Origin of the sequence: Streptomyces sp. NPDC016562, assembly GCF_043076955.1 — a bacterium.
Taxonomy (GTDB): Bacteria; Actinomycetota; Actinomycetes; order Streptomycetales; family Streptomycetaceae; genus Streptomyces.
On the sequence record NZ_JBIBRZ010000007.1, the window covers coordinates 22,569 to 251,174 of the forward strand.

General features: G+C 72.3%; 200 protein-coding genes, 1 tRNA gene, 2 pseudogenes and 1 riboswitch (1 of these 204 cut by a window edge). Of the genes and pseudogenes, 121 read left to right on the forward strand and 82 right to left on the reverse strand.

What is annotated here, in order from left to right:
- Positions 1-134 precede the first annotated feature (134 nt).
- Entirely contained in the window at positions 135-1,931 is a 1,797-nt protein-coding gene (locus ACF059_RS25610) for an AMP-dependent synthetase/ligase (protein WP_392061266.1), read from the reverse strand.
- A 230-nt stretch (positions 1,932-2,161) separates the two neighbouring features.
- On the opposite strand from ACF059_RS25610, the gene ACF059_RS25615 reads away from it, so the two are divergent.
- From ACF059_RS25615 to ACF059_RS25640, 6 genes are all read left to right on the forward strand, one after another.
- Complete coding sequence (locus ACF059_RS25615) at positions 2,162-2,959, forward strand: metallophosphoesterase (protein WP_360901126.1); 798 nt, start codon at positions 2,162-2,164, stop codon at positions 2,957-2,959.
- A 79-nt stretch (positions 2,960-3,038) separates the two neighbouring features.
- A complete protein-coding gene (locus ACF059_RS25620) occupies positions 3,039-3,479 on the forward strand; it encodes an SRPBCC family protein (protein ID WP_361950354.1) in 441 nt (146 codons plus the stop codon).
- A gap of 91 nt (positions 3,480-3,570) precedes the next feature.
- Positions 3,571-4,704 (forward strand): ArsA family ATPase, encoded by a 1,134-nt coding sequence (locus ACF059_RS25625; RefSeq protein WP_392061269.1) that lies wholly within the window; start codon positions 3,571-3,573, stop codon positions 4,702-4,704.
- Between the two features lie 96 nt (positions 4,705-4,800).
- On the forward strand, positions 4,801-5,265 hold the full coding sequence (locus tag ACF059_RS25630) for a DUF5304 family protein (RefSeq protein ID WP_392061272.1): 465 nt from the start codon (positions 4,801-4,803) through the stop codon (positions 5,263-5,265).
- Positions 5,266-5,326: 61 nt separating this feature from the next.
- Positions 5,327-6,268: an ROK family glucokinase gene (locus ACF059_RS25635; protein WP_392061275.1), complete on the forward strand. Its 942-nt coding sequence runs from the start codon at positions 5,327-5,329 to the stop codon at positions 6,266-6,268.
- Positions 6,269-6,355: 87 nt separating this feature from the next.
- The gene (locus ACF059_RS25640; protein WP_392061278.1) at positions 6,356-7,105 is read left to right on the forward strand and encodes an endonuclease/exonuclease/phosphatase family protein; all 750 of its coding nucleotides are present in this window, start codon (positions 6,356-6,358) and stop codon (positions 7,103-7,105) included.
- A gap of 60 nt (positions 7,106-7,165) precedes the next feature.
- Here the strand turns inward: ACF059_RS25640 and ACF059_RS25645 are convergent, their stop codons facing one another.
- Positions 7,166-7,819 carry a hypothetical protein gene (locus tag ACF059_RS25645; RefSeq protein ID WP_392061281.1) on the reverse strand — a complete coding sequence of 218 codons (654 nt, stop codon included), beginning with the start codon at positions 7,817-7,819 and terminating at the stop codon, positions 7,166-7,168.
- The gene (locus tag ACF059_RS25650; protein WP_392061283.1) at positions 7,812-8,591 is read right to left on the reverse strand and encodes an alpha/beta hydrolase; all 780 of its coding nucleotides are present in this window, start codon (positions 8,589-8,591) and stop codon (positions 7,812-7,814) included. Before ACF059_RS25650 ends, ACF059_RS25645 begins: the two co-directional genes overlap by 8 nt.
- A gap of 154 nt (positions 8,592-8,745) precedes the next feature.
- On the opposite strand from ACF059_RS25650, the gene ACF059_RS25655 reads away from it, so the two are divergent.
- The 5 genes from ACF059_RS25655 (at position 8,746) to ACF059_RS25675 (ending at position 13,724) form a co-directional block, all read left to right on the forward strand.
- Complete coding sequence (locus tag ACF059_RS25655) at positions 8,746-9,489, forward strand: lysophospholipid acyltransferase family protein (RefSeq protein ID WP_392061286.1); 744 nt, start codon at positions 8,746-8,748, stop codon at positions 9,487-9,489.
- Between the two features lie 39 nt (positions 9,490-9,528).
- Positions 9,529-10,746 (forward strand): MacS family sensor histidine kinase, encoded by a 1,218-nt coding sequence (macS, locus tag ACF059_RS25660; protein ID WP_392061288.1) that lies wholly within the window; start codon positions 9,529-9,531, stop codon positions 10,744-10,746.
- Entirely contained in the window at positions 10,743-11,432 is a 690-nt protein-coding gene (locus ACF059_RS25665) for a response regulator transcription factor (protein ID WP_360901096.1), read from the forward strand. The genes macS and ACF059_RS25665 overlap by 4 nt, the downstream gene beginning before the upstream one ends.
- Positions 11,433-11,586: 154 nt before the next feature.
- On the forward strand, positions 11,587-12,615 hold the full coding sequence (locus ACF059_RS25670; protein WP_392061887.1) for a 6-phosphofructokinase: 1,029 nt from the start codon (positions 11,587-11,589) through the stop codon (positions 12,613-12,615).
- A 113-nt stretch (positions 12,616-12,728) separates the two neighbouring features.
- Positions 12,729-13,724 carry a 2-hydroxyacid dehydrogenase gene (locus ACF059_RS25675; RefSeq protein WP_392061290.1) on the forward strand — a complete coding sequence of 332 codons (996 nt, stop codon included), beginning with the start codon at positions 12,729-12,731 and terminating at the stop codon, positions 13,722-13,724.
- A gap of 71 nt (positions 13,725-13,795) precedes the next feature.
- Here ACF059_RS25675 and ACF059_RS25680 read toward each other — a convergent pair whose 3' ends face one another.
- Positions 13,796-15,742, reverse strand: a complete 1,947-nt coding sequence (locus tag ACF059_RS25680; protein WP_392061293.1) for an anthranilate synthase family protein — start codon at positions 15,740-15,742, stop codon at positions 13,796-13,798.
- A gap of 348 nt (positions 15,743-16,090) precedes the next feature.
- Here ACF059_RS25680 and ACF059_RS25685 point away from each other — a divergent pair, with 348 nt between their 5' ends.
- Both ACF059_RS25685 and ACF059_RS25690 read left to right on the forward strand, forming a co-directional pair.
- Positions 16,091-17,446 (forward strand): class II 3-deoxy-7-phosphoheptulonate synthase, encoded by a 1,356-nt coding sequence (locus ACF059_RS25685; RefSeq protein WP_360901090.1) that lies wholly within the window; start codon positions 16,091-16,093, stop codon positions 17,444-17,446.
- A gap of 163 nt (positions 17,447-17,609) precedes the next feature.
- A complete protein-coding gene (locus tag ACF059_RS25690) occupies positions 17,610-17,873 on the forward strand; it encodes a (2Fe-2S)-binding protein (protein WP_360901086.1) in 264 nt (87 codons plus the stop codon).
- Positions 17,874-17,919: 46 nt separating this feature from the next.
- On the opposite strand, the gene bfr is transcribed toward ACF059_RS25690, so the two are convergent.
- On the reverse strand, positions 17,920-18,396 hold the full coding sequence (bfr, locus tag ACF059_RS25695; protein WP_030037303.1) for a bacterioferritin: 477 nt from the start codon (positions 18,394-18,396) through the stop codon (positions 17,920-17,922).
- Positions 18,397-18,594: 198 nt separating this feature from the next.
- Here bfr and ACF059_RS25700 point away from each other — a divergent pair, with 198 nt between their 5' ends.
- The gene (locus tag ACF059_RS25700; RefSeq protein WP_361950326.1) at positions 18,595-19,227 is read left to right on the forward strand and encodes a sulfite oxidase-like oxidoreductase; all 633 of its coding nucleotides are present in this window, start codon (positions 18,595-18,597) and stop codon (positions 19,225-19,227) included.
- Between the two features lie 96 nt (positions 19,228-19,323).
- On the opposite strand, the gene ACF059_RS25705 is transcribed toward ACF059_RS25700, so the two are convergent.
- The 3 genes from ACF059_RS25705 to ACF059_RS25715 all read right to left on the reverse strand — a co-directional run bounded on the left by ACF059_RS25705 (position 19,324) and on the right by ACF059_RS25715 (position 23,108).
- Positions 19,324-20,175 carry a deoxyribonuclease IV gene (locus ACF059_RS25705; RefSeq protein WP_392061890.1) on the reverse strand — a complete coding sequence of 284 codons (852 nt, stop codon included), beginning with the start codon at positions 20,173-20,175 and terminating at the stop codon, positions 19,324-19,326.
- Positions 20,176-20,184: 9 nt separating this feature from the next.
- Complete coding sequence (pknB, locus tag ACF059_RS25710; protein ID WP_392061299.1) at positions 20,185-22,098, reverse strand: Stk1 family PASTA domain-containing Ser/Thr kinase; 1,914 nt, start codon at positions 22,096-22,098, stop codon at positions 20,185-20,187.
- Positions 22,099-22,796: 698 nt separating this feature from the next.
- The gene (locus ACF059_RS25715) at positions 22,797-23,108 is read right to left on the reverse strand and encodes a hypothetical protein (RefSeq protein WP_392061302.1); all 312 of its coding nucleotides are present in this window, start codon (positions 23,106-23,108) and stop codon (positions 22,797-22,799) included.
- Between the two features lie 337 nt (positions 23,109-23,445).
- Here ACF059_RS25715 and ACF059_RS25720 point away from each other — a divergent pair, with 337 nt between their 5' ends.
- Positions 23,446-24,204 (forward strand): GntR family transcriptional regulator, encoded by a 759-nt coding sequence (locus ACF059_RS25720; protein WP_392061305.1) that lies wholly within the window; start codon positions 23,446-23,448, stop codon positions 24,202-24,204.
- Positions 24,205-24,815: 611 nt separating this feature from the next.
- On the opposite strand, the gene ACF059_RS25725 is transcribed toward ACF059_RS25720, so the two are convergent.
- The 3 genes from ACF059_RS25725 to thiO all read right to left on the reverse strand — a co-directional run bounded on the left by ACF059_RS25725 (position 24,816) and on the right by thiO (position 27,051).
- Positions 24,816-25,610 (reverse strand): thiazole synthase, encoded by a 795-nt coding sequence (locus ACF059_RS25725; RefSeq protein WP_366868537.1) that lies wholly within the window; start codon positions 25,608-25,610, stop codon positions 24,816-24,818.
- 5 nt (positions 25,611-25,615) lie between these two features.
- Complete coding sequence (gene thiS / locus ACF059_RS25730; RefSeq protein WP_361948920.1) at positions 25,616-25,816, reverse strand: sulfur carrier protein ThiS; 201 nt, start codon at positions 25,814-25,816, stop codon at positions 25,616-25,618.
- Positions 25,813-27,051, reverse strand: coding sequence for a glycine oxidase ThiO (gene thiO, locus ACF059_RS25735; protein ID WP_392061308.1), 1,239 nt, complete (start codon positions 27,049-27,051; stop codon positions 25,813-25,815). Before thiO ends, thiS begins: the two co-directional genes overlap by 4 nt.
- A riboswitch (TPP riboswitch) is annotated at positions 27,049-27,160 on the reverse strand. Its footprint overlaps the gene before it by 3 nt.
- Before the next feature lie 81 nt (positions 27,161-27,241).
- Between thiO and ACF059_RS25740 the strand changes: the two genes are divergently transcribed.
- From ACF059_RS25740 to ACF059_RS25760, 5 genes are all read left to right on the forward strand, one after another.
- Positions 27,242-28,468 carry an NAD(P)/FAD-dependent oxidoreductase gene (locus tag ACF059_RS25740; protein WP_392061311.1) on the forward strand — a complete coding sequence of 409 codons (1,227 nt, stop codon included), beginning with the start codon at positions 27,242-27,244 and terminating at the stop codon, positions 28,466-28,468.
- 97 nt (positions 28,469-28,565) lie between these two features.
- The gene (locus ACF059_RS25745; RefSeq protein ID WP_360901064.1) at positions 28,566-28,931 is read left to right on the forward strand and encodes an Rv2175c family DNA-binding protein; all 366 of its coding nucleotides are present in this window, start codon (positions 28,566-28,568) and stop codon (positions 28,929-28,931) included.
- A gap of 135 nt (positions 28,932-29,066) precedes the next feature.
- On the forward strand, positions 29,067-29,705 hold the full coding sequence (gene thiE / locus ACF059_RS25750; protein WP_366868540.1) for a thiamine phosphate synthase: 639 nt from the start codon (positions 29,067-29,069) through the stop codon (positions 29,703-29,705).
- A 117-nt stretch (positions 29,706-29,822) separates the two neighbouring features.
- Complete coding sequence (gene metF / locus ACF059_RS25755; RefSeq protein WP_392061315.1) at positions 29,823-30,737, forward strand: methylenetetrahydrofolate reductase [NAD(P)H]; 915 nt, start codon at positions 29,823-29,825, stop codon at positions 30,735-30,737.
- Between the two features lie 52 nt (positions 30,738-30,789).
- Positions 30,790-31,662 carry a hypothetical protein gene (locus ACF059_RS25760; RefSeq protein WP_392061317.1) on the forward strand — a complete coding sequence of 291 codons (873 nt, stop codon included), beginning with the start codon at positions 30,790-30,792 and terminating at the stop codon, positions 31,660-31,662.
- A 46-nt stretch (positions 31,663-31,708) separates the two neighbouring features.
- Here the strand turns inward: ACF059_RS25760 and ACF059_RS25765 are convergent, their stop codons facing one another.
- The 5 genes from ACF059_RS25765 to ACF059_RS25785 all read right to left on the reverse strand — a co-directional run bounded on the left by ACF059_RS25765 (position 31,709) and on the right by ACF059_RS25785 (position 36,002).
- A complete protein-coding gene (locus tag ACF059_RS25765) occupies positions 31,709-33,139 on the reverse strand; it encodes a phytoene desaturase family protein (RefSeq protein WP_392061320.1) in 1,431 nt (476 codons plus the stop codon).
- 78 nt (positions 33,140-33,217) lie between these two features.
- Complete coding sequence (locus ACF059_RS25770; protein WP_392061323.1) at positions 33,218-33,844, reverse strand: DUF4126 domain-containing protein; 627 nt, start codon at positions 33,842-33,844, stop codon at positions 33,218-33,220.
- 102 nt (positions 33,845-33,946) lie between these two features.
- The gene (locus tag ACF059_RS25775; RefSeq protein WP_361948896.1) at positions 33,947-34,348 is read right to left on the reverse strand and encodes a DUF3040 domain-containing protein; all 402 of its coding nucleotides are present in this window, start codon (positions 34,346-34,348) and stop codon (positions 33,947-33,949) included.
- A 267-nt stretch (positions 34,349-34,615) separates the two neighbouring features.
- Entirely contained in the window at positions 34,616-35,374 is a 759-nt protein-coding gene (locus tag ACF059_RS25780; protein ID WP_361948893.1) for a methyltransferase, read from the reverse strand.
- A 133-nt stretch (positions 35,375-35,507) separates the two neighbouring features.
- Entirely contained in the window at positions 35,508-36,002 is a 495-nt protein-coding gene (locus ACF059_RS25785) for an SAV_6107 family HEPN domain-containing protein (protein WP_392061327.1), read from the reverse strand.
- 194 nt (positions 36,003-36,196) lie between these two features.
- Between ACF059_RS25785 and ACF059_RS25790 the strand changes: the two genes are divergently transcribed.
- Genes ACF059_RS25790 through ACF059_RS25800 form a run of 3 tightly spaced genes read left to right on the forward strand, consistent with a single transcriptional unit; the run spans position 36,197 to position 39,771 of the window.
- Positions 36,197-37,054 (forward strand): ATP-binding cassette domain-containing protein, encoded by an 858-nt coding sequence (locus tag ACF059_RS25790; RefSeq protein ID WP_392061329.1) that lies wholly within the window; start codon positions 36,197-36,199, stop codon positions 37,052-37,054.
- Positions 37,026-39,113 carry a YhgE/Pip family protein gene (locus ACF059_RS25795; RefSeq protein WP_392061332.1) on the forward strand — a complete coding sequence of 696 codons (2,088 nt, stop codon included), beginning with the start codon at positions 37,026-37,028 and terminating at the stop codon, positions 39,111-39,113. Before ACF059_RS25790 ends, ACF059_RS25795 begins: the two co-directional genes overlap by 29 nt.
- Before the next feature lie 28 nt (positions 39,114-39,141).
- The gene (locus tag ACF059_RS25800; protein ID WP_361948882.1) at positions 39,142-39,771 is read left to right on the forward strand and encodes a TetR/AcrR family transcriptional regulator; all 630 of its coding nucleotides are present in this window, start codon (positions 39,142-39,144) and stop codon (positions 39,769-39,771) included.
- 618 nt (positions 39,772-40,389) lie between these two features.
- On the opposite strand, the gene ACF059_RS25805 is transcribed toward ACF059_RS25800, so the two are convergent.
- The 4 genes from ACF059_RS25805 to ACF059_RS25820 all read right to left on the reverse strand — a co-directional run bounded on the left by ACF059_RS25805 (position 40,390) and on the right by ACF059_RS25820 (position 45,899).
- A complete protein-coding gene (locus ACF059_RS25805; protein WP_392061335.1) occupies positions 40,390-42,804 on the reverse strand; it encodes a transglutaminaseTgpA domain-containing protein in 2,415 nt (804 codons plus the stop codon).
- Entirely contained in the window at positions 42,801-44,201 is a 1,401-nt protein-coding gene (locus tag ACF059_RS25810) for a DUF58 domain-containing protein (RefSeq protein WP_392061338.1), read from the reverse strand. Before ACF059_RS25810 ends, ACF059_RS25805 begins: the two co-directional genes overlap by 4 nt.
- Positions 44,201-45,211: an AAA family ATPase gene (locus ACF059_RS25815; protein WP_392061341.1), complete on the reverse strand. Its 1,011-nt coding sequence runs from the start codon at positions 45,209-45,211 to the stop codon at positions 44,201-44,203. Before ACF059_RS25815 ends, ACF059_RS25810 begins: the two co-directional genes overlap by 1 nt.
- A gap of 136 nt (positions 45,212-45,347) precedes the next feature.
- On the reverse strand, positions 45,348-45,899 hold the full coding sequence (locus ACF059_RS25820) for a beta-class carbonic anhydrase (protein WP_392061344.1): 552 nt from the start codon (positions 45,897-45,899) through the stop codon (positions 45,348-45,350).
- A gap of 341 nt (positions 45,900-46,240) precedes the next feature.
- Here ACF059_RS25820 and rsmH point away from each other — a divergent pair, with 341 nt between their 5' ends.
- The 16 genes from rsmH to ACF059_RS25900 all read left to right on the forward strand — a co-directional run bounded on the left by rsmH (position 46,241) and on the right by ACF059_RS25900 (position 64,415).
- Positions 46,241-47,170 (forward strand): 16S rRNA (cytosine(1402)-N(4))-methyltransferase RsmH, encoded by a 930-nt coding sequence (gene rsmH / locus ACF059_RS25825; RefSeq protein ID WP_360901015.1) that lies wholly within the window; start codon positions 46,241-46,243, stop codon positions 47,168-47,170.
- A complete protein-coding gene (locus ACF059_RS25830; protein ID WP_392061347.1) occupies positions 47,167-47,739 on the forward strand; it encodes a hypothetical protein in 573 nt (190 codons plus the stop codon). The genes rsmH and ACF059_RS25830 overlap by 4 nt, the downstream gene beginning before the upstream one ends.
- Positions 47,740-47,847: 108 nt before the next feature.
- Positions 47,848-49,869 (forward strand): peptidoglycan D,D-transpeptidase FtsI family protein, encoded by a 2,022-nt coding sequence (locus ACF059_RS25835; RefSeq protein ID WP_392061350.1) that lies wholly within the window; start codon positions 47,848-47,850, stop codon positions 49,867-49,869.
- A gap of 46 nt (positions 49,870-49,915) precedes the next feature.
- The gene (locus ACF059_RS25840; RefSeq protein WP_392061353.1) at positions 49,916-51,652 is read left to right on the forward strand and encodes a UDP-N-acetylmuramoyl-L-alanyl-D-glutamate--2,6-diaminopimelate ligase; all 1,737 of its coding nucleotides are present in this window, start codon (positions 49,916-49,918) and stop codon (positions 51,650-51,652) included.
- Entirely contained in the window at positions 51,649-53,079 is a 1,431-nt protein-coding gene (gene murF, locus ACF059_RS25845; protein ID WP_392061356.1) for a UDP-N-acetylmuramoyl-tripeptide--D-alanyl-D-alanine ligase, read from the forward strand. The genes ACF059_RS25840 and murF overlap by 4 nt, the downstream gene beginning before the upstream one ends.
- Positions 53,076-54,146 carry a phospho-N-acetylmuramoyl-pentapeptide-transferase gene (mraY, locus tag ACF059_RS25850; RefSeq protein ID WP_360903825.1) on the forward strand — a complete coding sequence of 357 codons (1,071 nt, stop codon included), beginning with the start codon at positions 53,076-53,078 and terminating at the stop codon, positions 54,144-54,146. Before murF ends, mraY begins: the two co-directional genes overlap by 4 nt.
- Positions 54,128-55,690 carry a UDP-N-acetylmuramoyl-L-alanine--D-glutamate ligase gene (gene murD, locus ACF059_RS25855; RefSeq protein ID WP_392061359.1) on the forward strand — a complete coding sequence of 521 codons (1,563 nt, stop codon included), beginning with the start codon at positions 54,128-54,130 and terminating at the stop codon, positions 55,688-55,690. Before mraY ends, murD begins: the two co-directional genes overlap by 19 nt.
- Before the next feature lie 57 nt (positions 55,691-55,747).
- Positions 55,748-57,109: a putative lipid II flippase FtsW gene (gene ftsW, locus ACF059_RS25860; protein ID WP_392061362.1), complete on the forward strand. Its 1,362-nt coding sequence runs from the start codon at positions 55,748-55,750 to the stop codon at positions 57,107-57,109.
- A 6-nt stretch (positions 57,110-57,115) separates the two neighbouring features.
- The gene (gene murG, locus ACF059_RS25865) at positions 57,116-58,210 is read left to right on the forward strand and encodes an undecaprenyldiphospho-muramoylpentapeptide beta-N-acetylglucosaminyltransferase (RefSeq protein ID WP_361948848.1); all 1,095 of its coding nucleotides are present in this window, start codon (positions 57,116-57,118) and stop codon (positions 58,208-58,210) included.
- Positions 58,211-58,244: 34 nt separating this feature from the next.
- The gene (locus tag ACF059_RS25870) at positions 58,245-59,090 is read left to right on the forward strand and encodes a cell division protein FtsQ/DivIB (protein ID WP_392061365.1); all 846 of its coding nucleotides are present in this window, start codon (positions 58,245-58,247) and stop codon (positions 59,088-59,090) included.
- A 277-nt stretch (positions 59,091-59,367) separates the two neighbouring features.
- A complete protein-coding gene (ftsZ, locus tag ACF059_RS25875; RefSeq protein WP_392061368.1) occupies positions 59,368-60,573 on the forward strand; it encodes a cell division protein FtsZ in 1,206 nt (401 codons plus the stop codon).
- A complete protein-coding gene (gene pgeF / locus ACF059_RS25880; protein WP_392061371.1) occupies positions 60,570-61,301 on the forward strand; it encodes a peptidoglycan editing factor PgeF in 732 nt (243 codons plus the stop codon). The genes ftsZ and pgeF overlap by 4 nt, the downstream gene beginning before the upstream one ends.
- 3 nt (positions 61,302-61,304) lie before the next feature.
- On the forward strand, positions 61,305-62,024 hold the full coding sequence (locus ACF059_RS25885) for a YggS family pyridoxal phosphate-dependent enzyme (RefSeq protein WP_392061374.1): 720 nt from the start codon (positions 61,305-61,307) through the stop codon (positions 62,022-62,024).
- Between the two features lie 149 nt (positions 62,025-62,173).
- Positions 62,174-62,782, forward strand: coding sequence for a cell division protein SepF (locus ACF059_RS25890; RefSeq protein WP_366868564.1), 609 nt, complete (start codon positions 62,174-62,176; stop codon positions 62,780-62,782).
- A 60-nt stretch (positions 62,783-62,842) separates the two neighbouring features.
- Positions 62,843-63,139, forward strand: coding sequence for a YggT family protein (locus ACF059_RS25895; protein WP_360903849.1), 297 nt, complete (start codon positions 62,843-62,845; stop codon positions 63,137-63,139).
- Positions 63,140-63,221: 82 nt separating this feature from the next.
- Positions 63,222-64,415, forward strand: a complete 1,194-nt coding sequence (locus ACF059_RS25900; RefSeq protein WP_366868565.1) for a DivIVA domain-containing protein — start codon at positions 63,222-63,224, stop codon at positions 64,413-64,415.
- 242 nt (positions 64,416-64,657) lie between these two features.
- Here the strand turns inward: ACF059_RS25900 and ileS are convergent, their stop codons facing one another.
- Complete coding sequence (gene ileS / locus ACF059_RS25905) at positions 64,658-67,804, reverse strand: isoleucine--tRNA ligase (protein ID WP_392061377.1); 3,147 nt, start codon at positions 67,802-67,804, stop codon at positions 64,658-64,660.
- A 569-nt stretch (positions 67,805-68,373) separates the two neighbouring features.
- Here ileS and ACF059_RS25910 point away from each other — a divergent pair.
- The 5 genes from ACF059_RS25910 to ACF059_RS25930 all read left to right on the forward strand — a co-directional run bounded on the left by ACF059_RS25910 (position 68,374) and on the right by ACF059_RS25930 (position 73,073).
- Complete coding sequence (locus ACF059_RS25910) at positions 68,374-69,279, forward strand: TraR/DksA family transcriptional regulator (protein WP_392061380.1); 906 nt, start codon at positions 68,374-68,376, stop codon at positions 69,277-69,279.
- 76 nt (positions 69,280-69,355) lie between these two features.
- Entirely contained in the window at positions 69,356-69,916 is a 561-nt protein-coding gene (gene lspA, locus ACF059_RS25915; protein ID WP_392061383.1) for a signal peptidase II, read from the forward strand.
- 41 nt (positions 69,917-69,957) lie between these two features.
- On the forward strand, positions 69,958-70,899 hold the full coding sequence (locus tag ACF059_RS25920; RefSeq protein ID WP_360890650.1) for an RluA family pseudouridine synthase: 942 nt from the start codon (positions 69,958-69,960) through the stop codon (positions 70,897-70,899).
- A 44-nt stretch (positions 70,900-70,943) separates the two neighbouring features.
- On the forward strand, positions 70,944-71,372 hold the full coding sequence (locus ACF059_RS25925) for a GNAT family N-acetyltransferase (RefSeq protein WP_392061893.1): 429 nt from the start codon (positions 70,944-70,946) through the stop codon (positions 71,370-71,372).
- Between the two features lie 108 nt (positions 71,373-71,480).
- Positions 71,481-73,073, forward strand: coding sequence for a Na+/H+ antiporter (locus ACF059_RS25930; RefSeq protein ID WP_392061386.1), 1,593 nt, complete (start codon positions 71,481-71,483; stop codon positions 73,071-73,073).
- Positions 73,074-73,109: 36 nt separating this feature from the next.
- Here the strand turns inward: ACF059_RS25930 and ACF059_RS25935 are convergent, their stop codons facing one another.
- On the reverse strand, positions 73,110-74,153 hold the full coding sequence (locus ACF059_RS25935) for a mechanosensitive ion channel family protein (RefSeq protein WP_392061895.1): 1,044 nt from the start codon (positions 74,151-74,153) through the stop codon (positions 73,110-73,112).
- Between the two features lie 88 nt (positions 74,154-74,241).
- On the opposite strand from ACF059_RS25935, the gene ACF059_RS25940 reads away from it, so the two are divergent.
- Complete coding sequence (locus ACF059_RS25940; protein WP_366868570.1) at positions 74,242-74,811, forward strand: dienelactone hydrolase family protein; 570 nt, start codon at positions 74,242-74,244, stop codon at positions 74,809-74,811.
- 95 nt (positions 74,812-74,906) lie between these two features.
- Here the strand turns inward: ACF059_RS25940 and ACF059_RS25945 are convergent, their stop codons facing one another.
- The 5 genes from ACF059_RS25945 to ACF059_RS25965 form a co-directional block, all read right to left on the reverse strand.
- Entirely contained in the window at positions 74,907-75,854 is a 948-nt protein-coding gene (locus tag ACF059_RS25945; RefSeq protein ID WP_366868600.1) for a zinc metalloprotease, read from the reverse strand.
- Between the two features lie 222 nt (positions 75,855-76,076).
- Positions 76,077-77,738, reverse strand: a complete 1,662-nt coding sequence (locus tag ACF059_RS25950; RefSeq protein ID WP_392061390.1) for an alkaline phosphatase D family protein — start codon at positions 77,736-77,738, stop codon at positions 76,077-76,079.
- A gap of 147 nt (positions 77,739-77,885) precedes the next feature.
- A complete protein-coding gene (locus tag ACF059_RS25955) occupies positions 77,886-78,680 on the reverse strand; it encodes a DsbA family protein (RefSeq protein WP_392061393.1) in 795 nt (264 codons plus the stop codon).
- A gap of 86 nt (positions 78,681-78,766) precedes the next feature.
- Positions 78,767-79,456 carry a hypothetical protein gene (locus ACF059_RS25960; protein WP_392061396.1) on the reverse strand — a complete coding sequence of 230 codons (690 nt, stop codon included), beginning with the start codon at positions 79,454-79,456 and terminating at the stop codon, positions 78,767-78,769.
- 88 nt (positions 79,457-79,544) lie between these two features.
- Complete coding sequence (locus ACF059_RS25965; RefSeq protein ID WP_392061399.1) at positions 79,545-80,870, reverse strand: DUF2252 domain-containing protein; 1,326 nt, start codon at positions 80,868-80,870, stop codon at positions 79,545-79,547.
- 173 nt (positions 80,871-81,043) lie between these two features.
- Between ACF059_RS25965 and dnaE the strand changes: the two genes are divergently transcribed.
- On the forward strand, positions 81,044-84,586 hold the full coding sequence (gene dnaE, locus ACF059_RS25970) for a DNA polymerase III subunit alpha (RefSeq protein ID WP_392061402.1): 3,543 nt from the start codon (positions 81,044-81,046) through the stop codon (positions 84,584-84,586).
- A 90-nt stretch (positions 84,587-84,676) separates the two neighbouring features.
- On the opposite strand, the gene ACF059_RS25975 is transcribed toward dnaE, so the two are convergent.
- Complete coding sequence (locus ACF059_RS25975; protein WP_392061405.1) at positions 84,677-84,841, reverse strand: hypothetical protein; 165 nt, start codon at positions 84,839-84,841, stop codon at positions 84,677-84,679.
- A gap of 222 nt (positions 84,842-85,063) precedes the next feature.
- Here ACF059_RS25975 and ACF059_RS25980 point away from each other — a divergent pair, with 222 nt between their 5' ends.
- The 4 genes from ACF059_RS25980 to ACF059_RS25995 all read left to right on the forward strand — a co-directional run bounded on the left by ACF059_RS25980 (position 85,064) and on the right by ACF059_RS25995 (position 88,952).
- Positions 85,064-86,374, forward strand: coding sequence for an NYN domain-containing protein (locus tag ACF059_RS25980; protein ID WP_392061408.1), 1,311 nt, complete (start codon positions 85,064-85,066; stop codon positions 86,372-86,374).
- A gap of 28 nt (positions 86,375-86,402) precedes the next feature.
- Positions 86,403-87,440 carry an ABC transporter ATP-binding protein gene (locus ACF059_RS25985; RefSeq protein ID WP_392061411.1) on the forward strand — a complete coding sequence of 346 codons (1,038 nt, stop codon included), beginning with the start codon at positions 86,403-86,405 and terminating at the stop codon, positions 87,438-87,440.
- 89 nt (positions 87,441-87,529) lie between these two features.
- Positions 87,530-88,294, forward strand: a complete 765-nt coding sequence (locus ACF059_RS25990) for an ABC transporter permease (protein WP_392061898.1) — start codon at positions 87,530-87,532, stop codon at positions 88,292-88,294.
- 34 nt (positions 88,295-88,328) lie between these two features.
- Positions 88,329-88,952: a hypothetical protein gene (locus ACF059_RS25995; protein WP_392061414.1), complete on the forward strand. Its 624-nt coding sequence runs from the start codon at positions 88,329-88,331 to the stop codon at positions 88,950-88,952.
- A 90-nt stretch (positions 88,953-89,042) separates the two neighbouring features.
- Here the strand turns inward: ACF059_RS25995 and ybaK are convergent, their stop codons facing one another.
- Genes ybaK through ACF059_RS26010 form a run of 3 tightly spaced genes read right to left on the reverse strand, consistent with a single transcriptional unit; the run spans position 89,043 to position 91,915 of the window.
- Complete coding sequence (ybaK, locus tag ACF059_RS26000; RefSeq protein ID WP_360890617.1) at positions 89,043-89,537, reverse strand: Cys-tRNA(Pro) deacylase; 495 nt, start codon at positions 89,535-89,537, stop codon at positions 89,043-89,045.
- A gap of 10 nt (positions 89,538-89,547) precedes the next feature.
- Positions 89,548-90,285: an LON peptidase substrate-binding domain-containing protein gene (locus ACF059_RS26005; RefSeq protein WP_392061417.1), complete on the reverse strand. Its 738-nt coding sequence runs from the start codon at positions 90,283-90,285 to the stop codon at positions 89,548-89,550.
- A gap of 34 nt (positions 90,286-90,319) precedes the next feature.
- Entirely contained in the window at positions 90,320-91,915 is a 1,596-nt protein-coding gene (locus tag ACF059_RS26010) for an oxidoreductase (RefSeq protein WP_392061420.1), read from the reverse strand.
- Positions 91,916-92,072: 157 nt separating this feature from the next.
- Between ACF059_RS26010 and hisD the strand changes: the two genes are divergently transcribed.
- From hisD to hisB, 3 genes are read left to right on the forward strand one after another with little or no spacing between them, the layout of a single operon-like run.
- Entirely contained in the window at positions 92,073-93,395 is a 1,323-nt protein-coding gene (hisD, locus tag ACF059_RS26015) for a histidinol dehydrogenase (protein ID WP_366868582.1), read from the forward strand.
- Positions 93,392-94,504, forward strand: a complete 1,113-nt coding sequence (locus ACF059_RS26020) for a histidinol-phosphate transaminase (RefSeq protein WP_392061423.1) — start codon at positions 93,392-93,394, stop codon at positions 94,502-94,504. Before hisD ends, ACF059_RS26020 begins: the two co-directional genes overlap by 4 nt.
- Positions 94,501-95,094 (forward strand): imidazoleglycerol-phosphate dehydratase HisB, encoded by a 594-nt coding sequence (hisB, locus tag ACF059_RS26025; RefSeq protein ID WP_326591415.1) that lies wholly within the window; start codon positions 94,501-94,503, stop codon positions 95,092-95,094. Before ACF059_RS26020 ends, hisB begins: the two co-directional genes overlap by 4 nt.
- A 209-nt stretch (positions 95,095-95,303) precedes the next feature.
- On the opposite strand, the pseudogene ACF059_RS26030 reads toward hisB, so the two are convergent.
- A pseudogene (locus tag ACF059_RS26030) lies at positions 95,304-96,473 on the reverse strand (RNA-guided endonuclease InsQ/TnpB family protein); the annotation flags it as partial.
- Between the two features lie 163 nt (positions 96,474-96,636).
- On the opposite strand from ACF059_RS26030, the gene hisH reads away from it, so the two are divergent.
- Genes hisH through hisF form a run of 4 tightly spaced genes read left to right on the forward strand, consistent with a single transcriptional unit; the run spans position 96,637 to position 99,162 of the window.
- Positions 96,637-97,296 carry an imidazole glycerol phosphate synthase subunit HisH gene (gene hisH, locus ACF059_RS26035; protein WP_392061426.1) on the forward strand — a complete coding sequence of 220 codons (660 nt, stop codon included), beginning with the start codon at positions 96,637-96,639 and terminating at the stop codon, positions 97,294-97,296.
- Complete coding sequence (gene priA, locus ACF059_RS26040; RefSeq protein ID WP_366868584.1) at positions 97,296-98,024, forward strand: bifunctional 1-(5-phosphoribosyl)-5-((5-phosphoribosylamino)methylideneamino)imidazole-4-carboxamide isomerase/phosphoribosylanthranilate isomerase PriA; 729 nt, start codon at positions 97,296-97,298, stop codon at positions 98,022-98,024. The genes hisH and priA overlap by 1 nt, the downstream gene beginning before the upstream one ends.
- Positions 98,021-98,410 carry a RidA family protein gene (locus tag ACF059_RS26045; RefSeq protein WP_366868585.1) on the forward strand — a complete coding sequence of 130 codons (390 nt, stop codon included), beginning with the start codon at positions 98,021-98,023 and terminating at the stop codon, positions 98,408-98,410. Before priA ends, ACF059_RS26045 begins: the two co-directional genes overlap by 4 nt.
- On the forward strand, positions 98,407-99,162 hold the full coding sequence (gene hisF, locus ACF059_RS26050) for an imidazole glycerol phosphate synthase subunit HisF (RefSeq protein ID WP_392061430.1): 756 nt from the start codon (positions 98,407-98,409) through the stop codon (positions 99,160-99,162). Before ACF059_RS26045 ends, hisF begins: the two co-directional genes overlap by 4 nt.
- 480 nt (positions 99,163-99,642) lie before the next feature.
- On the opposite strand, the gene ACF059_RS26055 is transcribed toward hisF, so the two are convergent.
- Positions 99,643-100,275, reverse strand: coding sequence for a TIGR03085 family metal-binding protein (locus ACF059_RS26055; RefSeq protein WP_361948790.1), 633 nt, complete (start codon positions 100,273-100,275; stop codon positions 99,643-99,645).
- A 92-nt stretch (positions 100,276-100,367) separates the two neighbouring features.
- On the opposite strand from ACF059_RS26055, the gene hisI reads away from it, so the two are divergent.
- The 11 genes from hisI to lgt all read left to right on the forward strand — a co-directional run bounded on the left by hisI (position 100,368) and on the right by lgt (position 109,443).
- Complete coding sequence (gene hisI, locus ACF059_RS26060) at positions 100,368-100,736, forward strand: phosphoribosyl-AMP cyclohydrolase (RefSeq protein WP_360890584.1); 369 nt, start codon at positions 100,368-100,370, stop codon at positions 100,734-100,736.
- 15 nt (positions 100,737-100,751) lie between these two features.
- Positions 100,752-102,242 (forward strand): anthranilate synthase component I, encoded by a 1,491-nt coding sequence (locus tag ACF059_RS26065; RefSeq protein ID WP_392061433.1) that lies wholly within the window; start codon positions 100,752-100,754, stop codon positions 102,240-102,242.
- A gap of 14 nt (positions 102,243-102,256) precedes the next feature.
- Entirely contained in the window at positions 102,257-102,922 is a 666-nt protein-coding gene (locus ACF059_RS26070) for a TIGR02234 family membrane protein (protein WP_392061436.1), read from the forward strand.
- 116 nt (positions 102,923-103,038) lie between these two features.
- Positions 103,039-103,290, forward strand: coding sequence for an HGxxPAAW family protein (locus tag ACF059_RS26075; RefSeq protein ID WP_392061439.1), 252 nt, complete (start codon positions 103,039-103,041; stop codon positions 103,288-103,290).
- A 75-nt stretch (positions 103,291-103,365) separates the two neighbouring features.
- Positions 103,366-103,860, forward strand: coding sequence for a DUF2752 domain-containing protein (locus ACF059_RS26080; RefSeq protein WP_392061441.1), 495 nt, complete (start codon positions 103,366-103,368; stop codon positions 103,858-103,860).
- Positions 103,861-104,031: 171 nt separating this feature from the next.
- Positions 104,032-104,841, forward strand: coding sequence for an indole-3-glycerol phosphate synthase TrpC (gene trpC, locus ACF059_RS26085; protein WP_030707250.1), 810 nt, complete (start codon positions 104,032-104,034; stop codon positions 104,839-104,841).
- An 8-nt stretch (positions 104,842-104,849) separates the two neighbouring features.
- Positions 104,850-105,074: a tryptophan biosynthesis modulator TrpM gene (gene trpM, locus ACF059_RS26090; protein WP_392061444.1), complete on the forward strand. Its 225-nt coding sequence runs from the start codon at positions 104,850-104,852 to the stop codon at positions 105,072-105,074.
- A gap of 195 nt (positions 105,075-105,269) precedes the next feature.
- Positions 105,270-106,541, forward strand: a complete 1,272-nt coding sequence (gene trpB, locus ACF059_RS26095; RefSeq protein WP_392061446.1) for a tryptophan synthase subunit beta — start codon at positions 105,270-105,272, stop codon at positions 106,539-106,541.
- Positions 106,538-107,377: a tryptophan synthase subunit alpha gene (trpA, locus tag ACF059_RS26100; RefSeq protein ID WP_392061449.1), complete on the forward strand. Its 840-nt coding sequence runs from the start codon at positions 106,538-106,540 to the stop codon at positions 107,375-107,377. Before trpB ends, trpA begins: the two co-directional genes overlap by 4 nt.
- A 110-nt stretch (positions 107,378-107,487) precedes the next feature.
- Positions 107,488-108,387 carry a DsbA family protein gene (locus tag ACF059_RS26105; RefSeq protein ID WP_392061452.1) on the forward strand — a complete coding sequence of 300 codons (900 nt, stop codon included), beginning with the start codon at positions 107,488-107,490 and terminating at the stop codon, positions 108,385-108,387.
- An 87-nt stretch (positions 108,388-108,474) separates the two neighbouring features.
- The gene (lgt, locus tag ACF059_RS26110; protein WP_392061455.1) at positions 108,475-109,443 is read left to right on the forward strand and encodes a prolipoprotein diacylglyceryl transferase; all 969 of its coding nucleotides are present in this window, start codon (positions 108,475-108,477) and stop codon (positions 109,441-109,443) included.
- A 591-nt stretch (positions 109,444-110,034) separates the two neighbouring features.
- Here the strand turns inward: lgt and ACF059_RS26115 are convergent.
- The 7 genes from ACF059_RS26115 to ACF059_RS26145 all read right to left on the reverse strand — a co-directional run bounded on the left by ACF059_RS26115 (position 110,035) and on the right by ACF059_RS26145 (position 118,641).
- Complete coding sequence (locus ACF059_RS26115; RefSeq protein ID WP_366868593.1) at positions 110,035-110,847, reverse strand: CoA ester lyase; 813 nt, start codon at positions 110,845-110,847, stop codon at positions 110,035-110,037.
- Positions 110,844-112,037, reverse strand: coding sequence for a CaiB/BaiF CoA transferase family protein (locus ACF059_RS26120; protein ID WP_392061458.1), 1,194 nt, complete (start codon positions 112,035-112,037; stop codon positions 110,844-110,846). The genes ACF059_RS26115 and ACF059_RS26120 overlap by 4 nt, the downstream gene beginning before the upstream one ends.
- Positions 112,034-112,945 (reverse strand): ribokinase, encoded by a 912-nt coding sequence (gene rbsK / locus ACF059_RS26125; protein ID WP_392061461.1) that lies wholly within the window; start codon positions 112,943-112,945, stop codon positions 112,034-112,036. The genes ACF059_RS26120 and rbsK overlap by 4 nt, the downstream gene beginning before the upstream one ends.
- Positions 112,942-114,363: an ADP-ribosylglycohydrolase family protein gene (locus ACF059_RS26130; protein ID WP_392061464.1), complete on the reverse strand. Its 1,422-nt coding sequence runs from the start codon at positions 114,361-114,363 to the stop codon at positions 112,942-112,944. The genes rbsK and ACF059_RS26130 overlap by 4 nt, the downstream gene beginning before the upstream one ends.
- A complete protein-coding gene (locus ACF059_RS26135) occupies positions 114,360-115,505 on the reverse strand; it encodes an ADP-ribosylglycohydrolase family protein (RefSeq protein WP_392061467.1) in 1,146 nt (381 codons plus the stop codon). Before ACF059_RS26135 ends, ACF059_RS26130 begins: the two co-directional genes overlap by 4 nt.
- Positions 115,502-116,626: an ADP-ribosylglycohydrolase family protein gene (locus tag ACF059_RS26140; RefSeq protein ID WP_392061901.1), complete on the reverse strand. Its 1,125-nt coding sequence runs from the start codon at positions 116,624-116,626 to the stop codon at positions 115,502-115,504. Before ACF059_RS26140 ends, ACF059_RS26135 begins: the two co-directional genes overlap by 4 nt.
- Before the next feature lie 1,028 nt (positions 116,627-117,654).
- Positions 117,655-118,641, reverse strand: a complete 987-nt coding sequence (locus ACF059_RS26145) for an ADP-ribosylglycohydrolase family protein (protein WP_366866854.1) — start codon at positions 118,639-118,641, stop codon at positions 117,655-117,657.
- 248 nt (positions 118,642-118,889) lie between these two features.
- Here ACF059_RS26145 and ACF059_RS26150 point away from each other — a divergent pair, with 248 nt between their 5' ends.
- The 3 genes from ACF059_RS26150 to ACF059_RS26160 all read left to right on the forward strand — a co-directional run bounded on the left by ACF059_RS26150 (position 118,890) and on the right by ACF059_RS26160 (position 125,987).
- Positions 118,890-119,621, forward strand: coding sequence for a VIT1/CCC1 transporter family protein (locus ACF059_RS26150; protein ID WP_361948085.1), 732 nt, complete (start codon positions 118,890-118,892; stop codon positions 119,619-119,621).
- A 374-nt stretch (positions 119,622-119,995) separates the two neighbouring features.
- Positions 119,996-124,534 (forward strand): glutamate synthase large subunit, encoded by a 4,539-nt coding sequence (gene gltB / locus ACF059_RS26155; RefSeq protein WP_392061904.1) that lies wholly within the window; start codon positions 119,996-119,998, stop codon positions 124,532-124,534.
- A complete protein-coding gene (locus tag ACF059_RS26160; RefSeq protein WP_361948088.1) occupies positions 124,527-125,987 on the forward strand; it encodes a glutamate synthase subunit beta in 1,461 nt (486 codons plus the stop codon). Before gltB ends, ACF059_RS26160 begins: the two co-directional genes overlap by 8 nt.
- Positions 125,988-126,135: 148 nt before the next feature.
- Here ACF059_RS26160 and ACF059_RS26165 read toward each other — a convergent pair whose 3' ends face one another.
- Both ACF059_RS26165 and ACF059_RS26170 read right to left on the reverse strand, forming a co-directional pair.
- Complete coding sequence (locus ACF059_RS26165) at positions 126,136-126,570, reverse strand: hypothetical protein (RefSeq protein WP_392061472.1); 435 nt, start codon at positions 126,568-126,570, stop codon at positions 126,136-126,138.
- 95 nt (positions 126,571-126,665) lie between these two features.
- On the reverse strand, positions 126,666-127,646 hold the full coding sequence (locus tag ACF059_RS26170; RefSeq protein ID WP_392061475.1) for an ArsR/SmtB family transcription factor: 981 nt from the start codon (positions 127,644-127,646) through the stop codon (positions 126,666-126,668).
- Between the two features lie 124 nt (positions 127,647-127,770).
- Here ACF059_RS26170 and ACF059_RS26175 point away from each other — a divergent pair, with 124 nt between their 5' ends.
- Entirely contained in the window at positions 127,771-128,979 is a 1,209-nt protein-coding gene (locus ACF059_RS26175; RefSeq protein ID WP_392061907.1) for an MFS transporter, read from the forward strand.
- Positions 128,980-129,097: 118 nt separating this feature from the next.
- The gene (locus ACF059_RS26180; RefSeq protein ID WP_392061478.1) at positions 129,098-130,405 is read left to right on the forward strand and encodes a DUF1906 domain-containing protein; all 1,308 of its coding nucleotides are present in this window, start codon (positions 129,098-129,100) and stop codon (positions 130,403-130,405) included.
- Between the two features lie 103 nt (positions 130,406-130,508).
- Here ACF059_RS26180 and ACF059_RS26185 read toward each other — a convergent pair.
- Positions 130,509-131,006: pseudogene (locus ACF059_RS26185) on the reverse strand (pyridoxamine 5'-phosphate oxidase family protein); the annotation flags it as partial.
- A 36-nt stretch (positions 131,007-131,042) separates the two neighbouring features.
- On the reverse strand, positions 131,043-131,771 hold the full coding sequence (locus ACF059_RS26190; RefSeq protein WP_392061481.1) for a VWA domain-containing protein: 729 nt from the start codon (positions 131,769-131,771) through the stop codon (positions 131,043-131,045).
- Positions 131,772-131,912: 141 nt separating this feature from the next.
- On the opposite strand from ACF059_RS26190, the gene ACF059_RS26195 reads away from it, so the two are divergent.
- Positions 131,913-132,644 (forward strand): class I SAM-dependent methyltransferase, encoded by a 732-nt coding sequence (locus ACF059_RS26195; RefSeq protein ID WP_392061484.1) that lies wholly within the window; start codon positions 131,913-131,915, stop codon positions 132,642-132,644.
- Here ACF059_RS26195 and ACF059_RS26200 read toward each other — a convergent pair.
- Both ACF059_RS26200 and ACF059_RS26205 read right to left on the reverse strand, forming a co-directional pair.
- Positions 132,625-133,641 carry an acyl-CoA dehydrogenase family protein gene (locus ACF059_RS26200; RefSeq protein ID WP_392061487.1) on the reverse strand — a complete coding sequence of 339 codons (1,017 nt, stop codon included), beginning with the start codon at positions 133,639-133,641 and terminating at the stop codon, positions 132,625-132,627. The two genes, ACF059_RS26195 and ACF059_RS26200, sit on opposite strands and share 20 nt — an antisense overlap.
- A complete protein-coding gene (locus ACF059_RS26205) occupies positions 133,641-134,786 on the reverse strand; it encodes an acyl-CoA dehydrogenase family protein (protein WP_392061490.1) in 1,146 nt (381 codons plus the stop codon). Before ACF059_RS26205 ends, ACF059_RS26200 begins: the two co-directional genes overlap by 1 nt.
- 74 nt (positions 134,787-134,860) lie before the next feature.
- Between ACF059_RS26205 and ACF059_RS26210 the strand changes: the two genes are divergently transcribed.
- From ACF059_RS26210 to ACF059_RS26230, 5 genes are all read left to right on the forward strand, one after another.
- Positions 134,861-135,646, forward strand: a complete 786-nt coding sequence (locus tag ACF059_RS26210; RefSeq protein WP_392061493.1) for an SDR family oxidoreductase — start codon at positions 134,861-134,863, stop codon at positions 135,644-135,646.
- Between the two features lie 65 nt (positions 135,647-135,711).
- Positions 135,712-136,299 (forward strand): TetR/AcrR family transcriptional regulator, encoded by a 588-nt coding sequence (locus tag ACF059_RS26215; RefSeq protein WP_392061910.1) that lies wholly within the window; start codon positions 135,712-135,714, stop codon positions 136,297-136,299.
- Between the two features lie 27 nt (positions 136,300-136,326).
- Positions 136,327-137,484 (forward strand): acetyl-CoA C-acetyltransferase, encoded by a 1,158-nt coding sequence (locus ACF059_RS26220; RefSeq protein WP_392061497.1) that lies wholly within the window; start codon positions 136,327-136,329, stop codon positions 137,482-137,484.
- A 292-nt stretch (positions 137,485-137,776) separates the two neighbouring features.
- Complete coding sequence (locus ACF059_RS26225; protein WP_030707191.1) at positions 137,777-137,983, forward strand: cold-shock protein; 207 nt, start codon at positions 137,777-137,779, stop codon at positions 137,981-137,983.
- Between the two features lie 101 nt (positions 137,984-138,084).
- Positions 138,085-139,764: a DEAD/DEAH box helicase gene (locus ACF059_RS26230; RefSeq protein WP_392061500.1), complete on the forward strand. Its 1,680-nt coding sequence runs from the start codon at positions 138,085-138,087 to the stop codon at positions 139,762-139,764.
- 89 nt (positions 139,765-139,853) lie between these two features.
- On the opposite strand, the gene ACF059_RS26235 is transcribed toward ACF059_RS26230, so the two are convergent.
- Genes ACF059_RS26235 through ACF059_RS26255 form a run of 5 tightly spaced genes read right to left on the reverse strand, consistent with a single transcriptional unit; the run spans position 139,854 to position 144,229 of the window.
- Positions 139,854-140,789 carry a tyrosine-protein phosphatase gene (locus ACF059_RS26235; protein WP_392061503.1) on the reverse strand — a complete coding sequence of 312 codons (936 nt, stop codon included), beginning with the start codon at positions 140,787-140,789 and terminating at the stop codon, positions 139,854-139,856.
- A 30-nt stretch (positions 140,790-140,819) separates the two neighbouring features.
- The gene (locus ACF059_RS26240) at positions 140,820-141,902 is read right to left on the reverse strand and encodes an NAD(P)H-dependent flavin oxidoreductase (protein ID WP_392061506.1); all 1,083 of its coding nucleotides are present in this window, start codon (positions 141,900-141,902) and stop codon (positions 140,820-140,822) included.
- A gap of 4 nt (positions 141,903-141,906) precedes the next feature.
- Complete coding sequence (locus ACF059_RS26245; RefSeq protein WP_392061509.1) at positions 141,907-142,629, reverse strand: CoA-transferase subunit beta; 723 nt, start codon at positions 142,627-142,629, stop codon at positions 141,907-141,909.
- Positions 142,626-143,477 (reverse strand): CoA transferase subunit A, encoded by an 852-nt coding sequence (locus ACF059_RS26250; protein ID WP_392061512.1) that lies wholly within the window; start codon positions 143,475-143,477, stop codon positions 142,626-142,628. The genes ACF059_RS26245 and ACF059_RS26250 overlap by 4 nt, the downstream gene beginning before the upstream one ends.
- Positions 143,474-144,229, reverse strand: a complete 756-nt coding sequence (locus ACF059_RS26255; protein ID WP_366866869.1) for an enoyl-CoA hydratase family protein — start codon at positions 144,227-144,229, stop codon at positions 143,474-143,476. Before ACF059_RS26255 ends, ACF059_RS26250 begins: the two co-directional genes overlap by 4 nt.
- A gap of 56 nt (positions 144,230-144,285) precedes the next feature.
- On the opposite strand from ACF059_RS26255, the gene ACF059_RS26260 reads away from it, so the two are divergent.
- The 3 genes from ACF059_RS26260 to ACF059_RS26270 all read left to right on the forward strand — a co-directional run bounded on the left by ACF059_RS26260 (position 144,286) and on the right by ACF059_RS26270 (position 146,569).
- A complete protein-coding gene (locus tag ACF059_RS26260; protein WP_392061516.1) occupies positions 144,286-145,080 on the forward strand; it encodes an SDR family oxidoreductase in 795 nt (264 codons plus the stop codon).
- 1 nt (position 145,081) lies between these two features.
- Positions 145,082-145,993 (forward strand): SDR family oxidoreductase, encoded by a 912-nt coding sequence (locus ACF059_RS26265; protein WP_392061519.1) that lies wholly within the window; start codon positions 145,082-145,084, stop codon positions 145,991-145,993.
- A 120-nt stretch (positions 145,994-146,113) separates the two neighbouring features.
- Complete coding sequence (locus ACF059_RS26270; protein ID WP_392061522.1) at positions 146,114-146,569, forward strand: VOC family protein; 456 nt, start codon at positions 146,114-146,116, stop codon at positions 146,567-146,569.
- A 228-nt stretch (positions 146,570-146,797) separates the two neighbouring features.
- Here the strand turns inward: ACF059_RS26270 and ACF059_RS26275 are convergent, their stop codons facing one another.
- On the reverse strand, positions 146,798-147,457 hold the full coding sequence (locus tag ACF059_RS26275) for an HAD family acid phosphatase (protein ID WP_392061525.1): 660 nt from the start codon (positions 147,455-147,457) through the stop codon (positions 146,798-146,800).
- 447 nt (positions 147,458-147,904) lie between these two features.
- On the opposite strand from ACF059_RS26275, the gene ACF059_RS26280 reads away from it, so the two are divergent.
- From ACF059_RS26280 to ACF059_RS26300, 5 genes are all read left to right on the forward strand, one after another.
- Positions 147,905-148,657 carry a serine protease gene (locus ACF059_RS26280; protein WP_392061528.1) on the forward strand — a complete coding sequence of 251 codons (753 nt, stop codon included), beginning with the start codon at positions 147,905-147,907 and terminating at the stop codon, positions 148,655-148,657.
- A 191-nt stretch (positions 148,658-148,848) separates the two neighbouring features.
- A complete protein-coding gene (locus ACF059_RS26285) occupies positions 148,849-149,226 on the forward strand; it encodes a chorismate mutase (RefSeq protein ID WP_392061913.1) in 378 nt (125 codons plus the stop codon).
- Positions 149,227-149,277: 51 nt separating this feature from the next.
- The gene (gene pepN / locus ACF059_RS26290; protein WP_392061531.1) at positions 149,278-151,785 is read left to right on the forward strand and encodes an aminopeptidase N; all 2,508 of its coding nucleotides are present in this window, start codon (positions 149,278-149,280) and stop codon (positions 151,783-151,785) included.
- 213 nt (positions 151,786-151,998) lie between these two features.
- Positions 151,999-153,426 carry a pyridoxal phosphate-dependent decarboxylase family protein gene (locus ACF059_RS26295; protein WP_392061534.1) on the forward strand — a complete coding sequence of 476 codons (1,428 nt, stop codon included), beginning with the start codon at positions 151,999-152,001 and terminating at the stop codon, positions 153,424-153,426.
- Positions 153,423-154,832 carry a lysine N(6)-hydroxylase/L-ornithine N(5)-oxygenase family protein gene (locus tag ACF059_RS26300; protein ID WP_392061537.1) on the forward strand — a complete coding sequence of 470 codons (1,410 nt, stop codon included), beginning with the start codon at positions 153,423-153,425 and terminating at the stop codon, positions 154,830-154,832. The genes ACF059_RS26295 and ACF059_RS26300 overlap by 4 nt, the downstream gene beginning before the upstream one ends.
- 81 nt (positions 154,833-154,913) lie before the next feature.
- Here the strand turns inward: ACF059_RS26300 and ACF059_RS26305 are convergent, their stop codons facing one another.
- Positions 154,914-156,719: a bifunctional metallophosphatase/5'-nucleotidase gene (locus ACF059_RS26305; protein ID WP_392061540.1), complete on the reverse strand. Its 1,806-nt coding sequence runs from the start codon at positions 156,717-156,719 to the stop codon at positions 154,914-154,916.
- Positions 156,720-156,861: 142 nt separating this feature from the next.
- Between ACF059_RS26305 and ACF059_RS26310 the strand changes: the two genes are divergently transcribed.
- Both ACF059_RS26310 and pyk read left to right on the forward strand, forming a co-directional pair.
- Positions 156,862-157,563, forward strand: coding sequence for an SIMPL domain-containing protein (locus ACF059_RS26310; RefSeq protein ID WP_361953504.1), 702 nt, complete (start codon positions 156,862-156,864; stop codon positions 157,561-157,563).
- 146 nt (positions 157,564-157,709) lie between these two features.
- On the forward strand, positions 157,710-159,137 hold the full coding sequence (gene pyk, locus ACF059_RS26315) for a pyruvate kinase (protein WP_392061543.1): 1,428 nt from the start codon (positions 157,710-157,712) through the stop codon (positions 159,135-159,137).
- A 58-nt stretch (positions 159,138-159,195) separates the two neighbouring features.
- Here the strand turns inward: pyk and ACF059_RS26320 are convergent, their stop codons facing one another.
- From ACF059_RS26320 to ACF059_RS26330, 3 genes are all read right to left on the reverse strand, one after another.
- Complete coding sequence (locus tag ACF059_RS26320; RefSeq protein ID WP_361953510.1) at positions 159,196-159,447, reverse strand: EF-hand domain-containing protein; 252 nt, start codon at positions 159,445-159,447, stop codon at positions 159,196-159,198.
- Between the two features lie 82 nt (positions 159,448-159,529).
- Complete coding sequence (locus ACF059_RS26325; RefSeq protein WP_392061546.1) at positions 159,530-160,279, reverse strand: transcriptional regulator; 750 nt, start codon at positions 160,277-160,279, stop codon at positions 159,530-159,532.
- Between the two features lie 109 nt (positions 160,280-160,388).
- Positions 160,389-160,463: transfer RNA gene (locus ACF059_RS26330), tRNA-Leu, on the reverse strand.
- Positions 160,464-160,561: 98 nt separating this feature from the next.
- Between ACF059_RS26330 and ACF059_RS26335 the strand changes: the two genes are divergently transcribed.
- Positions 160,562-161,215, forward strand: coding sequence for a response regulator (locus ACF059_RS26335; protein ID WP_360890441.1), 654 nt, complete (start codon positions 160,562-160,564; stop codon positions 161,213-161,215).
- Between the two features lie 81 nt (positions 161,216-161,296).
- On the opposite strand, the gene ACF059_RS26340 is transcribed toward ACF059_RS26335, so the two are convergent.
- The 8 genes from ACF059_RS26340 to ACF059_RS26375 all read right to left on the reverse strand — a co-directional run bounded on the left by ACF059_RS26340 (position 161,297) and on the right by ACF059_RS26375 (position 170,880).
- Entirely contained in the window at positions 161,297-162,013 is a 717-nt protein-coding gene (locus ACF059_RS26340) for an ABC transporter ATP-binding protein (RefSeq protein WP_392061549.1), read from the reverse strand.
- Positions 162,010-162,906: an ABC transporter ATP-binding protein gene (locus tag ACF059_RS26345; RefSeq protein ID WP_392061552.1), complete on the reverse strand. Its 897-nt coding sequence runs from the start codon at positions 162,904-162,906 to the stop codon at positions 162,010-162,012. The genes ACF059_RS26340 and ACF059_RS26345 overlap by 4 nt, the downstream gene beginning before the upstream one ends.
- Positions 162,907-162,911: 5 nt before the next feature.
- Positions 162,912-164,633, reverse strand: a complete 1,722-nt coding sequence (locus ACF059_RS26350; RefSeq protein ID WP_392061916.1) for a branched-chain amino acid ABC transporter permease — start codon at positions 164,631-164,633, stop codon at positions 162,912-162,914.
- A 5-nt stretch (positions 164,634-164,638) separates the two neighbouring features.
- Positions 164,639-165,571 (reverse strand): branched-chain amino acid ABC transporter permease, encoded by a 933-nt coding sequence (locus tag ACF059_RS26355; protein WP_366866885.1) that lies wholly within the window; start codon positions 165,569-165,571, stop codon positions 164,639-164,641.
- Positions 165,572-165,678: 107 nt separating this feature from the next.
- Positions 165,679-166,911, reverse strand: a complete 1,233-nt coding sequence (locus ACF059_RS26360; protein ID WP_392061555.1) for a branched-chain amino acid ABC transporter substrate-binding protein — start codon at positions 166,909-166,911, stop codon at positions 165,679-165,681.
- A gap of 542 nt (positions 166,912-167,453) precedes the next feature.
- The gene (locus ACF059_RS26365; protein WP_392061558.1) at positions 167,454-167,867 is read right to left on the reverse strand and encodes a hypothetical protein; all 414 of its coding nucleotides are present in this window, start codon (positions 167,865-167,867) and stop codon (positions 167,454-167,456) included.
- A 180-nt stretch (positions 167,868-168,047) separates the two neighbouring features.
- Entirely contained in the window at positions 168,048-168,527 is a 480-nt protein-coding gene (locus ACF059_RS26370) for a PaaI family thioesterase (RefSeq protein WP_392061561.1), read from the reverse strand.
- Positions 168,528-168,591: 64 nt separating this feature from the next.
- Entirely contained in the window at positions 168,592-170,880 is a 2,289-nt protein-coding gene (locus ACF059_RS26375; protein ID WP_392061563.1) for an FdhF/YdeP family oxidoreductase, read from the reverse strand.
- Between the two features lie 130 nt (positions 170,881-171,010).
- Between ACF059_RS26375 and polA the strand changes: the two genes are divergently transcribed.
- Positions 171,011-173,731, forward strand: coding sequence for a DNA polymerase I (gene polA / locus ACF059_RS26380; protein ID WP_392061566.1), 2,721 nt, complete (start codon positions 171,011-171,013; stop codon positions 173,729-173,731).
- 33 nt (positions 173,732-173,764) lie between these two features.
- On the opposite strand, the gene ACF059_RS26385 is transcribed toward polA, so the two are convergent.
- Positions 173,765-174,628 carry a DUF4184 family protein gene (locus tag ACF059_RS26385; protein ID WP_392061569.1) on the reverse strand — a complete coding sequence of 288 codons (864 nt, stop codon included), beginning with the start codon at positions 174,626-174,628 and terminating at the stop codon, positions 173,765-173,767.
- Positions 174,629-174,812: 184 nt separating this feature from the next.
- Between ACF059_RS26385 and ACF059_RS26390 the strand changes: the two genes are divergently transcribed.
- The 3 genes from ACF059_RS26390 (at position 174,813) to ACF059_RS26400 (ending at position 177,287) form a co-directional block, all read left to right on the forward strand.
- Positions 174,813-176,075 (forward strand): lytic transglycosylase domain-containing protein, encoded by a 1,263-nt coding sequence (locus tag ACF059_RS26390; RefSeq protein ID WP_392061572.1) that lies wholly within the window; start codon positions 174,813-174,815, stop codon positions 176,073-176,075.
- Positions 176,076-176,151: 76 nt separating this feature from the next.
- Positions 176,152-176,292 (forward strand): SPW_0924 family protein, encoded by a 141-nt coding sequence (locus ACF059_RS26395; protein WP_360890409.1) that lies wholly within the window; start codon positions 176,152-176,154, stop codon positions 176,290-176,292.
- Positions 176,293-176,306: 14 nt separating this feature from the next.
- Positions 176,307-177,287: a DUF3068 domain-containing protein gene (locus tag ACF059_RS26400; RefSeq protein ID WP_392061575.1), complete on the forward strand. Its 981-nt coding sequence runs from the start codon at positions 176,307-176,309 to the stop codon at positions 177,285-177,287.
- Here ACF059_RS26400 and hrpB read toward each other — a convergent pair.
- Together hrpB and ACF059_RS26410 are read right to left on the reverse strand one after the other, a co-directional pair.
- Positions 177,277-179,871 carry an ATP-dependent helicase HrpB gene (hrpB, locus tag ACF059_RS26405; RefSeq protein ID WP_392061578.1) on the reverse strand — a complete coding sequence of 865 codons (2,595 nt, stop codon included), beginning with the start codon at positions 179,869-179,871 and terminating at the stop codon, positions 177,277-177,279. The two genes, ACF059_RS26400 and hrpB, sit on opposite strands and share 11 nt — an antisense overlap.
- 4 nt (positions 179,872-179,875) lie before the next feature.
- Complete coding sequence (locus ACF059_RS26410) at positions 179,876-180,724, reverse strand: class I SAM-dependent methyltransferase (RefSeq protein WP_392061582.1); 849 nt, start codon at positions 180,722-180,724, stop codon at positions 179,876-179,878.
- A gap of 353 nt (positions 180,725-181,077) precedes the next feature.
- Here ACF059_RS26410 and rpsA point away from each other — a divergent pair, with 353 nt between their 5' ends.
- The 4 genes from rpsA (at position 181,078) to ACF059_RS26430 (ending at position 184,909) form a co-directional block, all read left to right on the forward strand.
- On the forward strand, positions 181,078-182,586 hold the full coding sequence (rpsA, locus tag ACF059_RS26415; protein WP_266937273.1) for a 30S ribosomal protein S1: 1,509 nt from the start codon (positions 181,078-181,080) through the stop codon (positions 182,584-182,586).
- 208 nt (positions 182,587-182,794) lie between these two features.
- A complete protein-coding gene (locus ACF059_RS26420) occupies positions 182,795-183,733 on the forward strand; it encodes a PAC2 family protein (protein ID WP_360890393.1) in 939 nt (312 codons plus the stop codon).
- 87 nt (positions 183,734-183,820) lie between these two features.
- Positions 183,821-184,432 (forward strand): dephospho-CoA kinase, encoded by a 612-nt coding sequence (gene coaE / locus ACF059_RS26425; RefSeq protein WP_392061586.1) that lies wholly within the window; start codon positions 183,821-183,823, stop codon positions 184,430-184,432.
- 66 nt (positions 184,433-184,498) lie between these two features.
- The gene (locus ACF059_RS26430; RefSeq protein ID WP_366866896.1) at positions 184,499-184,909 is read left to right on the forward strand and encodes a tetratricopeptide repeat protein; all 411 of its coding nucleotides are present in this window, start codon (positions 184,499-184,501) and stop codon (positions 184,907-184,909) included.
- A gap of 37 nt (positions 184,910-184,946) precedes the next feature.
- Here ACF059_RS26430 and ACF059_RS26435 read toward each other — a convergent pair whose 3' ends face one another.
- Positions 184,947-185,207 (reverse strand): DUF6343 family protein, encoded by a 261-nt coding sequence (locus tag ACF059_RS26435; RefSeq protein WP_392061919.1) that lies wholly within the window; start codon positions 185,205-185,207, stop codon positions 184,947-184,949.
- A gap of 180 nt (positions 185,208-185,387) precedes the next feature.
- Between ACF059_RS26435 and ACF059_RS26440 the strand changes: the two genes are divergently transcribed.
- Both ACF059_RS26440 and ACF059_RS26445 read left to right on the forward strand, forming a co-directional pair.
- Positions 185,388-188,234, forward strand: a complete 2,847-nt coding sequence (locus ACF059_RS26440; RefSeq protein ID WP_392061589.1) for a DEAD/DEAH box helicase — start codon at positions 185,388-185,390, stop codon at positions 188,232-188,234.
- A complete protein-coding gene (locus ACF059_RS26445; protein ID WP_392061592.1) occupies positions 188,231-189,436 on the forward strand; it encodes an SWIM zinc finger family protein in 1,206 nt (401 codons plus the stop codon). Before ACF059_RS26440 ends, ACF059_RS26445 begins: the two co-directional genes overlap by 4 nt.
- Here ACF059_RS26445 and ACF059_RS26450 read toward each other — a convergent pair.
- The gene (locus ACF059_RS26450; protein WP_392061595.1) at positions 189,417-189,965 is read right to left on the reverse strand and encodes a hypothetical protein; all 549 of its coding nucleotides are present in this window, start codon (positions 189,963-189,965) and stop codon (positions 189,417-189,419) included. The two genes, ACF059_RS26445 and ACF059_RS26450, sit on opposite strands and share 20 nt — an antisense overlap.
- Positions 189,966-190,160: 195 nt before the next feature.
- On the opposite strand from ACF059_RS26450, the gene ACF059_RS26455 reads away from it, so the two are divergent.
- Positions 190,161-190,772 carry a chaplin gene (locus tag ACF059_RS26455; protein ID WP_392061597.1) on the forward strand — a complete coding sequence of 204 codons (612 nt, stop codon included), beginning with the start codon at positions 190,161-190,163 and terminating at the stop codon, positions 190,770-190,772.
- On the opposite strand, the gene ACF059_RS26460 is transcribed toward ACF059_RS26455, so the two are convergent.
- Positions 190,765-191,433 (reverse strand): DUF2293 domain-containing protein, encoded by a 669-nt coding sequence (locus ACF059_RS26460; protein ID WP_392061601.1) that lies wholly within the window; start codon positions 191,431-191,433, stop codon positions 190,765-190,767. The two genes, ACF059_RS26455 and ACF059_RS26460, sit on opposite strands and share 8 nt — an antisense overlap.
- Before the next feature lie 138 nt (positions 191,434-191,571).
- Here ACF059_RS26460 and ACF059_RS26465 point away from each other — a divergent pair, with 138 nt between their 5' ends.
- On the forward strand, positions 191,572-191,946 hold the full coding sequence (locus tag ACF059_RS26465; RefSeq protein WP_392061604.1) for a cupin domain-containing protein: 375 nt from the start codon (positions 191,572-191,574) through the stop codon (positions 191,944-191,946).
- A gap of 17 nt (positions 191,947-191,963) precedes the next feature.
- Here ACF059_RS26465 and ACF059_RS26470 read toward each other — a convergent pair whose 3' ends face one another.
- Positions 191,964-193,409 (reverse strand): WGR domain-containing protein, encoded by a 1,446-nt coding sequence (locus tag ACF059_RS26470; RefSeq protein WP_392061607.1) that lies wholly within the window; start codon positions 193,407-193,409, stop codon positions 191,964-191,966.
- A 93-nt stretch (positions 193,410-193,502) separates the two neighbouring features.
- On the opposite strand from ACF059_RS26470, the gene ACF059_RS26475 reads away from it, so the two are divergent.
- On the forward strand, positions 193,503-194,144 hold the full coding sequence (locus tag ACF059_RS26475) for a uridine kinase (RefSeq protein ID WP_392061611.1): 642 nt from the start codon (positions 193,503-193,505) through the stop codon (positions 194,142-194,144).
- A 4-nt stretch (positions 194,145-194,148) separates the two neighbouring features.
- On the opposite strand, the gene ACF059_RS26480 is transcribed toward ACF059_RS26475, so the two are convergent.
- Positions 194,149-195,054 (reverse strand): carbohydrate kinase family protein, encoded by a 906-nt coding sequence (locus ACF059_RS26480; protein WP_392061614.1) that lies wholly within the window; start codon positions 195,052-195,054, stop codon positions 194,149-194,151.
- On the reverse strand, positions 195,051-195,995 hold the full coding sequence (locus tag ACF059_RS26485) for a pseudouridine-5'-phosphate glycosidase (protein WP_392061617.1): 945 nt from the start codon (positions 195,993-195,995) through the stop codon (positions 195,051-195,053). The genes ACF059_RS26480 and ACF059_RS26485 overlap by 4 nt, the downstream gene beginning before the upstream one ends.
- A 187-nt stretch (positions 195,996-196,182) precedes the next feature.
- Here ACF059_RS26485 and ACF059_RS26490 point away from each other — a divergent pair, with 187 nt between their 5' ends.
- Entirely contained in the window at positions 196,183-196,551 is a 369-nt protein-coding gene (locus ACF059_RS26490) for a cupin domain-containing protein (protein ID WP_392061620.1), read from the forward strand.
- An 18-nt stretch (positions 196,552-196,569) separates the two neighbouring features.
- Here the strand turns inward: ACF059_RS26490 and ACF059_RS26495 are convergent, their stop codons facing one another.
- The 3 genes from ACF059_RS26495 to ACF059_RS26505 all read right to left on the reverse strand — a co-directional run bounded on the left by ACF059_RS26495 (position 196,570) and on the right by ACF059_RS26505 (position 199,548).
- The gene (locus tag ACF059_RS26495; RefSeq protein WP_392061624.1) at positions 196,570-197,868 is read right to left on the reverse strand and encodes an MFS transporter; all 1,299 of its coding nucleotides are present in this window, start codon (positions 197,866-197,868) and stop codon (positions 196,570-196,572) included.
- A 149-nt stretch (positions 197,869-198,017) separates the two neighbouring features.
- Entirely contained in the window at positions 198,018-198,581 is a 564-nt protein-coding gene (locus tag ACF059_RS26500; RefSeq protein ID WP_392061627.1) for a methylated-DNA--[protein]-cysteine S-methyltransferase, read from the reverse strand.
- Between the two features lie 61 nt (positions 198,582-198,642).
- Complete coding sequence (locus tag ACF059_RS26505) at positions 198,643-199,548, reverse strand: glycerophosphodiester phosphodiesterase (protein ID WP_392061630.1); 906 nt, start codon at positions 199,546-199,548, stop codon at positions 198,643-198,645.
- Positions 199,549-199,781: 233 nt separating this feature from the next.
- Here ACF059_RS26505 and uvrB point away from each other — a divergent pair, with 233 nt between their 5' ends.
- The 4 genes from uvrB (at position 199,782) to ACF059_RS26525 (ending at position 205,772) form a co-directional block, all read left to right on the forward strand.
- Positions 199,782-201,944, forward strand: coding sequence for an excinuclease ABC subunit UvrB (uvrB, locus tag ACF059_RS26510; protein WP_392061633.1), 2,163 nt, complete (start codon positions 199,782-199,784; stop codon positions 201,942-201,944).
- 87 nt (positions 201,945-202,031) lie between these two features.
- On the forward strand, positions 202,032-202,610 hold the full coding sequence (locus ACF059_RS26515; RefSeq protein WP_053702614.1) for a TerD family protein: 579 nt from the start codon (positions 202,032-202,034) through the stop codon (positions 202,608-202,610).
- Between the two features lie 43 nt (positions 202,611-202,653).
- Positions 202,654-204,546, forward strand: a complete 1,893-nt coding sequence (locus ACF059_RS26520; protein ID WP_392061635.1) for a TerD family protein — start codon at positions 202,654-202,656, stop codon at positions 204,544-204,546.
- Between the two features lie 242 nt (positions 204,547-204,788).
- Positions 204,789-205,772 (forward strand): TerC family protein, encoded by a 984-nt coding sequence (locus ACF059_RS26525; protein ID WP_392061638.1) that lies wholly within the window; start codon positions 204,789-204,791, stop codon positions 205,770-205,772.
- 39 nt (positions 205,773-205,811) lie between these two features.
- Here the strand turns inward: ACF059_RS26525 and ACF059_RS26530 are convergent, their stop codons facing one another.
- The 3 genes from ACF059_RS26530 to ACF059_RS26540 form a co-directional block, all read right to left on the reverse strand.
- Positions 205,812-207,137 (reverse strand): MFS transporter, encoded by a 1,326-nt coding sequence (locus ACF059_RS26530; protein ID WP_392061922.1) that lies wholly within the window; start codon positions 207,135-207,137, stop codon positions 205,812-205,814.
- A 174-nt stretch (positions 207,138-207,311) separates the two neighbouring features.
- A complete protein-coding gene (locus ACF059_RS26535) occupies positions 207,312-207,968 on the reverse strand; it encodes an MBL fold metallo-hydrolase (RefSeq protein WP_392061641.1) in 657 nt (218 codons plus the stop codon).
- Between the two features lie 9 nt (positions 207,969-207,977).
- Positions 207,978-208,667: a maleylpyruvate isomerase family mycothiol-dependent enzyme gene (locus ACF059_RS26540; protein ID WP_366866917.1), complete on the reverse strand. Its 690-nt coding sequence runs from the start codon at positions 208,665-208,667 to the stop codon at positions 207,978-207,980.
- A 185-nt stretch (positions 208,668-208,852) separates the two neighbouring features.
- On the opposite strand from ACF059_RS26540, the gene uvrA reads away from it, so the two are divergent.
- Positions 208,853-211,837 (forward strand): excinuclease ABC subunit UvrA, encoded by a 2,985-nt coding sequence (gene uvrA, locus ACF059_RS26545; protein ID WP_392061645.1) that lies wholly within the window; start codon positions 208,853-208,855, stop codon positions 211,835-211,837.
- Positions 211,838-211,947: 110 nt separating this feature from the next.
- Here the strand turns inward: uvrA and ACF059_RS26550 are convergent, their stop codons facing one another.
- On the reverse strand, positions 211,948-212,598 hold the full coding sequence (locus ACF059_RS26550) for an NAD(P)-dependent oxidoreductase (RefSeq protein WP_392061647.1): 651 nt from the start codon (positions 212,596-212,598) through the stop codon (positions 211,948-211,950).
- 80 nt (positions 212,599-212,678) lie between these two features.
- Here ACF059_RS26550 and ACF059_RS26555 point away from each other — a divergent pair, with 80 nt between their 5' ends.
- Positions 212,679-213,323: a TetR/AcrR family transcriptional regulator gene (locus tag ACF059_RS26555; RefSeq protein WP_392061650.1), complete on the forward strand. Its 645-nt coding sequence runs from the start codon at positions 212,679-212,681 to the stop codon at positions 213,321-213,323.
- Between the two features lie 4 nt (positions 213,324-213,327).
- On the opposite strand, the gene ACF059_RS26560 is transcribed toward ACF059_RS26555, so the two are convergent.
- The gene (locus tag ACF059_RS26560; RefSeq protein WP_392061653.1) at positions 213,328-214,209 is read right to left on the reverse strand and encodes a carbohydrate kinase; all 882 of its coding nucleotides are present in this window, start codon (positions 214,207-214,209) and stop codon (positions 213,328-213,330) included.
- A gap of 79 nt (positions 214,210-214,288) precedes the next feature.
- Between ACF059_RS26560 and ACF059_RS26565 the strand changes: the two genes are divergently transcribed.
- Positions 214,289-214,720, forward strand: a complete 432-nt coding sequence (locus tag ACF059_RS26565; RefSeq protein ID WP_392061656.1) for a Rieske (2Fe-2S) protein — start codon at positions 214,289-214,291, stop codon at positions 214,718-214,720.
- Between the two features lie 59 nt (positions 214,721-214,779).
- Here the strand turns inward: ACF059_RS26565 and ACF059_RS26570 are convergent, their stop codons facing one another.
- A complete protein-coding gene (locus ACF059_RS26570; RefSeq protein WP_392061659.1) occupies positions 214,780-215,721 on the reverse strand; it encodes a hypothetical protein in 942 nt (313 codons plus the stop codon).
- Positions 215,722-215,950: 229 nt separating this feature from the next.
- Between ACF059_RS26570 and ACF059_RS26575 the strand changes: the two genes are divergently transcribed.
- From ACF059_RS26575 to tpiA, 10 genes are all read left to right on the forward strand, one after another.
- Positions 215,951-216,541 (forward strand): papain-like cysteine protease family protein, encoded by a 591-nt coding sequence (locus ACF059_RS26575; protein ID WP_392061661.1) that lies wholly within the window; start codon positions 215,951-215,953, stop codon positions 216,539-216,541.
- Between the two features lie 5 nt (positions 216,542-216,546).
- A complete protein-coding gene (locus ACF059_RS26580) occupies positions 216,547-217,347 on the forward strand; it encodes a hypothetical protein (protein ID WP_392061925.1) in 801 nt (266 codons plus the stop codon).
- A 155-nt stretch (positions 217,348-217,502) separates the two neighbouring features.
- The gene (gene uvrC / locus ACF059_RS26585; RefSeq protein WP_392061664.1) at positions 217,503-219,575 is read left to right on the forward strand and encodes an excinuclease ABC subunit UvrC; all 2,073 of its coding nucleotides are present in this window, start codon (positions 217,503-217,505) and stop codon (positions 219,573-219,575) included.
- Positions 219,572-220,519, forward strand: a complete 948-nt coding sequence (gene rapZ, locus ACF059_RS26590) for an RNase adapter RapZ (RefSeq protein WP_030707027.1) — start codon at positions 219,572-219,574, stop codon at positions 220,517-220,519. Before uvrC ends, rapZ begins: the two co-directional genes overlap by 4 nt.
- Positions 220,516-221,571, forward strand: a complete 1,056-nt coding sequence (yvcK, locus tag ACF059_RS26595) for a uridine diphosphate-N-acetylglucosamine-binding protein YvcK (protein WP_360890307.1) — start codon at positions 220,516-220,518, stop codon at positions 221,569-221,571. Before rapZ ends, yvcK begins: the two co-directional genes overlap by 4 nt.
- A complete protein-coding gene (gene whiA, locus ACF059_RS26600; RefSeq protein WP_360890304.1) occupies positions 221,562-222,557 on the forward strand; it encodes a DNA-binding protein WhiA in 996 nt (331 codons plus the stop codon). The genes yvcK and whiA overlap by 10 nt, the downstream gene beginning before the upstream one ends.
- Positions 222,558-222,696: 139 nt before the next feature.
- Positions 222,697-225,654: a M14 family zinc carboxypeptidase gene (locus tag ACF059_RS26605; RefSeq protein WP_392061667.1), complete on the forward strand. Its 2,958-nt coding sequence runs from the start codon at positions 222,697-222,699 to the stop codon at positions 225,652-225,654.
- A gap of 210 nt (positions 225,655-225,864) precedes the next feature.
- Positions 225,865-226,869, forward strand: coding sequence for a type I glyceraldehyde-3-phosphate dehydrogenase (gene gap / locus ACF059_RS26610; protein WP_360890298.1), 1,005 nt, complete (start codon positions 225,865-225,867; stop codon positions 226,867-226,869).
- A gap of 132 nt (positions 226,870-227,001) precedes the next feature.
- Entirely contained in the window at positions 227,002-228,216 is a 1,215-nt protein-coding gene (locus ACF059_RS26615) for a phosphoglycerate kinase (RefSeq protein WP_360890296.1), read from the forward strand.
- A gap of 6 nt (positions 228,217-228,222) precedes the next feature.
- A protein-coding gene (tpiA, locus tag ACF059_RS26620; protein WP_392061671.1) for a triose-phosphate isomerase crosses the window boundary here: on the forward strand, positions 228,223-228,606 show its 5' end (the start). It continues 405 nt past the right edge of the window; only the first 384 of its 789 coding nucleotides appear in the window; it begins with the start codon at positions 228,223-228,225; the stop codon falls past the right edge of the window.

Sequence of the window (228,606 nt, forward strand, 5' to 3'; positions counted from 1 at the left end):
TGGGGGGGGGGGGGGGGGGGGGGGGGGGGTGTGGGGGGGGGGGCGCGGGGGGCCCCCGGGGGGGGGGGGGGGGGGTTTCGGGGGGGGGGGGGGGGGGGGGGGGGGCGCCCCGGGCCCCCGCCGCCGCCGAAGTCCTAGCCCCGGTAGAGGGCTTCGATCTCGTCCGCGAAGTCCTTCGCCACCACGTTCCGCTTCAGCTTCAGCGACGGCGTGATGTGCCCCGACTCCTCGGTGAACTGCGCGGGCAGGATGCGGAACTTGCGCACCGACTCCGCCTTGGACACCGCCGCGTTGCCGTCGTCGACGGCCTTCTGGACGGCGGCGATCAGCTCCGCGTCCTCGCGCAGCTCCGCCGCCGTCACACCCGCCGGCTTGCCGTTCTCCGCGGCCCACCGGCCGAGGAACTCCTCGTCGATGGTGACCAGCGCGGCCACGAACGGCCGGGCGTCGCCCACGACCATGCACTCCGCGACCAGCGCGTGCGCCCGGATGCGGTCCTCGATCACGGCCGGGGCGACGTTCTTGCCGCCCGCCGTGACGATGAGCTCCTTCTTGCGGCCGGTGATCGCGAGGTAGCCGTCTTCGTCGAGGGTGCCGACGTCGCCGGTGTGGAACCAGCCGTCGGTCAGCGCCTCGGCGGTCGCCGTCTCGTTCTTCCAGTACCCCGTGAAGACGTGCTCGCCGTGCAGGAGCACCTCACCGTCGTCCGCGATGCGCACCACGGAGCCCGGGAGCGGCTGGCCGACCGTACCGATCTTCGTCTTGTCCCACGGGTTGAAGGCCGTGGCCGCGCAGGACTCCGTCAGGCCGTAGCCCTCCAGGACGGTGAAGCCGATGCCGCGGAAGAAGTGGCCGAGCCGCTCGCCCAGCGGGGCGCCGCCGGAGATCGCGTACTCGCCGCGCCCGCCGAGGACCGTGTGCAGCTTGCTGTAGACCAGCTTCGAGAACAGCTTGTGCTTGAGCTTCAGGCCCAGCGACGGCCCGCCCGGGGCGTCCAGCGCGCGGCTGTACGCGATCGCCGTCTCGGCCGCCGCATCGAAGATCTTGCCCTTGCCGTCGGCCTGGGCCTTGGCGCGCGCCGAGTTGTAGACCTTCTCGAAGACGCGCGGCACGCCGAGGATCAGCGTGGGCCGGAAGGACTGGAGCTCGTCGGTCAGGTTCTTGATGTCCGGAACGCAGCCCAGCCGGATCGGCGCCAGCACGGCCGCCACCTCCACCAGGCGCCCGAAGACGTGCGCGGCCGGGAGGAAGAGCAGGACGGAGCACTCGCCGGTGCGGAAGAGCGGGCTCAGGCGCTCCACCACGTTGCCGCACTCGGCGAAGAAGTTGCGGTGGGTCAGCACGCAGCCCTTGGGGCGGCCGGTGGTGCCCGAGGTGTAGACGATGGTGGCCGGGTCGTCGGCGTTGGCGAGGCTGCTGCGCTCGTCGACCTCGTCCTCGGTGATCTGCGCACCGGCGCTCTTCAGGGCGTCGATCGCACCCTGCTCGATCTCCCAGACCTGGCGCAGTTCCGGCAGCCGGTCGCGCAGCGAGGCCACGGCCGCGCTGTGCCCGGCGCTCTCCACGATCACGGCGGCGGCGCCGGAGTCGCTGAGGATCCACTGGACCTGCTCGGCCGAGCTCGTCTCGTAGACGGGGACGGTGACGCCGCCCGCGGTCCAGATCGCGAAGTCGACCAGCACCCACTCGTAGCGGGTGCGGGACATCAGGGCGACGCGGTCGCCGGGGCGGACGCCCGAGGCGATCAGGCCCTTGGCCGTGGCCCGCACCTCGGCCAGGAACTCGGTCGCGGTCACGTCCTGCCACCGGCCGTCGACCTTGCGGCTCATGACGGCGGTGTCGGGATGCTGCGAGGCGTTGCGGCGGATGAGATCCGTCAGGTTCCCGTCCGACGGGACCTCGTACAGGGCCGGAAGGCTGAACTCGCGCAAGACTGCTGCTCCTCTGGGCGCCATCGCCACCATGTGGACCGACCGGACGTTACCCATCAGTAGTGGGTTCCGGATAGAGGGAACCGGCCAGATGTTCCATGCGTCACATGACACGGCCCTAAGGTGCCGACCCTAGTCGACCCCGGCCACCACACGGAAGTAACCGCAGGTCCAGCTGCCCCTTCCACCCCCTCTACCCCCGGCCCGCCGGGCCCCCCTAGGGTGGCCGCATGGGTGGCAGCACGCGTGGCAGAAAAGCCCGCACACGGGTGCACGTCGTCAGCGACGTGCACGGCAACTCCGAAGACCTCGCCAGGGCGGGAGACGGCGCCGACGCCCTCATCTGCCTCGGTGACCTGGTCCTCTTCCTCGACTACGCCGACCATTCGCGCGGGATCTTCCCCGACCTCTTCGGCGTCGAGAACGCGCACCGGATCGTCGAGCTGCGCACACAGCGCCGCTTCGAGGAGGCGCACGTCCTCGGACGGCAGCTGTGGGCCGGCCTGGACCGGGAGCAGCTCATCGAGGGCGCGGTGCGCAAGCAGTACGCGGAAATGTTCGCGGCCTTCCCCAACCCCACGTACGCCACCTACGGCAATGTCGACATCCCCGGTCTGTGGCCGGAGTACGCCGACCGCCCCGGCCTCACCGTCCTGGACGGGCAGCGGGCCGAGATCGGCGGCCGCGTCTTCGGCTTCGTCGGCGGCGGCCTGCCCTCGCCGATGCGGACCCCCTACGAGGTGGACGTGGAGGAGTACGCGGCCAAGGTGGAGGCGCTCGGCGAGGTCGACGTACTGTGCTCGCACATCCCGCCGGAGGTACCGGAGCTCTGCTACGACACGGTCGCGCGCCGCTTCGAACGGGGCAGCGAGGCCCTGCTCGCCGCGATCCGCCGGACCCGGCCCCGGTACGCCCTCTTCGGGCACGTGCACCAGCCGCTGGCGCAGCGCATGCGGATCGGCGGCACGGAGTGCGTGAACGTCGGGCACTTCGCGGCCACCGGGCGGCCCTGGGCCCTGGAGTGGTGAGCTCCGCACGCACGGTAGCCTTCGAGCGGCGGCCGGAGGCCGGACACTTCCTCGAACACTCCCCGGAGGAGCGACTGCGATGGCGGAACACACCAGCTCAAGCATCATGATCGAGGCCGCGCCGGCCGACGTGATGGCCGTGATCGCCGACTTCGCCCGTTACCCGGAGTGGACCGGTGAGGTGAAGGAGGCCGAGGTGCTCGCCACCGACGCCCAGGGCCGCGCCGAGAAGGTCCGGCTGCTGCTCGACGCGGGCGCGATCAAGGACGACCACACCCTCGCCTACACCTGGAAGGGCACGGACGAGGTCAGCTGGACCCTGGACAAGTCGCAGATGCTGCGCCAGCTCGACGGTTCCTACCGGCTGGCCCCGGTGGACGGCGGCAAGCGCACCGAGGTCACCTACCAGCTGACCGTGGACGTCAAGATCCCCATGCTCGGCATGATCAAGCGCAAGGCGGAGAAGGTCATCATCGACCGCGCGCTGGCGGGCCTGAAGAAGCGCGTCGAGAGCGTCTGACCCCACCGGCCCCGCCGGCGTTCGAGGCGCCGGGGTCCGGGGGCGCCCCCGGCGGCGCCGCCGCACCCCATCGATCCGGAGCACCCTCCCCATGCACATCCTGCTGATCACCGGCCCCGGCGGATCGGGCCGCACCACCGTGGCCGCGGCCACCGCGCTCGCCGCGGCGCGCGACGGGCGGCGGGTGCTCCTGGTGACCGGCGAGCCGCTGGTCCCGGAGGCCGAGCGCCTGCGCGTGGCCCGGGTGGACTCCGGCGAGGAGTTCCGCGCCGAGCTCGTCGTCTTGCAGGAGCGGGGCTCCGCGCTGCTCGGGATGGTCGGGGCGCGCCCCCTCGGCGCCGAGGAGCTCACCGAGCTGCCCGGAGCCGAACAGTTCGCCCTGCTGCGCGCCCTGCGGCGGGCCGCCCGCGCCCCCGGCACCGACCTCGTCGTCGTCGACATGCCCGCGCTCCACGAGGCCGCGGCCACCCTCGCCCTGCCCGCGCAGCTGCGCCGCTACCTCGCCCGGCTGCTCCCCGCGGAGCGCCAGGCCGCCCGCGCCCTGCGGCCCGTACTGGCCCAGCTGGCCGGAGTGCCCATGCCCGCGCAGTGGCTCTACGAGGCCGCCGCCCGCTGGGACGCGGAGCTCGCGGAGGTCCAGGCCGTCATCGAGGCCGACACCACCGAGGTGCGACTGGTCGCCGAGCCCGGGCCGGCCGCCGCCGACGCACTGCGGCTCGGACGGCTCGGGCTCGCCCTGCACCAGCTGCCCGTCCGCGCCGTCGTCGCCAACCGCATGGTGCCGCAGGGCTCCGCCGACCCCTGGCTCGCCGGGCTCGCCGCCCAGCAGGAGAAGTACGCCGCCGAGTGGGCCGCCGAGCTCCCCGTGGTCGCCCTCGCCCACCTCGGCCGCGACCCGCGCGACCCGCAGGACCTGGCCGTCCTCGCGCAGACGCCCGGACTCGTCCCCGGGCCGCCCGCACCGCGCACCGACTGGGCCGTCGAGGACCGCCGCGCCGAGGACGGGGTACTCGTCTGGGCGGCGCCGCTGCCCGGCGTTCGCAAGAGCGAGCTCGACCTGATCCGCCGCGGCGACGAGCTGCTGCTCGCGGCCGGCCCGTACCGCAGAATCGTTCCCCTCCCCGCGGCGCTGCGCCGCTGCACCGTCTCCGGCGCCGCCCTGGCCGACGGAGTGCTCCGCATCCGCTTCACCCCGGACCCCGCCCTGTGGCCCCGTACGCCCTGAACCACCCCCGCGTGCCCTGAACCCCGTACCCCCGTTCGGGTACCGTCGAAGGTAGCCCGTACCGCACGCCCCGCAGCCGCCGCAGGAGAGTCCGCCATGAGCGAGGCCACCGACCGCCCCACCGACGACGACGCCTGGGCCAAGGCCTGCGCCGAGGCCCTCGCCGCCGAGAAGGAGCGCCTGCGCGGACAGCAGGAGTCCGGCGCCGGCGCCACCGGCACCGCAGCCGAGGAGCTGTTCAAGCTCTTCGAGGCCGTCGCCGACAAGGTCTCCGCACTGAACAACCCGCTCTTCGGCGTGGCCGCACAAGGCGCGGTACGCCAGATCGTCGACCAGGCCAAGACCGCCGCCAAACCCGTCATCGAGCGCAACCCCGAGGTCTTCGACCACCTCGCGGCCGCCGGGTCCGAGCTGCTCGCCGCGTACCGCTCGGCCGTCGAGGGCCACGAGCGCCGCTGGACGCGGGGCGACGGCGCGCCCCCCCGCCAGACACCCCAGGACCGCGACCCCCGCGACGACGGACCCGACGCGGGCCCCGACGAGCGGATCGATCTCGACTAGGCGACGCCCGCCCTCGGGTACCTTTGGCCGTGGCGGGGCTTGACCGGAAACCGAGGGACTAATGGGACTCACCATCGGCGTCGACATCGGCGGCACCAAGATCGCGGCCGGCGTGGTCGACGAAGAGGGCACCATCCTTGAGACGTACAAGGTGCCCACCCCGCCGACGCCGGACGGAGTGACGGACGCGATCTGCGCGGCCGTGTCCGAGGTCAGCAGCAGCCACACCATCGACGCCGTCGGCATCGGCGCCGCCGGATACGTGGACGACAAGCGCGCGACCGTACTCTTCGCGCCCAACATCAACTGGCGCCACGAGCCGCTCAAGGACAAGGTCGAGCAGCGCATCGGCCTGCCCGTCGTCGTCGAGAACGACGCGAACTGCGCCGCCTGGGGCGAATACCGCTTCGGCGCCGGCCAGGGCCACGAGGACGTCATCTGCATCACCCTCGGCACCGGCCTGGGCGGCGGCATCATCATCGGCAACAAGCTGCGCCGCGGACGTTTCGGCGTCGCCGCCGAGTTCGGGCACATCCGGGTCGTCCCGGACGGCCTGCTGTGCGGCTGCGGCAGCCAGGGCTGCTGGGAGCAGTACGCCTCCGGGCGCGCGCTCGTGCGGTACGCGAAGCAGCGCGCCAACGCCACCCCCGAGAACGCGAAGGTCCTGCTCGCGCTCGGCGACGGCACCCCCGAGGGCATCGAGGGCAAGCACATCAGCGAGGCCGCCCGCCAGGGCGACCTGGTGGCCGTCGACGCCTTCCGCGAGCTGGCCCGCTGGGCCGGCGCCGGCCTGGCCGACCTGGCCTCCCTCTTCGACCCGTCGGCGTTCATCGTCGGCGGCGGCGTCTCCGACGAGGGCGACCTCGTCCTCGACCCGATCCGCAAGTCCTTCAAGCGCTGGCTGGTCGGCGGCGCCTGGCGCCCGCACGCGCAGGTGCTCGCCGCGCAGCTGGGCGGCAAGGCCGGGCTCGTCGGTGCGGCGGACCTGGCCCGCCAGGGCTGAGCCCTGGGGCTGACGCCTGACCCCTTTCGTATGGACCGCCCGCTGCGCCCCTTGGGGAGCGGCGGGCGGCTGCGTATCTTGCGGGGCATGGACCAGCTGCCGAAGTCCCGTACGGAGCCCGACGGTTCTGCCGTGATCCGGGTGCTCAGCTACAACATCCGCTCCCTGCGCGACGACGAGGAGGCGCTGGCCCGGGTCATCAAGGCCTGCGAGCCGGACCTCGTCTTCGTACAGGAGGCGCCCCGGTTCTTCCGGTGGCGCAAGCACGCGGCGCGGCTCGCCGCGAAGTGCGACCTGGTGGTACTGGGCGGGGGCGCGACGGCGGCCGGGCCGCTGCTGCTGTGCTCGCTGCGGGTCTTCGTGGAGCGGACCCAGGACGTGCTGCTGCCGCGCACCCCCGGCCTGCACCGGCGGGGCTTCGCCACGGCGGTGGTCCGGATCGGCGGGGCGCGGGTCGGCCTGGTCAGCGCGCACCTGTCCCTGGACCGCGCGGAACGCCGGGCCCAGGCCGAGCTCCTCCTCAAACGGCTGGCGGAGCTGGACACGCCGTACGGGATCGCCGCGGGCGACGTGAACGAGGGGCCCGAGGGCCCGGCCTTCGGAGCCCTCGCGGGCGCCCTGCAGGACTGCTGGTCGGTGGCCCCGTGGGGCGACGGCCCGACCTTCCCGGCGTCGGCGCCGGACCGCCGCGTCGACGCCGTCTTCGCCACGCCGGGCGTGGAAGTCCTCGCCTGCGGGGTTCCGGCGGGCCTGCCGGGCGTCTCGTCCACCGACCTGCGGTCGGCGACGGACCACCTGCCGGTGCTGGCCGCGCTGCGGCTGGCCGCGGGGCGGTAGGCCGGCGGCCGGGGGTCAGGCGGGGCCGAGGTTCAGCCCCGCCTGCGCATCCCCCAGGACCTAGACCACCGCGCCTCGGCCCGGGTCGTCGTCATCGTCGTCGCCCTGCGACATGCGGGCGACCAGCGTCGCGAAACCGCCCAGGAAGCCGCCGATGCCCAGCGTCGTCAGCCACCAGGTCATCTCCCACTGGAGGAGCACGGCCAGGAGCAGCAGCACCGGGCCGCCCAGCACCGCCAGCCACGCGAACTTCGCCGTGGTGTCCGCCTCCGGGAGCTCCGGCTCCGGCGGGACGAAGTGGCCCTCCTCCGCCGCGGTCAGGTCGTCGTCCTTCGGCTCCGCCAGCGAGTGGTCGCGCGGGCCGGCCATGCCGACGCCCGGGGCGAAGAGCACCGAACTGCCCAGCGCCGCCGGCGGCTCGGCCTCAGGACCGGCCTTCGGCTCCGGCTTGTCCGCCTTCGGCTTCAGCTCCGGCTTGTCCGGCTTCACCTCCGGCCCGGCCTCCGGCTCGGCGTCCTGCTGCGACTTCGCCTCCGGCTCCCGCGGGAACGGCTTGACGTCCTCCTCCGGCAGGAGCAGGTTCTCGATCGGCTTGAACGGACGCGCCCCCGGCGGGTCCGGCGGCTCCTGCCCGTACCCGGCGACGATCGCCGCCCACGCCGCTTCCTCGTCCAACGGCGGAACCCCGCCCGACTGCTCCTCGTGCTCAGCCACCCGCTCGCGCCCCCTCCCTGCCCACGCTCTGCGCCAGTCGGCCGACGAACGCATAGCTGTCCGCGAAGATCCGCTCCGCGTCATGGTCCAACGTCGCGACGTGGTAACTCTGTTCCAGCAGGGTCTCGGTGACGTCCCTCGACGAGATCCGTGCCAGGATCCGCGCCGAGTCGACCGGCGGTACCACGTGGTCCTGCGGGCTGTGCAGCAGCAGCACCGGCTGCGTCACCTGGGGCAGTTCGGCGTCCACCAGGCGCAGGAACGTCCGCAGCGAGTGCGCGGCGCGCGTCGGGACCCGGTCGTACCCGACCTCCTCCGAGCCCGGCTTCGCGATGTCGCTCGCGATGCCCGGCGTCGACCGGATGAAGTGCTTGGCCACCGGCAGGGCGACCGCCAGCGGGTCGTGCACCTTGTTGGCCGGGTTGACGAGTACGAGGCCGCTGATGGCCTCCCCGTACTTGGCCGCCAGCCGCAGGCTCAGCGCGCCACCCATCGACAGCCCGAAGACGAACACCTGCGCGCACCGGTCCAGCAGGTCCCGCAGGGCGCGGTCCACCTCGGCGTACCAGTCCTCCCAGCCCGTGAGCTGCATGTCCTGCCAGCGCGTCCCGTGCCCGGGCAGCAGCGGCAGCGACACCGTCAGGCCCTGCGCCGCGAGGTACTCGGCCCAGGGGCGCAGCGACTGCGGGGAACCGGTGAAGCCGTGGCAGAGAAGGACGCCGACCTCTCCGCCCTCGTGGCGGAACGGCTCGGCTCCAGGGAGGACGGGCACCTGGGTCTCCTTGATGATGAGGTACGTCGGGGGGTGCGTTGCTCTGTGTGACTTCACCGTACGCGACCGGGGTGGCACCGGCCAGGGTCGTCGGGCTCCTGCCGGGGGAGGCACGGGATATGGTCTGTTCGACAGACACAGGAAGGCTTTCGAGTTGATCTACGGCGCAATGAAGTTCTCCGTCGGCGGTTCCCTGAAACTCGCTTTCAGGCCGTGGGTGGAGGGCCTCGAGAACATTCCCGCAGAGGGGCCGGCGATCCTCGCGAGCAATCACCTCTCCTTCTCCGACTCCTTCTTCCTGCCGGCCGTGCTGGACCGGAAGGTGACCTTCATCGCGAAGGCGGAGTACTTCACCTCCCCCGGAATCAAGGGCAGGCTGACGGCCGCCTTCTTCAAGGGCGTCGGCCAGCTCCCGGTGGACCGCTCCGGCGCCCGCGGGGCCGGCGAGGCCGCCATCAGGAGCGGCATCGAGGTCATCGAACGCGGGGAGCTGTTCGGTATCTACCCCGAGGGCACGCGTTCACCCGACGGCCGCCTCTACCGCGGCAAGCCCGGCGGGCTGGCCCGTGTGGCGCTGGCCACCGGCGCGCCCGTGATCCCCGTGGCGATGATCGACACGGAGAAGATCCAGCCGCCCGGCAAGGTGATCCCCAAGCTGATGCGCCCGGGCATCCGGATCGGCAAGCCGCTGGACTTCAGCCGCTACCACGGCATGGACCACGACCGCTTCATCCTCCGCTCGGTCACCGACGAGGTCATGTACGAGATCATGAAGCTCTCCGGCCAGGAGTACGTCGACATCTACGCGACGGCCGCCAAGCGCCAGATCGCCGATGCGGAGAAGGCCGAGAAGGCCGAGAAGGCCAAGGCCGAGAAGCCCGAGGGCACGGCGGAGTAGGAGCAGGCCGGGGCGTACCGCCCGCAGGGGGTGGGGGAGATGGCGAAACGCGAACGCGTCGTACGCATGTCGGTGGAGCAGCCGCTCTGGCGTGCCCTGACGGTGTACCGGCTGCTGACGATGGTGTACGCGGTGCTGCTGTTCGCCTCGGCGTACAAGAAGTTCCCGCACCCCTGGACCGCGGCCGGCTACCTCGGCTTCCTCGCGGTCTGGACCCTGGCCACCACCCCGAAGGTGGCCAACGCGGCCAGCTGCACCAAGGGCTTCCTCGTGGCCGACCTCACCGTCGCCCTCGTCGGCATCGGGCTGACCCCGCTGGCCGACACCCACGAGCGGATCATCGGGGGCGGGCCCACCCTCCCCACGATCTGGACCGGCGGTGCGGTCCTCGGCTTCGCCATCAAGGGCGGCTGGCGCTGGGCCTGTTTCGCCTCCACCTTCGTCGTCGCGGTCACCATCCTCATCCACGGCGGCCAGCCCACCCGGGACGCCCTGCACAACGTGCTGCTCGTCTGGGTCTCCTCCGTGGCCATCGGGTACGTGGTCGAGGTCGCCCGGGCCAGTGAGGCGACCCTCGCCCGCGCCCTGGAGATCGAGGCCGCCACCCGCGAACGCGAGCGCCTCGCCCGCGACATCCACGACGGGGTCCTCCAGGTCCTCGCCATGGTCCAGCGGCGCGGCGCCGAACTGGGCGGCGAGGCCGAGGAACTCGGCAGGATGGCGGGGGAGCAGGAGGTGGCGCTGCGCACCCTCGTCTCCAGCGGGCTGGCGCAGCCCTCGCGGGTCTCCCGGGACGGGTCGCGGGGCGCGCTGGTGGACACGTACGAGGTGGAGGAGCCGGGCACCGACGAGGGCGAGCTGGATCTGCGCAACCTCCTCGCCCCGTACGCCGGGTCCCGGGTGAGCTTCGCGGAGCCGGGCACCCCGGTGCCGCTGCCGGGCCCCGCCGCGCGGGAGCTGGCGGCGGCGGTCGGGGCCGCCCTCGACAACGTGCGCAAGCACGCCGGGGAGGGCGCCCGGGCCTGGATCCTGGTCGAGGACTGGGGCGACGAGGTGATCGTGACCGTGCGCGACGACGGCCCCGGCATCCCGGCCGGGCGGCTCGACCAGGCGGAGGGCGAAGGCCGGTTGGGGGTGGCCCTGTCCATCCGCGGCCGGCTGCGCGACCTCGGCGGCAGCGCCGAGCTGGTGTCCGTCCCCGGACAGGGCACCGAAGTGGAATTGAAAGTACCGAGGGGGAGGACGGCCAAGAGATGAGTGAGCGCGCCGACGTGGACCAGCTGCACGAGATCAGGGTGATGGTGGTCGACGACCACCCGATGTGGCGGGACGCGGTCGCCCGCGACCTGGCCGCCGCGGGCTTCGACGTCGTCGCCACCGCCGGCGACGGCCCCGAGGCGGTACGCCGGGCCCGCGCCGTGACCCCCGACGTCCTGGTCCTCGACCTCAACCTGCCGGGGATGCCGGGGGTCCAGGTATGCAAGGAACTGGCCGGCGCCAACCCGGCGCCGCGGGTCCTGGTCCTGTCGGCCAGCGGCGAGCACGCGGACGTCCTGGAGGCGGTGAAGTCCGGCGCGACCGGCTACCTGCTGAAGTCCGCCGGAGCCCAGGAGCTGATCGAGGCGGTCCGCCGCACCGCCGCCGGCGACCCGGTCTTCACCCCCGGGCTGGCCGGGCTGGTCCTCGGCGAGTACCGGCGCCTGGCCACCGACCCGGTGCCCACCGCCTCCGACGAGCCCAAGGCCCCGCAACTGACCGACCGGGAGACCGAGGTGCTGCGGCTCGTCGCCAAGGGGCTCTCGTACAAGCAGATCGCGGAGCGGCTGGTCATCTCCCACCGCACCGTGCAGAACCACGTCCAGAACACCCTGGGCAAGCTGCAGTTGCACAACCGGGTGGAGCTCGTCCGGTACGCGATAGAGCGCGGCCTCGACGACGCCTAGACGGCTCAGGCCGGGTCTTCGATCGTACTTTCGCCTTCGTCCGAGTGAACGGGCGTACGCAACGCCCCGTAATTCCACCTGAATTGCCTCGTCCGGCCCTCTTGCTGTGACGTGGGTCACCACTAGCGTGACCGTCATGGCGACAACAGATTCCATGAAGGTCGGAGTGCTGACCGGCGGCGGTGACTGCCCCGGGCTGAACGCGGTGATCAGGGCGGTCGTCCGCAAGGGCGAGCAGGAGTACGGCTGCCGGTTCATCGGATTCAAGGACGGCTGGCGGGGTGCGGTCGAGGGGATGACCGTCCCGCTCGACATCCCCGCCGTCCGCGGCATCCTGCCCCGCGGGGGCACGATCCTCGGCTCCTCGCGCACGAACCCGTTCAAGACGGACAACGGGGTCCGGCGCATCAAGGAGAACCTCGACAAGTACGAGGTCGACGCGCTCATCGCGATCGGCGGCGAGGACACCCTGGGGGTCGCCGCCCAGCTGTACGGGGAGTACGGCATCCCCTGCGTCGGCGTGCCGAAGACCATCGACAACGACCTGTCGGCCACCGACTACACCTTCGGCTTCGACACCGCCGTCGGCATCGCGACCGAGGCCATCGACCGGCTGCACACCACGGCCGAATCGCACATGCGGGTCCTGGTCGTCGAGGTCATGGGCCGGCACGCCGGCTGGATCGCCCTGCACTCGGGGCTCGCGGGCGGCGCCAACGTCATCCTCATCCCGGAGCAGCGCTTCGACGTGGACCAGGTGTGCGCCTGGGTGACCTCCCGTTTCAAGGCCAGCTACGCGCCGATCGTCGTGGTCGCCGAGGGGGCGATGCCCAAGGACGGGGAGATGGTCCTGAAGGACGCCACCACCGACTCCTTCGGTCACGTCCGGCTGTCGGGCGTGGGGGAGTGGCTGGCCAAGGAGATCGAGGGGCGCACCGGCAAGGAGGCCCGCACGACCGTGCTCGGCCACATCCAGCGGGGCGGCACGCCGAGCGCCTTCGACCGGTGGCTGGCGACCCGGTTCGGGCTGCACGCGATCCAGGCCGTGCACGAGGGTGACTTCGGCAAAATGGTCGCGCTCAAGGGGACGGACATCGTCCGGGTCCCGATCGCGGAGGCGACGGCCCGGCTGAAGACCGTGGACCCCGCGCTCTACAAGGAGGTCGGGGTCTTCTTCGGCTGAGACCCGCCGAAGGACCGCGAGCCACCCGGCCGGCCCCGCCCGGCCGGGCAGCGCCCCGGGGACACGGGTCGTATCGTGACGAACGACCCATGGCCCGACGTTCAGGAGCACGCGTGGAGATCCTCGCATTCGGTGTGACCGCCGACGAGAAGCCGCTCCTGGAGCAGGCCTTCGCCGGCCGGCACGAGGTCCGCTGCCTCGACGTCCCGCTGAGCGAGGACACCGCGCCCATCGCCGCCGGGTACGAGATCGTCTCCTCCAGCGTCAACGGCGACCTGCACGCCCGGGTGCTGCGGCTCCTGGCCGCGGGCGGGACCAGGATGATCGCCCAGCGGTCCACCGGCTTCAACAACATCGACCTGGACGCGGCCCGGAGCCTGGGCCTGACGGTCGGCCGGGTCTCCTCCTACTCGCCGTACTCGGTGGCCGAGTTCGCCTGGGCCCTCGCGCTGGCCGTGAACCGGCGGATCGTCCGCGCATCGAACCGGACCCGGGACTTCGACTTCCGGCTGAACGGGCTGATGGGCCGCGACATGCGCGGCCGCACGGCCGGCGTGCTCGGCACCGGCAGGATCGGGGCGGCGTTCACCCGGATCGCGCACGGCTTCGGCATGAACCTGCTGGGCTGGGACGTGACGCAGAACCCGCAGTGCCTGGAGCTCGGCATGACGTACGTGGACAAGGAGACGCTGCTCGCGTCCTGCGACCTGATCACCTTGCACGTGCCCCTGATGGAGTCCACCCACCACATCATCGACGCGGCGGCGCTTCGGATCATGCGGGACGACGCGATCCTCGTGAACTCCCGGGGCGGGCTGGTCGACGCGGACGCCCTCGTCCGCGAACTGCGGGCGGGCCGCTTCACGGGGGTCGGCCTCGACGTGTACGAGGCCGAGGCCGGGCTGTTCTTCCTGGACAAGTCCCTGGTCGCCGTCGAGGACGACACCCTGGCCCGGCTGGTCACCTTCCCGAACGTGGTGGTGACCTCGCACCAGGCGTACTACACGAGCGACGCGGTCGGCCAGATCATCGACACCACCGTGGCCAACGTGGCGGACTACCTCGCCGGCCGCAGCTCGGAGAACACCCTGGTCCCCGGCCCTTCCTGACCGGTGCGCCTGCGCCGGGGCGCGGGGTCGGGGGCTGCGCCCCGGACCCCGCGCCCCGGCGGGCGGGGTCGTTACGCCGGGGCGCCGGCCCGGACCCCTTGCAGCAGGGCGCGCAGCAGGTCCGCGCCGCGCAGGGTGAGGACCGACTCCGGATGGAACTGGACCCCCGCGAAGCCCCCCGCGAAGCCCGCCTCGGAGCCCCCCGCCGAGCGCAGGGCGTGGACCTCGCCCGTCGACGGGTCCCGGGACACCTCGACGCCCCGCAGGGCGAGGGCGGCGGCCCGCTCGTCGTCGCAGTGCGCGGTGTACGTGTTGTAGAAGCCGACCACCTCGTCCGCCCCGAACAGGTCGATCCGGGTCTGCGCCCCCTGGGCCGGCTGCGCCTTGCGGATCAGCGGGAGCCCCAGCTCGGCGGCCAGCAGCTCGTGGCCCAGGCAGATCCCGACCAGGCCGTGGCGGTGCGCGGCCAGCAGCTCGGCGGCCAGCGCGCGCAGCATCCGCATCTTGGGGTCCGCGCCGTCCGCCGGGTCGCCCGGCCCGGGGCCCAGGACGACCGGGCCCTCCCAGGTCAGGGCGGCCTCCCGCAGCCCCGGATCGTCGTAGCGGCGTACGGTCACCTCCAGCCCGGCCACCCGCAGCACGTGCGCCAGCATCGCCGTGAAGGTGTCCTCGCCGTCCACCACCAACGCGTGGCCGATCAGCGGGGCGGGCCGCTCCTGCATCCGCAGCCAGAACGGGGCCAGGTCCGCCCGCCGGGCGGTGAGGGCCGCCCGCACCCGCGGGTCCTGCCCCAGCCGGGCCTCCTCGAAGGCCGGGCGGGGCGCCGCCGGCCGCACCCCGAGCGCCGCCAGCACGCCCGCCGCCTTCGCGTGCGTCTCCGCCACCTCGCTCGCGGGGTCGGAGTGCCGGACGAGCGTCGCGCCCACCGGGACCCGCAGCACCCCGTCCGCGCCGATGTCGGCCGTCCGGATCAGGATGGGGGAGTCGAGGGTCTGGGCCCCGGAGGCGTCGAGCCCGAGCAGGGCCAGCGCGCCCGCGTAGTAGCCGCGGCCGCCGCTCTCGTACCGCTCGATCACCCGGCAGGCGTTCTGCACCGGCGAGCCGGTGACCGTCGCCGCGAACATCGTCTCCCGCAGTACCTCCCGCACGTCCAGGGAGGAGCGCCCGCGCAGCTCGTACTCGGTGTGCGCGAGGTGGGACATCTCCTTCAGCCGCGGGCCGACGACCACCCCGCCCCGGTCCCCGACCGTGCACATCATCTTGAGCTCCTCGTCGACCACCATCGACAGCTCCTCGGTCTCCTTGCGGTCGCCGAGGAAGGCGAGGAGGGAGTCCACGGTCGGGCCGCCGGCCGGATAGCGGTAGGTCCCGCTGATCGGGTTCATCACGACCGTGCTCCCGGACATCCGCACGTGGACCTCGGGACTGGCCCCGACCAGAGTGCGGTCGCCGGTGTGGACGACGTACGTCCAGTACGCGCCGCGCTCGCCCAGCAGCAGTCGCCGGAACAGGGCGAGGGCGTCGGCCCGGCCGAAGCCCTCGATCCGGCCCTCGTAGGTGCGCCGGATGACGAAGTTCGCGCCCTCGCCGCGGCCGATCTCGTCCTCGATGACCCGCTCGACGGTGGCCGCGTACTGCTCGTCGGGGACGTCGAAGCCGCCGCCGTCGACGCGCACCGCATGCGCGGGCAGCTCGGCCAGGGCCCGGTCGAGCGGGATCTCGTACGTCTCCTCGGCGACCAGCACGCTCAGCGGCGTGCCGTCGTCGCGTACGTCGAAGCCGCGCTCCCGGATCTGCCGGAAGGGCACGAGGGCGAGGGTCGGCAGCTCCCCGACGGGCAGGTCGGCGAGGTGCTCGGCCTCGTGGACCGCGCCGATCAGCACCTCGACGGTGTCGTGGTCGCGCCCGGGGGTCCGCCGGCGCAGCAGGGCGAAGGGCGGGCAGGAGTCGTCGAGCAGGCGAGCCAGCGGGCTCGATGGGCTGAGCGGGCTCGGTCGGTGCGGCTGGCTGGAGTGCATGGGGCGGGAGCGTCCTTCCGGAGGGAGGAGCGGCCCGCGTCCGCCGGTGTCTTCGCACCGCATGCGGAAGGCCGCCCCTCGGGGCGGCCTTCGCGTCGTGCGTGTCTGCGTTCAGGTACGCGCGAGAAGTGGGCCGCCGGGAGCGGGCCACCACCAGTTCTGGTTCACGTGCGCGTACATGTCGGGCACCTTAGCCCACGACGGCCCCGCAGCGCCGTATCCGTCTCACGAGGTGGGCTGAACCATGGATTCCGTTCCTGCCGGGCCCCCGCGCCTTCGGCGCGGACGGCCGTCTCACGTTGTGGTCGCATGGCTGGACGCCGCGTGTGACGCCGTAATGTGTACGAGGTGACCGTGAACGCTGAAACCCAAGCCCCCGCCGCCAAGGCGACCTGGCGGCACCTTCCCGCGGCGCAGCAGCCCTCGTACCCCGATGCCGAGGCTCTGCGCGCTGTCGTCGCGGACCTCGAGTCGTATCCTCCCCTCGTTTTCGCGGGTGAGTGCGACCAGCTGCGCGCCCGTCTGGGAGCCGTCGCCAAGGGCGAGGCGTTCCTCCTTCAGGGCGGCGACTGCGCCGAGGCCTTCGACGGCGTCTCCGCCGACCACATCCGCGCCAAGCTCAAGACGCTGCTCCAGATGAGCGCCGTCCTGACGTACGCGGCCTCCGTGCCGGTCGTCAAGGTCGGCCGCATCGCGGGCCAGTACTCCAAGCCGCGCTCCAAGGACACCGAGACCCGCGACGGCGTCACCCTGCCGACCTACCGCGGTGACTCGGTCAACGGCTTCGCCTTCACCGAAGAGGCCCGGATCCCGGACCCCGAGCGGCTCAAGCGGATGTACAACGCGTCCGCCTCCACGCTCAACCTGGTGCGCGCCTTCACCACCGGTGGTTACGCCGACCTGCGCCAGGTGCACGCCTGGAACCAGGACTTCGTGAAGTCCTCCCCGTCCGGTCAGCGCTACGAGCAGCTCGCGCGAGAGATCGACAACGCGCTGAACTTCATGAAGGCGTGCGGCACCGACCCGGCCGAGTTCAAGGCCGTCGAGTTCTACGCCTCCCACGAGGCGCTGCTGCTCGACTACGAGGGCGCGCTGACCCGCACCGACTCGCGCACCGGCAAGCTGTACGACACCTCCGGCCACATGGTCTGGATCGGTGAGCGCACCCGGCAGCTGGACCACGCGCACATCGAATTCTGCTCGCAGATCGCCAACCCGGTCGGCATCAAGCTCGGCCCCACCACCACGGTGGACGAGGCGCTGACGTACATCGACCGGCTGGACCCCGAGCGCGAGCCGGGCCGGCTGACCTTCGTCGTCCGCATGGGCGCCGACAAGGTCCGCGACAAGCTCCCCGAGCTCGTCGAGAAGGTCACCGCCTCCGGCGCGACCGTCGCCTGGGTCACCGACCCGATGCACGGCAACACCTTCGAGGCGGCCTCCGGCCACAAGACGCGCCGTTTCGACGACGTGCTCGACGAGGTCAAGGGCTTCTTCGAGGTCCACAAGGCGCTGGGCACCCACCCGGGCGGCATCCACGTCGAGCTCACCGGTGACGACGTCACCGAGTGCGTGGGCGGCGGCGACGAGATCTTCGTCGACGACCTGCACCAGCGCTACGAGACGGCCTGCGACCCGCGGCTCAACCGCAGCCAGTCCCTGGACCTGGCCTTCCTGGTCGCCGAGATGTACCGGGACCAGTAGGGATCAGTCAGTATCTTCGTACGACGACGGGGCGCGGATCGATGTGATCCGCGCCCCATCGTCGTGTCCGGGTCTTTTAGGTCACCCTAACTTTGGGTACGGTTAGGTAAGCCTCACCGAATAGGGATGGCCGCCGAACCGTTCCACCCCGGAGGTGAACCGCGTGTACGTCTGCTCTTGCTTCGGAATCACCGACAAGCAGGTCAAGGACCACGCGGCTGCCGGTGCGTGCACCCCGCGGCAGATCGCCTCGGCCACCAAGGCCGGAACCGACTGCGGCTCCTGCGTGCGCACCATCCAGGGCATCCTCGGCCGCGGCGCGTGCCCGCGCCGTGAGCTGCTGGAGAAGGGCGACGCGGCGGCCGTGCTCGCCGCCGCCCCGGAGCCGGCCCTCGCGCCCCTGCCCGAGCTGGCGGAAGTGGCCTAGCGGGAGCTGGCCCGGCTGCTCGATGACCAGCCCGGCTGCTCGGTGACTAGCTGGGCTGCTCGATGAGCTGCGCGATGTAGAGCGCCTCGCCCAGGGACTCGATGAGCTCCAGCTGGGTGTCGAGATAGTCGATGTGGTGCTCCTCGTCCTCCAGGATCTCCTCGAAGAGCCGGGCCGAGGTGATGTCGCCCTTGCCGCGCATGACCTCGATACCGCGCTTGAGGCGGTCGATGGCCTCCACCTCGACCTGGCGGTCGGCCTGGAACATCTCCGTGATCGTCTGCCCGACGCGCACGTGGAAGAGGCGCTGGTAGTTCGGCAGACCGTCGAGCATCAGAATGCGCTCGGTGATCTTGTCCGCGTGCTTCATCTCGTCGATGGATTCTTCACGCGTGTACTTGGCGAGCTTGGTCCAGCCCTTGTTGTCCTGGATGCGGTAGTGCAGCCAGTACTGATTGATGGCCGTCAGCTCACCGGTCAGCTGCTCGTTCAGAAATTCAAGGACCTCGGGGTCGCCCTGCATCGCAGAGGCTCCTTCCAGGCAATGTCATTTATGACGGGGCTGGGGACCTCCCAGCATCGGCCGGGGGGATTGCGCGCATCCTTGCACCGCCGCCGGAGGCCGTCCAGTAAGTGCCTCCTTAGTGTGAGTTGCAGTGACTTGCCCTAATCGGCACAGACCTGGTCATGACCACCCCGCGTCGTCTGTCACCATGGAGTCATGGGTCAGCCGGAAAGCCGGGAATCTCCGGGAGCAGAGCAGTTGGAGCTTCCACCGGGGCAGCGGCTGCAGCGAGGCTGGCCGGTCACCCATTACGGGCCCGTACCCAAGTTCAAGCCGGACCGCTGGGAATTCCGCGTCTTCGGCGCGACGGCCGACGGCGACAAGCACTGCTGGAACCACGAGCAGTTCACGTCCCTGCCCTTCAACTCCGTGGTGGCGGACCTCCACTGCGTGACGAAATTCAGCATGCAGGGCGCCGAATGGGGTGGCGTCCTCGCCCGCGACGTCCTCGCCCTGGCACCGCCCGCGCCCCAGGTCACGCACGTGATGGTGTGGGCCGAGTACGGCTTCAGCTCCAACCTGCGGCTGGCCGACTTCGCCTCCGAGCGCACGGTTTTCGCCACCCACCAGGGCGGCGAACTCCTCACCGCCGAGCACGGTTTCCCCGTACGGCTGGTGGTCCCGCACCTGTACGCCTGGAAGGGCCCCAAGTGGGTCCGCGGCGTCGAGTACATGACCGCGGACCGCCGGGGCTTCTGGGAGGAGCGGGGCTACCACAACATCGGCGACCCCTGGCGCGAGCAGCGCTACTCGTACCAGGAAGAGCCCGGGGACGGCCCCGAGCTGTAGGGGCTTTTCAGCCTGTCAGTCCTTCATCGGCTCACTCGGCCGTGCCGGCGGCCAGGGTCACCCGGACGGCGTACCCGGGAGACGCGGCCCCGCCCCTCAGGGGCGCAGGCTCTTCAGCAGCGCCACGTCCGCCGCGTGCCCCTCCTTGCCGCCCGGGGTCTCGGTGATCAGCGGTACACCGTCCATCGCGGGGTGCGTCATCAGCTCGGCGAAGGCGTCGGGGCCGATGTGGCCCAGGCCGATGTTGGCGTGCCGGTCCTTGTGGGCGCCGACACCCTCCTTGGAATCGTTCGCGTGCACCAGCTTCAGCCGGCCCTCGCCCACCGTGTCCACCAGCAGGTCCAGCGTCAGCTTCGTACCCCCCGGCTCCGCCAGGTCGTGACCGGCCGCGAAGACGTGGCACGTGTCCAGGCAGATCCCCAGCATCGGGTGGTGGTCGAGCGCCTCGAAGTACGGTCCGAAGTCCTCGGCGCGCGAGCACAGCGAGGAACCCTGACCGGCCGTGGACTCCAGCAGCAAGAAGGGGTCGTCCTCATGCGTCAGCTCGTCCAGCAACGGCAGCATGTGCTCCCTGACCTGCGCGTACGCCACCTCGCGCGGGCGGCCCCCGGTGGCCGAACCGGTGTGCACGACCACGCCGAGCGCCCCGATCGCCCGGGCCCGGCGCAGCGAGTGGCGCAGGGACTCCACCGACCTCTCCACGGTCGCCTCGGTGTGCGAGCCGAAGTTGATCAGATACGGCGCGTGCACGTAGGCCGGGATGGACTCGGCCGCGCACTGCTCCCGGAACCGCTCGTCCTGGGCCGGGTTGCCCGTCGGGGTGGCCCAGCCGCGCGGATTGGCGACAAAGACCTGGACGGCCTCGGCGCCCATCTCCCGGGCGTAGGCCAGGCCCACCGAGGCGAGCCCGCCGGCGACAGGAACGTGCCCGCCCACTGGATTGCGTATCACGGCGGCCTAGAGCCCCTTGGTCTTGATGGTGATCGTGCTGCCCTCGGGGGCGCTCTGTCCGGCCGGCACCGACTGGGTGTCCACCGTGTTGCTGAAGGAGAGGAAGGGCCGGTCCACCTTCACCTTGAAGCCCCCCGCCTCCAGGGTCTTGCGGGCCACGTCCACGTCCTGGCCGGTCACGTTCGGGACCGGGAGCTGGCGGGGGCCCTTGGACAGGGTCAGCGTGATCGTGTCCCCGGCCGCGGCCTGACTGCCGGCGGCGATCGACTGGTTGGCGACCGTACCGGCCGCCGAGGGGGCGTTGACCTGCTCGGGAGCCGTCACGACCTTCAGGCCCAGGCCCTCCAGAGTGGACTTCGCCTGTTCGGCGGAGATCCCGGCCACGTTCGGCACCGGCACCGGGCGGCCCTTGCTGACCAGGAGCGCGACCGCCGTGTCGGGCGCCCGCTTCTGGCCGCCGGCCGGGTCGGTGCTGATCACCGAGCCCTGCGCGACGTCCTGGCTGAACGCCTGCGTGACGACTCCGGGCGCCAGCCCGGCCTTCGTCAGCTCGGCCTTGGCGGCCTCCACCGGCCTGCCCTTGAGGTCGGGCACCGAGACCACCTGCGGGCCGCGGGACAGGGTGATGGTCACCGCGCCGTTGCCGCGGATCCGCTTGCCGCCCGGCGGATCGGTGTCCATCACCGTCCCGCGGTCGAAGGCGTCGCTGAACTTCCGCTCGACCCCCTTCACCCCCAGACCGGCCGCGGACAGCTGCGAGCGCGCCTGCTCCTCGGTCTTGCCGAGCAGGTTGGGGACCTTGGTGAACTGCCCGGAGTTGATGTACCAGACACCGGTCCCGAGGCCGAGCGCGAGCAGGACCCCCGCGACGACCAGCAGCACACCGCGCGGAGGCCGTCCCCCGCCGGCCGACCGGTGTGCCGCGGGCGCGGGCGGCGGGGGCAGGGTCTCCAGGCGCGAGGTGTGGTGCACCGGCTGGCGCGCCTCCACCGGGCGCGGGATCACGCCGGTGCGGTCCTCGGCGGACGAGCGCTCCTCGGCGCGCGCCTGCGGCGGTACGGCGTCCAGCTCGGCGTCGCTGAGCAGGGCGCGGCCTTCGAGGGTGAGACCGAGCAGGGCGGCGGCGTCGTACGGGCGCAGCTCCGGGTTGCGGGCCGTGGCCTGCGCGACGAGCTCGTCGAGCGCGACGGACAGGCCGGGCACGGCGGCGGACGGCGGCGGCACGTCCTCGTGGAGGTGCTGGTAGAGCACCTGGGCGGGGGTGCCGCCGAGGTGCGGCTTGGAGCCGGTGAGCATCTCGTACAGGACGACACCGCAGGCGTAGACGTCCACGCGGGTGTCGGCGACGCCGCTCTCGATCTGCTCGGGGGCCAGGTAGGAGACGGTGCCGAGGACCGAGCCGGTGGTGCTGGTGACCGAGTCCACGGACCGCACCAGCCCGAAGTCGGCGACCTTGACGCGCCCGTCGTCGCCGATCAGGACGTTCTCGGGCTTCATGTCGCGGTGGACGAAGCCGGCCCGGTGCGCGGCACCGAGGGCGGCGAGCACCGGTTCGAGGATGTCGAGGGCGGCCCGCGGCTGGAGCGCGCCGCGCTCGCGGAGCACGTCGCGCAGGGTGCAGCCGGAGACGTACTCCATGGCGAGGTACACGTACGGCCCGTCGGTGCCCTGGTCGAAGACGGCCACGACGTTGGGGTGCGCGAGCCGGGCCACGGACTTCGCCTCCCGGATGAACCGGTCGACGAAGGCCGCGTCGGCGGCGAGGGCCGGGTGCATGACCTTCAGCGCGAGGACGCGGTCGAGGCGGGTGTCGACGGCGCGGTAGACCGTGGCCATGCCGCCGGCCGCGATGCGGGCGTCGATGCGGTAGCGGCCGTCGAGCACGCGCCCGACGAGGGGGTCATCCAGGGTCGTATCCACCCGCCGATTCTATTGGCGCCACACGGCACACCGGCCCGGGGCGGGTCGCCTTGCAGCCCAGCTGTGACGTGGGGGGCGTACGGGGCCCTCGCGTGCGGGGTATCCGCCCCCTTGGCCCCCCGCTCGCGCGCGGCGGTTGCCCACCCGCCCCTGGCGGGGGTGGGGCGGGCGGGGTGGCTCCGGGTGGGGCGGGAGCCCCTTGGGCGGCATCAGAGAGGTCTTGGGGGTTTCCCGTCAGTCTCATCGTCTCTCCGTGTCGGGCCGGTCCCTCAAGGGCGCTCCCTACGGTCGCGTCGCTGCGCGATGGCCTTCGGCCACCCTTGACCGACCGTCCCGCCCCGGACATACGAAGACTGCCGGGAAACCCCCAAAGGAACGGGCCGGGCCATCCATTACAGGGGCGGGCAGCGTCGCGATGCACAGCCCGAGCCCCGGCCGGCCAGTCCGAGAGACGGGCGGACCGGGACATCGCATCCCGGGACGGGGGCGAGGGCGAAACGCGTCAGATCGCTACGCGCTTCTCATCTCTCAGCGCCTGCCAGCCGTCTGGGGCTGGGAATAGGCCGCCCACACGTCTCAGACGTCTGCGAAGACGGCGTCTGACGGCTTTCTGGGGAAGTCCAGGCACCAGAGCACGGCTATTCCGAGCTGTATCCAGGTCAGCGTGGGTGGACGATCGGAATGGCCGTCGTTTCGCCCTAATTAGGGTGGTCTGTCGCACGGTTGCTGGGAGGGGGGTCGCTCTGATGGGAGTACAGCTCGGCCAGGGCGAGGGGCGGACGTTCATGGCGGTCGGTTGTGCCGACGGCTTCGACGTTGGCGATCGCGGTAGTGAACTCACGGCCGGACGCTCCGCGGATGTAGGCCAGTTCCATCCAGCGTTCGTGGGCGACGGAGCCTGAGACGTTCTCGTTGATCACGGCCATCAGTTCGCCCTCGGCCCCGGAGGCGATGTCACGGACGCGGCGCCGTAGAAGCCGATGGGGGACGTACTCGTAGCGCTCACTCATCGGACACCTTCTCAAAGGTCCCGAGGAAGCGCTCCCAGCCGACGAGGGCCCGATGGAGCAGATCCGAGCTGGGTTCGACTACTACGGCCACCCGCGTCGACGCGTCAGGGACAGGGGCTGCTGTGTCGACGGAAATCTGACGCACGCAGATCACTCCTCAGTCGTGAGGCCACGCGGGTGGCATCTCTAGAGATGTATCACTACAGCCGGTTCGGCTCGATTCGTCAATACATCTCTAGAGATCTACCTGGCGAGAGGCCTCAACACTGGGACGGGACGCGCAGTGCGCCATCCCCGGTCATAGGGTGTCTAGAGAAGAGAAGGAGTGATCGTTTTCATGACCACCCAGGGCAGCGGCCGCCGACCGAAATACCAGCGGATCGCCGACGCGCTGAGGACGGCCATCCAGTCGGGCGAGTACGGCCCGGGCGACCGTCTGCCAGGCGAGAACGACCTCATGGCCACGTACGAGGTCGCCCGGATGACCGCACGTCAGGCCCTCGGCGTACTCCAGAACGAAGGCCTCGCGGAGGCGCGGAAGGGCGCTGGTGTCTTCGTCCGGGCGTTCAAGCCCCTGCGGCGGCGCGGTATCCAGCGGCTGTCACAGGAGCAGTGGGGGTCGGGCCGTTCGATCTGGTCCACGGATACCGAAGACCGAGAGCTCGTCGTCGATCAGATCGATGTGCGCGAAGAAGAGGCGGACAGCCGCATCGCCGATGCCCTCGGCATTCCCCCGGAGTCTCGGGTTTGGGCGCGCAGCCGTCGCTTCGTCCTTGATGGCAAGCCGGTGCTCTTCGCAATCTCGTACCTGCCGTCGGATCTCGTCGCCGACTCTGCCATCACACAGACCGACACCGGCCCCGGTGGCACGTACGCGCGTTTGGACGAGCTGGGTCACAAGCCCGTCCACTTCCGCGAGGAGGTGCGCTCCCGGATGCCGTCAGCTGACGAGGCCGAGCAGCTCGCGCTCACCATGGGTACGCCTGTCATCCAGATCGTCCGCACGGCGTTCGCCGACGGCGGGCGGATCGTTGAGGTCAACGAGATGACCCTGGACAGCGCCTCCTACGTGCTGGAGTACGACTTCGACGCCTAGTCCGAAGCACTCCGACTCTCCAGCAGACCCGGCCCGCCCTCTCCGCCACAAACGACCGGCTGCCGCCGTCGTCGGGGACCGTGTAGCGATCTGTGGCGGCCTATGTCCAGCCCAGGACGGCCGTCGGACGCTGAGAGATGAGAAGCGCGTAGCGATCTGACGCGTTTCGCCCTCGTCCCGTCCCGGGATGCGATATCCCGTCCGCCCGCCTCTCGGACTGGCCGGCCGGGGCCCAGGCCGTGCATCGCGACGCTGCCCGCCCCTGAAAAAGAAGGCCCGGCCCGTTCCTTTGGGGGTTTCCCGGCAGTCTTCGTATGTCCGGGGCGGGACGGTCGGTCAAGGGTGGCCGAAGGCCATCGCGCAGCGACGCGACCGAAGGGAGCGCCCTTGAGGGACCGGCCCGACACGGAGAGACGATGAGACTGACGGGAAACCCCCATACGCGTCTCTGATGCCGCCTCAGGGGCTCCCGCCCCCCGAAGCCACCCCCGCACGGCTCGGTGCGCTCGCGGGAATCCGAGCCGGGTGCGGGTGGGGGGCCAAGGGGGCGGATACCCCGCGCGCGGAAGTCCCGTACCGCCCCCGCCCCCGCCCCCGCCCCCGCCCCCGCCTCAGAACGCCGGGCGTTCCGGGTCCAGGGTGGCGCGGCCCTCCGTGGGGGAGGAGGCTTCCGCGAAGCGGCGTTGGGGGATGCGGCCCGCGCGGAAGGCGAGGCGGCCCGCCGAGACGGCGTCGCGCATGGCCGCCGCCATCAGGGCGGGCGACTGGGCCCGCGTCACGGCCGAGGCCAGCATCACTCCCGCGCAGCCCAGTTCCATCGCGAGGGCGACGTCGGAGGCGGTGCCCGCGCCCGCGTCGAGGATCACCGGTACGCCCGCCCGTTCCGTGATCAGTTCGAAGTTGTGCGGGTTGCGGATGCCCATGCCCGACCCGATGGGGGAGCCGAGCGGCATGATCGCCGCGCAGCCCACGTCCTCCAGCTTGCGGGCGAGGACCGGGTCGTCGTTCGTGTAGGGCAGGACGGTGAAGCCCTCGTCGACGAGGGTTTCGGCCGCGTCCAGCAGTTCCACGCCGTCCGGCAGGAGGGTCCGCTCGTCCGCGACCACCTCCAGCTTGATCCAGTCCGTGCCGAGCGCCTCCCGCGCGAGGCGCGCCGTCAGGACGGCCTCGCCCGCGGTGAAGCAGCCCGCCGTGTTGGGCAGGACCGCGATGCCGAGCTTGGACAGGACGGTCAGGACGGAGCCCTGGACCGTGGGGTCCAGGCGCCGCATCGCCACGGTCGTGAGCTCGGTGCCGGACGCGACGAGGGCGCGTTCCAGCACGTCCAGGCTCGGGGCGCCGCCCGTGCCCATGATCAGGCGGGAGGAGAAGGTCCGGCCGCCGAGGGTGAAGAGGTCGTCCGCCATGGTGCTCAGCCCCCCTGGACCGCGGTGAGGATTTCGATCCGGTCGCCCTCGCCCACGGGCGTGGCCGGCCACTGCCCGCGCGGGACCACGGTCTCGTTGAGTGCGGCGGCGACGCCCGACGGGGCCGCGGTCAGGGTGGCGACCACCGCGTCGAGCGTGGTGCCGGCCGCGACCTCGCGCGGTTCGCCGTTGACGGAGATGGTCATGCGTACGACTCCTGGGGGGCGGCAGAGAAGCGGCGGGGGCTGAACGGGCGGGCGACCGCCGGCAATTCGCCGGTGGTCAGCAGGTCCGCCAGCGCGTCGCCGGTCAGCGGGGTGAGCAGCACCCCGTTGCGGTAGTGGCCGGTGGCCAGGTGCAGGCCCGGCAGTTCGGTCGGGCCCAGCAGCGGGGCGTTGTCGGGCGAGCCGGGACGCAGCCCCGCGCGGGTCTCGGTGAGCGGGAGTTCGGTGATGCCGGGCACCAGTTCGTGGGCGTCGCGCAGGAGTTCGTAGACTCCGCCCGCGGTGACCGTGGTGTCCCAGCCGAGTTCCTCGCTGGTGGCGCCGACGACGAGCTCGCCGTTCTCGCGCGGCACCAGGTAGACGTGGCTGCCGCGCACGACGGCCCGCACGGTCCGCGACAGGAAGGGCGCGTAGGCGGGCGGCACCGTGAGCCGAAGGACCTGTCCCTTCACCGGCCGGACCGGTACGGCCGCCTGCGGCGGTACGCCGGCCAGCCTGCCGCTGAGGGAGCCCGCCGCGAGGACCACCTGGTGGGCGCGCACCCGCGTACCGTCGTCGAGCAGGGCGCCCGCCGCACGGTCGGCGGTGACCAGCAGCCGCTCGGCGCGCGCCCGGTGGATGATCACGCCGGCCCGTTCGCAGGCGGCCAGCAGGGCGGCCGCGAGCCGGCGCGGGTCGACCTGGTGGTCGCCGTCCACGCGCAGGCCGCCGCGGACGCCCGGGGCGAGCAACGGCTCCAGGCGGCGGCACTCGCGGCCGGTGAGCCACTCGGACTCCAGGCCGCAGCGGCGCTGCAGGGCGTGCAGTTCGCGCAGGTGGAGCCGGTCGTCGGCGTCGAGGGCGACGGACAGGGTTCCGCAGGCGCGGTAGCCGATGTCGATGCCGCTGGCCTCGGCGAGCTCGGCGGCGAAGTCGGGATAGCGCGCGGCGGAGGCGAGGCCCAGGCCCAGCAGGGCTTCCTCGCCGTAGTGCAGTTCGGTGACGGGGGCGAGCATGCCGGCCGCGACCTGGGCGGCGCCGCCGCCGGGTGCCGGGTCGGCCAGTACGGTGCGCAGTCCGCGCGCCGCGGCCCGCCAGGCGGTGACCAGGCCGATGATCCCGCCACCGATGACGAGCGCGTCGGATCCCCCGGCGGATCCCCTGGCCGAGCCGCCGCCGGAGCCGTCGCCGGATCCGTCGGCGGATCCGTCGGCGGATTCCCTTCGAGATGCGTGCATGGGCGTCCAGCCCCTCCCTTCGCCGGCATGACCCGGATCAGGTTCGTACGGTCGGAGGCCGGCCAGCCTCCCTCTCAGCCCGGTGCGCCGGACTCCCGCGATAGGTACGGTGGCCAGACTAACCCGGCTCCCGACGGCCGGTAAGGCGGCACCTATTCCTGACGGAGCGTCAGATGATTAGGGTGGCCGGGTGAGCGAGCAGACGGAACAGAATCAGCGCGGCGTCGTGATCGTCGGCGCCGGAATGGCCGGGGTGCAGACCGCGGTGGCCCTGCGGGAGCAGGGCTTCACCGGCCCCGTGACCCTCCTGGGAGCCGAACCCCACCAGCCCTACGACCGGCCCCCGCTGTCCAAGGCGGTGCTGCTCGGCAAGGCCGAGGACTCCGCCTTCGACGTGGACTTCGAAGCGCTCGGCATCGAGCTCCGGCTCGGGACGGAGGTCACCGGCCTGCGGGCCGCCGACCGCGAGCTGGACACCGAGGCGGGCCCGGTCCCGTACGAGGTCCTCGTACTGGCGACCGGCGCGCAGCCGCTGACCCTGCCCGGCACCGAGGGCGTCCCGGGCGTCCACCTGCTGCGCACCCTGGACGACGCGCAGCGGCTGCGCCCGGTCCTCGCCCAGGCCCCCTCGGTCGTGGTCGTCGGAGCGGGCTGGATCGGCGCCGAGTTCGCCACCGCGGCCCGGGAGGCGGGCTGCGCGGTGACCGTCGTCGAGGCGGCCGACCGGGTGCTGGCGGGGGCGCTGCCCGCGGAGGTCGCCGCGCCGATGGCCCGCTGGTACGAGGAGGCGGGCGCCGGGCTGATCACCGGCGCGAAGGTCGCCGGGGTCGAGGAGGGCCGGGTCCTGCTGGCGGACGGCCGCACCCTGCCCGCCGACGCGGTCGTCGTGGGCGTCGGCGCGCGGCCCGCCACCGCCTGGCTGGCCGGCTCCGGCGTGGAGCTGGGCCCCGACGGCTCGATCACGGCCGACGCCTACCTGCGGACCTCCCTGCCCGGGGTGTACGCGGTCGGCGACTGCGCGTCCTTCCCGTCCGGGCGCTACGGGACGCGGCTGCTCGTCCACCACTGGGACAACGCGCTCCAGGGGCCGCGGGCGGTCGCGGCGAACGTGCTGGCCGGGGCCGCGGGGCCGGTCCAGGCGTACGACCCGGTCCCGTACTTCTGGTCGGAGCAGTTCGGGCGCTTCGTGCAGTACGCCGGACACCACGGCGGGGCGGACACCCTGCTGTGGCGCGGGGATCCGGCCGGGCCGGCCTGGTCGGTGTGCTGGCTGCGGGACGGCGCGCTGGTGGCGGTGCTGGCCGTGGGCCGCCCGCGCGACCTGGCGCAGGGCCGGCGCCTGATCGAGACGGGGGCCGCGCTGGACCCGGCGAAGGTGGGCGACCCGGCCGTCGCGCTGAAGTCGGCCACGGCCTGACCCGGCTCGACCCGACACCGCCGCAGGACCCGCCCCGGTGACCCGGACGGGGTCACCCAGGTACCGGCGGCGGATCCGAGATGGCAGGCTTGTTCCCGTGACCGAGATTGACGCAAAGATCGATGCCCTTGTCCCCTCGTGGCTGTACCTCCCCGACATCGCGGAGATGCTCCACGTCGAGGTGACCCGGGTCCGCCAGATGGTCAAGGAAGGGCAGCTGATCGCCGTACGCCGGGGCGAGAACCGCTCCCTGCAGGTGCCGGCCCCCTTCATCGACGGCGACAAGGTCGTCAAGGGGCTGGTCGGTCTGCTGACCGTGCTGCGCGACGACCGCTTCACCGAGGAGGAGATCCTCGAATGGCTCTTCACCGAGGACCCGACCCTGCCCGGCACCCCCGTGCAGGCGCTGCGCGAGAATCGCGGCACGGAGGTGAAGCGCCGGGCTCAGGCGCTCGCGCTCTGACCTGATCCGCACCAGCTCCACCGCTCCACCGCTCCATCCGCTCCACCGCTCCACCGCTCCACCGCTCCATCCGCTCCACCGCGGTGTACGGGCCCCGCAGGCCCGTACACCGCCTCCACCACGGGGGGTACACCCATGCAGCAGCTGTCCGACGCCCGGCTCTACCTGTGCACGGACGCCCGCAAGCGGCAGGGTGACCTCCCCCAGTTCCTGGACGCCGTCCTGGCCGGCGGCGTGGACGTCGTCCAGCTCCGCGACAAGGGCATGGAGGCGGGCGAGGAGCTCGAACACCTCCAGGTCTTCGCGGAGGCCGCCCGCCGCCACGGCAAGCTCCTCGCCGTGAACGACCGCGCCGACGTCGCGCACGCCATCGGCTCCGACGTCCTGCACCTCGGCCAGGGCGACATCCCCGTCCCGGCGGCCCGCGCCATCCTCGGCGAGCAGGTCCTGATCGGCCGGTCCTGCCACGCCGAGTCCGAGGTCGACGCGGCCGTGGCCGAGCCCGGCGTGGACTACTTCTGCACCGGCCCCTGCTGGCCCACCCCCACCAAGCCCGGCCGCCACGCGCCCGGCCTCGGACTGGTCCGGTACGCGGCCTCCCTGGAGCAGGACCGCCCCTGGTTCGCCATCGGCGGCATCGACGGCTCCAACCTGGACGAGGTGCTGGACGCCGGCGCCACCCGCGTCGTGGTCGTCCGCGCCCTCACCGAGGCCCTCGACCCCGGCGCGGCCGCCGCGGAGCTGGCCAAGCGGATCCGGGCCCGCCTCGGCTGAGCCGGGAGCCCGACCCGGCTGAGCTGCGCCGGGCGCCCGTCCCGCCGAGTGTCCAAAAACGTGTCCAAAAGGCGGACAGCGCTTCGGTGTCCGCCGGGCCGCGTCTAACCTGCCCCCATGGCCTCTGGTACCGCTTCCACCTGGTCGGACCGTGCACACACGGTCCGCGACCTCCTCGCGTCCGGGCGCTCCTACTCCTTCGAGTTCTGGGCGCCGAAGACGGAGAAGGGCGAACGCAACCTCTGGAACGCCCTGCGCAGGGTCGAGGCGGTATCCCCGAGCTTCGTCTCGGTGACCTACGGAGCCGGCGGCTCCACCCGCGGCGGTACCGTCAAGGCCACCCAGGAGATCGCGGCGGACACCACCCTGACCCCCGTCGCGCACCTCACCGCCGTGGACCACTCGGTCGCCGAGCTGCGCAACGTCATCGGCCAGTTCGCCGACGCCGGGATCCGCAACATGCTCGTCGTGCGCGGAGACCCGCCGGGCGACCCGATGGGCGACTGGGTGCCGCACCCCGAGGGCGTGCACTACGCCGCCGACCTGGTCCGCCTGGTCAAGGAGTCCGGCGACTTCTGCGTCGGCGTCGCCGCCTTCCCCGAGATGCACCCGCGCTCGACGGACTGGGACACGGACATCCGGCACTTCGTGGACAAGTGCCGCGCCGGCGCCGACTACGCGATCACCCAGATGTTCTTCGATCCGGATAAATATCTGCGGCTGCGCGACAGCGTCGAGAAGGCGGGCTGCGAGACCCCGATCATCCCCGAGGTCATGCCCGTTGTGGCGATCAAGCAGCTCGACCGGCTGCCCCAGCTCAGCAACGCGGTCTTCCCCGCGGATGTGAAAGAACGCATGCTCGCGGTCAAGGACGACCCGGCCGCTGTACGCTCCATTGGCATCGAGTTCGCCACGGAGTTCTGCGCGCGGCTGCTGTCCGAGGGTGTCCCGGGGCTGCACTTCATCACGCTGAACAACTCCACGGCGACTCTCGAAATCTACGAGAACCTGGGCCTGCACCAGCGGGCCTGACCGGCAGGCCTCCCATGTCCCGGGCGGTCCGCCGTACCGAGAGGTGCCATGCATGGGAATGACGGTCCTCTACATCGCGTTCGGCTTCGTCGCGCTGTGGCTGCTCGCCGAGGTCCTGATGCAGTACAAGGCCCGGCTCCGCTGGCGCCTGCTCGCCTTCGCGGGCTTCCTCGGCGTGGTCGCCGGAGTGGTCCTGCCGTCGGTGGCGGTCATCGGCCTGGGCGCGGCGGCCTTCGCCGTCGGCCAGACGCTGGTGACCCTCTCCTTCCGCAAGGGCTTCGTCGCCGGCTGGGCGCTGCGCCGCGGCGGGGAACCCGTACGGCAGACCCGGCAGTCGCGCCGGCGCCGCTCCGGCAGCCCCGCTCAGCCGGAACCGGCCCTGGAGGTCACCGCGCTGGAGTACGAGAGCGCGCACGAGCCCGAGGACCAAGGCCAGTTCGAGGCCGCGGCCGAGGAGGTCTACAGCCCGCAGCCGGTGCCCGAGGACACCGGTTCCTACGGGATCCAGAGCTTCACGTCCGCGCCCGACCCGTCCCAGACGGCGGGCTTCGCCTCGCCGTTCGGCACGGCCGAGCAGGACGCCCACCAGTACGCGGCCTACTACGACCCGCAGGGCCAGGCCGGCTCCGGGGGCTACGACTACTCCGCCGGCTACCAGAGCGGTGAGCAGCAGCAGGTCTACGCCGCCTACTCGGACCCGTACATCGGCGGCGGCGTCGCGCCCTCGCCGTCGTACGACTACACCCCGTACCCCGACTACGGGCAGCAGCAGTACGCCATGGACACCCCGCCCGGCGGGGTCTGGGTCCCGCAGCAGCGGTCCACCGACGGGGTCGCCCAGGCCTATCCGGCGGAGGAGCAGCCCGAGCCGCCGCAGCAGTACCCCTACCCCCAGCAGGGGGAGTACGAGCAGTACCGCTACTAGGCGGTCGCCGGTTGCCCCGGCCGGGTGGCCGGGGGCCGGGGCAGGGTCACTGCGAGCCGCGGAACTCCGCGCCCTCCACGATCAGTCCGGCCACCAGGGCCCCGGTCATCCCCGCGTGCGCGAGCCCGCCGCCGGGATGCGCCCAGCCGCCCGCCAGGTACAGCCCGGGCACGGCCGTGGTGTTCGCGGGGTGCAGCAGCCGGCCCCCGGCTCCGGCGAGGGCGGGCGGCGGCACCGCGCCGCCCAGCGCGCCCGTCGTGGCCTCGACGTCGGCCGGGGTGCGCACCTCCTGCCACAACAGCCGCTCCCGCAGCCCCTGGACGGCGTTCTCCGCGAGGTTCAGCAGCTCCTCGGGCCCGGGCCCGGGCCGGTCGGCGCCGGGCCCGCACACGGCGCTGACCGTGACCGCCTCGTGCTCGTCGTCGGGCCGGGCCGCCGGGTCGTCCGGGCGCATGACGGTGACCGTGGCTCCGGGCGCGTGGACCAGGGCGCGGTGGACGGCCGACGCGGGGCGGGCCCCGCGCAGGGCGAGCAGGAGCGTGATCCGGCCGGGCACGTCGGCCCCGCGGGCGGGAACCGCGTCCGGCGGCCACGGCAGGGAACCGGCCGGCAGCTGCCGGGGGTCGATCCCGCAGACCACGAAGTCGGCGGCCGCCTCGGTGCCGTCGGCCAGCAGCAGCCCGGCGGCCCGGCCGTCCCGGACCACGACGTCCCGCACGTCGGCGCCGAAGACGAAGGCGACCCTCCGCTCCAGGCAGCGCTCGTACACGGCGGTGGCCAGCGCCCGCATCCCGCCCCGCACGTACCAGCTGCCGAAGGTCTGCTCCATGTACGGCAGCACGGCCGCCGAGCCCGGCGCGGTGGCCGGGTCGATCCCGTAGGCGCCCACCAAGCCGGTCAGGAGCTCACCGAGCCCGCCGCCCAGCTCCCGGCCGGCCACCTCGGCGAGGGTGGGCGGCCGGCGGCGCAGCAGGCCGCTCCTGCGCAGGGCCGGGTACGGGTCGCCGCCCAGCGACTCCCGGGCGCCGGGCCGCAGCGGTTCCTCCAGCAGCGGCCGGCGGGTGGCGTCCCAGGCGTCACGCGCCCGGCCGAGCACGGCGTTCCAGCGCTCGCCCGCACCCGGGCCGAAGGCGGAGTCCAGGGCGGCGGCGACACCGCCGCGCGAGGCGCCCGGGAGCGTGACGTCGACGCCGTGACCGGGCAGGACGTGTCGGACGGCCGGGTCCACCTGGACCAGGTCGACGCACTCCTCCAGGGAGCGCTTGCCGGTCTTCACGAACAGGTCGCGGTAGACGGCGGGCAGGTGCAGCAGCCCGGGCCCGGTGTCGAAGGCGAACCCCTCGCGCTCGTAGCGGCCCACGGCTCCGCCGTAGGTCGCCCCGCGCTCGTACACCGTCACCCGGTGCCCTGCCACGCCCAGCCGGGCCGCCGTCGCCATCGCGCCCATGCCGGCGCCGATCACCGCAATTCGTGCCATGCGGCCGAGCCTATCGAGGGAATGCCCCCTGGTCGGCGGGGTGGTGCCTCAGCGGGGTGCGACGCCAGTGGCTGGGGCTCAGCGGGGTGGGGCCCCGGTGGCCTCGCGGGCCTCGGCGGCGAGGCGCTTCTCCTCGCGCCGCTGGGCCCTGCGGCGCAGGAAGCGGCGGATCCGGCTCCAGAGGAAGACCAGTATCGCCAGCCCGGTGGCCAGCAGGACGGCCGCGATGACCGCGGCGGCCTCGGGGTTGAACATCGCGAAGGTGACGAGACCGGCCACCCCGAGGTCCTCGGCGATGCTCACCGCCACATTGGTGAACGGCTCGGGCGAGGTGTTGATGGCCATCCTGGTGCCGGCCTTGACGAAATGGCTGGCCAGCGCGGTCGAGCCGCCGATGGCCCCGGCCGTGATGTCGGAGAGCGAGCCGCTCTGCCCGGCCAGCAGCGCGCCGATCACCGCACCGGACACCGGACGGACCACGGTGTGGACGGCGTCCCATATCGAGTCCACGTACGGGACCTTGTCGGCGACGGCCTCGCAGAGGAACAGCACCGCCGCGACGATCAGCACGTCGGTGCGCTGGAGCGAGGTGGGGACCTCGTCGGTCAGGCCGGTCCGGCCGAAGACGCCGAGCAGGAGGACCACGGCGTAGGCGTTGATCCCACTGGCCCAGCCGCTGGTGAAGACCAGGGGGAGCACACTCATTGGATCATCATGCCGTACGCGGCGCCGGGAGCGGAGCAGTGAGGGGACGGCCGCTTCCGCGCGGCCGTCCCCTCACTGCTCTGCTCACGATGTCGGGGGCTGCTACTGCCCCTGCTCGTCACGGCGGCGCTGCCACCGTTCCTCGATACGGGTCATCATCGACCGACGCTGCCGGTTCTGCCCTCGGGCCGAACCGCCTGAACTGCCGGAGACGGGCTGCTCGCCAGGCTTGGGTGCCTTGCGCCAACCGGTGACCACGAGGACCGTACAGCCCAGCATGACGAGGAACCCCACCACGCTGATCCAGAGCACGTTCGGAATGATCACACCGGTCATGAGGAGCGCGATACCCACCACAATGCCTGCGACTGCCTGGTAGACCCGTCGCCGGGTGTACGTACGCAGTCCGCTTCCCTCAAGCGCTGTCGCGAACTTGGGATCTTCGGCGTACAGCGCTCGCTCCATCTGCTCGAGCATTCGCTGCTCGTGCTCCGAGAGCGGCACGGGAGTCCTCCTCATCCGTCGGTCGCGGGGGGTAGCGACCAGGGGTCCCCTTCAGGATAGGCGGGGAATCGCCCCCGTGACACCCGCCCTCTACGCCTGCGTTCCAAAAAGCAAAACCTTGCGCAGAACCGTACCGCCGCGGGAGCGGTCACTGAGGCCGTTATTCCCCAATGGTCCTGCCACCATGCCGGTCACTGCCCTGATCATACGGGGCACAGCGCCGGATCGGAGGGTGTGTGGCCGACTCCGCACCAGGAAGCCCGCAGTTCAGGCCCGCTTCTCGCCCAGCACGTGCAGCTGCGTGGCCACCGCGTGGAAGGCGGGCAGCTCCGCGGCGGCCTCCTCCAGACGCAGCAGCGCCTCCACCGCGCCCGGCTCGGTGTCCACCAGGACCCCCGGCACGAGGTCGGCGAAGATCCGCACGCCGTGCACGGCGCCGACCGCCAGGCCGGCCCCCGCGACCAGCTCGGAGAGCTGCTCGGCGGTGAAGCGGCGCGGGACCGGGTCGCCGGATCCCCAGCGGCCGGCCGGGTCGGTGAGGGCGGTACGGGCCTCGGTGAAGTGCCCGGCCAGCGCGCGGGCGAGCACGGCCCCGCCGAGGCCGGCGGCCAGCAGGCTGAGCGTGCCGCCGGAGCGCAGGGCCGCCACCGTGTTGGCCACGCCCTCGGCCGGGTCGTCCACGTACTCCAGCACGCCGTGGCACAGCACCACGTCGTACGCGTCGCGGTCGACGACCTCCAGCAGACCCTGGGCGTCGCCCTGCACACCGCGGACCAGGTCGGCCACGCCGGCCTCGGCCACCCGGCGCTCCAGTCCGAACAGGGCGTTCGGGCTGGGGTCGACCACGGTGACCCGGTGGCCCAGGCGGGCCACCGGCACGGCGAACTTGCCGGTGCCGCCGCCGGTGTCCAGCACGTCCAGCACGTCCCGCCCGGTCGCCTTCACCCGGCGGTCGAGCGCCTCCTTGAGGACCTCCCACACCACGGCGGTGCGAAGGGAGGCACGGGGGCGGGAAGTGTCCGACACGGCTGATGGCTCCTCGGCGGGGTAAGGGAGAACGGTCCGTGCCCCACCCTATTGCCTGGGGGGAAGTGCGGCGGATCACGGCCGGGCCCGGCTCGGCGACGATCCACCGCACACCCCTACGCCGTACGGGAGGTCACCCCGCGTCCGGATGCTCCGGACGGGGCTGGGGCAGGGTCTGCGGCAGCGACCGGGGAGGTGTCCGCACGTCCAGCATCCGCTCCACCAGGCGCAGGAACATCGAGACGGCCCGCACCAGATCGTCGGCGTCCCGGCAGCTCGCCGCGTCCGCTATCCCCGCCTCGGCCCGGGCCCGGCGGGCGGCGCCGGAGGCGAAGAGCGCGCTCCACTCGGCCAGCTCCGGCGCTATCTCCGGCAGCACCTCCCACGCGCTGCGGATCCGGGGCCGGCGCCGCGGGTGCACCGGTTCGGGCCGCCCGCGCGCGGCGAGCACGGCCGCGGCGGTGCGCAGTGCGGCGAGGTGGGCGGTGGCGTACCGCTCATTGGGCCGGGTCAGCCGGGCGGCCTCGGTCAGGCCGTCGCGGGCCTTGTCGAGCAGGTCGATCGCGGCCGGAGGGGCCGTCGACCTGCGCAGGACGGGGTGGACAGGGGACGGGGACGGTGTGGCCATGACGAACCTCCTGTCGATGCGTTGCCCCCATCGTGACGGGGGCCACTGACAATCGCGCTGACCTGCTGTTTTGCGGTGGTGTGCCCGACAGTCGCCCGGAAATTTCCGGCCAACTGCCCCCTCCTGCGCGCCCGGTGCGCCGGAGGATGCTAGTTTTTGAACTGACCGGTCAGTTCAAAAAGAAGGGGGACGGCGTGGACAGCCCGCACGGCGCGGCCGTCAAAGCCGAGGACTTCGGACTCAAGGGCCCGCGCGGCTGGGCCTTCCGGGGGGTGGGCGTCGACGCGGCGCCCGGCTCGCTCATCGCGGTCGAAGGCCCCTCCGGCAGCGGCCGGACCTGCCTGCTCCTCGCCCTCACCGGGCGGATGAAGCCGACCCAGGGCCACGCCGAGATCGGCCGCCACCGGCTGCCGAAGAAGATGGCCGCGGTCCGCCGCATCGCCGCCCTCGGCCCGGTCCCCGGCGTCAACGACCTCGACCAGGCCCTCACCGTCGCCGAACAGCTGCGCGAGGGCGCGCTGCTCCAGCGCCGCTACGACGCCCCGGTCCGCGCCCTACTGCGGCCCCGGGCCGAGCGCCGCGCCCAGGCGAAGGCCCGCATCGACGCGGCCCTCGCCGCCGCCGGACTGGACCTCGCCACGCTGCCCAAGGGCCCGCGCACCTCCGTACGGGACCTGGAGCGACTGGAGGCCGTACGGCTGTCCATCGCCATCGCCCTGCTCGGATCCCCGCGCCTGCTGGCCCTGGACGACCTCGACCTCAAGCTCTCGGACACCGAGCGCACCGAGGCCTGGGAGCTGCTCCGCTCGATCGCCGCCCGCGGGACCACCGTCCTCGCCGTGTGCAGCGAGGCGCCCGCCGACGCGGTCGTCCTGCGGACCTGCCCGAAGGACCCGGACGCCCCGGACGCCGGCACGGACACCGACGCGCAGAGCGACGCCGGCACGAAGAACGACACCGACACCGACACCGGCACGGACACGGACGCGGATGCCGGTCACGACGACACGAAGGGGGCGGACGATGCGCTCGCCGAAGCTGGCCGCGCTTGAGCTGAAGCGGTTCGGGCGGGGGAAGCTGCCCCGGGCCGCGCTCGTCGCGCTCATCCTGCTGCCGCTGCTCTACGGGGCCCTGTACCTCTGGTCCTTCTGGGACCCGTACAGCCGCCTCGACAAGGTGCCCGTGGCCCTCGTCAACGCCGACCGCGGCACGACCGTGGACGGCAAGCACCTCGACGCGGGCGGGGAGATCACCAAGAAGCTCCGCGACAGCAAGACCTTCGACTGGCGCGAGGTGAGCGCCAAGGAGGCGGCCCAGGGGCTGGAGAACGGCACGTACTACCTGACCCTGACGATGCCCGCCGACTTCAGCGCGAAGATCGCCTCCAGCTCCGGCGACGACCCCGCCACCGGGGCCCTCCAGGTCCGCACCAACGACGCCAACAACTACATCGTCGGCTCGATCTCGCGCACCGTCTTCTCCGAGGTCCGCTCGGCGGCGTCCACCAACGCCTCCCGCGGCTTCCTCGACAAGATCTTCGTCAACTTCTCCGACCTGCACGACAAGACCGCCGAGGCGGCCGACGGCGCCGACAAGCTCAAGGACGGCGCGGGCAAGGCCAAGGAGGGCGCGAAGGAACTCGCCGACGGCCTCGACACGGCCGAGGAGAAGACCGGCGAGCTCAACAGCGGCCTGAAGAAGCTCAACGCGGCCGCGGGCAAGCTGGAGACCGGCTCGAAGGACGTCGCGGACGGCACCCAGACCCTCGCCGACAAGGTCAACGGGGCCGCCGACAAGGCCCGCCCCTTCGTCAAGGACCCCAAGAACCTGGCGGACACCGCCGAGCTGGTCGCCGACACCGCGGGCGTGGTGAAGAACCACCTGAACACCTTCTCCGAGAAGGCCCCGGCCGCCGCGGCGGCGGCCAAGAAGGCCTCCGCGGGCGCCGACGCCTACTACACCCGCCACTGCGTCACCCCGGGCATGGAGCCGCACCTGGCCTCCTGCCCCGACCTGAAGAAGGTCAAGGACGACGCGGCCGAGGCCGCCGAACTCACCGGCGACGTCAACACCCTGGTCAAGAACGCCAACGGCGACGTCACCAAGCTCCGCACCCAGCTGACCGACCTGGAGAACAAAGCCCGCGAGCTGGTCGTCAAGGCCCCCCAGCTCGCCGGGGACCTCGACGCGGCCGTCGCCAAGGTCAACGCCCTCAACAGCGGCGCCCACAAGGTCGCCAGCGGCATGGCCCAGCTGCACACCGGCCTCGGCAGCGCCACCACCGGCTCCGGCGCCATCAACGACGGCGTCGGCAAGCTCGGCGACGGCGCCCACACCCTCGACGGCGGGATGTACAAGCTCGTCGACGGCACCGGTGACCTCGCCGGCGGTCTGCACGAGGGCGCCGGCAAGATCCCCGACTACGACCAGCAGCAGCGCGACACCCGCACCGAGGTCATGGCCGACCCGATCCGGCTCGCCAACCAGTCCCTGCACAAGGCCCCCAACTACGGCACCGGCTTCGCCCCCTACTTCATCCCGCTCTCCCTCTGGGTCGGCGCGATGGTCGCCTACATGCTGATCGCCCCGCTCAACCGCCGGGCCCTGGCCGCGGGCGCCTCCCCCTGGCGGGTCGCCCTCGCGGGCTGGCTGCCGGTGGCGGGCCTCGGCGCCGCGCAGGTGGGCCTGCTGATGTCCGTACTGCACTGGGGCCTCGGCCTGGAGATGGCCCACCCGGCCCTGACCATCGGCTTCCTGATGCTGGTCACCGGCTGCTTCGCGGCCATCGTCCAGTGGCTGAACGCCAAGTTCGGCGCCGCCGGACGGATCCTGGTCCTCGCCGTGCTGATGCTCCAGCTGACGTCGGCGGGCGGCACCTACCCCGTACAGACGAGCCCCGGCTTCTTCAACGCCGTCCACCCGTACCTGCCGATGTCGTACGTCGTCGAGGGCCTGCGCCACCTGATCACCGGCGGTGACCTCACCTCGGTCTGGCAGGGTGCCGCGGTCCTGGTGGCCTTCACCGCGGGCGCCCTCGGCCTCACCGCCCTCGCCGCGCGCGGCAAGCAGGTGTGGACCATGGACCGGCTGCACCCCGAACTGAGCCTGTAGGGACGTGTGACCTGTGACAATCAGCGCCATGGAACGCAGTAGCACCGGTACGGGTACCGGCGGAGCCCGCCGGCAGGCCACCCGGCAGAAGCTCTACGAGGCAGCCGTGACCCTCATCGCCGAGCAGGGCTTCTCCGCGACCACGGTCGACGAGATCGCGGAACGGGCCGGCGTCGCGAAGGGCACCGTCTACTACAACTTCGCGAGCAAGAACGACCTCTTCGAGGAGCTGCTGCGGCACGGCGTCGGGCTGCTGACCGCGTCCCTGCGGGAGGCGGCGGAGTCGACGGAGGCGCGGGGCGGCACGCGCGTCGAGGCGCTCGACGCGATGATCCGGGCCGGTCTCGTCTTCATCGACCGGTACCCGGCCTTCACCCAGCTGTACGTCGCCGAGCTGTGGCGGACCAACAGGGCGTGGCAGTCCACGCTGATGGTGGTCCGGCAGGAGGCGGTGGCCGTGGTGGAGAAGGTGCTGCGCGAGGGCGTGGAGCGGGGCGAGCTGAGCGCCGAGATCGACGTGCCGCTGACGGCGGCCGCGATGGTCGGGATGGTGCTGGTGGCCGCGCTGGACTGGCAGTCCTTCCAGAGCGAGCGGTCCCTGGACGACGTCCACTCGGCGCTGTCGCTGCTGCTGCGGGGGCGCGTCAGCGGGCACTGACCCCCAGTCGGCGGTGCCGTGGCCGCTGCGCAGGCCGTACAACTGGTGGGGCTTGCCGCGGCGGCTGAGTATCCGTACCTAGGCACGGAAATGAGTACGCGCGCGGATGGGCCCCCACCTGCGCGGACGCCAGAATGGGGGCCACGGACGGAGGCCTGGTCCGCACCGCCGACACGGGGCTGCGGAGCGGACCGGGTTCCTCCTCCGTGAGGTGGTACGCCTGCGCGGCGGGGCTCGGGGGGATCGAGCCTCGCCGCGTTTGCGTTTTCGCGTCTGCGGGTTCGGCGGTCGTGCCCGGGCGTTTCTGCGGCCCGTACGTCCCCGCGCCCCGTCGCCGCCCGCCCGAAAGACCGGGGCTCCGCCCCGAGCCCCGCGCCTCAAACGCCGGCGGGGCTGGACTACCGGGGCTCCGCCCCGAGCCCCGCGCCTCAAACGCCGGCGGGGCTGAAAGAGCGGGGCTCCGCCCCGGACCCCGCGCCTCAAACGCCGGCGGGGCTGGAGGTGTGCGGCGGGGCTGGATCTTTCAGCCCGTCCGGCGTTTGAGGACCGGGGTCCGGGGCGGAGTCCCGGGAAACGGAGAAAGGGCGGGGTGGGGGAGAGTCGCCCCGCAGGGGTTCCTCAGCCGCGGTTGCGGAGGGGGAGGCGTAGGCGGAGGGCGGTCGCTCGGGTCGAGGCCGCCGCGGCGAGCGTGGACCAGCGGGCCGAGGCCGCCCAGGAGAGGCGGGCCGCCGAGCGGGGGAGGAACAGGGCGCGCAGGCGGGCCGGGCGGGTCGCCGCGGTCAGCAGCGCCGCGCGGGCCAGCACGACGTCCTGTGCGAGGCCGTCGTACGAGACCTGCGCGCCCGGGGGCGCGTACAGGGCCCGTTCCACGGCGCCCGCGACGCGGTGCACCGCCTGCGCGGCCTCCGGCTCCAGCGCGCCCAGGTCCACGATCCGCGCGGCCGCCCGGCGCGGGGACAGCGCCTCGTCCGGGGCCACGCCCACGTCCCACGCGGCGTCGCCCAACTCCCGCCAGGCGTCCAGGACCTCACCGCTGCCCAGCCGTCGGGCCCGCAGCCTGTTGCGGCACAGCAGCGGGAGCAGGGGCAGGCCCAGTACCGCCACCACGGCCGCCGCCCAGCCGAGGACCGTCGTCACCGACGGCCCGTCGTCGCCGGAGGAGCCCTGCGCGGCCGCGGCCGCCCCGCACTCGCCGAGCTTCTTCAGCGCCGGCGGGCACTCCTCGGACTTCGACGGAGCCGCACTCGGCTGCGCCGCGGACTGCGAGGGCAGCGGCGCCGGCGCGGACGGCTGGGCCGCCGGGGCCTGCGCCCGGGAGTAGTCCGGCACGTTGATGCCCGCCCGCGGCGTCGGCTCGAACCGCGTCCAGCCCACGCCCTCGAAGTACAGCTCCGGCCAGGCGTGCGCGTCGCGCATCGTCACGTTCACGCTGCCGTCCGCCTGCTTCTCGCCCGGCGTGAAGCCCACCGCCACCCGCGCCGGGATGCCCAGCGAGCGCGACATCGCCGCCATCGAGAAGGCGAAGTGGATGCAGAAGCCCTCCTTGTCGGCGAGGAACCGGGCCACCGCCTGCGGACCCGTACCCGAGGCCGTCCGCGTGTTGTAGCGGAAGCCGCCGTTCACGGCGAAGTAGTCCTGCAGCTTCACCGCACGCGAGTAGTCGTCCTTCGACCCCTGCGTGACCTGACGGGCCGTCTCGGCGACCACCGGCGGCAGGTTGTCCGGGACCCGCGTGTACTCCTCGCGGATCGCCGGATTCGGCTCGGGGGCCTTCTGCAACTGCTGCGCCGTCGGCTTCAGCAGCAGACTGCGCACCGTGTACTGCGCCCCCTGGACGTTCTGGAACTTCTCCCTGCCCATCTGGTCCCCGACCAGGGTCCGGCCGGCCGGTTCGAACCGCCACTTCCCGCCGATCTCCACCGCGGTCGCCGGATACGGCATGGGCAGGTAGCGCTGGGTGTAGTTGTCCGCCGCCGAGACGCTGGTGCGCACCTCCGACGCGGAGACGCGGACCTGGTCACTGAGCCCGGGCGGATTGGGCAGCCGCTCCGGCACGTCGGTCAGGGCCCGCCCGGAGGCCTCCCACTTGACCCCGTTGAACTCGTCCAGCGCCACGAACCGCAGGTACTGCTCGCTCTGCTGCGGGCTGTCCGTGCGGTACTTCAGCACCACCCGGTTGTCCTGGGTGTTCAGGTTGCTCTGCAGGGAGACCAGCGGGTTGACCGCCGAGATCGTCCCGCCCTTCCCGCTGCCGTCCTCGCCGCCGTCCCGCGCGCCCAGCATCCCGTCGCCGAGCGCGGGCAGCGCCATCGGCACGGCCAGCGCCAGCCCGAGGGCCGCCGCGCCGATCCGGCGGCCGGCCCGCACCGGGGCCATCGCCTGACCGCCCTGGGCGGAGCTCAGGCCGGAGTCGGCCGAGGCACGGCCGCGTGGGGCCGCGCCGAAGACCCGGCCCCACTGGGCGAGCCGGTCGCGGCCCTCGGCCAGCAGCATCATCAGGTAGCCGGAGCCCGCCAGCAGGAAGGAGAACCAGGAGGCCTCACCGCCGCCCGCCAGGCCCGCGGCCACCGAGTACAGGGCCAGCAGGGGAAGCCCCGCCGCGGCGGCCGTCCGCAGGGTCACCGCCAGCGCGTCCACCAGCAGCCCGATCAGGAGCACCCCGGACACCAGCAGCAGCTGGATGCCGTCCGTCGGCGGAGCCGGTATCGCGAACTCGCCCACGTCCTGGACGCCCTGCGCGAACAGCGCGCCGAAATCGGTCACCAGGTACGCCATCGGGCCGGTCCCGCCGGACTCGGCCTTGCCGCCGAAGAAGAACGCGAGCAGCACCAGCGACACGAGCAGCTGGGCCGCCACGGTCAGGGACCGGCCCAGCGGCACCCGCCGGGCCCCCGCGCCCACGGCGCTCTGCAGGGCGAGCAGCGGCGCCGCCTTCAGCAGCCAGGCGGAGGTGTCGACCAGCGGGGTCAGCGACCACGCGGTGAGCAGCGTCGCCAGTGCCGCGAACAGCGTCAGTTTCGCCCGCCCGCTCATGCCCGCCCTCCGGAAGTTCCCGTGCCGAGGCCCGCGGTCCCCGCCTGTCGCCACAGCTCGCCGAACGCCACCCCGGGCGCGGCGGCCAGCGCCGTCCAGCCCGCGTCGCGCAGCCGGTGCAGCCGCTCCTCCAACGGGGCCACCGCATGGCCCGGCGCGGGCTGCCCGCCCCAGGTCGCGGAGTCCAGTACGAAGGCCACGGCGCCCCCGGCGCGCTGGCGCATCCGGGCGGCCAGTTCCGTCTGTACGTCGTCCAGGTCGCCGAAGAAGGCGATGAGGAGCCCGTCACCGCCGGTCCCCGCGAAACCGCCGCCGGCGCTGCGCACCGCGTCGTAGGCCCGCGAGAGGCCCGCTCCGTCGGAGTGCCCGACCACCGCGAGGGTGTCCATCATCAGCCCGGCGGCCTCCGCGGACTCCTGGCCGCCGCCGGAGGCGCCCCTGCTCTCGAAACCGCCACCGCCGCTCGGCACCGAGTCCCCGGTGTCCATGAGGAGCCGTACCGAGAAGCCCTGCTCCAGCATGTGCAGCAGGCTGGAGGCGGCCGCCGAGACGGCCCACTCGAAGGCGGAGTCGGGACCCGCGCCGTCGTAGGCCAGGCGCCGGGTGTCGAGCAGGACCGTGGCCTTGCTGCGCTGCGGCTGTTCCTCACGGCGGACCATCAGCTCGCCGTAGCGGGCGGTGGAGCGCCAGTGCACCCGGCGCAGGTCGTCGCCGCGCCGGTAGCCGCGCGGGATCACGTCGTCGTCGCCGGCCAGGGCCAGCGAGCGGCGGCTGCCGTCGCCGTAGCCGTGGGACTCGCCGGCCAGGCGCAGCGGCGGCAGCGGCTCGGTGCGCGGGACGACGGTGAGGGTGTCGTAGGTGCTGAAGGAGCGGGTGAGCTCGACCAGCCCGAAGGGGTCGGACAGCCGCAGCTGGAGCGGGCCCAGCGGGTAGCGGCCGCGCAGGTCGGAGCGGACCCGGTAGGACACGTCGCGGCGCCCGCCCGGCTCGACGCGGTCCAGGACGAAGCGGGGCCGCGGGCCCAGGACGTAGGGGACCCGGTCCTGGAGCATCAGCAGGCCGGTGGGCAGCCGGGAGACGTTGTCCATGCGCAGCTGCACGCGGGCCTCGGCGCCCGCGGGCACCCGTCCCGGGGTCAGCCGGCGGCTGCCGGAGACCCGGTAGCGGGTGCGGTGCAGGGCGTAGACGCAGATCAGCGGCAAGGCGGCGAGCAGCAGGCCGACGCGCAGCAGTTCGCCCTGGCCCAGGACGTACGCGCAGCCCGCGGCGGCGATCCCGGCGGCCAGGAACGAGCGGCCGCGGGTGGTCAGCCCGGACAGCGACGCGCGCAGCCCGCCGCCCCCGCCCTGCTCCGTACCACCCGGCCCGCCGGCGCCGCGCGGGGCACCGGCGCCCATCAGAAGCCCCGGATGCCCGCGCCGGGCGGCATCTCGCCGCGGGAGTGCGCGGCGGGGACGGGGGTGCGCTGGAGGATGTCGTGGACGACCTGCTCGGCGGTGCGCCGGGCCAGCTGGGCCTGCGCGGAGACCAGCAGCCGGTGCGCGAGGACGGGCGCGGCCAGCGCCTGGACGTCGTCGGGCAGGACGTAGTCGCGGCCGGAGAGCGCGGCGGAGGCCTTCACGGCGCGCAGCAGGTGCAGGGTGGCGCGGGGCGAGGCGCCCAGGCGCAGGTCGGGGTGGCTGCGGGTGGCGGCGACCAGGTCGACGACGTACCGCTTGACGGGCTCGGCCACGTACACCTCGCGGACCGCCTCGATGAGCTTGACGATCTCGTGGGCGTGCGCGACCGACGTCAGGTCGTCGAGCGGGGAGAGCCCGCCGTGCACGTCGAGCATCTGGAGCTCGGCGTCGGGGCTGGGGTAGCCGACCGAGACGCGGGCCATGAAGCGGTCGCGCTGCGCCTCGGGCAGCGGGTAGGTGCCCTCCATCTCCACCGGGTTCTGGGTGGCGACGACCATGAAGGGGGTCGGCAGCGTGTAGGTCGTGCCGTCGATGGTGACCTGGCGCTCCTCCATCGACTCCAGCAGCGCCGACTGGGTCTTCGGCGAGGCGCGGTTGATCTCGTCGCCGATGACGATCTGCGCGAAGATCGCGCCCGGCTTGAACTCGAACTCGCGGCGCTGCTGGTCGTAGATGCTGACACCGGTGATGTCGGAGGGCAGCAGGTCCGGGGTGAACTGGATGCGCTGGACCGAACAGTCGATGGACTTCGCGAGCGTCTTGGCCAGCATCGTCTTGCCGACGCCCGGCACGTCCTCGATCAGCAGGTGCCCCTCGGCGAGGAGCACGGTCAGCGCGAGGCGTACGACCTCGGGCTTGCCCTCGATCACGCTCTCGACCGACTGGCGCACCCGCTCCGCCGTGCTGGTCAGATCCGCGAGGCTCGCTCGGTCGTCATACGTCGTCACCTGGTTCTCCTCGGCCCATTCCCAGGGCCGACGCCCTTGGCGCATGACCGGCCCACCCCGAAACACGGACACCGGACCCGGGGGATCCCGGGTGGTGCCACCCCGCATTCTTGACGGCGTTACGGCCTTGTGTCACTCAAGAGCTGGGATCGATCTCCCGCAGGAGCCCGGTGTGCACATCGAAGACGAAGCCTCGCACATCGTCCGTGTGCGGCAGGAAGGGGTTGGTGCGAACCCGCTGCATGGACTGGCGGACGTCCTGGTCCACGTCCCGGAAGGCCTCCACGGCCCAGGCCGGACGCTGGCCGACCTCGTCCTCCAGCTCGTGCCGGAAGTCCTCGGTCAGGCTTTCGAGACCGCAGCCGGTGTGGTGGATCAGTATCACCGTGCGGGTGCCGAGGGCCCGCTGGCTGATGGTGAGGGAGCGGATGGTGTCGTCGGTGACCACGCCACCGGCGTTGCGGATCGTGTGACAGTCGCCGAGCTTCAGGCCCAGGGCGGCGTGGAGGTCGAGGCGGGCGTCCATACAGGCCACGACGGCCACCTGGAGAACGGGGCGGGCGTCCATGCCGGGGTCGGAGAACTGCGCCGCGTAGCGCTCGTTCGCCGCGACCAGCCGGTCCGTGACGGATCCGCCGCGGGGGGCCTCGGGCGCGGACTCTGCGGGGAGGGATGCGGAAGTCGTCATGGGTACGACGTTAATGGTCACGGCGGGTAAAGGCCTTGCGTGAGTGCGGACAAAGAACGACAACGAGGCTTGTTGTGAGCTAACCCACAGGAGTGGGCGCGGGGCGACCATCCGGGTGATTCGCGCGTTTTGCCGGTTCGGTCCGAGAGGGGCGCACGGCGCGCGGGGCGGTTCGTTGACCGCGGCGACCGTTGCACTAAAGTGACGCGAACCGGCCGGAGCCCGGCCCTGACCGGCCGCCCGGCCCCTTGGTAACACTCCGCGTGCGCGGCGCGGCGTACGCCTGCCGCGCCGTTATCTGAGAGGGCGCTTTGACTAGCGAGTCCCGACATGTCCCGGTGATGCTCCAGCGGTGCCTGGACCTGTTGGCCCCGGCGCTGGAGAGGCCGGGGGCCGTCGTCGTCGACTGCACCCTCGGCCTCGGCGGCCACAGCGAGGCCCTGCTGACCCGGTTCCCCGAGGCCCACCTGATCGGCCTCGACCGCGACAAGGAAGCCCTGCGGCTCTCCGGCGAGCGCCTGGCGCCCTTCGGGGAGCGGGCCACCCTCGTCCACGCGATCTACGCCGACCTGGCCGAGGTACTGGACGGGCTCGGCATCCCGACCGTCCAGGGCATCCTCTTCGACCTCGGCGTCTCCTCCATGCAGCTCGACGAGGCCGACCGCGGGTTCGCCTACGCGCAGGACGCGCCCCTGGACATGCGGATGGACCAGACGACGGGGATCAGCGCCGCCGAGGTACTGAACACCTACGCGCCCGGTGAGCTCGTACGGATCCTGCGCCAGTACGGCGAGGAGAAGCAGGCCAAGCGGATCGTGTCCGCGATCGTCCGGGAGCGGGAGAAGGAGCCGTTCTCCAACAGCGCCCGGCTCGTCGAACTGATCCGCGACGCGCTGCCGCAGGCGGCGAAGCGCACCGGCGGCAACCCGGCGAAGCGCACCTTCCAGGCGCTGCGGATCGAGGTCAACGGCGAGCTGTCCGGGCTGGAGAAGGCCATTCCGGCGGCGGTGGACCGGATCGCGGTCGGCGGCCGGATCGCCGTGCTCTCGTACCACTCGCTGGAGGACCGGCTGGTCAAGCAGGTCTTCGCGGCGGGTGCGGCCTCCACGGCGCCGCCCGGGCTGCCGGTGGTCCCGGAGAAGTACCAGCCGAAGCTGAAGCTGCTGACACGCGGTGCGGAGCTGCCGACGGAGGAGGAGATCGCCGAGAACCGGCGGGCCGCCCCGGCGAGGTTCCGCGGCGTCGAACGCATCCGGGAGGCGCGGCTGTGACCAAGGCCGGGACCGGCAAGGTCGCCACGCTCACCCGCGGCCAGGCGGCCCGCCTCGGCCGGGCGCTCGGCGCGCGGCCGGTCCGGCCCGCCCGGCCCGCCGGGCCGCGTTCCGGGGGGCAGGCCGCGCGGATGCCGTTCGTCCTGCTCGTGGTGGCGCTGCTCGGCGGCGGCCTGATCAGCCTGCTGCTGCTGAACTCGGCCCTGAACGAGGGCTCCTTCCAGCTGACCAAGCTGAAGAAGGAGACCACCGTCCTCACGGACGAGGAGCAGGCGCTGCAGCGGGACGTGGACGCCTACTCGGCCCCCGACGCGTTGCAGCGGCGGGCGCAGGAGCTGGGCCTGGTCCCGGGCGGCAGCCCGGTCTTCATCGGCCCCGACGGCAAGGTCGCGGGTACGGCGGTGGCGGCGGAACCGCCCGCGCCGCCGTCCCCGTCGGCCCCGGCGCCCCAGGCTCCGGCCGCGGCCGCAGCGCCGCCGCCCGCGGCGCCCCAGCCCTCGCAGTCTCCGCAGCCCTCGCAGGCTCCCCAGCTTTCGCAGCAGCAGCCCACCCCCAACCCAGGCAGGTGACGTCGTGACCCCGATGGCAGGCGGTTCCGCGGTGCCGGGGCCCAGCCCCACGAGGCCTTCCCCCACCCCGCCCTCCCCCCGTGGCCTTCGCGTGGACGGGGTGGGCGCGTGAGCCCCGCGGGGGAGCCGCCGCGGCGGCGGGTGCCCGGGCCGGGGCGGCCCAGGGCAGGGGAGCGGGCGCGGGCCGCGGCTCGGCCGGCGACGCGCAGGCCCGCCGCGCCGCGCACGCCGCACACCATCCGCCTCGGCGCGCCCCGCCCCCGGCTGCGCCTCGTCAGCGTCGGCCTGACCCTCGTCATGCTCGCGTTCGTCGTCCGCCTGCTCCAGGTGCAGGCCGTCGACGCCTCCGCCTTCTCCGCCGAGGCCTCCAAGAACCGCTACACCAGCGTCAGGCTGGCCGCCGAGCGCGGGGAGATCACCGACCGCCGGGGCGTGGCCCTGGCCACCAGCGTCGACGCGTACGACATCACCGCCGACCCGAAGATGTTCACCCCGCAGGAGAGCAAGGCCCCGGACGCCCCCGCGCAGGCCGCCGCCCTCCTCGCGCCCATCCTCGGCAAGGACGCCAAGGAGCTCACCGAGCGGCTGAGCACCAAGAACACCCGCTACGTGGTCCTCGCCCAGCGCCAGACCCCCCAGGTCTGGAACCAGATCAAGGACCTCAAGCGGGTCTTCGCGGACAAGGCGGCGGCCGACAAGAAGAACAACGGCCCCGGCGCCAACGTCCTCGCCGGCGTGTTCAAGGAGGACAGCAGCAAGCGGGTGTACCCGAACGGCGACCTGGCCGCCGGGATACTGGGTTACGTCAACGCCGAGGGCAAGGGCGCCGGCGGACTGGAGTCCTCCCTGGACAAGAAGCTGTCCGGCAAGGACGGCGAGGTCACCTACGCCCAGTCCGGCGGCCGCAAGGTCCCCACCGCCGGCTCCAGCGAGAAGCCCGCCGTGCCCGGCGAGGACATCGAGCTGACCATCGACCGCGACATCCAGTGGGCGGCGCAGAGCGCCATCGCCGAGCAGGTCCAGAAGTCCGAGGCCGACCGCGGCTACGTCATCGTCCAGGACACCCGCACCGGCGAGGTCCTCGCCATGGCCAACGCCCCCGGCTTCGACCCCAACGACCTCACCCGCGCCCGCTCCACCGCCATGGGCAACGCCGCCCTCCAGGACGTGTACGAGCCCGGCTCCACCGCCAAGGTGATGTCGATGGCGGCCGTACTGGAGGAGAAGAAGGCCACCCCGGACACCCGGGTCGAGGTCCCCAACCGCCTGCACCGCGGCGACCGGCTGTTCAAGGACGACATCGACCACCCGACCTGGTACCTGACCCTCAACGGGGTCCTCGCCAAGTCCTCCAACATCGGCACCATCCTGGCCACCGGCCAGCTCGGCCCGACCCAGTCCAAGTCGAACGAGGTCCTGCACTCCTACCTGACCAAGTTCGGCATCGGGCAGCCCACCGGCCTGAACTACCCGGGCGAGTCCCGCGGCATCCTCGCCAAGCCCGGCGACTGGTCCACCTCCCAGCAGTACACGATCCCTTTCGGCCAGGGACTGTCCCTCAACGCCATGCAGGCGGCCTCCGTGTACTCGACCATCGCCAACGGCGGGGTCCGCATCACCCCGACCCTGGTCCGCGGTACCAAGGGCCCCGACGGCCGCTTCACCCCGGCCCCGGCGCCCGAGCGCACCCGCGTGGTCAGCGCGGAGACCGCCAAGACCCTCGCCGAGATGCTCGAATCCGTGGTCGACGACCAGGAGGGCACCGGCACCAAGGCCCGCATCCCCGGCTACCGGGTCGGCGGCAAGACCGGCACCTCCAACCGAGTGGATCCGGCCACCGGCCGCTACAAGGGCTACACCGCCTCCTTCGCCGGTTTCGCGCCCGCCGACAACCCGCGCATCACCGTCTACTGCGCCATCCAGAACCCGACGAAGGGCAGCTACTTCGGCGGCCAGATCTGCGGCCCCATCTACAAGAAGGTCATGGAGTTCGCCCTCAAGACCCTCCAGGTCGCCCCCACCGGAACCGCCCCCGCCGGGCTCCCGGTCACCTACGAACCGGGCCCGCAGCCCGCCCAGCCCCCCGCCCAGCAGCCCGCACCGCAGCCCAGTCCGCAGCCCGGTCAGTGACCCACCGCCCCTGCCGGCCCGCCAGAAAACGCGTGAGGCACCATCAGTGACAACGATCACCCCGAAACCCGGGAACCAGTCGGCCGACGAAGGCGGGGCCGGGCCCTCACTTCGCGGGCGGCCCGCCGCGCCCGGTACGCTCACCGCCGTGCCCCACGCTGATCAGCCCAGAACCACCCAGAAAGACGCCCCGGCAACGCCGCCGGGAGCGCCGCGGCCCGTATCCGTGCGACCGACACCGCTGCCCGAGCTCGCCGCCCTGGTCGACCTCGAAGCCGCCGGTGAGCCGTCGGGTCCGCAGATCACCGGGATCACGCACGACTCCCGTGCGGTGCGCCCCGGCGACCTGTACGCGGCCCTGCCGGGAGCCAGGACGCACGGCGCCGACTTCGCCGCCCAGGCGGCCGCGCTCGGCGCCGCCGCCGTGCTGACCGACCCCGCCGGGACGCAGCGCGCCGAGGCGACCGGCCTGCCCGTCCTGACCGTCGCCGACCCGCGCGGCGCGATGGGCGAGCTCGCCGCCGCGATCTACGGCCGCCCCGGCCGGGACCTGCTCCAGATCGGCATCACCGGCACCTCCGGCAAGACCACCACGGCGTACCTCGTCGAGGGCGGCCTGCGCGCGGCGGGCCGCAGCACCGGACTGGTCGGCACCGTCGAGATGCGCATCGGCGACGAGCGGATCAAGTCGGAGCGGACCACCCCCGAGGCCACCGACCTCCAGGCCCTCTTCGCGGTCATGCGCGAACGCGGGGTCGAGGCCGTGGCCATGGAGGTGTCCAGCCACGCCCTGGTGCTCGGCCGCGTCGACGGCTGCGTCTTCGACGTGGCCGTCTTCAACAACCTGAGCCCGGAACACATGGAGTTCCACTCCGACATGGAGGACTACTTCCAGGCGAAGGCGCGGCTCTTCACGCCCCGCCGGGCCCGCCTGGGCGTGGTCAACCTCGACGACGAGTACGGCCGCCGCCTCGCCAAGGAGGCGACGGTCCCGGTGGTCACCTTCTCCGCCGCGGGCGACCCGGCCGCCGACTGGCGCGCCGAGGACGTGGTCTTCGGACCGGCGAGCTCCACCCTGACCCTGCTGGGCCCCGAGGGACAGCGCGTACGGTGCACCGCGCCGCTGCCCGGCCCGTTCAACGTCGCCAACACCGTCGCCGCGGTCGTCACGCTCGCCGCGGCCGGACTCGACCCGCAGACCGCCGCCGACGGCGTCGCCGCGGTCCCCGGGGTCCCCGGCCGTCTGGAGCGGGTGGACGCGGGGCAGCCGTACCTCGCCGTCGTCGACTACGCGCACAAGACGGACGCCGTCGAATCGGTCCTGCGCGCCCTGCGCGAGGTCACCGAGGGCAAGCTGCACATCGTGCTCGGCTGCGGCGGCGACCGCGACACCACCAAGCGGGGCCCGATGGGCGCCGCGGCCGCCCGGTTCGCCGACACGGCCGTGCTGACCTCCGACAACCCGCGCTCCGAGGACCCGCTCGCGATCCTCGCGGCGATGTTCGACGGCGCCGTGTCCGTACCGCCCGCCGAGCGGGGCACCGTCCTGGTCGACCCCGACCGGGCCGCGGCCATCGCCGCCGCCGTGGCGCGCGCCCGGCCCGGTGACACCGTGCTGGTGGCGGGCAAGGGCCACGAGCAGGGCCAGGACACCGCCGGTGTCGTACGGCCCTTCGACGACCGCACGGTGCTGCGCGCCGCGATCGAGCGCCAGGCCGTGCTCGACGGGACGGCCGCGCCCGATCCGACGACCAGGGCCGGACAGGCCGAGGTGAACCAGTGATCGCCCTTTCCCTCGCCGAGATCGCCGACATCACCGGCGGGCGGCCCCACGACATACCGGATCCGGCGGTACAGGTCACCGGTCCCGTGGTCTACGACTCCCGCGAGGTCCGGCCGGGCAGCCTGTTCGCCGCCTTCGTCGGTGAGCGGGTCGACGGCCACGACTTCGCCGAACGCGCGCTGGCCGCCGGCGCCGTGGGCGTCCTCGCGACGCGACCCGTCGGCGTACCGGCCATCGTGGTCCCCGACGTGGTGGCCGCCCTCGGGGCCCTCGCCCGGGCCGTCGTCGCCCGCCTGGGCACCGACGTCGTCGCCCTCACCGGGTCCGCCGGCAAGACCTCCACCAAGGACCTGATCGCGCAGGTGCTCCAGCACCACGCGCCGACCGTCTGGACCCCGGGGAACCTCAACAACGAGATCGGCCTGCCGATCACGACGCTGCGCGTCACCGAGGAAACCCAGCACCTGGTCCTGGAGATGGGCGCCCGCGGCATCGGCCACATCCGCTACCTCACCGGACTGACGCCCCCGCGGATCGGACTCGTCCTCAACGTCGGGACCGCCCACATCGGCGAGTTCGGCGGCCGCGAGCAGATCGCGCAGGCCAAGGGCGAGCTCGTCGAGGCCCTGCCGGCCGAGGCGGAGGGCGGCGTGGCCGTCCTCAACGCCGACGACCTGCTGGTTCGCGCCATGGCCGCGCGCACGAAGGCCCGTACGGTGCTGTTCGGCGAGGCCGAGGACGCCGAAATCCGGGCCACGGACGTCCGGATGACGGACAGGGGGCGGCCCACCTTCACACTGCACACACCGACCGGGTGCAGTGACGTGACCTTGCGGCTGTACGGTGAGCACCACGTGTCGAACGCGCTCGCCGCGGCCGCCGTCGCTCATGTACTGGGCATGTCCGCCCCGGAGATCGCCACCGCGCTCTCCGAAGCGGACACCCTGTCCCGGTGGCGGATGGAGGTCACCGAGCGGGCGGACGGTGTGACGATCGTCAACGACGCCTACAACGCGAACCCGGAGTCCATGCGGGCCGCACTGCGCGCGCTCGCCGCGATGGGCGGTGCGGCCAGGGCGAACGGGGGACGCACGTGGGCGGTGCTCGGCCCGATGGCCGAGCTCGGGGACGACGCGCTCGCCGAGCACGACGCGGTCGGGCGGCTTGTCGTCCGGCTCAACGTGAGCAAGCTCGTCGCAGTCGGGGGCCGGGAAGCCTCATGGCTGCAACTGGGCGCATATAACGAGGGTTCGTGGGGTGAGGAGTCGGTGCTCGTGTCCGACGCGCAGGCGGCGGTCGACCTGTTGCGCAGTGAACTGCGCCCGGGTGACGTCGTGCTGGTGAAGGCTTCCAGGTCGGCCGGTCTGGAGCGGGTGGCCCAAGCCCTGCTCGCCGGTGCTGTCGAGGGCGAGGTCGCCGACCGATGAGGCAGATCCTGTTCGCCGGCGTCATCGGTCTGTTCCTGACGCTCATCGGTACTCCGCTGCTGATCAAGCTTCTGGCCCGCAAGGGCTACGGCCAGTTCATCCGCGACGACGGCCCCCGCGGCCACGCCGGGAAGAAGGGCACGCCCACCATGGGCGGTATCTCCTTCATCCTGGCGACGCTCATCGCGTACGCCCTCACCAAGGTCATCACCGGCAGCGAACCGAGCTTCTCGGGCCTGCTCGTGCTGTTCCTGATGGCGGGCATGGGTGTGGTCGGTTACCTGGACGACTACATCAAGATCGTCAAGCGCCGCTCGCTCGGTCTGCGGGCCAAGGCGAAGATGTCCGGTCAGCTGATCGTCGGCATCGCCTTCGCGGTGCTCGCGCTCCAGTTCGAGGACCAGCGCGGGCTCACCCCGGCCTCCACCAAGCTGTCGTTCGTCACGGACTTCGGCTGGTCGATCGGCCCGGTGCTGTTCGTCGTCTGGGCCCTGTTCATGATCCTGGCGATGTCCAACGGCGTGAACCTGACCGACGGTCTGGACGGCCTCGCCACCGGCGCCGCCGTGATGGTCTTCGGCGCCTACACCTTCATCGGCGTCTGGCAGTTCCAGGAGTCCTGCGTCAACGCGCAGACCCTGCCCAGCCCGAACGCCTGTTTCGAGGTGCGCGACCCGCTCGACCTCGCCGTCGTCGCCTCCGCCCTGATGGGCGCCTGCTTCGGCTTCCTGTGGTGGAACACCTCGCCCGCCAAGATCTTCATGGGTGACACCGGTTCGCTGGCCCTCGGCGGCGCGCTCGCCGGTCTCGCGATCTGCTCCCGCACGGAGTTCCTGATCGCCCTGCTCGGCGGCCTGTTCGTCCTCATCACCATGTCGGTCGTCATCCAGGTCGGCTCCTTCAAGCTGACCGGGAAGCGCGTCTTCCGGATGGCCCCGCTGCAGCACCACTTCGAACTCAAGGGGTGGTCCGAAGTCCTTGTCGTGGTCCGCTTCTGGATCATCCAGGGCATGTGCGTGATCGTGGGTCTGGGTCTCTTCTACGCGGGATGGGCAGCCGACAAGTGAGCGACGACCGCACTCTGCCCGCCGAGCCCGGCTCCGCCACCGAGGCGGCCCGCTACGGCCTCCCGGACCGGATCACGGTCGCCGGTCTCGGCGTGAGCGGCGTCAGCGCCGCCCGCGCCCTGGCCGGGCTCGGAGCCCGGGTGACCGTGGTCGACAACGGGGACGGCGACGCCCACCGGGCGAAGGCCGCCGAGCTCGCGGAGCAGGGCATCGAGGTCCGCCTCGGTCACCTGGAGGGCGGCGCCCGCGCCGGGGACGTCCTGCCCGAGGGCACCGGACTGGTCGTCACCTCCCCGGGCTGGAAGCCCGACAGCCCGCTGTTCGCGGCCGCCGCCGCGGCCGGCGTGGACGTCGTCGGGGACGTGGAGATCGCCTGGCGGCTGCGCGAGCTCGGCGTGCGCCGACGCGCCGCCGCGCGCGAGGCGGCCGGTGGCCCCGGAGGAGACCCGCAGGCGGCCCCCGCCGCCTGGCTGGCCATCACCGGCACCAACGGCAAGACCACCACCACCCAGATGCTGGCCTCGATCCTGAAGGCCGCGGGCCTGCGCACCGCCGCCGTCGGCAACATCGGCACCCCCATCATCGACGTGGTGCTCGGCGAGCAGGAGTACGACGTGCTCGCCGTCGAACTGTCCAGCTACCAGCTGCACTGGGCGCCCTCGCTGCGCGCCCACTCGGCGGCCGTGCTCAACCTGGCCCCCGACCACCTCGACTGGCACGGCTCCATGGAGGCGTACGCCGCCGACAAGGGCCGGATCTACGAGGGCAACACGGTGGCCTGCGTCTACAACGTCGCCGACCCGGCCACCGAGAAGCTGGTCGAGGAGGCGGACGTCGAAGAGGGCTGCCGGGCCATCGGCTTCACCCTCGGAGCCCCGGGCCCCTCCATGCTCGGCGTCGTCGACGGCATCCTCGTCGACCGGGCCTTCGTGGAGAACCGGCACAAGAACGCCCAGGAGCTCGCCGAGGTCAAGGACGTCAACCCGCCGGCCCCGCACAACATCGCCAACGCGCTCGCCGCCGCGGCCCTGGCCCGCGCCTTCGGCGTGGAGCCGCGCGCCGTCCGCGACGGGCTGCGCGACTTCCGCCCGGACGCCCACCGGGTCGCGTACGTGGACGAGGTCGGCTCGGTCACCTACATCGACGACTCCAAGGCCACCAACACGCACGCGGCCGAGGCCTCGCTCGCGGCCTTCGAGCCGGTCGTGTGGATCGCGGGCGGCCTCGCCAAGGGCGCGACCTTCGACGAGCTCGTCCAGAAGTCCGCGAAGCGGCTGCGCGGCGTGGTGCTGATGGGCGCCGACCGGGCGCTGATCGGCGAGGCGCTGGCGCGACACGCCCCCGAGGTCCCGGTCGTCGACCTCGCACGGACCGACACTGGGGCGATGCTCGCAGCGGTCCGGGAAGCGGCCGCGCTCGCCGAGCCCGGCGACACGGTCCTGCTGGCACCTGCCTGCGCCTCGATGGACATGTTCGCGAACTACAACGAGCGTGGGGACGCATTCGCCGACGCGGTGCGCGAACTGGCCGCCGAGAGCGCCTAGGTCGAAGGATCCTCCGGCCGGCTGCTCGCCTCGTACGAGTGGAGGGGAAGATCACAGATGCCGGCCAAGCAGATGCTGCCGGGGCGGCGGCCGTCCGCCCTGAAGGCGCAGGGCCGCAAGCGGCCCCTGGTGAGTGTGGGGCGGCCCGCCGGGCGCGGGCCGCTGGCCGGGCTGCGGCGTACGCAGGGGAGGGTGCGCAAGGCCTGGGACCGCCCGCTCACCGCCTATTACCTGATTTTCGGCAGTTCCCTGCTGATCACCGTGCTCGGCCTGGTGATGGTGTACTCGGCCTCCATGATCAAGGCCCTCCAGCTCGGCCTGGGCGACGCCTACTTCTTCAAGAAGCAGTTCCTGGCCGCCCTCATCGGCGCAGGGCTGCTGCTGGTCGCCTCCCGGATGCCCGTCAAACTGCACCGGGCGCTGTCCTATCCGGTGCTCGCCGGCACGCTCTTCCTGATGGTCCTGGTGCAGGTCCCCGGGATAGGGGTCGCGATCAACGGCAACCAGAACTGGATCTCGCTCGGCGGCCCGTTCATGCTGCAGCCCAGTGAGTTCGGCAAGCTGGCCCTGATCCTGTGGGGCGCCGACCTGCTGGCCCGCAAGGGCGACAAGGGGCTGCTGAGCCAGTGGAAGCACCTGCTGGTGCCGCTGGTCCCGGTGGCCTTCCTGCTGCTCGGCCTGATCATGCTGGGCGGGGACATGGGCACCGCGATGATCCTGGGCGCCATCCTCTTCGGCCTGCTGTGGCTGGCGGGCGCCCCGACGCGGATGTTCGTCGGCGTGCTGGTCTTCGCGGCTGCGATCGTCGCACTGCTCATCAAGACCAGCCCGCACCGGATGGACCGGCTGGAGTGCCTCGGCGCGACGGAACCGGGCAAGAACGACCTCTGCTGGCAGGCCGTTCACGGGATCTACGCCCTCGCCTCCGGGGGATGGTTCGGTTCCGGCCTGGGGGCAAGTGTGGAAAAATGGGGGCAACTACCCGAAGCCCACACCGACTTCATCTTCGCCATCACCGGGGAGGAACTGGGTCTGGCGGGGACGCTGTCGGTGCTCGCCCTCTTCGCGGCTCTAGGCTATGCGGGTATCCGCGTGGCCGGACGCACGGAGGACTCCTTCGTACGGTTTGCCGCGGGAGGCGTGACCACCTGGATCACGGCCCAGGCCGTGATCAACATCGGTGCGGTGCTCGGCCTGCTGCCGATCGCCGGAGTCCCGCTCCCGCTGTTCTCCTACGGGGGGTCGGCCCTGCTGCCGACCATGTTCGCGGTCGGACTGCTCATCGCCTTCGCGCGTGAGGAGCCGGCGGCGCGCGCGGCCCTCGCGATGCGCCAGCCGAAGAACGGCTGGAGGCGGACCGGGGTGAGATGGAAGTCGATGAGACGGCGCGTCAAGAAGCGACCGTCCGGAGAGCGGTGAATTTCGGTGCATGTCGTACTCGCCGGTGGGGGGACCGCCGGCCACATCGAGCCGGCGCTCGCCCTCGCGGACGCCCTGCGCAGGCAGGACCCTTCAGTGGGCATCACCGCCCTCGGCACGGAGCGCGGGCTGGAGACCCGCCTGGTGCCGGAACGCGGCTACGAGCTCGGGCTGATCCCCGCCGTACCGCTGCCCCGCAAGCCCACCCCGGAGCTGATCACCGTCCCCGGACGGCTGCGCGGCACCATCAAGGCCGCGGAGGAGATCCTCCTGCGCACCAAGGCCGACTGCGTCGTCGGCTTCGGCGGCTACGTCGCCCTGCCCGGCTACCTCGCGGCCAAGCGCCTCGGGGTGCCGATCATCGTCCACGAGGCCAACGCCCGCCCCGGGCTGGCCAACAAGATCGGCTCCCGCTACGCGCACGCCGTCGCGGTCTCCACCCCCGACAGCAAGCTGCGCGGCGCCCGCTACGTGGGCATCCCGCTGCGGCGCTCCATCTCCACCCTGGACCGGGCCGCGGTCCGCCCGGAGGCGCGCGCCGCCTTCGGCCTGGACCCCAACCTGCCGACGCTGCTGGTCTCCGGCGGCTCGCAGGGCGCCCGGCGCCTCAACGAGACGGTCCAGGCGATCGCCCCGACCCTCCAGCGCTCCGGGATCCAGATCCTGCACGCCGTCGGGCCGAAGAACGAACTGCCGCGTGTCGACAACATGCCCGGGATGCCGCCGTATGTGCCGGTACCGTACCTGGACCGGATGGATCTCGCGTACGCCGCCGCCGACATGATGCTGTGCCGCGCGGGCGCGATGACCGTCGCCGAACTGTCCGCCGTCGGGCTGCCCGCCGCCTACGTCCCGTTGCCGATCGGCAACGGCGAACAGCGGCTCAACGCCCAGCCGGTGGTCAAGGCCGGGGGCGGTCTGCTCGTCGACGACGCGGAACTGACGCCCGAGTGGGTGCTCGGCAACATCCTCCCGGTGCTGTCCGACCCGCACCGCCTGTACGAGATGTCGCGCGCCGCCGGTGAGTTCGGCCGCCGGGACGCCGACGAGCTGCTCGTCGGCATGGTGTACGAGGCGATCGCGGCCCACCGGTCCCGCTGAGGCGGGACACCGCACAGACGCAGGAGGCACAGGAGTGGCCGGAGCGAGGACCGCACAGCGCGGGTCACCGTCATCCGATCGGCCCGGCCGGGGCCCCCGTGAGGGCGCCGGCTCTCCCGAGCCGCCCAAGCCTGCGAAGTCCGCGAAGGGATCCGGCCCGCAGGGCCCCGGCACGCGTCTGCGCCGGGGCCCCGTGCTGGCCTGCCTCGCCGCCGCGGTGCTCCTCGCCGCGGGCGGCACCTGGGTCCTGTACGGCTCCGCCTGGCTGCGCGTCGAGAAGGTCACCGCCACCGGCACGCAGGTGCTCACCCCCGAGCAGGTGCTCTCCGCGGCGGCCGTCCCGGTCGGCGCACCCCTGGTGGGCGTGGACACCGACGAGATCGGCGAGCGCGTGCGCACCCGGCTGCCCCGCATCGATTCGGTCGATGTGGTGCGGGCCTGGCCGCACGGGATCGGGCTGAAAGTGACAGAACGCAAACCGGTCCTGCTCATCAAAAAGGACGCCAACTTCGTGGAAGTGGACGCTTCGGGTGTGCGATTCGACACGGTTCCGAAAGCACCCGCGGGCGTCCCGGTCCTCGAATTGAACGCGGGAGGGTCCCCGAGCGGCCGCCGCTTCGACGAGGAGCGGCTGCTCCGCGAGGCCGTGGGCGTCGCGGGCGCCCTCCCCGGGCCGATCGCCGGGGAGACCCTGCAGGTCAAGGTGGGTTCCTACGATTCGGTCGTGCTGGAGCTCACGCGGGGCCGGTCCGTGACGTGGGGGAGCGGCGAACAGAGCGAGGCGAAGGGGCGCGCACTGACCGCTTTGCTGAAAGCCGCGCCGAAGGCCCGCCACTTCGACGTGAGCGTTCCCACCGCCCCTGCGGCGTCCGGGAGTTGACGTTCGGTCGAACAGGGACGCACCCTGGTTGGCCAGCGATACGGGTGATCACATAGGGTGAAAAGAAAAACGGGAGGTTCGGCGTGTTCGTTGAACACGCGCTACTTGTCGACTTAGTGTCCTGTTCGGAAGAGTCCAAGGAACAGACATACCCCTAACCCTAAACTTCAGGGTGAGGGTTCGGGTCGGCGCGTTCGGACCGTCCCTATTTCGGCATCAGTCGTCGCAACGCAGGCCGCGAGGCGACGACACGTAATCGAGGCGAGAGGCCTTCGACGTGGCAGCACCGCAGAACTACCTCGCAGTCATCAAGGTCATCGGTGTCGGCGGCGGTGGTGTCAATGCCATCAACCGAATGATCGAGGTCGGTCTCAAGGGCGTCGAGTTCATCGCCATCAACACGGACGCGCAGGCGCTGTTGATGAGCGACGCCGACGTCAAGCTCGACGTCGGCCGCGAACTCACCCGGGGCCTGGGCGCCGGCGCCAACCCGGCCGTCGGTCGCAAGGCGGCAGAGGACCACCGCGAGGAGATCGAGGAGGTCCTCAAGGGGGCCGACATGGTCTTCGTCACCGCCGGTGAAGGCGGCGGCACCGGCACCGGTGGCGCACCCGTCGTCGCCAACATCGCGCGCTCGCTGGGCGCCCTGACGATCGGTGTGGTCACCCGGCCGTTCACCTTCGAGGGCCGGCGCCGAGCGAACCAGGCGGAGGACGGCATCGCCGAGCTCCGCGAAGAGGTCGACACCCTCATCGTCATCCCCAACGACCGCCTGCTGTCCATCTCGGACCGCCAGGTCAGCGTGCTCGACGCCTTCAAGTCGGCCGACCAGGTCCTGCTCTCGGGCGTCCAGGGCATCACCGACCTCATCACCACACCGGGCCTGATCAACCTCGACTTCGCCGACGTCAAGTCCGTGATGTCCGAGGCCGGCTCGGCCCTGATGGGCATCGGCTCGGCCCGCGGCGACGACCGCGCGGTGGCCGCGGCCGAGATGGCGATCTCCTCGCCGCTGCTGGAGGCATCCATCGACGGCGCCCGCGGTGTGCTGCTCTCCATCTCCGGCGGCTCGGACCTCGGTCTCTTCGAGATCAACGAGGCCGCGCAGCTGGTGAGCGAGGCCGCGCACCCCGAGGCGAACATCATCTTCGGCGCCGTCATCGACGACGCGCTCGGCGACGAGGTACGGGTCACCGTCATCGCGGCCGGGTTCGACGGCGGACAGCCCCCGGCCCGCCGGGACAACGTCATCGGCGCCGCGTCCACCAAGCGCGAGGAGCCGGCCCCGGCTCCGGTCCGCGCCGCCGAGCCGGCCCGCCCGGCCTTCGGCGGACTGGGCACGGTCACCCCGCGCGAGGAGCCCCCGGCTCCGGTCGAGCCGGCCCCGGCCCAGGCCGAGGCCCCCGCGCCGCAGGTCCCGACGGCCCGTCCGTACCAGGACAGCCCGGCCGAGGAACTGGACGTCCCGGACTTCTTGAAGTGACACCGGAGCAGCACCACGTGGGCGGCGCCCACTTCGCCTTCACCGACCGGTGGGGCGGAGTGAGCGCCGTTCCGTACGAAGAGCTCAACCTCGGCGGCGCGGTCGGAGACGACCCGGCCGCCGTTCTCGCGAACCGGGCCCGCGCGGCGAAGTCCCTGGGACTGGAGCCGGAGCAGGTGGTCTGGATGAACCAGGTGCACGGCCGGGACGTGAGCGTGGTCTCCGGTCCCTGGGACGCGGAGTCCGCCGTCCCCGCCGTGGACGCACTGGTCACCACCCGCCGGGGGCTCGCCCTCGCGGTGCTCACCGCCGACTGCACGCCCGTCCTGCTCGCCGACCCCGTCGCCGGGGTGGTGGGGGCGGCCCACGCGGGACGGCCCGGACTGGTCGCGGGCGTGGTGCCCGCCGTCGTGGAGGCGATGGTCTCCCAGGGCGCCGAGCCCGGGCGGATCACCGCCCGGACCGGGCCGGCGGTCTGCGGACGGTGTTACGAGGTCCCCGCCGAGATGCGGGAGGCGGTGGCCGAAGCGGTACCGGCCGCCAGGGCCGAGACCAGCTGGGGGACACCGGCCGTCGACGTGGTCGCCGGAGTGCACGCGCAGCTCGCGGAGGCGGGGGTGGTCGACGTCCGCCGTTCCCCTGTCTGCACACTGGAGTCGCGGGACCACTTCTCGTACCGCCGCGACCGGGTGACCGGACGCCTGGCCGGATACACCTGGTTGGACTGAGGAATGACAGATCGTAAGTCGGAGCTCGCCGAGAACCTGGCGCGGGTGGAGGAACGTATCTCGTCCGCCTGCGCGGCGGCGGGACGCGAGCGGGACGAGGTGACGCTCATCGTGGTCACCAAGACGTATCCCGCGAGCGACGTACGACTCCTGGCGGACCTGGGCGTCCGTCATGTTGCGGAGAACCGCGACCAGGACGCCGCCCCCAAGGCCGCGGCCTGCGCGGACCTGCCGCTCACCTGGCACTTCGTCGGTCAGTTGCAGACGAACAAAGTCCGTTCCGTGGCGGGATACGCGCATGTGGTGCAGTCGGTCGACCGGCCCAGGCTCGTGACCGCCCTCTCCGCCGCCGCCTCGAACGCGGGCCGGGAGCTCGGCTGCCTCGTGCAGATCGCGCTCGACGCCGAGTCGGGGGAGCGCGGGGCCCGCGGAGGCGCGGCGCCCGAGCAGCTCGCGGAGTTGGCGGACCTCGTGGCGGACTCCCCGGGGCTGCGCATCGACGGGCTGATGACCGTCGCTCCGCTGTCCGGCCCCTACGCGGGACGCGAACAGGCCGCTTTCGAGCGGTTGGTGGAATTGTCATCCCGCCTGCGCGCGGACCATCCGGCTGCCACGATGGTGTCGGCCGGGATGAGCGCAGACCTGGAACAGGCCGTTGCGGCCGGTGCGACACATGTACGCGTCGGCACTGCGGTACTCGGCGCGAGACCCCGGCTCGGGTAACGTCGCGAAGAAAGTCGGACCACAGCAGAAAATATGGTCATTCCCGCAGATGAGCGGGCAGACCACGTGGATCGCGGGCAGTTGGTGACATTCGTGACACGGCGGCACCTGCGACAGGGCGATCCACCACAGAGCGGAGGACTCGGAGAATGGCCGGCGCGATGCGCAAGATGGCGGTCTACCTCGGCCTCGTGGAGGACGACCGGTACGACAACCCGGGGTACGACCCCGACGACGAGTTCGAACCCGAGCCGGAGCCGGAGCGGGATCGCCGGCGCCAGCAGCCCGTGCACCAATCGCCCGTACCGGACGAACCGGTACGAGCCGTACAGCCCCCGCCGCAGCGGGAACCCGTCCCAATTCCGGTGGAAAACGGACGGCCTGCACGAATCGCCCCCGTGGCGTCCATCACACCTGACCGCTCGAACCTGGAGAAGAACGCCCCCGTGATCATGCCCAAGGTCGTCTCCGAGCGGGAGCCGTACCGCATCACGACGCTGCACCCCCGGACCTACAACGAGGCCCGTACCATCGGGGAACACTTCCGTGAGGGCACTCCGGTGATCATGAATCTCACGGAGATGGACGACACGGACGCGAAGCGTCTCGTGGACTTCGCCGCCGGACTCGTGTTCGGTCTGCACGGCAGTATTGAACGCGTGACACAGAAGGTGTTCCTGCTGTCGCCTGCTAACGTCGATGTCACGGCGGAGGACAAGGCCCGCATCGCGGAGGGCGGGTTCTTCAACCAAAGCTAGACCGATCCGTCAGATACGGGACCGGGAACAGAGCGGGAAACGGGGAGAGGGAAGCACGGGATGGGCGTCGCACTGCAGGTGGTCTACATCGTGCTGATGTGCTTCCTCATCGTGCTGATCTTCCGACTGGTCATGGACTACGTGTTCCAGTTCGCACGTTCATGGGCACCCGGCAAGGCCATGGTGGTCGTGCTGGAGGCCACCTACACTCTTACCGACCCACCGCTCAAGCTTCTGCGGCGGTTCATCCCGCCGTTGCGTCTCGGGGGCGTGGCACTCGACCTGTCCTTCTTCGTTCTGATGATCATCGTTTACATCCTCATCAGTCTCGTCAGCGGTGCTGCGAGAAGCGTATGAACGATGAACTTCTCCGCGCGCGCGGGGACGATCCCGATACGGTCTTGCCGACTGCCGACGACTACGTAGAGGTGAAGAAGACATGCCGCTGACTCCCGAGGACGTGCGGAACAAGCAGTTCACGACCGTCCGCCTGCGAGAAGGCTATGACGAGGACGAGGTCGATGCCTTCCTCGACGAGGTCGAGTCCGAACTGACGCGCCTGCTGCGCGAGAACGAGGACCTGCGCGCCAAGCTGGCGGCCGCCACGCGTGCCGCCGCGCAGAACCAGCAGCAGCAGGGCATGCGCAAGCCCGAACCCCAGGACCAGCGCGGCCCCGGCGCCCCCGTGCCCGCGGCCATATCCGGCCCGCCGCAGCCGCAGATGGGTCCGCCCCAGCTGCCGGGCGGCCAGCCGCAGCTGCCCGCCGGTCCCGGTGGACACGGACAGCAGGGCCCGGGCCAGATGGGCGGCCCCATGCAGCAGCACCCCATGGGCGGACCGCAGGGCATGGGTCAGCAGATGCAGGGCCAGCAGCAGCAGTCGATGGGCGGCCAGAACCCGCTCGGCCAGCAGATGCAGCCCATGGGCCAGCAGATGCAGCAGATGGGTCAGCAGATGCAGCCCATGGGCCAGCAGATGCACCAGCAGCAGCAGCCGCAGCTCCCGCAGCAGGGCCCCGGTGGCGACAGCGCCGCCCGCGTCCTGTCGCTGGCGCAGCAGACCGCCGACCAGGCGATCGCGGAGGCCCGCTCCGAGGCCAACAAGATCGTCGGCGAGGCCCGGTCGCGCGCCGAGGGCCTGGAGCGGGACGCCCGCGCCAAGGCCGACGCGCTGGAGCGGGACGCGCAGGAGAAGCACCGCGTCGCGATGGGCTCCCTGGAGTCCGCCCGTGCCACGCTGGAGCGCAAGGTCGAGGATCTGCGGGGCTTCGAGCGTGAGTACCGTACGCGTCTGAAGTCCTACCTGGAGTCGCAGCTGCGCCAGCTGGAGACCCAGGCCGACGACTCGCTGGCCCCGCCGCGTGGTCCCGCCGGTCCGGCCCTGCCGCCCTCGCCGTCGCCTTCGATGGCTCCGGCCGGTGCGATGGGGCACACCATGGGCGGGCCCTCGATGGGTGGCCCGTCGCCCATGGGCGGTCCCTCCCCGATGGGCGGAGGCCCGTCGTACGGTGGCCAGCAGCAGATGTCCCCGGCGATGACGCAGCCGATGGCTCCGGTGCGGCCGGCTGCGCCGCAGCCGATGCAGGCGCCGTCTCCCATGCGGGGCTTTCTGATCGACGAGGACGACAACTAGGCCGCGCGTCGCCTCTCGGCGGTCAGCAGCAGTCACGGGCCGGGCCCGGCTCCCTTCGGGGTGCCGGGCCCGGCCCGTTTTGGCGTTCCCGGCCGTGGCGGGCGCGGCGCCGTTGCCGGGGGCGCTGCCCCCGGGCCCCCGCGCCTCAAACGCCGGCGGGGCTGAATGCGGGCCGGCGGCGGGGAACGCGAAAGCGGCCCGCCGCGCCCTGTGAGGGGTGGGGCGGGCCGCTTCGGGGCGGGTTAGGCCTTGCGGAGGCGGAACGTCAGGGACAGGGGTTCGTCCGTGAAGGGGGCGCCGTACGACGCGTCCGCTTCGCCGGTGGAGAAGTCCGTGGCCAGGACCTCGTCCGCGATGAGCGACGCGTGGTCCGTCAGGGCCGTCACGACCTCCGGGTCCGAGGAGGACCAGCGCAGGGCGATGCGGTCGGCGACGTCGAGGCCGGAGTTCTTGCGGGCCTCCTGGATCAGGCGGATCGCGTCACGGGCCAGGCCCGCCAGCCGCAGCTCCGGGGTGATCTCCAGGTCCAGGGCGACCGTCGCGCCCGAGTCGGAGGCCACCGACCAGCCCTCGCGCGGGGTCTCCGTGATGATGACCTCCTCCGGGGTCAGGGTCACCGTCTCGCCGTTCACCTCCACCGAGGCCTCGCCCGCGCGCAGGGCCAGGGAGAGCGCCGCAGCGTCGGCCGCGGCGACCGCCTTGGCCACGTCCTGGACGCCCTTGCCGAAGCGCTTGCCCAGCGCGCGGAAGTTCGCCTTGGCCGTCGTGTCCACCAGCGAGCCGCCCACCTCGGACAGGGAGGCCAGCGAGGAGACGTTCAGCTCCTCGGTGATCTGGGAGTGCAGCTCGGGGGAGAGCGACTCGAAGCCCGAGACGGCGACCAGCGCCCGCGAGAGCGGCTGGCGGGTCTTCACGCCCGACTCCGCACGCGTCGCCCGGCCCAGCTCGACCAGCCGGCGGACCAGCTGCATCTGCTGCGACAGCGTCCGGTCGACCTGGGAGGCGTCCGCCTGCGGCCACGTCGACAGGTGCACCGACTCCGGCGCCTGCGGGGTCACCGGCACGATCATGTCCTGCCAGACCCGCTCCGTGATGAAGGGGGTCAGCGGCGCCATCAGCCGGGTGACCGTCTCCACCACGTCGTGCAGCGTGCGCAGCGCGGCCGCGTCGCCCTGCCAGAACCGGCGGCGCGAGCGGCGGACGTACCAGTTGGAGAGGTCGTCCACGAAGGAGGAGAGCAGCTTGCCGGCGCGCTGGGTGTCGTACGCCTCCATGGCGTCCGTGACCTCGCCGACGAGGGTGTGGAGCTCGGAGAGCAGCCACCGGTCCAGGACCGTACGGTCCGCCGGCGCCGGGTCCGAGGCGGACGGGGCCCAGTTCGACGTCCTGGCGTACAGGGCCTGGAAGGCGACCGTGTTCCAGTAGGTCAGCAGGGTCTTGCGGACGACCTCCTGGATCGTGCCGTGGCCGACGCGGCGGGCCGCCCACGGGGAGCCGCCGGCCGCCATGAACCAGCGCACCGCGTCCGCGCCGTGCTGGTCCATGAGCGGGATCGGCTGGAGGATGTTGCCCAGGTGCTTGGACATCTTGCGGCCGTCCTCGGCGAGGATGTGGCCCAGGCAGACCACGTTCTCGTAGGACGACTTGTCGAAGACGAGGGTGCCGACCGCCATCAGCGTGTAGAACCAGCCGCGGGTCTGGTCGATGGCCTCCGAGATGAACTGCGCCGGATAGCGCTTCTCGAAGATCTCCTTGTTCTTGTACGGGTAGCCCCACTGCGCGAACGGCATCGAGCCCGAGTCGTACCAGGCGTCGATGACCTCCGGCACGCGGACCGCGGTGAGGGTGCAGCCCTCCGCGGTGCAGGGGAAGGTGACCGCGTCGATGTACGGGCGGTGCGGGTCCAGCTCCGAGTGGTCCTGACCGGACAGCTCGCTCAGCTCCGCGCGGGAGCCGACGCAGGTGAGGTGGTTCTCCTCGCAGCGCCAGATCGGCAGCGGGGTGCCCCAGTAGCGGTTACGGGACAGCGCCCAGTCGATGTTGTTGTTCAGCCAGTCGCCGAAGCGGCCCTGCTTGACCGAGTCCGGGAACCAGTTGGTCTTCTCGTTCTCCCGCAGCATCGCGTCCTTGACGGCGGTGGTGCGGACGTACCAGGACGGCTGCGCGTAGTACAGCAGCGCGGTGTGGCAGCGCCAGCAGTGCGGGTAGCTGTGCTCGTAGGCGATGTGCTTGAAGAGCAGGCCGCGCGCGTCGAGGTCGGCGGTCAGCTTCTCGTCGGCCTTCTTGAAGAAGACGCCGCCCACCAGCGGGACCTCCTCCTCGAAGGTGCCGTCGGGGCGGACCGGGTTCACGACCGGCAGGCCGTACGCGCGGCAGACCGCGAGGTCGTCGGCGCCGAAGGCGGGGGACTGGTGGACCAGACCGGTGCCGTCCTCGGTCGTGACGTACTCGGCGTTCACGACGTAGTGCGCCGGCGCGGGGAACTCGACCAGGGAGAACGGGCGCTCGTACGTCCAGCGCTCCATCTCCTTGCCCGTGAAGGACTCGCCGGTGGCCTCCCAGCCCTCACCGAGGGCCTTCTCCAGCAGCGGCTGGGCCACGACCAGCTTCTCTTCGCCGTTGGTGGCGACGACGTACGTGACCTCGGGGTGCGCGGCCACCGCCGTGTTGGACACCAGGGTCCAGGGGGTCGTCGTCCAGACGAGGAGCGCCGCCTCGCCCGCGAGGGGGCCGGAGGTCAGCGGGAAGCGGACGAAGACCGAGGGGTCGACGACCGTCTCGTAGCCCTGGGCGAGCTCGTGGTCGGACAGGCCGGTGCCGCAGCGGGGGCACCAGGGGGCCACGCGGTGGTCCTGGGTGAGCAGACCCTTGTTGAAGATCTCCTTCAGGGACCACCACACGGACTCGACGTACTCGGGGTCCATGGTCCGGTAGGCGTCGTCCAGGTCGACCCAGTAGCCCATGCGGGTCGTGAGCTCGGTGAACGCGTCGGTGTGGCGGGTCACGGACTCCCGGCACTTGGCGTTGAACTCGGCGATGCCGTACGCCTCGATGTCCTGCTTGCCGTTGAAGCCCAGCTCCTTCTCGACGGCGAGCTCGACGGGCAGGCCGTGGCAGTCCCAGCCTGCCTTGCGGGCCACGTGGTAGCCGCGCATGGTGCGGAAACGGGGGAAGACGTCCTTGAAGACGCGGGCCTCGATGTGGTGCGCGCCGGGCATGCCGTTCGCGGTCGGCGGGCCCTCGTAGAAGACCCACTCGGGGCGGCCCTCGGACTGGGCCAGGGTCTTGTCGAAGGTCTTGCTCTCGCGCCAGAAGTCGAGGACGGCGTGCTCAAGGGCAGGCAGGTCGACCTGGGCGGGTACCGGGCGGTACTGCGGCGGTGTGGTCATGAGGCTGAACTCTTCCTCCGGCGGGGTGTCACTTCCGTCCGGAGGGACGAGAGCCGACTGGCGCTCCCGCGGTACCACCCTCCTTGGCCGCCGGACGGGTCCGGTGGCCCCCTCATTGGGGTGCGAAGCCGGTTCTACTCGCCGTACGCGGATCCGTACGGGCTTTCTTCCGGCGGCTCCGGGGTGATCCTTCACATCGCGCTCGCCCCCGGGCTCTCACCGTCCCCGGGTCGCTCCTGGCTGCGTCCGACGCTACTCGTCCCCATCCATGCCTTTCGCTGCGGCCAGTGTACGGGCCCGGGGAGTGCTCGGCAGACCGGTTTACGGGGGCCCGTGACGGGCCTCGCCGCGGGCACCGGCGCGGGCCCCGGCGTGACCCGAATGGGCCCGACGCGCCGGTCAGGACTCGGGTGGGGCGCGAGTGGCGGATTACGGGGCCTCCGGCTGGGCACAACGGATGCAGGTTGACCTCGACGGATGCGTGCCCCCGTTGCCGCGGGGTCGGAGGCGATTTATCGTTCCGGCACGATTCGCGAGCAATGATCACAGTATGTGAAGGGGCCGCGGCCATGGTGGCGAAGAAGACCGCCGGGAGTACTGCCAGGAAGGCTGTCGGGAAGGCCGCCGGGAAGGTGGAGGTCTCCCAGGACGCGGCTCCCGCCAAGAAGGCGGGCACCGCCCGCAAGACCGCCGCAGGCGCGTCGGCTCCGGCCAAGAAGGCGTCCGCCGCCGCGAACGCGACGGCGGTCAAGAAGGTGATCGCCGACCGGAAGGCGGTCAAGAAGACGACCGCCGGGAAGAAGACGACCGTGGTCAAGAAGGCCACCGCGGTCAAGAAGACCACCGAGGCCGAGAAGACGGCCACCGAGAAGAAGACGACCGCTGTCAAGAAGACGACCGCCGTCGAGAAGCGGACGGCCGCGGCCAAGACGGCCGGGGCCGAGGGGGCGGCGCACGCCGCGAAGAAGACGGGAGTCCCGAACGTGGTTGCCAAGAAGAGCACCGGTACGGCGAGGAAGGCGGCCGAAGCCGCCACCAGCGGGCTGCCCAAGGTGCGGGCCACGACGGCCCTCGCGCCCGGCGAGCTCGCCGTACGGCCCGGGGAGGACCCCTGGACCCCGCAGGAGGTCGACGAGGCCCGTACGGAGCTGACGTCGGAGGTCCTGCGGCTGCGCGCCGAGCTCGACGCCTCCGAGGTGGCGATCTCCGGCCTGATGCGGGACTCGGGCGACGGCGCGGGCGACGACCAGGCCGACACGGGCACCAAGAACATCACCCGGGAGTCCGAGCTCGCGCTCGCGGCGAACGCCACCTCGATGCTGGAACAGACCGAGCGGGCCCTGGAACGGCTGGAGGCGGGCACCTACGGGCTCTGCGAGAACTGCGGCCAGCCCATCGGCAAGGCCAGGATGCAGGCCTTCCCGCGGGCCACGCTGTGCGTGGACTGCAAGCAGAAGCAGGAGCGCAGGCACTAGCTCACGAGCCCTGACGTACCCTCGTGTCCGTCAGGGTCCAGGAGGAGCCTGGTTCGAGCTAGTTCGAGGGACTCACGTGGCAGAGGCGGAGCGCATCATCGGTACGCCGGAGGTCGGGGACGACGACCAGCCGGAGTCCGCCGGGCCCAGGGGGCGCCGGCGGATCGCGGCACTGCTCGTCGTGGCGGTGCTGGCCTACCTGCTGGACCTCGGCACCAAGATGCTGGTCGTGGCGCACCTGGAGCACCAGCCGCCGATCGAGATCATCGGTGACCTGCTGAAGTTCGAGGCGGTCCGCAACCCGGGCGCCGCCTTCGGCTTCGGCGAGGCGTTCACGATCATCTTCACCTGCATCGCGGCCTCCGTGATCGTGGTGATCGTGCGGCTGGCCCGCAAGCTCTACAGCCTGCCGTGGGCGATCGCGCTCGGCCTGCTGCTGGGCGGGGCGCTGGGCAACCTGACCGACCGGATCTTCCGTTCGCCCGGCGTCTTCCGGGGTGCGGTCGTCGACTTCATCGCGCCGGCCCATTTCGCCGTCTTCAACCTCGCCGACTCGGCGATCGTGTGCGGCGGCATCCTGATCGTGCTGCTGTCGTTCAAGGGCCTGGACCCGGACGGGACCGTCCACAAGGACTGATCGCGGGAAAGCTCTTCTGCCGAGTCCTGCATACTCGACGGGTGAGTACGATTCCCGAGATCCGCACCCTGCCCGTTCCCGATGGCCTCGAGGGCGAGCGCGTCGACGCCGCCATCGCCCGTATGTTCGGTTTCTCCCGGACGAAGGCGGCCGAGCTCGCGGCCGCGGGGAAGGTGTCGGTCGACGGCAGTGTCGTCGGGAAGTCCGAGCGCGTGCACGGTGGCGCCTGGCTCGAAGTCGAGATGCCCGCGCCGCCGCGCCCGGTCGAGGTCGTCGCCGAGCCCGTCCCGGGCATGGAGATCATCCACGACGACGACGACGTCGTGGTCATCATGAAGCCGGTGGGCGTCGCCGCCCACCCCAGCCCCGGCTGGACCGGCACCACCGTCATCGGCGGTCTCGCCGCGGCCGGATACCGCATCTCCACCTCCGGCGCGTCCGAGCGCCAGGGCATCGTGCACCGTCTCGACGTCGGCACGTCCGGCCTGATGGCCGTCGCGAAGTCCGAGCGCGCCTACACCTCGCTGAAGAACCAGTTCCGCGAGCGCGTCGTGGACAAGCGCTACCACGCGCTGGTGCAGGGCCACCCGGACCCGATGAGCGGCACGATCGACGCGCCGATCGGCCGGCACCCCAGCGCCGACTACAAGTGGGCCGTGACGCAGGACGGCAAGGACTCCGTCACCCACTACGACCTGATCGAGGCCTTCCGCGCCGCCTCGCTGCTCGACATCAAGCTGGAGACCGGGCGTACGCACCAGATCCGCGTGCACATGTCCGCGCACCGCCACCCGTGCGTCGGCGACCTCACCTACGGCGCGGACCCGACGGTGGCCAAGCGGCTCGGGCTGACCCGGCAGTGGCTGCACGCGGTGCGGCTCGGCTTCGAGCACCCGTCGGACGGCCAGTGGGTGGAGTTCGAGAGCGGCTACCCGGCGGACCTCCAGCACGCGCTGGACGTGATCCGGGCCGAGAGCGAGTGACCGCCGTCGGCTTCGAGGTCCGGGTCGCCTCGGGCGAGGCCGACATGGCGGCGTGCTTCGCCGTGCGGACCGAGGTGTTCGTGGTCGAGCAGTCCGTGCCGGCGTCCATCGAGTACGACGCGTACGACGCGGACGCGGTGCACGTGCTGGCCGTGGGGCCGGACGGGGCGCCGCTGGGCACGGGCCGGCTGCTGTACGGCGACGCCGCGCTCGGCAAGACCGGCGACCCGGCGGTCGGCTCCCTGGGCCGGCTGGCCGTGACCGCCGCCGCGCGGGGGCTCGGCGTGGGCGCGGCCCTGGTCCGCGCGATCGAGGAGCAGGCCCTTCGGCTCGGCCTGTCGGCGGTGGACCTGGGCGCGCAGACGCACGCCCTCGGCTTCTACGAGCGGCTCGGGTACGAGGCCCACGGGCCGGAGTTCCAGGACGCGGGCATCGCGCACCGGGCCATGCGGCGGACCCTCGCGGGGAGCTGAGCCGCCGGTCCTGCGGGTCCGGCGCCGCCGCGGCGGCCGTCGCGAACACCCCCCCACACACCGGCGAGGCTGGGCGCGAACGGCGCCACGGCTGCGAAGGTAGGGGATGTGGATCAGCTAGCTCTCCTGTTCGTACTGCTGCTCGGGGCGGTTGTCACCGTGCCGCTCGGGGACCGGCTGGGACTGCCGGCGCCCGTCCTCATGACCATCGGCGGGGTCGTCCTCGCCCTGGTCCCGGCCGTGCCGAACGTCGACATCCCGCCCGACTACATCCTGCCGCTGGTGCTGCCGCCCCTGCTGTACGCCTCCGTGCAGCGCACCTCCTGGCGGCAGTTCGCCGCCAACGTCCGGCCCATCCTGTTGCTGGCCGTGGCCCTCGTGTTCGTCACGACCGCCGCCGTCGCGGCCGTCGCGCACGCCGTCGTGCCGGGACTGCCCGTCGCCGCCGCCGTCGCGCTCGGCGCGCTCGTCGCCCCGCCGGACCCGGTCGCCGCGACCGCCGTCGCCGGATCGCTCGGGCTGCCCCGGCGGATGGTGTCGATCCTGGAGGGCGAGGGGCTCTTCAACGACGTGACGGCGATCGTGCTCTACCACGTGGCCATCGCCGCCGCGGTCAGCGGCAGCTTCTCCTGGCCCGCCGCGCTGGGGGAGTTCGTGCTCTCCGCGGTGGTGGCCCTGGCCGTCGGGCTCGCCCTCGGCTGGGCCGCCAACCGGCTGATGGGGAGGCTGGGGGACGCCACGCTCCAGATCGGCCTGACCCTGCTCGTGCCGTTCGTCGCGTACGTGGTGGCGGAGGAGTTCCAGGGCTCGGGGGTCCTGGCCGTGCTGACGACGGCCCTGTTCCTCGCCGAGTACGCCACCGACGCCGACGACGTGCTCGGACGCCTGGCCGGGCACACCTTCTGGGAGGTCGTCGACACGCTGGTCACCGGCGTGGCCTTCGGCCTGATCGGCCTGGAGCTGCACCACGTCTTCGGGACGGCCCGGGGTCGCGAGTGGGAGATGGCCGGATGGGCGGCGGCCGTGGTGGCGGTGGTGGTCGGGGTACGGCTGCTGTGGCTGCTGCCGGCCGGCTGGCTCGCCAAGAAGCTCCACCAGAGGCGCGACTACGACGAGGAGATCCCGCTGAGCTGGCGGGAGAGCGTGGTGATGTGGTGGGCGGGGATGCGGGGGGTCGCCTCGGTGGCGCTCGCCCTCGCGATTCCCCTGCGTACCGACGCCGGTGAGCCCTTCCCGGCGCGCGACCAGATCGTCTTCATCGCCTTCGCCGTGATCATGGCGACGCTGGTCTTGCAGGGGCTGACCCTGCCGTGGCTGGTGCGGCGGCTGGGGGTGGAGGCCGACACGGACGCCGAGCGCGACGCCCAGCGGCTCCTCGCGATCCGGGCCGCCAAGGCCGCGAAGCGGAGGCTGAAGGAGATCCAGGAGGTGGAGGACCTGCCGGAGGACCTGTTCGAGCAGCTGCACCGGCGCGCGTACGACGTCGGGGCCAGGATCAGCCCCGACATGGTGGACGAGGAGCGGCGCGAGGCCTACGCGAAGCGGGTGGAGCGGATCCGCGACATCCAGCGGATCCAGCGGGAGATGATGTCGGCCGCCCGCCACGAGGTCCTGGCCGCGCGCAGCGAACCCGGCTCCGATCCGGAGATCGTGGACCGGGTGCTGCGGCACCTGGACCTGCGCAGCCTGCGGAGTCCTTAGCCCGCGGAGTTCTTAGCCAGCGGAGCCCTCGGTGCGTCAGCCGGCGGGCCGGGCGGCGGCCTCGGAGGTGGCGACGCGCGGCAGGGCGTACGGGTGGTGGGTGACCAGCCAGGCGATGAGACGCTCGCGGACGGCGCACCGCAGGGTCCAGAGGTCGTCGGCGTCCTTCGCGGTGGCCGTCGCCCGGACCTGGATGGTGTGGGGTGTGGTGTCGGTCACCACCAGGGCCCAGGAGCGGCCGTCCCATTCCGGGATCTGCGGGAGGATCCGCTCCAGGTGCTCCCGTAGCAGCGGGACCGGCGCGCTGTGGTCCAGGTGCAGGAAGACGGTCCCGGTCATCTCCGCGCCGCCGCGCGACCAGTTCTCGTAGGGCTTGCTCGTGAAGTAGGAGACCGGCATCGTGATGCGGCGCTCGTCCCAGGTGCGGACGGTGAGGAAGGTCAGCGTGATCTCCTCGACCTTGCCCCACTCCTGGTCGACCACCACCGTGTCGCCGATGCGGACGGTGTCGCCGAAGGCGATCTGCAGGCCCGCGAAGAGGTTGCCCAGCGCGGCCTGGGCGGCGATGCCCGCCACGATGCCGAGGACACCGGCCGAGGCGAGCAGGGAGGCGCCGGCCGCCCGCATCGGCGGGAAGGTCAGCAGCATCAGGGCGACCGCGACGACGGCCACCACCGCCGTCACCACCCGCAGGATGAGCGTCACCTGGGTCCGGACCCGGCGCACCCGGGCCTCGTCCGACTCGCCGGCCGCGTAGCGCGCGTAGGCGTAGTCGACGATCACCGTCGCGATCCGCACCAGCAGCCAGGCCGTCCCGGCGATCAGCACCAGGGTCAGGGCCCGGCCGACGCCGACCGGGTGGTCCGGGAGGATCCGCGCCTGGCGGTAGGTCCCCCGCAGCAGCGAGGCGCAGAGCACCACCTGGACGGGGACGCGGCAGCGGCGCAGCAGCCCCCACAGGGGCGTCTCGGCGTGGCGGGTGTCGGCCCGGCGCAGCAGCAGGTCCAGCAGCCACCCCGCGATCAGGGTGAGGACCAGCGAACCGCCGAGGACGGTGACGGGGCGCAGGACGTTCTCCATCTCCATGGGTACGAACGTAGCGGCAAGCGGTCCGCCGGCCCCGCCGTCCCGGGGACGGCCGGCCCGCGGCGGCTGGCACGATGGAGGCATGAACATCATGCTTTTCCATTCGACGTACGGCCTGCGGCCCGCGGTGCACGCGGCGGCCGACCGGCTGCGCGCGGCCGGGCACCAGGTCCAGGTGCCGGACCTCTTCGGGGGCCGCACCTTCGAGACCGTCGAGGAGGGCATGGCCCACCGGGACGAGATCGGCCGTGACGAGCTGCTGAAGCGTGCGGTGCTGGCCTCCGCCCCCTACTCCGACCAGGGACTGGTCTACGCCGGCTTCTCCTTCGGCGGCTCCGTCGCCCAGCACCTGGCGATGGCCGACGAGAAGGCGCGCGGGCTGCTGCTCCTGCACGGGACGGCCGACCTGGAGGAGGACGCCTCGGTGGACGAGCTGCCCGTGCAGCTGCACATCGCCGACCCGGACCCCTTCGAGCCGCACGACTGGCTGACGGCCTGGTACCTGCGGATGCAGCGGGCGGGGGCCGACGTGGAGGTCCACAGCTACCCGGGCGCCGGGCACCTGTTCACCGACCCGGAGCTGGACGACTACGACGCCGAGGCGGCCGAGCAGGCCTGGAAGACGGCGATCGGCTTCCTCGACAGCCTGTAGGGCCGACAGGTCATACGCGGAGCCGAGAGGTCATACGCCGAGGGGCACGGTCCGGCGGATGCCGGGCCGTGCCCCTCGTCACACGTGTCGCAGGGTCAGCCGGCGCGGTAGGCCGTCCAGCTGCTGCTCATGCGGGCCACCTGGCCGGCGGTGAACTGGTACATGCACGAGTCGTACGTGTAGTCCATGAAGTTGCGGATCGGGTCGACGCCCGGCTTGCTGGCGCAGCTGTCACGGCCCGTCGGGCACTCGTACGCGGCGCTCTTCTCGGCCGGGGTGTCGGAGACGTAGTCGCCGTTGCCGTTGCAGCCGCCCTGGAAGGTGTGGTACAGACCCAGCCAGTGGCCGACCTCGTGGGTCGCGGTGTCACCCTCGTTGTAGTTGGCCGCGGAGCCGCCCGGCAGCGAGCTGTCGAGCACGACCACGCCGTCCATCTTGGGGGCGGAGGTGTAAGAGGTCGGGAAGGTCGCCCAGCCCAGCAGACCGCCGGAGAGCTTGGCGGTGTAGAAGTTGAGCGCACCCGGGCCGCCCTGGCGCAGGGCGTTCTTCATGTCCTTCTCGGCCTGCGAGCCGGAGGCCAGGTTGTACCAGGTGGCGTTGTCCGTGTAATCGGTAGCCGCAAGGGTGAACTGGAAGTTCGTGTTGACATTGCCGGTGCCCTGGCCGCCGTAGGCCGCGTTGAGGACCGCCAGCTGGTTGTTGATGTCCGTGGACGTCAGCTTTCCGGTGGTGCCGGAGTGCACGACGTGGAAGTACACGGGGATGTTCACGACGGCCTCGGCGGCGCTCAGGCTGCGCTGCGGCTGGTTCTTGAGGGCCTTGTCGAGCTTCGCCTTGAGGTCGGCGTCCATGGACTTGGCCTGGGCCTCGGTGAGCTCGTTCGGCTCGTCCGCGTGCTCGTCGTGGGCGCGGGTCACACGGGCGTTGGCGGCTCCGGTGGACTCCTGCGCGCAGACCTCGGCGGGGGTCTTGGCGGCCGCGAGCGTGGTGGGGGCGGCCAGCGGCGTGAAGGCCAGGGTTCCGGCCAGAACCGCAGTGCCCATCAGGCGGCGGCGAAGAAGGGGGGATATGCGGGCAAATGCGCGCACGGGTGCTCCTCGCGGTGGGGGGTTGGTGGCGTGAAGGATCTCTTCAGCTGGCGCGAAGCTTATGTGTGCATGACATATTCAGGTCAAGGGTCTTACGTAAAAGATTTGTTGCGTACCACGCACAGGGGCGCCTGGTCTGTACCAGGCGCCCCATGGCTCAGGAGAATTGACGGTCTATCAGTGAACCGGCTGGTAGGAGCGCTCCACCCGCTGCGTCCCGTTCAGGGTGCGGTACGAGCGCTGCCACGCGGCCGTGGCGTTGGGGTTCCGCTTATCGGATACGACGTAGTAGTCCATCTGCGAGCGCTCGGCCGTCACGTCCAGGACCCCGTAGCCGTGTGAGTCCATGTCCAGCCACTTCACGTGCCAGTTACCGGCCTTGACGGCCGATTCCGCTACCAGCGAGACCGTGTGCGGCAGCACGTGCAGCACGTCGTCGAGATTGTCGGAGGTCACGGACGTGACGACGAACTCGGTCGCCGCCGTCCCCGAGGCCGGATAGGTGGCCTTGTGCACCGGGACCTCGTTCGCCCACGCCATGTGGATGTCCCCCGTCAGGAACACCGTGTTCTTGATGTTCCGGTCCCTGAGGTGGCCCAGCAGTTCCTTGCGGTCGTCCGTGTACCCGTCCCACTGGTCCACATTGGCCGCTATGCCGCCTTCCGGCAGGCCGAGCAGCTCGGTGAGCGGCCCCAGCAGGTGCGCGGGCAGCGAGCCGAAGGCCACCGGCGAGATCATCACCGAGGTGCCGACCAGCTTCCAGGTCGCGTTCGAGGCCGCGAGGCCCGACTTGAGCCAGTCCAGCTGGGCGCGCCCGGTGATGGTGCGATCCGGGTCGTCCACCGAACCGCTGCCGACCTCGACCTGCTGGGACCGGAAGGAACGCAGGTCGAGCAGGTGCAGATCGGCGAGGGTGCCGAAGCGCAGCCGCCGGTAGACGGTGCCCGCGATGGAGGCGCGTACGGGCATCCACTCGAAGTACGCCTGCTTGGCGGCGGCGGCGCGGGCCGCCCACTCGCCCTCGGCGCCCGGCGTGTGGTTCTCGGCGCCGCCCGACCAGGCGTCGTTGGCGAACTCGTGGTCGTCCCATATCGCGACGACCGGGTGCGCGTGGTGCAGGGCCTGGAGGTCGGCGTCCGTCTTGTACGCGCCGTGCCGGGTGCGGTAGTCGGCGAGGGTGACGATCTCGTGCCGCGGCTCGTGCGGGCGCACGACCTCCTCGGCCTTCGGGTAGGCCCCGGACTGGTACTCGTAGAGGTAGTCGCCCAGGTGCAGGATCGCGTGCAGGTCGGTGCGGGCGGCCAGGTGGCGGTAGGCGGAGAAGTAGCCGGACTCCCAGTTGGCGCAGGACACCACGCCGAAGCGGACCCCGGCGGTCGTCGCGTCGTGCCCCGGGGTCGTCAGGGTGCGCCCGACCGGGGAGACGGCGGAACCGGCGGAGAACCGGTACCAGTAGGGGGTCTGCGGCCGGAGCCCGCGCACGTCCACCTTGACCGTGTGGTCGGTGGCGGCGCTCGCCGTGACGGAGCCGGCGGCGACGGTCCGGGAGAAGGCCTTGTCCACGGCCACCTCCCAGTCCACCTGGACGGGCGCGCCCAGGCCGGAGCCGGGCACGGCCTCGGGCGCCGGGGTGACGCGCGTCCACAGCAGGACCCCGTCGGGCAGCGGATCGCCCGAGGCGACGCCGTGCAGGAAGGCGGGTCCGGTCCCCGCCGCATGGGCGGCCGGGGTGCCCAGCGAGGTGAGGGGGGCCAGCGCGGCGGTGGCCGCGGCGCCGAGGACGACCGTGCGGCGACGGGGGTGCGCCGAGGTCGGAGCGGGGGTGAGATGACTGGTCACGGGCCATCACATTACCGGCGGGTACACAGGCCCGAACAGACGTCGGAACGCAACAAGCGGGCGAACTCCAGGAGTCCGCCCGCCTGTTGGTGCGCGCTGCCGTGCAGCCGTCCCCCGGCCCAGGGGCCGGTGCGGCCCGGGCCGGGATCAGCCCTGCAGGGCCTTGTCGATCGCCGCCGTGAACTGCTCCGCCGTCTGCGGGGTGTCGATCTTCTTGCCGTCCATCTTCAGCGTCGGAGTACCCGTCACACCGGACTTGTTGAAGGCCTTCGACATCTCCAGCGCCCACCGGTCGTACGTGCCGTCCTCGACGGCCTTCTTGAACTCGGCGTTGCCCTTGAGCGCCGGGACGGTGTCCGCGACCTTCAGCAGGTAATCGTCCTTCGCGAAGCTGTCGACGGTTTCCTGCGGGTGCAGGGCCTTGGAGTACAGCGCCGCCTTGTAGTCGAGGAAGGCCTCCGGGCTGACGTTCAGCGCCGCGCCCAGCGCGCTCAGCGCGTTCTTCGAGCCCTCGCCCTTGGCGGCGTTGTCGATGAAGGTGGCGCCGAAGTACTGGAGCTTGTACTTGCCGGCCTCCACGTCCTTCTTGACCGTCTCGCCGACCGCCTGCTCGAAGCCGGCGCAGGCCGGGCAGCGCGAGTCCTCGTAGAGCTCCAGCGTCTTCTTCGCCTCGGCCTTGCCGACGACGACCGTGGTGCCGTCCTCGCCCGTGGCGTTCTTCGGCGTGACGAGCTCGGCCTTGGCGGCCTTCTCCCAGTAGCCCGGCTCGTTGCTCTGCACGATCGCGTAGCTGACGGCGCCGATCAGGCCGAGGCCGGCGAGGAGCGCGCCCGCCACGATCACCTGGCGGCGCATCTTGTCCTTCTTCGCCTGCGCCTCGCGCTCGGCGCGCAGCCGCTCGCGGGCCGCCGCCTTGTTCGCCTGGCTGTTGCGTGAACTCATCGTGATCTCCGTGGGGTGTGACATGTCGAGGGGACTGTGAGGGGCCCGCCCCCCGGCTCTCGCCGGGAGCTGCCCCCGTACGTGCGTCAGGCGCTCGCGAACGCGCCGTACACGGGAGGTCCCCGCCGGCCCACGGAATGGGCGGGGAAGCGCGTACGGGCCCCCGCGCCCGCCTCGACCGGACGCGGCACCCGCCGCGTCCACCCGCGGGCCACCGCCCCCGCGGTCACCGCCAGCAGCAGCGGCCGGAACGCGAACGCGGCCACCGCCCGCAGCAGCCGGCCCAGCGCCCGCTCGCCGTGGTTCAGCCAACCGGCGGCGAACAGCCCGACCGAGACGTGCGCCGCGAGCAGCAGCCAGGGGGCCCACGGTCCGGGCGAGGCCAGCAGCGCGGCCGGGTCGGCGGCCGGCCCCGCCACCTCGCTCAGCGGCCCGCCCACCGGCGTGCCGCCGCACAGCGCGTCCAGGCCCATCGCGCGCAGCGTGCCGGAGACGGGGCCGCCGGCCGGGCCGTAGCAGAGGTGCTGCCCGGACGTGAAAGCGGTGTCGGCGGCCAGCTCCAGCGGGACGAGCAGCCCGGCGATGGGGCCGAAGCCCCGCTCGCGGCCCGCGAGCGCGTAGGCGAGGGCGAACACGCTCGCGAAGGCCCCGCCCACCAGCGCGGGCGGCAGCGCGACCCCGGACATCAGGACGTGCGAGCCGGCCGAGAGCAGCACGACGAACGCGCTGAACAGCGCGGCCCGCAGCCCCCGGAGCCCTACCCCTGAAATGTCCATCGCCGCGAGTCTGCCATGCGTCCCTGTGAAGGCGGGCCCCAGGTCACGGCTGTGCCGCGGGGTCGCGCGCCGCCGCCCACGACCGGGCCTACCGGGTGATGCGCCCGTTGCGGAAGAGGTCCACGAAGATCTGGTGGTCGGCGCGGGCCCGGGCCCCGTACGCGTGGGCGAAGTCCACGAGCAGCTCCGCGAAGCCCTCCTCGTCGGCCGCGATCGCCGCGTCGATGGCCCGCTCGGTGGAGAACGGGACCAGCGTCTGCCCGCTCTCGGCCGCGTCGGCCGCCCCGTGCATGGTCGCCGTCGCCCGGCCCAGGTCCGCGACGACCGCCGCGATCTCCTCCGGGTCGTCCAGGTCCGACCAGTCCAGGTCCACCGCGTACGGGGAGACCTCCGCCACCAGCTGCCCCTTCCCGTCCAGCTCCGTCCAGCCCAGCCACGGGTCGGCGTGCGCCTGCAGGGCGCGCTGCGAGATCACCGTGCGGTGGCCCTCGTGCAGGAAGTACTCCCGCACCGCCCGGTCCGTGATGTGCCGGGAGGCCGCCGGGGTCTGCGCCTGCTTGAGGTAGATCACGACGTCGTTCTCCAGGGCGTCGCTGTGCCCCTCCAGCAGGATGTTGTACGAGGGCAGGCCCGCCGAGCCGATGCCGACGCCGCGGCGGCCCACCACGTCCTTGACCCGGTAGGAGTCGGGCCGTACGAGGGACTCGTCGGGGAGGGTCTCCAGGTACCCGTCGAAGGCGGCCAGCACCTTGTAGCGGGTGGCCGCGTCCAGCTCGACGGAGCCCCCGCCGGCCGAGAAGCGGCGCTCGTGGTCGCGGATCTCCGTCATCGAGTCCAGGAGGGCGAAGCGGGTGCGCGAGCGGGCCGAGCGCAGGGCGCCCAGCAGCGGCCCCTGGGCGGTGTCCAGGTCGAAGGAGGGCACCTCCTCGTGCTTGGCCCCCGCGGCCAGGCGGTGGATCCGCTCCCGGTAGGCGCCGGCGTAGATCCGCACCAGCTCGGTTATCTGGCCGTCGCTGAGCGCCTTGGTGTAGCCGATCAGGGCGACGGAGGCGGCGAATCGCTTCAGGTCCCAGGTGAAGGGTCCGACGTAGGCCTCGTCGAAGTCGTTGACGTTGAAGATCAGCCGGCCGTTGGAGTCCATGTACGTGCCGAAGTTCTCGGCGTGCAGATCGCCGTGGATCCACACCCGGCCCGTCCGCTCGTCCAGGTACGGGCCGCCGTGCCGGTCCCGCTCCAGGTCGGAGTAGAAGAGGCAGGCCGTGCCCCGGTAGAAGGCGAAGGCCGAGGCCGCCATCTTGCGGAATTTGACCTGGAAGGCAGCGGGGTCGGCGGCGAGCAGCTCCCCGAACGCGGTGTCGAACACGTCGAGGATCTGCTCGGCGCGCTGCTCGTCGGTCGTCTCGGGAACCGCCATGGCGGATGCCTCCTGGTGGTGCTTGGTGGAACAAGCTTTTGATCATGGGCAGCGGACGGGTGTCCTTGGCTCTGCAACGGATGAAGGTACCCGTCGGTGCCCGTGATCTGTCACCCGGGAGACGTAGGATTCGTAGCTGCCGCCCCCTCTCTCCCCGCCGGAGGACCCCCACCGTGACCAAGCCGCCGTTCACGCACCTGCACGTCCACACCCAGTACTCGCTGCTGGACGGTGCCGCGCGGCTGAAGGACATGTTCAACGCGTGCAACGAGATGGGCATGACGCACATCGCCATGTCCGACCACGGCAACCTGCACGGCGCCTATGACTTCTTCCACACCGCGAAGAAGGCCGGCATCACGCCGATCATCGGCATCGAGGCGTACGTCGCCCCCGAGTCCCGGCGCAACAAGCGCCGCATCCAGTGGGGCCAGCCGCACCAGAAGCGCGACGACGTCTCCGGTTCCGGCGGTTACACCCACAAGACGATCTGGGCGGCGAACGCCACCGGCCTGCACAACCTCTTCCGGCTGTCCTCCGACGCGTACAAGGAGGGCTGGCTGACCAAGTGGCCGCGCATGGACAAGGAGACCATCAGCAAGTGGTCGGAGGGCCTGATCGCCTCCACCGGCTGCCCCTCCGGCGAGCTCCAGACCCGGCTGCGCCTCGGCCAGTTCGACGAGGCCCTGAAGTCGGCCTCCGAGTACCAGGACATCTTCGGCAAGGACCGGTACTTCCTGGAGCTGATGGACCACGGCATCGAGATCGAGCGCCGCGTCCGCGACGGACTGCTGGAGATCGGCAAGAAGCTCGGCATCCCCCCGCTGGTCACGAACGACTCGCACTACACCTACGCCAGCGAGGCCGGCGCCCACGACGCCCTGCTGTGCATCCAGACCGGCAAGAACCTCTCGGACCCCGACCGCTTCCGCTTCGACGGCACCGGCTACTACCTGAAGTCCACGGACGAGATGTACGCCATCGACTCCTCGGACGCCTGGCAGGAGGGCTGCGCCAACACGAAGCTGGTCGCGGACCAGATCGACACCGAGGGCATGTTCAAGTTCCGGAACCTGATGCCGAAGTTCGACATCCCGGAGGGCCACACCGAGGTCAGCTGGTTCCGCGAGGAGACCATGCGCGGCATGCACCGCCGCTACCCCGGGGGCATCCCCGAGGACCGGATGAAGCAGGCCGAGTACGAGATGGACACGATCATCTCGATGGGCTTCCCCGGCTACTTCCTCGTGGTCGCCGACTTCATCATGTGGGCCAAGAACCAGGGCATCGCGGTGGGCCCGGGCCGTGGCTCCGCGGCCGGCTCGATCGTCGCGTACGCCATGGGCATCACCGACCTCGACCCGCTCACCCACGGTCTGATCTTCGAGCGCTTCCTGAACCCCGAGCGCGTCTCCATGCCCGACGTCGACATCGACTTCGACGAGCGCAGGCGCGTCGAGGTGATCCGGTACGTGACCGAGAAGTACGGCGAGGACAAGGTCGCCATGATCGGCACGTACGGCACGATCAAGGCCAAGAACGCGATCAAGGACTCCGCGCGCGTCCTGGGCTACCCCTACGCCATGGGCGACCGGCTCACCAAGGCCATGCCCGCCGACGTCCTCGGCAAGGGCATCCCGCTCTCCGGCATCCTCGACCCGAAGCACCCGCGCTACAGCGAGGCCGGCGAGATCCGCGGGATGTACGAGAACGAACCCGACGTGAAGAAGGTCATCGACACCGCCATGGGCGTCGAGGGCCTGGTCCGCCAGATGGGCGTCCACGCCGCCGGCGTGATCATGTCCAGCGAGACGATCACCGACCACGTGCCCGTCTGGGTGCGGCACACCGACGGCGTCACCATCACCCAGTGGGACTACCCGAGCTGCGAGTCGCTCGGCCTGCTGAAGATGGACTTCCTGGGCCTGCGCAACCTCACGATCATGGACGACGCCGTCAAGATGGTGAAGGCCAACAAGGGGATCGACATCGATCTCCTGGCCCTGCCGCTCGACGACCCCAAGACCTTCGAACTGCTCGGCCGCGGCGACACCCTCGGCGTCTTCCAGTTCGACGGCGGGCCCATGCGCTCCCTGCTGCGCCTGATGAAGCCCGACAACTTCGAGGACATCTCCGCCGTCTCGGCCCTGTACCGGCCGGGCCCGATGGGCATGAACTCGCACACGAACTACGCCCTGCGCAAGAACAAGCAGCAGGAGATCACCCCGATCCACCCGGAGCTGGAGGAGCCCCTCGAAGAGGTGCTCGCGGTCACCTACGGCCTGATCGTCTACCAGGAGCAGGTCCAGAAGGCCGCCCAGATCATCGCCGGGTACTCGCTCGGCGAGGCCGACATCCTGCGCCGCGTGATGGGCAAGAAGAAGCCCGAGGAGCTGGCGAAGAACTTCGTCATCTTCCAGGAGGGCGCCAAGAAGAACGGCTACAGCGACCAGGCCATCCAGGCCCTGTGGGACGTCCTGGTCCCCTTCGCCGGCTACGCGTTCAACAAGGCCCACTCGGCCGCGTACGGGCTGGTCTCCTACTGGACCGCCTACCTCAAGGCGAACTTCCCGGCCGAGTACATGGCCGGCCTGCTCACCTCGGTCAAGGACGACAAGGACAAGTCCGCGATCTACCTGAACGAGTGCCGCCGGATGGGTATCAAGGTGCTCCCGCCGAACGTGAACGAGTCCGAGCCGAACTTCGCCGCCCAGGGCGACGACGTGATCCTCTTCGGGCTCACCGCCGTGCGCAACGTCGGCCAGAACGTCGTCGAGTCGATCATCAAGACCAGGAAGGCCAAGGGGAAGTTCTCCTCCTTCCCCGACTTCCTGGACAAGGTCGAGGCCGTCGTCTGCAACAAGCGGACCATCGAGTCGCTGATCAAGGCCGGCGCCTTCGACGAGATGGGCCACACCCGCAAGGGCCTGGTCGCCCACCACGAGTCGATGATCGACAACGTGGTGGCGGTCAAGCGCAAGGAGGCCGAGGGACAGTTCGACCTCTTCGGCGCCATGGGCGACGAGGACGCGAGCGACGAGCCGGGCTTCGGCCTCGATGTCGAGTTCTCCGACGTCGAGTGGGAGAAGTCCTACCTCCTCGCCCAGGAACGCGAGATGCTCGGCCTCTACGTCTCCGACCACCCGCTCTTCGGGCTGGAGCACGTCCTGTCCGACAAGACGGACGCCGGCATCTCCCAGCTGACCGGCGGCGAGCACTCCGACGGCGCGGTCGTCACCATCGGCGGCATCATCTCGGGCCTCCAGCGCAAGATGACCAAGCAGGGCAACGCCTGGGCCATCGCCACCGTCGAGGACCTGGCCGGCTCCATCGAGTGCATGTTCTTCCCCGCGACCTACCAGCTCGTCTCCACGCAGCTCGTCGAGGACACCGTCGTCTTCGTCAAGGGCCGCCTCGACAAGCGCGAGGACGTCCCGCGCCTGGTCGCCATGGAGATGATGGTCCCCGACCTCACCTCCGCCGGCACCAACGCGCCCGTCGTCCTCACCATCCCCACCGTCAAGGTCACCCCGCCGATGGTGACCCGTCTGGGCGAGATCCTGCGCCACCACAAGGGCAACACCGAGGTGCGGATCAAGCTCCAGGGGCCGCGGACCACCACCGTGCTGCGCCTGGACAAGCACCGCGTCCAGCCCGACCCGGCGCTCTTCGGCGACCTCAAGGTGCTGCTCGGACCGTCCTGCCTGGCGGGCTAGGACCGACCCCGGCGACGGCGCCGCACGACGTACGGAAGGGCCCGACCGGCTGCCGCCGGGCGGGCCCTTCCGTACGTCACGGGCGCGTCGTCAGTTGTGGCCGAACTTCTTCTGCTTGCTCTTGTGCGCCAGATCCATCGGACTCGGCGACGGATGCACCGACTGGCTCGGGGTGTCCATGGAGCCCTTCGACGGGTCCTGCGAGGAGCGCGTCTGCTGCTTCGCCGGCTGCTTCTGGTTCTTGTTCTTGGCCATGGGGGAACCTCCACGAGGGTCTAGGGGGCCAGGACCGCCTTCACACTCACACAGCGCCAGAAACCGCGCATTTTGGATCATTACTGCGCGTAGCCGGTGCTCCGCCCCTCCACTCTGTGAGATCCGCCACGCCGATGATCGAGTTCCGGCCTTCAACGCCCTTGAGGTCGGGCAGACTCGGGGCACCCGCCGAAAAAACACAGAGGACCCCCAGGGAAGAGGGTGGAACACGTGGACCGCTGCGTCGTCCTGGTGGACGCCGGCTACCTGTTGGGCGCCGCCGCCAGCCTCCTCGCCGGGGAGCCCTCCCGGTCCCGGATCACCGTCGACCACGCCGCCCTCATCCAGGGCCTGCGCGAACGCGCCGAGGCCGACACCGAACAGCCCCTCCTGCGCATCTACTGGTTCGACGGCGCACCCGACCGGGTACCGCAGCCCGAACACCGGCGGCTGCGCGTCATGCCCCGCGTCACCGTCCGGCTCGGAGCCCTGACCCGAAGCGACGGCCGCTGGGCCCAGAAGGGCGTCGACGCCGCCATGCACGCCGAGCTCACCGAGCTCGCCCGCAACCGCGCCTGCTCCGACGTGGTCCTGGTCACCGGCGACGGCGACCTGCTGCCCGGCCTGATGTCCGCCAAGGAACACGGCGTCGCCGTCCACCTGTGGGCCGTCCAGGCCGCCGACGGGGACTACAACCAGTCCGAGGACCTCGTCGCCGAAGCCGACGAACGCCGCGTCCTGGACCGCGCCTGGATCACCCGGGCCGTCCGCGCCAAGGACCTCACCGGCCTGTGCTCACCGCCACCCGCGCCGCGCCCTGACATCGCCGCCATCCTCTCGGCCCCGCTGCCCGAGGCGGCGCTCGCCGAGGCCGCCCGCAACGGCTCCGCCGCGGGCAGCGGCGCAGAAGACCGCGAGGGGACCCCCGTACCGGCGCCGGCCGCCCCGGGCGGCAAGACCGTACCCACCCCCAAGGACCTCGCCGGAGCCCTGCGCGCCCCCGGCCAGCAGAGCCCGCCGTCCACCGGCCCCAGCAGCGGCCACGCCCCGTCCAGTGCGCTGCGCTGGTCCTCCGACAAGGGATGGATCGACCGGGCCGGACCGCTGGGCGAGCCCGCCGAGACCGCCTCGCTGCCCACCCTCGCCCAGCTCACCAGCGCCGAGCAGCGCTGGGCGGACCGCGAGGAGGACATCACCACCGTCGGCGGTGACCCGTTCGAGGTGGGACAGGTGTTCGCCCGGCGCTGGATGGAACGCCTCCCCGAGACCGTGCACCTGCAGAAGCTGGCCACGATGTACCCGCGCATCCCGCACCGGATCGACGGCGAGCTGCTGCGCTACGCCGCCCGGTTCGGGCTGCTCGCGCACAAGGACGACCAGATCGACGAGCACGACCGGTACGCCATCCGCGCCGGGTTCTGGCGGGAGATCGACGTCCGCGCCGCCGCCGAGCACGTGGCCGCGGTACCGGCCGCCGAGCACGCGGCCGGCCCCGGCGACGCCTCCGCCCCGCTGACCCCGGCGGCCGAGTAGGGGCGCGAACCCCGTAGGCTGCTCCCTCGTGAGTACGGGCACAGCACAGGCGCGGAACGGCACGGCGGCAGCCGCTGGTGGAGCCCGCGACGTGGTGTGCGCGGTGCGCGGCCTCGTCAAGACCTATCCCGCGGTACGGGGACGGCGCGGGGCGCCCGCCCTGCCCGAGACCCGCGCCAACGACGGCGTCTGCCTGGACGTGCGGCGCGGCGAGATCTTCGGCCTGCTCGGCCCCAACGGCGCCGGCAAGTCCACCCTGGTCCGCCAGCTCACCGGGCTGATGCGCCCCGACGCGGGCAGCGTGACCCTGCTGGGCCACGACCTCGTACGCCACCCCGAACGGGCCTCGCGGCTGCTCGCCTACCTGGGCCAGGAGTCCACCGCCCTGGACGAGCTCACGGTGTCGCTGGCCGCCGAGACCACCGGACGGCTGCGCGGACTCGACGCACGGGCGGCGCGGACCGCGCGCGACGCCGTACTGGAGGAGCTCGGGCTGACCCCGCTCGCCGGGCGGCCCCTGAAGAAACTTTCCGGCGGACAGCGGCGCCTCGCCTGCTTCGCCGCGGCGCTGGTGGGGGAGCGGCCCGTCCTGGTCCTCGACGAGCCCACCACCGGCATGGACCCGGTGGCCCGGCGGGCCGTGTGGTCGGCCGTGGACCGGCGGCGCGAACAGCACGGCGCGACGGTCCTGCTCGTCACGCACAACGTCATCGAGGCCGAGACCGTACTCGACCGGGTCGCCGTCATCGACCAGGGCAAGGTCATCGCCTGCGACACCCCGGCCGGACTGAAGGCCGAGGTCTCCGGCGAGGTCCGGCTGGAGCTGGTGTGGCGCGAGGGCGCTCCGCTGGCCGTTCCCGAGGTCGCGGCGCTGCGGGAGCTCGCCGTCGAGTCCGGGAGGCGCTGGGTCCTGCGGCTCGGGCCGGACGAGGCCCGCGCGGCCGTCGCCGCGGTGACCGGCGGACCGGCCTTCGCGGCGCTCGACGACTTCACGCTGGCCACGCCGAGCCTGGAGGACGTCTACCTCGCGCTCGGCGGGAAGACGAAGGGGCTGGTGAAGTCGTGAGCGACCGTACGGCAGGCGCAGTGGCGCCGCTCGGGGCCGCGGTGATCGGAGCCGCGGCGGTCGATGCCACGGCAGTCGATGCCACGGCCATGGCGACCGTCGCACCGCTGGCGCCGAGGGCGCGGTTCTTCCCCTCGCTGGCCGCCGTGTACCGGGCGCAGCTGTCCCGGGCGCGGGTGGCGCGGATCCCGCTGCTCTTCGTGGCCACCTTCCAGTCCGTCGGGATCATGATCCTGATGCGGGGTGTGGTCGACGGGGGATCGGAGGCCCGGGCGGTCGTCGCCGGCTCCTCGGTCCTGGTCGTCGCCTTCGTCGGGCTGAACCTGCTCGCGCAGTACTTCGGCCAGCTACGGGCCGGCGGCGGGCTCGACCACTACGCGACCCTGCCCGTGCCGCCCGCCTCGGTGGTGCTGGGCGCGGCCGCCGCGTACGCCTCCTTCACCCTGCCCGGGACGCTGGTCACCGCCGTCTTCGGCTGCGTGCTGTTCGGGCTGCCGATGGGCGGGCTGTGGATCCTGGCCGCGGTGGTGCCGCTGGCCGGCGCCGCGCTGGCCGGCCTCGGCGCCGCGCTGGGGCTGCTGGCACCGCGGCAGGAACTGGCCACGCTCGCCGGGCAGCTCGGCATGTCGGCCGCGCTGCTGCTGGGCGTGCTGCCGCCCGAGCGGATGCCGGACCTGATCGTGTGGGCGCGCGACCTGATGCCGTCGACGTACGGGGTGGAGGCGTTCGCGCGCACCTTCGCCCCCCAGCCCGACTGGGCCGCCGTCGCCTTCGACCTCGGCGTGTGCGGGGCGGTGGGCGTCCTGTCGCTGGCCGTCGCGACGTGGGCGTACCGTCGGGCGGCGGTCCGCTGACGCCACCGGCGCACGGACCTGGCACGATGTGGGAGTGACCGAAGCCGTGACCCCGCCGTCTCCATTCGACCCGCCGTCGCTCCCGCCCGAAGAGCCGGGCGCCGGCGCCGGAGCCATCACCCCGGCGGACATCCGTGACGGAGCCGCCGTCGCCCTGGTGGTCGGGGTGGCCGGGGTGCTCCTCGGACTGCTGTGGGTGTGGCTGGCGCCGCGGGTGCAGTACGTGTCCAACGGCGAGGCCGTGTTCCTGCGCAGCACCGAGAGCGAGGCGCGGATCGCCGCCGACGGGACCTTCTTCCTGCTGGCGGTCGGCCTCGGCGTGCTCAGCGCGGTCGGCACCTTCCTGTGGCGCCGGGCCGGCGGTGTGCCGCTGGTGATCGGGCTCGCCATCGGGTCCCTGTTCGCCGCGCTGGTCGGATGGCGGCTCGGGCTGTGGCTGGGGCCGTCGTCGGACCTGGCGGCCGCCGCCGCCAAGGCGGGCAAGGGCGTGCCCTTCGACGCGCCGCTGGAGCTGCTCGCGCACGGCGCGCTGCTGGCCTGGCCCATGGCCGCCGTCCTGGTCCACCTCGGCCTCACGGCCCTGTGGACCCCGCGCGACCCCGACCCCGCCGAGGTCCCCTGGGCCGGCTACTACCAGCCCGCGCCGCCGAAGCCCTGAACCAGCCCCGCCGGCGTTTGAGGCGCGGGGGCCCTGGGGCGGAGCCCCCGCAACGGCGCCGCACCCGTGATCCCGCGACCCGCCGGGAGGCTACGGGCGGGCCACCGGCGCCACGACGGCCTCGGTGAGGGTGGCCAGAGCCGAGGGGGCCAGTTCGACCTCCAGGCCGCGCCGCCCCGCCGAGACGCAGATCGTGGCGTGCGCCGAAGCCGACGCGTCGAGGACCGTCCGCAGGCGGCGGCGCTGCCCCAGCGGGGAGATGCCGCCGCGGACGTAGCCCGTGGTGCGTTCCGCCAGGGCGGGGTCCGCCATCGCGGCCCGCTTCCCGCCGACGGCCGTCGCCAGGGCCTTCAGGTCCAGTGAGCCCGAGACCGGGACCACCGCCACCGTCAGCACCCCGTCCACGTCCGCGACCAGGGTCTTGAAGACCTGCGCGGGCGAGACGCCGAGCGCCTCGGCGGCCTCCTCGCCGTACGAGGGGTGCGCCGGGTCGTGCTCGTACGCGTGCGTGGTGAACGCGACGCCCGCCGCCGTCAGGGCGACGATCGCCGGGGTGCCGGCCGCCTGCTTGGGCTTCTTCGCCATCAGCGCTCCGTCAGTTCGGGCTCGTCGGGGAGCGGGTCAGGTCCACCGCCGGCAGCGACGGGAGGTGGCGGATCACCGCGGTCTCCGTGCGCAGCAGCTTGAGCTCCTCCGCCAGGCGGGTCGCCGTGTCCGGGGCCTGGAGCAGCCGCTGCTTCGCCGGGATGTCCAGCACCGCCGCCGCTGCCACCAGATAGGAGACCACCGACGGCTCGTCGGGGAGCTCGGCGCCCGTCAGGGACCGCTCGCGGGCTCCGGCCAGCCGCTTCTGGTAGTTGCGAAACGCTCGCAGCACCCCCTCGGCCAGGACGCCCGCGCCGTCCCCCGCGTCCTCCGGGAGCTCCTCCAGCTCCGCCGTCAGGAAGGGGCCCGAGGCGTCGACCGACAGCAGGCGCACCCGCGTCGTGCCCGTCGCCAGCACCTCGAAGCTGCCGTCCTCCCGCTCCCGGATCGTCGCCGCGTCCGCGATGCACCCCACCCGGTGGAAGGCCTGGATCGGGTCGGACCCGAAGCCCGCCGTGGGGCCCTTCTCGGGCACCGCCGTCGGGTCGGGCAGGCCGGGCGCGGTCGGCGCGACCTCCCGGCCGTCGCGGATCGCGACGACCGCGAAGCGGCGCGGCTCCTCCTCGCCCGACTTCAGCAGCTCGCGCATCATGGCGCGATAGCGCTCCTCGAACACGTTCAGCGGGAGGACGAGTCCCGGGAACAGCACCGAGTTGAGCGGAAAGAGGGGAAGGCGAACGGTGGTCACGAGGCACAGGGTAGTGGCCGTGGAGCCGGCCCCGTCACCCCCGCCTCAGCAGCCGGGAGGCCCCCGCGGCCACCGTCGTGGCCAGGATCCACCCCAGGATGACCAGAGCCGCAGCCCCCCACTGCCAGCCGCCCTCCAGCTTCCACCGGCCCTCCTGACCGAGGTCGATCACCGGGAGCAGCAGGTCCAGGGCGTACAGCGGGGCGCTCCACTGCGGGGACTCCTCCTGCTTGAGCGGGGCCGGATCGTGCTGGGAGAACAGCAGGGCCCCCGCCGCCCACAGCACGAACATCCACCCGGCCGCCTTGCCCGGACGGTAGCCGTACGCCACGGTCCAGTCCTGCAGGTGCCCCCATGCCCTGGCCGCCGGAGGCAGCGTGGTGCGGCGCCTGCGCTGCTTGGCCAGCAGCACCTCGCGGGCGTCGGCGTCCTCACCGCTGGCCCGCAGGACGGCGGCCAGCCGCTCGTACGGCTCCGGCGAGTACTCGGGCGTCGCCGCCTCCACCCACTCCAGCCGGCGCGCCAGCGGGAAGTGGCCGCGGGGCGCGAGGTTCTCGTAGACGAAGCCCTCGATGGACACCCCGCCCGGACCCGGCCAGCTCGTGGAGGTGTCGACGAGCTTGACCACCTTGGCCCCGGACACCACCACCCGCCCCCGCTCCGGCCGCTCGCCCACGAAACGGAACTCGGGAGTCTGGATCCGCCGCAGCGATATCTCCTGCTCGGCCGTGAGCATGAACCGCGCGCCGTAGAAGTCGATCGCGTCCCCGAAACGGCCGTCGTCCAGCCGCAGCCCGCCCCGGCAGACGAACCGCTGGGCCCGCTGACCGCGCGTCGGCGTCAGCCCCAGGCCGTACGGGGGAGTGGAGGAGTTCGAGCCCGGCACATAGTCCAGCGCGATCGACGTCAGGTACAAGGTCCGCTCGACGGTCAGCTGCGGGGCGTTCAGCGCGTACTTCCCGTACGGATTGCGCAGACGGGCCCCGCGCAGGTTCATCGACACGCCGACCTTCGCCCCGCGCAGGCTCACCTCCCCGTACGTCTCCAGCAGCTCGCCCTGGAAGTCCTGCGCGACCGACATCCCGTCGGCGGTGATCGCCCGGCCCTTGTTGTCGCGCTGCACCACGGCCTGGCTGATCAGCAGATCGGTGCCGATCTGCGCGTCCGTCAGCCGGATGCCCCGGGCCACCCGGCAGCGCGGCATGTGCAGATCGCCCTCGGTGTGCAGACGGGCCGCCTCCAGCCGCGGTATCGCGCAGTCGATCAGCCGCAGCGTCCCGAAGCGGGCCTCGGACAGCTGGATCTCGCTGTCGAAGCGGCAGGCCTGGAGCTCCACGTACGGGGCCACCGCCCCGCCCGACAGATCCAGCCGCCCGGTGATCCGCACGCCCCGCAGCTTCAGCGAGGCCACCCGGCCCGGCACCGGCGCCGGCCCGTGGAGCAGCAGCAGCGCCACCACCTGGGCGCGGACACTGCGCCCGGCGCCCCAGACGCGGTCGGCGTGCGGATCGTCCTCGTCGGGCGTACGGGAGCTGAGGTCGCACAGAGCGCCCGTGCGGAACGCCTCCCACATGCGGCGCTCGGAAGCGGTCAGGTCCACCGGCGCCTCACCCGCGCGCACCTCGGTCATGGCGGCCCCCTCCGCTGTCACCCGCACGCCCCCCGCCCCCACACCCCTGGGAGAGACGTCTTGATCAAAACGTATCGGGCACCTGTGACATCCAGGGCGTGTATCAGCCAGTGATACGGGCGAACGGTGGCGCAAGACGGTCTGAGAGAATTGGGACGTGATCTCTCGTATCGACCTGCGCGGTGACGCCCTCCCCGAGGGCGGCGCCCTGCGCGACCTGCTGCCCCGTGCCGAGTTCGACGTGGAAGCCGCCCTGGAGAAGGTGCGGCCCATCTGCGAGGACGTCCATCATCGTGGCACGGCGGCGCTGATCGAGTACGCGCAGAAGTTCGACGGGGTCGAGCTCTCGCAGGTCCGGGTACCCGCGCAGGCCATCCAGGCCGCCCTCGAACAGCTGGACCCGGCCGTCCGCGCCGCCCTGGAGGAGTCGATCCGGCGCGCCCGGATCGTGCACCGGAGCCAGCGCCGCACCGAACACACCACCCAGGTCGTCCCCGGCGGCACCGTGACCGAGAAGTGGGTTCCGGTGGAGCGCGTGGGGCTGTACGCCCCGGGCGGCCGCTCGGTGTACCCGTCCTCCGTCGTGATGAACGTCGTACCGGCGCAGGAGGCGGGCGTCGAGTCGATCGCGCTCGCGTCCCCGCCGCAGAAGGAGTTCGGCGGACTGCCGCACCCCACCATCCTCGCCGCGTGCGCGCTGCTCGGCGTGGACGAGGTGTACGCGGCGGGCGGCGCCGTCGCCGTCGCGATGTTCGCGTACGGCACCGAGGACTGCCTGCCCGTCAACATGGTGACCGGCCCCGGCAACATCTGGGTCGCCGCCGCCAAGCGCTACTTCACCGGCAGGATCGGCATCGACACCGAGGCCGGCCCGACCGAGATCGCGGTCCTCGCCGACTCCACGGCCGACCCGGTGCACGTCGCCGCCGACCTCATCAGCCAGGCCGAGCACGACCCGCTGGCCGCGGCCGTCCTGGTCACGGACTCCGAGGAGCTCGCCGCAGCCGTCGAGCGGGAGCTGGAGCCGCAGGTCGCGGCCTCCAAGCACATCCACGACCGGATCAAGCCCGCCCTCGCCGGCAAGCAGTCCGCGATCGTGCTGGTCGACAGCCTGGAGGACGGCCTCAAGGTCGTCGACGCCTACGGCGCCGAGCACCTGGAGATCCAGACCGCCGACGCGGCCGCCTGGGCCGCCCGCGTGCGCAACGCCGGCGCGATCTTCGTCGGCCCCTGGGCGCCCGTGTCCCTCGGCGACTACTGCGCCGGGTCGAACCACGTCCTGCCCACCGGCGGCTGCGCCTGCCACTCCTCGGGCCTGTCCGTGCAGTCCTTCCTGCGCGGCATCCACATCGTCGACTACACGCGCGACGCCCTCGCCGAGGTCACCCACCACGTGGTGACCCTGGCCGAGGCCGAGGACCTGCCCGCGCACGGCGCCGCCCTCAAGGCCCGCTTCGGATGGAAGGTGCCGACCGCATGACCACCATCGGCATCGACGACCTGCCCATCCGGGACGAGCTGCGCGGCAAGACCCCGTACGGCGCCCCGCAGCTCGACGTGCCCGTCCAGCTGAACACCAACGAGAACCCGTACGAACTCCCCGAGGAGCTCGTACGGCGCATCGCCGAACGCGTCGCCGACGCCGCCCGCACCCTCAACCGCTACCCCGACCGGGACGCGGTCGAGCTGCGCACCCAGCTGGCCGCCTACCTCACCCGTACGGGCAAGCACCCGGTCGCGCGGGAGAACGTATGGGCCGCCAACGGCTCCAACGAGGTCATCCAGCAGCTGCTGCAGACCTTCGGCGGGCCCGGCCGCACCGCGATCGGCTTCGAGCCCTCCTACTCGATGCACGCTCTGATCTCCCGGGGCACCGGCACCGGATGGATCTCCGGCCCGCGCCGGGACGACTTCACCATCGACGTGGAGGCGGCGGAACGGGCCATCGCCGAGCACGCCCCCGACGTCGTCTTCATCACCTCGCCCAACAACCCCACCGGGACCGCGGTCGGCGCCGAGACGGTCCTGGCCCTGTACGAGGCCGCGCAGGCGGCCAAGCCGTCCCTCGTCATCGTGGACGAGGCGTACGTGGAGTTCAGCCACCGCGACTCGCTGCTGCCCCTCATCGAGGGACGGCCGAACATGGTGGTCTCCCGGACCATGTCCAAGGCCTTCGGCGCCGCCGGACTGCGCCTGGGCTACCTGGCCGCGCACCCCGCGGTCGTCGACGCCGTCCAGCTGGTGCGCCTGCCGTACCACCTGTCGGCCGTCACCCAGGCCACCGCGCTGGCCGCCCTGGAGCACACCGACACCCTGCTCGGCTACGTCGAGCAGCTCAAGGCCGAGCGGGACCGCCTGGTCGTCGAACTGCGGGCCCTCGGCTACGAGGTCACCGACTCCGACGCGAACTTCATCCAGTTCGGGACGTTCGACGACGCGCACACCGCCTGGCAGAAGATCCTCGACCAGGGCGTCCTGGTCCGTGACAACGGCGTACCGGGCCGGCTGCGGGTCACCGCGGGCACCCCGGCAGAGAACGACGCGTTCCTGGAAGCGGTTCGCGCACTGAAGAAGGAGCAGCACGCATGAGCCGCATCGGACGGGTCGAACGGACCACCAAGGAGACCTCCGTGGTCGTCGAGATAAACCTCGACGGCACCGGCCAGGTCGACGTCTCGACGGGCGTGGGCTTCTACGACCACATGCTCGACCAGCTCGGCCGCCACGGCCTCTTCGACCTCACGGTCAAGACCGACGGCGACCTGCACATCGACACCCACCACACCATCGAGGACACCGCTCTCGCGCTCGGCGCCGCCTTCAAGCAGGCCCTCGGCGACAAGGTCGGCATCTACCGCTTCGGCAACTGCACCGTCCCGCTCGACGAGTCCCTCGCCCAGGTGACCGTGGACCTGTCCGGCCGCCCCTACCTCGTGCACACCGAGCCCGAGAACATGGCGCCCATGATCGGCACCTACGACACGACGATGACCCGGCACATCTTCGAGTCCTTCGTCGCGCAGGCCCAGATCGCGCTGCACATCCACGTCCCGTACGGCCGCAACGCCCACCACATCGTGGAGTGCCAGTTCAAGGCCCTCGCCCGCGCCCTGCGCTACGCCGCCGAGTTCGACCCGCGCGCGGCCGGCATCCTGCCCTCCACGAAGGGCGCCCTCTAGCCGTGAACGGCCTCAACACCATCCTGATCGTCCTCGGCCTGTTCCTGGCCGGCGGCGTCTACTCCTTCCACAAGCAGCAGATGCCGAAATCGGTCATCGTCCTGCTCGCCATCGGCTCCGCGATGTGTCTGGCCGCCGGAGTCCTGCGGATCCAAGGAATCTGGGATTGACCTCCTCTCCCTAGTGGGAGGGGTTCCCACCCTCGCGGGTGGGATTTCCTGCTTCACCACGGACCGCCCCGACCGAGAGGAGGACTCCCGATGAGGTCTTACACCCGCTCCACAGGCAGCAACCGCCAGCCCGGCGGCCAGAAGATTCACCGCTGCGTTCTCGTCCCGATCGTGGGCCGTTCCGCAGTTCGCGCACGTCCACTCGCGGACGTCCAGGGCCAACTTTTCGGCCAGGGCCCCGCAGGCGGAGCACAGGCGGGTGCTGGGGAACCAGCGGTCGACGGTGATCAGATTGCGCCCGTACCAGGCCGTCTTGTATTCCAGCATGCTCCGCAGCTCACGCCAGGCTGCGCCCGCGATGGCGCGGGCAAGCGTGCGGTTCTTGAGCATGTTGCGTACGGCCAGGTCCTCGATCACGAGCGTTTGGTTTTCGCGCACGAGTCGAGTCGACAGTTTGTGCAGGTGGTCCCGGCGGCGGTCGGCGATTCGGGCGTGGATCCTCGCCACCCGGTTGCGGGCCTTGGCCCGGTTCTTGCTGCCCTTGGCTTTCCGCGACAGTGCCCGCTGGGCACGGGCCATGCACTCACGGTCCCGGCGTTCATGCCGGGGGTTGGGGATCTTCTCTCCGGTGGAGAGGGTGATCAGCGCGGTCAGTCCGACGTCGATGCCCACGACGTTGCCGGTGGCGGCCACCGGGGCGGGGGTGTCTTCACACAGCACGGACACGAACCAGCGCCCGGCACGGTCACAGGACACCGTGACCGTGGACGGTCGCGCCCCGTCGGGCAGGGGACGGGACCATGCGATGCCCAGAGGCTCCGTCATCTTCGCAAGAGTGAGCCGGCCATCGGTGTATCGGAAAGCGCTACGCGTGTATTCGGCCGAGGCGCGGGACTTCCGCTTGGACTTGAAGCGGGGGTACTTCGCCCGCTTCCCCCAGAACCTGGTGAACGCCGTCTGCAGATGCCGCAGCGCCTGCTGCAACGGCACGGAGGACACGTCGGTGAGGTAGGCCATTTCCTCGGTCCGTTTCCACACCGTGAGCAGCGCCGACGTCTGCCCGTAGCCCAGCCGCTCCCCCCGCGCCCACGCCTCGGTCCGGGCGGCAAGGGCGAGGTTGTAGACCTTCCGCACACACCCGAACGTCCGCAACAGCACGGCTGCCTGCGCATCGGTCGGATAGAAGCGGTACTTGAACGCCCGCTTCACCAGAGGAGAAGTTCCCACGCCCCGGACGCTAGGGGCGGTCACGATCCGAACACAAGTCCAGGTCACGGCATCACACAGCGGCACCGCGCTTGGGCGCGGTCCCGAGTCGCAGATGCTTTCCCCACCCGGCCGAAGCCGGGAGTTTTCAAGCAAGGAGGTTGGGATGAGCGCCGCTAGTCCCGCCAGACCGACCAAGAAGGTCGTGGTCTTCGACTACGGCTTCGGCAACGTCCGCTCCGCCGAGCGCGCCCTCGCCCGCGTCGGGGCGGACGTCGAGATCACCCGCGACTACGACAAGGCCATGGACGCCGACGGACTGCTCGTCCCCGGCGTCGGCGCCTTCTCCGCCTGCATGCAGGGCCTCAAGGACGTCCGCGGCGACTGGATCATCGGCCGTCGGCTGTCCGGCGGCCGCCCCGTCATGGGCATCTGCGTCGGCATGCAGATCCTCTTCGAGCGCGGCATCGAGCACGGCGTCGAGACCGAGGGCCTCGACGAATGGCCCGGCACCGTCGGCCCCCTCAAGGCCCCGATCGTCCCCCACATGGGCTGGAACACCGTCGAGGCCCCGGCCGACAGCCAGGCCTTCGCCGGGCTCGACGCCGACGCCCGCTTCTACTTCGTGCACTCCTACGCCGCGAAGGACTGGAGCCTGGAAGTCACCAACCCGCTGATCCGCGCCCCCAAGGTCACCTGGGCCACGCACGGCGAGCGGTTCGTCGCGGCGGTGGAGAACAGCGCCCTGTGGGCCACCCAGTTCCACCCCGAGAAGTCCGGCGACGCCGGAGCCCAGCTCCTCACCAACTGGATCGAGACCCTCTGATGCCGAAGACGCTGGAACTCCTCCCCGCCGTCGACGTCCGCGACGGACAGGCCGTCCGCCTCGTCCACGGGGTGTCCGGCAGCGAGACCTCCTACGGCTCCCCGCTGGAGGCGGCCCTCGCCTGGCAGCGCTCCGGCGCCCAGTGGCTGCACCTGGTCGACCTGGACGCCGCCTTCGGCACCGGTGACAACCGCGCCCTCGTCGCGGAGATCACCGCCGCCATGGACATCAAGGTCGAGCTCTCGGGCGGCATCCGCGACGACGCCTCGCTGGCCGCGGCCCTCGCCACCGGCTGCACCCGCGTCAACCTCGGCACCGCCGCCCTGGAAACCCCCGAATGGGCCGCCAAGGCCATCGCCGAGCACGGCGACAGGATCGCGGTCGGGCTCGACGTGCGCGGCACCACCCTCAAGGGCCGCGGCTGGACCAGCGAGGGCGGCGACCTGTACGAAACCCTCGCCCGCCTCGACTCCGAAGGCTGCGCCCGGTACGTCGTCACCGACATCGGCAAGGACGGCACGCTCACCGGCCCCAACCTGGAGCTGCTGAAGAACGTCTGCGCCGCCACCGACCGGCCCGTCGTCGCCTCCGGCGGCATCTCCAGCCTGGACGACCTGCGGGCGCTGTCGGAGCTGGTGCCGCTGGGCGTCGAAGGCGCCATCGTCGGCAAGGCCCTGTACGCCAAGGCATTCACCCTCGAAGAAGCCCTGAAGGTGGTCTCCGCATGAGCAGCCCCTCCGAAGTCCGCCGCATCTCCTCCGGCGGCCCCTACGAGGACGTCATCGGCTACTCCCGCGCCGTCCAGCTCCCCAACGGCCTCGTCCTCGTCTCCGGCTGCACCGCGGCCGACGGCGGGGGCCCGTACGACCAGGCGATCACCGCCTTCGGCGTCGCCTTCAAGGCCCTCGCCCAGGCCGGTCTGGGACCGGAGCACGTGGTCCGCACCCGCATGTACCTCACGCACGCCCGCGACGTGGACGACGTGGGCCGCGCCCACAAGGAGCTGTTCGACGCGGTGCGCCCCGCCGCATCGATGATCATCGTCTCCGGCTTCGTCGACCCCAGCATGGTCGTCGAGGTCGAGGTCGAGGCGTACAAGGGGGACGCGGCATGACCCTCGCCGTACGCGTGATCCCCTGCCTGGACGTGGACAACGGCCGGGTCGTCAAGGGCGTCAACTTCCAGAACCTGCGCGACGCCGGCGACCCGGTGGAGATGGCCAAGCTGTACGACGCCGAGGGCGCCGACGAGCTGACCTTCCTCGACATCACCGCGTCCTCCGGGAACCGCGAGACCACCTACGACGTGGTGCGCAGGACCGCCGAGCAGGTCTTCATCCCGCTCACGGTCGGCGGCGGTGTCCGCACCGCGGACGACGTCGACAAGCTGCTGCGTGCGGGAGCGGACAAGGTGGGCGTGAACACGGCCGCCATCGCCCGCCCCGAGCTCATCCAGGAGATCGCGGAGCGCTTCGGCCGCCAGGTCCTCGTCCTGTCGGTGGACGCGCGGCGCACCGAGTCGGGCTCCTTCGAGGTCACCACTCACGGCGGCCGCCGGGGCACCGGCATCGACGCCGTCGAGTGGGCGCACCGGGCGGCGGAGCTGGGCGCGGGCGAGATCCTGCTCAACTCGATGGACGCGGACGGCACGAAGGACGGCTACGACACCGAGATGATCGCGGCCGTACGCAAGCACGTCTCGGTCCCGGTGATCGCCTCGGGTGGGGCGGGGCGGCTGGAGCACTTCCCTCCGGCCATTGCCGCGGGGGCGGATGCGGTGCTGGCGGCGTCGGTGTTCCACTTCGGCGATCTTCGGATCGCGGAGGTCAAGGCCGCGCTGCGCTCGGCGGGTCATCCCGTGCGCTGATCCCCGGGTGCGGCCCGGTGGCCGCGCCTCAATCGCCGGCGGGGCTGGATTTGTGCGGCCTGGTCGGCCAGGACGGGTGGCTTCGGGGTGGGGCGGTGCCCCTGCGGGGGCTCTCCTCGGCTTGCGAACCCTGGCGGGATCGAGAAGTGGCGGGGCGTTTGGTTCGCCGCGCCTGCGGGGAGCCCCCGCAGTGTCCCCGCCCCACGGCCCCTGCACGGATCAGCCCCGGCGGGGTGCGGGGAAGGCGGCCCCCGCGGCCCCTGCGTGGGTCGGCCTGGGTGGGGGTGCGGGGACGGCGGGGGGTGTCCCCGCAGGCGCGGCGAACCAAACGCCCCGTACTGCTTGATCCTGCCAAGGTTCGCAAGCCGAGGAGACACCCCCCGGCGGCCCCGTGCCCCCACCCCGCACTCCGACCCCGCCAGGGGACACAAACCAGCCCCGCCGGCGATTGAGGCGGCGGCCACCGGGCCGCACCCGGGCTCAGATGCCCAGCTCCGCCGTCGTCAGTTTGGCGACGGCCTCCTTGTCGCCGTCGAGGGTCACCGCCGCCGCGTCCTGCCGGCCGAAGCAGAACAGCGTCAGCTCGCCCGGCTCGCCGGTCACCGTCACCACCGGCGCACCCTTGTGCGCCACCGCCGTCTGCCCGTTCGGGCGGCGCAGCACCAGGCCCACCGGCGAGCGGCGCCCGGTCAGCCGGGCCAGCTTCTCCAGGCGGGACCACAGCGAGTTCGAGAACACCGGGTCCAGCTCCCGCGGGGACCAGTCCGGCTGGGCCCGGCGCACGTCCTCCGCGTGGACGAAGAACTCGACCGCGTTCGCGGCCTCGTCGATCTGCTTCAGCGAGTACACCGACATCCGCGGCGGACCCGTCCGGATCAGCTGGATCAGTTCCTCGTACGGCTTGGCCGCGTACTCGGCCATCGCCTGGTCCAGGCGGGCCTTCAGGACGTTGAGCAGGAGGCCGCCCGCCGCGTCCGGCCGACGCTCCCGCACCACCACGTGCGCGGCCAGGTCCCGGCACGTCCAGCCGTCGCACAGAGTGGGGGCCTCCGGGCCGGCCGCCTCCAACAGGTCGGCCAGCAGGAGGCGTTCACGCTTCGCATGGGTAGACATGCCAGCCAGCGTACGCGCCGGGGCCCGCCGGGCGCCCGCCCAGCAGGCGGACAGGGGCCATCGTGCCGCTCCGCGCCCGGCACAATGGCCCCATGAGTACGTCCCCCCGCCCCGGCACCCTCGATCCCGCCGTCGCCGCGCGCCTCAAGCGCTCCGCCGACGGACTGGTCCCGGCCATCGCCCAGCAGTACGACACCGGCGAGGTGCTCATGCTCGGCTGGATGGACGACGAGGCCCTGCACCGCACCCTGACCACCGGCCGCTGCACGTACTGGTCCCGCAGCCGCCAGGAGTACTGGGTGAAGGGGGACACCTCCGGCCACTTCCAGCACGTGAAGTCCGTCGCCCTCGACTGCGACGGCGACACCGTGCTCGTCCAGGTCGACCAGGTCGGAGCCGCCTGCCACACGGGCGCCCGTACCTGCTTCGACGAGGATGTCCTTCTCCGCGCCGCAGACTAGGTAGGGTCCCGAGCCATGGATCTTGAGACGTTCCGCAAGCTCGCGGCCGACCGCCGCGTGATCCCCGTGAGCCGCAAGCTGCTGGCCGACGGGGACACCCCCGTCGGGCTCTACCGCAAGCTGGCAGCCGAACGCCCCGGCACCTTCCTGCTGGAGTCCGCCGAGAACGGCCGTTCCTGGTCCCGGTACTCGTTCGTCGGCGTCCGCAGCGACGCGACGCTGACCGCCCGGGACGGCGAGGCCCACTGGATCGGCACCCCGCCCGTCGGCGTCCCCACGAGCGGCGACCCCCTCGACGCCCTGCGCGTCACCATCGAGGCCCTGCACACGCCCCGGGACCTCGCGGGGGGCATGCCGCCCTTCACCGGCGGCATGGTGGGCTACCTCGGCTACGACATCGTGCGCCGCCTGGAGCGCATCGGCGAGCACACCGCCGACGACCTGCGGCTGCCCGAGCTGACCATGCTGCTCACCTCCGACCTGGCGGTCCTGGACCACTGGGACGGCACGGTCCTGCTCATCGCCAACGCCATCAACCACAACGACCTGGACACCGGGGTCGACGAGGCGTACGCGGACGCCGTCGCACGCCTGGACGCCATGGAGGCCGACCTCGCGCGGCCCGCCCCCTACACCCCGGCCCCGCTGCCCGTCTCCGAGCTGCCCGCGTTCTCGGCGCTGTGGGGCGGCGAGAAGTACCAGGCCGCGGTCGAGGACATCAAGGAGCGGATCCGGGCCGGCGAGGCCTTCCAGGTGGTGCCCTCGCAGCGGTTCGAGACCCCCTGCACGGCCTCCGCGCTGGACGTGTACCGGGTGCTGCGGGCCACGAACCCGTCCCCGTACATGTACCTCTTCCGCTTCGAGAACGGCTTCGACGTGGTCGGCTCCAGCCCCGAGGCGCTGGTCAAGGTCGAGGACGGGCGGGCCATGGTCCACCCCATCGCGGGCACCCGCCACCGCGGCGCCACCCCGCAGGAGGACCACGACCTCGCCGAGGAGCTGATGGCCGACCCCAAGGAGCGCGCCGAGCACCTGATGCTCGTCGACCTGGGCCGCAACGACCTCGGCCGGGTCTGCGAGCCGGGCTCCGTCGAAGTCGTCGACTTCATGTCCGTCGAGCGGTACTCGCACGTCATGCACATCGTCTCCACCGTCACCGGGCGGGTCGCCGAGGGCAAGACCGCCTTCGACGTCCTCACCGCCTGCTTCCCGGCGGGCACCCTCTCCGGCGCCCCCAAGCCGCGCGCCATGCAGATCATCGAGGAGCTGGAGCCCTCCCGCCGAGGCCTCTACGGCGGCTGCGTCGGCTACCTGGACTTCGCCGGGGACTCGGACACGGCCATCGCCATCCGCACCGCGCTGCTGCGCGACGGCACGGCGTACGTGCAGGCCGGCGCGGGGGTCGTCGCCGACTCGGTGCCCGAGCTGGAGGACAACGAGTGCCGCAACAAGGCCGCGGCGGTGCTGCGCGCGGTCGGAGCGGCGAACCGCCTCAACGGCTCGTGAGGGCGTAGGGGATAGTGGGGTGCGTGAGTGCCGTACCCCCGCCCCCGTCCGACGCCGCCTCCGACGCCGCCTCCGAGCCCGACGAGGCTCCCGACAGCCGTAGCGGCCGCCGCAGCGTGGCCGTCGCGCTGCTGCTCGGCGCGCTCGGCGCGACCGTCGTCCTGCTCGCCTCCGGCCGCGTCTGGGCCCGGGGCACCACCGCCATCGGATCCGACGCCCTCCAGCTGAGCGCCGACGGCCGGGACGTCTCCGGCTTGCCCGCGGCGCTGGCCATCGTGGGCCTCGCCGCGCTGGTCGCCGTGTTCGCCGTACGCGGCAAGGGCCGGCTGCTGGTGTCGGGGCTGCTGGCCCTCAGCGGCCTGGGCGCGGCGCTGTCCGCCGTCTTCGGCCCCGACGGGCGCCGGGCCCTGGACGCGCAGGCCGCCCGCACGACCGCGGACACCGCGGCGCACGTGGCCGGCCTGACGCAGACCACGTGGCCGTACGTCACCGCCGGCGGAGCCGTCCTGATCCTGTTCGCCGGGCTGCTCGCACTGCGGTTCGGCCGGAGCTGGCCTTCGATGGGCGGCCGCTACGAGCGCGACGGCAGCCCCCGTGCGCGCAGGGCCGCGACGGTCGATCCGGACCGGCCGGAGGATCTGTGGAAGGCTTTGGACCGCGGCGAGGACCCGACCCGCTGACGGACCCCCCGTGGACGGCCGCCCCGCCCTGTGCGGGACAATGGTCACGGAGCGTCGACACAGACCGCGCTTTCCGCACCGCATCACCATCGCGACAGAGCAACGAGGAGCAACTCATGGCGGGCACGAGCCACGGACACACCCCGGCCGCCTGGACCGGTGTCGTCATCGCATTCATCGGTTTCTGCGTCTCCGGCGCCTTCATGGTGGTCGCGAACCCGCTCGGCTTCTGGGCCGGTCTGGTCGTCGTGGCGCTCGGCGGTGTGGTCGGCCTGGCGATGAAGGCCGCGGGCATGGGCGCGCCGAAGGCCCAGCACAAGGACCTCGCCGAGGTCATCGCCGCCAACAAGGTCCCCGCCAAGGTCTGAGCGGCGGCCTTTCGCTCTTCCGGGCGCATGAGGCGCGGCCGAAAGGCGCGGCCCCGTCGGGCTGCGCCTTTTGCCATGACTGGAGAGAATCAGCTGGTGGACGCCTCCCGTTCCCCCGATGTCCCGCCGCCGTCGCTCTCCCGGGTGCCCCCGGGGTCCGCGGAGCGGCCCTCCAGGGCCCGGCGGATGGCCACCCCGGCGCTCTACCTGGCCGGGGCCGCGGCCGCCTTCGCGTACGTGGGCGCCGTGGACCCCAACGAACCGGGCCACTACCCGGTCTGCCCGATGCTGCGGCTGACCGGGATCCTGTGCCCGGGCTGCGGCGGGCTGCGCAGCGCGCACGCGTTCGCCCACGGCGATCTGATCACCGCTGCCGGGGCGAACGCGCTGGCCGTCGTGGGCTACTTCGCCTTCGCCGCCTTCATGGCGCTGTGGCTGGTCCGCGCCTATCGCGACGGGCCCGTTCCCAGGATCGCCCTGCGTCGGCCGCACTGGTGGGGACTCGGCGTGCTGGCGCTGGCCTTCGTCGTGGTCCGAAATCTTTCTTTCGGGGCGGCGCTGGCGCCCTGAGCCCGTGAGCAGGCCTGATGAGGGCCCGGTTCCGGATGTCCAGTTACTGGGACGCCGTCAACCGCGTGCGGAGCGCGACGCCTCCTGCGGATACCATTTGATTGCTGACCTTGCAGGTGTACGTGTCTGCAAGGCGGCCGACCGTCATCGACCCGGAAGGGGGCCGCTCGCGTGAGTGTGCTCGACGAGATCATCGAAGGGGTCCGCGAAGACCTTGCCGAACGGCAGGCCCGCGTGAGCCTCGACGAGCTCAAGGAGCGTGCCGCCAAGGCGCCCCAGGCCAAGGACGGCGTCGCCGCTCTGCGCGGCGACAGCGTCAAGGTGATCTGCGAGGTCAAGCGCTCCAGCCCCTCCAAGGGCGCGCTGGCCGCGATCGCCGATCCGGCCGGGCTCGCCGCCGACTACGAGGCGGGCGGTGCGGCGGTCATCTCGGTCCTCACCGAGCAGCGCCGTTTCGGCGGCTCGCTGGCCGACCTGGAGGCCGTCCGCGCCCGCGTGGACATCCCGATCCTGCGCAAGGACTTCATCGTCACGGCGTACCAGCTGTGGGAGGCCCGTGCCTACGGCGCCGACCTCGTGCTGCTGATCGTCGCGGCGCTGGAGCAGGAGGCCCTCGTCTCCCTGATCGAGCGGGCCGAGTCCATCGGCCTGACCCCGCTCGTCGAGGTGCACGACGAGGAGGAAGTGGAGCGCGCGGTCGCCGCCGGCGCCAAGATCATCGGCGTCAACGCCCGCAACCTCAAGGACCTCAAGGTCGACCGCTCCACCTTCGAGCGCGTCGTCGGCGAGATCCCGGCCCACATCGTCAAGGTCGCCGAATCCGGCATCCGCGGGCCGCACGACCTGATCGCCTACGCCAACGAGGGCGCCGACGCCGTCCTCGTCGGGGAGTCCCTGGTGACCGGACGCGACCCGAAGGCGGCCGTGGCCGACCTCGTCGCGGCCGGCGCCCACCCCGCCCTGCGTCACGGGCGGAGCTGACCGCACCCATGGCCCACCCCCTGCCCTCCGTCAGCACGCAGTCCGCGCCCCCGGCAGCTCGCCGCGGCGCGGTCGGCGTGCCGGCGGCGTACGCGCCCCTGGCGCGCGGCTGCCGCCCCCGCGGCTGCCGCGCACCGGCCCGGCGGGTCCACGGGCGGCGGGTGCGGTATGTGATCGGCTCCGAGCCCGGTCAGGTCAACGGCATGCGATGGCGTCGCGGAGGCGCGCTGTAACGAGGGCCGCCGCGGCCCGGTACCCCGACGTACCGCGCCGCGCCGGGCTCCCGTACGGCCGGCGCCCCGAGCCGCCGGCTCCGGGCGCGGTCTCCTCGTACCGACACACCACCGGTCCCCGAGCGGGACGCGTGTGTCCCGTGCGAGCGGCGCAATACGGTGAACCCACTCGTCGCATCCCGTAGGAGCACCGGCATGTCCAGCCAATACTTCATCCCGGACCCGGAGGGTCACGTCCCGAACGCCGAGGGCTACTTCGGCGACTTCGGAGGCAAGTTCATCCCGGAGGCGCTCGTCGCCGCCGTGGACGAGGTCGCCGTCGAGTACGACAAGGCCAAGACCGACCCCGCCTTCGCCGCCGAGCTGAACGACCTGATGGTCAACTACACCGGCCGGCCCAGCGCCCTCACCGAGGTGCCCCGCTTCGCCGAGCACGCGGGCGGCGCGCGGATCTTCCTCAAGCGCGAGGACCTCAACCACACCGGCTCGCACAAGATCAATAACGTGCTGGGCCAGGCGCTGCTCACCAAGCGCATGGGCAAGACCCGGGTCATCGCCGAGACCGGAGCCGGCCAGCACGGCGTGGCCACCGCCACCGCCTGCGCGCTCTTCGGCCTCGACTGCACCATCTACATGGGCGAGATCGACACCCAGCGCCAGGCCCTGAACGTGGCCCGGATGCGCATGCTGGGCGCCGAGGTCATCGCCGTGAAGTCCGGCTCGCGGACCTTGAAGGACGCCATCAACGAGGCGTTCCGCGACTGGGTCGCCAACGTGGACCGCACCCACTACCTCTTCGGCACCGTCGCCGGCCCGCACCCCTTCCCGGCCATGGTCCGCGACTTCCACCGCGTCATCGGCGTCGAGGCCCGCCGCCAGATCCTGGAACGCGCCGGCCGGCTGCCCGACGCCGTCGCGGCCTGCGTCGGCGGCGGCTCCAACGCCATCGGCCTCTTCCACGCCTTCATCCCGGACGCCGACGTCCGCCTGGTCGGCTTCGAGCCCGCCGGGCACGGCGTCGAGACCGGCGAGCACGCCGCCACGCTGACCGCCGGCGAGCCCGGGATCCTGCACGGCTCGCGCTCCTACGTCCTTCAGGACGAGGAGGGCCAGATCACCGAGCCGTACTCCATCTCCGCCGGCCTGGACTACCCGGGCATCGGCCCGGAGCACTCCTACCTCAAGGACTCGGGCCGCGGCGAGTACCGCGCGATCACCGATGACGCCGCGATGCAGGCCCTGCGCCTGCTGTCCCGCACCGAGGGCATCATCCCGGCCATCGAGTCGGCGCACGCCCTCGCCGGCGCGCTGGACCTCGGCAAGGAGCTGGGCGAGGACGGCCTGCTGGTCGTCAACCTGTCCGGGCGCGGCGACAAGGACATGGACACGGCGGCCCGCTACTTCGGGCTGTACGACACCGACGGCGAAGTCGCCGACAACGGGTTCTCCGAGGGGGACGACAAGTGAGCTCCCCGCACGGACGCGGCAACATCGAGCTGCTGAGCGCCACCCTCGCCAAGGCGAAGTCCGAGGACCGCGCCGCCCTCGTCGCCTACCTCCCGGCCGGCTTCCCGACCGTCGACGGCGGCATCGAGGCGGTCAAGGCCGTCATCGCCGGCGGCGCGGACGTCGTCGAGATCGGCCTGCCCCACAGCGACCCGGTCCTCGACGGGCCCGTCATCCAGACCGCCGACGACATCGCCCTGCGCGGCGGCGTCAAGATCGCCGACGTGATCCGCACGGTCCGCGAGGCGCACGAGGCGACCGGGGCCCCGGTCCTGGTGATGACGTACTGGAACCCCATCGACCGCTACGGCGTCGAGCGGTTCACCGCCGAACTGGCCGCGGCCGGCGGCGCCGGCTGCATCCTGCCCGACCTGCCGGTGCAGGAGTCCGCGCTGTGGCGCGAGCACGCGGAGAAGCACGGTCTGGCGACCGTCTTCGTCGTGGCCCCCAGCAGCAAGGACGAGCGACTGGCCACCATCACGGAGGCCGGCTCCGGCTTCGTCTACGCCGCCTCCCTCATGGGCGTCACCGGCACCCGCGAGTCGGTCGGCAACCAGGCGCAGGACCTCGTACGGCGCACCCGCGCCACCGAGGGCGCCCGCCGCGGGCTCCCCGTCTGCGTCGGCCTGGGCGTCTCCAACGTCGAACAGGCCAGGGAGGTCGCGAGCTTCGCCGACGGGGTGATCGTCGGCTCGGCCTTCGTGAAGCTGCTCCTGGACGCGCCGGACCTGCCGGCCGGGCTGGAGGCCGTACGGGCGCTGGCGGGCGAGCTCGCGGAGGGCGTGCGCCGCAGCTGACGCGCGCGTTCGATTGAAAGTACGGATGCTTGAGCGGGTTCTGTAGCCCGATCGGGTGGAAGTGGGAGCAGGGAGGCACGCGAGTGCCTCCCTGCTTCGTTTGGCGGAACGTGAGCGAGAAGAACGACGGTGCGAACCGCGATGCGACGAAACGATCGGCCCGGGAGCGACTCCTCGTGGAGCGCGAGCGGCAGAAGACCCGGGACAAGCGCCGGCGGACCCTCATCGTGGCGGCGGCGGTGGTCGGCGTGCTCGGCCTGGCGACCGTCGTCGGCGTGATCGCGGCCAATACCGGCAAGGACTCCGGCTCCTCGAAGGCGGGCCCCGTGGTCGCCCCCTCCGGGGCCACCGGCAAGGACGCCCTCGCGATCCAGACGGGCAAGGCGGAGGCCAAGTCCACCCTGACCGTGTGGGAGGACTTCCGCTGTCCCGCCTGCAAGCAGTTCGAGGACAACTACCGCGACACCATCCACGACCTGGAGGCCAAGGGGCTGCTCAAGGTCGACTACCACCTGGTCACCCTCATCGACGGGAACATGGGCGGCAGCGGATCGCTGAAGGGCGCGAACGCGGCGGCCTGCGCGCAGGACGCCGGCAAGTTCACGGCGTACCACGACCTCCTCTTCCAGAACCAGCCGCAGGAGATCGACGACGCCTTCGGCAAGAACGCCAGGCTGCTGGAGCTGGCGGGCAAGGTGCCCGGGCTGGACACCCCCGAGTTCCGCTCGTGCGTCGAGGACGGGACGCACAACAGCTGGGTGGCCAAGTCGCACGAGGCCTTCGCCGCCGGGAAGTTCCGGGGCACGCCGACCGTGCTCCTGGACGGCAAGAACATCTTCTCCGACGAGAAGAACCCGCTGACCCCGCAGAAGCTCAGGGAACAGGTCGAGGGCGCGTCCAAGGGCTCCGGGGCCGACGCGGTGAAGGGGGCCGGGAAGTCCGCCTCGCCGTCGGGCGGGGGGTCGCGGACGGCGTCGAGGAGCGCCTCGCACTCCCCCTCGCAGCATTAAGACCGGCCGGTCAAGGTCTGGATTTGGTTTCGTCTTGCCGGGCGGGTTGCGGTCCGCACCGCCCGGCAGGGTAGCGTCATGTCTGCCATGGACATTGCTTACATCCCCAGTCCGTCGACCGGCGTGATCCATCTCGGACCGATCCCGCTTCGCGGCTACGCGTTCTGCATCATCATCGGCGTCTTCGTCGCCGTCTGGCTCGGCAACCGGCGCTGGATCGCACGCGGCGGAAGGCCGGGCACGGTCGCGGACATCGCCGTCTGGGCGGTGCCGTTCGGCCTGGTCGGCGGTCGCCTCTATCACGTGATCACCGACTACCAGCTCTACTTCGGCGAGGGCCGCGACTGGGTCGACGCCTTCAAGATCTGGGAAGGCGGCCTCGGCATCTGGGGCGCCATCGCGCTGGGCGCCGTGGGCGCCTGGATCGGCTGCCGCCTGCGCGGCATCCCGCTGCCGGCCTGGGCGGACGCCCTGGCCCCCGGCATCGCGCTGGCCCAGGCCTGCGGCCGCTGGGGCAACTGGTTCAACCAGGAGCTGTACGGCCGGGCCACCGACCTGCCGTGGGCGGTGGAGATCAGCGCCGGGCCCAACCGCGACGCGGGCACCTACCACCCGACCTTCCTGTACGAGTCGCTGTGGTGCATCGGTGTCGCGCTGCTGGTGATCTGGGCCGACCGCCGCTTCAAGCTCGGCCACGGGCGGGCCTTCGCCCTGTACGTCGCGGCGTACTGCGTCGGCCGCGGCTGGATCGAGTACATGCGGGTCGACGAGGCGCACCATGTGCTCGGCCTGCGGCTGAACGTGTGGACGTCGATCGTGGTGTTCGTGCTGGCGGTGGTGTACCTGGTCCTGTCGGCGAAGCTGCGGCCGGGCCGGGAGACGGTCGTCGAGCCGGTTGCCTCCGGCGGTGAGGGCGGTGAGGGCTCGGCTCCCGCCGACGAGTCTTCGGCTCCGGCCGAGGGGGCTGCCTCCGGTGACGAGGCTTCGGCTCCCGCCGACGGGGGTTCCGTGAAGGGGACCGTTCTCACGAAGGACGTGCCGAGCGGGGACAGCTGACCGTTCGTTTTCCGGGTGCGGCCCGGTGGCCGCGCCTCAATCGCCGGCGGGGCTGGTGGGTGTCCCCTGGCGGGGTCGGAGGGCGGGGTGGGGGCACGGGGCCGCCGGGGGGTGTCTCCTCGGCTTGCGAACCTTGGCGGGATCAAGCAGTACGGGGCGTTTGGTTCGCCGCGCCTGCGGGGACACCCCCCGCCGTCCCCGCACCCCCACCCAGGCCGATCCACGCAGGGGCCGTAGGGCGGAAACCCTGCGCGGGCACACCCGCCGCCTTCCCCCACCCCACCGGCGCCCCTCCCAATTAGGGGCCCGACCCCGCACCCCACCCAGGCCGACCCACGCCGGGGCCGCCTTCCCCGCACCCCGCCGGGGCTGATCCGTGCAGGGGCCGTGGGGCGGGGACACTGCGGGGGGTCCCCGCAGGCGCGGCGAACCAAACGCCCCGCCACTTCTCGATCCCGCCAGGGTTCGCAAGCCGAGGAGAGCCCCCGCAGGGGCACCGCCCCACCTCGAAGCCATCGTCCTGGCCGACCAGGCCGCACAAATCCAGCCCCGCCGGCGATTGAGGCGCGGCCACCGGGCCGCACCCGGGATTCAACGGGCCACACGCGCGGCGAGCGCAAGGGTGCGGTGGGCCGCCGCCACCACCGCCGGGTCCACGAACCGGCCGTCGGGCAGCGCCAACGCCCCCGGCGTGGCGCGGGCCGCGTTCAGGACCTCCACCGCGGCGCTGACCTCCTCCGGCGCCGGGAGATAGGCCCGCTCGATCACCGGGAGCTGACGCGGGTGGATCGCCGCGCGGCCCAGGAAGCCCAGGGACCGGCCCCGCTCGCAGGACACGGCCAGCGCCTCCAGGTCCCGGATGTCCGGGAAGACGGACTGCGCGGGGGGCGCCAGTCCCGCCGCGCGGGCGGCCACCACCACCCGGGAGCGGCACCAGTCCAGGCCCGCCTCCGCGCTCACCGCCAGGTCGGCCCGCAGGTCCGCCTCGCCGAGGGAGAGCCCGCGCAGCGCGGGGTGCGCGCGGGCGATCTCGTACGCGCGTTCCACGCCCAGCGCCGATTCCAGCAGGGCGTGCAGGCCCACCCCGCCGGTGCGGAGCGCGACCGCGGTGACCTGTTCCGGCGCGCTGATCTTCGGCAGCCGCAGCCCCGCGAGGCCGCGGAGCCCGGCGAGGGCGCCGAGGTCGGCGCCGCCCCAGGGGGAGTCGAAGGCGTTGACGCGGACGTGGACGGGGACCGGGGGCCGCTCGCCGAGCAGTTCGGCCGTGGCGGCGCGGGCGTACTCCTTGCGGGAGGCCGGCACCGCGTCCTCCAGGTCCACGATGACCGCGTCCGCCCCGCAGCGCAGGGCCTTGGCGACCACGTCCGGCCGGTCGCCGGGGGCGTACAGCCAGGTCAGGATCACAGCGCGCCCTCCCTGCGCAGCGCGGCGATCTCGGCTCCGGTCAGCCCGAGCTCGGCCAGTACCTCCTCGGTGTCCGCGCCGTGCGGGCGGCCGGCCCAGCGGATCCCGCCGGGGGTCTCGGACAGCCGGAAGAGGATGTTCTGCATCCGCAGCGGGCCGAGCTCCGGGTCCTCGACCTCGGTGAGCGTGTCCAGGGCCGCGAACTGCGGATCGGCCATCACGTCCCGGATGTCGTAGACCTGCGCGACGGCCGCCTCGGCGTCCTCGAAGGCGGCGATCACCTCCTCGGCCTTGTGCCGGGCGATCCAGCCGCCGACCGCCTCGTCCAGGAGGGACGCGTGGGCGGCCCGGCCGGACCCGGTCGCGAACCATGGCTCGGCGATCAGCTCCGGCCGGCCCACCAGCCGCAGGACGCGCTCCGCGACGGACTGGGCCGAGGTGGAGACCGCCAGCCAGCGCCCGTCCGCGCTGCGGTAGGTGTTGCGGGGGGCGTTGTTGGCGGAGCGGTTGCCGGTGCGGGGCTGGACGTAGCCCAGCTGGTCGTACCAGAGCGGGTGCGGGCCCAGCACGGTGAGGATCGGCTCGATGATCGCCAGGTCGACGACCTGCCCGTGCCCGGTGCGGTCGCGGCCCGCGAGGGCGGTCATCACGGCGTACGCGGTGGTCAGCGCGGCGATGGAGTCCGCGAGCCCGAACGGCGGCAGGGTCGGCGGCCCGTCCGGTTCCCCGGTGATCGCGGCGAAACCGCTCATCGCCTCGGCCAGGGTGCCGAAGCCCGGGCGGTGGGCGTAGGGCCCCTGCTGGCCGAAGGCCGTGACGCGGGCCAGGACCAGCCGCGGGTTCGCGGCGGACAGCTCGGGCCAGCCCAGACCCCACCGCTCCAGGGTGCCGGGGCGGAAGTTCTCGATGATCACGTCGGTGGTGGCGGCGAGGCGCAGGAGGGTGTCCCGGCCGCCCGGGGTGGACAGGTTGAGGGTCATCGTCCGCTTGTTGCGGCCGAGCAGCTTCCACCACAGGCCGACGCCGTCCTTGGCGGGGCCGTGGCCGCGGGACGGGTCGGGGATGCCGGGGTGCTCGACCTTGACGACGTCGGCTCCGAAATCCCCCAGGAGGGTGGCGGCGAGCGGCCCCGCGAACAGGGTGGCGAGGTCCAGGACGCGCAGCCCCTCCAGCGGCCCGGTGGTGGTCACGAGCCGGCCCCGGACTGCGCCGCGGCGAAGGAGTCGGTCTCCGCGCGGGCCGGCATCGAGTCCTGCGCGCCCGGGCGCTGCACGGAGAGCGCGGCCGCCGCCGAGGCCCAGCGCAGCGCCCGCGGCATCGGTCGGCCCTCGCCCAGGGCCACGGCGAGCGCGCCGACGAAGGTGTCTCCGGCGGCGGTGGTGTCCACGGCCCGGACCCGGGGCGCGGGCACGGTGAGCGGTTCCTGGCCGCGCGCCGCGTACAGGGCTCCGGCCGCGCCGAGGGTGATCACCACTTCGGGCACGTCGTCGAGCAGGGCCGCCGCGGCCTGGTGGGGGTCGGTGAGGCCGGTGAGGGCGGCGGCCTCGTGCTCGTTGGGGATCAGGAGGTCGACGGCGGCGAGGAGTTCGGCCGGCAGCGGTTGCACCGGGGCCGGGGTGAGCACCGTACGGACCCTGTGCGCGCGGGCGGCGCGGGCGCCGGCGAGGACGGCGGGCAGGGGCAGTTCGAGCTGGAGGAGGAGGGTGCCGGCGGCGGCGATGCGGGCCTCGTCGCCCGCCTCCAGGCCGGTGACGTGGGCGTTGGCGCCCGGGATGACGATGATGCTGTTGCCGCCCTCGTCGTCCACGGTGATGTGGGCGGTGCCGCTGGCGCCCTCGACGGTGCGCAGGGCCGCCGTGTCGACGCCGGCCGCGGTGAGCGCGGAGCGCAGCCGTACGCCGAACTCGTCGGCCCCGACCGCGCCGATCATGATCACCTCCCCGCCGGAGCGGGCGGCGGCCACGGCCTGGTTGGCGCCCTTGCCGCCGGGGACCGTGCGGAAGGCGCGGCCGGTGACGGTCTCCCCGAGGCGGGGGGCCTTGGGGACGTAGGCGACGAGGTCCATGTTCGTACTGCCGAGCACGGCGATGGCCGTCATGAGCGTGCTGCCTCCTGTGCGGTGAGGTGGGCGAGGGTGTCGAAGCCGATGCCGTCGAAGCCGGGGACGGTGGTGGCGAGGCGGTTCTTGAGCGGGGCGCTCCAGCGGTCCGGGATGTCCTGCGGCGAGCCGGTGATCAGTCCGGCGAGGGCGCCGGCGGTGGCTCCGTTGGAGTCGGTGTCCCAGCCGCCGGACACGGCGTTGCAGACGGAGTGCGTGAAGTCGCCGTCGGCGTGGGTGAGGGCGGCGGTGATCAGGGCGGTGTTGGGGACGGCGTGGACCCAGTGGTAGTGCCCGTAGCGGGCGTGCAGCCGGTCGACGACGAGGTCGAAGTCGGCGTGGCGCAGCTCGTGGGCGGTGGCGAGGGCGAACCGGACGGCCTCGGCGAGGCGGGAGCGGGGCGGTAGGACGTCCAGTCCGGCCCGCAGCGCGGTGTGGACGTCGGCGTGGCCGGTGGCGGCGGTGGCGGTGGCGGCGGCGACGAACAGGGCGGCGTAGACGCCGTTGTGGGTGTGCGTCAGGGCGGAGTCCCGGTAGGCCTGCGCGGCGGCGGCCGCCGGGTCGCCGGGGTTGGTCCAGCCGTGGACGTCGGCGCGGATGAGGGCGCCGATCCACTCGCGGAAGGGGTTGCGGTGGGTGGCGGTGGCGGGCGGCTCCAGCCCGAGGAGCAGATTGCGGTACGCGATGCGCTCGGCGGTGAAGGTCCGCCCGGCCGGCAGCTCGTCGAGCCAGAGGCGGGCCACGTCGGCGGTGGTGAAGCCCTTGCCGTGCCGCTGGAGCAGGAGCAGGCCGAGCAGGGGGTAGTTGAGGTCGTCGTCCTCGGGCATGCCGTCGATGTTCTCGGCGAGGGAGGTGGGGGCGGAACGGCGGTTCCAGGGATGCGCGGCCAGGACCTCCGGTGGGACGCCGCGGGCGGTGAACCAGTCGCGGATCGGCCAGTTGCCCGCGGCGCGGGCGAGGGTGCGGATGGCGTGCAGGGGCAGCTTCTCGACGGGCTTGCCGAGCAGACACCCGACGGCCCTCCCCACCCAGGCGGCTTCCAGCCGGGTCGCTAGGTGGGGGGCGGGGCCGGGGGCCGGTGGCTCGGATTCCGGTGCGGTCGGGGCCGCGGTGGGCCAGGTGGCGCGGATGGACTGCCAGGTGGACGGTTCGTCGGGGGAGAGGGGGGAGGGGAGCTGCGCGAGCTCGTCCAGCAGGCGCGAGGCCAGTGCGCGCAGCTCCGGCGGGGCCGGCACGGGGGAGGCGCCGGCGCGGGCGGGGGCGGGGTGGCCGCCCGCAGCCAGCCAGGCGCGCCGGGCGGGCTCCGGGTCCCGCCCGTCCTCGGCCGCCTGGCGCAGCTCGTGCCCGATCAGGTCCTCGGGCTGCGCCCAGGTGAGCCGTACGTGTTCCGGCGCGGGGAGGGGGCGGGGTGGGGTCATCGGGGGGCCGTGAGGGTGGTGAAGGCCGATGTGCGGGAGCGGTGGCGGGACTGGTCGAGGGTGAAGATCTCGCGGGCCACGGTGGCCATCGACGCGGCCGGGGCGTGCAGGTCGAGGCGGCTGGCCTCGGCCACCTGCTTGGCCCAGGCGGCGGGGATCGCGGCTTCGCCGCCCAGGGCTCCGGCGATCGCCCCCGCCATGGTGGCGATGGAGTCGCAGTCCCGGCCGTAGTTGACCGCTCCGAGCACGGAGGTCTCGTACGCCCCGTCCGCGATCAGCAGCATGCCGAGGGCGACCGGGAGCTCCTCGATGGAGTGCAGACGGGAGGGGCGGCGGGCGCCGAGGGAGGGGTTGCGGTAGTCCGGGCCGACCGAGTCGTACGGGGCCACCGCCGCCCGGAGGGGCGCCAGCGCCGACTCGAAGTCCCGGTGGCGGGTGGCCACTTCGGCGACGGCGGCGATGGCCGGCCGGGTGCCGTCCTTCGCCAGGGACAGGGCCGTGTCCACGACGGAGGCGGCCGTCGCCCCCGGCACGCAGGCCGCCGCGACCGCCGCCGCGAACACGCCCGCCGCCTCCCGCCCGTACGAGGACTGGTGCGTGCCGGCGATGTCCAGCGCCTCCCGGTAAGCGCCTTCCGGATGGCCCGCGTTGGCGATGCCCACCGGTGCCATGTACATCGCCGCCCCGCAGTTGACGATGTTGCCGGTGCCCGCCTCGCGGGGGTCGGCGTGCGCGTAGTGCAGGCGGGCCACGATCCACTTCTCGGCCAGGAAGATCCGCTGCAACGGCAGCGCCTCCGCCTCCAGTTCGGGGATCCAGCGGGGGACGGACATGAGGTCCGGGACGAGGTGCTCGGCGATCGCGTAGGCGTCGAGGTGGTCCCGTACGGCCTCGTAGACGCGTACCAGCGCGTGCGTCATCAAGGTGTCGTCCGTGACGTGTCCGTCGCCCTTGTGGTACGGGGCGATGGGGCGGGCCGTGCGCCAGTTCTCGTACCACGGGCCGACGATGCCGTGGATGCGGCCGCCGTGCCGTTCCACGATCTGGTCCGGGGTCCAGCCCTCCACCGGGCCGCCGAGCGCGTCGCCGACGGCGGCCCCGACGAGGGCGCCGGTGGCCCGGTCCTCCAACGTGAGCGTCATGTCCGAATCATCCCCTGGGGTGTGGGTGAGGTGAGTTCCGTACGCGCGAGGAGCGCGGCGAGTTCGACGAGGTCGGTGCCGGCGAGCCGGGGCAGGGCGCAGCCGGAGAGGGTGCGGCAGGCCTCGCGCCAGGCGGCGGGGATCGAGCCGCCGCCGCCGAGCGCGCCGGTCAGCGCGCCGGCCAGGGCGGGGGCGGAGTCCGCGACGCGCGACAGGCAGGCGGCGGCCGGGACGGCCTCGGTGACCCTGCCGCGGGCGGCGGTCGCGAGGGCGAGGGCCACGGGGACGGTCTCGGCGGCGGCGATCCCGTAGCTGTAGACGTGGTCCACGATCTCGTGTTCGAGGGTGGGGACGATGGCGAAGGCGCCGCCGTCGGTGTGGGTGCGGGCGAGGGTGACGGCGTGGCGGGCGTTGCGGCCGATCTCGGTGGTCCCGGGGAGCTGGGCGAGGGCGGCGTCGACGCAGACGTCGACGTCCGTGGTGGTGAGGGCGGTCGCGACGGCGGCGGCCATGGCGCGGGCGCCGTGGACGCCGTCGCCGTCCTGGGTGTAGCGGGCGTCGAACTCGGCGAGGTCGGCCGCCGCGCGGGCGTCGCCGGGGTGGACGACGGCGAGGACGCAGGCGCGGATGCAGGCGGCGTCGTCGAAGTAGTGCGGGTTGTCGTGGCCGGTGGCGGGCGGGCGCAGGCCGGCGGCGAGGTTGCCGAGGCCGGCGCGGACGGAGATCCGGGCGCGCAGGGGCAGTACGGCGGACTCGACCTCGGGCGCGCGTTCCGCTGCCGCGGCGACTTCGGAGGCCAGGGCGTTCCACGCGAGGTCGATGGCGGCGCGCATGCGTCTCGACCGGCTGAGGTCGGAGAGCAGGGCGCCGGCGGCCGTGAGGACGGACTCGGCGACGAAGGCCGCCCACTCGGCGTCGTCGGAGGGCCCCAGGCGCAGGGGTTCGGGGGGTTGGTTGAGGGCGATGGGGACGGGGAGGGTGGTGGTGGCGTTCTGCTCGGCGAAGGTGTCGAGCTCGCGGGTGAGGCGGCGGGTCCACTCGGGCATCCGGCTGGCGCGGTGGCGGGCGGCGGGCCACCCGGCCGCGTCGCCTGCGGCGAGCCCGAGCAGGAGGCCCTCGATCCGCCGCTCCCCGGCCGTGCCCGTGCCCGTGGCCGTGGCCGGGGCCGCGGCCGTACGGGTCTGCGCGCGTGCGGTGTCCTCGGCCGCGCCGGGGGAGGACGCCGGGCTACGGACGACGGCCCGCAGCCCGATCCCGGCCGCGGTGGCCGTCTCCGGCAGGCCGCCTTGTGGTGGCGATCCGGCGGCTCCCGGTTCACCCTGCGCGGGCGAGCCCGCGGGGAGCGCGGCCAGCGCTGCGCGTGACCGGGCCCCCGGCCGTTCCGGCGAAGCCGGCAGCGCGGGCGCGCCCCAGTGTTCCGGCGGGGCCGTGAGGGTGGCCGGCACCGCGGCGGGCCGGGTCCGGTACTCCGGCAGCACCGCAGCCGGCCGGTCGCCGTCCGACGGCGCCGTCGAGCCGAGCCCCGCGCCCTCCTCCCCGGGGTCCCGGTCCCGGCACTCCCGACCGACCGCCACACCCGGCCGGGCGACCACCACCCAGCCAGGAGCAGCGCCCTCCCCGAACCCCACCGGGCTCACCAGATCCGCCGGGTGGGCGGGGGCCGTCAGGTGCGCTGGGTAGATGGCGTCCGCCGGGCTCGCGGGGACCGCCAAGCCAGCCGAACCAGTCGCGGTCATCCGGCCAGCGGTGGGAGACGCCGGGCCCGCCGAGCCCGCCTGGGGCGCCCGGCCTGCCGGGGCCGTCCGGTCCGCCTGGGGTGCCACGTCCCGCGGACCCGTCGGCGTCGCCGGGCTCGTCGGGCCCGCTGGGCGGGCGGGGGCCGTCAGGTGCGCTGGCAATGCGGGGCCCGCCGGGCACGCCGGGGCCGCGAAGTCACCCGAGCCCGGCGCAGCAACCCGGTCGGCCGGGGCCGTGGAAGGCGTCGGGCTCGCCGGGCCTGCCGGGGTCGTGCGGTCCGCCTGGGGTGCCGGGTCCTGCGGACCCGTCGGCGTCGCCGGGCCCACCAGGGTCGCCTGGGTCGCCGGGGCCGCGATCTCCGCCGGGGGTGTCGTGGGTGACGGGTCTGGTGGGGGTGAGGGGGGTGGTGGGGTCATCGGGGGGCCTCGTATTCCGGGGTGAGGAGGTCCGCGATGTCCAGGACGTGGTAGCCCCGCATCGAGGGGAGGCAGCTGCCGCGGACCGGGCCGATGGCCGAGGACCAGGCCGGCGGGATCGCGGCCGCGCCCGACAGGGCTCCGGCCAGGGCGCCCGCCACCGCCGCGGTGGTGTCCGCGTCGCGGCCCATGTTGACCGCGGTCAGGACCGAGGACGGGAAGTCGCCCCGGCACGCCGCGAACGCGCCGAAAGCCAGGCCCACCGCCTCGGGCGCCAGGTCGGTCCACGGGTAGCCGCCGATGACCACCGCCGAGCGCACCGCCCGCTCGCCGCGCGGGGCGGCGGTGACCGCCCGGCGCAGGGAGCGGGCCGTCCAGGAGTCGGACGGGATGACGGACAGGGCCGCCGAGACGACCGAGGCGGGGGAGCCGCCCGCCATCGCGGCGGCGACACCGGCGGCCACCGCCTGGCCGCCGTAGATGCCCTCGCCCTCGTGGCTGACCGTGCCGTCGATGGCGACCAGCCGGGCCGCCTCCGCGGGCCGGCCCGCCGCGAAGACGCCGAACGGCGCCGCCCGCATGGCGAGGCCGTCCGACCACGCGTGCCGGTGCTGGGCGGAGATGGGGGCCGCCAGGCCGCGGCGGAGGTTCTCCAGCGTGCCGCGCTCCGAGAAGCCGGCGCCGCGGAACGGGCCCTCGTCGAGGTCCGCGATCCAGTGGTGCCAGGCCCGTTCCACGTGGGAGACCGTGAGGGCCGAGCCGTGGCGGGCCAGCAGCAGCCCCGAGAAGATCGCGTACTCGGTGTCGTCCGTGCCCGCCGGGTCCTGCGAGACGAAGCCTTCGATGCGGCCCCACTTCGCCCGGATCTGAGACGGCTTCATGTTCTCCGCGGGGGCGCCGAGCGCGTCGCCCACCGCGAGCCCCAGAAGAGCGCCCCTGGCCCGTTCGAGGAGGACCTGCGGATTGCATGCAATCAGCTCCATGGCGCGCCTCTCCACTTGATGGGACTCATGATGAGCCCTTGGGGGATTTGTGCCATGGCATGTGGTTTGTCGCTCGCCGCGAAACACCCCGCGCGCACCGCCGTCACCCGGTCGCCGACCGGCAAAACAGCAGGTAAGTACGGCCTTCCTTGCTGGCGGGCGGCCGAAATCGTGCGTACTTTCGAGGTGTTCAGGGGGCGCGACGCACCTCACGGCCCGCCGTTGGCGCGAATGGGGAGAAAAGACGCATGTCCATCATCGATGCCGAAGCACCGCTGCACATCGCACACCGTGACAACCACACCCACCGCGACGTCAACGGCGGATGGCTGCGGCCGGCCGTCTTCGGTGCCATGGACGGACTCGTCTCCAACCTCGCCCTCATGACCGGCGTGGCCGGCGGTGCGGTCGCTCCGCAGGTCGTGGTCATCACCGGGCTGGCGGGCCTCGCGGCCGGCGCGTTCTCGATGGCGGCCGGCGAGTACACCTCGGTCGCCTCGCAGCGCGAGCTCGTCCTCGCGGAGCTGGACGTGGAGCGCCAGCAGTTGCGCAAGCACCCCGTGGACGAGATGGAGGAGCTGGCCGAGCTCTACGTCTCGCGCGGCGTCGAACCGGCGCTCGCCCGCGAGGTCGCCGTGCAGCTGTCCCGCGACCCCGAGCAGGCCCTGGAGATCCACGCCCGCGAGGAGCTCGGGATCGACCCCGAGGACCTGCCCTCGCCGCTGGTCGCCGCGGTCTCCTCGTTCGGCTCCTTCGCGCTGGGCGCGCTGCTCCCCGTCCTGCCCTACCTGCTCGGTGCGGTGGCCCTGTGGCCCGCCGTGCTGCTCGCGCTGGCCGGGCTCTTCGCCTGCGGCGCGGTCGTCTCGCGGGTCACCGCCCGGTCCTGGTGGTACGGCGGGACGCGCCAGCTCGTACTGGGTGGCGCGGCCGCCGGTGTGACGTACATCCTGGGAACCTGGATCGGCGGAGCCATAGGCTGACCGGGCAGGGAGTGAGACACTATGCAGTACGCAACATAAGTAGTTCATTACCCGGCGGTTTCGACCTCGTGTCCGCCGGGCATCACACCAGGGCTCCGGGCAATGATGCCCGCCCTGCATCCGGGACCTTCGCCTCGCAGTATGTCCGCAAAGCGCCGCGGAAGTCCCCTTTTCCTGCCTCGTGCAGTGTCCGCATGCTGGAATGGCATATCCACTTCTCGGGATAGTCGCCATCATGTAATCTGCACGAAATTTCGCAGAGGGCCAACGTCGTCCCTCGGCTATGCACATATGCCACGACGACGACGGGAGAGCCGATGCGTTCCGCATCCACGCACTCCGCGACCGGCCCCAGCACCACCGCCTGGTCGCCCATGGACGGTCGCCCCGCCCAGCAGGGCATGTACGACCCGCGCAACGAGAAGGACGCCTGTGGCGTCGGATTCGTGGCGAACCTCACCGGCGAGGCCAGCCACACCCTCGTTGAGCAGGCACTGACCGTATTGCGGAACCTCGAGCACCGCGGCGCGACCGGCTCGGAGCCGGACTCGGGCGACGGCGCCGGAATCCTCTCCCAGGTGCCGGACGCGTTCCTGCGCGAGGTCGCCGGTTTCGACCTCCCCGAGGCCGGCGCGTACGCCGTCGGCATCGCCTTCCTCCCCGCCGACGGCACCGCACAGGCCGTCGCCGTGGAGCAGATCGAGGCCATCGCCGCCGAGGAGAACCTGACGGTCCTCGGCTGGCGCGAGGTCCCGGTGACGCCGGACCTGCTCGGCAACGGCGCCCGCGCCACCATGCCGGCCTTCTCCCAGCTGTTCGTGAGCAACGGCAGCACCGGCATCGAGCTGGACCGCAAGGCCTTCGTGCTGCGCAAGCGCGCCGAGCGCGAGGCCGGCGTGTACTTCCCGTCGCTCTCCGCCCGCACCCTCGTCTACAAGGGCATGCTGACCACCGGCCAGCTGGAGCCCTTCTTCCCGGACCTCTCCAACCGTCGCTTCGCGTCGACGCTCGCGCTGGTCCACTCCCGGTTCTCCACGAACACCTTCCCGTCGTGGCCGCTCGCCCACCCGTACCGCTTCGTCGCGCACAACGGCGAGATCAACACGGTCAAGGGCAACCGCAACTGGATGAAGGCCCGCGAGTCCCAGCTGGCGTCGGACGCCTTCGGAGACGGCGTGCTGGACCGGATCTTCCCGATCTGCACCCCGGACGCCTCCGACTCGGCCTCCTTCGACGAGGTCCTGGAGCTGCTCCACCTCGGCGGCCGCTCGCTCCCGCACAGCGTGCTGATGATGATCCCCGAGGCGTGGGAGAACCACACCTCGATGGACCCGGCCCGCCGCGCCTTCTACAAGTACCACTCCACGCAGATGGAGCCGTGGGACGGCCCCGCCTGCGTCACCTTCACCGACGGCACCCAGGTCGGCGCGGTACTCGACCGCAACGGTCTGCGCCCCGGCCGCTACTGGGTCACCGACGACGGCCTCGTCGTCCTCGGCTCCGAGGTCGGCGTGCTCGACATCGACCCGGCCAAGGTCGTCCGCAAGGGCCGCCTGCAGCCCGGCAAGATGTTCCTCGTCGACACCGCCCAGAAGCGGATCATCGAGGACGACGAGATCAAGAACGAGCTGGCCGCCGCCGCGCCGTACGCGCAGTGGCTGGAGACCGGCGAGATCGAGCTGTCGGACCTGCCCGAGCGCGAGCACATCGTGCACACCCACGCCTCGGTCACCCGCCGCCAGCAGACCTTCGGCTACACCGAGGAAGAGCTGCGCGTCATCCTCGCGCCGATGGCCCGTACCGGCGGCGAGCCGCTCGGCTCCATGGGTACGGACTCCCCGATCGCGGCCCTGTCCGAGCGCCCCCGGCTGCTCTTCGACTACTTCACCCAGCTCTTCGCGCAGGTCACCAACCCGCCGCTGGACGCCATCCGCGAGGAGCTCGTCACCTCGCTGCTGTCCTCGCTCGGCCCGCAGGGCAACCTGCTGGAGTCGACCGCCGCGTCCTGCCGCAGCGTCACCCTGCCCTTCCCGGTGATCGACAACGACGAGCTGGCCAAGCTCATCCACATCAACGCCGACGGCGACATGCCGGGCATGAAGGCCGCCACGCTCTCCGGCCTCTACCGGGTCTCCGGCGGCGGCGAGGCACTGGCCGCGCGGATCGAGGAGATCCGGGCCGAGGCCGACGCGGCCATCGCCAACGGCGCCCGCCTGATCGTCCTCTCGGACCGCCACTCGGACGCCGAGCACGCGCCGATCCCGTCGCTGCTGCTCACCTCCGCCGTGCACCACCACCTCATCGCCACCAAGCAGCGCACCCAGGTGGGCCTGCTGGTCGAGGCCGGTGACGTCCGCGAGGTGCACCACGTCGCGCTGCTCATCGGCTACGGCGCCGCCGCGGTCAACCCGTACCTGGCCATGGAGTCCGTCGAGGACCTGCTGCGCGCCGGTACCTTCCTGTCCGGCCTGGAGCCGGAGCAGGCCATCAAGAACCTGATCTACGCGCTCGGCAAGGGCGTCCTGAAGGTCATGTCCAAGATGGGCATCTCCACCGTCGCCTCCTACCGCGGCGCCCAGGTCTTCGAGGCCGTCGGCCTCAACGAGGAGTTCGTCGAGACCTACTTCAACGGCACCGCCACCAAGATCGGCGGCGCTGGCCTGGACGTCATCGCCAAGGAGGTGGCCGCGCGCCACGCCAAGGCGTACCCGGTCTCCGGCATCGCGGCCACGCACCGCGCGCTGGAGATCGGCGGCGAGTACCAGTGGCGCCGCGAGGGCGAGCCGCACCTGTTCGACCCGGAGACGGTCTTCCGTCTCCAGCACGCCACGCGCGGCCGCCGGTACGACATCTTCAAGCAGTACACGGCCCGGGTGAACGAGCAGTCCGAGCGCCTGATGACGCTCCGCGGGCTCTTCGGCTTCAAGAGCGACCGTCCGTCGATCTCCATCGACGAGGTCGAGCCGGTCGCCGACATCGTCAAGCGCTTCTCCACCGGCGCCATGTCGTACGGCTCCATCTCCAAGGAGGCGCACGAGACCCTCGCGATCGCCATGAACCAGCTGGGCGCCAAGTCCAACACCGGTGAGGGCGGCGAGGACCCGGACCGCCTGTACGACCCCGAGCGGCGTTCGTCGATCAAGCAGGTCGCCTCCGGCCGCTTCGGCGTCACCTCGGAGTACCTGGTCAACGCGGACGACATCCAGATCAAGATGGCGCAGGGCGCGAAGCCCGGCGAGGGCGGCCAGCTGCCCGGCCACAAGGTCTACCCGTGGGTCGCCAAGACGCGGCACTCCACCCCGGGCGTCGGTCTCATCTCCCCGCCGCCGCACCACGACATCTACTCCATCGAGGACCTGGCTCAGCTGATCCACGACCTCAAGAACGCCAACCCGGCCGCCCGCATCCACGTGAAGCTGGTCTCCGAGGTCGGCGTGGGCACGGTCGCCGCGGGTGTCTCCAAGGCCCACGCGGACGTCGTCCTCATCTCCGGCCACGACGGCGGAACGGGCGCCTCCCCGCTCACCTCGCTGAAGCACGCGGGCGGTCCCTGGGAGCTCGGCCTCGCCGAGACCCAGCAGACGCTGCTGCTCAACGGGCTGCGCGACCGGATCGTCGTCCAGACGGACGGCCAGCTCAAGACCGGCCGCGACGTGATCATCGCCGCGCTGCTCGGCGCCGAGGAGTTCGGTTTCGCGACCGCGCCGCTCGTCGTCTCCGGCTGCGTCATGATGCGCGTCTGCCACCTGGACACCTGCCCGGTCGGCATCGCCACGCAGAACCCGGTCCTGCGCGACCGCTTCTCCGGCAAGCCCGAGTTCGTCGTCAACTTCTTCGAGTTCATCGCAGAGGAGGTGCGCGAGCTCCTCGCCGAGCTGGGCTTCCGTACGATCGAGGAGGCCGTCGGCCACGCCGAGCTGCTCGACACGACGCAGGCCGTCACGCACTGGAAGGCGCAGGGCCTCGACCTGGAGCCGCTCTTCTACGTGCCGGAGCTGCCCGAGGGCGCGGTGCGCCACGCCCTGATCGAGCAGGACCACGGTCTGGAGAAGGCGCTCGACAACGAGCTCATCGAGCTCGCCGCCGACGCGCTGAACGCCGAGTCCGCCGAGGCGGCCCAGCCGGTCCGCGCGCAGGTCGCGATCCGCAACATCAACCGGACCGTCGGCACCATGCTCGGCCACCACGTCACGAAGAAGTTCGGTGGCGCGGGCCTGCCCGACGACACCATCGACCTCACCTTCACCGGCAGCGCCGGCCAGTCCTTCGGCGCCTTCGTGCCGCGCGGCATCACCCTGCGCCTGGAGGGCGACGCCAACGACTACGTCGGCAAGGGCCTTTCCGGTGGCCGGATCGTGGTCCGCCCGGACCGCGCCGCCGACCACCTCGCCGAGTACTCCACGATCGCCGGCAACACCATCGGCTACGGAGCCACCGGCGGCGAGATGTTCCTGCGGGGCCGCACCGGCGAGCGCTTCTGCGTCCGCAACTCCGGCGCGCTGGTCGTCTCGGAGGGCGTGGGCGACCACGGCTGCGAGTACATGACGGGCGGCACGGCCGTCGTCCTCGGTGAGACGGGCCGCAACTTCGCGGCGGGCATGTCGGGCGGCGTCGCGTACGTCATCGACCTCGACCCGCGCAACGTCAACGCCGGCAACGCGGGCGCCGTCGAGGCCCTGTCCGACGCCGACAAGCAGTGGCTGCACGATGTGGTGCGCCGCCACGAGGAGGAGACCGGCTCGACCGTGGCCGCGAAGCTCCTGGCTGACTGGTCCGTCGCGGCGGACCGCTTCAGCAAGATCATCCCGACCACGTACAAGGCAGTGCTCGCCGCCAAGGACGCCGCTGAGCTCGCCGGACTCTCGGAATCCGAGACCACGGAGAAGATGATGGAGGCGGCGACCCATGGCTGACCCGAAGGGCTTCCTCACCACCCCGCGCGAGACCGCCTGTTCCCGTCCCGTGGCCGAGCGCCTCAAGGACTGGAACGAGGTCTACGTCCCGGGCTCGCTGCTCCCGATCATCAGCAAGCAGGCCGGCCGCTGCATGGACTGCGGCATCCCGTTCTGCCACAACGGGTGTCCGCTCGGGAACCTGATCCCCGAGTGGAACGACTTCGCGTACCGCGAGGACTGGACCGCGGCCTCGGAGCGTCTGCACGCGACGAACAACTTCCCCGAGTTCACGGGCCGGCTGTGCCCCGCGCCGTGCGAGTCGGCGTGCGTCCTCGGCATCAACCAGCCGGCCGTCACCATCAAGAACGTCGAAGTCTCGATCATCGACAAGGCGTGGGACAACGGCAACGTCACCCCGCAGCCGCCGGAGCGCCTCTCCGGCAAGACGGCCGCCGTCATCGGCTCCGGCCCGGCGGGTCTGGCCGCGGCGCAGCAGCTGACGCGGGCCGGGCACACCGTCGTGGTGTACGAGCGCGCCGACCGCGTCGGCGGGCTGCTGCGCTACGGCATCCCCGAGTTCAAGATGGAGAAGGTGCACATCAACCGCCGCATCGAGCAGATGCGCGCGGAGGGCACCAAGTTCCGTACGGGCATCGAGGTCGGCCGCGACATCACCGCCACCGACCTGCGCAAGCGGTTCGACGCGGTCGTCATCGCGGCGGGCGCGACCGTCTCCCGCGACCTCCCCGTCCCGGGCCGCGAGCTGGGCGGCATCCACTTCGCGATGGAGTACCTGCCGCTCGCGAACAAGGTCCAGGAGGGCGACTTCATGGCGCCCCCCATCACGGCCGAGGGCAAGCACGTGGTCGTCATCGGCGGCGGCGACACCGGCGCGGACTGCGTGGGCACCGCCCACCGCCAGGGCGCGGCCTCGGTGACGCAGCTGGAGATCATGCCCAAGCCGGGCGAGGAGCGGAACGCCAACCAGCCGTGGCCGACCTTCCCCATGCTCTACAAGGTCACCTCGGCGCACGAGGAGGGCGGCGAGCGGGTCTACTCCGTCTCCACCACCCACTTCGAGGGCGACGAGAACGGCAACGTCAAGGCCCTGCACCTGGTCGAGGTCGAGTTCGTCGACGGCAAGCTCGTCCAGAAGCCCGGCACCGAGCGCGTCCTCCCGGCGCAGCTGGTCACCCTTGCGATGGGCTTCACGGGCACGGACCAGGAGAACGGCCTGGTCCAGCAGTTCGGCCTGGCGCTGGACGCCCGCGGCAACATCGAGCGCGACGCCTCCTACGCGACCAACGTCGACGGCGTCTTCGTCGCCGGCGACGCGGGCCGCGGCCAGTCGCTCATCGTCTGGGCCATCGCGGAGGGCCGCTCGGCCGCCCGCGGCGTGGACCGCTTCCTGACCGGCAGCAGCGCCCTCCCGTACCCCGTCAAGCCGACGGACCGCTCGCTGACGGTGTAACCCGGCAGTACCCCGCCCCTCTGCGGGCGGGACCCCTCATGCGGTCCGTACAACGGCGTGCGGAACTCCGACACAGCGCCCGTCATGTCCCCGACCAGGGATGACGGGCGCTGTGGCGTTCGCCGTCAGGCTTCGGGCACGGGCCGGGTCACTCGGGCTGGACGACCGTGGCGCCCCAGCGTATGGACGGGGTCGAGGTGGTCACCGTGGCCGCGAAGCCGCCCTGCAGGCCTGCGCCGAGGGGGAGGGTGACGAGGGTGGGGCTGGTGCCCGGGCAGGCGACCGTGAAGGGGGCCGGGTCGCGGTCCGGGTGGTTGTCGAGGTGGAAGGCGACCTCGATGCTGCCGCCGTCCGCGCAGCCGAAGGTGATGAAGGTGTCCAGGCGGGAGGAGAGTCCGCCCGAGACGAAGCCGCTGGAGCCGGTCTGCTCGGGGATCCAGATGAGGCCGTCGGGCCCCGGGTAGCCGATGATCTCCCCCTCCGACGAGGCCGTGGCCGTGCCTGCTGCGAGCGTCAGCGTGAGGGCCGCCGCCAGTGTGGTGACCGCGGCGGCCCTGCCGCGCCCGCGCGTCTGCTTCTTCATGTGAACCCCCGTGGTGTCTTCGGTCGTATCCGACACCGACCACGTTAATCGGGGGCACTGACAACCCAGTTCGGGGCGAACGGACGCGGCCGCGGTCAGGCCCCCGTGAGGTCGTCGCCGAGCGGGCTGCGCCGGTAGAGGACCTGGCGGCCCTGGCGGGCGCGGGTGACCAGGCCGGCCGCGTACAGCACGCGCAGGTGCTGGGAGACGGCGCTGGGGGTGACCCGCAGGCGGCGGGCCAGTTCGACGGTGGCCAGCGGCTCCGCCAGCAGGGTGAGCAGCCGCGCCCTCGGAGCGCCGAGGAGCGGTACGAGGGCTTCGGCGCGGGCGGGCGCCGGGTCGGCCGCCCACAGCGTCCCCGCCCCGCGGCTCGGGTACATCAGCGAGGGCGGTTCCTCCGGCCCGGCCGGGGGCGCGGGCTTGTGGGCGAAGACGCACGGGATGAGGAGGAGGCCCCGGCCGGCGGCCCTGACCCGGTGCGTGGTGAGCATCTTGTCGATGTGCAGGACCCCGTCGTGCCAGCGCAGGATCGGGTGCATGTCGGCGAAGAGCAGCCGGGCGCCGCCCATGGCCAGCCGCCTCGCCCGGTAGGTCATGTCCGCCTCCGCCACCAGCCTCAGCTGCGGCCACAGCGGCTCGACGGCGATCTCCCAATACCGTTGCAGGAGCGTGCAGATGGTGTCGCGCAGGCCGGCGACGGCCGCGTCGTCACCCTCGGCGGCGGCGCGCAGCGGCCCGGGCAGCCGGCCCGGCGCGTGCGTCGCCAGCAGATCCCGGCGGACCAGCGCGGGCGGGGTCCGGCGGACGGTGGCGAGTTCCTCCGCGAAGGACGGGGCGAAGGTCGTGGGCCGGGGCGTCAGGAAGTCGGGCAGGGTGAGCCGCACCGCCACCAGGGACATCAGCAGACCGGTGTCCAGCCCGCCGAGCGCCCCGAGGACGGCCCTGCGCCAGGGAAGGTGGACGGCGGACAGGCCCGGGTCGTGCAACACCCGCAGGCTCAGCACGGTTTCGCCCAGGGGCGACAGCGCGAAACGGGTGTCGGCGAGGTCCTCGACGCTGAGCTCGAAGCTGATCATTAAGCCGTACGCTACCTCGATTGGCAGCGCACCGCCCGTGTCGTGGACTCCTCCCATGACCTCCTCCACCCCCGCCCTCCCGTCCCGCGCGACCCGTCGGGCCGCGGCCCCCTGGGGCGGCGGGCTGAGCCGCCGGCTGGTGCTGCTCCTCGCCGTGACCTCCGGCGTGGCCGTGGGGAACCTCTACTTCCCGCAGGCCATCGCGCCGCTGATCGCCTCTGGCCTGGACGTCCCGCCCGACAGGGCCTCCCTGGTGGTGACCGTCGTCCAGCTGGGCTACACCGCCGGGATGGTCCTGCTGGTGCCGCTCGGCGACCGGCTGCGGCACCGCCCGCTGCTGGCCGCACTGCTCTGCCTGACCGGCTTGGCCCTCCTCGGCGCGGGCTGCGCCCCGGCGCTGACGCCGCTGGTCGCCGCGAGCGCCCTGATCGGGCTGACCACGGTGGCCGCGCAGATCATCGGACCGCTGGCAGCGGGCCTGGCGGCGCCCGGCCACCGCGGGGCGGTCATCGGCACGCTGATGAGCGGATCGACCGGGGGCATGCTGCTGGCCCGTACGTTCGGGGGCACGCTCGGCGAGTGGCTGGGCTGGCGGGCTCCCTACCTGGTGGCCGCGGCCGTGGCGCTGATCCTGGCCGCCGTGATCGCGCACGCGGTGCCGGACACCACGCCCGGGACGAGGCCGTCCAACTCCGCCCCCGCCGCCCCCCTACGGTCCTACGGCGCGCTCCTGACCGCCCCGCTCCGCCTCCTGCGCGCCGAGCCGGACCTGCGCCGCTCCTGCCTCTACCAGGCCGCGGTCTTCGGGGGGTTCTGCGCCGCCTGGACCAGCCTGGCCCTGCTGCTGACCGGCCCCGTCTACCGCCTGGGAGCCGAGGCCGTCGGCCTGCTCGCGCTGGTCGGCGCCGTCACCATGCTGTGCACCCCGGTCGCCGGCCGCCTGGTGGACCGCCACGGCCCCGACCCGGTGAACCTGGTCTCCCTGCTGGGCGTCCTCGCCTCCGCCGCGGTCCTCACGGCCGGCGCCCTGGGCGGCGTCGCCGGCCTGGCCGCGCTGACCGCGGGGACCCTGCTGCTGGACGTCGCCATGCAGTGCGGCATGGTCGCCAACCAGGCACGGGTGTACGCCCTGCGCCCGGGCGCCCGCAGCCGGCTCAACACCGCCTACATGACCTGCGCGTACCTGGGCGGCACCGCCGGCTCCTGGCTCGGCGTCCGCGCCCACGCCGCGTTCGGCTGGCCGGCGGTCTGCGCCCTGATCGCCCTGCTCGCCGCCGCAGCCCTGGGCCGCGCCCTCACCGGCCCCCGGCGCCGCACCGCCCGCCCGTCCTGACGGGCCCGGGCACCGTCCTGACGGGCCCGAGCCCGCCTCACTCGTGCGGGTGACGCTCGCATCTGCCGGGCCGCACCGCGCAGTTGAGCGCCCCGGCCGTCTGGTAACCATCTGCCTCATGGCCCCCACCACCCCCACCCGAATGCTGCTGAGCGGATTCCTCGGCGCCGCCCTCCTCTTCCCCGTGCCGCTCGCGGCGCCCGCGGCCGCCGACGCGCGGATCATCGACTACCACGGGCTGCGCCTGACCCTCCCCGACGGCTGGCGCGTCGTCGACCTCGACCGCGACCCCACCGCCTGCCTGCGCCTGGACCAGCCCACCCTCTACCTCGGGCACGCCGGCACCCAGAGCGCCTGCACCGGCCGGGCCGTCGCGGACCGCGCCGACACCCTGCACCTGGAACCGCTCGACGGGGCCCCGCCGCGCGCCGACATCCCGACGATCGACGTACCGGGCGCCGCCGTACCGTCCGTGGACGAGGCCCCCGCCGACAGCAACGAGCTGCGCTACGAGCTGCGCCGCGCCGGAGTCATGGCCACCGTCTCCTACGGGGACACGCCCGACCTCGTACGAGAGCTGCTGGCCGCGGCGGCCCGCGCGCTGCCCGCCCCGCCCCCCGGCCCGGGCGCGGCAGTCGCCGAGCCGGCGCTGGCCCCGGCGGCGCCGAAACCCCGTACCGCCCAGGAGCCCTTCACCGGCGAGGGCTTCGACGCCTGCACCGCCCCGACCCAGAAGGCCATGGACACCTGGCGGGCCGAGTCCCCCTTCGGCGCGATCGGCGTCTACATCGGCGGCCGGGCCCGGGCCTGTGCCCAGCCGCAGCTCACCGCGGGCTGGGTCGAGCGGCAGACCGCGGCGGGCTGGCACCTGATGCCGATCTGGGTGGGCCGGCAGCCCTGGAGCAACTCCAGCAGCGGCCTGTCCACCGACCCCTCGGAGGCCGACGGGCAGGGCCGGTCCGCCGCGGACGGCGCGGTGGACGCGGCCCGGTCACTGGGCCTGGCCGAGGGCACGGTGCTCTACAACGACCTGGAGAACTACACCGACCGCGCCCTGTGGGACGCCCCGGTCGTCGCCTACCTGACGGGCTGGACCCAGCGGCTGCACGAGCTGGGCTACCGCTCCGCCGCCTACGTCTCGGCGAGCTCCGGGGCCAAGGCGCTGAGCGCCCACTACCACCAGGCCCCCGACGCGATGCCGGACGTGCTGTGGGTCGCCCGCTGGAACCTTTCGGCCTCCGTCAGCGACGCCGACATGGGCCTGCCCGAGGGCACCGCCCAGTGGGCCGGACCGCGCCGGGCCCACCAGTTCCGCGGTGACCACGACGCCACCTACGGCGGGATCACCATCAACATCGACCGCAACTGGGTAGAGGTGGATCCCGCCGCCCTCGGCCCGGCCGGCGGGATCCTCCCGCTCAGCTAGAGCCCGGAGAGGCCGGAGAGGCGGGCGTCCCCGGCGCACCCGGAGTCCCCGGCGCACCCGGAGTCCCCGGCGCACCCGGAGTGGCCGGCGCGCTCGGCTCCGGGTCCTCGCGCGGCGGCTCGTCGTCATTGCCCCGGCGGATCGTGCGCAGGCCGCGCGCCGGGGTCCACGACCGTACGACCAATTCCTCGCCCTCCACGCCGATGTGCACGACCTCCGTCAGGTCGGCGTGGAAGAGGTGGAAGGGGTGCGGGGTCTGCGTCTCCTCGGCGTACCGGTGCAGCTCGGGCGGGTCCACGAGCTCCAGCGCGCGCCCGGAGATCCGTACGTCCCCGTCCGGCATCTCCTCGCCCGCACCCGGATTGGTGTGCAGGGCGAAGCGCGGGTCGCGCTGCAGGTCCCTGGCCTTCATCGAGCCGGCCATCATCCCGAGCCACAGCTCCCCGCCGCGGAAGTCGACATTCAGCCCGGCCACGCGGGGAGAGCCGTCCTTGCGCACGGTGGCCAGGACATGGTGCGAGTACTGCGCGAAGCGGGCCCGGACGGCCGCCGCGAAGTCCGGTTCCGCCTTCTCGAAGGCTGCCCAGTTGTGAGTCGTCATACGTCCATCTAAGCGCGGGGCACCGACAGTCTTCGCCTAAACGCGCACGATGCCCGCGCCGCGCGCCGCCGCCAGCCAGGCCGGGAACTCCCCGACCAGGCGGTCGTACAGCACCGCGTCCGGGACGGAGCGCGGATCGGGGCCCGCGTGGAAGTAGCCCGCGTTGTCCACCTCCCGCAGGGCGGGCACGGGCAGTTCGTCGAGCCGGCGCAGGAAGTCGAACTGCGTGCTGCGCGTGTTGCCGAAGCCGACGAACTGCCAGAAGAGCGGCAGCCGGGCCGCCTTGCACAGGTACCTCTCGGCCGCGAGCTTGTTGATCGGCCCGCCGTCCGTCTGGAAGACGACGAGGGCAGGCCGCGTCGAGCCCGAGTCCAGGTAGTGGTCGATCACCGCGTCCATCGCCGCGTGGTAGGCCGTCTTGCCCATGTGGCCGAGCCGGGAGGCGATCTCGGCGACCCGGCCCTCGTGCCCGGCGAGGGAGATCTCCTCCACCGCGTCGACCTCGGTGGAGAAGAAGACCACCGGTACGCGGGCGTCGTCGGTCAGGTGCGCCGACAGCCCCAGCACGCGGTCCGCGAGGGCCTGCACGCTGCCGTCCGCGTAGTACGGGCGCATCGAACCGGAGTAGTCCAGGACCAGGTAGACGGCCGCACGGCCGCCCTCCATGCCGTGCTTGCGCAGGGAGATCCCGGCGCTCTTGTAGAGGCTCACGAGCGCCGGAGCCGTTTCCTCGACCTTGCGCAGGTTCATCGCACTGCCCGTCATGGGGCGAGGGTACGTCAGCCCGGGCCTACGCCAAGCCTGTTGCCATCGAGGCCACCGCCGGCCACGGGGCCGGACCCGAGGCGCCCCTTGGCGCCCAGGCTGCTGTTGGCCTCCGCCGAAGTGATCGAAAACAATGGGCACATGACCACACGCGCCCGCTCCTTCGACGCCGCCGCCGCGCTCTACGCCGCCGCCCGCCCCGGCTACCCGCCGGCCCTCTTCGACGCCGTCGAGGAGCTGGCCGGCCGGCCGCTCGCCGGGGCGCGCGTGGCCGACGTAGGAGCGGGCACCGGGATCGCCACCGCGCCGCTGCACGAGCGCGGGGCCGAGGTGCTCGCCGTGGAGCCCGGCGACGGGATGGCCGCCGAGTTCCGTCGGGCGCACCCCGCGATCCCGCTCGTGCGCGGGGACGGGGACCGGCTGCCGCTGGCGACCGGCGCGTTCGACCTCCTCACCTACGCCCAGGCCTGGCACTGGACCGACCCCGAGCGCGCCGTGCCCGAGGTCCGGCGGGTCCTGCGCCCCGGCGGCGCCCTCGCCGTCTGGTGGAACGACACCGACCGCACGGTCCCCTGGATCGCGGCGCAGGAGGAGCGGCTGCGGGTCTTCTTCGGGGCCCCCGGGGGGACGAGCGGCCACCGCACCCTGCCGCCGGGGATCGAGGGGTTCACCACGCGCGCCGTGCGGTGGTCCCGGCGCATCACCCTGGACGACCACCTCGCCAACCTCTCCAGCCACTCCGCCTTCCTCGTCCTCGGCGAGGCCGGCACGCGGGAGTTCGCGGCGGCCGAGCGCGAGCGGCTGAGCCAGCTCTTCCCGGACGGCACGGTCGAGGAGCAGTACGTCGTGAGCCTCAGCGTCGCCCGGGTGTGACGCGGACCTCGTGCGAGCGCAGGACCTCCGCCCGGCAGGCCGACGGGGTGCCCCAGGCGTCGCGCAGCGGGCGGGCCTTGAGCAGCCACAGCGACAGGTCCAGCTCCTGGGTGTAGCCGACGGCGCCGTGCACCTGGAGCGCCGTCATCGCCGCCGTGTGCGCCGCCTCGCCCGCCCGCAGCTTCGCCGCCGCCACGTCGCCGGGGCTCAGTGACAGCGCCGCCGCCCACACCAGCGGGCGGGCGAATTCGAGGCCCAGGAGGGTGTCCGCCAGCCGGTGCTTCACCGCTTGGAAGGCCCCGATCGGCGCGCCGAACTGCGTGCGCTGCTTGGCGTACTCCACCGTGCGGGCCAGCAGCGCCTCGCCCACGCCCAGGCACTGGGCCGCCGTCAGCAGCCGGGCCCAGCGGCCGGCCGCCTCCGCCGCCCGGACCACCGCCGGCCCCGCCGCCAGCAGCTCGGCCCCGGCCGCCCCGGGGACCGACAGACGCCGCGCCGGGTCCGTCGAGACCAGGGGCGGACCGGCGGCGCCGGCGGCCCCCGCCAGCCACAGCTGGCCCTGCGCCGACACCGTGAAGCAGTACGTCGCCGCGTCCGCGTCCAGGGCGTACGGGCTGCCGCCCGGCAGGGTCAGCGTGGCCGAGGCCGCGCCCGCGACCAGCCCCGGCAGGAACCGCTTCGCCAGCCCCTCGTCCCCCAGTTCGCACAGCAGCACGGACGCGGCGGCGCTCTCCACCAGCGGCCCCGGCACCCCCGCCCGCCCCAGTTCCACGAAGCCGAGGGACAGCTCCAGCGGGAGCAGGCCCGCGCCGTCGTACGCCTCCGGCGCGGCCAGCGCGAACAGGCCCGCGTCCGCGAGGCGGCCCCACACCGCCCGCCCCGGACCGTGCTCCCCGTCCGCCCAGGCCCGTACCGCCGCCGGTACCCCGGCCGCGCCCAGCAGGGAGCGCAGCGTGCGGGCGAAGTCCGACTGCTCGTCGGTCGGCAGGAAGCGCATCAGCGGCGGCCCTTCGGGAGGCCGAGCAGCCGCTCGGCGATGATGTCGCGCTGGATCTCGTTCGTCCCCGCGTAGATCGGCCCGGCCAGCGAGAAGATCCACGGCTCGGCCCACGGCCCGTCCGCGCGCTCGGCGTCCGCGCCCAGCAGGTCCAGCGCCGTCTCGTGCAGGGCGATGTCGTACTCCGACCAGAACACCTTGTTCAGGCTGGACTCGGCGCCGATCCTCTCCCCGGCCGCGAACCGCGAGGCGTTGGCCCAGGTGAACAGCTCGTAGGCGCGCGCCCCCACCACGGCGTCCGCCACCCGGTCGCGCAGCGCGGTGTCGGACGGGTCGCCGGCCGCGTGCCACAGGGACACCAGCCGGTCCGCCGCGCTGAGGAAACGGCCGGGGGCGCGCAGCGTCAGCCCGCGCTCGTTGCCGGTCGTCGACATCGCTATCCGCCAGCCCTGTCCCGGCTCCCCGATCACGTCCTCGTCCGGTACGAAGACCTCGTCCAGGAAGAGCTCCGCGAAGGCGGGCTTGCCGTCGAGGCGGCCGATGGGCCGCACCGTCACCCCCGGCGCCCGCAGGTCGAACATCAGGTAGGTCAGTCCCCGGTGCGGCTGCGGGGCGTCCGGGTCGCTGCGGAAGATTCCGAAGGCGCGGTCCGCGAAGGCCGCCCGCGAGGACCAGGTCTTCTGCCCGGACAGCAGCCAGCCGCCCCGGGTGCGCACCGCCCGCGACGACAGCGAGGCCAGGTCGGAGCCGGCCCCGGGCTCCGACCAGGCCTGCGCCCAGATCACCTCGCCGCTCGCCATCGACGGCAGTACCCGGGCCCGCTGCCGTTCGGTGGCGTGGTCGAAGAGGGTCGGGGCGAGGAGGCTGATGCCGTTCTGCGAGACCCGGCCGGGAGCGCCCGCCGCCCAGTACTCCTCCTCGAAGACCAGCCACCGCACGATGTCCGCGCCCCGGCCGCCGTACTCCTCGGGCCAGGACACCACCGACCAGCGGTCCGCGTGCAGCCGCGCCTCCCACTCCCGGTGCGCGGCGAAACCCTCCGCGGTCTCCAAGGAGGGCAGCGGGGAGGCGGGTACGTGGTCGGCCAGCCAGGCCCGGGCCTCGGCCCGGAACGCCGCCACCTCCGCCGACTCGGTGAGGTCCATCGGTCCCGCCTCCTCTTCCCTAACAAGTGTTTGGTAGGTTAACGTACGGTCATGAGCAGCGTCGAGGAGTTCGCATGAACGAGCCCCGGTACGTCCCCGGCCACCACCTGCTGGAGGACCGCACCGCGGTCATCACCGCTGCCGCCGGAGCCGGGATCGGCGGCGCCACGGCCCGCCGCTTCCTGGAGGAGGGCGCCCGCGTCCTCATCAGCGACGCCCACGCCCGCCGGCTGAAGGAGACCGAGGACGCGCTCGCCGCCGAGTTCGGGGCCGGCCGCGTCACCTCCCTGCCCTGCGACGTCACCGACGAGGACCAGGTCCGGGCGCTCTTCGCGTGCGCCGAGCAGACCCACGGCCGCCTGGACGTCGTCGTCAACAACGCCGGCCTCGGCGGCACCGCCGCCCTCGTCGACATGACCGACGCCCAGTGGTCCCAGGTCCTCGACGTCACCCTGAACGGCACCTTCCGCTGCACCCGCGCCGCCCTGCGGTCCTTCCGCGCCGCCGGCACCACCGGCGGGGTCGTCGTCAACAACGCCTCCGTCGTCGGCTGGCGCGCCCAGAGCGGCCAGGCCCACTACGCCGCCGCCAAGGCGGGCGTGATGGCGCTGACCCGCTGCGCGGCCCTGGAGGCGGCCGAGTACGGCGTACGGATCAACGCGGTCGCCCCCAGCCTGGCCATGCACCCGCACCTGGTGAAGGTCACCAGCGAGGAACTGCTCGCCGAGCTCACCGCCCGCGAGGCCTTCGGCCGGTACGCCGAACCCTGGGAGGTCGCCAACGTGATCGTCTTCCTGGCCAGCGGCTACTCCTCGTACATGACGGGCGAGACCGTCTCGGTCAGCAGCCAGCATCCCTAGGCGGTGCCGTGTCCGAGAATGGCTCCGTGCCAACGAACAAGGCGACAGCCAAGAAGAAGCCCCAGATGACGGCCTCGCCCGAGCGGCGCCGCGAACTCCTCGCCACCGCCGCCGAGGTCTTCGCCGCACAGGGCTACAACGCCACGACCGTCCGGAAGATCGCCGACGCCGCCGGGATGCTCGCCGGCAGCCTCTACTACCACTTCGATTCCAAGGAATCGATGCTCGACGAGATCCTCTCCGCCTTCCTGAACGAGCTGTGGGAGGGCTACGACACCGTCCTCGCGGCCGGTCTCGGCCCCAGGGAGACCATCGAGGCCCTGGTCACCGAGTCCTTCCGGGAGATCGACCGGCACCGCGCCGCCGTCGCCATCTACCAGAAGGAATCCCGCACCCTCAGCGCCCAGCCCCGCTTCCACTACCTGTCCGACTCGCAGGTCAAGTTCGAGAAGGCCTGGCTGGGCACGCTGGAGCGCGGGGTCGCGGCCAAGGTCTTCCGCGCCGACCTCGACGTCCGCCTCACCTACCGCTTCGTGCGCGACACGGTGTGGGTGGCGGCGTCCTGGTACCGGCCGGGCGGACAGCACAGCCCCGAGGAGATCGCCCGCCAGTACCTGTCGATGGTGCTGGACGGGATCGCCCTGCGCACCTGACCGATCAGCCCACCAGAGGAGCCCCCGATGCCCGAGGCCTACATAGTCGACGCGGTCCGCACCCCCGTGGGGCGCCGGGGCGGCGGTCTGTCGGCCGTCCACCCCGCCGACCTGGGCGCGCACGTCCTCAAAGCGCTGGTCGAACGGTCCGGCGTGGACCCGGCTGCGGTCGACGACGTCGTGTTCGGCTGCCTCGACACGGTCGGCCCGCAGGCGGGCGACATCGCGCGCACGGCCTGGCTGGCCGCGGGCCTGCCGCAGGAGGTCCCCGGCGTCACGGTCGACCGCCAGTGCGGCTCCTCCCAGCAGGCGGTGCACTTCGCGGCGCAGGGCGTCCTGTCGGGCACCCAGGACCTCGTGGTCGCGGGCGGCACCCAGAACATGTCGATGATCCCGATCGCCTTCGCGTCGCGGCAGGCGGCCGAGCCCCTGGGCCTCACCCAGGGCCCCTACGCGGGCTCGGAGGGCTGGCGCGCCCGGTACGGCGACGCCCCCGTCAACCAGTTCCACGGCGCGCAGCTGATCGCACAGAAGTGGGGGATCACGCGGCGGGACATGGAGGAGTTCGCGCTCCGCTCCCACCGGCGGGCGCTGCGCGCGATCGACGAGGGGCGCTTCGAGCGCGAGATCGTGGCGTACCGGGGCGTCGCGGTGGACGAGGGCCCGCGCCGGGACACCTCGCTGGAGAAGATGGCGGGCCTGAAACCGGTCGTCGAGGGCGGCACCATCACGGCGGCGGTCTCCTCCCAGGTCTCGGACGGCGCGGCGGCGATGCTGATCGCCTCGGAGCGGGCGGTGCGCGAACACGGCCTGCGGCCCCGCGCCCGCATCCACCACCTCTCGGTCCGCGGCGAGGATCCGATCCGCATGCTGTCCGCGCCGATCCCGGCCACGGCGTACGCGCTGAAGAAGACGGGCATGGCGCTGGCCGACATCGACCTGGTGGAGATCAACGAGGCCTTCGCGCCCGTGGTGCTGGCCTGGCTGAAGGAGACCGGAGCCGACCCGGACAAGGTCAACGTGAACGGCGGCGCGATCGCCCTGGGGCACCCGCTGGGAGCGACGGGCGTGAAGCTGATGACCACCCTGCTGCACGAGCTGGAGCGCACGGGCGGCCGCTTCGGCCTCCAGACCATGTGCGAGGGCGGCGGACAGGCCAACGTGACGATCATCGAACGGCTGTAGCACTCCTTCGGCCTCACCTGTCCGAATGAATTTTTCGCCGGCGAACCGGGGGCGCGAACCGCTCTCGACCCAAGCGGGACGGGCCCTGCGGGCTCCCGGCCGCCACGACGAAGGGCGCAGGTCACACCCTCGCGGCCACCCCGACCCGCCGAGGTGTGCTAGCTTAGAGCTCGTTGCAGTTGTGGTACCCATGAACTTTATGTGCGCCTGACGGGAATGTTCCTCAGGCGCTTTTATTGTTTTGCCGGAATCTCCGGATGGGGCCCTTTGCCGCCTATTCAGGAGATTCAAAATGGCACTTGGCACCGTGAAGTGGTTCAACTCGGAAAAGGGCTTCGGCTTCATCGAGCAGGACGGTGGCGGCCCGGACGTCTTCGCCCACTACTCGAACATCGCCACCCAGGGCTTCCGTGAGCTCCAGGAGGGCCAGCGCGTGTCCTTCGACGTGACGCAGGGCCAGAAGGGCCCCCAGGCGGAGAACATCCTCCCCGCCAACTAAGTACGTCAGCTTGCCGGGGTCCGCACCGTGAGGTGCGGGCCCCGGCTTGTCTGCTGTCTCGACCTTTGTTTTACCTGCCGGTTTCAGGAGGGCTTTCTCGCATGACCAGCTCCAGCTCCGCACGACCCAGCCGCCGCCCCACCCGGGGTCGAGGTGCGGCCCAGGGGCGTCCGAAGTCTGGCGCGGGACGGCAGAGGTCCGCCCCCGTTGCCCGGCCCCAGGAATTCACCATGCCCGAGCCGATCGCCCCGGCGCTGCCGCCGGTCGAGGCGTTCGAGGACATGGGCATGCCCGAGGCGCTGCTGAAGACCCTCGCCGCCCAGGGCGTCACCCAGCCGTTCCCCATCCAGGCCGCGACGCTGCCGAACTCGCTGGCCGGGCGTGACCTGCTCGGCCGCGGCCGCACGGGCTCCGGCAAGACCCTGGCCTTCGGCCTGGCGCTGCTGGCCCGTACCGCCGGCCGCCGCGCGCAGCCCAAGGCACCGCTCGCGCTGGTCCTCGTACCGACCCGCGAGCTCGCGCAGCAGGTGACCGACGCCCTGGCCCCGTACGCCACGGCCGTCAACCTGCGCATCGCGACCGTCGTCGGCGGCATGTCGATCAACCGGCAGTCGGGCGCCCTGCGCCGCGGCTCCGAGGTGCTCGTCGCCACCCCCGGCCGTCTGAAGGACCTGATCGACCGCGGTGACGCCGACCTCTCGCAGGTGTCGATCACCGTCCTCGACGAGGCCGACCAGATGACCGACATGGGCTTCATGCCGCAGGTCACCGCGCTGCTCAAGCAGGTCGAGCCCGGCGGCCAGCGCATGCTGTTCTCGGCGACGCTGGACAAGAACATCGACAAACTCGTCAAGATGTTCCTCACCGACCCGGTCGGCCACTCCGTCGACCCGTCGGCCGGTGCGGTCACCACGATGGAACACCACGTCCTGTACGTCATGGACGAGACCGACAAGAAGGCCGTGGCGACGCGCATAGCCGCTCGCGACGGCCGGGTGATCATGTTCGTGGACACCAAGCGTGCCGTGGACCGCATGGTCAAGAAGCTCCTCGCCGACGGCGTACGCGCCTCCGGCCTGCACGGCGGCCGCTCCCAGCCGCAGCGCAACCGCACCCTCGACTGGTTCAAGACGGGCGAGGTCACCGCGCTGGTCGCCACCAACGTCGCGGCGCGCGGCATCCACATCGACGACCTCGACCTCGTCGTGAACGTGGACCCGCCCACCGACCACAAGGACTACCTGCACCGCGGCGGCCGTACCGCCCGCGCCGGTGAGTCCGGCAGCGTCGTCACCCTGGTCCTGCCCGACCAGAGGCGCGACATGACCCGTCTGATGTCGGACGCGGGGATCTCCCCGCGCACCGCGCAGATCAAGTCCTCCGACGAGGAGCTGACCCGGCTGACCGGCGCCAAGGAGCCCTCGGGCATCCCCGTGGTGCTGGACGTGCCGCAGCCGACCGCGCCCAAGCCGCGCGGCGGCTCCGGCACGGGCTCCGGCGCGCGTCGCCGCTCGGGCGGGGGCGCGCCGCGTACCGGCTCCGCCACGGGTGGCGCGCCGGCGGCCGGCGGTCGTGGCCGTCGCTCGGGTGGCGCCGGCTCCGGGCAGGCCCCCGCGGCCTCCGGTTCCGGCCAGGCCCGCCGTGGTCAGGGCGGCGCGGGCGCGGCCTCCGGTTCGGGCCAGGCCCGTCGTGGTCAGGGCGGCGCCTCCGGTGGCGCGGCCGCGGCTTCCGCGCGCAGCCGGGTCGGCTCCGCGGGCCAGGGCCGCCGCCGGGCGGTCTGAGCGCAGACGCAGGACGTAGGACGCAGGACGACGCCGGGCCGTGCATCGCGCACGCGCCCGGCGTCGTCGTGTCCGCACCCCGGCAGCTCCTAGCGGACCATCTTGTTCTGCAGCTTCGCCAGGGTCCGCAGGTCCAGGCCGAGGCCTTCGGTGAGGTAGCCGTAGAAGCTGCCGTAGTCGGCCACCATCCGGGCCGTCGCGGCGTCCAGGTAGTCCTGACGCACTTCCTGGAGCGGGATCAGCAGGTCCGGGTTCTGCATCCGCCCGGACTGCTTGAGGCCCGCCCGCACCCGGGCGTCGTAGGCGGCGCGGAAGGTGTTCGACGCCAGGTAGTCGCGCGCGGCGGCGTCCTCGGGCACGGCCAGCGCGCGCAGCAGGACGTAACTCATCCAGCCGGTGCGGTCCTTGCCCGACGTGCAGTGGTACAGCAGCGGGCCCTGGGCGCCGTCCGCGATCTCCCGCAGGGCCGCCGCGAACTGCGCCCGGTTCTCGGGGCTGCTCACGAAGGTGCGGTAGATGTCGCGAATGTAGGCCTCGGCGCGGCCGCCGCCGAGCATCTGCTCCTGGGTGACGGGGTCGCCGCTGGTGATCGCGCCGACGAGGGTCCCGTACAGGCCGAGGTCGCTGACCGGGCGGGAGGTGGGGGTGAGGGGGGCGGGCAGCCGGTCGGCGCCGTCGTACTGGACCTCCATGGGGATGCGGAAGTCGAGGACCTTCGTGAGGCCCAGACCGGAGACCGTGGTGAGGTCCGCGTCGGTCAGCTTGCTCAGCGCGTCGGAGCGGTAGACCAGCCCGTGGCGGACCTGGCCGCCCGTCCAGGTGCGGTAGCCGCCGACGTCCCGGAGGTTGACGGCGCCCTGGAGGGTGATCTGGCGAATCGTTTCTTCTTGCTGCTGGTGCCAGTGCGGCCGGGCACTGACCCCGGCGCCGGGCCCCGCCGCCGCGTACGCGGAGGCGGGCAGGGTCCCGAGGGCGAGTGCGGCGGCGGCCGCCGCGGTCGCCAGGCGGATACGGGCACGGCTCATGGGGGCGACTCCTGGGGCGGAGAAGGGGGATCACCCTGCGGGTGGCAGGGTGCGGAGCGAGTGCTGCGCTGCGAGTGCTTCCAGTACCTGGTGTGCCTCGGCCATGACGCGGGAGACGAGCTCCGCGCAGGACGGCAGATCGTCGATCACCCCCGCGACCTGGCCCGATGCCATGACGCCGAGGTCCGTACGGCCCTCGACCATGGACGCCTTCAGGAGCATCGGGGTGTTCGCCGCGAGCAGGACCTGGCTCCAGGACAGGTCCTTGCCGTGTTTCATGGCGAGGCCGTCGCGGACCATCCGCGGCCAGCTCAGACCGGACAGCTTGCGGAAACCGGCCGCGTGCCGCACCGCCCGGGCCAGGGCCCGGACGCGGCCCGCGCGCTCCAGGGAGTCGACCAGCTCGGTGCGGAGCATGCGGTGCGGCAGCCCGTCGACGGCCGTGGTGACGGTGACGTCCTTGACCGTGGCCTTCAGGTACGCGGCCTTCACGGCGTCCGGGACGGTGGAGTCGGAGGTCAGCAGGAAACGGGTGCCCATGGCGATGCCCGCCGCCCCGTAGGCCAGGGCGGCCACCAGACCGCGTCCGTCGCTGAAGCCGCCCGCCGCCACCACCGGGACGCCCACGGCGTCCACGACCTGGGGCAGCAGCACGCTCGTCGCCACGTCCCCGGTGTGGCCGCCGCCCTCACCGCCCTGCACGATCACCGCGTCGGCGCCCCAGGCGGCCACCTTCTCGGCGTGCCGCCGGGCCCCGACCGAGGGGATGACCACCACGCCCGCGTCGCGCAGCCGCCCGATCAGCTCCTTGGAGGGCGCGAGGGCGAAGGAGGCGACCCGCACCCCCTCGTCGATGATCAGCTGGGCGCGCTCGGCCGCGTCCCCGGCGTCCGCGCGCAGGTTGACCCCGAAGGGGGTCCCGGGCGCGGTGCGCGACTTGACCTCGCGGACCGCGGAGCGCAGCTGGTCCAGCGTCATCGTCGCCGACGCCAGGATCCCCAGCGCCCCCGCGTTCGCCGCGCCCGACACCAGGCGCGGGCCTGCGACCCAGCCCATGCCCGTCTGCACGATCGGGTGGCGCACGCCGACCAGCTCGGTGAATGCCGTCTCCACCGGATCAGCCCCGCACTTCCCGGTCGCGCAGCCCCCGCGGATCGATGACCTCGCGGATGAGCCGCAGTTCCTCGGCGCTCGGCTCCCGCGTGTACGGGACCTGCTCGGCGACGGCCAAGTCGAAGCCGGTGGCCGCCCGGACCTGCTCGACGCTGACCCCCGGGTGCACGGAGGCCAGGCACATCGAGCGGCCCGGGCCGGTGAAGTCGAAGACGCCGAGGTCGCTGACCACCCGCGGGAGGCGGTGGTAGCGCGTCACCCCGGCCGCCTCGGCGCGGTCGTGGCCGACGCCGCTGACCATGTCGACCCGTTCGACGAAGACCCGGGTGGAGTGCCGGGGGACCCAGTAACTCACCGGATTGTTCAGGGTGTTGACGGGAGCGCCGCGCACCCCCAGGAGCTGGCGGGACGGCCGCCGCCAGTCGCCGATGCAGGAGATGTTCTGGTTGCCGAAGCGGTCGATCTGGCTGGCGCCCATCATCACGTGCCGCTTGCCGCCGGTGACCATGGTCAGGTGCCGCCGGTACGGGAGCCAGCCCTCGGCCGTGCCGTCCAGTCCGACGAGCATGGCCTCGCCGTCGGTCAGCAGCAGGTCGGGGGAGAAGGTCCGCTTCGCGAGACGCGCCCCGAAGGAGGGGATCAGGCCCATCGGGCTGGCCAGCACCTCGCCGTTGTCGCGCCAGGCCTCGGCGCAGGCGATCACGCAGTACTCCGCACGACTGGTCATTTCTGCTCCTCGTGCCAGGTCCGGACGGCGCGCTGGTAGTCGTGCTCGTCGGCGCCCGACAGGAAGCGCTCCGCGAACTCGGGCCAGGGGGTGGTCGCGTACAGCTTCTGGAAGGCCTCGTCGCGGTCGTAGTCGGGGACGCAGGAGGTGAAGTGCGCGCCGCCCGGGGCCTCCACGACCCCGGTGACGCAGTGCCGGCTGACCAGGAGCGACTGCGGGGGGCCCGCCTTGGCGAGCTCGGCGGTCTCGACGAGCTGCTCGCAGGAGACGTAGGCCGCCTCGGCCGCCTCGCAGAAGAGGTCGTCGAAGTACGGGTCCGGCCCCAGGTACTGGGCGTTGCCCAGGCGGTCGGCCCGGTTCAGGTGGACCAGGGCGGCGTCCATGCGCAGGGCGGGGGCGGCGACGAACTCCTCCCCGTCGGCGTAGGGCGAGGTGACGGTGCGCAGCTCCGGGTTGACCCGCATCACGTCGGAGCCGAGCCCGGCGCGGACGGGCAGGAAGGGCAGCCGGTTCGCGGCGGCGTGCAGGCCCCACATGAACATGGCCTCGTCGAGCTCGGTGAGGGCGAAGGCGCCGCGCTCGCGGGCGGCCCGGAAGTGGGGCTCCAGCGGGATGGAGTCCAGGGTGGCGAAGGGGGCGACGAGCCTCTTGATCCGGCCCGCGGCGGCCAGCAGGCCGACGTCGGGGCCCCCGTAGGAGATCACGGTGAGATCGGTGACGGCGGAGCGGAGCAGTGCGCGCACCAGGGCCATGGGTTTGCGGCGCGAACCCCAGCCGCCGATGCCCAGGGTCATGCCGCTGCGCAGCTGCCCCACGACCTCTTCGGGGCTCATGGTCTTGTCGGTCATGCGGAGTCTCCCTGTCCCTTCCCGAAGGTGTCGCGGACCCGGTCGGCCACCCCGCTGAGGTTGGCCTCGAAGGTGAAGCCCTGCTCGAAGCGGTAACTGCGGCGCACGTCCACGGGGTCGATGCCGTTGATGGCCGCCTTGGCCAGCCGCAGGAGACAGCCGTCCTTGGCCGCGATCTCGGCGGCCAGCTCCAGGGCGGCGGCGCGCAGTCGGCCCGCCGGGACCACCCTCCAGACCGAGCCGTGCGCGTGCAGTTCGGCGGCGGTGGCGGTCCGCGAGGTGTAGTACAGCGTGCGCATCAGGTGCTGCGGGACGAGCCGGGCCAGGTGGGTGGCGGCGCCGAGTGCGCCCCGGTCCAGCTCGGGCAGGCCGAAGACGGCGTCGTCGGAGGCGACGATCGCGTCGGCGTTGCCGACGAGGCCGATGCCGCCGCCCAGGCAGTAGCCGTTCACGGCCGCGACCACCGGCACCTCGCACTCGTACACGGCGGCGAAGGCCTCGGAGCAGCCCCGGTTGGCGCCGATGAGGCGGCCGTGGCCGGTGTCGCGCTGGATCTCCTTGATGTCGACGCCCGCGTTGAAGCCGCGGCCCTCGGCGGCGAGGACCACGCACCGGACCGCGGGGTCGCGGCCGGCGGCGCGCAGGGCGTCGGCGAGGTCGTACCAGCCCTGCACGGGCAGCGCGTTGACGGGCGGGAAGTCGACGGTGACGCAGGCGACGCCCTGGTCCGGGCCGGAGGTGGAGACACCCATGAGAGGATCAGCTACCTTTCCACCAAACATTTGTTAGGTGAGGAAGGTAGCAGCCCATGGAGCTCGACGGGAGGGTCGTCGTCGTCACCGGGGGAACCCGCGGCGTCGGCGCGGGAATCGCCCGGTCGTTCCTCACGGCCGGGGCCGAGGTCGTCGTCTGCGCCCGCCGGCCCCCGCACGAACCGGTGGCGGCGGGGGGTCGGGAGGCGTCCTTCGTCCCGGTCGACCTGCGCGATCCGGACGCGGTGGGGGCCCTGTTCGACTCGGTCGGGGGCCGGTACGGACGGCTCGACTGCCTGGTCAACAACGCGGGCGGGACGCCGTACCGGCTACTGGGCGCGGGGGAGGAAGCGAGTGAGGGGGAGGGCGCGCGGGAGGCGCGGCGCCACGCGCGGGTCGTCGAGCTCAACCTGATCGCGCCGCTGACGGCCTCGCTGGCGGCCCACCCGTGGCTGCGGCGCACCCGCGGCTCCGTACTGATGATCGGCAGCGTCAGCGGCACCCGGCCCTCCCCGGGCACGGCGGCGTACGGGGCGGCCAAGGCCGGCCTGGAGAAGCTGGCCCGGTCCATGGCCGTGGAATGGGCGCCCGAGGTACGGGTCAACTCCCTCGTCCTCGGCATGGTGCGCACCGAGCTGGCGCACCTGCACTACGGGGACGAGGCCGGGATCGCGGCCGTGGGCGCGACCGTACCGCTGGGGAGGCTCGCGGAGCCCTCCGACGTGGGCGAGGCGGCGGTGTTCCTGGCCTCCGCCCGGGCGGCGTACGTGAGCGGGGCGAGCCTGCTCGTACACGGGGGCGGGGAGCGCCCCGCGTTCTTGGATGCGGCAACTGTCAACAAGGAGAGCTGACATGGCGGGACTGTGCGAGGGCCGGGTCGTGATCGTGACGGGTGCGGGGCGGGGGCTGGGGCGGGCCCACGCCCTGGCCTTCGCGGCGGAGGGGGCGAAGGTCGTCGTCAACGACCTGGGGGTCGCGCTGGACGGCCGAGCGGCCGCGGACGGTCCCGCGCAGCTGGTCGTCCGCGAGATCCGGGAGCTGGGCGGGGAGGCGGTGGCGCACGGCGGGGACATCGCGACGTCCGCGGGAGCGGACTCGCTGGTGGAGACGGCCGTCGACACCTTCGGCCGCCTGGACACCCTGGTCAACAACGCGGGCTTCCTGCGGGACCGGATGCTGGTCAACCTCGACGAAGACGACTGGGACGCGGTCGTCAGGGTGCACCTGAAGGGGCACTTCCTGCCGCTGCGGGCGGCGGCCGCGTGGTGGCGGGCGCAGGCGAAGGCGGGCCGGCGGGTGGCGGCCCGGGTGGTCAACACCTCCTCGGGGGCCGGGCTGCTGGGCTCGGTCGGCCAGGGCAACTACAGCGCGGCGAAGGCGGGGATCCTCGGCATGACCCTGGTCGCGGCGGCGGAGATGGGCCGGTACGGGGTCCAGGTCAACGCGATCGCCCCGGCCGCCCGGACCCGTATGACGGAACAGGCCTTCGCGCAGACCATGGCCGCCCCCGCGGAGGGCGGCTTCGACGCGATGGCCCCGGAGAACGTCTCCCCGCTGGTGGTGTGGCTCGGCTCGGAGGCCTCGGCCGGTGTCACGGGCCGGGTCTTCGAGGCGGAGGGCGGCCGGATCACGGTGATGGAGGGCTGGCGGCCGGGGCCCACCGCGGACCGGGGGGCGCGGTGGACCGCGTCGGAGGCGGGGGAGGCCACGCTGAAACTCCTCGCGGCGGCCGAGGCGCCGCTGCCGGTGTACGGGGCGCGGTGAGGCCCGGCTCCGCCGGTGTGCGTGGCAGGCGCCGGGCGGGTGGCCCGATCGGGAAGACTCCGCCCAGGGTCCCGGGTCCGACCGGCTCCGGGACGAGAGCCGAAGGAGCCTGATCCCACGATGGCCGTCACACCGCCCCCGCAGAAGATCACCACGTTCCTCATGTTCGAGGGGCGGGCCGAGGAGGCCATGCTCTTCTACACCTCCCTCTTCGACGACGGGCAGGTCCTGTCCGTCAGCCGCTACGGCCCCGACGAGACCGGGCCCGGCGCCGGGGCGGAGGGGACCGTGCGCCACGCGACCTTCGCCCTGGCCGGACAGCGGTTCATGTGCATCGACAGCCCGTCTCCGCACGCGTTCGGCTTCACCCCCGCGGTGTCGCTGTACGTCCAGTGCGAGGACGAGGCCGAGATCGACCGCCTCTACGGCGCACTCGCCGAGCAGGGGCAGGAGCTGATGCCCCTGGGGTCGTACGGGTTCAGCGCCCGCTTCGGCTGGGTGAACGACCGCTTCGGCGTCTCCTGGCAGCTGAACGTGGCGGCCGCGCCGAGCGAGGAGGTCGTGGTCGGCCAGTGACGCCGCTCGACGGCTGACGCTTCGGCTGACTGCCGTCCGCCGTCGGTCACGGCAGTTGCGGCCGGTCCACGGAAGCGGGCCCGGCCCCCTGGCGAGGGGTCGGGCCCGGGTCTTCACCGGTGCGGTGGGATATGACTACCCGCTCCCTGCACGTGCTGAACCGCGCTCGGCCCATCAGCTTGTAGCACTTGCTTGCGGACCACTGACTCCCGGGCCGGGGGCCTCGGGCTAGGACAGCTTGCCGTCGTAGTCCGGCAGCTTGACGGTGCGCTCGGCGTGCCCGCCGACGAGGTCGGTCGGGCTGTTGCCGATGTTGGCGATGATCGTGTAGCCGAGCGCCTCTATCTCCGCGCGCTTGCCCGTCTTGTAGGCGCTGACCTCGTCGAACAGGTCGGGCAGGTCACGGACGTAGAGGCCCGAGACGGGGTAGCCGACGGCCTTGAGGTTGTGCTCGGTGAGGGAGTGGATGATCCCGGGGCGGGCGGTGACGAAGAAGATGGCGACGCCGCGCTCGTTCGCGTAGCGGGTCAGGTCGCGCACCTTGGAGATCGCGGGGGTCGGGAACGTCCAGAACCAGTGGAAGTCCGTCTCCAGCGAGGTGTTGTCGATGTCGAGGACGATCGCGGGCTTCTCCCCGGCGGGCGAGGCGGCGATGCGCTGCTCGATGCCGGGCCGGGCGGCGTCGATGACCGAGGCGACGTCCCGCTGCCAGGTGCCGTAGTCGATGCCGAGGATCGCGGCGTTGCCGCCGGGCGCGGACGCGGAGGCCGACGCGGTGACGGGGGCCGCCTGGGCGGCGGTGGCCGGTACCAGGGTCAGGACGGCGGCCGCTGCGGCCACGCCTGCGGCGGCGGTACGGGACATACGGGTGCGACGGCTGCTGCGCATGGGGGGCGCTCCTGGGTCACGAAGTGGCATGTGAACGACCAGAGTTGGCGAGAACCCGCCGCATGTCTACCGACCAGTAGGAAATCTTTCACGACCGGGAGGTGAATGCTCGTGAGATGGGCCCATATGCCCACCCCCGCCCCCCGCCTCCGGCGGGATCGACGCTTGCCTGCAGATTGAAGTCCCGCTGCGGGCATGGTCGTTGACGCGGTGGAGTCGGGGCGCCCGGTCTGTGGCGCGCTCGGTTCGGGGTGGCCGTCTGTTCTGCGGTGGCGAACGGGCTGCGGCGGACATCCTGTCGCTCGAACACGTGGTGGCCGAAAGTGCGTTCTTGATGCCCGCCATACGGCTGCTGTGTCATGGACGTGTCATTCACCCGATGACACACGCACGGCCCAACCCCCCACGAAAGGCAGTGTGTTGACTGTGAGTACCCTCACGCGGTTCTTGAAGCGCACTCTCGCCGTCGGCGCGGTCGCCCTCGCAGCCGTCAGCCTCCAGCCCGGCAGCGCCACCGCCGGTACCGCCCCCGTCGTCGGCGGCACCCGAGCCGCCCAAGGCGAGTTCCCCTTCATGGTGCGCCTCTCCATGGGCTGCGGCGGCGCCCTGTACACCCAGCAGATCGTCCTCACCGCCGCCCACTGCGTCAGCGGATCCGGCAACAACACCTCCATCACCGCCACCGCCGGAGTCGTCGACCTCAACAGCTCCAGCGCCATCAAGGTCCGCTCCACCAAGGTCCTCCAGGCCCCCGGCTACAACGGCACGGGCAAGGACTGGGCCCTGATCAAGCTCGCCCAGCCCATCAACCTGCCCACCCTCAAGATCGCCGAGACCAAGGCCTACGACAACGGCACCTTCACCGTCGCCGGCTGGGGCGCCACCCGCGAGGGCGGCGGCCAGCAGCGCTACCTGCGCAAGGCCACCGTCCCCTTCGTCTCCGACGCCAGCTGCCAGGCCTCGTACGGCAGCTCGCTCGTCCCCGCCGAGGAGATCTGCGCCGGCTACGAGGAGGGCGGCGTCGACACCTGCCAGGGCGACTCCGGAGGCCCGATGTTCCGCCGGGACGACGCCGGAGCCTGGATCCAGGTCGGCATAGTCAGCTGGGGCGAAGGCTGCGCCCGCCCCGACTACCCCGGCGTCTACACCGAGGTCTCCACCTTCGCCGCCGCGATCAAGAGCGCAGCGGCCACGCTGTAGCCAGTGCGCGTCCCGGGGCGGGTGCCGGCGGGCACCCGCCCCGGGGAGGCGCCCGAAGCCTCCACGCCGCCCCACACCCCGCCACCGGCAGCGCGGCCACCTCCGCGTCTCACTGGCCGACTGCCCGAGGACGCACCCGCCGCCGCCCCGTATTCTCGGGAACCATGAGCATCAGCAACACCGGCAACGGCATGAGCAACGGCAACGGCAACGGCAGCGACAACGGCAGCGTCAGCACCAGCGGTGAAGGCGAGCCCCAGGCCGCCCCCGGCATCGACGCGAGCGTCGCCGCCGAACTCGCCCGCCTGCGCGACAGCATCGACAACATCGACGCCGCCGTGGTCCACATGCTCGCCGAGCGCTTCAAGTGCACCCAGCAGGTCGGCCACCTCAAGGCCCGCCACCAGCTGCCCCCCGCCGACCCGGGCCGCGAGGCCAGCCAGATCGCCCGGCTGCGCCAGCTCGCCGAGAACGCCAAGCTCGACCCGGCCTTCGCCGAGAAGCTCCTCAACTTCATCATTGCCGAGGTCATCCGCCACCACGAGACGATCGCCGCAGGCGAGGAGTAGACCCCCGGGGCAGACCCCCGGGCCCGGCACCCGCTGAGGCAGCATGGGCCCATGTCCGCACTGACGCGCACCGAAGCGCAGCACCGAGCCCGGCTCCTCGACGTCCACCACTACGCCGTCACCCTCGACCTCACCGGCGGGGACGAGACCTTCGACTCCACCACCGTCATCCGGTTCACCGCCCGCACCACCGCAGACACCTTCATCGAGCTGAAGCCGGACCTGCTGCGCTCCGCCACCCTCGACGGCGACCCCCTCGACCCGGCGGCCCTCGACGACAACCGTCTCCCGCTCACCGGCCTCACCCCAGGCCCCCACGAACTGCGCCTCGACACCCGCATGCGGTACTCCCGCACCGGCGAGGGCCTGCACCGCTTCACCGACCCCGCGGACGGGCACACGTACGTCTACAGCCAGCTGTTCCTCGACGACGTCCAGCGCGTCTTCCCGGCCTTCGACCAGCCCGACCTCAAGGCCGTCTTCGAGTTCACCGTCACCGCCCCCGCGCACTGGACCGTCCTCGCCAACGGAGTCACCACCCGCACCGGCGACCGCGACAGTGACGGCGCCGGCATCTGGCAGTCCGCCCCCACCCCCGTCATCTCCACCTACCTCGCCGCCGTCGCCGCCGGCCCCTGGCACAGCGTGACCACCGAACACGCCGGACTGCCCTTCGGCATCCACTGCCGCCAGTCCCTCGCCCCCCACATGGACGCCGACGCCGACGAGATCCTCTCCCTCACCAAGGCCTGCTTCGACCGCTACCAGGAGAAGTTCACCGAGCCGTACCCCTTCGACTCCTACGACCAGGCCTTCGTACCGGAGTTCAACGCCGGCGCCATGGAGAACCCCGGCCTCGTCACCTTCCGCGACGAGTTCATCTACCGCTCCGCCGTCACCGACACCGAACGCCAGTCCCGCGCCATGGTCATCGCCCACGAGATGGCCCACATGTGGTTCGGCGACCTCGTCACCCTCGCCTGGTTCGACGACATCTGGCTGAACGAGTCCTTCGCCGAGTACATGGGCTACCAGACCCTCACCGAAGCCACCCGCTTCACCGACACCTGGACCGACTTCGGCGTCACCCGCAAGCCCTGGGGCTACGACGCCGACCAGCGGCCCTCCACCCACCCCGTCGCCCCCGCCCCCGAGGACGTTCCCGACACCGCCTCCGCGCTCCTCAACTTCGACGGCATCTCCTACGCCAAGGGCGCCTCCGCCCTGCGCCAGCTCGTCGCCTGGCTCGGCGAGAAGGACTTCCTGGCCGGCATCAACACCCACTTCGCCCGCCACAAGTTCGCCAACGCCTCCCTCGCCGACTTCGTCGATTCCCTCGCCGCGCACACCGACCGCGACGTCCGCGCCTGGGCCGACAGCTGGCTGCGCACCACCGGCGCCGACACCCTCACCCCGCGCATCGAGGAAGGCGCGCAGGGGTGGACCCTCACCGTCGACCGCCGCGGCAGCCGCCCGCACCACATCACCGTCGGCGTCTACGACCGCGACCCCGCCGACGGCCGCGCCCTGCAGGCGCGCGAACACCTCGACCTCGACATCCCCTCCGACGAGATCGTCTCGGTCAGCGGCCCGCGCCCCGCCCTGCTCCTGCTCAACGACGGAGACCTCACCTACGCCAAGGTCCGGCTCGACGAAACCTCCGTCGAGACCGCCCTGCGCGGCCTCTCCGGGATCCCCGACGCCCTCACCCGCGCCGTCGTGTGGAACTCCCTGCGCGACATGGTCCGCGACGGCGAACTCGACCCGCAGGTCTACCTGCTGACCGCCGCCGCGCACCTGCCCGAGGAACACGACCTGGCCATCGTCCAGGGCGTCCTCGCCTTCGCCCGGCAGCAGATCGCCGTGCGCTACCTCGCCCCCGAGGAGCGGACCGCGGCGCTCGACGCCCTCACCTCCATCGCGCACGAGCTGATCCGCCAGACCGAGGACGGCTCGGAGCCCGGCCTGCGGCTGACCGCCGTACGCTCCCTCATCGACAGCGCCACCCGGCCCGACACGCTCGCCTCCTGGCTCTCCGACGACACCGTCCCCGGCGGCCCCGCACTCGACCCCGAGCTGCGCTGGCGCATCCTCGCCCGCTTGGCCGTACTCGGCGCCATCGGGGAGGACGACATCGCCGCCGCCCTCGCCGCCGACCCCAGCGCCACCGGCGAGGAAGGCGCGGCCCGCTGCCGCGCCGCCCTGCCCACCGCCGAGGCCAAGGCCGCCGCCTGGGACCGGCTCTTCCACGACGACACCCTGTCCAACTACCTCTTCAGCGCCACCGCCCAGGGCTTCTGGCAGCCCGAACAGGCCGATCTCGTACGGGAGTACGTGCCCCGCTACTACCCCGAGGCCGTCGCCCTCGGCGCCCGCCGCGGCCCCGCCATCGGGGAGGCGGCCGGCCGGTGGGCCTTCCCCGCCTACGCCGTCGACGAGGACAACCTCAAGGCCGGCCACGCCTGCCTCGCCGACCCGGACATCCTCCCGCTCCTGCGCCGCAAGCTCGTCGACCAGCTCGACGACCTGGCCCGAGCCCTCCGCGTCCGCACCGGCTGACCCTCCTCCCGGCCCCTCCCGGCCCGCGCCCCGGCACCCGACCAGCCCGGTCGGGCACGGGAGCGGAGGCCGGGGCGGGGCCCGGCAGGGTCGGGGGCCGGCCGTGCGGCATCGGTACACCTCGGACAAACCCCGGCGGTTACCCCATTCGGGTCGGATCGTTGTACTGGCCGGGTGCCCCGCACCGCACCCCTCCCAGCCCCGGAGGACCCGATGACCGCGCCGCCCGGCACAGGCCCAGGCAATCCCCCACGCCCCGGCACGGCCACCTGCATCCCGCCCCTCGCCGGGGGCGCGGACGGGCCGGCCGCCCTGCGGCCCCTGCTCGACACCGTCCTCGACGCCCTGCACACCGGCGCGCGGGAGCGCGGCGGCCCCCTCCCGGCCGGCGGCCCCGACGCCCTCGCCGCCCGCGTCCAAGCCGCACTGGGCGACGTACTGCCCACCCACGGCACCGGCGACCACGAAGCGCTGCGGACCCTCGTCCACACCCTCGCCGCCGGCGCCGCCGACCCCGCCGACCCCCTGTGCGCGGCCCACCTGCACTGCCCGCCGCTCGCCGTCGCGGCCGCCGCCGACCTAGCGGCCAGCGCACTGAACCCCTCCCTCGACTCCTGGGACCAGGCCCCCGCCGCCTCCGCCGTCGAAGCCCTCCTGACCCGCACCCTCGCCGCCGAGTTCTACGCCACCCCCCGCCCCGACGCCCTCGTCACCACCGGCGGGACCGAAGCCAACCAACTCGCGCTGCTCCTCGCCCGCGAACGCCACGGCCCCCGGCTCACCGTCCTGCACGGCGCCAACGCCCACCACTCCGTCCCCCGCGCCGCCTGGCTCCTCGGCCTGCCCCCCGCCGTCGCCGTCCCCACCCCCACCGGCACCCTCGACCCCGCCCGTCTCGCCGAAGCCCTCACGACCACCCCCGGCCCCATCCTCGTCACCGCCACCGCCGGCACCACAGACGCCGGACTCATCGACCCCCTCCACCGCATCGCCGACCTCTGCGACCGCTACGGCGCCGACCTCCACGTCGACGCCGCGTACGGCGGCCTCCTCGCCCTCAGCCCCCGCCACCGCGACAAACTCGCCGGACTCGCCCGCGCCCACTCCCTCACCGTCGACCTGCACAAACTCGGCTGGCAGCCCGTCGCCGCCGGACTCCTCGCCGTCCCCGACACCGCCCTGCTGGCCCCCCTCGCCCACCAGGCCGACTACCTCAACGCCACCGACGACACCGAAGCCGGCCTGCCCGACCTCCTCGGCCGCTCCCTGCGCACCACCCGCCGCCCCGACGCCCTCAAGATCGCCACCACCCTGCGCTCACTGGGCCGCGACGGCCTCATCCGCCTCATCGACCGCACCTGCGAGCTCGCGCACCACCTCGCCCAGCTCCTCGACGCGCACCCCGGCTTCGAACTCCACGCGGCGCCCACCATCAGCACCGTCCTCTTCCGGCCCACCCACGCCGACGACGACGAGCTCGCCACCCTGCGCCGCACCCTCCTGCACGAAGGCCGCGCCGTCCTCGGCCGCACCCACGCCGACGGCCGCCTGTGGCTCAAAGCCACCCTGCTCAACCCGCACACCACGGCGGGTGACCTGGACACCCTGATCGCCCTCCTGGAAGGCAGCACCCACCGATGACCGCCCACCTCGATGCACCCCACGACCTCGTCGGAATCGGCATCGGCCCGTTCAACCTGTCCCTCGCGGCCCTCGCCCACGGCCTGCCGCAGCAAGGAGCAGGGGAACTCGCCACCGCCTTCTACGACCAGCGCCGCGACTTCCGCTGGCACCCCGGACTCCTCATCGACGGCGCCACCCTCCAAGTCCCCTTCCTGGCCGACCTGGTCACCCTCGCCGACCCGGCCAGCCCCTGGAGCTTCCTCAGCTACCTCAAGCACAAGGAACGGCTCTTCCCCTTCTACTTCGCCGAGCAGTTCCACATCCACCGCGCCGAATACGACGCCTACTGCCGCTGGGTCGCAGGCCGCCTCCCCGGACTCCACTTCGGGCACCAGGTCGACGCCGTCCGCTGGAACCCCGAACGCGACCTCTTCGAAGTCGACTTCACCCAGCTCGACTCGGCGGGCGAAGCCGAAGCCCTCGGCCGCACCCACACCCGGAACCTCGCCCTCGGCATCGGCACCGCCCCCTACGTCCCCGAACCGCTGCGCCCCCTGGCCGAAGCCCCCGCCGTCCCCGTCGTCCACTCCGCCGACTACCTCGACAACCGGCAGCGCATCCTCGGCGCCGAACACGTCACCGTCATCGGATCAGGCCAGTCCGGAGCAGAGGTCTTCCTCGACCTGCTCCGCGCCCGCCCCGCCGGACGTGAACGCCTCACCTGGCTCGCCCGTACCCCCTCCTTCGCGCCCATGGAGTACTCCAAGCTCGGCCTCGAACACTTCACCCCCGACTACACCCGCTACTTCCACTCCCTGCCCGAGCCCGTCCGCGACCGGCTCGTCCCCGCCCAGTGGCAGCTCCACAAGGGCATCGACGCCGCCACCATCGCCGCCATCCACGAGGAGCTCTACCGCCGCACCCTCGACGGCGGCTGGCCCGACGCCGTCCTGACCCCCGGAGTCAGCGTCCGTACCGCCGGCCGCGTCGCCACCACCAAGGTCGAACTCCACCTCGAACACGTCGAACAGGGCACCCGTTCCCGCCTCACCACCGACGCCGTGGTCCTCGCCACCGGCTACCGGGAACGCCCCCTCGGCAGCCTCCTCGCAGGCCTCGACCCCTACCTGCGCAAGGACTCCTCCGGCCGCCCCCGCATCGACGACCGCTACCGGATGATCACCGACCCGGCGGTCACCGGCTCGATCTTCGTCCAGAACGGCGAACGCCACACCCACGGCGTCGGAGCCCCCGACCTCGGCCTCGCCGCCTGGCGCAGCGCCGCCATCCTCAACACCCTCACGGGCAAGGACCCCTACCCCCAGCCGGCCCGCACCGCCTTCACCACCTTCGGCCTCGAACAGCGCGAGCACGCCCGCCCCCGGCCCGCGGGCGAACTCCGTCCCCTCGTCGACCACCCCTAAACGCAGCGGCCGGAGCCCGGTGGCGGCGCCCCCGCACGCTCACCCACCGGGCCCCGGCCGCACACCGCTGCGCCGAAGAAACTAGAACACCGCGACCCCGGCCCGCGTCAGCCGCCAGTCCACCGAAGCGAACTGCGCCGGGTCCACCGTGCCCTGCGCCTTCACCCACTGGATGATCGTGTTCCGGATCTCGTCCGAGTTCGCCCACAGCTGCCTGGCCTGCGGCACGTGCGGGAAGTTCCCGCCACCCGAGGCCCGGTAGTTGTTCACCGCCAGCACGAACTGCCCGGCCGCGTCCACCGGCTTCCCCTGGAACGACAACCCCGTGATCCGCGAACCCACCGGCTGCGCGATGTCGATGTCGTACGTCAGCCCGTACACCGCGTCGTAGTTGTAGTCCGGGACGCCCTCGGCGTTCGTCAGCTTCGCCGGATCCACCACGTCGCCCGGCGCCGTCCGCACGAAGTACCGCGCCGAGTACTCCAGGTAGTCCTTCAGCTGCGCCCCGGTCAGCAGGCGCGCCTCCAGCGTGTTCTCGAACGGGTACAGACCCGCCGCGTCCCGGATCGTCACCTGCCCCGCCGGAATCGCCGCCGTCCGCGAGAAGCACGAGGCCTGCGACAGCACCGGCAGCGCCGCCCACTCCGTACCCGCCAGCGCCGCCTTCACCGTCTGCGCCTGCACGTGGTTGATCAGGTCGATGATCGCCACGTCCTTGACGGGACCCTCGGCCGAGGACATCGCCTGCGTCGACGTACCGATCACCTGGTTGACGTACGCCACGACCTTGCGGTGCTCGTCCTCCAGCAGCCCGACGACCTTCGGGTCCTCCGCCACCGTGTTCGAGTTCAACACCTTCGCCGCGACCTTCGCCACCGACCAGCGGCCCCTGCTCCACGTCAGCTCGAAGTCGAACAGCGTCAGCCGCTGCCCCCACTTCAGCGGCTCCGACAGCACGACGTCCTTGCCCGTCGCCTTGTTCTTCACCCGGTACTCGGGAATCTCCGTGTGCGCGTGCCCCACCAGGATCGCGTCGATCCCCGGCACCTGCTCCGCCACCAGAGCCGCCGCGTTCTCGATGTACGGCAGCTGGTCCCCGTACGAGGACGTGCCGCTCGAACCGGAGTGCGCGGACACGATCACCACGTCGGCGCCCATCGACCGCAGCTTCGGCACGTACTTCGCCGCCTGCTCCTCAAGGCCCGGGAACGTCATCTTCCCCTGCACGTTCGCCTTGTCCCACAGCGCGATCCCCGGGTTCGTCAGCCCCAGCACCGCCACCTTCACGTCCGGCCCGTGCGGCGTGCGCAACCGGTGCATGCTGTACGGCGCGAACGCCGGCCGCAACGTCTTCGCGTCCAGCGCGTTCGCCCCCAGCAACGGGAAGTCGCACTGCTCCTCGAACTTCCGCAGGACCGGAATGCCGTAATTGAACTCGTGGTTCCCCAACGCCGCCGCGTCGTACCCGATCGCGTTCATCGCCTGCGCCATCGGGTGCACCGGACCACTCTGCGCGGTGATCGGATCCACCTTCGCGTAGTAGTACGACAGCTGCGTGCCCTGAATCGTGTCACCGGCGTCGATCAGCAGCGTGTTGCACCGCCCCTTCTCCGCCCGCACCTGGTCCACGAGCGTGGAGATCTTCGCCAGACCGACGTCGTTGTGCGCCTTGTCGTCGAACTCCTTGTCCGTGAAGTAGTCCCAGTTGAAGACATTCCCGTGCAAGTCGGTCGTCCCCATCACCGTGAACGCGTACGTCCGCGGCGCCGGCCCCTGCCCCTTCGCGGCCTGCTGGGCCGCGGCCGGAGTGCCCACGGCCCCCGTCAACGCCACAGCCGCACCCGTGGCAGCGGTGGTCCCCAAAAACGTCCTACGGTCGAACGCCATGCCATCTCCCCTTGTGAAACGCGTACGCAGAAGTGCAGACAACGCGCGTAGATTCTGACCCACCGGTAACAGGCCACAACACCCCGACCAGGTTTCGATCTGATGACCGCCACCGTGCGAGCGACAGTGCGACAGTGAAGCCATGACCCAGGACGCATCGCACCAGCCCTACGGAACCCCCGAAGTACCCCGCGTCGCCGTCCGCGGCGAAGCCCGCATCGAAGTCGACCCCGAGATCGCCCGCATCGGCATCACCGTCAGCGCCCGCGGCACCGACCGGCGCACCGCGCTCGACGACCTCACCCGACGCAACAACACCGTCCTCGACCTCATCAAGAGCTACGGCGACCCCGTCGAAAAACTCGAAACCGGCTCCTTCTCCATCACCCCCGAACTCACCCGCCACGGCCGCGCCGAACGCGTCCGCGCCTACCACGGCCGCGTCCACATCACCGCCGAACTCAGCGACTTCACCACCCTCGGCGAACTCACCACCCGCCTCGCCGACCTCGAACTCACCCAGGTCGACGGCCCCTGGTGGGCCCTGCGCCCCACCTCACCCGCCCACGGCCAGGCCCGCCGCCAAGCCGTACTCGAAGCCGTCCAGCGCGCCCGCGAATACGCCGAAGCGCTCGGCGCCCGCCTCGCCGCCCTCGTCGAACTCGCCGACCTAGGCGCCGAGAACGCCACCCCCTTCCCCGCCGCCCCCGGCGCCGGAATGCGCACCATGGCCTTCAGCGCCGCCGAAGACGCCGGGCCCCCGCCCCTCGACCTCGAACCCCAGCGCCAGACCGTCTACGCCCAGGTGAACGCCCGCTTCACCATGACCCCTCCGCAACTCTGAAAAACCCACAAAATGATGCCCCGGGGGTGCTCATCAGAGCACCCCCATGCACATTCAACAGTTGTCAACAACCTTTTGCTCAAAGGTTGTTGAGTGGACACCCGGAAGCGATTACCTACTCCTAAGTAGGGGAATACGCTCGCCTCATGCGCCGAGCGAAAATCGTATGTACCCTGGGCCCCGCCACCGACTCATACGACCAGATCAAAGCCCTGGTCGAAGCGGGAATGGACATCGCCCGCCTCAACCTCAGCCACGGCACACACGCCGAACACGAGGAGCGCTACCAGCGCGTACGCAAGGCCGCCGACGAGACCGGCCGCAGCGTCGGCATCCTCGCCGACCTTCAAGGCCCGAAGATCCGCCTCGGCCGCTTCCACGAAGGACCCGTACTCCTTGAACGCGGCGACGACTTCACCATCACCGTCGAAGACCACGAAGGCGACCGCCACACCTGCGGCACCACCTACGAAGGACTCGCCGCGGACGTCACCGCCGGCGAACGCATCCTCGTCGACGACGGCCGCGTCACCCTCGAAGTCACCGCGGTCGACGGCCCCCGCGTCCACACCCGCGTCATCGAAGGCGGCATGGTCTCCGACCACAAGGGCCTCAACCTCCCCGGCGTAGCCGTCTCCGTCCCCGCCCTCTCCACCAAGGACATCGACGACCTGCGCTGGGCCCTGCGCCTCGGCGCCGACATCATCGCCCTCTCCTTCGTCCGCAGCGGCCGCGACATCGAGGACGTCCACCGCATCATGGACGAGGAGGCCCGCCGCCTCCCCGTCATTGCGAAGATCGAAAAGCCTCAGGCCGTCGACAACATCGACGACATCGTCGCCGCCTTCGACGGCATCATGGTCGCCCGCGGCGACCTCGGCGTCGAAATGCCCCTGGAACAAGTCCCCATCGTCCAGAAGCGAGCCGTCAAACTCGCCAAGCGCAACGCCAAGCCCGTCATCGTCGCCACCCAGATGCTCGACTCGATGATCGACAACTCCCGCCCCACCCGCGCCGAAGCCTCCGACGTCGCCAACGCGATCATCGACGGCACCGACGCCGTCATGCTCTCCGGCGAGACCAGCGTCGGCAAACACGCCGTCGAAACCGTCCGCACCATGTCCCGCATCGTCGAAGCCGCCGAAGAGGACATCCTCGCCAAGGGCCTGCCGCCCCTCACCGAACGCAACAAGCCCCGCACCCAAGGCGGAGCCGTCGCCCGCGCGGCCGCCGAAATGGGCGACTTCCTCGACGCCAAGTTCCTCGTCGCCTTCACCCAGAGCGGGGACACCGTCCGCCGGCTCTCCCGCTACCGCTCACCCATCCCCCTCCTCGCCTTCACCCCCGACCCCGCCACCCGCTCCCAGCTGAACCTCACCTGGGGCGTCGAAACCTTCCTCGGCCCCCACGTCGAATCCACCGACGCCATGGTCGCCCAGGTCGAGGAAGAACTCCTGCGGATCGGCCGCTGCGTACCAGGCGACACCGTCGTCATCACCGCCGGCTCACCCCCCGGCGTCAGCGGATCCACCAACCTCGTCCGCATCCACCACATCGGCGACGCCGTCCGCTGACACCCGCCACCACCGCGTCGGGCACCACGGCCCGACGCGGTCACCGGCGCCGCCCCGGCTACCAGCCGAACCGGCGGTCCACCACCGCCTCGAACTCCTCGTACGACAACACCGCGTCCCCGTTCGCATCAGCCGCGTCGAACAACGCCGACGAAGCGTCCGCGTCCCCGACGGCCCACAACGGCAGATCCCCGCGCGCGGCGAGCGTCGGCCCCTTGGACCGCAGCGCCGAGATCACCTCCACGCGGGTCAGCTCCCCGTCGTGGTTCAGATCCAGCGCGTCGAACAGCTTGCGAGCCTTCTCGCTCATGAACAGTCCCCTCCTCGATCGACCATGCCTTGACCTCAACCTAGCTCCAGGCCGTACGGTCCCCGCATGACGATCACCAGCGCTAGTACTTGGGCCCGATGTGGGCGTCCATGAGCGCGACGGATCCCTTGCGGGCGACGGACACGTTGTACGGGTCGCTGCCGCGCGCGGTGATGGTCCACCGGACCCCGACGGCGGTGAGCGTGTCGGTACAGAGCCTGCGGATGTCGTCCGACTTGTTGGTGAAGAAGTACCGCGGGTACTCGTAGCGCTTCCGCTCCCCGCCGACCATCCGGGTGGTCCAGTTGGTGATCCGACACCCGTCGGAGTGGATGAGCCCGCGGAGGAACTCCCACGGGTGGGTGTCCACGATCGCCTGCTGCCAGTCTTCGAGGGCGATGCGGCGCTCGTGCTTCTTGCCCGGCCCGTGCTGGGGGAAGAGGCACGTCCAGTGCCGACCGTAGCTGGTGACGGCTACGCAGCCCTGGCGCTGAAGCACGTAGACCTTGTCGGAGGGGCGGACGGCCAGGATCGCCGCGCGGCACCGCTCGATCAGTCCCGGCCATGCGTCCGCGCAGGCGACGCGGAGATGGTGCCCGCCTCGCGGGTGGGGGCTGATGCAGCCGTCGCCCAGGTAAAGGCCCAGCAGATAGGCGTACGACGCCGTGTCGGCCGGACGCGCACAGGGGGCGAAGCGGGTCAGGGGGTCGATTCGGACCTGCCAGGAGCGGAGCGCGGCGCGGGATATTCCGGTCTGTTTACTGACCGCGTTGAGGCTGCGCCCGTCTGATAGCAGGGCCAGTGCATTTCTGCGGGTGGCGAGATCGTACATACGCTCGATGCTGCGGCGGGCAATTCGCTCAAGCGCAGCATTCGGGAACTGTTCGCCGAAACGAGTGAAGGTCACGCGATGTCGCGTGACCTTGGAAAATAAGGAAAAGTGCCCCGGGTCGGACTCGAACCGACACTGAATGGGTTTTGAATCCATCGCCTGCTGCCAATTGGGCTACCGGGGCCCGACGAATCGAAGGTTTACCTCGACCCGCTGCGAGTCCACCATACCGTAGCTAGGTAGGCTCGGGGGAGCAGTAACGCCCCGTATCAAGGAGCCCCCGTGACCGCCGAGCACGAGTCGACGCCCACGCCCGACGCCGACCAGTCGCACGTTCCGCCGCTGACGACCCGCGTCGTCATCGCCGAGGACGAGGCGCTCATCCGCCTGGACCTGAAAGAGATGCTCGAAGAGGAGGGCTACGCCGTCGTCGGCGAGGCCGGGGATGGGCAGACGGCCGTCGAGCTCGCCCGTGAGCACCGGCCCGACCTGGTCATCCTCGATGTGAAGATGCCCGTACTGGACGGGATCTCCGCGGCCGAGAAGATCGCGGAGGAGTCCATCGCCCCCGTGCTCATGCTCACCGCGTTCTCGCAGCGCGACCTCGTCGAGCGGGCCCGGGACGCCGGCGCCATGGCGTACCTCGTGAAGCCGTTCAGCAAGAGCGACGTGGTCCCGGCCATCGAGATGGCCGTGTCGCGCTTCGCGGAGCTGCGCGCGCTGGAGCAGGAGGTCGCGGACCTTTCGCAGCGGCTGGAGACCCGCAAGCTGGTGGACCGGGCGAAGAGCATCCTGCAGACGCAGTACGGGCTCTCGGAGCCGGCCGCGTTCCGGTGGATCCAGAAGTCGTCGATGGACCGTCGGATGTCCATGCAGCAGGTCGCCGAGGTGGTCATCGAGGACGCCGAGGCGAAGAAGAAGGACGGCGCCAAGTAGGACGGCGCAGAGAAGGACCCGCGCATGCGTGAGGCCCGCCTCCCCCCGAGGGGAGGCGGGCCTCACGCGGTATCGGGGAGGTCAGTCCTCGCCGAGGTAGGCCTTGCGGACGTCCTCGTTGTGCAGGAGGTCCTGGCCGGTGCCGGAGAGCACGATCTTGCCGATCTCCATGACGTGCGCCTGGTCGGCCAGCGACAGCGCGGCCTGGGCGTTCTGCTCGACGAGCAGGATGGTCATGCCGGTGGACTTGAGCTCGGCGATGGTGGACATGATCTTCTGCATCATCAGCGGGGAGAGGCCCATGGAGGGCTCGTCCAGCATGAGCAGCTTGGGCTGGCACATGAGTGCGCGGCCCATGGCGAGCATCTGCTGCTCGCCGCCGGAGAGGGTGCCGGCGGCCTGCTTGCGACGTTCTCCCAGGATGGGGAAGAGGTCGTAGGCGCGCTGGATGTCCTTCTCGATGCCGTCCTTGTCGGTGCGCAGGAACGCGCCGAGCTGGAGGTTTTCGGCGATCGTCAGCCGGGGGAAGATGTGGCGTCCCTCGGGGGAGTGGGCCAGCTTCATGGCGACGATCTTGTGTGCGGGCACGTTGGCCAGCGGCTGGCCGTCGAAGGTGATGGTGCCGCTCTTGGGCTTGAGGAGCCCGGAGAGGGTGCGCAGGGTGGTCGTCTTGCCGGCGCCGTTGGTGCCGACGAGGCAGACGATCTCGCCTTCGTTGACTTCGAAGGAGATTCCCTTGACGGCTTCGATCTTGCCGTAGGCGACCTTGAGGTCTTCGACCTTGAGGAGCGCGGTCACTTGGTCTCTCCTTCCGTGCTGGTGGTGCCAGTGGTGCCGGTGGTGCCGTCCGCGTCGGCGTGCGCTTCGGCGGCCTCGACTTCGGCGACTTCCTCGTCGCCGGGTGCGCCCTCGAAGGGGGTGCCGAGGTAGGCGGCGATGACGCGCTCGTCGCCCTGGACCTCCGCGGCGCTGCCTTCGACGAGCTTTTCGCCCTGGACGAGGCAGGCGACGCGGTCGCAGAGGTTGAAGATGAACCGCATGTCGTGCTCGATGACGAGGACGGCGATGCCCATGTCGCGGATGGCGAAGATGAGCTCTTCGGCGGCGCGGGTTTCCTGCGGGTTCATGCCGGCGGTGGGCTCGTCCAGGAGGATGAGGCCGGGGTCGCTGGCGAGGGCGCGGGCGATTTCGAGCTTGCGCTGTTCGCCGTAGGGGAGGTTCTTCGCGAGGTGTCCGGCCTTGTGCTGGAGGCCGATGAACTCGAGGAGTTCCATGGCGCGCGCTTCGCTGGCGGCTTCGGCCTTCTTGAAGCCGGGGCCGCGCAGGAGGGCGGACCAGAGGCCTTCCTTGGTGCGGGTGTGGCGTCCGACGAGGACGTTCTCCAGCACGGTCATGTTGTGGAAGAGCCGGATGTTCTGGAAGGTGCGGGCGACGCCGGCTGCGGTGACCTTGTGGGGCGTGGGCGGCAGGACGGTGCCCTTGTAGCTGACGGTGCCCTCGGTGGGGACGTACAACCCGGTGAGGCAGTTGAAGAAGGTGGTCTTGCCGGCGCCGTTGGGGCCGATGAGGCCGACGATCTCGCCCGCGTTGACCTTGAGGTCGACGCCCTTGACGGCGGTGAGGCCGCCGAAGCGCATGGTGACGCCGCTGGCTTCGAGGACGGTCGTGGTGGTGGTGTCTGTGGTCGTCATGGTGGTTACGCCCCCGCCTTGGCGGTGGCCAGGTCCGTGGGGGCCTGGTCAGCGGTTTCGTCGTGGTACTCGAGCTGCGCGCGCTTGTTGGCGATGAGGCCTTCGGGGCGGAAGCGCATGAGCAGGATGAGGGCGATGCCGAAGGCGAGGAGCTGGTAGTCCTGGAGGAAGGCCAGCTTCGCCGGGATCAGGAAGAGGAGTGCGGCGCCGAGGATGGGGCCGCGGATGGTGCCCATGCCGCCGAGGATGACGGCGGCGAGGAGGAACGCGGAGTTCGGCGGGACGGGCCCGGCGAAGACGTAGTTCTCGGGGACGACCGTGCTGTTGACGTGTGCCTGGACGGTGCCGGCGAGGCCGGCGAGGGTGGCGCCGAGGGCGAAGGCGATGAGCTTGACCTTGAAGCCGTTGATGCCCATGGCTTCGGCGGCGGTCTCGTCCTCGCGGATGGCGACCCAGGCGCGGCCGATGCGGCTGTTGCCGGCCCGGGAGAAGACCAGGACGACCAGGGCCATGACGAGCAGCATCAGGAAGTAGTAGTTGGCGTAGGCGCCGAGGGTGATGCCGCCGACGTCGTGGGACTCCCCGAAGTTCCACCCGAAGATTTCGAGGTGGGGGATGTTGGGGATGCCGTTGGGGCCGTTGGTGATGTCCGGGCCGGAGTCGCCGTCGAGGTTGCCCATGGCGATGCGGAAGATCTCTCCGAAGCCGAGGGTGACGATGGCGAGGTAGTCGCCGCGCAGGCGGAGGGTGGGTGCGCCGATGACCACGCCGAAGATGAGCGAGGCGAGGGCGCCGACGATCATCGCTGCCCAGAAGGGGAGGCGGATGTCGAAGGCGGAGGCGGTGCTTCCGGAGACCAGTGCGGCGGTGTAGGCGCCGACGCCGAGGAAGGCGACGTAGCCGAGGTCGAGCAGACCGGCGAGGCCGACGACGACGTTGAGGCCGAGGGCGACGGTCGCGAAGATCAGGATGTTCACCGCGATGAGCGTGTAGGTGTCGCCGCTCTGCTGGATGAACGGGAAGGCGATCGCGGCGGCCGCGGTGCCCATGAGGGTGACCTGGCGGTTGTTCGCGGTGATGGTGCTGAAGCGGTCCAGGAGGCCGGACTTGAGCAGGGCGAAGGCCGCGAAGCCGACGATCAGCAGGTAGGTGACGAAGAGCTGCGGTTCCTTGTCATCGGTGTCGATGCCGAAGGTGACCACGTAGAGGCCGAGGGCGAAGACGCCGGTGATGATGAGGATCTCGGCCCAGGAGGGCAGCCGCTTGGCGGGGGCCGCCTTGTGGCTGTCGTCGGGGAGCTTGTACGCGGCCAGGACCGGGATGAGCGAGCCGACGAGGGCCACGTAGGCGCCAGGCTCCAGGTGGACGACGCCGCCGAGGACCCAGGTGATGGAGAGGACGGTGTACCAGGTGCCGACCAGGGTGCCGAGCGCGAGGATCCACAGGGCCTTGCGGGAGCCGGTGGGGCTGAGCCAGCGGAAGCCCTTGAGGCCGAGCGCGGAGAGCGCGTAGGCGGTGGTGAGCAGTGCCGCGATGAGGCTGAGGGTCTGGATGGGGGCGGGGCTGCCGTAGTAGGTCAGGTCGCCGGGGTACTCGGCCGTCCAGGTCCACGCGAGGAAGACGCTGACGACGGTGAGGAGGCTGCCGCCGATGACCGTGTACAGGAGCGTGGTGGGCGCGGGGCCCTGCTTCGCGGTGTCGGTCTGCGGGGTGGTGGTGTTGGTCATGGTTCTCACGCCCGATCCGCGACGCGCTCACCGAGCAGGCCTTGTGGCCGCACGAGGAGGACGACGATGAGGAGTACGAACGCCCAGACGTTGGACCAGGCTCCACCGCCGAGCTGCTGCATGCCGGGGATCTCTTCGATGTAGGCGATCGAGAGTGCTTCGGCGAGTCCGAGGACGACGCCGCCGACCATGGCTCCGTAGATGTTGCCGATGCCGCCGAGGACGGCCGCGGTGAAGGCCTTGAGGCCGAGGATGAAGCCCATCTCGAAGTTGATCTGGCCCTTGTCGAGGCCGTAGGCGACCGCGGCGACGGCGGCGAACGCGGCACCGATGGCGAAGGCCATGACGATGATGCGGTCGGTGTTGATGCCCATCAGCTTCGCGGTGTCGGGGTCCTGCGCGGTGGCCTGCATAGCGCGGCCGCTGCGGCTCTTGGAGACGAAGATGCCGAGGGCGAGCATGCACAGCGGGGCGAGGACGAGGACGAAGGCGTCCGCGCGCTGGATCGCGAGGCTGTCGGTGATCTTGAAGGCGGCGCCCTTGAACTCGGGGAAGCTGACGGCCTTCTTGGCGTCCGGGTAGAACTGCCAGACGAGCTGCTGGAGCGCGATCGAGAGGCCGATTGCGGTGATGAGGGGTGCGAGCCTGGGGGCGCTGCGCAGGGGGCGGTAGGCGAAGCGTTCGGCTGCGGTGGCTACGGCGACGGAGGCGAGCGCGCCTCCGACGATCATGATGGGAATCGCGATCAGCAGGGAGGTGCCGGTCGGGAGGGCGGTGTAGGCGGTGAGCGCGCCGAAGCCGCCGATCATGAAGATCTCGCCGTGGGCGAAGTTGATGAGCTGGACGATGCCGTAGACCATGGTGTACCCGATGGCGATGAGGCCATAGAGAGCACCGAGGGCCAGGCCGTTGGCCAGCTGTTGCGGCAGTTCGTGCACCGCAGGGCCTCCGATGAGCGTGTCGGATAAGACTCCGCGCGAGGGCGCTGTTTGCGCCCTCGCGCGGCGTGGTTCAGGTGTTATGGGTGCTGCTGGGTGCTACGGGCTTACTCGTTGAAGGTGTCGCTCTTGACGTCGACCCACTTGCCGCCCTCGACCTTGTAGACGGTGAGCTGCTTGTTGGTGGTGTCGCCGTACTGGTCGAAGGCGACCTTGCCGGTCACGCCCTCGAAGGAGACCTTGCCCAGGGCCTCGACGACCTTGGCGCGGGCGTCGCTGGGGAGCTTGCCGTCGTTGGCGGCGGCGACGGCCTTGACGGCCTGGACGATGGCCCAGCCGGCGTCGTAGGAGTAGCCACCGTAGGCGGCGTACGGGTCCTTGTAGCCGCCGGCCTTGTAGTCCTCGATGAAGGTCTTGGCGGTCGGGAGCTTCTCGACCGGGAAACCGATGGAGGTGGAGAGGTCGCCCTCGTTGGCCTCACCGGAGGCGGTGATGAAGGCCGGGTCCTGGATGCCGTCGCCGCCCATGAGCGGGATGTTGGCGCCGGTCTTCTTGATCTGGTCGGCGAGCAGGCCGCCCTCGGGGTACTGGCCGCCGAAGTAGACGGAGTCGGCGCCGGAGGACTTGACCTTGTCGGCGGTGGAGGAGAAGTCGGTCTCCTTCACGGTGACGTGGTCGGTGCCGACGACCTCGCCGCCGAGCTTCTTGAACTCGTCGGAGAAGATCGCGGCCAGGCCGGCGCCGTAGGTCTGCTTGTCGTCGACGACGAAGACCTTCTTCTTGCCGGCGTCCTTGAAGAGGTACTGGGCGGCGAACTTGCCCTGGACCACGTCGGTGGCGGCGGTGCGGAAGTAGGTGTCGAAGGGGCGCTTGAACTCGCCCTTGCCCCAGTTGTCGCCCTGGCTGAGCGAGGGGTTGGTGTTGGCGGGCGAGACCTGGGCCAGCTTGGCGGAGGCGAAGACGCCCTGCATCTGCTGGGCGACGCCGGAGTTCAGCGGGCCGACGACGCCGATGACGTCCTTGTTGCCGACGAGCTTGGTGGCGTTGGCCTGACCGGAGGCGGGGACCGCCTGGTCGTCGAGGGCCTCGACCTTGAACTCGATGCCCGGGACCTCGTTGTTCTTGTTGGCCGTCTTGGCCGCGAGGTCGACGGAGTTCTTGATGCCCTGGCCGAGCGCGGAGAGCGAGCCGGTGAGCGGGGCGTCCACGCCGATGACCACGACGGTCTTCTTGCCGCCGCCGTTGTCCTTGGATTCTCCGTCGCGCGAGCCGCAAGCGGTGAGGGTCAGTGCTCCCGTGGTGATCACGGTGGTGAGGACGAGCAAAGAACGGTGTCGCACGATTCTTCCTTTCCCTGGCGCGGCGCCCTCTGTCGAGGTGCCGTTTGGTCGCCGGGCCGCACTGGGAGGTCCACGGCCGTGCTGATTCGCGCTCTGCGGCGCGGTGACTGGCCGTGACTCTAGGCCCGAGGTGGCGAACACGGGGAGCGGGGATCGGAGGATGTGACGCTCTTGTTATGCCAAGGCCAAGAATGCGTGCTGTGAGTACGGACAGATCGGGCTTTTAGCGACGGTCAAGATTGTCCGCATGGTGAGAAATACCTGGTTCCCTAAGGGGCTTGAGGCCTTCATGCACCTGTCTTAGATCAAATCGAGCCGAATGTGGCTGCGCGTGTCCGAAAGAATCCTCCGGGTGGCCCTTCTCCAGGGAAAAGGCGGATTACGTACGTCATGTGAACTACGCAGAGTGACGACCTGGACGGGTGGGGGCCCGTCTACTGGATCTTCCCCGAAGGGGTGAAGGGCCTGCGACCTGCGGTTGGGCCGTACGGGTCCCTCTGCCCGGAAGGCGGACAGCGCGCGCGGGAATGCGGTGACCCGGGTCACGTCGGGGGCCGCCAGTTCTCCGAACTCCACGTCGCGCCGTTCTGCTCGGCGCAGCGGCGGGCCACGAACCGGTCGATCAGTTCAAGTGCCTTGTCCCGCCCGTGAGTTATTTCCTCGGCCCGTCCTGCGGCGACGGCGTCCTCGTGGATCGCGTACTGCTCGTTGGACAGACCCTTCTGCTCCCAGTCCAGCCCCGACCACTTGGTGCCCATGAGGGTCTCCTTCGCCCAGTACGAGACGAGGCTCGTGCAGACCTGTGCGGGCGAGGAGGCGCTGGCGGAAGGGCCGGTGGAAGCGCTGGTGGAGCCCTCTGCCGCGGGTGGTGCGGAAGATGAGCATCCGGTCAGTGCGAGCGCCGCGAGGAGGGCGTGGGCGGTGGCGTACCGGGCCGTGCGTGGCGGGGTCCCCATGGGGGGACGGTAGGCCGTCACCATCGGTGACACAACAGCACGGGCGGGGCGGTGTGCGGACTGGCGGATTCCGGGCGGTGGGGCGGGCACGGCCCGGTCCGGGTACGGGCGAGGGCCCGGACCGCGCCGCTGTGAGCGGCTGGATCCGGGCCCTCGGGCGCCTCTGGCCCTGCGGCGGCGTCAGGCCCCGGCCGGGTCCCCCGCCGGGGCGGCGTCGCGCAGCAGGCAGGTCAGGCGGGCGGTGCAGACCCGGCGGTCCTGCTCGTCGCTGATGACGATCTCGTACGTGGCGGTGGAGCGGCCCCGGTGTACGGGGGTGGCGACCCCGGTGACCGTGCCGGAGCGGGCGCCCCGGTGGTGGGTGCAGTTCAGGTCCACGCCGACGGCGATCTTGTTGATGCCGCCGTGCATCATCGCGCCGACGGAGCCGAGGGTCTCGGCCAGGACGGCGGAGGCGCCGCCGTGCAGGAGCCCGTAGGGCTGGGTGTTGCCCTTGACCGGCATGGTCGCCACGACGCGCTCGGCGGAGGCCTCCAGGATGCGGATCTCCATCCGCTCGCCGAGGGCGCCCGCGGAGAACAGCGCCGGCAGGTCGATGCCCATGGCGGTGTACTCGTCGAGTACCTCCTGCGGGAACTTCACAGCGTGCTCCTGACCCATGGGTCTGCTCCGTTCGTCAACGATCGTTAACCGTCTTGTCCTGGAGTCGTTCTATCAGGCCGGTTCAGGACGGCTCGAAGCGGATGACCACGGACTTGCTCGCCGGGGTGTTGCTGGTGTCGGCGGTGGAGTCGAGCGGGACCAGCACGTTGGTCTCGGGGTAGTAGGCGGCGGCGCAGCCGCGGGCCGTGGGGTAGTGCACGACCCGGAAGCCCGGTGCGCGCCGCTCCACGCCGTCCTTCCACTCGCTGACCAGGTCGGTGTACGAGCCGTCGGCCAGGCCCAGCTCCGCCGCGTCCGCGGGGTTGACCATGACGACGCGGCGGCCGCCGGTGATGCCGCGGTAGCGGTCGTCGAGGCCGTAGATCGTGGTGTTGTACTGGTCGTGGCTGCGCAGGGTCTGCAGGAGCAGCCGGCCTTCGGGGACCTCGGGGTACTCCACGGGCGCGGCGGTGAAATTGGCCTTGCCGGTCTTCGTGGGGAAGCGGCGCTCGTCGCGCGGGGCGTGCGGCAGCCGGAAGCCGCCGGGGCGGGCGACGCGGGCGTTGAAGTCCTCGAAGCCGGGGACCACGCGGGAGATCCGGTCGCGGATCGTCGCGTAGTCCCGCTCGAACTCCTCCCACGGGGTCCGGGAGGCCTCGCCGAGGACGGCGCGGGCCAGGCGGGCCACGATGGCGGGCTCGGAGAGCAGGTGCGGGGAGGCGGGGGCGAGGTTGCCGCGGGAGGCGTGGACCATGCCCATGGAGTCCTCGACGGTCACGAACTGCACTGTGCCCTTTTTACCGAGAGTGCCGGCCTGGACGTCCTTGTCGGTGCGGCCGAGCGTGGGCAGGATCAGGGCGCGCCGGCCGGTGACCGCGTGGGAGCGGTTGAGCTTGGTGGACACGTGCACGGTCAGGGAGGCGCGGCGGATCGCGGCCTCGGTGACCTCGGTGTCGGGCGTGGCGCCGACGAAGTTGCCGCCCATGGCGAAGAGGACCTTGGCCCTGCCGTCGCGCAGGGCCTGGATGGAGCGGACCACGTCGAAGCCGTGCTCGCGCGGCGAGGTGATGCCGAATTCGGCGTCGAGGGCGTCGAGGAACGCGGGCGCGGGCCGTTCGAAGATCCCCATGGTGCGGTCGCCCTGCACGTTGGAGTGGCCGCGGACGGGGCAGACGCCCGCGCCCGGGCGGCCGATGTCGCCGCGCAGCAGCAGGAGGTTGACGACCTCGCGGATGGTGGCGACGGCGTGCTTGTGCTGGGTCAGGCCCATGGCCCAGCAGACGATGGTCCGCTTCGAGGCCAGGACCATGGCCAGCGCGCGCTCGATCTCGGGCCGCGTCAGGCCGGTCGCGGTGAGGGTCTCCTCCCAGTCGGCCTTCGCCGCGGCCGCCGCGAACTCCTCGTAGCCGTGGGTGTGCTCCCGGATGAAGGCCTCGTCGGTGGCCCCGCCCGCCTCGATGACCAGCTTGTTCAGCAGGCGGAAGAGGGCCTGGTCGCCGCCGATGCGGATCTGGAGGAACAGGTCGTTCAGGGCGGTGCCCTTGATCATCCCGAGGGGAGTCTGCGGGTTCTTGAAGCGCTCCATCCCGGCCTCGGGCAGCGGATTCACCGAGATGATCTTCGCGCCGGCGGACTTGGCCTGCTCCAGGGCGGAGAGCATGCGCGGGTGGTTGGTGCCCGGGTTCTGCCCGGCGACGATGATCAGGTCGGCCTGGTGGAGGTCTTCGAGGGAGACGCTGCCCTTGCCGATGCCGATGGTCTCGTTCAGCGCGGAGCCCGAGGACTCGTGGCACATGTTGGAGCAGTCGGGCAGGTTGTTCGTGCCGAATTCGCGGGCGAAGAGCTGGAAGAGGAAGGCGGCCTCGTTGCTGGTGCGGCCCGAGGTGTAGAAGAGGGCCTCGTCGGGGGAGGCCAGCGCGTTCAGCTCCTCCGCGATGATCGCGAAGGCCCGCTCCCAGCTGACCGCCTCGTACCGGTCGCCGCCCTCCGGCAGGTACATCGGCTCGGTGATCCTGCCCTGCTGCCCCAGCCAGTACCCGGAGCGCGCGGCCAGGTCGGCGAGGGGGTGCGCGGCGAAGAACTCCGGGGTCACCCGGCGCAGCGTGGCCTCCTCCGCGACGGCCTTGGCGCCGTTCTCGCAGAATTCGGCGGTGTGCCGCTTGTCGCCCTCGGGCCAGGCGCAGCCCGGACAGTCGAAGCCGTCCTTCTGGTTGACCTTGAGCAGGGTGCGGGCGGTGCGGGCCAGGCCCATCTGCTGCTGCGCGATCCGCAGGGTGTGCCCGATCGCGGGCAGCCCCGCGGCCGCGTGTTGCGGGGGCGCGACCTGCGGCGCGTCCTGTACCGGATCACCTGCGGGCGGCTTGGTGGCCATGACGCTCCCCTTTGAACAGTCCTGTCGTCTCCACCGATCCTGTCACGCTCCGCCGACATCGCCGGCGGCGGATTTGCCCCCGTGTGCGGACCGGCCGGAATTGTCGGTGGGGGCGCCTAGGATCGGGGGCGTGGCACAGACAGCATCGAAGACGACCGACCAGACGACCGCAGCGGACCGCCCCCGCCTGATGCTCATGGACGGGCACTCCCTGGCGTACAGGGCGTTCTTCGCGCTGCCCGCGGAGAACTTCACGACCGCGAGCGGCCAGCCGACCAACGCCATCTACGGCTTCGCGTCGATGCTGGCGAACACGCTGCGCGACGAGGCGCCCACGCACTTCGCGGTGGCGTTCGACGTCTCCCGCAAGACGTGGCGCTCGACGGAGTTCCCCGAGTACAAGGCGAACCGCTCCAAGACCCCCGACGAGTTCAAGGGGCAGGTCGAGCTGATCGGCGAGCTCCTCGACGCGATGCACGTGCCGCGGTTCGCCATCGACGGCTACGAGGCCGACGACGTGATCGCGACGCTGGCGACGCAGGCGGAGGCCCTGGGCTTCGACGTGCTGATCGTCACCGGCGACCGGGACTCCTTCCAGCTCGTGTCCGAGCACACCACCGTGCTCTACCCGACCAAGGGCGTCTCCGAGCTGACCCGGTTCACCCCGGAGAAGGTCCAGGAGAAGTACGGGCTCAGCCCGCAGCAGTATCCGGACTTCGCCGCGCTGCGCGGCGACCCGTCCGACAACCTGCCGGGCATCCCGGGCGTCGGCGAGAAGACCGCCGCCAAGTGGATCACCCAGTTCGGGTCGTTCGCGCAGCTCGTGGAGCGCGCCGAGGAGGTCAAGGGCAAGGCCGGGCAGAACTTCCGGGACCACCTGGAGGCCGTCAAGCTCAACCGCGTCCTGACCGAGATGGTCAAGGACGTCGAGCTGCCCAAGACCCCGGCCGACCTGGTCCGCGCCCCGTACGACCGCACCGCCATGCTGGGCGTGCTGGACGTGCTGGAGATCCGCAACGCCTCGCTGCGCGAGCGGCTGCTCGCCGTGGACCCGGGCGCCGCCGAGGAGGCACCGGCCCCGGTCGCGCCGGGCGTGGAGCTGGACGCGGCCGTCCTGGGCACCGGCGAGCTGGCGCCGTGGCTGGAGAGCCACGCGGGCGGACCGCTGGGCATCGCGACCGTCGACAGCTGGGCGCTCGGCCAGGGCAACGTCAGCGAGATCGCGCTGGCCGCGGCCGGGGGCGCCGCCGCCTGGTTCACGCCCGCCGAGCTGGACGAGGCGGACGAGCGGGCCTTCGCGGCCTGGGCCGCCGACCCGGCCAAGCCCAAGGTGGTGCACAACGCCAAGGGCCTGATGCGGGTCTTCCCCGAGCACGGCTGGACCCTCGCGGGCATCGCCATGGACACCGCGCTCGCCGCCTACCTGGTCAAGCCGGGCCGCCGGTCCTTCGCCCTGGACGCCCTGTCCATGGAGTACCTCCACCGTGAGCTGGCCCCCGCCGCCGCCGACGGCCAGCTGGCCTTCGGCGCCGACGACACGGCCGAGGCCGAGGCCCTGATGGCGCAGGCCCGCGCCGTCCTGGACCTCGGCGACGCCTTCACCGACAAGCTCGCCGAGGTCGGCGCGGCCGAGCTGCTGCACGACATGGAGCTGCCGACCTCCGAGCTCCTGGCCCGGATGGAGCGGTACGGCATCGCCGCCGACCGCGACCACCTGGAGGCCATGGAGCAGCAGTTCGCCGGGGCCGTGCAGCAGGCGGTGAAGGAGGCGCACGCGGCGGTCGGCCACGAGTTCAACCTCGGCTCGCCCAAGCAGCTCCAGGAGGTCTTCTTCGGCGAGCTGGACCTGCCGAAGACGAAGAAGACCAAGACCGGCTACACCACGGACGCGGACGCGCTGGCCTGGCTGGCCACGCAGACCGACCACGAACTGCCGGTGATCATGCTCCGTCACCGGGAGCAGGCCAAGCTGCGCGTGACCGTCGAGGGCCTGGTCAAGACCATCGGCGCCGACGGCCGGGTCCACACCAGCTTCAGCCAGACCGTCGCCGCGACCGGCCGGCTGTCCTCCACCGACCCCAACCTGCAGAACGTGCCGGTGCGCACCGACGAGGGCCGCGCCATCCGCCGCGGCTTCGTCGTCGGCGAGGGCTTCGAGTCGCTCATGACGGCCGACTACAGCCAGATCGAGCTGCGCGTGATGGCCCACCTCTCCGAGGACGAGGGCCTGATCGAGGCGTTCGCCAGCGGCGAGGACCTGCACACCACCGTCGCCTCCCAGGTGTTCGGCGTGGAGCGCTCCCAGGTCGACGCCGAGATGCGCCGCAAGATCAAGGCCATGTCGTACGGTCTCGCGTACGGGCTCTCCGCCTTCGGCCTGGCCCAGCAGCTGAACATCGAGCCCGCCGAGGCGCGCGGCCTGATGGAGACCTACTTCGAGCGGTTCGGCGGCGTGCGGGACTACCTGCGCCGCGTCGTGGACGAGGCCCGGGCGACCGGGTACACGGCCACGGTCTTCGGCCGCCGCCGGTACCTGCCCGACCTCAACAGCGACAACCGCCAGCGCCGCGAGTCCGCCGAGCGGATGGCGCTCAACGCCCCGATCCAGGGCACCGCCGCCGACATCGTCAAGGTCGCGATGCTCCGCGTGGACAAGGCGATCACCGAGGCCGGGCTGAAGTCGCGGATGCTGCTCCAGGTCCACGACGAAATCGTGCTGGAGATCGCTCCGGGCGAGCGCGAGCGGGTCGAGGAGCTGGTGCGCCGCGAGATGGGCGCCGCCGTCGAGCTCCGGGCCGCGCTGGAGGTCTCCGTGGGCGTCGGCCCCGACTGGGAGTCCGCCGCGCACTGAGCCCCGTACGGCCAGGGCCGCGCCCGTCCCCGCTCAGGCGGTGGGGACGGGCGTCCGCGTCTCCTCGTCCGTACGGGCGCGGTCGCCGCGGTCGCCGCGGTGCCGGAGCCGTACGAGGACCCCGTACAGCAGCAGGGCCACGGCGAGGCCGCCGCCCGCGCCGAAGCAGACCGTCGGGATGATGTCGAGCGGCGTACGGATCCGGTCGAAGAAGGTGTAGAAGCGGACCACGCGCATCGTGACCCCGGCCGCCACGCACACCCCGACCAGGGCGAGGGAGCCCCAGAGCTCCCCGCGGCCGAGCACCGGCACGGACGCGGGGGCGGGGCTGTCCGGCAGCCGCCGCAGCGCGGTCCCGGTGAACCAGAGCAGGGCGCAGGCCGCGACCGCCGAGGTGCCGTACTGGAGGTACGAGTAGAGGGGCAGGCCGAAGGCGAGCGGCTCGCCGAGGTCCGGCAGCGCGTTCGTCCCCCAGCGGTCCAGGTGCGTGAAGCTGTCCCACACCACGTGCGTGAGCGAGCCGGCGACCGCCGAGAGGTAGAACCAGAGGGCGAGCGCGGGCAGTCGGCGGCGCACGCGCCAGTCCTCGCCCCGCACGAAGGCGTGGACCCGGCCCTGCCGGCCGCGCGGCAGGAGCGCGATCAGCGGCTCGCGCAGCAGCAGCCAGCACCCCACGAGGGCGGCGGTGAGCACGGCGTCCAGGGTGAACACCCCCGGCAGGGAGTGCGTGAAGGACCCGTAGGCCATCACGCCCTCGACGACGGCGTCCGTGAAGTAGAAGGTGTCGGGCGCGAACGAGCCGAGGACCAAGGCCGATCCGACGAGGGGGCCGCGGGCACGCCCGGTCCGGCGGATGGCCGGAAGCACGGCCGCCGCATGGCTGAGAGTGAACGGCATGACACCCCTCCTGGACGCTCCTGTGGATGTTCCTTACTTCGGGCCAATGCGCCCGAAGGGTCCGGACAGTATGCGTGACCTGGCCACGGACGTGGGGATGTGGTGAATTCCGGTCCGCGGTGCGTGCCCTGTGCAGGGAGCTGACGTAGGGTCACGCGCACGTCGAGGAGGAGGGGTTCGGCTCATGTCGGCTCGAATAATCGGACGCAGGCTGCGCAGGGGGGCGACGGCCGCCCTGATCTCCGCGCTGGTGGTGGCCGCGGTGACCGCTTCCCAGGGACCGGCCGGTGCGCGTACGGACCGTGTGAGCGCGGCAGGGGGCGACGAACAGCCCGTCCCGGCGGACGGGTCGGGCGGCGACACCGCCTACTTCACCGAACTCCCGCCCCTGGTCAGCCCGGAGCCGCCGGCCGTGGTGCTGCCGGACGGCGCGGCGCTCACGCAGCCGGAGGCGGCCGCGACGCCCGAAGCCGTACCGGTGGCCGACAGCGGAGCCGCGGGGGCGCAGGGGATACCGGCGAGCGTGCTCGCGGCGTACCGGCGTGCGGAGGAGACGGTGGGGCGGAGCGACCCCGGGTGCGGGCTGCGCTGGCAACTCCTCGCGGCCATCGGCAAGGTGGAGTCCGGGCAGGCGCGCGGCGGCCAGGTCGACACGGCGGGGACCACACTGCGGCCGATCCTGGGGCCGGTGCTCGACGGCAACGGCTTCGCGAACATCCCGGACACGGACGGCGGGGCCTACGACGGGGACGCCCGGTACGACCGCGCGGTCGGGCCGATGCAGTTCATCCCCTCCACGTGGGCGGCCTGGGGCCAGGACGCGGACGGCGACGGGCGGCGCAACCCGAACAACGTGCACGACGCGGCCCTCGCGGCCGGGCGGTACCTGTGCGCGGGCACCCGGGACCTGCGGGTGGACGCGGACCTGGACCGGGCGGTCCTGTCGTACAACCACTCCACGGCGTACCTGCGCACGGTGCGGTCCTGGTTCGCGTACTACCTGAAGGGGGCGCACGAGGTCCCGGACGGCGGAGCTGTCGGCGCGCCGGCGCCGGCGCCGGCGCCCTCGGCACCGGCACCGAAGCCCACCCCGACGCCTAAGCCCACCCCGAGCCCGAGCCCGACGCCGAGCCCGACGCCGACGCCGACGCCGAACCCGACGCCCACGCCGAGCCCGACGCCGACGCCGAGCCCGACGCCGACGCCGACCCCGAAGCCCACGCCTTCGCCGACGCCCAGCCCGACACCGACACCCACCCCCACGCCCACGCCGAGCCCCACGCCGCCGACCCCGACCCCGACCCCGACCCCCAAGCCCACGCCCTCGCCCTCGCCGACGGCGTCCCCGACGCGTACCGCCTCCCCGGCGCCCACCCCGGTCCCGAAGGCCACGCCGTCCCCGTCCCCGTCCTCGTCCCCGGCCCCCGCGCCGGGGGAAACCCGGTAGTCGAACGGTTCTCATCTCGCCTCCGGATTGCTACGGTGCCTCGTCCCTGACGCCCCATCAGATCCGGAGGCCCGGCATGCGCGCATTCATCGCCGCCGCCAGCGGTCTCGCCCTCGCGGTGCTCCTCGTCCTCGCCGTCACGGCGTTCGGGGCGCCCGAAGGCAGGACCTCGCCCAAGCCCCTGCTCACCACCGCGCCCCCCGCGCCCGGACAGTAGAGGAGGGCCCGGCCGTGCGACGCAGAGCGAGCCTTGTCCTGCTGGCCCTAGCCGTGTTCTGCGCAGCCCTCGCGCCGCTGCTGCGCTGGTACGCCTACCCCCGCCTCGCCAAGATCCCGGCGAACCAGTACCAGGAGGTGGTCCTGGAGGCGAAGGACGCGACCCTGCTCGACTACACCGGCGGCATGCAGCCGAAGAAGGTCGACAAGGTCACCATCGTCCAGACCATCAAGGGCAACGTCGAGGCGTCGAAGGAGATCGAGGCGAGCGCGGGCAAGGACGTCGTGGTCTGGGACACGCTCACGCACATCATCGGCCCGGACGGGAAGACGGTCTCCCAGATCCCCGAGCGCTACAGCTTCGACGCCCACACCCAGGACCCGGTGCACGCCACCGGCGAGATGGTCGACGGCGACGCCGTCAAGCGCGAGGGCATCGAGTTCAAGTGGCCGTTCTTCACCGAGCCGCGCGACTACCTGTACTTCGACGCGCAGACCCGTACCTCCTCGCCGATCCACTACGTCGGCCCGCGCACCTTCAAGGGCATGGACGTCTACTACTTCGAGCAGACCGTCCCCTGGACCAAGGTGCCCATGCCGAAGAAGATGCCCATCGAGGGCATCGACCCGACGACGATCGAGGCGGCCACCGGCACCACCCTCTGGTACACGGTCAAGGCCCGCTTCTGGGTCGACCCCGTCACCGGAGCGCCGGTCAACGCCGAGCAGGACATCCAGCAGGAGATGCGCGGCGGCATCGCGGCGGGCGGCCCCGACGGCAAGCTCACCGCCTTCGCCGGGCACGTCACCATGCGCGAGGACTACTCCGACTACACGGTCGACCTGGTCAAGTCGAACCGTACGAAGGTCCTCGCGCTGCACACCTACGCGCCGTTCGGCCTGGCGGCCGGCGGGTTCGCGCTGCTCGGGGCCGCGCTGTGGCTGGAGGCCCGTGGCCGCCGGGCGCGGGCGGGAGAGGAAGGGGTCAGCGCCTGAGCCGGGCGTTGGTGTGACGGGTCGGCTCGGCGGTGGCCGGGTCCTCGGGCCACGGGTGCTTCGGGTAGCGGCCGCGCAGCTCCGCACGGACGGCGCGGTAGCCGCCCTGCCAGAAGGAGGCGAGGTCGGCGGTGACGGCGGCGGGCCGTCCGGCGGGGGACAGCAGGTGCACCAGCACCGGTACGCCCGCCACCCGCGGGGTCTCGGCCAGGCCGAACAGCTCCTGGAGCTTCACGGCGAGCACCGGCTGCCCGTGCTCCGCGGCGTAGTCCACCCTGATCCGGGATCCGCTGGGCACCTCCAGGCGTTCCGGAGCCAGCTCGTCGAGGCGGGCGGCCTCACCGGTGGCCCACGGCAGCAGCCGGTTCAGGGCCTGCCCGGCATCGATCCGCCCGAGGTCCGCGCGGCGCCGGGCCCGGGACAGCTCCGGCTCCAGCCACGCGTCGGCGCGCTCCAGCAGGGCGTCGTCGTCCGCCACGTCGGGCCAGGCGCCGCCGAGCGTCCGGTGCAGGAAGCCGAGCCGGGCGCGCAGGGTCTGCGCGTCGGGTGACCAGCGCAGCAGGCCGAGGCCCTCGGTGCGCAGGCCCTGGAGGAGGGCGGCCCGCACGAGCGCGGGGTCGGGGGTGCGCAGGGGGCGCGCGGCGAGCTCGATCGCCCCGAGCCGCTGCGCCGCGCGGGCCACCAGGTCCCCGTCCTCCCAGCGGACCTCCTCGCCCTCGGTCAGCAGGTGGGCGGCCGCGGCCCGGGCGGTGTCCTCGTCGATGACGGCGGCGAGCCGGACGCGCGCGGAGGCGGCGTGCGGGGGCCGGTCGGCGACGGCGACCGCCAGCCAGGGGGCGTGGCGCAGCCCCGAGCCGTCGCCGAGCTCGGCCGCCGTGCCCGAGGCCATGAGGAAGGCGCCCTCCCCCTTGGCCCTGGCCACCCGCTCCGGGAACGCCAGCGCGGCGACGAGCCCGGCCGCGAGGTCGTCGGGCGCAGTGCCCGCCGGGTCCGGGGCCGAGCCGCGGGGGGTCCGCGGGGCAGCCCCGGCCCCGGGAAGCGGCGGGGCGGGGGAGAGCCCCTCGGGGTCCTGTGTGGCGGCGCGCTCCAGCCGGCGGGCCTCCGCGCGCCAGCGCGAGGCGTAGGGGTCCGACCCGCGCCGGGCCGCCCGCCAGGCCGCGGCCAGATCGTCCCCGTACTCCCGCGGCGGCTCCTCGCTGAGCAGGGCCACCACCTCCGCCGCACGCCGTGCGCCCAGCGCGTCGGCCCCGTCCAGCAGGGCCCTGGCCAGCCGGGGGTGCAGCCCGAGCCGGGTCATCCGCACGCCGCGCGGGGTCGGGCGCCCGGCCGGGTCCACGGCGCCGACCGCGACCAGTACCTCCCGCGCCGCGGCCATCGCTCCGGCCGGCGGCGGGTCCGGCAGGGCCAGCCCGGCCGCCTCCGGGTCGCCCCAGCAGGCGGCCTGCAGGGCGAACCGGGCCAGATCGGCCACGCGGATCTCCGGCGAGGGGAACGCGGGCAGCCGGCCGTCCTCCGCCTCGGTCCAGCAGCGGTACACCGCGCCCGGCGCCTCCCGGCCGGCCCGCCCCGCGCGCTGGCGGCCGGCCGCGCGGGACGCCCGTACGGTCGCCAGCGCGCCCAGCCCCCGGGCATGGTCCACGCGGGGCTCGCGGGCCAGCCCGGAGTCCACCACCACGCGCACGCCCGGCACGGTCAGGCTGGACTCCGCCACCGCCGTCGCGAGGATCACCCGGCGGTGCTCCGAGGCCGTCAGCGCCGCGTCCTGCACCGCCGCCGGAGCCCGGCCGTGGACCTGGAGCACCTCCGCGTCCACGCCGCCGAGCTGCCCGGCCACCCGGGCGATCTCGCCGACGCCGGGCAGGAAGCACAGGACGTCGCCGTCGCGTTCGGCCAGGGCCCTCCGCACCACCGAGGCCACGTGCGCCAGCTGCGCCGGATCCACCCGCATGCCGTGCGGGGGCCGCACCGGCCGGGCCGGGGGAGCCCAGACGGTCTCCACCGGGTACGAGACCCCCGCGGCCCGCACCACGGGCGCGTCGCCGGACCCGCCGTGACCGAGCACCCGGGCCCAGACCGCGGCGTCGGTCGTCGCCGAGGCCGCCACCAGGCGCAGGTCCGGGCGCAGGGTCTCCCGTACGTCGAGCAGGAAGGCGGCGGCCGTGTCGGCGTCCAGGTGACGCTCGTGGCACTCGTCCAGGACCACCACGTCCACGCCGTCCAGCTCCTGGTCGCGCTGCAGGCGCTGGAGCAGGACGCCGGTGGTGACCACCTCCACCACCGTGCCGGGACCCGCGACCCGCTCGCCGCGGACCGTGAAGCCCACCGAGTCGCCGGTCCTCTCGCCCAGCAGCCAGGCCATGCGCCGCGCGGCGGCCCGGGCGGCGATCCGCCGGGGCTCGGCGACCACGACCCGGCGGCGCGGGCCGCCCCCCACCAGCCCCGCCAGCACCAGGGGCACCAGCGTGGTCTTGCCGGTGCCGGGCGGGGCGCAGAGCACGGCGGTGCCGTGCGCGTCCAGCGCGGAGAGGAGGGCGGGGACGGCCTCCCGGACGGGAAGGGCGTCGAGGTCGGCCCGGCGTATCAAGGGATCAGTCCCTCTCGCACACGAAGATCGCCGTGCCGGGGATCAGGTTGCCGCGCAGCGGGGACCAGCCGCCCCACTCCTGGCTGTTCCATTCGGGCCACTGCGGCTCGACCAGGTCGAGCAGGCGGAAGCCGCCCGCCACCACGTCGCGGACGCGGTCGCCGAGGGTGCGGTGGTGCTCCACGTAGACGGCGTGACCCTGCTCGTCCTGCTCCACGTACGGGGTCCGGTCGAAGTAGGAGGCGGCGACGGTGAGCCCCTCGGGGCCCGGTTCGTCCGGGAAGGCCCAGCGGATGGGGTGGGTGACGGAGAAGACCCAGCGGCCCCCCGGGCGCAGTACGCGGTGCACCTCGCGCATGACGTTGACCGGGTCGGCGACGAAGGGCACGGCCCCGTAGGCGGAGCAGGCGAGGTCGAAGGAGCCGTCGCGGAAGGGGAGCCTGCCCGCGTCGGCCTCGACGAGCGGAACGTCGTCGCCGATGCGCAGGGCGTGCTGGAGCTGGCGGTGGGAGAGGTCCAGGGCCACCGGGCGGGCGCCCTGGGCGGCGAGCCAGCGCGAGCACTGGGCGGCGCCGGCGCCGATCTCCAGGACGTCCTTGTTCTTGAGGAGGACGGCGGGGCCCAGCAGCGCCGCGTCCGCCTCGTCCAGCCCCTCGGGTCCCCACACGAAGCGGTCGTCGCCGAGGAAGGCGCCGTGCTCGCTCTGGTACTCGTCGGCGTTGCGGTCCCACCACCCGCGGCTGGCCCGGCTGCTCTCCGCTTCCCCCGCGTCACGCCGGGTGGCCTCGGCGTCCTCCACGGACCCCGGATCGGCCTCGTGCGCCGCTTCGGGGGTGTAGTCCTCTTGGTTCATGGGGCCCGTCGTCGTAGTCTGCGAATGTCTTCGGATGTGGCAGGAAGCCTCAGCAGGGCCGCCGCGCCCACGAATTGTGCCTGTTATGCGGCGATCCGCCGGGGGTGTGCGCCTTCGCGCATTGACCCTGTCCGGCTGCCCCCGTATGCTACAAGTTGCGCTGCGAGCCTGTGCTCCTCAGACCTAGCAGGCTGCGCTTGCATCTGTTGATGTCCCCTCGGTTTTCGAGGCCCCACCGCTTCTGCGCGGAAGGGGGTCTCCTTGGCTGTCCGGCTTCTTCGGCAGATGCCGATAAGGGCTCCCGGCGTAGCAGTACCTACGACTTTCTGTCCGTAACCGGAGCCCTTTCCCACATGACGAGCAGCACCGAGACCACCGCCACCACCCCGCAGGTTGCGGTCAACGACATCGGCGACGCGGACGCGTTCCTCGCGGCGATCGACGAGACGATCAAGTACTTCAACGATGGCGACATCGTCGACGGCGTCATCGTCAAGGTTGACCGGGACGAGGTTCTCCTCGACATCGGTTACAAGACCGAAGGTGTCATCCCGAGCCGCGAGCTCTCGATCAAGCACGACGTCGACCCGAACGAGGTCGTCAAGGTCGGCGACGAGATCGAGGCCCTGGTTCTCCAGAAGGAGGACAAGGAAGGCCGCCTGATCCTCTCGAAGAAGCGCGCTCAGTACGAGCGTGCCTGGGGCACCATCGAGAAGATCAAGGAAGAAGACGGCATCGTCACCGGTACCGTCATCGAGGTCGTCAAGGGTGGTCTCATCCTCGACATCGGCCTCCGCGGCTTCCTGCCGGCCTCTCTCGTCGAGATGCGTCGCGTCCGCGACCTCCAGCCCTACGTGGGCAAGGAGCTCGAGGCGAAGATCATCGAGCTGGACAAGAACCGCAACAACGTGGTCCTGTCCCGCCGCGCCTGGCTCGAGCAGACCCAGTCCGAGGTTCGCCAGACGTTCCTCACCACCCTGCAGAAGGGTCAGGTCCGCTCCGGCGTCGTCTCCTCGATCGTCAACTTCGGTGCCTTCGTGGACCTGGGTGGCGTCGACGGTCTCGTCCACGTCTCCGAGCTGTCCTGGAAGCACATCGACCACCCGTCCGAGGTTGTCGAGGTCGGTCAGGAAGTCACCGTCGAGGTCCTCGACGTCGACATGGACCGCGAGCGCGTCTCCCTGTCGCTGAAGGCGACGCAGGAAGACCCGTGGCAGCAGTTCGCCCGGACGCACCAGATCGGTCAGGTCGTCCCGGGTAAGGTCACCAAGCTGGTTCCGTTCGGTGCGTTCGTCCGGGTGGACGAGGGCATCGAGGGTCTGGTCCACATCTCCGAGCTGGCCGAGCGCCACGTGGAGATCCCGGAGCAGGTCGTCCAGGTCAACGACGAGATCTTCGTCAAGGTCATCGACATCGACCTTGAGCGTCGCCGGATCTCGCTGTCGCTGAAGCAGGCCAACGAGTCCTTCGGTGCCGACCCGGCGTCGGTCGAGTTCGACCCGACCCTGTACGGCATGGCCGCGTCGTACGACGACCAGGGCAACTACATCTACCCCGAGGGCTTCGACCCCGAGACCAACGACTGGCTCGAGGGCTTCGACAAGCAGCGCGAGGCCTGGGAGACCCAGTACGCCGAGGCGCAGCAGCGCTTCGAGCAGCACCAGGCTCAGGTCATCAAGAGCCGCGAGGCCGACGAGGCCGCTGCCGCCGAGGGCGCTGCCGCCCCGGCCGCGGGTGCCAGCGCCGGTGCGGGCATCTCGGGTGGTTCGTACTCCTCGGAGTCCGACGAGACCTCTGGCGCCCTGGCGTCCGACGAGGCCCTCGCCGCCCTCCGCGAGAAGCTGGCCGGCGGCCAGAGCTGATCGCAGCGCGCATCACACTCCGGTGTGATCCGAGCGGGTTGAGTTGACGGTAAGGCCCGTCCCCTTCGGGGGGCGGGCCTTACCGCGTTCCCTGTCGGTGTTCCTGGTCGGGTTCGTGATCGCGTTCCTGTGAATGCGGCCAACTGGGGAATGGTCAAGCCTCCTTGGACGTTCTTGGCAGAGAACGCGGCGAGGAGGAGTGGTGGCAGTGCTTGATCCACAGGGTTTGTACGAATGGGATGCCAAGGGTCTGGCGGTGGCCGACCTGGCGGTCGCCCAGGACTCGGCCGGGCTGGTCATGCTGTACCACTTCGAGGGGTACATCGACGCGGGTGAGACCGGCGAGCAGATCGTCGAGCGCCTCCTGGACACCCTGCCCCACCAGGTGGTGGCCCGCTTCGACGCGGACCGGCTGGTGGACTACCGGGCGCGCCGCCCGTTGCTGACCTTCCAGCGCGACCACTGGACGGAGTTCGAGGAGCCCCGGCTGGAGGTCCGGCTCGTCCAGGACGCCACCGGAGCGCCCTTCCTGCTGCTGTCCGGCCCCGAGCCGGACGTGGAGTGGGAGCGGTTCTCCGTCGCCGTCCGGCAGATCGTCGAGCGCCTCGGAGTCCGCCTCTCGGTGAACTTCCACGGCATTCCGATGGGCGTCCCGCACACCCGCCCCGTGGGCATCACCCCGCACGGCAACCGCACGGACCTCATGCCGGGCCACCGCAGCCCCTTCGACGAGGCGCAGGTGCCCGGCAGCGCGGAATCCCTGGTGGAGTTCCGCCTGGCCCAGGCCGGACACGACGTGCTCGGCGTCGCCGCGCACGTACCGCACTACGTCGCGCGCTCCCCGTACCCGGACGCCGCGCTGACGGTGCTGGAGGCGATCACGGCCGCCACCGGCCTGGTGCTGCCGGCCGTGGCGCACGCCTTGCGCACCGAGGCCCACCGGACCCAGACGGAGATCGACCGGCAGATCCGCGAGGGCGACGAGGAACTGGTCAGCCTGGTGCAGGGGCTGGAGCACCAGTACGACGCGGCCGCCGGAGCGGAGAGCCGCGGCAACATGATCGCGGAACCGGCGGAGCTGCCGTCGGCGGACGAGATCGGCCGCGAGTTCGAGCGGTTCCTGGCGGAGCGCGAGGGCGAGGGCTGAGGCGCTGACCTGCCCGGGCCTGCGGTTGCGGGGGCGGCCGAGGGGCTGACCTGCCGGCGGCCGGGGGCTTCGGGCTAGGGTGCGAGCATGCTGAAAGTAGGACTGACGGGCGGAATCGGCGCCGGCAAGAGCGAGGTCTCGCGGCTGCTGGCGGGGTACGGGGCGATCGTCGTCGACGCCGATCGGATCGCGCGCGAGGTCGTGGAGCCCGGTACGCCGGGCCTCGCGGCCGTCGTGGCGGCGTTCGGCGAGTCGGTGCTCACCCCCGAGGGGACACTGGACCGCCCGAAGCTGGGGTCCGTCGTGTTCGCGGACCCGGCCAGGCTCCAGACGCTCAACGCGATCGTGCACCCGCTGGTCGGAGCCCGCTCGGCCGAGCTGGAGGCCGCCGCGGGGACCGGCGCGATCGTGGTGCACGACGTACCGCTCCTCACGGAGAACGGCCTCGCGCCGCTCTACGACCTGGTGGTCGTGGTGGACGCGGCGCCGCAGACACAGCTGGCACGGCTGACCGCGCTGCGCGGGATGTCCGAGGAGGAGGCGCGGGCCCGGATGGCCGCGCAGGCCACGCGGGAGCAGCGGCTCGCGGTCGCGACCCTGGTGATCGACAACGACGGGCCGCTGGAGGCGCTGGAGCCGCAGGTGCGCAAGGTGTGGGACGAGCTCAGGGAGCGGGCGGCGCGCCGCGCGACTGCCTGACGTGTGCATGGAATGGCGGAGAGGGCGGACGCGTTGAACGCGCCCGTAGAGGGAAGGATCTGGACCGTGTCCGAGACCACGCGCCCCACCCCGCCGTCCAGCCCGGAAACCCACGTCATCGACTACCGGGCCGCCGAGCGGCTGCTCGCCGCACGGGACCCGCGCGGCGCGGTGAAGCTGCTCGACTCGGTCATAGCCGCCCACCCGGAGAACACGGCGGCTCGGCTCCTGCGTGCCCGGGCCTTCTTCGCGGCGGCCCAACTGCGCCCGGCGGAGCTGGAGTTCGAGCTGGTGCTGGAGCGGGAGCCGGACAACGCCTTCGCGCACTTCGCGCTGGCCCGTACCCATGAGCGCGCGGGCCGGCCCGGGCAGGCGCGCAAGCACTTCCGCCTGGCCGCGGCCCTGGACCCGCAGCCGGAGTACCTGGCCGCGGCCCGCTTCGACGACCAGGACGGCGGCCCGGGAGCCGGATCCTGATGCCGGCCGGCAAGCCGGACGGGGATGCCGTACGGCCTCACCGGTGGCCGGGCGGTTCGTACGGGGGAACGTCCGGGCCGGGCTGGTAGTGCGGCCCCTGCCGGATGTGGCGCACGACCATGACCAGGTCCACAACCACGATCACGGCGAGCACCGCGCAGGCGGCCGCCCACCCGGGACGGCCGGCCAGCGAGAAGGCGACCGCGCCGCCGACGGCCCAGATCAAACCCCAGACGCCCAGCCAGAACCGCAGCCGCAGCGGACTGCGCGCGGTCACGGGCTCGTTCCCAGTACGCATGGTCATCGCCTCTCAGCTCCATGGTCCCACCGGCTGTCCGGATACGCGGCGGAACTGGGCCGCTGCGGCCGCGGATCCGCAGGTCAGAGGCGTTGTCAGTGGCCGCGCCTAGACTCGTCGGCAGTAGTAATACGCCCACAGTGCACGCAGAGCGCGGGCGCCGACGGGAAGGGGGACACCGTGACACCGCAGCCGCAGACATCCGCACCGGCACCGGCACCGGCACTGCTGCGCCACGCCGCGGTGTTCCTGCCCGCCGCCGTCCCGCGGGAAGGCCGCGTCGCCTTCTGGGCGCCCGACGGCAGCGCCCTGCCCGAGGCGGGTAGCCCGGGGCCGCTGACGGTCGTGCGCCCGCACGGCGACGGGGTCCGCAGCCGGACCGTGCCCGCCGTGACGTTCTCCGTCGCCTCCGCGCTGCCCCTGCTCGCGCAGGCGGCCCGCAGCCCCGCCGCGCATCCCGCCACCCGCGCCTGGGGCACCGCCGCCACCCAGGCGCTCACCCTCGCCGCTCGGGGCCGCCTGCTCCCCGGGCTCACCCCGCAGGGCGTCGACGCGTGGCGCGCCGGGCCCCTGGACGCCGCCGACGTCGGGCACCTCCGGGCCATCGCCGCCGCGCTGCCGCCCGAGGGGTACGCGACCCCCCTCGCCGGCCGCCGACCGCTCCAGCTGCCCGAACCGGAGGCGCTGGTCCGCGCGTTCCTCGATGCCGTCGCCGACAGCCTGCCCCGCACCCCGGCCGCGGCCGTGGCCGCCGGCGGGCCGTTCGCCGCGCGGGAGGCGCAGCGGGTGCCCGGGATACGGGACTGGGCCGCGCAGGTCGCGGCCGGAGCCGACACGGGCGTCGGGATCTCGCTGCGGCTCGACCTGTCCTCCTTCCGCCTCTTCGACGAGGCGGAGGACGAGGACACCCGGCGCGCCGGCGCCGCCGTCGTGCAGGTGCACAGCCTCGCCGATCCGACCCTGGTCACCGATGCCGGACAGCTGTGGGCGGGCCTGGCCTCGGCCGGGTTCGGTCCCCGCGCCCGGATCGACGCCGTGCTCGCGCTGCGCCGGGCGGCGCGCGTCTGGCCGCCGCTGCTGCGCCTGCTGGACCAGCCCGTGCCCGATTCCCTGGCCCTGTCCGACCCGGAGCTGGAGGACCTGCTGGGGGTCGCCGCGACCCGCCTGGCGGCTGCCGGGGTAATGGTCCACTGGCCGCGCGAGCTGGCTCGTACGCTGTCCGCGACCGCGGTCGTACGGTCGACCGCGCCCGGGTCCGCGACCGACGGCACCGCCTTCTTCGACGCCGAGCACCTCTTCGCCTTCTCCTGGGAGCTGGCGCTGGGCGGCGACCGGCTCACCCCGGGGGAGATGGACGCGCTCGCGCAGGCCCACCGGCCCGTCGTACGGCTGCGGGACCAGTGGGTGCGGGTCGACCCGGAGCTGGTGCGCAAGGCGCGCAAGCGGGAGCTCGGCCTGCTGGACCCGGTGGACGCGCTGGCCACCGTGCTGTCGGGGGAGGCCGAGGTCGACGGGGAGCCGGTCGAGGCGGTGCCCGTGGGGGCGCTGGCCGCCCTGCGGGACCGGCTGACGGGGGAGTTGGCCCCGCTGGAGCAGCCCGCCGCCCTCAAGGCCACGCTGCGCGACTACCAGGCGCGCGGCCTGGCCTGGCTGGACCTGATGACCTCGCTCGGACTCGGCGGCTGCCTGGCGGACGACATGGGCCTGGGCAAGACCGTCACGCTGATCGCGCTGCACCTGCACCGGGACCGCCGTGAGCCGACGCTCGTGGTGTGTCCCGCCTCGCTGCTGGGCAACTGGCAGCGGGAGATCGAGAAGTTCGCCCCCGGCACACCCGTGCGCCGCTTCCACGGCGGCAGCCGCAGCATCGAGGACCTGACCTCCTGCGCGGGCGGCTTCGTCCTCACCACCTACGGGACGATGCGGGCCAGCGCCCCCCTGCTCGCCGAACAGAGCTGGGGGATGGTCGTCGCCGACGAGGCGCAGCACGTGAAGAATCCGCATTCGGCGACCGCGAAGGCGTTGCGGACGGTTCCGGCGCCGGCCCGGGTGGCCCTGACCGGTACCCCGGTGGAGAACAACCTCTCCGAGCTGTGGGCGCTGCTCGACTGGACCACGCCGGGGCTGTTGGGTCCGCTGACCGCGTTCCGGGCCCGCCACGCCCGTCCGGTGGAGCACCAGCAGGAGGAGGACGGCGGCAATGAGGCGGCCGTCGCCCGGCTGGCCGCGCTGGTGCGGCCGTTCCTGCTGCGCCGCAAGAAGTCCGACCCCGGCATCGCGCCCGAGCTGCCGCCGAAGACGGAGACCGACCATCCCGTCTCCCTCACCCGGGAACAGGCCTCGCTCTACCAGGCCGCGGTCGACGAGGCGATGGCCGTGATCGAGTCGAGCGAGGGCATGGAACGACGCGGCATGATCATGAAGCTGCTGGCCTCGCTCAAGCAGATCTGCAACCACCCGGCCCAGTTCCTGAAGGAGGAGCAGCCCCGGATCCCGCACCGTTCGGGCAAGCTGGCGCTGCTGGACGAGCTGCTGGACACGATCCTCGCCGAGGGCGGCTCGGTGCTGGTCTTCACCCAGTACGTGACCATGGCCCGCCTCATCGAACGGCACCTGTCGGCCCGGGGGATCTCTCATCAGCTGCTGCACGGCGGGACCCCGGTGCCGCGGCGCGAGGAACTGGTGGACCGGTTCCAGGCGGGCGAGGTGCCCGTCTTCCTGCTGTCGCTGAAGGCCGCGGGGACGGGGCTGAACCTCACCCGGGCCGGCCATGTCATCCACTTCGACCGCTGGTGGAACCCGGCCGTCGAGGAGCAGGCCACGGACCGCGCCTACCGGATCGGCCAGACCCAGCCCGTCCAGGTCCACCGGATCATCGCCGAAGGCACCGTGGAGGACCGGATCGCCGAGATGCTGGAGGCCAAGCGGGCCCTGGCCGACGCCGTGCTCGGCTCCGGCGAGTCGGCGCTGACCGAGCTGACCGACCGCGAGCTGGCCGACCTCGTCTCGCTGCGGAGGCCCGCATGATCACCGCGCGGGACGACCGCCGCCGCACCTTCGAGACCGTGCCCGCCGGGGCCGAGGCGGTCAGTTGGTGGGGCCGGGCCTGGGTGTCGGCGCTGGAGGAGGTCTCCGGCGACGCGGCCCGCCTGACCCGCGGCCGTGCGTACGCCGAGGAGGGCCACGTCGACGCGGTGACCGTCACCCCGGGACGGATCGTGGCGTACGTGCGGGGGAGCAGGCCCCGGCCCTACCGCACCGAGCTGATCCTGCCCGCGTTCGCGGAGGCGGAGTGGGACGAGCTCCTGGAGGAGGTCGCGGCCGATCCCACGGCGCTGGCCACCCTGCTGGAGCGCGAGGTCCCGCAGTCGCTCGCGCAGAGCGTCCTGCCCGGTGCGGGCGAGCTGGTCCCGCACTGCTCGTGCCCTGACGTCGGGCGTCCGCCGTGCAAGCACGCGGCCGCCCTGTGCTACCGGGCGGCGCGCCTCCTCGACGAGGACCCCTTCGTCCTCCTGCTCCTGCGCGGCCGGGGCGAGCGGGAGCTCCTCGACGAGCTCACCCGCCGCAACGCCGCCCACGCCGCGCGCGAACAGCCCGACGCGGCGCCGGACTTCCCCGGCGTCCCGGCCCGGGCGGCGCTCGCCCGCACCGTCCTGCCGCCGCTGCCCGCGCCGCTCGCGGCGCCCGCCGCCGTGGGCGTGGCGCCCGCCTATCCCGCCGACCCGGCGGCCCCCGATCCGCTGGCGCTCGACCAGCTCGCCTCGGACGCGGCCGCCCGCGCCCTCGCCGTCCTCACCACCGGCGAGGACCCGATCGCCGGGCTGAGCCTCTGGCAGGACGCGGTCCGGCTGGCCTCGGCGCACCCCACGTCGGGTCTCACGGGCGCGGCCCGCACCCTCTACCGGGACCTGGCCCGCGCCACCGGCCGCAGCACCACCGACCTCGCCCGGGCCGCCGCGGCCTGGCGTCAGGGCGGCCGCGCCGCCCTCGCCGCGCTGGAGGAGTCCTGGGACCCGCCGGCCGGGCCCTTCGACCGGGCTCGCCCGGCGCTCCTGGCCGCCTCCCAGGGCTCCTTCCGCCCGGACCGCAACCGGCTCACGCTCCACACCCGCCAGCTCCGCCTCGGCCGCGACGCCCTCTGGTACGCCTACGAGTCCCGCCCGGGCGACGAGGACTGGTGGCCCACGGGCCGCCCCTCGCCGGACCCGGTCACCGCTCTGCTGGGCTGAGCCCGGCCGCCCAGCGCTCCAGCGTGGCGAAGTCGCGCTCGCGCAGGCCGTGGCGGGGCAGTACGCGCAGGAGGAGGGCCGGGGCGGGGTGGTGGGCTGCGACCCAGGCCCGGTCGCGCGGCGTGATCATGTCGTCGACCCAGGCGAAGGGCCGGCCGGCCGCCCAGTCGACGAGGTGGCGGGTCTTCCACGAGAGGTCGGCGGGGTCCTTGACGAAGAGTTCCGGCCACTCGACGACAGGCAGATCACCCGGTAGTCCGACGTGCGGCGAGATCATCGTGTTGGCCTGGTGCGTCCAGGCGGTGGCCCAGGTGAGCTCGAACGGCAGGGCGAGCAGCCGGGCGCCGTGGGAGGGGTGGAGCCGGACCCGTGCGCCGCGCCGGGCGCTGCGGGAGTCGGGGTCGCGGTACGAGAGCCAGACGTCCGGGCGCATCCGGTGGCTCGTGTACCCGCGCAGACCGGCGAAGAGGGACCGGAACGGGTTGAGGGGGCCGTCCACGTCGAGGAGGAGCAGCGGGCGATCAGTCATGAAGTAGGCAGTACCCAGTACACGATTGAGTGAAATGCCTACCGGCTCTATAACCCGAATGGGTTCACGGCGTTGTTCCCGGTGCGGGGCAAGACCCGTGAACTCCTCCGGAAGGCAGGGAAACTGATGCGTCACAGTCGTCGGAGTGGCTTGATCGCGGCGGTGGTTGCGGGAGGTGGGCTGGCGGTCGCGGGCGTGAGCGGATTCGCCTACGCCGATGCGGACGCGGGCGGCCGGGCCGAAGGATCGCCGGGCCTGCTGTCGGGGAATCTGGTGCAACTGCCCGTGCACGTCCCGGTCAACGTGTGCGGGAACACCGTGAGCGTGGTCGGCGTCCTCAATCCCGCCGCGGGGAACCGCTGTGCCAACGAGTCGCCCGCAGGCGGCGGGCACAGCGCGCCGACGCCGTCGCATCCGTCGAAACCCGGGGCCGGAGCCGCAAACGGCTCCGGTGCCGGGGCCGAGGCACGCGGAAAGGATTCTCCCGGGGTGCTGTCCGGCAACGGGCTCCAGCTTCCGGTCGACCTCCCGCTGAACGTCAGCGGCAACTCCGTGAACGTGGTCGGCGTCGGCAACCCCTCGCACGGCAACACCTCCGTCAACGGCGAGGTGCCCACCGGCGGCAAGCCCGTCCAGCCGCCCGTCCAGCCGCCCGTCACCGAGCGCCCGGCGACGCCGCCCGCGTCGCCGAAGCACACCGGGGCACTCGCCCACACCGGCGCCGAAGGCCTGGGCTACCTGCTGCCCGGCGGGGGAGCACTGCTGCTCGGCGGAGCCCTCCTCTACCGCCGCTTCCGCCTCAATTAGCGCTGGTCGGGGGCGGGATGCGCCACCCGTCCAGGACGGCGTCGATCCGGGCGGCCAGCCGGGCGCGGGCCGCGAACCGCGGGACCCCCGCCATCAGCAGGGCGTCGTACTCGGTGTCGGTGTGCCGCACCGCCGCCCGTACCGCGACCGAGACCGCCAGTTCGTCGAGGGCCCGGCCGGCCGCGGTGCGGCCCACCCGGCCGCTGCCGCGCACCGAGGCGTGCGTGGCGATCGCCACGGCCCGATCGGCCGGGCACCCGGGGAACAGCCGCACTATCTCGGCGGCGAAGGCCGCGGTGAAGCGGACGTCCTCGGCCGCGCGGCGCAGCCGGTCGCGCTCCCGCCGGCGCGCCCGCGCCTCGCAGTCCGCGAGACAGGCGCGCTCCGCGCGGGCCAGGGCGGCGTCCTCGACGAGGAGCCCGAGACGCTCGTAGCGGCGGCGGCGCCTGTGGAAGCGGACGACGACGGCCGAAAGTGAACTGCCCTCGCGGGCGCGGCGGGTGAGCGCGGCGTCCCCGCGCGGGAGGTACACCAGGTGCCCGAGGTCCGCGCAGTCCAGACAGCGCGGCACGCCGGACTCGCGCACGAGGTGCCGCAGCGGGCCCTGCCGGCACTCCGCGCAGTGGATCTGCTTCAGAGACTCGAACACCACCAGGCTCATACAGGTGTGATACCGCCGTACGAGCCTCATATCACCTGGTGAGGACCTGAGGTTGATGTTTCATCAACCCTTTCTGGATGGGGGCGCGTCCTCCTACGGTGGGGCCTCGGACCGAGGCCGGTCCACGGAGGAGGGCACATGGGCGGACGGCAGACGATGAAGGCACGGCGGCCCGGTGGGAGGCGCGTCGTCACGGCTCCAAGGGGCCGGGAGATCGTCATCCCGCCGGGCGGCTGCACCGGCTGGCACTTCCACCGGGTCCGGCTGGATGCCGTCGTCCTGGCGGGGACCTTGACCCGGGTCCTGCACGACCGCACGACCGTGGTCCATCCGGCCGGGACCACCTTCGTGGAACCGGCGGGCATCGCCCACATACACCTGGGCCACAACCTCGGCAGCGAACCGGTGGTGCTCTACGTGACCCCCGCGCTCCCCGAGGGGACACCGTTCTCCATACCCACCCCGCCCCCGCCCGGTGCCACGCCCGCGGTCTGCCGGGAGCACACCGCGTGACGGCCCCCGCCCCGGTCTCACACCAGTCGGCGTATCTCCCCGCGCACCCGGTAGAAGCCCCCGGAGGCCGGGTGCAGCCCGTCGACCACGTACCGGGCGCCCGCCTCCCGTATCCCGCGCGGGAACTGCACGTTCCACGAGGGGTCGAAGCCGCCTGACACCACCTGCACCCGCATCCGGCCGCCCTGCTGGACGCACTCCACCACCACACCGCCCGCCGGCGCCGCGGCCACCGTGACGGTCGCCACCGAGGCGGCCGACGCGGCCGGGGTGAACACCGGGAGCGCGGCAGCCGACTTCACGTCCACCGGTGCCGGCACCGAACCCCGCTGGGCCGCCGCGATGGCCTGCTCGCTCGCGTCCACGCAGACCAGCGAGCCGTCCGTGGTCACCAGATACAGCCGCCCGTCCAGATACTGCATGGACAGCGCGGCCCCGCTCCCCGTGCCCAGCTTCCACAGCCGCCGCCCCTCGGCGTCGAAGCAGTACACCGAGGAGGCGAGGTCGCCGGCGAAGACGTGCCGGCCGTCCGCGGAGGTCGCGCACGAGTACACCGCGGCGTCGCACCGGTAGGTGGCCTCCACCGCGCCGGTCGCCTTCGACAGCCGCTGCACGGCGTTGTGCCCGGTGCCCGCATACACCGCGTCCTCCTCCTGCCAGCCGAACAGCACCGAGCCGCCGGTCTCCGTGTGCCACAGCTCCCGCCCGCCGTCCGGGGCGTACGCCGTGACGCCCCGGCTGTGCCCGTGGTAGATCGCGTCCGCGTCCGCCCGGACCATCCAGGCGTTGGAACCGGACGACCGCCGCGACCACTGGAACTCGTCCTCGTGGTCGATGACGGTCAGCCCGCCGCCGTGGTCCGAGACGCTCAGCACGCCCTCGTGGATGTCGAGCCAGAAGATGTCGACGTCGGCGGCGATGTCGTACGCGCCGAAGGGGACCTTCGACGACAGGTCGTACACCGTGCCGTCGTCACAGCCCGCATATATCCAGAACTCGTCCGCCACCAGGCACTTCACCCCGTCCGGCAGCGAATACCGGGCCAGCACCTCCCCGCCGTGGCTCACCGTGTAGACGTCGCCGGCCTGGTTGCCGACCCAGCAGCGGTCCTCGTCCACATGGATGCCGAACGCCGCGGAGCCGGTGCGCAGGCGCCACAGCACCGGGGCCACCGCCCGCGCCGTCGACGGCGCCGAGGTCACCTGTCGGCGGGTCACCGACCGGGCGGCACGCTGACCCCGCACGGCCGGGGCGTACCCCTTGCGGACCTTCTCCCCGATCTTCTTCGCGGCGGCGGCCCGGGCCTTCTCCACGGTCGGGAAGGAGGAGCTCTGCAGCTGACCGTCGGCGCCGATGCGTCCATACCGCACGGACACGGCCGTGCCGTCCACGGTGACCTCGTAGAACTTGTGCGCCCCGCCGCCGTCCTGCGACAGCTCCAGATACGTGGTCTCCCGAGCCATGACGAACCCCTCCCCCAAAGCCTGGCCGCCGACGACCTCTCCGCCGGTGATCCCTCGTCAAAAACGCTACGGCCCACCACTGACAATGGGCCGGTGCAGTGGGAAGCGATCACATGGCAGCGGATGGCCGAGCGGCTCGCCGGTCATCTCGACGACCCCGAGCGGGCTGGCCAGGGGGCGAGCTGGCAGCGCGTGGGCGTCGACGGGGCGCCCGCCGCGGAGACCGGCGTGCTCGCCGGAGAGCTCGCCGACGCGCTGCGCTCCCGCGGACGCCCGGTGCTGGTGGTGGCGGCCGGCGGTTTCCTGCGACCCGCCTCCCTGCGCTTCGAGTTCGGGCGCCAGGACGTGGACGCGTACCTCGGCGGCTGGTACGACACGGCCGCGCTCTGGCGGGAGGTGTTCGGCCCGACGGACCCCGGCGGCACCGGGCGGGTGCTGCCCGACCTCTGGGACCCCGTGACCGACCGGGCGACCCGCAGCCCCTACGTGGAACTCCCCTCCGGCGGCGTGGTGATCGTGCACGGGCCGCTGCTGCTGGGCCACTGGTTCCCCTTCGACCTGAGCGTCCACATCCGGCTCTCCCCGGGCGCCCTCGCCCGCCGCACCGAGGAGTCCGCGCGCTGGACGCTGCCCGCCTTCGCGCGCTACGAGGCCGACACGGACCCGGCGTCGGCCGCCGACGTGGTGGTGCGGGCCGACGATCCGCGGCACCCCGCGTGGAGCGGCCTGCCGTAGGGGATCAGAGGGAGGGGCGGCCGCCCAGACGGGTCACCGCCAGCGCGGCGGCACGGCAGCCCGCGCGGGCCGCCTCCGACGGGTCCGCGCCGCCCAGCCGGGCCGCCAGGAAGCCGCCGGTGAAGGCGTCCCCGGCGCCCGTCGAGTCCACCGCCACGGCGGGCTCCGCCTCGACCTCGGCGATGATCCGGCCCCGCTCGGCGACCAGCGCCCCGGCCGCGCCCCGGGTCACCACCACCAGCGGCACCCGCCGGCTCAGCTCCGCCGCCGCCCGGGCCACCCCCGTCGGCCCCGGCAGCCCGGCCAGCAGGCGGGCCTCGTCCTCGTTGGGCAGCAGGACCGCCGCCCCGGCCACCGCGTCCAGGAAGCGCTGGGGCCCCAGCGTGACCAGGAATCCCGCCGAGGCGGGGTCCACGCTCACCGGCACCCCGCGCGTCCGGGCGGCCCGCAGCGCGACCATGGCCAGGTCCCGGCTGCTGTCCGCGAAGAACAGATAACCCGACAGGTGGAGATGGGCCGCGCCGTCCAGCAGGGACGGAGCCCAGTCGGCCGGGCACAGCCGCAGCGAGGCCCCGCTGTCGGTCAGGAAGGTCCGCTCCGCGTCCTTGGCGACCAGCGCGACCACCGTCCCCGTCGGCTCCTCGGGGTCGATCACCAGCCGGGGCCGCACGCCCGCGTCCACCAGCGCCCGCTCGTGCCAGCGCGCCGACTCGGCGCCCACCCGCGCCAGGAGGCGCACCTCCGCGGCCCCCGTGACCGCCGCCCAGCACGCCGCGTTGGCCCCGGCGCCACCCGGCAGCGTCCGGATCCGGGCGGCCGTGTCGGTGGCCGGCGCGAGCGGTTCCGGATGTATCGCGATCACGTCCGTCACCACGTCCCCGACGACGAGCAGTGCCCCCGCCGCGGTCATGCCCGCGCCGCCCAGGCCCCCGCGATCCGGGCCCCGAGCCGTACGTTGCCCCGGACCGCCGCCAGGTTCGCCTCCAGGGAGGCCCCGCCCGTGGCGCGTACGAGGTAGCCCAGCAGGAACGGCGTCACCGCCTGCCCCGTGATCCCCCGCTCGCGGCACGCGGCGAGCGCCTCGGCCAGGACGCGGTCGTGCAGGTCCGGGTCCAGCTGGTCCGCCTCCGCCACCGGATGGGCCACCAGCAGCGCCGAGTCCGGGCCGCCCAGGGCGTCCTGTGCGGCCATCACGGCCGCGACCTCCTCCGGCCGGTGCACGGTCCAGTCGACCGGTTCACCCGAATCGGCCAGGTAGAAGCCGGGGAAACGGTCCGTCCCGTACCCGAGCACCGCCACCCCCAGCGTCTCCAGCCGCTGGAGCGTGGCCGGCACGTCCAGGATGGACTTCACCCCCGCGCACACCACCGTGATCCGCGTCCGCGCCAGCAGGGAGAGGTCCGCCGACTCGTCCTGCGTCTGCGCCCACTCCCGGTGTACGCCGCCCAGCCCGCCCGTGGCGAAGACCCGCAGGCCCGCGCGCGCGGCCAGGAAGGCCGTCGCCGACACCGTGGTCGCCCCGGTGGCGCCCGAGGCCAGCGCGGGCGCCAGGTCCCGGTGGCCGAGCTTGCGCACGCCCTCGCCCCCCGCGATCCGCTCCAGCTGCGCCTTGTCCAGGCCCGCGTGCGCCACCCCGTCCAGGACCGCGATCGTCGCCGGGACGGCGCCCTGCGACCGGACCAGCTCCTCCAGTTCGAGCCCCACCGCCAGATTGCGGGGGCGGGGCAGACCGTGCGCCAGGATCGTCGACTCCAGGGCCACCACGGGCCTGCCCCGGCCGAGTGCCTCGCGCACCTCTTCCGACAGGACCGGTGCGCCCGACAGGGATGCAGATGCTGTGTGCTGTGACATGTCCCCATCCATGGCACGGGATCCGCGCCCCCAAACGCGCACCCGCCACACCCGTCACAACCTGTCCGAGTCGCACCTGCCCGCGACACGCCCGGCGGGTGCTGGACAGGGTGACTCGTCCGACGGGCCGTTCCTGGACGCTCTGGTCACGGCGGCGCCCGGGCGGGCCGCACTAGGCTGGCGCGTCATGAGCACCAGCGATCACTCCGCCGCCCCCGGCTCCTTCTGCGTGTCCGTCGCGGACCTCGAACTGGAGCCCGAGGACCTCGACCCGCAGCAGATCGTCTCCGGCGACCCGGCGGTGACCGGCAGGGTCCTCTGGGAGTCGCCGGACGGCAAGCAGGTGCGCGGGATCTGGCAGATCACCCCGGGCGTGGTCACCGACGTCGAGGCCGATGAGCTGTTCGTGGTGGTCAGCGGCCGCGCCACCGTCGAGGTCGAGGGCGGCGCGACGCTGGAGCTGGGCCCGGGCTCCGCCTGCGTGCTCCGGGAGGGCGACAAGACGACCTGGACCGTGCACGAGACGCTCCGCAAGGCCTACCACATCAGCTACTGAGGGTCCTTCCCGGGCGAGCTACTGCGGGTCCTTCACGGGCGTGGGGTGGCGGCGCGCGGTGAACAGCGCGAGCGCCGCCAGCGGCAGCAGCAGCCCGGCGCCGATGGCGTTCAGCCAGCCGTAGCCCGCCTCGGACATGATCAGGCCGGCGGCCGCACCGCCCACGCCCGCCGCGGTGTTCATGGTGAGGTCGCTCAGGCCCTGTACGGCGGCCCGCGCGGGCTGCGGTACCGAGTCGGTCAGCAGGGCCGAGCCGGACACCATCCCGGCGGACCAGCCGAGGCCGAGCAGGAAGAGGCCGGCCGCGGTCTGGCCGTGGCTGGGCCCCGCCGTCCCGGCGAGCAGCGCGGCGGTCAGCAGCAGGCCGGCGGACAGGCCGATGACGGTCAGCCGCCCGAGACGGTCCGCGAGCCACCCCATCACGGGCGAGAAGGCGAACATGCCCGCGATGTGGCCGCTGATCACCAGCCCGATGAGCTCCAGGCCGGCGCCGTGGTGGCTCAGGTCCATCGGGGTCATCACCATGATCGAGACCATGGTGGTGTGGGACACGGCGACGGTGACGAGAGCCAGCCGGGCCCGCGGCGAGGCCTTGACGGCGGCGAATCCGGCACGCAGCGAGCGGCCCTCCCGGGTCTGCTCCCCGGGCGCGGCGAGTGCCCGGGCCGTCAGCAGCGGATCGGGGCGCAGGAGTACGGCGATCAGGGTGCCGGTGAGTACGAAGACGACGGCGGCCCACACGAAGGGGCCCGCCGTCTCGGGTATGGAGGTGCCGGCGAAACTGCGGCTGGCCGGGGCGGACAGGTTCGGGCCGAGCACCGCGCCGATGGTGGACGCCCACACGACGACGGAGATCGCCCGGGCCCGGTGGTCCGGGGCCGCGAGGTCGGCGGCGGCGAACCGGGCCTGGAGGTTCGCCGAGGAGGCCGCGCCGAAGGCGGCCATGCCGAGCAGCAGCAGAGGGAAGTTCTTGATCGTGGCGGCGAGCACGACCAGTCCCGCGCCGACGGCGCCGATCCCGTACGCGAGGACCAGTCCGGGGCGCCGTCCGCGCGCGGTCATCAGGGCGGCGAGCGGCAGGGAGACCACGGCCGTGCCGATCACCGAGGAGGTGGAGGCGAAACCGGACAGCGCCTCCGTGCCGCTGACCTCGGTGGCGAGCACGGGAGCCAGGGCGATGCTGATGGGCACGCCGAGGCCGCCGAGGATCTGGCCCGCGATGAGCACCCGGGTGGTCCGCCGCTGTAGACGGGCCCGTTCCGTTTCCGTGGGGGCGAGCGGCGGGGCCGCCCGGTCCGTACCGGGTGAAGCGGTCACGCGGCACACCTCCGTCGAAGCTGCGGGGCGCCGGACGAGGTCACGCCGGATGCGGCGGCAGAAGTAGTCACCGCGGAAGTGTGACACCCCTTACCGTCCGGCGGAACAGGGTAAGGAGGGGCGCCGCCCCGCCCCCGCCCGGCAGTCGGTCAGAACAGCGGCTGCGGGAGCACGCCCTCCAGCGCGAGCAGCAGTCGCTTGGTCTCCACGCCGCCGCCGAAACCCCCGATGCCGCCGTCGTTCTCGACGACCCGGTGGCAGGCCACCACCAGCGGCAGCGGATTGGATCCCATGGCGTTGCCCACGGCCTGGGCGGCGCCTGGCTGCCCGGCGCGGGCGGCCAGCTCCCCGTACCCCACGACCGATCCGTAGGGCACGGAACGGTCCAGCTCCTGGAGCACCTGCCGGTTGAAACCGGAGCTCAGGCGCCAGTCCAGCGGCAGGTCGAAACGCCGCAGCGAACCGGCGAAGTAGGCGGTGAGCTGCCGTATCGCCTCGGCCAGCAGCACTTCCTTGCCCGGCGCGGGCCGCCGGGCGTCGGCGCCGAGCCGGGAGACGAGTGCGCCGATCATCGCGTCGACCCGGTCCGGCCCGGCATGGAACTCGACCCGGACCAGACCCTGCGGGGTCGCGGCCAGGAGCAGGGGACCGATGTCGCTGGCGACGACGGTCCATTCGAGGTGCGGCCCGCGGGGCCGCTCGGTGCTGTCCACGCGTCCACGGTACGGCGCCCCACCGACAACGCCGACGGTACCGACGACGCGACAGCAGTGCTCAGAACCCGGTGATCGCCGCTCGCACCACGTCCGGGGCGTTGGTGATGATCCCGTCCACGCCCATGTCCCGGACCTTCCGCGCGATCGCAGCGTCGTCCACGATCCAGGTGTCCACCTCCATGACCTTGCCGTGGGCGCCGACCAGGCCGTGCACCGCCGCGACCCAGTCGGCCGAGATCGTGGTGTGCCACGGGTTGATCCGGTCGGTGAACTCCGCGTAGCGCGGCAGGTCCGCCAGGGCCGGGGTGCCCAGGAAGGCCGTGACCAGGTCCGGGCGCAGCCGGTGCACGATGCGTACGCAGTCGGCGCTGAAGCTCTGCACGACCAGCTTCTGCGCGACGTGCCGCTCGTCGAGCCAGCCGGCCTCGTCCAGGAGCTCCAGGGTCTGCTCCTCGATCCCCGGGTAGAGCTCCGGCTTCTTGATCTCCAGGAGCAGCCGCTGCTGATTGCGCTGCACCCGGTCCATGTACTGCCTCAGGGTGGGCACCCGGGCGCCCCTGTACTCCTCCGCGAACCAGCTGCCCGCGTCCAGCCGGGCGATCTCGGCCGCCGTGAAGTCCTTGACCTTCCAGGGCGAGCGGCCCGGGAACACCTGCTCGACGTCCGTGGTCCGGGCCAGGGTGTCGTCGTGGATCACCACGAGGACGCCGTCCTTGGTCCGCTGCACGTCGTTCTCGACCCAGGCGAAGCCCAGCCGCATCGCCAGGTCGATCGCGTCGAGGGTGTTCTCCGGGGCGTACGCCGAAGCCCCCCGGTGGGCGTACACGACGGGGCCCCCCAGCCCCGCGCGCGGGTCGGTGGAGGATCCGGGACCGGCGGCGGCGTACGAGGCCGTCCCGCCCAGCAGGGTGAGGGTGAAGCCCAGGAATGCGGCGGCGGCCGCGGCGGCGGGTCGGACGTACATGTGCGTTCTCCTCGGGTCGTAGCCCTGTTCCAGCGTCAGACGGGTGCGCAGCGGCAGACGTTGTGGCGATGCACTTCACCGCGATCATGGGGTTGAAGATCACCCGCCCGCCACCGAACTACGACAAACGGACCAGAACGAATGACTACCGGCTGGGCCGGGCAGAGGTGCCGAAGGGCGCCGCGGACCCGCGCGGAGGCGAGAGTGTCAGTGGGGGGTCGTACCGTTGACTCATGCGGCCCGTATCGAAGATCGAACGCACGGTGGCGCCTTTCGAGGTCGTCAGTTCCTACCAGCCCAGCGGTGACCAGCCGACGGCCATCGCCGAGCTGGAGAAGCGCATCCGTGCAGGTGAGAAGGACGTCGTACTCCTGGGTGCGACCGGCACCGGCAAGTCGGCGACCACCGCCTGGATGATCGAGAAGCTCCAGCGCCCCACTTTGGTGATGGCGCCGAACAAGACGCTCGCCGCCCAGCTGGCGAACGAGTTCCGCGAGCTCCTGCCGAACAACGCCGTCGAGTACTTCGTCTCGTATTACGACTACTACCAGCCCGAGGCCTACGTACCGCAGTCGGACACCTACATCGAGAAGGACTCCTCGATCAACGAGGAGGTGGAGCGGCTGCGCCACTCCGCGACGAACTCGCTGCTGACCCGGCGGGACGTGATCGTCGTCGCCTCCGTGTCCTGCATCTACGGCCTCGGCACCCCGCAGGAGTACGTGGACCGGATGGTCTCCCTCAAGGTCGGCGAGGAGATCGACCGGGACCAGCTGCTGCGCCGCTTCGTCGACATCCAGTACACGCGCAACGACGTGGCCTTCACCCGCGGCACCTTCCGGGTGCGCGGCGACACCATCGAGATCTTCCCGGTCTACGAGGAACTGGCCGTCCGCATCGAGATGTTCGGCGACGAGATCGAGGCCCTGTCCACCCTGCACCCGCTGACCGGCGAGGTCATCAGCGAGGACCGCGAGCTGTACGTCTTCCCCGCCAGCCACTACGTCGCCGGCCCCGAGCGCATGGAGAAGGCGGTCCGCGGCATCGAGGCCGAGCTGGCCCAGCGCCTCGCCGAGCTGGAGAAGCAGGGCAAGATGCTGGAGGCGCAGCGGCTGCGCATGCGCACCACCTACGACCTGGAGATGATGCGGCAGATCGGGTCCTGCTCCGGCATCGAGAACTACTCGCTGCACATGGACGACCGCGAGCCCGGCTCCGCGCCCAACACCCTCATCGACTACTTCCCCGAGGACTTCCTCCTCGTCATCGACGAGTCGCACGTCACCGTGCCGCAGATCGGCGCCATGTACGAGGGCGACGCCTCCCGCAAGCGGACCCTGGTCGACCACGGCTTCCGGCTGCCGTCCGCACTCGACAACCGGCCGCTGAAGTGGGAGGAGTTCCAGGAGCGCATCGGCCAGACCGTCTACCTGTCGGCGACCCCCGGCAAGTACGAGCTCTCTCGCGGCAAGGGCTTCGTCGAGCAGATCATCCGCCCCACCGGCCTCGTCGACCCGGAGGTCGTCGTCAAGCCCACCGAGGGCCAGATCGACGACCTGGTGCACGAGATCCGCCAGCGGGTCGAGAAGGACGAGCGGGTCCTGGTCACGACCCTCACCAAGAAGATGGCCGAGGACCTCACCGACTACTTCCTGGAGCTCGGCATCCAGGTCCGCTACCTGCACAGCGACGTGGACACCCTGCGCCGCATCGAGCTGCTGCGCGAACTGCGCTCCGGCGAGTACGACGTCCTCGTCGGCATCAACCTGCTCCGCGAGGGCCTCGACCTGCCCGAGGTCTCGCTCGTGGCGATCCTGGACGCCGACAAGCAGGGCTTCCTGAGGTCCGGCACCTCGCTGATCCAGACCATCGGCCGCGCCGCGCGCAACGTGTCCGGCCAGGTCCACATGTACGCGGACAGCATCACCCCGGCGATGGCGCAGGCGATCGACGAGACCAACCGGCGCCGCGAGAAGCAGGTCGCCTACAACACGGCCCACGGGATCGACCCGCAGCCGCTGCGCAAGAAGATCAACGACATCGTCGCCACCATCGCCCGCGAGGAGCTCGACACCGAGGAACTCCTCGGCACCGGCTACCGGCAGGCGAAGGACGGCAAGGCGCTCAAGGCGCCGGTGCCCGCGCTCGGCGGCAAGGCCGCCCAGGCCGCGGCGGGCAAGGCGGCCAAGGGCGGCAAGGGTGCCAAGGGCGCCAAGGCGGCCGAGGTGCTCACCGACCGGCCCGCGGCCGAACTGGCGGCGCTCATCGAGCAGATGACCGAGCGGATGCGCGGCGCGGCCGCGGAGCTGCAGTTCGAGGTCGCGGCCAGGATCCGGGACGAGGTGGGCGAGCTGAAGAAGGAGTTGCGGCAGATGAAGGAAGCGGGCCTCGCCTGAGTCCGGGCCTGTCAGTAGGGTTGGGGCAGGGCCGCAGGTGTACTCTGCGCGCTGATCATCGGGGTGGGCAATGGAGAGGGGACACGCGTGACGGTCAACATGACCAAGGGGCAGGCCATCAGTCTGCAGAAGGCGGACGGGGGCACGCTGACCGCGGTCCGGATGGGCCTCGGCTGGCAGGCCGCGAAGCGCCGCGGACTGTTCGGCTCGCGGACGCGGGAGATCGACCTCGACGCCTCGGCGGTGCTCTTCGCCGACAAGCAGCCGGTGGACGTCGTCTTCTTCCGTCACCTGCAGAGCGACGACGGCTCGGTGCGCCACACCGGTGACAACCTCGTCGGCGGCGTCGGCCAGGGCGGGGACGACGAGGCGATCCTCGTCGACCTCCAGCGCGTGCCGGTGCACATCGACCAGATCGTCTTCACGGTGAACTCCTTCACCGGCCAGACGTTCCAGGAGGTGCAGAACGCCTTCTGCCGCATCGTCGACGAGACCAACGGTCAGGAGCTGGCCCGCTACACCCTCGACGGCGGCGGTCAGTACACCGCGCAGATCATGGCGAAGGTGTCCCGTCAGGGCGCCGGCTGGCAGATGACGGCCCTCGGAAACCCGGCCAACGGCCGCACCTTCCAGGACCTGATGCCGGCGATCCTGCCGCACCTGTAGCAGTACCGGACAAGAGAAGAAGGCACGGGGGAGGGGCTGCACGATGACGGCCGAACTGGTCCGGGGGCAGAACCACCCCGTGTCCCACAGCCGGGTGGAGATCAGGGTCTCGGCGGGCACGCCCGTGCTCGCCCTGGTCTCGCTCGCCGACGAACAGGGCCGGTTCTCCGGCGACGGGATACTGGCCCACCCCGGCGCCGGCTCCCTCCCCGGGATCCAGGCGCCCGGGGAGCTCGCCGAACGGCACACCCTCGCCGTGGACCTCGACGCCGTCGCGGCGGACGTCCACCGGCTCGGCGTGCTGCTCGTCCTGCCGCCCGGCGGCCCGGTGCGCTTCGGCGCGGTCCCGGCCTCCTACGTGTCCGTGGCCGACCCGCAGGGCGCGGAGATCGCCGGATACACCCTGACCGGGCTGGACGCCGAAACCGCCGTGATCGCCCTGGAGCTGTACCGGCGTCAGGGCGCCTGGAAGGTACGGGCCGTGGGCCAGGGCTACGCCGAAGGACTCGGCGCCCTGCTGACCGACGGCGGACTGCCCGCCGCGGAGGCCACCGCCCTGGCGGCCGCCGCACTGCGCACGGCCTCCCGGGCCGCCGACCCGGTGCCGGTCTCGGGAGCCCCGTACGCGGGCACCCCCGGCCCCGCGCCCGCGGAAGGCACCGCCCCCGGGGGCGGGGACGGCGCCGCCGCGCCCACCTCCGGCCCTGCGACCCTCAGCTACGTGCACCCGCGCCGTCGCACCAGCGCCGAGCCGCCCGAGCCCGCGCCGCCGGCCGCCCCGGCCCCGCAGCCCGGCCAGCACCCAACCCCCGTCGCCGGGGACGCCAGTGGCTGGTCCATGGAGGAGCGGCTCTACAACCAGGTCTGGGGCATGTTCGAGGACCTGGCCCGCACGGTCGCGGCCTACCGCAGCGCCGTCGACTTCGCCGACTCGCGCATGGACCGCGAGCTCGACGAGGCGCTGTCCGACCCGCGCCACCGCCTCGGCGGCTCCGGCAACGCCGCCCGCGACACCGCCCGGGCGCGCCGCGACGAGCTCGTCTCCCAGGCCCAGGCCGTGCTCGACCGGGACCTCCTCCAGCTGACCGCCGAGTGCGAGGTCGTCGAGCCCGCGCTGCCCGCCGCGTACGCACGCTGGGACAACCCCGTCTGGCACGGCCACCGGATGCCCGAGGAGGGCCCGCTGGCGCTGCGCCTGGGGGACCTGCACCTGCCCGAGCGGCCCGGTCTGCGCATCCCCATGCTGGTCCGGGTCCCGCTGGAGCGCGGGCTGTGGATCGACAACGGCCGCACCGGTTCCGAGGCCGCCATGGCCATGGACACCGACCGGCTGCGCCGGATCGCCATGGACATGGCCGTCGCCTACGCCGTGCGGCTGCTCGCGGTCCACCCGGCCGGCCGCTTCTCCGTCCACGTCATCGACGCCGCCGGCGCCGGTGCCGCCTCCCTGGCGCCCCTCGTACGGGCCGGGGTGCTGGCGGGGCCGCCCGCCGCCGGTGCCGCGGGGGTCACCGAGCCCCTGGCGCGGCTGACCCGGCGCGTGGACCTCGTACAGATGGCGCTGCGGGCCGGAGCCCCCGAGGACCTCCCGCCGGACGTGGACACGGCCGAGCAGCTGCTGATCGTGCACGACTTCCCGCACGGCTTCGACGACCGGGCCGTCACACAGCTGCGCTACCTCGCCGACGAGGGCGCGGCGGTCGGCGTGCACCTGCTGATGGTGGCCGACCGCGACGAGGCCTCGGCGTACGGGCCGCTGCTCGACCCGTTGTGGCGCTCGCTGATGCGGCTGTCCCCCGTGCCGGACGGCTATCTGGCCGACCCGTGGGTGCACCACGCCTGGACCTTCGAGGCGGACCTTCCCCCGCAGGGCAGCAGCGTCCTCGAACAGACACTGGAGCGGGTGGCGCAGGCCCGGCGCACTACCCGGCCGTGACCATTCCTTGGTGATCCCTTTACCTTTACCGCCTCGGGCGGGTAGGCTGTGAAGCGCGGAGGGGAGTATTCCTGCTTTCCTGCTACGGCGTACCCGTCAATACGGACCCTGCGGTGCCACGAGCGCGGCGCAGCCGGTCCCGGGGCGTCGGCCCACGGCCTCCAGGCCGCCCGGGTGGAAGAGACCTCCGGCAGCGATGACGCTGACGAAGTGCTGAGCCATCCGCCGGAGGCGTGTTCACCATGGAAGTTTCCTGGACCCTTTGGGCGCTGACCATTCTCGGTCTGTCGCTCCTCATCGGCGCCGATTTCTTCATCGGCCGCAAACCGCACGACGTTTCGATCAAGGAAGCGGGCACCTGGACGGTCGTCTGGATCGCCCTCGCCGGACTGTTCGGCCTGGGCCTCTGGTTCTTCGGCAACGGCCAGGCCTCCCAGGAGTTCTTCGCGGGCTTCATCACCGAGAAGTCGCTGAGCGTGGACAACCTCTTCGTCTTCGTCCTGATCATGGCGAAGTTCGCGGTGCCCTCCCACCTCCAGCAGCGGGTACTGCTCGTGGGCGTGCTGATCGCCCTCGTACTGCGCGCCGTCTTCATCGCCGCCGGCGCCGCGATCATCGCCAGCTTCTCGTGGGTCTTCTACCTCTTCGGCGCCTTCCTGATCTACACCGCGTGGAAGCTCATCCAGGAGGCCCGCAAGGACGAGGACGAGGAAGAGTTCGAGGAGAACCGCCTCCTGAAGTCCGTCGAGAAGAAGTTCGGCGTCGCCGACAGGTACCACGGCACCAAGCTCTTCATCCAGAACAACGGCAAGCGCGTCCTGACCCCGCTGATGGTCGTCATGCTCGCCATCGGCACCACCGACGTGCTGTTCGCCCTGGACTCGATCCCCGCGATCTTCGGCCTCACCCAGGACCCGTACATCGTCTTCACGGCCAACGCCTTCGCCCTGATGGGCCTGCGCCAGCTGTACTTCCTCATCGGCGGACTGCTGAAGAAGCTGGTCCACCTGAGCTACGGCCTGTCGGTCATCCTCGGCTTCATCGGCGTCAAGCTGGTGCTGCACGCCCTGCACGAGAGCGGGGTGCACGTCCCCGTGATCTCGATCCCCGTCTCCCTCGGCGTCATCTGCGGTGTCCTGGTCCTCACCACGGTCACCAGCCTGATGGCCTCCAGGAAGCAGGCGGCGGCCGAGGCCGCCGTCCGTCAGGAGAGCATCGACGTCTGAGGCGCATCGACGCCTGAGGCGTAGCGAGGCTCCGCGGAGCTACGCGGGGGCGGCCGCTTCGGCCGCCCCCGTCTCCGTTCCGCCCTTCTCCGTTCCCCCCGTCGCCCGCGCGCGTACGGCCATCGGATGGGTCTCCGGCAGCAGGGCGAAGCAGCCGAGGCTGATCAGGGCGACCGCGGTCAGGTACACCGCGACGCCCCATGGCGGACCGGAACCGTCCGCCAGCGCCGTCGCCACGACCGGGGTCAGCGCGCCGCCCAGCACGCCCCCCAGGTTGTAGCCGACGGCCGCGCCCGTGCAGCGGATCCGCGGGGCGTACAGCTCCGGCAGGTACGCGCCCACCACCGCGAACATCGTCACCATGCCCAGCAGCGCCCCCAAGAACCCCAGCGTCATCCACAGCGGGTCGGCCGTACGCAACAGGGCCACCAGCGGGAACATCCACAGGGCGCAGGCCGTGCACCCCGCCAGGCACAGCGGCCGTCGCCCGTAGCGGTCGCCGAGCACCGCCACGAGCGGGGTCACCATCCCCTTGATCGCGACCGCGGTCATGATGCAGGCCAGCATCACCGTGCGGCCCACCCCGAGGCGCTCGGTGGCGTAGGCGAGGGACCACGTGGTCACCGCGTAGAAGACGGCGTAGCCCACGGCGAGCGCCCCGCCGGTCAGCAGGAGCAGCCGCCAGTGACCGCGGACCACCTCGGCCAGCGGCGCCTCGGCCCGCCGACCTGTCTCGGCCAGTGCCGTGAACTGCGGGGTCTCCTCCACCGAGCGGCGTAGCCACAGGCCGGTCAGCGCCAGCAGCCCCGCCGCCCAGAACGGCACCCGCCACCCCCAGGAGGTGAACTGGGCGTCGGTCAGCGCAGCGGACAGCGTCAGCATCAGGCCGTTGGCCAGCAGGAAACCCACCGCCGGGCCGATCTGCGGGAAGCTCGACCACAGTCCGCGCCGCTCCTCGGGGGCGTGCTCGGCGGTCAGCAGCACCGCGCCGCCCCATTCGCCGCCGAGCCCGAGGCCCTGGAGGAAGCGCAGCAGGAGCAGCAGGACGGGCGCGGCCACGCCGATCGATCCGTACGCGGGCACGCAGCCCACGGCGACCGTGGCGAGGCCGGTGAGCAGCAGGGAGCCGAGCAGGACCGGGCGGCGGCCGTAACGGTCACCGATGTGGCCGAAGACCGCCGAACCCAGCGGGCGGGCCAGGAAGCCGACGCCGAAGGTGCCGAAGGCGGCGAGGGTCCCGGCGAGCGGGGAGAAGGAGGGGAAGAACAGCGGGCCGAGCACGAGGGCGGCGGCCGTTCCGTAGACGAAGAAGTCGTAGAACTCGATGGCGGTGCCGGCCAGCGAGGCCAGGGCGAGCCGCAGCATGCCGGGGCGGCCGGCCGGGGCGGCGGTGACTTCGAGGGGTGAGCCGGGGGAGCCGGGGGAGGGGTCTTGTTGCATGGTGCAGCAAATACACCCTCCCCCCGCCTCAGGACGTGCGTCCGGTCGTCAACGACCGGAAGGAGTGCGCCGCGTACGCGCGTTGACGCGGTGCGGGGTTCACCAGCCGCGTTCGCGCCATTCGGCGAGGTGCGGCCGCTCGGCACCGAGCGTGGTGTCGTTCCCGTGCCCGGGGTAGACCCAGGTCTCGTCCGACAGCTGGTCGAAGAGCTTGTGCTGCACGTCGTCGATCAGGCTGGCGAAGGCCTTCGGGTCGCCCCCGGTGTTGCCCACGCCGCCCGGGAAGAGGCAGTCGCCGGTGAACACGTGGGCGTGCCCGTGCGGGTCGTCGTAGACCAGGGCGATGGAGCCTGGGGTGTGGCCGACCAGGTGCCGTGCGGTCAGCTCGACCCGGCCGACGCGCACGGTGTCCCCGTCCGCCACCAGGACGTCGGTCGCCACCGGGATGCCCTCGGCGTCGTCGGCGCCCGCGTAGGTGGTGGCGCCGGTCGCCTCGACCACCTCGGCGAGCGCGCCCCAGTGGTCGCCGTGCCGGTGGGTGGTGACCACGGAGGCGATGCCGTCGTCGCCGATCAGGCTCAGCAGGGTGTCCGCCTCGGCGGCCGCGTCGATGAGCAGCTGCTCGTCGGTGGCCCGGCAGCGCAGCAAGTAGGCGTTGTTGTTCATCGGGCCCACCGCGACCTTGGAAATCATCAGGTCCGCGAGCTCGTGCACGTCGGCCGGACCGCCGACCTTGACCTCTCCGGTGTACGTCATGGGGTGATCCTAGAGCGGGGGGAGCTCGGGGAGGGGGCCGCCCGTGGCACTCAGCGACGCGCCCTTGTCCCCGCGGCCCGCGAGCCAGGCCAGCAGCCCGGAGGGCGTGCCGGACACGGTCACGGCCGGGTCCCCGGCGGAGCCGGTGCGCCAGGTGCGCCCGTCGGTCGCGACCAGGGCCACCGGCGGGACCTCCGGCCGTCCGGACCAGCGGTCGGCGAGGAAGTCGATCTCGCGCCCGGTGAACTCCTCCGGGAGGTCGGAGAGCTCGTAGCCGATGTTCAGGTCGACGTGGTGCAGGTCGACCTCGACCCAGCGGCGGAACGGGACGTTGGCGGCGAGGTCGGTGATGCCGTTGCGCAGCTCGACGGTGCGGGACCAGTCCTGGTCGCGTTCGGTGGTGGCGAGGAAGCGGGCCGCGGAATCACGGAGGTCCGTCAGGTGTTCTTCCAGAGGCCGACCGGCGTCGCGTGCGATGTCCGCGTCGCGCGCGCCGGCGCTCTCGTACATCGGGCGGCCCTCGAAGACGTTGACGAGGGCGTCCGCGTTGCGCGCGAGGTGGGCCAGGACGTGGCCGCGGCTCCAGCCGGGGAGGTGTGACTCCTCGGCGAGCGCGGCGTTGTCCAGCTTCGCGACAGCGGTCAGGAGCCGGTCGGTCGCTTCACGTACAGATCGCAGGTCGTGCACATGATCAGTCATAGGAACGAGCCTAGTGGTTGGGGACCTGTGGCCACCCGATCGGGTGAAGAGGTCTGCGCAGTGCCGTAAATCGAATGTGCGTGCTATACGCTCGAAGTCCAGACTCCGAATCCACCGCAGAGGCGCCCCCCATACCCTGGGACGGGGACCTGTGCCCCGCTCTCTCAAGAAAGGTGCGGACCGGCGTGACCGACCGTCTCATCGTTCGTGGCGCACGCGAGCACAACCTCAAGAACGTCTCGCTCGACCTGCCCCGCGACTCGCTCATCGTCTTCACCGGACTCTCCGGGTCGGGCAAGTCCTCCCTGGCCTTCGACACGATCTTCGCCGAGGGCCAGCGCCGCTACGTCGAGTCGCTCTCGTCGTACGCACGACAGTTCCTCGGGCAGATGGACAAGCCCGACGTGGACTTCATCGAGGGCCTCTCCCCGGCCGTCTCGATCGACCAGAAGTCCACCTCGCGCAACCCGCGCTCGACCGTGGGCACCATCACCGAGGTCTACGACTACCTCCGCCTCCTCTTCGCGCGCATCGGCAAGCCGCACTGCCCCGAGTGCCGGCGCCCCATCTCGCGCCAGTCGCCGCAGGCGATCGTCGACAAGGTGCTCGCGCTTCCCGAGGGCAGCCGCTTCCAGGTGCTCTCGCCGCTGGTGCGCGAGCGCAAGGGCGAATTCGTCGACCTCTTCTCCGACCTCCAGACCAAGGGCTACAGCCGGGCGCGGGTGGACGGGCAGACCGTCCAGCTCTCCGAGCCGCCCACGCTGAAGAAGCAGGAGAAGCACACCATCGAGGTGGTCATCGACCGCCTCACCGTCAAGGACAGCGCCAAGCGGCGGCTCACCGACTCCGTGGAGACGGCCCTCGGCCTCTCCGGAGGCATGGTCATCCTCGACTTCGTCGACCTCGCCGAGGACGACCCCGAGCGTGAGCGGATGTACTCCGAGCACCTCTACTGCCCGTACGACGACCTCTCCTTCGAGGAGCTGGAGCCGCGCTCCTTCTCCTTCAACTCGCCCTTCGGCGCCTGCCCCGAGTGCACCGGCATCGGCACGCGCATGGAGGTGGACCCGGACCTGATCGTTCCGGACGAGGAGAAGTCCCTGGACGAGGGCGCGGTCTCCCCCTGGTCCCTTGGCCACACCAAGGACTACTTCCAGCGGCTGATCGGCGCCCTCGCCGGGGAGCTGGGCTTCCGTACGGACATCCCGTGGGCCGGGCTGCCGCTGCGCGCCAGGAAGGCCCTGCTGTACGGGCACAAGACGCAGATCGAGGTCCGCTACCGCAACCGGTACGGGCGCGAGCGGGCGTACACGACGGCCTTCGAGGGCGCCGTGCCGTTCGTCAAGCGGCGGCACGCCGAGTCGGAGAGCGACGCCAGCCGCGAGCGCTTCGAGGGCTACATGCGCGAAGTGCCCTGCCCGACCTGCGAGGGCACCCGCCTCAAGCCGATCGTGCTCGCGGTGACGGTGATGGAGAAGTCCATCGCCGAGGTCGCCGCCATGTCGATCAGCGAGTGCGCGGACTTCCTGGGCCGGCTGCGGCTCGACGCCCGCGACAAGAAGATCGCCGAGCGCGTCCTGAAGGAGGTCAACGAGCGGCTGCGCTTCCTCGTGGACGTCGGCCTCGACTACCTCTCGCTGAACCGGGCCGCCGGCACCCTCTCGGGCGGCGAGGCCCAGCGGATCCGGCTCGCCACCCAGATCGGCTCCGGTCTGGTGGGCGTGCTCTACGTGCTGGACGAGCCCTCCATCGGCCTGCACCAGCGGGACAACCACCGGCTCATCGAGACGCTGGTGCGGCTGCGGGACATGGGCAACACGCTCATCGTGGTCGAGCACGACGAGGACACCATCAAGGTGGCCGACTGGGTCGTGGACATCGGTCCGGGCGCGGGCGAGCACGGCGGCAAGGTCGTGCACAGCGGCTCGCTGAAGGAACTGCTGAAGAACCCGGAGTCCATGACCGGCCAGTACCTCTCGGGCAAGCGGTCCATCGCGATCCCGGACGTGCGCCGGCCCGTGAACGGGGAGCGCAGGCTCACCGTCCACGGCGCCAAGGAGAACAACCTGCAGGACATCGACGTGTCCTTCCCGCTGGGAGTGCTCACGGCGGTCACGGGTGTCTCGGGGTCCGGCAAGTCGACGCTGGTCAACGACATCCTCTACACGCACCTGGCGCGCGAGCTGAACGGCGCCCGCTCGGTGCCGGGACGCCACACCCGGGTGGAGGGCGACGACCTCGTCGACAAGGTCGTGCACGTCGACCAGTCGCCGATCGGCCGCACGCCCCGGTCGAACCCGGCGACGTACACCGGTGTCTTCGACCACGTGCGCAAGCTCTTCGCGGAGACGATGGAGGCGAAGGTGCGCGGCTACCTGCCGGGCCGCTTCTCCTTCAACGTGAAGGGCGGCCGGTGCGAGAACTGCTCCGGCGACGGCACGATCAAGATCGAGATGAACTTCCTGCCGGACGTCTACGTCCCGTGCGAGGTCTGCCACGGCGACCGGTACAACCGGGAGACGCTGGAGGTCCACTACAAGGGCAAGTCCATCGCGGAAGTGCTCAACATGCCGATCGAGGAGGCACTGGACTTCTTCGAGGCGGTGCCGACGATCTCCCGTCACCTGCGGACGCTGAGCGAGGTCGGCCTGGGCTACGTCCGCCTCGGTCAGTCCGCTCCGACCCTGTCGGGTGGTGAGGCGCAGCGCGTCAAGCTGGCCTCCGAGCTGCAGAAGCGGTCGACGGGCCGGACGGTGTACGTGCTGGACGAGCCCACGACGGGCCTGCACTTCGAGGACATCTCGAAGCTGATCAAGGTGCTGTCGGGGTTGGTGGACAAGGGGAACTCGGTGATCGTCATCGAGCACAACCTGGACGTCATCAAGACCGCGGACTGGGTCATCGACATGGGTCCGGAGGGCGGCTACGGCGGCGGCCTGGTGGTGGCCGAGGGCACGCCGGAGCAGGTCGCCTCGGTGGGAGCGAGCCACACGGGCAAGTTCCTGCGGGACATCCTGGGCGCGGAGCGGGTCTCCGACGGGTCGCCTCCGGCGAAGGCCGCGGCGAAGAAGGCCCCGGCCAAGCGGGTGGCCGCCCCGGCGAAGACGGCTGCCGCCGCGGCGAAGAAGGCGGCTCCGGCGAAGAAGACGGTCCGGGCCCGCAAGGCATAGCGCGGCGGCTCTGGGGGGCCGGGGGCTCTGCCCCGGCCCCCCAGCGCCTCGAACGCCGGTGAGGCCGGATGTGCCGGCGATTGCGTGCACGGTCCGGGCGGAGCCCCGATTCAGGACGCGACCCCCACCGCGTGGCCGGCGGTGGCCGGGTCCGTGAGGGTCGTCAGGAGGGCGTCCGCGACGTCCGCGCGGGGGATGGTGCGGCCGCCGCGGACGTTGGCGTCGAGTGCGCGGCGGTAGGTACCGGTGCGGGGCTTGTTCTGGAGCATCGGCGGCCGGATGACCGTCCACTGGGTGCCGCTCGCACCCATCGCGGCCTCCATCACCGCGAGGTCCGCGTAGAGGTCCCGCAGCAGCCTGCGCAGCAGCGGGTAGACCACGGCGCGGGTGAACATCCCCTCGCCGTCCGCCAGCGGGCCGACCGGGGCGGCGCTCACGGCGGAGAGCCGGCGCACCCCCGCGCGGTCCATCGCCGAGGTGATCGCCGTCAGGGCCGGGCCCGCGACGGGGGTCGCCTTGGCCTGCTTGTTGGACGCCGCGCCCAGCGCGGAGACCACCGCGTCCTGGCCGCTGATCACCGACAGCACCGCCTCCTGGTCGGTCACGTCGCTCACCGTGGCCACGCGGAGCCGTTCGTGGGCGGGAACGGGCAGCCGGGCCGGGTCGCGCACGACCGCCGTCACCTCGTGCCCCGCGTCGAGCGCCTGCCGGACGACCTCGCGGCCGACGCCGCCCGTGGCACCGAACACCGTGATCTTCATGGATACCCCCAATGTCCGAAGAAGTGGAGCAAGGGGTGAGTGAGCATTCACTCACCTCGTGTCTCAGCTAGGGTGAGTGAATGCTCACCCCAAAGTCAAGCCGTCCCACCCCGGAGCGCCTGCTCGACGCCGCCGAGAAGCTGATGCGCACCAGCGGCCTGGTGAACGCCACCACCAAGGCCATCGCCCGCGAGGCGGGCTGCTCCGAGGCCGCGCTCTACAAGCACTTCGCGAACAAGGAAGAGCTCTTCGTGCGGGTGCTGATGGAGCGCACTCCCAACGCGGGTCCCCTCATGGCGGCCCTGCAGGCCGATCCGGGCGCGCGGGGAGCCGAACAGGGAGCCGAAGAGGGAGCCGCCGAGCAGGGGGTCGAGGAGGGGCTCGCCGCCATCGCCCTGCACGCCTCGCTCTTCTACGCCGACGCCATCCCCATGGCCGGCGCCCTCTTCGCCGAGCCCGCCCTGCTCTCCCGCCACCGAGAGGGCGTCCAGAAGATCGGCGCCGGGCCGCACGTGGTCCTGGACGCGCTGGCCGGGCGGCTGCGCCGCGAGCTCGACGCGGGACGGCTGCGCCCCGACGCCGACCCGCGGGCCGCCGCGGCGCTGCTGCTCGGCGCCTGCTTCCAGCGGGCCTTCTTCCTGCACTTCTCCGGTCCCCACGTGGTCCAGCCGGTCGACGAGTTCGCCCCGGCCGTGGCCCGGACCGTCTGGGCCGCGCTGCGCTGAAGTGTCAGAGCTCCGTCGCGTACGGGGGTTCCGCGCCCGCTCGGGTGCAGGTGAGGGCGGCCGCGTGGGCGGCGTAGGCGAGGACGTCCGGCCAGTTCGCCCGCCCGAGGCCGCCGGGTGAGGCGGTGAGTCGGTGGAGCAGGGCGGCGTTGACGGTGTCCCCCGCCCCGATCGTGTCCGCCACCGCGACCGGGCGGGCCGCCGCCGAGTGCTCCGCGCCCTCCCGCGTCCAGACCGTCAGGCCCGCGGCGCCCCGGGTCAGCACCACCGCCGACGGCCCCGCCGCCAGCCAGTCGGTGACCCGGCCGCCCAGCCAGTCCGCGTCCTCCTGCGAGAGCTTGAGGACGGAGGCGTACGGCAGCAGCCGCGTCAGGAAACGCTCCCGGTACGCCTCCGGGTCCGCGATCAGCGCCGGCCGGATGTTGGGGTCCAGCAGGGTCAGCAGCCCGCGCCGGGACTCCCGCCGCAGCAGGGCCTCGTACGCGCTCGCCCCCGGTTCCAGGACCAGCGAGCAGGTGCCGAGCGCGAGGGCCCGTACGGCGTCGGGGAGGGCGGGCGGCAGGGCGAACAGCCGGTCCGCCGTGCCCTCGACGTAGAAGCCGTACGAGGCCGAGCCGTCCGGGGCCAGGGAGGGCACGGCGAGGGTGGTCGGTTCCGGCCCGCGCTGGACCAGCGACAGGTCGACCCCCGCCGCCCGCAGCCCGGCCAGGAGGCTCTCGCCGAAGCCGTCCGTGGAGACCCGCGAGCAGAAGGCCACCTCGGCGCCGAGCCGCCCGAGCGCGAGCGCGGTGTTGTACGGACCCCCGCCCGGCCTGGGCAGCAGCGCGCCCGTCGGCCGCGCCACGGGGACCAGGTCGATGAGGGCTTCTCCGCCGACGACGATCACGCGGGGGAAGCTACCCCATGGGGCGGAGGTATCGTCGGGCGGGCCGGTGCCCGCCGGTCCGACAGCTCAGGAGAACCGCATGCCCGCGCCGCAGCCAGCCGCCCGCCGTACCGTCCTCAAGGGCGCCGCCGCGCTCGCCGGGGCCGCGGGCGCGGGAGTGGGCCTCGCGGCCTGCTCCACCGCGACGACCAGCGGAGGCAACACTCCCGCCACTCCCACCGCGCCGGTGGAGCTGGGCGCCGCGGCCGAGGTCCCGGTGGGCGGCGCGAAGCTGTACCGGGAGCGGAAGCTGATCGTCAGCTGCCCGGCGGAGGGCCAGTACACGGCGTTCAGCGCGCAGTGCACGCACGCGGGCTGCGTCCTGGACAAGATCGTCGAAGGTGAGGGCAACTGCCCCTGCCACGGCAGCCGCTTCGACGCGGCCACGGGCAAGGTCGTGAAGGGCCCCGCCACCGACCCGCTGCCCGCCGTCCCCGTCAAGGTGGAGAACGGCAAGCTCATCGCGGGCTGAGCCGCCCCGGGCGGGCACCCCGCAGGCACCGGGCGGGCACCGGGCGGGCACCCGAGCAGTCAGTCCCAGTCCCACGAGATCCCGAGGATCCCGCGCCGCACCGACTGCTCCACCAGGTGCACCGCCCGGTGCCGGCCGCTCGGCGTCAGGTCCGTGACGCCGGTGCGCGCCGCCTCGGGCCCGCTGCGCGCGAAGCGGCGGCACCGCACCGGCAGCGCCGCCTCGTCGAAGCGGACCTGGAGCATGTACTGGCCGCCCGCGTAGCTGAAGCCGCGCACGTATTCGCTGCTGCGCGCGCCCGTACCGTCCTCGATGCCGTAGCCGAACACGTACGTCTCCCCGCGCCGCAGCCGCGCGTCGAAGAGCAGCTCCGCGACCACCACCCCGGCCTGCGGATGGCGCCGCACCCGGCCCGTACGGCAGTTCTCGTACGCCGTCACGCGCATCCCGGACACGTCGCAGCCCGGGTCGCCGTGGTGGACGGCGAGGTAGCGGTCGACCCCGTCGCGGTGCGCCCGGACGATCTGCTGCGAGGTACGGGAGCGCATCTCACCGGCCGGTCCGATGCGCACCCGCTCGTGGTGGCCGACCGAGTGCAGCCCTCCGTCCGGCGGCAGCTCCAGGGCTTCCAGCAGCCGTTCCACCGTCTCGCCCACGCTGAACAGGGCCCGGTAGGGGCGGGCGGCCGGCCGGGCGGGCCCGGGAGCCTGCTCCGGGGTCAGCAACAGCCGGACGAGGGCTCCCTGCGGCAGCTCCAGGATCTCCTCCAGGGCGCTGACGGCCCGCAGCGACTCCGGATGGCGGGGGCGGCGGGCGCCCTGCTGCCAGTAACTGAGGCTGGTGACGCCGACCTTGATGCCGCGCGCCGCCAGCCGGTGCTGTATCCGGTGCAGGGGCAGTCCGCGCGCGGTGACGGCGGCGCGCAGGGCGAGGTGGAAGGGGCCGCCGTGCAGGAGTCGGCTGAATTCCGCCGAACTGGCCGTGTCCTCGGTCGGCCGCATGGTGACCCCTCTGTGAACGTTCACACGCCCCGATGCGCAGGACCGCGCCGCTGCCTCCGGGAGAGCAGGTGGAACGACAGCAACCGTTCACACCCCAGCCCCACCGTTCACACCGCGATGTCACCGTGCATTGAAGCGTGTTGACCTGATCGCGACAACACCCTGATGCTCCTCCACAGCGTCCGGACGCGCTCCTCCACCCCCCATTCCCCACATTGGGAGGAACGCGATGCGCAACAGAAACCGGCGGCTTTCCCTGGCCGCCTTCCTCACCGCCCTGCTCCTCGCCCTGCCCACCGGCACCGCAACCGCCGCGGAGACCGGCAGCGACTCCGCCCTCGCCTACAAGCGCCTGGGCATCACCATGCAGGCTCAGCAGAAGACGAACTGGTGCTGGGCCGCGAGCGGCAACACCATCGCCACCTGGTTCGGCCGCAACTACACGCAGAACCAGTTCTGCAACGCGGCCTTCAACCGTCAGCAGGGCTACGACTGCCCCAACAACCAGGCCACCCTCGGCAACGTCCAGACCGGCCTGCGCTGGGCCGGCATCAGCCCCGGCTCGTACGTCAACGGCTGGCTCCAGTACTCCACCGTCCAGACCGAGATCAACTCCGACCGCCCGATCGAGACCCGGATCCAGTGGTCGGGCGGCGGCGGCCACATGCACGTCATCTACGGCTACGACACCGCCAGCAGCTGGGTGTACTGGGGCGACCCCTGGCCCTCCAGCGACCGATACAACTGGGCCTCGCACGCCTGGTACGTGAACAACAACAGCTTCTCCTGGACCCACTCCCTCTACCGGATCGGGGCGTGAGCGCCATGACCCTGCGCGCCAGAGCCACCGCCACCGCCGCGGTCCTCGCCGCCACCGCCCTCCTCGGTCTCGCCCCGCAGGCGTCCGCGGCCCCCGTGCCGCAGCCCGCGGCCGCCACCGCCGAACACAAGGCCGCCGCCGCGCGGGCGGCCACCGCCCCCGACACCCTGGCCACGCTCTCCCGCTTCTTCGCCCGGGAGGGCAAGGTCTCGCCAGCCGCCGCGCAGCCCCGCATCGAGGGCGAGGCGATACCGGTGAACCACCTCTCCCCGGACTTCGTCGCGGGCAAGGCGGGCGCGTCCGTCGCCCGCCTCGAATTCCTCGCCAGCAAGGCGGTCTCCTCCGACGGCCAGCAGGCCGCGCTGTGGACGGCCCGTACGGAGGCCGGGTGGCAGGTGGTGAACATCGCCACCGGCGACGACGAATTCCGCTATGCGCGCCTCGGCGCCGCGAAGCTGCCCGGCGGGACGGTCTTCCGGGAGCCGCAGATCGACGCGTGGTACGTGGCCGGGGGCGAGCGGGTGCTGCCGCTGGACGAGGACGCCGTACGGGCCGTGGGCTCCGGCGGCACCACCCTCGCCGGATACCGGTCCCGGGTCACCGCCGCCTACGGGGACAAGCTGCCCGGGTCCGTCTATGCCGAGCAGGGCATGGCGGGCGGCTTCACCGAGGCCTCCGCGCAGCCCTCCACGGAGGACGGCGGGAGCGCCGTCACGGCGCTCGCCGGCAGCGCCGGGGCGCTCGCGCTGGGCGGCGCCGGGGTCCTGGTCGCGCTGCGCCGCCGCCGGGCCTTCGCCGCGGCCTAGCCCCCGCACCCGCAGGGCCCGGCTCCCGCCAGAAGCCGGGCCCTGCGGGCTGCTCTGCCGGCCACGCTCTTCCTCGGTCCCCGGGCCCCCGGGACCGTGGGCCGTGGTCCCGGGCATACGGTCGGTTGTCGGCGCCCGCCAGTAGGGTGGTTGGCATGGCCGACCCTTCCAGTTACCGTCCCGAGCCGGGGCAGATTCCCGACACCCCGGGGGTCTACAGATTCCGCGACGAGCACCGCCGGGTGATCTACGTCGGGAAGGCCAAGAGCCTGCGCCAGCGCCTGGCCAGCTACTTCCAGGACATCGCCGGGCTGCACCCCCGTACCGCCACCATGGTGACCACGGCCGCCTCCGTGGAGTGGACCGTGGTGTCCACGGAGGTCGAGGCGCTCCAGCTGGAGTACTCCTGGATCAAGGAGTTCGACCCCCGGTTCAACGTCAAGTACCGGGACGACAAGAGCTATCCCTCCCTCGCCGTGACGATGAACGAGGAGTATCCGCGCGTCCAGGTCATGCGCGGGCCCAAGAAGAAGGGCGTGCGCTACTTCGGTCCGTACGGGCACGCCTGGGCGATCCGCGAGACCGTCGACCTGATGCTCCGGGTCTTCCCCGTGCGCACCTGCTCCGCCGGCGTCTTCAAACGGTCCGCGCAGATCGGCCGGCCCTGCCTGCTGGGCTACATCGGCAAGTGCTCCGCGCCGTGCGTCGGCCGGGTCACCCCCGAGGAGCACCGCGAACTGGCCGAGGACTTCTGCGACTTCATGGCCGGCCGGACCGGCACCTACCTCTCCCGCCTGGAGCGGGAGATGCACGACGCGGCCGAGGAGATGGAGTACGAGAAGGCCGCCCGGCTGCGCGACGACATCGGGGCGCTGCGCCGGGCCATGGAGAAGAACGCCGTGGTGCTCGCCGACGCCACCGACGCCGACCTGATCGCGGTCGCCGAGGACGAGCTCGAAGCCGCCGTGCAGATCTTCCACGTGCGCGGCGGCCGGGTGCGCGGCCAGCGCGGCTGGGTGACCGACAAGGTCGAGGCCGTCGACACGGCCGGGCTCGTCGAGCACGCGCTCCAGCAGCTGTACGGCGAGGAGAAGGGCGAGGCCGTCCCCAAGGAGGTGCTGGTCCCGGCGCTCCCCGAGGACACGCCCGCGCTCAGCCAGTGGCTCGCCGACCGGCGGGGGTCCCAGGTCAGCCTGCGGATACCGCAGCGCGGCGACAAGAAGGCCCTCATGGAGACCGTCCACCGCAACGCGCAGCAGTCCCTGGCCCTGCACAAGACCAAACGCGCCAGCGACCTCACCACCCGCTCCCGGGCCCTGGAGGAGATCGCCGAGGCCCTGGAGCTGGACGGCGCGCCCCTGCGCATCGAGTGCTTCGACATCTCCCACCTGCAGGGCGACGACGTGGTGGCCTCCATGGTCGTCTTCGAGGACGGACTGGCCCGCAAGAGCGAGTACCGGCGCTTCCAGATCAAGTCGTTCGAGGGGCAGGACGACGTCCGCTCCATGCACGAGGTGGTCTCCCGGCGTTTTCGCCGCTACCTGCAGGAGAAGCAGAAGACGGGCGAGTGGGAGGCACAGGAGGGCGCGGTCGCCGACGGCGAGGCCGTCGGGGCCGCCGGGGCCATGGGGGCCGCCGAGGACGACGGGCGGCCCCGGCGCTTCGCGTACCCGCCCCAGCTCGTCGTGGTCGACGGCGGACAGCCGCAGGTCGCCGCCGCCAAGCGGGCCCTGGAGGAGCTCGGCGTCGACGACGTCGCCGTGTGCGGCCTGGCCAAGCGCCTGGAGGAGGTCTGGCTGCCCGGCGAGGACGACCCGGTCGTGCTGCCCCGCTCCAGCGAGGGCCTCTACCTGCTCCAGCGGGTGCGTGACGAGGCTCACCGCTTCGCCATCCGCTACCAGCGCAACAAGCGCGGGAAGCGCCTGAAGTCGGGGCCGCTGGACGAGGTCGCCGGGCTCGGCGAGAGCCGCAAGCTGGCCCTGCTCAAGCACTTCGGTTCGGTGAAGAAGCTGAGACAGGCGACAATCGAGCAGATCTGCGAGGTCCCGGGCATAGGCCGCAAGACGGCCGAGACGGTGGCCGCGGCCCTCGCCCTGGCGGTCCCGGCCGGCCCTGCCGTCAACACGGCCACAGGGGAGATCATTGAGGATGAGGCCCCCGCCCCGCAGGTGGGGGCGCCTCCCGGCGGTAGCCGGGAGCCATCGTCCGAACGGGGGACCGAGCAATGACCGAGCACGAGACCACGCACGACCGAGACGGAGCACAGGTGAGTACGGGCACGACAGTGGAGCCCGGCGAGACCGCCGAGGCGGCCATCCCCGAGCTGGTGATCATCTCCGGCATGTCCGGGGCCGGCCGCAGCACGGCGGCCAAGTGTCTGGAGGACCTCGGCTGGTTCGTCGTCGACAACCTCCCGCCGGCGCTGATCCCCACGATGGTGGAGCTCGGGGCCCGCTCGCAGGGCAACGTGGCGCGCATCGCCGTCGTCGTCGACGTCCGGGGCCGCCAGTTCTTCGACGCCCTGCGCGAGTCCCTCGCCGACCTCGACAGCCGCGGCGTCACCCGGCGCATCGTCTTCCTGGAGTCCTCCGACGACGCCCTGGTGCGCCGCTTCGAGTCGGTCCGCCGCCCGCACCCGCTCCAGGGCGACGGCCGCATCACCGACGGCATCGCCGCCGAGCGCGACCTGTTGCGCGAGCTGCGCGGCGACGCCGACCTGGTGATCGACACCTCCAGCCTGAACGTGCACGAGCTGCGCGCCAAGATGGACGCCCAGTTCGCCGGGGACGAGGAGCCCGAGCTGCGGGCCACCGTCATGTCCTTCGGCTACAAGTACGGCCTCCCGGTCGACGCCGACCTCGTCGTCGACTGCCGCTTCATCCCGAACCCGCACTGGGTCCCGGAGCTGCGCCCCTTCACCGGGCTCAACGAGGAGGTGTCGGGCTACGTCTTCAGCCAGCCCGGCGCCAAGGAGTTCCTCGACCGCTACACCGAGCTGCTCCAGCTCATCGCCACCGGCTACCGCCGCGAGGGCAAGCGGTACGTGACCATCGCGGTCGGGTGCACGGGCGGCAAGCACCGCAGCGTCGCCATGTCCGAGAAGCTCGCCGCCCGCCTCGCCTCCGAGGGAGTCGAGACCGTCGTAGTCCACCGGGACATGGGGCGCGAGTGACCGCACGGACCCCGCGGCTGAGCCGCCTGCGCCGTCTGACCCCCGGACGGGGCGAGGACGGCGCGGGCCGCTCCCGCCGCCGGCGCGGCGCCACGCCCAAGGTCGTCGCCCTCGGCGGCGGCCAGGGCCTGTCGGCCTCCCTCGCCGCCCTGCGCAGGATCACCGGTGACCTCACCGCCGTGGTCACCGTCGCCGACGACGGCGGCTCCAGCGGCCGGCTCCGCGAGGAGCTCGGCGTGCTGCCGCCCGGCGACCTGCGCAAGGCGCTGGCCGCGCTGTGCGGTGACGACGACTGGGGCCAGACCTGGGCCCGCGTGATCCAGCACCGCTTCCAGTCGGAGGGCGACCTGCACGGGCACGCGGTCGGCAATCTGCTGATCGTCGCCCTGTGGGAACAGCTCGGCGACCCCGTCCAGGCCCTCGACCTCGTGGGCCGGCTGCTCGGCGCGCAGGGCCGGGTGCTGCCGATGTCGGCGGTGCCGCTGGAGCTGCAGGCCCTGGTCAGGGGCCACGACCCGGCGCGTCCCGAGGACGTGGACACCGTACGGGGGCAGGCCACGGTGGCCCTGACCCCGGGCGAGGTGCTCTCCGTACAGGTGGTGCCGAGCGACCCGCCGGCCGTGCCGCAGGCCGTCGCGGCGGTCCTGGACGCCGACTGGGTGGTGCTCGGCCCGGGGTCCTGGTTCTCCTCCGTCATCCCGCACCTGCTGGTGCCGGAACTGCTCGACGCGCTGATCGAGACGAAGGCCCGGCGGGTCCTCTCGCTGAACCTCGCGCCGCAGCCCGGAGAAACAGAGGGCTTCTCTCCGCAGCGTCATTTGGAGGTTTTGGCCCGACACGCCCCTAAACTCGCCCTGGACGTGGTGCTGGCCGACGAGGCCGCCGTGCCCGACCGCGAGTCCCTCGCCGATGCCGCGAAACGGTTCGGTGCCGCGGTCGAGCTGGCGCCCGTGGCCAGGCAGGACGGCTCCCCGAAGCACGACCCGGAGCTGCTGGCCGCCGCGTACGACCGTATTTTTCGGATGCATGGAAGGATCGGCCCATGGCGATGACGCCCGCGGTGAAGGATGAGATCTCCCGCCTGCCCGTCACCCGGACCTGCTGCAGGAAAGCGGAAGTCTCGGCGATTCTTCGGTTCGCGGGCGGGTTGCACCTGGTGAGCGGACGGATCGTCATCGAGGCGGAGCTGGACACGGGCATCGCCGCCCGGCGCCTGCGCAAGGACATCCTGGAGATCTTCGGCCATTCCTCGGACCTGGTGGTGATGGCTCCGGGCGGACTGCGCCGCGGCAGCCGCTACGTGGTCCGCGTCGTGGCCGGCGGTGACCAGCTGGCCCGCCAGACGGGCCTCGTGGACGGCCGCGGACGCCCGATCCGCGGCCTTCCGCCGCAGGTGGTCTCCGGGGCCACCTGCGACGCCGAAGCGGCGTGGCGCGGCGCCTTCCTGGCCCACGGCTCGCTCACCGAGCCGGGCCGGTCCTCCTCCCTGGAGGTCACCTGCCCCGGCCCGGAAGCCGCCCTGGCCCTGGTGGGCGCCGCCCGCAGGCTCTCCATCGCCGCCAAGGCGCGCGAAGTGCGCGGAGTGGACCGGGTGGTGGTCCGCGACGGCGACGCGATCGGCGCCCTGCTGACCCGGCTCGGCGCGCACGAGTCGGTGCTGGCCTGGGAGGAGCGGCGGATGCGGCGCGAGGTGCGCGCCACCGCCAACCGTCTCGCCAACTTCGACGACGCCAACCTGCGCCGCTCGGCGCGGGCCGCGGTGGCCGCCGGAGCGCGGGTCCAGCGCGCGCTGGAGATCCTCGGCGAAGAGGTCCCCGAGCACCTCGCCGCGGCCGGCCGGCTGCGCATGGAGCACAAGCAGGCCTCCCTGGAGGAGCTGGGCGCGCTCGCCGACCCGCCGCTGACCAAGGACGCGGTCGCCGGCCGGATCCGCCGCCTGCTGGCGATGGCCGACAAGCGGGCCCAGGACCTGGGCGTCCCGGGCACCGAGTCGAACCTGGACCTCAGCGAGGACATGGCCGACAACATGGTGGGCTGACCGCTCCGCGTACGTACGAAAGGGGCTCGCGCGATCACTCGTGCGGGCCCCCTTTCGGTAGGCCCCATTGACATGAGCACGGGGCGGTCTTGAGGCTGGCGTCCAACGCTTTCGTGGCTGACGACGCCCAGGGGGGCACATGAGGCACCGCGCGAGAACGATCCTCGCCGCAAGCGCACTCGTCTTCGGTTCCACACTCGCCGCGCTACCCGCGGCGGCCCAGGCCCAGCCCGGCTCCGCCGCGTCCGGCGCCGACGAGGTCCGGGTCTACGACGCCGACATCACCCGGGAACAGGTCCCGCTCGTCCTCGCCGCCGGCCAGGACGCCCACGAACTCACCGAACGCGCCCCGGAGAGCGGGACCGCCCGGGTCGAGCTCTTCCTCACCGAGGCCCAGGCCGAGGAGCTCGGCGCCCAGGGCGTCAAGGTCGCCGAGCGCAGGATCCCGGCCCAGGGGCTGGCGCGGGCCCAGGCCGCCGGTGACGGCGTGTTCCGCCCGTACAGCGGCAAGGGCGGCCTCCAGGAGGAGATCCTGCGGACCGCCCAGGAGAACCCGGGGCTCACCAAGGTCGTCTCCATCGGCAAGACCGTCCAGGGCAAGGACATCCTCGCCCTCAAGGTCTCCAAGAACGCCAAGAAGACCAAGGACGGCGCCAAGCCGTCGGTCCTCTACATGTCCAACCAGCACGCCCGCGAGTGGATCACCCCCGAGATGACCCGGCGGCTGATGCACCACACGCTCGACAACTACGGCAAGGACCAGCGGATCACCCGCCTGGTCGACTCCAGCGAGCTGTGGTTCCTCCTCTCCGCCAACCCCGACGGCTACGACTACACCCACGCCGCCGACGGCCAGCGGCTGTGGCGCAAGAACCTGCGCGACAACAACGGCGACGGCAAGACCGCCCCCGGCGACGGCGTCGACCTGAACCGCAACTTCGCCTTCAAGTGGGGCTACGACAACGAGGGGTCCTCGCCGAACCAGGCCAGCGAGACCTACCGCGGCCCGAGCGCCTCCTCCGAGCCCGAGACCGTCGCCCTGGACGCCTTCGAGAAGCGCATCGGCTTCGAGTACGCCGTCAACTACCACTCCGCGGCCGAGCTGATCCTCTACGGCGTGGGCTGGCAGGTCGCCACCCCCACCCCCGACGACGTCGCCTACAAGGCGCTCGCCGGCACCCCGGAGAACCCCGCCGTCCCGGGCTACTACCCGCAGGTCTCCTCCGAGCTCTACACCACCAACGGCGAGGCCGACGGCCACGCCTCCAACGTCAACGGCGTCATGATGTTCACGCCGGAGATGACCACCTGCCAGACGGCCTCGGCCAGCGACCCGAACGACGCGTGGCGGCCGGAGGACTGCGCCTCCGGCTTCAACTTCCCGGACGACGAAAAGCTCATCCAGGCCGAGTTCGCCAAGAACGTGCCCTTCGCCCTCTCGGTCGGCGAGAGCGCCGCGCACCCGGACCGCCCGGCGTCCTCCGTGGGCCTGAGCGCCGCGGACTTCACCCTGGACCCCTTCACCACGTCCTACGCGGCCCGCGGCGAGGACCAGACGGTCTCCGTCACGGCCCGCAAGGCGCTGAAGGACAAGGAGCTCAACTTCAGGATCAACGGCGGCCGCACGCACGACGAGGACCTCGAAGCCTGGGAGGGCGGCGAGGTCTACGGCGGCGACGACAACAACTGGTTCGACGAGTACCGCGCCGAGGTCGACGGCGCCAAGCCCGGGGACAAGGTCGAGGTCTGGTTCACCGGCCGCGGCCGCTCCGGCGAACAGGTCTCCAGCGAGCACTTCACGTACACGGTCGCCGAGCGGCCTCGCGCGGACGTCCTGGTGATCGCCGAGGAGGGGGCCACGGCCCAGCACGCCCGGACGTACGTCGACGCCCTGCGCGCCAACGGCAGGTCCGCGGCGGTCTGGGACGTCGCCGTCCAGGGCGCCCCGCACCACCTCGGGGTGCTCTCCCACTTCGGCACGGCCGTCCACTACACCGGGGCCAAGACCCCCGGCGGTGACACCCAGCTCGCCGTGCGCGACTTCCTCAACGAGGGCGGCAAGCTGATCGAGGCCGGTGAGCTGGCGGGCGGCAACGCCCAGGTCGGCCGCGCCGTGACCAACGACTTCAGCCAGTACTGGCTCGGCGCCTACGGCCGGGCGAGCACCCCCGGCGCCACCGGCTTCACCGGCGACGGCGCCCTGAACGGGGCCGGCGGAGCCCTCGCCGACGCGGCGGGCAACCCGCTGAACGCCCCCGGCGCCTACACCGTCACCTCCGACACCCTGGCGCCCGCGCAGTTCCCGCAGTTCAAGAGCGCCCCCGCGGGCCGGTTCACCGGGGTCGTCAACCCCTACGCCCCCTTCGCCGGCACGCAGATGGCCTCCGCGCTGCACGCCGACAACGACTGGAAGCGCCTGGTGCGCACGATCGACCTGACGGGCGTCTCGGCGGCCGACGCGCCCAAGCTGAAGCTCGCGCTCAACTGGAACACCGAGGAGGGCTACGACCACGCCGTCCTGGAGGCCCGTACCGCGGGCGGCGACGACTGGACCACCCTGCCCGAGGCGAGCGGCCTCACCAGCTCCACCGTCCCAGAGGAGTGCGCGGCCGGCTTCTTCATGAACGGCCACCCCTTCCTGCGCCGTTACCTCACCCTGGACTCCGGCGGCTGCAGCCCGCAGGGCACCAGCGGCGCGTGGAACAGCTTCACCGGTTCCTCCGGCGGCTGGAAGCAGGTCGCCTTCGACCTGAGCGCCTACGCGGGCAAGAGCGTGGAGGTCTCGCTCTCCTCCATCACCGATCCGGGCTCGGGCGGGCGCGGCGTCTTCGCGGACGAGGCGCGCCTGTCGGTCGGCGGCGCGGACCAGGCCGTGGAGGGCTTCGAGACCTCCCTCGGCGTCTGGGCCGCACAGGGCGCACCGGCCGGAAGCCCCGACGTTCCCGGCGACTGGTCCAGGACGGGGGAGCAGTTCAGGTCCTATGCGGCGGTCACTACGCGTGACACGGTCCTGCTGGGCTTCGGCCTGGAGCACCTGCCGGCGGCGGCGGACCGAGCGCTACTCGTCGGTAAGTCGCTCCGCGCGCTGAACCGCTGATCAGAGGCCCTTCCGTCCCTCACCCTGAGTGACGGGGGCGAGGGTCCCCGGGGGCCCGTTCCAGCCCGTCGGGTACGGGACCCCGGGGCGTGTCAGGCCCCGACCGATGTCACCCAAAAGCTCACGGAGAGGTAGGGTCGTAAGCGGTCGGGGACATCCCATACAGCTCGCCGGCGCTCTTTACCGGCGCACCAACGAGGAGATCGGTTCGTGACGATCCGCGTAGGCATCAACGGTTTTGGCCGTATTGGCCGTAACTATTTCCGGGCGCTCCTGGAGCAGGGAGCGGACATCGAGATCGTCGGTGTCAACGACCTGACTGACAACGCGACCCTGGTGCACCTTCTCAAGTACGACACCATCCTGGGTCGCCTGAAGCAGAACGTCAGTCACACCGACGACAGCATCACCGTCGGTGGCCAGACCTTCAAGACGTTCGCCGAGCGCGACCCCGCGAACCTCCCCTGGGGTGAGCTGGGCGCCGACATCGTCATCGAGTCGACCGGCATCTTCACCAAGAAGGCCGACGCCGCCAAGCACATCGCCGCCGGCGCGAAGAAGGTCCTCATCTCGGCTCCGGCCAAGGACGAGGACATCACCATCGTGATGGGCGTCAACCAGGACAAGTACGACGCGGCCAACCACCACGTCATCTCCAACGCCTCCTGCACCACCAACTGCGTGGCGCCGATGGCCAAGGTCCTCCTGGAGAACTTCGGCATCGTCAAGGGCATGATGACCACGGTCCACGCCTACACGAACGACCAGCGGATCCTGGACTTCCCGCACTCGGACCTGCGCCGCGCCCGCGCCGCCGCCGAGAACATCATCCCCACCACCACGGGTGCCGCCAAGGCCACCGCCCTGGTCATCCCGGAGCTGGCGGGCAAGCTCGACGGCATCGCGATGCGCGTCCCGGTTCCCACGGGCTCGGTGACCGACCTCGTGATCGAGCTGGAGCGCGAGGTGACCAAGGACGAGGTCAACACCGCCTTCCAGAAGGCGGCCGAGGGCCAGCTGAAGGGCGTCCTGGACTACACCGAGGACGCGATCGTCTCGTCCGACATCGTGAACTGGCCGGCGTCCTGCACTTTCGACTCCTCCCTGACCATGGTCCAGGGCAAGAGCGTTAAGGTCGTCGGCTGGTACGACAACGAGTGGGGCTACTCCAACCGTCTCGTCGACCTGACCGTCTTCGTCGGCGGTCAGCTGTAAGCACGTAGGGCAAGGCACCACGATGTGAGCACAGGGTCCGAGCAGCGCGACGAAGCGCCGCACGGGCCCTGTTGCTTGCCTCGTTCTCCCTTCCTCGCCCTTCGAGTGAAGGTCTCAAAGGAGTAGGAACACATGAAGACGATCGATGAACTGCTCGCCGAAGGCGTCAAGGGCAAGCGGGTCTTCGTCCGCGCGGACCTGAACGTCCCGCTGGCCGAGGGCACCATCACCGACGACGGCCGCATCCGCGCCGTCCAGCCCACGATCGCGAAGCTCGCCGCCGCCGGCGCCCGCGTCATCGTGGCCTCGCACCTGGGCCGCCCCAAGGGCACCGGCGTAGAGCCCGCCTTCTCGCTCGCCCCGGCCGCCGCGCGCCTCGGTGAACTGCTCGGCGCCGACGTCGCGTTCGCCACCGACACCGTCGGCGCCTCCGCCAAGGAGACCGTCGCGGCCCTCACCGACGGCCAGGTCGCCGTCATCGAGAACCTGCGCTTCAACGCCGGCGAGACCTCGAAGGACGACGCCGAGCGCGGCGCCTTCGCGGACGAGCTCGCGGAGCTGGCGGACGTCTACGTCGGTGACGGCTTCGGAGCGGTCCACCGCAAGCACGCCTCGGTCTTCGACCTCCCCGCGCGCCTCCCGCACGCCGCCGGCTACCTCATCGCCACCGAGGTCGGCGTCCTGCGCAAGCTGACCGCCGAGGTCGAGCGCCCGTACGTCGTGGTCCTCGGCGGCGCCAAGGTCTCCGACAAGCTGGCCGTCATCGACCAGCTGCTCGGCAAGGCCGACCGCATCCTCATCGGCGGCGGCATGGCCTACACCTTCCTGTACGCCAAGGGCTACGAGGTCGGCATCTCCCTGCTCCAGAAGGACCAGGTGGACGTCGTCAAGGAGTACATGAAGCGCGCCGAGGAGACCGGCGTCGAGCTGGTCCTCCCGGTCGACGTCCTGGTCTCCGAGGAGTTCCCGGACCTCAAGGGCAAGACCCCGGCCACCTTCGAGACCGTGGACGCGGACAAGATCCCCGCGACCAAGGAGGGCCTCGACATCGGTCCCAGGACGCGCGAGCTGTACGCGTCGAAGATCGCCGACGCCAAGACCGTCTTCTGGAACGGCCCGGTCGGCGTCTTCGAGCACCCCGACTACGCCGGCGGTACCAGGGCCATCGCCCAGGGCCTGCTCGACAGCAGCGCCTTCACCGTCGTCGGCGGCGGAGACAGCGCCGCCGCGGTTCGCATTCTCGGCTTCGACGAGAATGCGTTCGGCCACATTTCCACCGGTGGCGGCGCCTCCCTCGAATACCTCGAGGGCAAGACGCTCCCCGGCCTCGCCGCCCTGGAGGGCTAGAACCACATGAGTGATCCCGTAAACGGCCGCACCCCGCTGATGGCGGGCAACTGGAAGATGAACCTCAACCACCTCGAGGCCATCGCCCACGTCCAGAAGCTCGCCTTCGCGCTCGCCGACAAGGACTACGACGCCGTCGAGGTCGCGGTCCTGCCGCCCTTCGTCGACCTGCGCTCGGTCCAGACCCTGGTCGACGGCGACAAGCTGAAGATCAAGTACGGCGCCCAGGACCTCTCCGCGCACGACTCCGGCGCCTACACCGGCGAGATCTCCGGCTCGATGCTGGCCAAGCTGAAGTGCACGTACGTGGCCGTCGGCCACAGCGAGCGCCGCCAGTACCACGGCGAGGACGACGAGATCTGCAACGCCAAGGTCAAGGCCGCCCACCGG

Bases quoted from the DNA above. Each gene is read 5' to 3' on its own strand.
- ACF059_RS26235 (WP_392061503.1), bottom strand. From the start codon at position 140,789: ATGAGCCGTGCCCGTATCCGCCTGGCGACCGCGGCGGCCGCCGCCGCA.
- ACF059_RS26605 (WP_392061667.1), top strand. From the start codon at position 222,697: ATGAGGCACCGCGCGAGAACGATCCTCGCCGCAAGCGCACTCGTCTTC.
- ftsW (WP_392061362.1), top strand. From the start codon at position 55,748: ATGCCGGCCAAGCAGATGCTGCCGGGGCGGCGGCCGTCCGCCCTGAAG.
- ACF059_RS25665 (WP_360901096.1), top strand. From the start codon at position 10,743: ATGAGTGAGCGCGCCGACGTGGACCAGCTGCACGAGATCAGGGTGATG.
- ACF059_RS25805 (WP_392061335.1), bottom strand. From the start codon at position 42,804: ATGAGCGGGCGGGCGAAACTGACGCTGTTCGCGGCACTGGCGACGCTG.
- ACF059_RS26320 (WP_361953510.1), bottom strand. From the start codon at position 159,447: ATGAGCGAGAAGGCTCGCAAGCTGTTCGACGCGCTGGATCTGAACCAC.
- ACF059_RS26385 (WP_392061569.1), bottom strand. From the start codon at position 174,628: ATGCCGTTCACTCTCAGCCATGCGGCGGCCGTGCTTCCGGCCATCCGC.
- ACF059_RS26200 (WP_392061487.1), bottom strand. From the start codon at position 133,641: ATGCGCTTCCTGCCGACCGACGAGCAGTCGGACTTCGCCCGCACGCTG.
- ACF059_RS26145 (WP_366866854.1), bottom strand. From the start codon at position 118,641: ATGGAGCTGATTGCATGCAATCCGCAGGTCCTCCTCGAACGGGCCAGG.
- ACF059_RS26470 (WP_392061607.1), bottom strand. From the start codon at position 193,409: ATGGCTCGGGAGACCACGTATCTGGAGCTGTCGCAGGACGGCGGCGGG.
- ACF059_RS26225 (WP_030707191.1), top strand. From the start codon at position 137,777: ATGGCACTTGGCACCGTGAAGTGGTTCAACTCGGAAAAGGGCTTCGGC.
- ACF059_RS26365 (WP_392061558.1), bottom strand. From the start codon at position 167,867: ATGGGGACCCCGCCACGCACGGCCCGGTACGCCACCGCCCACGCCCTC.
- ACF059_RS26575 (WP_392061661.1), top strand. From the start codon at position 215,951: ATGCGCAACAGAAACCGGCGGCTTTCCCTGGCCGCCTTCCTCACCGCC.
- ybaK (WP_360890617.1), bottom strand. From the start codon at position 89,537: ATGGCGAAGAAGCCCAAGCAGGCGGCCGGCACCCCGGCGATCGTCGCC.
- ACF059_RS26395 (WP_360890409.1), top strand. From the start codon at position 176,152: ATGCGCGCATTCATCGCCGCCGCCAGCGGTCTCGCCCTCGCGGTGCTC.
- ACF059_RS26075 (WP_392061439.1), top strand. From the start codon at position 103,039: ATGGCGGGCACGAGCCACGGACACACCCCGGCCGCCTGGACCGGTGTC.
- ACF059_RS26265 (WP_392061519.1), top strand. From the start codon at position 145,082: ATGGCGGGACTGTGCGAGGGCCGGGTCGTGATCGTGACGGGTGCGGGG.
- rapZ (WP_030707027.1), top strand. From the start codon at position 219,572: ATGACCGAGCACGAGACCACGCACGACCGAGACGGAGCACAGGTGAGT.
- ACF059_RS26135 (WP_392061467.1), bottom strand. From the start codon at position 115,505: ATGACGCTCACGTTGGAGGACCGGGCCACCGGCGCCCTCGTCGGGGCC.
- ACF059_RS26580 (WP_392061925.1), top strand. From the start codon at position 216,547: ATGACCCTGCGCGCCAGAGCCACCGCCACCGCCGCGGTCCTCGCCGCC.
- ACF059_RS26250 (WP_392061512.1), bottom strand. From the start codon at position 143,477: ATGACCGACAAGACCATGAGCCCCGAAGAGGTCGTGGGGCAGCTGCGC.
- ACF059_RS26490 (WP_392061620.1), top strand. From the start codon at position 196,183: ATGAGCACCAGCGATCACTCCGCCGCCCCCGGCTCCTTCTGCGTGTCC.
- ACF059_RS25670 (WP_392061887.1), top strand. From the start codon at position 11,587: ATGAAGGTCGGAGTGCTGACCGGCGGCGGTGACTGCCCCGGGCTGAAC.
- ACF059_RS26150 (WP_361948085.1), top strand. From the start codon at position 118,890: ATGTCCATCATCGATGCCGAAGCACCGCTGCACATCGCACACCGTGAC.
- ACF059_RS26520 (WP_392061635.1), top strand. From the start codon at position 202,654: ATGACGGCCGAACTGGTCCGGGGGCAGAACCACCCCGTGTCCCACAGC.
- ACF059_RS25700 (WP_361950326.1), top strand. From the start codon at position 18,595: ATGGGTCAGCCGGAAAGCCGGGAATCTCCGGGAGCAGAGCAGTTGGAG.
- trpB (WP_392061446.1), top strand. From the start codon at position 105,270: ATGTCCAGCCAATACTTCATCCCGGACCCGGAGGGTCACGTCCCGAAC.
- mraY (WP_360903825.1), top strand. From the start codon at position 53,076: ATGAGGCAGATCCTGTTCGCCGGCGTCATCGGTCTGTTCCTGACGCTC.
- ACF059_RS26285 (WP_392061913.1), top strand. From the start codon at position 148,849: ATGAGCAACGGCAACGGCAACGGCAGCGACAACGGCAGCGTCAGCACC.
- ACF059_RS25765 (WP_392061320.1), bottom strand. From the start codon at position 33,139: ATGGCACGAATTGCGGTGATCGGCGCCGGCATGGGCGCGATGGCGACG.
- ACF059_RS26195 (WP_392061484.1), top strand. From the start codon at position 131,913: ATGACCACACGCGCCCGCTCCTTCGACGCCGCCGCCGCGCTCTACGCC.
- ileS (WP_392061377.1), bottom strand. From the start codon at position 67,804: ATGACCACACCGCCGCAGTACCGCCCGGTACCCGCCCAGGTCGACCTG.
- ACF059_RS25945 (WP_366868600.1), bottom strand. From the start codon at position 75,854: ATGGGCACTGCGGTTCTGGCCGGAACCCTGGCCTTCACGCCGCTGGCC.
- metF (WP_392061315.1), top strand. From the start codon at position 29,823: ATGGCCTCTGGTACCGCTTCCACCTGGTCGGACCGTGCACACACGGTC.
- ACF059_RS25625 (WP_392061269.1), top strand. From the start codon at position 3,571: ATGCACATCCTGCTGATCACCGGCCCCGGCGGATCGGGCCGCACCACC.
- ACF059_RS26220 (WP_392061497.1), top strand. From the start codon at position 136,327: ATGCCCGAGGCCTACATAGTCGACGCGGTCCGCACCCCCGTGGGGCGC.
- rsmH (WP_360901015.1), top strand. From the start codon at position 46,241: ATGCTCCAGCGGTGCCTGGACCTGTTGGCCCCGGCGCTGGAGAGGCCG.
- ACF059_RS25715 (WP_392061302.1), bottom strand. From the start codon at position 23,108: ATGAGTGAGCGCTACGAGTACGTCCCCCATCGGCTTCTACGGCGCCGC.
- ACF059_RS25760 (WP_392061317.1), top strand. From the start codon at position 30,790: ATGGGAATGACGGTCCTCTACATCGCGTTCGGCTTCGTCGCGCTGTGG.
- ACF059_RS26450 (WP_392061595.1), bottom strand. From the start codon at position 189,965: ATGACTGATCGCCCGCTGCTCCTCCTCGACGTGGACGGCCCCCTCAAC.
- ACF059_RS26260 (WP_392061516.1), top strand. From the start codon at position 144,286: ATGGAGCTCGACGGGAGGGTCGTCGTCGTCACCGGGGGAACCCGCGGC.
- ACF059_RS26390 (WP_392061572.1), top strand. From the start codon at position 174,813: ATGTCGGCTCGAATAATCGGACGCAGGCTGCGCAGGGGGGCGACGGCC.
- ACF059_RS25620 (WP_361950354.1), top strand. From the start codon at position 3,039: ATGGCGGAACACACCAGCTCAAGCATCATGATCGAGGCCGCGCCGGCC.
- ACF059_RS26505 (WP_392061630.1), bottom strand. From the start codon at position 199,548: ATGTACGTCCGACCCGCCGCCGCGGCCGCCGCCGCATTCCTGGGCTTC.
- ACF059_RS26565 (WP_392061656.1), top strand. From the start codon at position 214,289: ATGCCCGCGCCGCAGCCAGCCGCCCGCCGTACCGTCCTCAAGGGCGCC.
- ACF059_RS26325 (WP_392061546.1), bottom strand. From the start codon at position 160,279: ATGTACGATCTCGCCACCCGCAGAAATGCACTGGCCCTGCTATCAGAC.
- hisF (WP_392061430.1), top strand. From the start codon at position 98,407: ATGACCCTCGCCGTACGCGTGATCCCCTGCCTGGACGTGGACAACGGC.
- uvrB (WP_392061633.1), top strand. From the start codon at position 199,782: ATGCGGCCCGTATCGAAGATCGAACGCACGGTGGCGCCTTTCGAGGTC.
- ACF059_RS25890 (WP_366868564.1), top strand. From the start codon at position 62,174: ATGGCCGGCGCGATGCGCAAGATGGCGGTCTACCTCGGCCTCGTGGAG.
- ACF059_RS26535 (WP_392061641.1), bottom strand. From the start codon at position 207,968: ATGACGTACACCGGAGAGGTCAAGGTCGGCGGTCCGGCCGACGTGCAC.
- whiA (WP_360890304.1), top strand. From the start codon at position 221,562: ATGGCGATGACGCCCGCGGTGAAGGATGAGATCTCCCGCCTGCCCGTC.
- ACF059_RS26345 (WP_392061552.1), bottom strand. From the start codon at position 162,906: ATGACGACCACAGACACCACCACCACGACCGTCCTCGAAGCCAGCGGC.
- ACF059_RS26555 (WP_392061650.1), top strand. From the start codon at position 212,679: ATGCTCACCCCAAAGTCAAGCCGTCCCACCCCGGAGCGCCTGCTCGAC.
- ACF059_RS25885 (WP_392061374.1), top strand. From the start codon at position 61,305: ATGACAGATCGTAAGTCGGAGCTCGCCGAGAACCTGGCGCGGGTGGAG.
- ACF059_RS26540 (WP_366866917.1), bottom strand. From the start codon at position 208,667: ATGACTGATCATGTGCACGACCTGCGATCTGTACGTGAAGCGACCGAC.
- hisB (WP_326591415.1), top strand. From the start codon at position 94,501: ATGAGCCGCATCGGACGGGTCGAACGGACCACCAAGGAGACCTCCGTG.
- ACF059_RS25900 (WP_366868565.1), top strand. From the start codon at position 63,222: ATGCCGCTGACTCCCGAGGACGTGCGGAACAAGCAGTTCACGACCGTC.
- ACF059_RS25720 (WP_392061305.1), top strand. From the start codon at position 23,446: ATGACCACCCAGGGCAGCGGCCGCCGACCGAAATACCAGCGGATCGCC.
- ACF059_RS26065 (WP_392061433.1), top strand. From the start codon at position 100,752: ATGGATCTTGAGACGTTCCGCAAGCTCGCGGCCGACCGCCGCGTGATC.
- ACF059_RS26445 (WP_392061592.1), top strand. From the start codon at position 188,231: ATGATCACCGCGCGGGACGACCGCCGCCGCACCTTCGAGACCGTGCCC.
- ACF059_RS25910 (WP_392061380.1), top strand. From the start codon at position 68,374: ATGGTGGCGAAGAAGACCGCCGGGAGTACTGCCAGGAAGGCTGTCGGG.
- hisH (WP_392061426.1), top strand. From the start codon at position 96,637: ATGAGCGCCGCTAGTCCCGCCAGACCGACCAAGAAGGTCGTGGTCTTC.
- ACF059_RS25820 (WP_392061344.1), bottom strand. From the start codon at position 45,899: ATGACGACTTCCGCATCCCTCCCCGCAGAGTCCGCGCCCGAGGCCCCC.
- ACF059_RS25960 (WP_392061396.1), bottom strand. From the start codon at position 79,456: ATGGACATTTCAGGGGTAGGGCTCCGGGGGCTGCGGGCCGCGCTGTTC.
- ACF059_RS26295 (WP_392061534.1), top strand. From the start codon at position 151,999: ATGACCGCGCCGCCCGGCACAGGCCCAGGCAATCCCCCACGCCCCGGC.
- hisI (WP_360890584.1), top strand. From the start codon at position 100,368: ATGAGTACGTCCCCCCGCCCCGGCACCCTCGATCCCGCCGTCGCCGCG.
- pepN (WP_392061531.1), top strand. From the start codon at position 149,278: ATGTCCGCACTGACGCGCACCGAAGCGCAGCACCGAGCCCGGCTCCTC.
- ACF059_RS26045 (WP_366868585.1), top strand. From the start codon at position 98,021: ATGAGCAGCCCCTCCGAAGTCCGCCGCATCTCCTCCGGCGGCCCCTAC.
- ACF059_RS26530 (WP_392061922.1), bottom strand. From the start codon at position 207,137: ATGCTGCGGCTCGCCCTGGCCTCGCTGGCCGGCACCGCCATCGAGTTC.
- ACF059_RS25770 (WP_392061323.1), bottom strand. From the start codon at position 33,844: ATGAGTGTGCTCCCCCTGGTCTTCACCAGCGGCTGGGCCAGTGGGATC.
- murD (WP_392061359.1), top strand. From the start codon at position 54,128: ATGGGCAGCCGACAAGTGAGCGACGACCGCACTCTGCCCGCCGAGCCC.
- ACF059_RS25615 (WP_360901126.1), top strand. From the start codon at position 2,162: ATGGGTGGCAGCACGCGTGGCAGAAAAGCCCGCACACGGGTGCACGTC.
- ACF059_RS26270 (WP_392061522.1), top strand. From the start codon at position 146,114: ATGGCCGTCACACCGCCCCCGCAGAAGATCACCACGTTCCTCATGTTC.
- lgt (WP_392061455.1), top strand. From the start codon at position 108,475: ATGGACATTGCTTACATCCCCAGTCCGTCGACCGGCGTGATCCATCTC.
- rbsK (WP_392061461.1), bottom strand. From the start codon at position 112,945: ATGACGGCCATCGCCGTGCTCGGCAGTACGAACATGGACCTCGTCGCC.
- ACF059_RS25895 (WP_360903849.1), top strand. From the start codon at position 62,843: ATGGGCGTCGCACTGCAGGTGGTCTACATCGTGCTGATGTGCTTCCTC.
- ACF059_RS25635 (WP_392061275.1), top strand. From the start codon at position 5,327: ATGGGACTCACCATCGGCGTCGACATCGGCGGCACCAAGATCGCGGCC.
- ACF059_RS26305 (WP_392061540.1), bottom strand. From the start codon at position 156,719: ATGGCGTTCGACCGTAGGACGTTTTTGGGGACCACCGCTGCCACGGGT.
- ACF059_RS25925 (WP_392061893.1), top strand. From the start codon at position 70,944: ATGGCGGCGTGCTTCGCCGTGCGGACCGAGGTGTTCGTGGTCGAGCAG.
- ACF059_RS25955 (WP_392061393.1), bottom strand. From the start codon at position 78,680: ATGAGTTCACGCAACAGCCAGGCGAACAAGGCGGCGGCCCGCGAGCGG.
- ACF059_RS26210 (WP_392061493.1), top strand. From the start codon at position 134,861: ATGAACGAGCCCCGGTACGTCCCCGGCCACCACCTGCTGGAGGACCGC.
- ACF059_RS26275 (WP_392061525.1), bottom strand. From the start codon at position 147,457: ATGCGCAGCAGCCGTCGCACCCGTATGTCCCGTACCGCCGCCGCAGGC.
- ACF059_RS26180 (WP_392061478.1), top strand. From the start codon at position 129,098: ATGGCCCCCACCACCCCCACCCGAATGCTGCTGAGCGGATTCCTCGGC.
- ACF059_RS26525 (WP_392061638.1), top strand. From the start codon at position 204,789: ATGGAAGTTTCCTGGACCCTTTGGGCGCTGACCATTCTCGGTCTGTCG.
- ACF059_RS26190 (WP_392061481.1), bottom strand. From the start codon at position 131,771: ATGACGGGCAGTGCGATGAACCTGCGCAAGGTCGAGGAAACGGCTCCG.
- ACF059_RS25990 (WP_392061898.1), top strand. From the start codon at position 87,530: ATGGCGACCGTCGCACCGCTGGCGCCGAGGGCGCGGTTCTTCCCCTCG.
- ACF059_RS26020 (WP_392061423.1), top strand. From the start codon at position 93,392: ATGACCACCATCGGCATCGACGACCTGCCCATCCGGGACGAGCTGCGC.
- ACF059_RS26160 (WP_361948088.1), top strand. From the start codon at position 124,527: ATGGCTGACCCGAAGGGCTTCCTCACCACCCCGCGCGAGACCGCCTGT.
- macS (WP_392061288.1), top strand. From the start codon at position 9,529: ATGGCGAAACGCGAACGCGTCGTACGCATGTCGGTGGAGCAGCCGCTC.
- ACF059_RS26350 (WP_392061916.1), bottom strand. From the start codon at position 164,633: ATGACCAACACCACCACCCCGCAGACCGACACCGCGAAGCAGGGCCCC.
- ACF059_RS25810 (WP_392061338.1), bottom strand. From the start codon at position 44,201: ATGGGCGCCGGTGCCCCGCGCGGCGCCGGCGGGCCGGGTGGTACGGAG.
- ACF059_RS25725 (WP_366868537.1), bottom strand. From the start codon at position 25,610: ATGGCGGACGACCTCTTCACCCTCGGCGGCCGGACCTTCTCCTCCCGC.
- ACF059_RS26170 (WP_392061475.1), bottom strand. From the start codon at position 127,646: ATGATCAGCTTCGAGCTCAGCGTCGAGGACCTCGCCGACACCCGTTTC.
- ACF059_RS26245 (WP_392061509.1), bottom strand. From the start codon at position 142,629: ATGACCAGTCGTGCGGAGTACTGCGTGATCGCCTGCGCCGAGGCCTGG.
- ACF059_RS25680 (WP_392061293.1), bottom strand. From the start codon at position 15,742: ATGCACTCCAGCCAGCCGCACCGACCGAGCCCGCTCAGCCCATCGAGC.
- ACF059_RS25965 (WP_392061399.1), bottom strand. From the start codon at position 80,870: ATGGCGGTTCCCGAGACGACCGACGAGCAGCGCGCCGAGCAGATCCTC.
- ACF059_RS26410 (WP_392061582.1), bottom strand. From the start codon at position 180,724: ATGAACCAAGAGGACTACACCCCCGAAGCGGCGCACGAGGCCGATCCG.
- coaE (WP_392061586.1), top strand. From the start codon at position 183,821: ATGCTGAAAGTAGGACTGACGGGCGGAATCGGCGCCGGCAAGAGCGAG.
- ACF059_RS26375 (WP_392061563.1), bottom strand. From the start codon at position 170,880: ATGGCCACCAAGCCGCCCGCAGGTGATCCGGTACAGGACGCGCCGCAG.
- rpsA (WP_266937273.1), top strand. From the start codon at position 181,078: ATGACGAGCAGCACCGAGACCACCGCCACCACCCCGCAGGTTGCGGTC.
- ACF059_RS26310 (WP_361953504.1), top strand. From the start codon at position 156,862: ATGACCCAGGACGCATCGCACCAGCCCTACGGAACCCCCGAAGTACCC.
- ACF059_RS26435 (WP_392061919.1), bottom strand. From the start codon at position 185,207: ATGCGTACTGGGAACGAGCCCGTGACCGCGCGCAGTCCGCTGCGGCTG.
- uvrC (WP_392061664.1), top strand. From the start codon at position 217,503: ATGGCCGACCCTTCCAGTTACCGTCCCGAGCCGGGGCAGATTCCCGAC.
- ACF059_RS26480 (WP_392061614.1), bottom strand. From the start codon at position 195,054: ATGACCGCGGCGGGGGCACTGCTCGTCGTCGGGGACGTGGTGACGGAC.
- ACF059_RS25640 (WP_392061278.1), top strand. From the start codon at position 6,356: ATGGACCAGCTGCCGAAGTCCCGTACGGAGCCCGACGGTTCTGCCGTG.
- ACF059_RS25975 (WP_392061405.1), bottom strand. From the start codon at position 84,841: ATGGCCAAGAACAAGAACCAGAAGCAGCCGGCGAAGCAGCAGACGCGC.
- thiO (WP_392061308.1), bottom strand. From the start codon at position 27,051: ATGCACGCATCTCGAAGGGAATCCGCCGACGGATCCGCCGACGGATCC.
- ACF059_RS25940 (WP_366868570.1), top strand. From the start codon at position 74,242: ATGAACATCATGCTTTTCCATTCGACGTACGGCCTGCGGCCCGCGGTG.
- ACF059_RS26370 (WP_392061561.1), bottom strand. From the start codon at position 168,527: ATGGGTCAGGAGCACGCTGTGAAGTTCCCGCAGGAGGTACTCGACGAG.
- ACF059_RS26255 (WP_366866869.1), bottom strand. From the start codon at position 144,229: ATGGGTGTCTCCACCTCCGGCCCGGACCAGGGCGTCGCCTGCGTCACC.
- trpM (WP_392061444.1), top strand. From the start codon at position 104,850: ATGGCCCACCCCCTGCCCTCCGTCAGCACGCAGTCCGCGCCCCCGGCA.
- ACF059_RS26230 (WP_392061500.1), top strand. From the start codon at position 138,085: ATGACCAGCTCCAGCTCCGCACGACCCAGCCGCCGCCCCACCCGGGGT.
- ACF059_RS26165 (WP_392061472.1), bottom strand. From the start codon at position 126,570: ATGAAGAAGCAGACGCGCGGGCGCGGCAGGGCCGCCGCGGTCACCACA.
- ACF059_RS25630 (WP_392061272.1), top strand. From the start codon at position 4,801: ATGAGCGAGGCCACCGACCGCCCCACCGACGACGACGCCTGGGCCAAG.
- ACF059_RS26550 (WP_392061647.1), bottom strand. From the start codon at position 212,598: ATGAAGATCACGGTGTTCGGTGCCACGGGCGGCGTCGGCCGCGAGGTC.
- ACF059_RS26615 (WP_360890296.1), top strand. From the start codon at position 227,002: ATGAAGACGATCGATGAACTGCTCGCCGAAGGCGTCAAGGGCAAGCGG.
- ACF059_RS25795 (WP_392061332.1), top strand. From the start codon at position 37,026: ATGCGCTCGCCGAAGCTGGCCGCGCTTGAGCTGAAGCGGTTCGGGCGG.
- bfr (WP_030037303.1), bottom strand. From the start codon at position 18,396: ATGCAGGGCGACCCCGAGGTCCTTGAATTTCTGAACGAGCAGCTGACC.
- ACF059_RS25785 (WP_392061327.1), bottom strand. From the start codon at position 36,002: ATGGCCACACCGTCCCCGTCCCCTGTCCACCCCGTCCTGCGCAGGTCG.
- ACF059_RS26465 (WP_392061604.1), top strand. From the start codon at position 191,572: ATGGGCGGACGGCAGACGATGAAGGCACGGCGGCCCGGTGGGAGGCGC.
- ACF059_RS26300 (WP_392061537.1), top strand. From the start codon at position 153,423: ATGACCGCCCACCTCGATGCACCCCACGACCTCGTCGGAATCGGCATC.
- ACF059_RS26460 (WP_392061601.1), bottom strand. From the start codon at position 191,433: ATGAGCCTGGTGGTGTTCGAGTCTCTGAAGCAGATCCACTGCGCGGAG.
- ACF059_RS26570 (WP_392061659.1), bottom strand. From the start codon at position 215,721: ATGCGGCCGACCGAGGACACGGCCAGTTCGGCGGAATTCAGCCGACTC.
- pyk (WP_392061543.1), top strand. From the start codon at position 157,710: ATGCGCCGAGCGAAAATCGTATGTACCCTGGGCCCCGCCACCGACTCA.
- thiE (WP_366868540.1), top strand. From the start codon at position 29,067: ATGCAGCAGCTGTCCGACGCCCGGCTCTACCTGTGCACGGACGCCCGC.
- ACF059_RS26205 (WP_392061490.1), bottom strand. From the start codon at position 134,786: ATGGACCTCACCGAGTCGGCGGAGGTGGCGGCGTTCCGGGCCGAGGCC.
- ACF059_RS26055 (WP_361948790.1), bottom strand. From the start codon at position 100,275: ATGTCTACCCATGCGAAGCGTGAACGCCTCCTGCTGGCCGACCTGTTG.
- ACF059_RS26010 (WP_392061420.1), bottom strand. From the start codon at position 91,915: ATGACCGAGGTGCGCGCGGGTGAGGCGCCGGTGGACCTGACCGCTTCC.
- ACF059_RS26080 (WP_392061441.1), top strand. From the start codon at position 103,366: ATGACTGGAGAGAATCAGCTGGTGGACGCCTCCCGTTCCCCCGATGTC.
- gltB (WP_392061904.1), top strand. From the start codon at position 119,996: ATGGACGGTCGCCCCGCCCAGCAGGGCATGTACGACCCGCGCAACGAG.
- ACF059_RS25800 (WP_361948882.1), top strand. From the start codon at position 39,142: ATGGAACGCAGTAGCACCGGTACGGGTACCGGCGGAGCCCGCCGGCAG.
- ACF059_RS26130 (WP_392061464.1), bottom strand. From the start codon at position 114,363: ATGACCCCACCCCGCCCCCTCCCCGCGCCGGAACACGTACGGCTCACC.
- ACF059_RS26485 (WP_392061617.1), bottom strand. From the start codon at position 195,995: ATGTCACAGCACACAGCATCTGCATCCCTGTCGGGCGCACCGGTCCTG.
- ACF059_RS26215 (WP_392061910.1), top strand. From the start codon at position 135,712: ATGACGGCCTCGCCCGAGCGGCGCCGCGAACTCCTCGCCACCGCCGCC.
- ACF059_RS25935 (WP_392061895.1), bottom strand. From the start codon at position 74,153: ATGGAGAACGTCCTGCGCCCCGTCACCGTCCTCGGCGGTTCGCTGGTC.
- thiS (WP_361948920.1), bottom strand. From the start codon at position 25,816: ATGACCATCTCCGTCAACGGCGAACCGCGCGAGGTCGCGGCCGGCACC.
- priA (WP_366868584.1), top strand. From the start codon at position 97,296: ATGCCGAAGACGCTGGAACTCCTCCCCGCCGTCGACGTCCGCGACGGA.